Raw genomic sequence first — 230,686 nt, 5'->3', positions numbered from 1 at the left:
CAGGTCGAAAATTGTTTGGCAATTTTGGCAAAATCAGCGCCTGATTGAATACGCTTTTTCAGTTGCTCACAGGTTTCTTTATTTTTCACTAAGATATGACGCACAATAGCGGTTCTCATACTTTCTTACCTCGTTTGCTTGTTGCAGCTTTGGTCGCAGTGAGTACTTTTTTCAAAGGCTGACATTCAGGACAAAATACCGAGGCACGCTGTCCCAGTTTTAAATTTTCTAGGGTGGTTTCACAGTTCACGCACATTTCACCTGCACGTCCATACGCCAACAAGGTTTGCTGGAAATAGCCATTTTCGCCCATCGCATTGCTGTAATCACGCAAGGTCGAACCACCTAAATCAATCGCTTGTTTTAAAATGCGCTTGATTTCAAGCACCAGTTTTTCAATCTGTTCCAAACTGAGAGATGATGCAGGTTGTGCAGGGTGAATACCTAAATTAAACAGACTTTCCGTGGCATAAATATTGCCCACACCCACCACGACATGGTTATCCATAATTGCAACTTTGATGCCAACATTTTTATTTTTGAGCTTCTGTGCAAGATAGTCGGGGTTAAAGGCATCACTCAATGGCTCAGGGCCAAGTGGATCAATCAGTTTGTGTTGCGAGCTTTCATTGAGCCATAAAATACAGCCAAAACGACGTGGATCGTGGTAGCGCAATTGTATATCTTCAAACTGAATAATCAGATGGTCGTGTTTGCGTAAATCTTCGTGCGCATCGCAAAGACGAAAACTGCCCGACATGCCTAAATGCCACAACATGCTGTCCTGTTCAAATTGCGCGAGAATGTATTTGGATCTGCGGGTCAATTGCAGAAGTTTTTGTCCTGTGAGTTTATGCAGGTTTTCTGGAATGGGCCAACGTAAGCTGGCTTGACGTACTTCTACATTCAGGACTTTTTGATCCAGCAGCGGCAATAAACTGGTTTTAGTGGTTTCAACTTCGGGTAATTCAGGCATGGTACAAATTCAATTCGCTTGTGGAAATTAAGCAGGCAAGGGCATAAAGTAATGCGCTTAATATTGGGAATAACCTATAGAATACAAGCCATAGCTTGCCACCGCAAAATTATTCAGTGAAAAGCAAAAGCTTACTTTGCAAAAACCATACAACACGTTATAAATAAATCATTTTTGAACATCTACTATAGGGAAAAACCATCTAGAAAAGATGGCAGATTCCGAGTTTCTACTTCTTTATTTTATGATTCACTTTTGGTGAATCGCACAGTATGAGGGCATGCAGCGTGACATTACTTTTTCAGCCGATTCAATTTGGCTCACTGCAACTTGCCAATAAAATTCTGATTGCCCCAATGTGTCAATACTCTGCCAATGAACAGGGCGAGTTGAGTTATTGGCACGAACAACAATGGGCAAATTATGCGTTGTCTGGGGCAGGCATGTGTATCGTCGAAGCTACCGCAGTGCAGGCTGAAGGGCGCATTAGTTATGCCGACTTAGGCTTATGGAACGATATGCAGCGTGCGCAGCTCAAAGCGCTCTTGCATAAACTTAAAAGTCTGTCTCCTATGCCATTTGCGATACAACTGGCGCATGCAGGCCGTAAAGCATCGACTGATAAACCTTGGCAGGGCAAAGGGCAGTTTGCGCCGAATGAAGAACATGGCTGGCAGACGGTATCGGCCAGTGAGTTGCCATTTCAGGCACATGAACATGCACCCCATGCATTAAGCCAAGATGAAATCCAACAGATTATTGCAGACTTTGCCAGTGCTGCTGTACGTGCGGTGGATGCAGGCTTTGACTTAATTGAAATTCATGCCGCACATGGTTACTTGTTGCATCAATTTATGTCTCCATTGTCCAATCAACGTCAAGATGAATATGGCGGTAGTCTGGAGCATCGGATTCGCCTAACCTTAGAAGTATTCCAAGCCATTAAAAATGCAGTTCCACAAGGCTATCCAATTGGGGTGCGAATTTCTGCAACAGACTGGATGGATGATGCAGATGGCTGGAATGTGGAATCTTCTGTGGGTTTGGCAAAGGCACTAGAGCATTTAGGTGCGGCTTATATTCACGTGTCTAGCGGAGGTTTGCATGTCGATCAAAAAATTGATGTGCATGCGGGTTATCAAACGCCGTTTGCTCATGCAATTAAGCAAGCTGTAAAAATCCCTGTAATTGCGGTGGGTTTGATTACTGAAGCGATGCAGGCAGAAGGTATTTTGCAATATGAACAAGCCGATGCAATTGCGATAGCACGTGCCATTTTATATGACCCACGTTGGCCATGGCATGCTGCGGCAGAATTGGGCGAAAAAATTGAAATTGCCCCGCAATATTTACGATGTCAGCCGCATGGGTTCCGTACTTTATTTGCGCCGTTTAAATCAACAGATACGGAAGTGGAATCCTAATATTTTATCTGCTTAAAATAAGTGAAACTTACACTATTTTGCCGTGCTTTATCGGGAGCTTCGGTGTAAGCTAAATCAGTAAAACCATGTCGATCATGGGCAACACTGAAAAAGGATGTCAGGGTGTTACTGAGTATTTTATTTCCCATTTGTGCTGTGGTGCTGTTGGGATATTTTGCCGTCAGAAGCCAATTTATTGAAACCAGTGCGATTCAGTTTCTAGGTCAATTTGTCATGAAAGTGGCGTTGCCTGCATTTCTATTGCAGGCATTGGCCAGTAAAAGTTTGTCAGAAATCTGGCATCCCGCTTATTTTTTAGGTTACGGTGGCGGTTCTATTCTGCTGTTTATCTTTGCCTTTTTACTGTATCGGCATTATTTTAATTCAAACTTAACCCATGCCAGTGTCTTGGCAATGGGTGCATCAATGTCAAATACAGGGTTTATTGGCACTGCTATTTTGACTTTGTTGATTGGCAGTCAATCGGCAATTTATTTGTCTTTAACTTTAATTGTCGAAAATTTAATTATTGTGGCATTGATGCTGATTTTGGCAGAACGAGGGCTACAATCTTCAGCGAAATCAGGTTGGCAGGTGTATGCCGAAACTGTGCAGCGCTTACTGAAAAATCCAGTAATTTTATCTATTTTATTGGGTATGCTGTGCGTATTGTTGAATTTCAAACTGCCGCAAGCTATTGCACAAGTGCTGGAAATGTTGGGCAAAACTGCTTCACCTTTGGCTTTATTTGTGATTGGTGGAAGTTTGGTCGGCATGCAAATCAAGTCGTTGAATTTGCAAAGTATTGTTTTGGTTGCATTCAAAGTATTGCTGATGCCACTCACGATTTTTGGAATTTTATGGGCATTAGATGTGAACCGAGAAATGCTATTTGTCGGGACTTTGCTTGCGGCTTTACCAATGCCAATTGCCTTTGGTATTTTCGGGCAGCACTATGGTTTACATGAAAAAGCCTTAGCCCCCTTGGTGTTGAGTACAGTTTTTGGTTTTGTGATGGTGGCGATTTTATTGACACAATCGGGTAAGTATTTATAGCAACGGTATCGAAGTGCTCAAATCATAAAAAAAAGTCTGTACCATGCTGATACAGACTTTTTTTAAAATTTCTCTGATTAATAGCCTTTATAAAGAAACTATCTTAACTTTTCTTAGCGGTTGCCTTGTTGGAAGCTTTGGCTTGATCTGCCATCATTTTTTCAACCACAGCCAATGATTCTTTGGCTTGCGCTACATTTTCCTGTGCCAGTGAGGCAAAAATCTTTTTCGCTTCAGGCAAGTTTTGCGGCACGATATTGCCATTCACAAACATATTGCCCACTGCCATGAGTGCAGGAATATAACCCTTTTGCGCCAAGTTTTGAATGCTTTGCAGCCCTTGCTTAATTGGTGCTTCATCTTTGTTTTTAAAGCCTGTGCTAATTTCGTACAAGGCTTTTGCATGTATGGCTTGATAATGATCTTTGGCAATTAAAGGTTGTAATAGTTTTAAACCTTTTTGGTCAGATGCTGCCGTATTTTCCGAGAAATATAAAACGGCTAAATCGACTGTGGCATCATTAAAACCCTGATTGGATGCCGTCTGTAAATATTGTTTGGCTTTAGCAGCATCCTGTTTTAAACCCAGTGCGCCAGTAAGATAGTTTTTGCCTAAAACATAACTCGCAACTGGGTAGCCTTTTTGGGCAGATTGCTCATACAACTGAATGGCTTTCTTTTCATTTTTTGCTGTGCCTTGTCCAGTTTGTGTCAAATAGCCTAAGTTATACATGGCTTGCGCATTGCCTGTTTTGGCAAGCTTTTCTAATTCCTGATAGGCATCTTTAACCTTGTTGGCTTGAATTAATTGTTCAATTTTGGCAAAAGCAGGATCGGTTGGAATGTTGCTATTTGCCATACTGATGCTGCTAGATAGGGCGATTGCACCCGCAATGAGTAGTTTTTTCATCATTTGAGTTGTACCTTGTTCTCTTTTACACATCATTCCGTTGATGTGCGTTTTGTTTTTACAGTGGTGCATTCATCATAAGTTGAAAAGTGTGAATGTAAATATAAAAAATGTGTACGAATGCTTTTTCATTGTCATTTGAAGGGAATCTTGCGACTCCCTTAACCTGAGCGGGTGGAATCTATTTTATTGCGGACGTGCAACATCGCCATTCAAATGTTCAGGCAAAGCCAATACTTGTACAGCTAACTCTTCCAAAGCACTTGGTTTGGCAACCACCAACGCTTTAAAACCTTCTGCAGTCGCTATGCTATTCACCACTTCCACATCATTATTCAGTTTGGCGGCAGGTGCAGGTGCTTCGCCTGAACCCTGAATTAAATGCAACCAATGTTTTGGTTTGGCTTTAAACCATAAACGTGCCACGACTTCCTGACCCAAATAACAGCCTTTGTCATAATGCACGCCATCTCGTTGATGCAAACGCAATTCCTGCGGTTGAAACACTTCTGCTGTTGAGGCTTGAATCCATGCCTGACCTGTTTCAATCGCTTGTAGTTGCCATGCGTTTAAATCAGTCACTTCAGCTGAAAATTCAGTTTGATTGCCCTGAATGGTTGGGTAAACCGTACCGATGGTTTCAAGCTGCATTTTTGAAAATGCACCAAACTTTTTAATGTGTTTGGCTAAATCTTCGGCTTGGTCGGCTGTGCTGATGATTTCAAAACATTCGGACGAGATTTTTTTAAGCCAGAAGCCAAACTGAACGCGTCCTTTTAAACTGCAAATTGCGGTATAACAGGTTGTATTTTCAGCTAATGTTTCGACATTGACTGTTACCTGACCTTGCAGGAATTTTTGTGCATCGACACCGTTTAAACTTAAAGCACTGAAAGCTAAATCGCGCATGAATAACCTTTCACATTGAAATCTAAGACTAAAGAATGAGGTCAATTTTGCGCTATTTTTCAAAAAAAAGCATTTTTAGGGCAAGAATTTTACTCAAAATGTAATTAAATGTTTCAAAAACCCCTGTTTTTATATTTAAGTGTATGAAATATATAGGATTTGGGAAATGGGTTTTTGGCAGCGTACAATGCTTTCGACGGGTGGAAACAATCATCCCATAAGATGTTGAGAACAATAGAGTAAGGGCGAATACCAGATGAATAACAACTACCGCAAACCACTGCAAGGCACTCAGCTCGATTTTTATGACGTGCGACAAGCCGTTGAAGATATCCAGCCAGGCGCTTATGCCAAACTTCCTTATACCTCAAAAGTACTTGCAGAACAGTTAGTGCGCCGTTGTGATCCTGCAATTTTAGAACAATCTTTAAAACAATTGATTGAGCGTAAACAAGAGCATGATTTTCCGTGGTATCCAGCGCGTGTGGTATGTCACGACATCTTGGGGCAAACTGCGCTCGTTGACTTAGCAGGTTTACGTGATGCAATTGCCGATCAAGGTGGCGATCCTTCTAAAGTGAATCCTGTCGTACCTACCCAGTTAATTGTCGATCACTCTTTAGCTGTGGAATATGGCGGTTTTGACCCAGATGCTTTCCGTAAAAACCGTGAAGTGGAAGATCGTCGTAATGAAGACCGTTTCCACTTTATTGAATGGACGAAAACTGCATTTGAAAATGTTGATGTGATTCCTGCAGGCAACGGCATCATGCACCAGATTAATCTGGAAAAAATGTCACCAGTCATTCAAAACCGTGAAGGCATTGCATTCCCAGATACTTGTGTGGGTACAGACTCACACACACCACATACCGATGCTTTGGGTGTCATTTCTGTAGGTGTAGGCGGTCTTGAAGCTGAAAACGTGATGTTGGGTCGTGCTTCTTGGATGCGTCTGCCAGACATTATTGGTGTGGAGTTGGTCGGTCAGCGTCAGGCTGGTATTACGGCAACGGACATCGTATTGGCTTTAACCGAGTTTTTGCGTAAAGAACGTGTGGTCGGTGCATATTTAGAATTCTTTGGTGAAGGTGCAGATAGCATGTCGGTGGGGGATCGTGCCACGATTTCCAACATGACACCTGAATATGGTGCAACCGCCGCTATGTTCTACATCGATCAAAACACCATCGACTATTTAACCTTAACAGGTCGTGAAGCAGATCAGGTCAAACTGGTTGAAACTTATGCTAAAGAAATTGGTCTTTGGGCATCTGAAATGACACAGGCAGAGTATCCACGTGTATTACGTTTTGACCTTTCAACAGTAACTCGTAACATTGCAGGCCCATCGAATCCGCATGCGCGTGTTTCAACTGCAGACTTAAAAGAAAAAGGCATTGCAGGTGTGGTTGAAAACCGTACTGATGGTTTAATGCCAGATGGTGCCATCATCATTGCTGCGATTACCTCTTGTACTAATACCTCAAACCCGCGTAATACTGTAGCAGCAGGTTTGTTGGCACGTAAAGCCAATGAGTTAGGTTTAGTGCGTAAGCCTTGGGTGAAATCATCATTTGCACCAGGTTCTAAAGCGGCTGCATTGTATTTGGAAGAAGCAGGCGTACTGAAAGACTTAGAAAAACTTGGTTTTGGTATTGTCGCTTATGCATGTACTACTTGTAACGGTATGTCTGGTGCATTAGACCCAGCGATTCAACAAGAAATTATTGACCGTGACTTGTATGCGACTGCTGTGCTGTCGGGTAATCGTAACTTTGATGGTCGTATCCATCCGTATGCGAAACAAGCATTTTTGGCATCGCCACCGTTGGTTGTGGCTTATGCGATTGCAGGAACGATTCGTTTTGACATCGAAAAAGATGCTTTGGGCACAGATCAAAATGGTAACCCGATTTATCTGAAAGATATTTGGCCATCTGATGCTGAAATTGATGCTTTGGTGAAAGAATCGGTTAAACCTGAACAATTCCGCCAAGTGTACATTCCAATGTTCGATTTGGGAGAGTCGGAAAAATCTGAAAGTCCACTCTACGACTGGCGTCCACAAAGTACTTATATCCGCCGTCCACCATATTGGGAAGGTGCATTGGCTGCGCCACGTACTTTAGCCAATATGCGTCCGTTGGCAATTTTGGGCGATAACATCACCACAGACCATTTATCTCCATCGAATGCGATTATTTTAGACTCGGCAGCAGGGGAATATTTGGCAAAAATGGGCTTGCCAGAAGAAGATTTCAACTCTTATGCAACGCATCGCGGTGATCATTTGACTGCACAGCGTGCAACTTTGGCGAATCCGAAATTGTTTAATGAAATGGTGGTACGTTCAGACGGCACAATTAAGCAAGGTTCTAAAGCGCGTGTTGAGCCAGAAGGCGAAGTAATGCGTATGTGGGAAGCGATTGAAACTTATATGAACCGTAAGCAGCCGTTAATTATTATTGCGGGTGCAGATTATGGTCAGGGTTCAAGTCGTGACTGGGCTGCAAAAGGTGTGCGTCTTGCGGGCGTGGAAGCAATTGTGGCTGAAGGTTTTGAGCGTATTCACCGTACCAACTTGGTGGGTATGGGCGTATTGCCACTTGAGTTTAAAGCGGGTGTAAACCGTAAAACTTTAGGTTTGGATGGTACGGAACTTTATAGCGTGATTGGTAACATTGCGCCACGTTCGACTTTGACTTTGGTGATTGAGCGTTCAACGGATGATGGTAAAAACCAAACGATTGAAGTGCCAGTAACTTGTCGTTTAGATACCGAAGAAGAAGTATCTGTGTATGAAGCGGGCGGTGTATTGCAACGCTTTGCACAGGACTTCTTGGAAGGGAATGTGGCTTGATAATGTAAGCTAAAGTTATTGATGTTAGTTGAAAAATACCCTACTTTCGAGTGGGGTTTTTATTTGAGAAGAAAATGAGTCATTATTTTGATATTGCCTATGCTGCTGTTAATAATCGTTTATGCTTAATTACAGGCGCAGGATTTACAAAGGCTATAACACATCAAAAAGCACCAACTTGGGAAGATTTACTTAAACAGTTATGTGGAATCTGTGATCCATCAGGTAATCTTGTAAATAAGCTATTTACTAGCACTTCTATTGGTTATTGCTCAGAATGTAATACAGAGCATAATATTGAAGTGTATAAGCCTATATTACCATTAGATGAATTAGCAGAAATTATTTCAAGAAAATTAAAAGACAAAGATCTTAATATTTATGAAGAAATAAAAAAAATTATTGAAAAGTTGGAATTGGACGGGAACTATAAAAATATAGAGAAATTTTTTAAAGAACATTCTTTTAGAGTAGTAACAACTAACTATGATAAATTAATCTTAAAGTTATGTGAAGAAGGAGAATGTCAGGCAATTTCGCCAGGGATGCTAATACCGCGCTTAAGTTCTAAAGTTAAAGTTTATCATGTTCATGGTTCAATTGACTCACCAACTAATATGATTGTTACATCTAATAATTACTTTAGGTTTATGAGTTCAGAGAGCTATTTTTCACAAAAATTAAGTACGTTACTTTTTGAGAATACTATAGTAATTCTTGGTTATGCTTTGAACGATAATAATTTAAAATCAATTTTCAATAATTATAAAGAGTTTGCTCAAACTACCATGTCATCACCAAATGTTATTCTAGTAACACGTCGTAAGATTGATAGGCATATTAAAGATTTTTATAAAAACACTTATAACATGCGTGTTTTAGATGGGGTTGAAATTGATAAATTCTTTGAAATTCTAAATTTACATATTCCTAAAGCAGAGGAATGTAAAGAAAGTTCAAAAGATGCTATTACTCGTGTCATGAAAGATGGTTCAACGCGGTTTTACAAAAAAGATTACCTAAGGTCATCAGATTCATTCTTTGAGATTTTCAATGCTATGATTTCATCTGGATTTAATTTTAGTTCAACAGAATCTCAAGAAAAATTTTTAGATGTATTTGAAAAGAAGAAACAGTTAACGGGGGAGGATGGAGCTTGGAGCCAATATACAGGATTAGCAAATTGGTTAACTTACTTCCTAACATGCATTGATATATCCAAATTTCATAACAAAGATAAGTTTATGGAAATCATTTCCCATTCTTTTAATACTATGAGTGAGGAGCTACTGTTAGGTTACTCATGGGAAGCTTATTCAATTTGGAAGAAGAATTGGGATGAAATTTTGGAACAGAATAAGATAGAAATTCAAAATTTTATGACGAAACAAGATAAAGCAATAGCATTTCTATAATTATATGAAATCATCCTTTGCCCAACTGCCCTCATCATCTGTCAAAATGGACAGTAGACAATCATCACAGAATAGATATACTGGATTGACCATTTCTAAACCACACGGAGAACAAAGATGGTAACTGCAGGTGATAAACCAGGAACAGGCTTCTATTTTTGTGTCCAATGCGGGCATCGCGTTTACTTAGAAATTGGTACAGACCGTCTACCACCGTGTACCAAATGCCATGGCACCCAATATAACAACAAGGTTGCCTAAGCTACACGACATAAAACAGCTGATCCTGTTTTAATCTAAAGCCCTATCACCCGATGGGGCTTTTTGCTATTTTAGCCATAGAAAACCCAAGGCAATGAGGTACAACATGGAAACAATACTCGGTTTATGTGTCGGCATTGGGCTAAGTGCTGCCAGTGGTTTTCGGGTTTTCGTGCCTTTGCTGGTCATGAGTGTCGCAGCACTCATGGGTTGGTTTGAACCCTTGAAAGGTTTTGAATGGTTGGCGATGCCTGCTGTTTGTCTAGCTTTGGCTGTAGCAACAGTCAGTGAAATAGCCGCATATTATATGCCGTGGGTTGATAACTTACTCGATACCGTTGCAACGCCTGCCGCCATGATTGCAGGTACACTCACCACAATGGCTGTAAGCAGTGGCGAAATGTCGCAATTTGCCAGTTGGGCTTCTGCCATTATTGTCGGTGGTGGAACAGCAGGTGTGGTGCAAATGAGTACAGTTGCGGCACGTGGTGTATCAACCGCAACCACAGGCGGTGTTGCAAATCCTGTGATTTCTACAGGAGAGTGGATTGGGGCTGCCGTACTTTCAGTGTTGTCCTTCATTGTGCCTGTATTGGTGGTTTTTGTGGTGCTCCTGACTTTAATTTGGGCAATTCGCTGGATTCGAGGCAAAAAGAAAGTTGTTGAATCCTCAACATAGGTTTTTGGGTCAGTTTGAAAATATTTTAAAAACAAGCATGGTAATAAATTTGATATTTGAGCTTTATTTGATGATTTAAGTGCATAAAAAATGTCTATTTGGAAAATTTTTTAAAATATGACTTAAAAAGTGATAAAAATTTTAAAAATTAATCAAAATAAAATCATTTCGGGGAAACAATCCCATCCTCAAATCACTACTATATATCTCAAGGGTGTGATGGGGATCGAAAAGAGTAGATTGCTACCAGTTGCGTACAACGTGCGTGTAGTACTTACCCAAAAGGTCTCGATTCGGCTTAGGACGCTATAAACCAGAAGTTTATAGGCTATAAGATCATGGCTTATCCAGCATGATAGTTGAAGTAAACCACAGTTGTTTTCCCTAACACCCTAAAGAATATTGTTAAAAATATAAAAAACAAAACAAGATCAAGACAATAAAATCCAGACAAAATAAAAACTTAAATGAATTTTAAACCATCTTTCAGCTACAAAACTCCCATCAAATTTTTCATTCAAATCTGTTAATTTGCAATAATCATCTACATCATAATTAGGTGTGATATGAGTGTTGATTACGATTTTTGGTGTCGCTTATTACTGACCTGCGCACTGATTAACTATGCCATTTTAATGCTGTGGTTTGTGGTGGTGATTTTTGCGCATGACTGGCTGCGACAGTTACATGGTAGATGGTTCAAATTGTCAGACGCAAGTTTTGATGCCATTCATTATGGCGGCATGGCGGTCTATAAAATTGGGGTATTACTATTGAATATCGCGCCACTCATCGCGCTGTATATGATGCGACCTTAATTTAAAACTCTATAAACAAGCAACCGCTTTAAACAGTACATTAAAAACACACGGTCATCGAAATAGAGGCGAAAAGCCCGCAATTTGAGGAGTTGGCAAACATGAATCAATTTAAACCTGCACTGATTTTAGGCGGTCTAATTTGTTTGGGGATGGTGCTCGCGGGTTGGATTTTGGGCAATAGCGCACTCAAAATTAAACAATATGAGCGTGTGGTTTCAGTCAAAGGTTTGTCTGAACGAGAAGTAAAAGCCAATGTGGCGGTGTGGCCAATTCGTTTTAGTACTGCCAGTCAAGACTTGGCCGCGCTGTACGACACCATGCAAAGCCAAACCTCCCAAATTCAAAACTTTTTAAAAAATGAAGGTTTTAGTCCTGAAGAAATCACCATTGCTGCTCCTGTAATTACCGATAAATACGCCCAGCAATATGGTGGCGATGGCAATGTTGCTTTGCGTTATACCGCACATCAAACCATTACGGTCTATACCAAAAATATTGATAAAGTGCGCAGCGCACAAAGCCGTTTGGTCGATTTAGGCAAAAATGGAATTGCCTTTGGTGGTGAAGATTACGGGCAACGTACCGAATATTTATATACACAACTAAATGACATTAAACCTGCCATGATTGAGCAAGCCACACAAAATGCCCGCAGTGTTGCAGAAAAATTTGCCGCAGATTCTGACAGTCGTCTAGGTAAAATTAAATCAGCCAATCAGGGTGTATTTAGTATTGAAGATCGTGACAGCAACACGCCATATTTGAAAAAAGTACGTGTGGTGTCTACGGTGGAATACTATTTAGCAGATTAAGTTTCGCAGACTAAGTTTGGCAGATTTAGCTTGGCAGATTTAGCTTGGCAGACTCAGCCAATTCAAAATCTAAATCTTTACACTAAAAAGTACATCGCCCGACTGAATTGACAGTTCGGGCTGTGCTTGATATTTTGCCCGCACCGCTTTGTATGCTGTATGTTCATGGCTTTAAACGACAACTTTATTTATGCACCTCCACAAGATCCCTTAGTAATTGTCTATGAAGATGACGATTTATTGGTGATTGATAAGCCCGCAGGTTTATTGTCGGTGCCTGGGCGTTTGCCCGAACATCAGGACAGCGCATATTTAAGAGTACTCGCAGATTATCCTCAGGCAAAAATTGCCCATCGTTTAGACATGGCCACCTCAGGTATTCTCATGTTCGCCAAGCATCGTGATGCAGAAGTCGCATTGAGTAAAATGTTTCAGGCGCGAACAGTAGAAAAAAACTACATTGCTTTAATTCAAGGCAAACTTGAAGGTGAGGGCAGTGTCGATGTGCCTTTAATTACCGATTGGGAAAACCGTCCACGCCAAATTGTGCATTTCGATTTAGGCAAGCCTGCGCAAACGCTGTATCAGGCTTTGGAATATTGTGCGGTTGAAGATATTACCCGTGTATTGCTCACCCCGATTACAGGGCGCTCACATCAGTTACGAGTACACATGCAATATATTGGACATCCCATTACAGGCGATAAGTTATATCATCCTGAACCGAAAAAAAGCACTTTAGGTCGGATGGCGCTGCATGCTAGTTATTTGGCTTTTACGCAACCGTTAAGCCAAATTCCTGTTGCAATTCGGGCACAGCTTCCTTTTTAGAGATTTTTGGATTCAATTTTTCTAACAGGCGCATATTTTTCCATTTTTTTGTGAAAATACTCAAAAATTGGGATAGTCTTCGTGCCGCTAACTCGCTAACGTATCCTTAGAGCTGTCGTTATTCATTTGCCTTGGCATAAATAAAGGATGTGAATAATTCGCTGTTTTAAAACTTTGTGTTTTTGAGTGTGGTGGGCTGTCAAAGCGGGTTAGAAAGCGTCTTTAAAAACTGAAGATGGTTTTTCAAAATATGGCAGACCAATGCGGGTGGGAGAAGTTATATGCTGTATATATTGGGTGCAATCATTATTGTTTTGGTGGTGATTATTTTTTGGCAATCTCAGCGCCGCCGTGAGTTGTCTGCCAGCATTCAATCTTTACAAAGCAATTTAGACCGCACTCGCTCCAATTTAGCGTCCGATGAGTTGGAAAGTAATGAATTAGAGCATCAGTTGGCTGTGCTACGCATTGAATTAGGCAGTTTAAAAGGTCGTTTAGAAACCTTGCAGCACTATCAACATATTTTAGACGTTGAGCAATATGTATTAGAACGTCGCCAACAAGTTGAAATGTTTGTAGAAATGGTTAAATCCGAAGCGGAAAATACGCGGGAGCAGTGCAAGCAACAAGTTGAAAAAGTCCGAGATTTTTTAGCCGAGCATGAGCAAAAAACCAAAGCCAAAATGCTTAAAACTGCACAAGATCAATTGGGTGCTTTTTATAACTTGGTTGAAGAACGTCAGCAACTCGAACAGGTTATGACCGCGCTGTATCATAAAATTGAAAATCAAACGCCTGCTTTTCAGTTGCCTGCGCAGCAGCTATTGGATGATCTGATTGAAGGCTATGGCTATAGTGATGCAGCACAACACTTGCAGCAAGTACGACACAAGATTCAAGATGCAGTCAAAAATCAAGAAGTTGCACATTGCGCCTTTGTCGATGAGCAACGCCGTCTAGCGGCAGTGACTTTACTGACTCAAGCATTTAATAGCAAAGCAGATTTGTATTTGGCGCAGCTGACTGAACAAAATCTGGCTGAATCGCTTCAAGCTTTGCAGGATGATTTTACTTTACTGAATCATTATGCCGCTGCATTTGGACACGCAAAAATTCTGGATTCTTATTTGACACTTCGACAAGAAGAATTAAAGTTTGCCGCTTTGCTGTTGGCATTTAAACAGGAAAGCATCTTGTCAGATGCCACAAATTAAACTGGCAGCAAATACTTAGAGTAATTGCGGTGTCTAAAAACAAGCTTTTGGGTGTTTCAGACTAAAGTCAGTGTATAACGAAATGAAAATTGAGTCCTTCGGGCAAATTTGTGCTATGTTGAATTCACTATTTTGTCACTTGCCAAATATATATTGGCTAAAAAGATAACAAGGATATTCGCATGACACGTGACTATGAACAATTCCCTGATGATGATAATGGCAATGTACTTTGGCAAATGCATGAAGATGGGGATGACCTGACAGAGCCACATGAGATTGAGTACTCCATCGCTTTTACCACACAAGAACAAGCTGAAAAATGTGCTTTGTATTTGTTGGCCGAAGAACAAAAAATTTCATTATTCCAAGATGAAGAATCTGACGCAGTTGAATGGATCATTACCATTTATGTTTACATGGAACCAGAGTATTCAGACATTGTCGATTTAGAGCAATGGTTCAGCAAAATTGCTGAAGAACATGGCGGTGAATACGATGGCTGGGGCTGTATGGCTTACGTCTACGATGATGAAGACGAAGACGATTACGAAGATTAAATCGGGTATCTGAAAAGCATGTGTTGATCACATGCTTTTTTATTTGTGATACATAATCTGCTGCCTAAAACTTTGGCGCTGATGACGTCATCATAAAAGATGCAGAGGTGCAAATATGGATATTGCAATGAAACGCGCTTATCTTGAAGCGACTCAGGCAGATGGAACACGGGTGTTGGTTGATCGTTTATGGCCGCGTGGTGTGAGTAAAGAACGCGCTCGTATTGACTTATGGCCCAAAGAAATTACGCCTTCGACTGGGCTGCGTAAATGGTATCATCAAAACCCTGAACAACATTGGGATGAGTTTCAGCAGCGTTATATAGCTGAATTAGCAGAGCAAGAAGAGGCTTTACAGGCGTTGTGTGAACTGGCACAGCAGCAAAAAATCACTCTGGTCACAGCAGCTAAAGATGAGCAGCACAATCATGTAGTGGTATTAAAATGCGTGATGCTGCAACGCTTAGCACAGTCCAATTAAAGAGTTTTATTTGATTATCCTTGTGCTTTATAAGGATTTTAAGTTTATGAAAATTCAGTAAAAAATGCTATAATATAGTTTTTGAGGTTTTTTATGTCTTTGCCAAATTGCCCAAAATGCCAATCAGAATACACTTACCAAGATGGCGACCTACTGATTTGTCCTGAATGCTCACATGAGTGGAAAGAAGGGGAACAGCTAGAAGAAACTGCTGCTGTGATTAAAGATGCAAACGGCAACGTGTTGGCAGATGGCGACACGGTGACTGTGATTAAAGACCTGAAAATTAAAGGTTCTTCGGCTGCTGTAAAAGTGGGAACGAAAGTGAAAAATATTCGCTTAATTCCAGATGCAGCAGATGGTCATGACATTGATTGTAAGATTGATGGCATGGGGGCTATGAAATTAAAATCTGAATATGTGAAAAAAGCTTAAGTTTAAGCAGATTTCAACAGCGCAGGCGACTTGAGTTGCCTGCGCTTTTTTATGGAGTTTATAAAAGTATTTTAGTATTCAAATTGAGCAACAATAACTTTAAGAGTGTACAAAATTAATACTGTTTTCTTGTGCCTAAGTCCTTTATATTTTAAGTGAAAAGAATAATTTTTAGGCAGTTTAAAGCCTAGCATCATTCAACAACACACTTCACCACTCATAAGAAAACTGGGGGCAAGTATGTCAGGATGGTTTGAGATTTCACAAGCAAGCAATGGTCAGTACCGCTTTGTACTTAAAGCTGGGAATGGCGAAATTATCTTAACCAGTGAACAGTATAAGGCGAAAGCATCGGCAAAAAATGGCATCGCTTCGGTACAAAAGAACAGTCAGGATGATGGGCGTTATGATCGACTGACATCTAAGAATGATAAGCCGTATTTTAATTTAAAAGCTGCCAACCATCAGATTATTGGTACGAGTCAGCTCTATACTTCTGAACAATCACGTGACAAAGGAATTGAGTCAGTGAAAACCAATGGCGCAAGCACCACGGTCAAGGATTTAACACAGGAATCGTAATTTTTTACATTAAATCTTGATGTTCAATTGCATTAGAAAAGCATGCTCTGGCGTGCTTTTTTATTGAGCTGAGTAGGCAAGGTGCTAAATTTAGCTTTGATTGAGCCGTTGAATTATAGATGACCATTTCAGGAGTTGCGAAGATTATGAATTTCAGATGCAATCTAAAAATATTGCTGGCGATCAGTGGTTTATTCGGTAGTGTTGGTATTTTTGCAGCACCGATCACTGCTGAAAAAACGATTGCTTCAAGCCAGTCGACTGCTTTGCAAGGACTGTATTTTCAGCATCAAGATTGGGAGTTGGCCTGTGATAATACAGGAACCTGCCGTGCCGCAGGCTACCAAAGCGATGATGATTTTGAACAACCGATCAGTATGTTATTGACCCGTCAAGCAGGTGCAAAGAGTGCTGTACAAGGGCAATTGCAAATTCAAGAAGATATTGCTCAAGCGACTTTATTTTTAAATGGACGCACTTTGCAACAATTAAACTTTCATGAAAGTATCGCCAATTTATCTGCTGCCAGTGTGCAAAAGCTGTTGGCGCAGGCGCGTCAGCATGTCGTGATCGAGTTAAAATATGGTCAACAACGCTGGAAATTGTCTGATGCAGGCATGAGTGCAGTGTTGCTAAAAATGGATGAATTTCAAAAACGTGTGGGTACAGACTCCGCAATATTGGCAAAAGGCAATCAAGCATCCACGCAGGTCTTAAAAGCGCAAGCGATGCCTAAAATTAACATTCTCATGCAGCCTCAACACCGAACCGCCAAAGCACAGGTGCTTACCGCGGCCAGTGCAGAAAAGTTATATCCAATTTTACAAAAAACCGTAGATCGTGAAGATTGTTATATGCTGTTTGAACCTGAACAAGCAGAACAGCAGATTCATATTTATCCCTTAAATCAAGATAGCGTGTTGGTTGAGGCAAGCTGTTGGCGAGGGGCTTATAATTGGGGTGTGGCTTATTGGGTTATGGATAAAAAACTGCAAAAGATACAGCAATTTGTAACTGATTCTGCTTCAGAATTTAGCAATGGACAGATTTTTGCCTATCAAAAAGGGCGTGGAATTGGCGATTGTTTCAGTCAAATTGAGTGGGCGTGGAATGGTCAGCAGTTTGTCAAAAGCTATCAATTCGATGCAGGACAATGCAAAGGTTTTGCAGGCAGTGCATGGGAAATGCCAAGCTTTGTCAGCAAGGTTGAATAGCCGATATTCACTAGGGGCTTTTGACATTTCATAAATGGCTTGCGCTGTAGGCTAAAACTGAGCAGATCAGGCATGAAACGCAAGTAATAGCGAGACTATTGCTAAGTTTCATAACACAATCTGAGAAAGTTTTAGCCACAGCCTTTCAGGGCGAGCATATTTTTTGCTGCTATTGCGTTATGTGCCAGTCATTTAGAATGACTAAATTTCCTGTCCCATGCCTTATATCAGCTAAAAAATATGCATCGCCGCAAACATAGACGAATTGTCAGCAGACCCTAATAAAAGCTGAAATTTTTTAGATGAAGCTTGAGTTTGATGGATTCAATGTTTAAGTCGTGTGCGCGACTAATTTTTCAATGATTTCATCCAGCTTTTTCAGACGCTTGATTTCATCCCACAAAGCTTTGGCTTCGGGATAATGTTTCGACATCATGCCGAGCCATTGTTTATAACGTCCCAGCATCCCAATTTCTGTTTTGGCAGGGCCGTGAATAAAGCGAATTTGTAGTTGCAGCAAATCTTGCCAACTCAGCAAAGGCAGGTCTGAATTTTGACGAATACATTGGGTCAAATCTGGGGTGGTGACCGCACCACGACCAATCATCAAATTTTCACAGCCCGATTCTAACTGGCATTGTTTGGCATCGGCATTGTTCCAAATTTCACCATTGGCGATGACGTTAATCTTCAAGGCTTCACGAATAGGACGTAGCTGATCCCAAAATGCGGGAGGCGTATAGCCATCGGCTTTGGTACGTGCATGTACTGTAACCCATGCTGCGCCTGCATCTTCAATGGCGTGCGCATTTTCTAGCATGAAGTTCCGATCCATATAGCCTAGACGCATTTTGGCAGAAACTGGAATATGAGCAGGAACGGCATCGCGAACCGCTTTAACCAGTTCATATACTACTTCGGGTTCATCAAGTAAAACTGAACCGCCACGATGCCGATTGACTGTTTTGGCAGGGCAGCCAAAGTTCATATCAATTGCAGGTGCACCCATAGCCGCAACTTTGGCTGCATTGGCGGCTAACATTTCAGGATTATTCCCCAAAAACTGAACATGCACAGGCGTACCTGCCGCAGTTTTGCCATTGGTGAGTAGTTCTGGGCAATAGGTGTGGTAGATATGGTCTGGCAAAATGCTGTCTGTGACCCGAATAAACTCTGTTACACACCAGTCAAAACTGCCTACAGACGTGATTACATCACGCATGATGGGGTCGGTTAAGCCTTCCATGGGTGCAAGAATCAGTTTCACAAGATGCTGCCAGTTCAAACAAAAGTGGAGTTATACGTTTTTTTCTGTGGGTTGTCTAGGAAAAGGGTTTTGAATTGAAGTGGTTGTAGCTAAGGTTCTGGTATTTAAGCTGTTTTATTTGACACAGTGATCTGTATCTCAAGTTTTATCTAGTCCATGCAGTTGATGTGCATCCTAGACTAGATCTTTTAATTGAGTTCTTACATCGTTAGAAATCATTTAAATGATTGGCTTAATTTAAACAGCCCATTCCCCCTCGACTATGCTATTAAATAATTGATCATCCTACACTTTGAATGAGCAAAATAAAAACACCTTACTTACTCAAAATCATTTCCAACACAAATTTAGAACCAATAAAACCGAGCGCCAATAAAAAGAAGCCAATAATGGTAAAGCGAATCGCTTTTTGTCCACGCCAACCAAACTTATAACGCCCAAGTAACAACGACCCATAGACAAACCAAGAAATAATACTAAAGGCAGTTTTATGTGCTAAATGCTGTGCAAAGAAATGTTCTACCGTAAAGAAACCAAAACCTAGTGCGACTGTGAGTAAGGCAAAACCTGCAATCAACATATCAAACAGCAAAGATTCCATATCTTGCAAAGACGGCAGCAAATTTACCCAAACCCGACGTTTTTGTTTGTTTTTCAGTTCGCGGTTTTGAAACCACATGAGCACGGCATGAATGGTCGCCATCAACAATACGGCATAAGCAGACAGCGATAAAATAATATGAATATCTAAACCAATCGAGTTTTGGTTAATAAATAAATTATGTTGGCTGAATGAAAAACCTGCAATTAAACCTACTGCTGCTACAGGAATACCAATCAAATTTAGCGCAATTACAGGTCGGTAACTGCTGAACAGCAAGCTCAATAACAACATTAAACCCGCAGTAAATGACATTAGGTTAAACACGTTGTAGTTGACACCCATCGGCGTCCACATATCGTTATACAACACGGCAGCATGCAGCAATAAGCCCAAACTGAGCAGAGAACGAATAAACCAGTGATTTGGCGCACGTTTAGACATTAAATGTGAAAATAAATACCAAAAAGAACTGGTATAAGCGATTAATGCTAAAATCGTATAAACCAAGGGGAGACTGATCATGTCAAACCTTTTTCAGGATGATGAATATTCATTTATATAAATTCGATGCGAACTACAGTATCCTATAGCATCTTGTGCATAAATTTTCTATTTTAAAGAAACATTTTTTTGCTAATGGCTATTTTAAGCGGAATTTGCAATGTTTGATACCTTAACAGAACGACTCACGCAGAGTTTAAGAAATGTTACTGGCTCAGGGCAGCTAACCGAAGACAATATTAAAGATACGTTACGTGAAGTACGTATGGCACTTCTTGAAGCCGATGTGGCGTTACCTGTAACTCGTGAATTCATCGCGAAAGTTAAGGAAGAGGCATTGGGTCAGGAAGTGATGACTCAGTTATCCCCTGGTCAGGCGTTCGTCAAAATTGTCTATGACGAACTCACAAAAATGATGGGCGAGGCCAATGAAAGCCTTGACCTTGCTGCCAAGCCACCGGTTGTGGTGTTATTGGCAGGTTTGCAGGGTGCGGGTAAAACCACCACTGCAGCAAAATTGGCACGTTTCTTACAAGAACGTCAAAAGAAAAAAGTGGCGATGGTGTCTGCCGACGTTTACCGTCCTGCGGCAATTAAACAGCTACAAACGGTTGCAGGCGAAGTTGGCGCAATTTTCTTTGACTCAAATGCCAATGAAAACCCTGTCGATATTGCCAACCGTGCCATCGAACAGGCAAAAATTCAGTTTGCTGATGTGTTAATTGTCGATACTGCAGGTCGTTTGCACGTCGATGATGACATGATGGATGAAATCAAGGCATTACATTCAGCGATTAAACCGACTGAAACCTTGTTCGTGGTCGATGCCATGACGGGTCAGGATGCGGCAAATACAGCCAAAGCCTTTAATGATGCCTTGCCATTAACAGGTGTAATCCTTACTAAAACTGATGGTGATGCGCGCGGTGGTGCAGCACTTTCAGTTCGTGCGATTACGGGTAAACCAATTAAATTCTTGGGGATGGGTGAAAAACTCGATGCCCTAGAGCCATTCCACCCAGAACGTGTTGCACAACGTATTTTGGGCATGGGTGACGTGCTGTCTTTGGTCGAAGAAGTTGAACGTAAAATCGACAAAGAAAAAGCCGAAAAAATGGCGAAAAAACTGCAAAAAGGCGGCAGCTTCAACTTTGAAGATATGCTGATGCAGTTTGAACAAATGAATAAAATGGGCGGCATGATGGGCTTCTTAGATAAGTTGCCTGGCATGAGCAACTCAGGTATTCAAGATGCAATTGCGCAAGCCAATCCTGAAAAGCAAGTGAAAAAGATGGAAGCGATTATCCAGTCGATGACCATCAAAGAGCGTCGTAACCCAGACCTGATGAATCCAAGCCGTAAAAAACGTATTGCTGCGGGTTGTGGTATGGATGTGTCAGAAGTGAATAAGTTGATCAAGCAACATGCACAAATGGCAAAAATGATGAAAAAATTTGCCAATCCATCGGGCATGGTAAAAATGATGCGTTCACTGGGCGGTTTACAAAAGCAATTCAGTGGCGGCGGTATGGGGCCATTGTTTGGTGGCAACGACCCAACCAAGAAATAATTGTTAAAAACATCTTAGAATCAAAGTGTTAAAAAAGCAGGCGCATAAAAATGCGCCTGCTTTTTTGTTGTTCTTTATTCGTAGATGACAGCTACACCGAAAGATTTATCAGCGTAGATGGAGCAATGTTTGGTTTTTAGTGCACTTCATGGGTTGCATATTGAATATAACGCTGCAAACCTTTGAGCAATAAATCTTGCTCGACTTGCGGTTGATATTGCTGCAAGAATTTGGCAAACAGCGGTGCATCGCCACCCGTTAAAATCAGTTTACGTGGTGACTGTCGAATTACATGCTCAATGGTGCTGAGCAAGCCGAGTAAAATACCATGATGAACAGCATCAATGGTGCTGCGTCCTGGGGTGAGTTCATCAAATGCAGCATCGGGAATTTTAATGCCTTTGGTGTTTTGAATCAGTGCATCACGTTGCAAATATAAGTTCGGTAAAATATAGCCGCCTAAATGCGTCAGTCCATCCGCCAAATCAATAGTCAGCGCCGTACCACAACTAATGACACAATAATTTTCTTGTGGGTCATTTGCCACGGCAAGCACTTGCAACCAGCGGTCTATCCCCAGTTGTTGAATATCATATTCACAATGCAAACCTGCATAATCTGCATGCACTTTGGCATAAATCACAGGCACTTTCAGGGTTTTTAAAATCAAGTGAATGCGTTGATTATTCTTCTGATCTTGTACCGATGACACGCCTACTTTATGCACATTCAGACTTTTAAAGTGTTGAATCAAACCCAGCAACAAATCGGCAGGAGATTGCAAATGCAATTCTGCTTCATGTTCGATGATGCGGTCTTGTTCTGTGACCCAATATTTCAGGCGGGTGTTACCAATATCTAGCCATAAATTTTTCATGAAGATGACTCGGCATGATCGATAGGGCGTAAACGTCCCTGATAAAAAACTTCAAGCCCTTGTGCCGTTTCAATTTGCACTGCGCCATCATCCTGAATGCCTAAAAAAGTACCCTGACAAGTACCTTTAAAATGTTCAAATTCAACTTGTTGTTGCATAAATGCGGCATGATGATTGAAGCGAGATGCCAAATTATAGCAATCGTGATTAAACCAGTCGCAGGCTTGTTGAATGGCAAGATAAAGCTCTGCGATCAGGCGCACACGATCAATAGATACCAAACCCAGTTCGGTTAAAGATGTGGTTTTTTGATCAATAACTGCTGAGCTGACAGGTGCAAGATTAAGCCCAACCCCAACAATGACTTGCTGTGCAGAAATTGGCTCAATTAAGATGCCGCCCCATTTGCCTTGCGGGCTGTATAAGTCATTTGGCCATTTTACTTGTAGATTCAGCGCCTGTAGACTCGGCATTTGCAAGATATTTAACGCAATTTCTAAAGCCAAACGCCCATTTACAGGTGTTCGTAAATTTAGCAATGTGCTTAAATAGATGTTCCCTTCGGGTGATACCCATTGCCGTTGACGTTGTCCTCGACCATGCGTTTGTCTGGTACTGCATACCAAGACACTCTGCACACCTTTTTGTGCAATTTCCCGTACATCATCATTGGTGGAAGTGGTAATCGGCTTCAGGATGAGTACTTCTGGAAGCTGTCCTGCTTCTGTGAGTTGTTGTTGCAGTTGTCGGGTTTCTACATCCATACGAATTTACAAATAGTGGAATATATTTATGGAGTTAATCATATATTTATTGATTGGTGCAATTGCTGGATTTGCAGCAGGGCTGTTTGGCGTGGGCGGCGGCTTAATTATTGTGCCAATTTTATATATTGTGTTCACTCAACTCAATTATGACCCATCGGTGTTAATGCACATGGCGGTGGGGACATCATTGGCAACCATTATTGTAACTTCGATCAGCTCAGTTACGGCACACCATAAAAAAGGTGCGGTGATGTGGCCTGTATTTCGTAATCTTGCGCCTGGTTTAATTGTGGGTGCATTTGTTGGTGCAGGTATTGCCGATTTCCTTTCGGGGCAAGGCTTACAATTATTAATTGGCGGTTTTGCACTGTGGGTGGCTTTTAAGATGTTTAGAGGCGCAAATATTGCGGTTGATCCTTCACATCATTTGCCTTCAACTGCAAAGCAAGTCATGGCGGGCGGTGGGATTGGCATTGCCTCTGCAATTTTTGGGATTGGCGGTGGCAGTTTAACAGTGCCGTACTTAAACCGTTACGGCGTGGTCATGCAAAAAGCGGTAGCAACCTCAGCCGCTTGTGGTTTGCCAATTGCGGTGGCGGGCGCATTAGGCTTTATGTGGTTTGGTAAGCAAGCCGAAGTTGCAGTACCCAATACCATTGGTTATATCCACATTTATGCATTTATAGGCATTAGTGTGATGAGCTTTATTACTGCCAAAGTTGGTGCGAAAGTGGCACATTTGTTATCGCCAGCGATGTTGAAAAAATGTTTTGCCTGCTTGCTGACCACCGTTGGCTGTTATTTTGTATATCAGGGTATGCGAGTATTTTTCTAAGTTGAGTCGCTATTTTCTTTGTTTTAAGCCATGTAAAATTGGCTCTAGCGCCATGAAATTGTCGGACAATGTCATGGCGTTGTGATCTGTTTCGCAGTAAAAAGAAAGATGCTTGTATCGGAGCTATGCTTGCAGTCGAAGGATGATCCTGAGATGTCTTAAATGAGAGTAGCTCCGAATTTTCATCACTGCATCTTATAAAAACAAGATAGGAACAGTATGCAACAACAAGAATCAGAAAGTTTATCGGAACAAATTGCCCGACACATCGCAGAACAGATTATTAGCGGTGATTTGGTTGAAGGTGAGCGTATTCAGGAATTGCGCATCGCCAAAGAACTGGACGTGAGTCGTGGTTCGGTACGTGAAGCGCTGTTGTTATTGCAACGTACTCATCTGATTGAAATTTTTCCACGTCGTGGTGCAATTGTGTCGGAAATGTCGGCACAGCAAGTCCGAGCTTTGTTTGACAGCAGCAGTTTGTTATTGGGTTATATTGTGCAGCGTATTGCGGACACGTGGCGAATGCATGAAGCTGAAGCCTTACAACAACTTTTGCTGCAACTGGCAGAGCAATGTCGCTTGGGCAATACTGAAAAGTTTTATGATTTAATTTTTCAATATCTGGCACGGCAGCCTGATATGGTGGGAAATTTATATTTAATGAAGTTCTATCAAGAGTTATTGCCATCGTTAAGACGCAGTTACTTTTTGACCTTAAATACTTCGCGTCGGGAGTTACAAGAATCTTTTGAATTATTTAAACTGGTGAGTGATGCAATTTTAAGCAGAAAATCACAACAAGCCACTTTATTTATGGAAGATTTTTGCCGACACTTGCGCAACTTGGTGTTGGAATCTCTGACCCGTATGAAACAGATCGAGCTTGCATGGGCAAGACGTTCACGCCGTTAATTGGGACATTATGCGTTTAAGCAGTTTAAAACTTTCTGGCTTCAAATCTTTTGCCGACAGTACGACCTTACATTTTAAAGCCAACCGTACCGCTGTGGTGGGGCCGAATGGTTGTGGTAAATCCAATGTGATTGACGCCATTCGTTGGGTGATGGGCGAATCTAGTGCGCGCCAGTTGCGTGGCGGCAGTATGCAGGATGTAATTTTCACAGGAACTGCCAAACGCAAACCTGTAGGTGTAGCCAGTGTTGAACTGCGTTTTGACAATACCTATGGCAAATTGGGCGGTGCTTATAACGCCTATAATGAACTGTCGGTACGTCGGCAGGTCAACCGTGATGGTAAGTCTGAATATTTTTTAAATGGAACCAAGTGTCGTCGTCGTGACATCACCGATATTTTTCTGGGTACAGGTTTAGGCCCGCGTTCTTATGCAATTATTGAACAGGGCATGATTAATCGTTTGGTTGATGCTAAACCTGAAGAAATGCGGGTGTTTATTGAAGAAGCGGCAGGCGTGTCACGTTATCAGGCGCGTCGTCGTGAAACCATGCTGCATTTGGATCACACCACGCAGAACTTGGCGCGTTTGGAAGATATTGCTTCAGAACTAAAATCGCAATTAAAAACCTTAAAACGTCAGTCAGAAACAGCAATTCAATACAAAGCGCTTGAGAGCGAAATTCGCACCATTAAAGTCGAAGTGTTGTCTTTTCAGTGTGAACAAAGTGCACGTTTACAGCAAGAATATACCCTGAGTATGAATGAGTTAGGGGAAAGTTTTAAATTGGTGCGCTCTGAGCTGACCACTTTGGAACATGACTTAACTGCGACCAGTGAGTTGTTTCAGCGTTTGATTCAGCAATCGACACCGCTACAGCAAGAATGGCAACAGGCAGAAAAGAAACTGGCTGAACTGAAAATGACTTTGGAACAAAAACAAAGTTTGTTTCAGCAAAATACCGCGACTTTATCGCAGCTTGAACAACAAAAAGCACAAACCAAAGAGCGTTTGCAGTTGATTGAATTGCAGCTAGAGAGTTTGGTCGATCAGCAAGAAAACCAACAGGAAAATCTACAGCAGCAAGATCATTTGGCGCAGCAGCAGAGCCAGCAATTTCAGGATTTAAAAGCACAGCAACAAACCCAAGCTGCACAATATGCCCAAGTCAAAGCGCAAGTAGAACAGCAACAACAAAAGCATGTGCACATGCAGGCGCAAAGTGAGCAGTTAGCCAAAAATATCAGCCGTATTGAACAGCAAAAACAAACCCTGACACAGCAGTTTGCACAAATTCAGCCGCAAGATCAGCAAGAGGGAATGCAACAACTGCAAGACGAAAAGACCCGCTTGCAGGCTGAAATGCTAACACTAGAACAGAATATTCAAGACAGCACTCAGCAACTCGCCACGTTGCAGACCAACTATAATGAGCACAAAGCACAGTGTGCGACCTTAAAATCTGAGATTCAGATTTTGCAGTCAGAACAGAAAAACCTCAATCAATTGCTCATTAAGCAAAGTCCAAAAGCCCAAACCGATGTGGTGCAGTTGATGCAAGTATTACAACTTGCAGATGTGGCGAAACCACATGCCAATTTAATTGAAAAGTTCTTGGCTAAATGGTTATCTGCGCAGGTGGTAGAAGCAGATATTGAATTTCAGGACAGCCGCGCACGTCAGCTAAAAATTCATTTGGCTGTAGATTCAAAAACATCAAAAATACAGCTTTCGGGGTGTGAGTCGCTCAGTGACTGGATTGCTTCACCGCAAAGTAGCTTGTGGCAAAGTGTCGCAATTACAGAAAGTTTATCGCAGGCTTTGGCATTGCAAGTGCAATTACAAGCAGGGCAGTCTATCCTTAGTTTAGATGGTTATCATGTGGGAGCAGACTGGGTAATCGGGCTGTTTTATGATGAAGCGGCACAGGCAGGGCAAGGGGCATTAAGCCATCGGATTCGCTTGGATGAAATTGAACAGGCGTTGGCGTTGCAACTGCCACAATATGAGCAAGCAGAACAGCAACTGCCTGAATTGCAGCAACAGGTAAAACAGTTGCAGCAGCAATTGCAGCAACAACAGCAACAGCTCAAACAGCAACAGCAAGCCTTGCAAACGCTAGATGTGCAAATGGCGAAAGCCGAAAGTGCGGCACGGGCTTTTGCAGTACAGCAACAGCAATTACAGCATCAATTGGCACAATTAGATGAGCAGCTTGAAGAAGATGCCATGCAAAAAGATGATCTGGAAATTGATTTGCATGCTTTGGCTTTTAAACTTGAGCAAGCCTTACCGCAGTATAAAATCTTGCAATTTCAGGTCGAGCAGCTGAATGAGCAGCTGGATAGTTCACAGCAACAGTTTCAGCAGCAGCAACAAGAAGTGGATCTGTTACGTTGTCAAGCGGTACAAACTCAGCAGCAAATTGAACTGTTAGAAAAAGATGCCACTTTCTTAAAAGCACAATATCAACAAATTGTGGCGCAAATGGAACAAGCCAAAAAGTTTGTCGATCCTGTTCAGTTGGAATTGCCTGACTTGGAAACTCAGTTTTCAGAGCAGCAGCAGCAGACTGAAAAGCTGCAAAAAACTTGGCAGGAATGGCAAGTGGAATTGAACAGTGTGCAGTCCAAACAGCAGCAACTGACCGAGCAACGGCAGCAGCAACAGCAGCAAGATGAACAATTACGTGCCAAACTCGAAGAAAAGCGCTTGGCATGGCAATCGGCAAAGTCGGACTATCAGCATTATTCTGAACAGTTAAAAGATTTAAACAGCGAGATCATCACAGGTTTGCAGATTGATGTCGCTGCGCATCAACAAAAACTGGCGAAAGCGCAGCAACAGTTTGATAAATTGGGTGCGGTCAATTTGGCGGCTTCGGAAGAATATGAAGAAGTATCTGCCCGTTTTGCAGAATTAAGCCATCAAATTGAAGACTTGGAAAATACCGTTTCGCAGTTACAGGCGGCAATGAAAAGTATTGATCAGGAAACTCGTAAACTGTTTATGAATACTTTTGATCAGGTGAATACCGAATTGCAGGAGTTGTTTCCTAAAGTCTTTAATGGCGGTGAAGCGAGTCTGAGCTTGGAAGATGACTGGCAATCTGGGGTGAAATTGATGGCGCGTCCACCGGGTAAGCGCAACAGTTCTTTGGCCTTACTTTCAGGGGGTGAAAAAGCACTGACAGCTTTGGCTTTGGTTTTTGCAATCTTCCGTTTAAACCCAGCGCCATTTTGCGTACTCGATGAAGTTGATGCACCGTTAGATGATGCTAACGTGGGGCGCTTTTGTAATTTAGTAAAAGAACTTTCTGAACAAGTGCAATTCATTTACATTACACATAATAAACTTGCTATGACGATGGCAACCGACCTCTTAGGTGTTACCATGCCTGAACCGGGAACCTCAAAATTAGTAACCGTAAATTTAGAAGAAGCCGCAGAATACGGCCTAGTCGCGGAGGCATAATATGGAAATCACCACAATCGTTGGAATTGTCATCGCTATTGTGATCATGGCGTTTGGTTTGAAAATGATTCTAAAAAAACCTGTAGATTCAGCGCCATCCTTAGATTCGGAACTGCAATTTAATGCAGAAAGCCAAAAACCGATTATTCCACGCCATGTACGTGACCAATTGCAAAGCGACGCTACGCCACCGCGTGTGGAGCCGACTTTAAAGGTAGATGAAGTTACGCAAGATGCGCCTGCCAAGTCTGAACCACAGGCTTTAACGGATGATGTCGTGGCTTCTTCAAGCACAGAAACTGACAAAGTTGAACCGAGTTTGCAGGCAAATACAGAAAATTCTGAGCTTGATCCATCCACAACGATATCGAAGTCTGAAGTTGCACAAGACACGCCAAGCCCGACAGCGACAACTTCAGAATATTCATTATCGGATGAAATTCAGCAAGTGATTGTAGAAACTGAACCGAATGCGCAGACTGTCGAGCAAAACAAAGCTTCGACTGAATACAGTCTGAATCAACACATTGAAACTGCCGAAATTTCAGAATTTAATGAAGAAAGCAGCATTTTAGATTCGCATTTGCATGAACAAAAAATCATGGATGAAGAAAGTGCCTTGGCAACCGCTGAATCTTTTATCGCGCTGAATGTCTTCCCTGAACGTCGCATACTTTCGGGCGATAAAGCCTTAAAAGTCTTGATGAAATATGGTTTACGTTTCGGTGAAATGTCATGTTTCCATCGCTATAACGAAGATGGCACTAAATTATTATTTTCAGTTTTACAAATTAATGATGAAGGCGCAGATGGTTTTGATTTAGAAACTTTATCGAGCGAACAAGTTAAAGGTTTAGCGTTCTTCCTCGCTTTGCCGCACAGCGATGTGCAAAATGCCTTTGATACCATGGTCAGCATTTCAGGACTGATTGCACGTGAAATTGATGGAACGGTCTATGACCAAAACCATTTAGAGTTTACTCCACAATTACGTGAACACTGGCGTCATCAGGCGATAGATTATCGTGCTGGTCAGGCAAGTCATGTCTAGAATTGCGATCTCGTACTGGGTATAAGCTACGTCAAGTGTTTGGCAAATGAACTGAGTGCAGTAGGATAAATTGCAACTTTGCAGCCGCATTTTTATAATGTGCGCAGCAATACAAGCTGTAGCATGCGCTACATAGAAAAAATTGAAGGGCGGAACAAGACCGCCCTTTTTTATGGTGGAAAATATGTCTGTAGATTTAACCGTCGTGGCGCAAATGCGTCAATTGATTCAACTGCTTGCCAAGCACAATCATGCCTATTATGTGATGGATCAACCGACAATTGCAGACAGTGAATATGATCAGCTTTTCCATCAACTAAAAGCGTTGGAACAACAGTATCCAGATTTAGTTCAACCCGATACACCGACCAATAAAGTCGGTGGCACACCTTTGGCAAAGTTCACCACGGTTACACATGCTGTGCCAATGTTGTCTTTAGGCAATGTGTTTAATCAGGAAGAATTATTTGCCTTTGCAAGACGTGTCGAAGAGCGTTTGCCCAACCAAAATATTGAATACGATGTCGAACTCAAATTTGATGGTTTGGCGATTTCACTTTGGTATGAACATGGTGTTTTAGTGCGTGGTGTGACCCGTGGTGATGGGGAAACAGGGGAAGACATTACCCACAACGTCAAAACTATCCGCAATTTACCGAAAGTTTTGAGTGCGACAGAAACGGCTATTCCTGAATTTTTGGAAGTGCGTGGTGAAGTGTTGATGCCAAAACTTGGTTTTGAAAAACTCAATGCGGCCAATACAGCCAAAGGTGAAAAAACCTTTGCCAATCCACGCAATGCAGCAGCAGGCAGTTTGCGTCAGTTAGACCCGAATATTGCGGCTTCACGTCCTTTAGCATTCTATGCTTATGGCATTGCGCAATGTGTGCCGCCTCATGGACAAAGCACCATGTCCGACAGTTTGGCATGGTTGGGGCAGTTTGGTTTTGAAATTGGCGAACGTCATTTTGTCTGCAAGAGCATTCAAGATGTTCAGGCGGCCTATGAGCAAATTAACCTTGAGCGTCCGAATTTAAGCGTTGAAATTGATGGCATGGTGGTCAAGGTCAATGACTTGAAACAGCAACAGCAATTGGGCTTTTTAAGTCGTGAGCCGCGCTGGGCGACTGCCTATAAATTCCCTGCAGTTGCCGCTTTAACCACCATTGAAAATATTGATTGGCAAGTGGGGCGCACAGGTACGTTGACGCCTGTGGCACGTTTAAACCCCGTTGCGGTAGGTGGTGTGACGGTATCCAATGTTACTTTGCATAATATTGGTGAAATTCACCGTTTGGATGTGCGTTTAGGCGATACGGTCAGTGTTTACCGTAGTGGTGATGTGATTCCCAAAGTTGAAAAAGTCTGGCCTGAATTTCGCCTTGCCGATGCGCAAGAAGTGCATTTACCTGAACAATGCCCTGTGTGTGATTCGCCTGTGGTGATGCCTGAAGGTGAGGCTTTGGCGCGTTGTTCAGGCGGTTTGTATTGTGCGGCACAGCGTATTGAAGCGATTCGTCATTTTGTGTCACGTAAAGCCATGGATATTGAAGGTTTGGGTGATCGTTGGGTGGAGTCATTACTGCATCTGAACTTGCTACAAAATGTGGCTGATATTTATCATTTACACGAACACCGCGACATTTTGCTCGGCATTGAAAAAATGGGTGAGAAGTCGGTTCAAAACTTGATTGACTCGATTGAAAACAGCAAAAAAACTACTTTGGCTGCGTTTATTTATGCCTTGGGAATTCGTGGTGTGGGCGAAACCACCGCGCGGATGCTTGCCAATACTTTTCAGACTTTAGAGGCTTTGCGTGAAGCTGATTTAGAAGCGTTAAAGAAAACTCCAGATGTGGGAGATATTACGGCAGAATGGATTTTGGACTTTTTCCAAGCGCCGCATAATTTAGAAGTGTTGGATCGTTTATTAGCTGCAGGCATTCATTGGGATGCTCCGATTGCACCGACACGTCAGCCTTTGAATGGTGAAAGTTGGGTGATTACAGGGACGTTGAGCCAAATGGGACGCGATGAAGCGACTCAGTTGTTGCAGGCTTTGGGTGCACGGGTGAGTGGTAGTGTTTCGGGTAAAACCAAATGTGTCGTGGCGGGTGAGAAAGCTGGCTCAAAGCTGGAAAAAGCCGAGAAGTTGGGTGTGCAGGTCATGAATGAAGCTGAGTTTATTCAGCTGATGCAGGAATATGGTGTGCTTGAATAAGCATCATCCTACATTTTATCCACTAATAGGTACAAAGGCACTTCAACGATGAAGTGCCTTGGTTTTTACTGAGAGAAGTCGAAGGTTTAACGTTTCTTCACAATGCCATCATCAATGAGTTGCTGAAAATGTTCGACTAGACTGGTTTCAATATTGCGGTAGTGCATACCCAATTCATGCTGACTTTTTTCCGCATTAAAATAAATTGGGTAGCCCATATTCAGTTCCACAAATTTACGGGGAAAACCAAGTAGAGGGCCAAAGGCTTTAAAGGCAAATTTAGGTAACTGATTGCGTGGGAAAGGGTATTTACGTCCAAAGTGCTGCGCTAAAATTTTGCCCATTTCCAATAAGCTGAGTGTGCCACCGCTAATAATATAGCGACCTTCAGCAGCAGGGTTGAATGCGGCCTGAATGTGAGCATCGGCAACATCACGCACATCGACAATGCCATTCCACATAGCAGGGACACCTGCCAAGGTCATACCGTTGGCAAACTGCAATAACACTTCCACGCTGCCCGATTGGGTGTTTTTGGTCAACGATGGGCCAAGCACCAAAGCAGGGTTGATACAGACCAAATCCCAGCGGTTTTGTGCCTTTGCCATTTCCCAAGCTTTGCGTTCGGCTGCCACTTTTGAATAAGGATAAGGCTGATGCTCAGGGCTGCTGCTAGTATTCCAGTGACTTTCATCAAAGCGATTATTGGCCGTATTTAAAATATCAATCGCATCGCCGTAGGTTGCAGCAATACTTGAAGTCACCACTACACGCTTTACCGATGCAGTACGATTAACGCTGTTTAATACATTTTTGGTGCCTATGACGGCAGGTTCAATAATGTCTTTAACTGCATCTTTATAATTGGTGACCACAAAAGGCGAGGCCATGTGCAGCACGATTTCACAACCTTGCATGGCGGCATCAAAAGCACCTTCTTCAAGTAAGTTGGCTTGGAATAATTGTAAGTTGCCTGTGCTTTTTGCCGCGATATCAGTCAGATGTTGAAAACTGTGGGTTTTATTCAGATCACGCACCGTCGCGTGTACGGTATGTCCTTGTTCAAGCAGGTTTTTAATGACCCAACTGGCAATATAGCCTGTTGCGCCTGTGACTAAAATGGGTGCAGATGTATTTAGATTTGTCATTATTTTAAGAAAGTGATGGAACTCGTTACTATCATAAAGCAGCTGGGTTTTAAAATCCGCTTTTTAGGCGTTTTTTACGATACTTGAGCGTCAAAGTATGGTTTCTTTCAATATTTACAAAATGATGCAAAATCATTGTATTGTCATTTTTAAAGCTAAGTTTTGCCAAGCAGTTGTTTTATATATGGGAATTTTTAAGTTATATTGCAAATGCGTATGTTTCTCATTTTAATTTTATAAAAATCATGGGTTTACAATAATTAACTTTTGCAATTTTTCCTGAATGTGTCCATAATGACTGGATTAAGAAAGGGAGTACAGCAAATGCGTGGCAATCCAGAAGTCGTAGACTATTTAAATATGTTGATTGGTGGCGAACTGGCTGCTCGCGATCAATACCTGATTCATTCGCGTATGTATGAAGATTGGGGTTTAAGCAAAATTTTTGAGCGCATTGACCATGAAATGCAGGAAGAAGCGCAGCATGCCGATGCTTTAATTCGTCGTGTATTGTTCCTTGAAGGCACTCCAAATATGCAGCGCGATGACATCGACGTGGGTGAAGATGTGGTGTCTTGCTTAAAAGCCGATTTAAAACTGGAATACGAAGTACGTGAAAAATTGGCGCAAGGCGTAAAATTGTGTGAAGAAAAAGGCGACTATGTCAGCCGTGATATGTTGCGTCAGCAAATGACCGACACAGAAGAAGATCATACGTATTGGTTGGAAAAACAATTACGTTTAATTGAATTGATTGGTTTGCAAAACTACATTCAATCGCAAATGTAATCTGATCAAAGCAAATTAAGCCAAAACCCGATTTATGATAAATCGGGTTTTTTTATAGATCGGCTTTTATATTTAGATTCGTTTTGATTGACGTATCTTGGTGCTTTGCAGATGTTGATTGAGCCGATTCAGTATTATACTGAGGTGATTTTCTAACTAGCGAGCAAGCCACGTGCAACAACAGATTTTATTGATTACAGGCTGGGGCGGTGGTACTGCACTATTAAATCCGTTACAGCAAGCCCTAACAGCACAAGGTTTTCGGGTTGAGCTCATCAATATTTTTAACGCTGCTGATGCACAGGTCATGCAGCAACAGGTTGAATTTGCACGTCAGTTTGATGTAATTATGGGCTGGTCACTGGGTGGGCAATTGGCAACGCTACTGGTCGATGCGATTGCCAGCCAATATGCAGGATATAAAACCTTAATTACCATTGCATCCAATCCGTGTTTTGTTGCACAAGCCGATTGGGATACCGCTATGCCACAAGCCACGTTTGCCCAGTTTAAACAATCTTTTGCACAAGACCCAATTCTGACCCTAAAGCGTTTTGGTTTTATGGTGTGTCAGGGTGTCACTAGTAGTAAAACCGACCTATTACAATTACAAAGTTTGGTTCAGCCACAGCCGCAATCTTTGCTTCAACACGGTTTGGATTTATTGGAAAACTTAAACTTGGTGACTAAGCTTAAAAATTATACAGGTCTGCAGTATCATCTTTTTGCCGAGCAGGATGTTTTAGTTGATTGCAAAGTTGCAGCTAAACTGCAAAATTTAGCTGCAAAGTTTTTAAGCGTAGATGTTTTGCAAGGCTCGCATGGGCTGCCATTGTTCCATGCCGATGAGTTGACTAGCAAAATCTGCCAATATTTACAGAAAAACCCGCCAACAGGTCCATAAGTGACAAATCTCGCAATTTATTTTATCTGTAGACAGGTTTAAGATTTAGCACATCAAGTTTTTTACAAGATCAAGGATGATGGTGGGATGACAGAACAGATGGATTTGGCTTTTGATCGTGAACATCTTTGGCATCCTTACACCTCTATGACTCAGCCCTTAACAACCTTTAAGGTTAAGCGGGCATTTGGCAGCACCATTGAACTTGAAGATGGTCGCCAGTTGATTGACGGCATGTCATCGTGGTGGTGCGCGATTCATGGCTATAACCATCCTGAGCTGAACCGTGCTGTGACTGAGCAACTCGACAGTATGGCGCATATCATGTTTGGTGGATTGACCCATCGTCCTGCTATTGAGTTAGGACGTTTGTTGCTCGAAATTACCCCACCGAGTTTAGATAAAATTTTTTATGCAGATTCAGGCTCCGTCGCCGTTGAAGTGGCGCTGAAAATGGCTGTGCAATACTGGACTGCACAAGGCAAAACTGAAAAAACCAATTTTATTACCACCCGTTCTGGCTATCATGGCGATACATGGAATGCCATGTCGGTTTGTGATCCTGTTACAGGGATGCATCAGGTTTTTGGCTCAAGTTTGGCGCGTCGTTATTTTGTATCTGCACCACAAACAGGTTTTGACCAAGAGTGGAATCCTGCCGATATTGCAGAATTGGCGCAAAGTTTGGTAGAGCATCATCAGCAGATTGCCGCCATGATTATTGAACCAATTGTGCAAGGTGCAGGCGGCATGCGTTTTTATCATCCTGAATATTTGCGTCAAGCCAAATTGCTTTGTGAGCAATATGATGTGTTGTTAATTTTTGATGAAATTGCCACAGGTTTTGGGCGTACAGGCAAGTTGTTTGCATGGGAACATGCTCAGGTCGAACCCGATATTATGTGTATCGGCAAAGGGCTGACAGGCGGTTATATGACTTTGTCTGCCACATTGACCACGAAGCATGTTGCAGAAATGATTTCGCAGGGTGAGGCAGGTGTGTTTATGCATGGCCCGACCTTTATGGCAAATCCACTGGCTTGCGCGGTTGCAGTAAAAAGTACCCAATTATTATTAGAACAAGACTGGCAAGCCAATATTCAACGTATACAACAGCAACTTGAACAGCATTTAACACCATTGGCTAATTTGGCATGGGTGCAGGATGTGCGAGTTTTAGGTGCAATTGGTGTGGTAGAACTTAAACATGCTGTCGATATGCAAAGCCTGCAACAAGAATTTGTGCAACGTGGTATTTGGGTACGTCCTTTTGGTAAATTGGTCTATGTGATGCCGCCGTATGTGATTACAGCAGCAGAACTAAATACTTTATTGCAGCAATTGGCTGAGGTGGTGACAGGTATGCAAGGAGCGAGCGCATGAGTTTACTCGATCACTATGCAGAACAGCTTGATCAGCTTCGCCAACAGGGCAATTTTCGTCAATTTCGCAGCAATCAGCAGCAAGGTAAAACAATTGAAATTCAGCAACAGCAGATGCTGAATTTATCTTCCAATGATTATTTGGGTTTAGCCACTGACTTGCGCTTACGTGAACAGTTTTTTGATGAAACACCGAATGCACAGCGTTTAATGAGTGCATCTTCATCACGTTTACTGACTGGAAATTTCCCTGCCTATGAACAGCTTGAAGCCACATTAACGCAATTATTTCATGGGCGAGCTGCCTTGCTGTTTAATAGCGGCTATCACATGAATATTGGTATTTTACCTGCATTGGCAGATGCGAAAACCCTAATTTTGGCCGATAAACTGGTACATGCCAGCATGATTGACGGCATTCGTTTGTCATCTGCAAAATATTTGCGTTATCGGCATAATGATTTGGCACATTTGCAGCAATTGCTGATGCAATATCATGCTGATGACAATTATGAACGCATTATTGTGGTGACTGAATCCATTTTTAGTATGGATGGTGATGAAACTGATTTAGCCGCATTGGTCGCGCTGAAACAGCATTTTGCCAAAGTCATGTTATATGTCGATGAAGCACATGCGATTGGCGTACGTGGGCAGCAAGGTTTAGGTTGTGCCGAACAATATGGCGTGATTGATGCCATTGATTTTCTGGTTGGGACGTTTGGCAAAGCCGTTGCTTCAGTTGGGGGATATTTGATCTGTGATCCGATTATCCGTGATTACCTGATTAATCGAATGCGCCCGCTAATTTTTAGTACCGCACAGCCACCTATTTGTATGGCGTGGACGCAGTTTATGCTGAATCAGATTGTGCACATGCAGACACAGCGTCAGCATTTGGCTGCTTTGAGCTTATATATGCAGCAGGGGATTCAGGCCAAAGGTTTTACCTGCCCATCGACTTCGCAAATTGTACCTGTGATTATTGGCGACTCTACTGCAACTGTAAGCAAAGCCCAACAGTTACAGACTGCAGGTTTTTATGTGATGCCTGTACGTCCGCCGACTGTACCGCAAGGCAGCTCACGACTGCGGATTTGTTTAAATACGCAATTTGAAACGGCAGATTTAACACAGTTACTGGATTTGCTTTGAGTGTGCGTATGCGTATAGATAAGGCACAAGTGGCACAGCGTTTTGCCCGCGCTCATCAGAGTTATAAAACGCATGCCGTGGTACAGCAGCAAATTTGTCAGCAGTTAATGGCAAAAATGCAGCAATATATTGTACAGCAAAAGTTGTCAGATCAACCTCAGCCTTGCTTTGAAAACGTCTTGGAAATCGGCTGTGGTTCAGGGAATTTAACCGACTTGCTACTGCGTGAATTTCAAATTCAACAGCTGACTTTAAATGATTTATATGCCGAAGTGTTGCATGCGTATCTGCATCATCCTCAAACAACTATCACTCAAATTCATGGCTTAATTGGCGATATAGAACAGCTCGATTTTCCGCAGTCTTTGGATTTAATTTGTTCGAGTTCGGCTTTGCAATGGGTGGAAGATTTTGGAGCATTATTGCGCAAGGCGAATCAAGCGTTAAAGCCGCAAGGGTATTTGTGCTTTTCGACGTTTGGCCCTCAAAACTTGACTGAAATTAAGCAATTAACAGGTCAAGGCTTACATTATTTGAGTATGGATGCGTTACAACAACAGCTTAAACAGCAGGGCTTTGAAGTATTACACTGTTTAGAGCAGCTTGAATCATTAAGTTTTGAACATCCCAAACAGATTTTGCAGCATTTAAAAGCCACAGGTGTCACGGGTACAGCACAAGGGCAGCGTTGGAACAAAACGACTTTAACCGAATTTTATCGGGGCTATGAACAATTTAGTCAGCAACATAGTTCACAGCAAAAAAGTTACACGCTCACGTATCATCCTATTTATTGTCTTGCACGGAGAATGCCATGACAGCTCAAGTTTATTTTGTGAGTGGTATTGATACAGGGATTGGCAAAACCTATGCCACAGGTTATTTGGCCAAGACCATGAATGAACAGGGTATTCAGACCATTACCCAAAAGCTGATTCAAACGGGCAATCAAGACGTTTCAGAAGATATTGAGCAGCATCGTAAAATTATGGGCAGTGAATGGTTGCCTGAAGATGATGACAAACTCACCATGCCTGAAATTTTTAGCTATCCTGCTTCACCGCATTTGGCTACACAAATTGATGGTCGTGAGATTGACTTTGCTAAAATTGAGGCTGCGACTGCGCAACTGGCAGCAAAGTATGATGCAGTATTATTAGAAGGTGCGGGTGGACTCATGGTGCCGCTGACCACAGACCTACTCACCATCGACTATATTGAGCAAAAACAATATCCTGTTATTTTGGTGAGTTCTGGGCGTTTGGGCAGTATTAACCACACTTTGCTCAGTTTGGAAGCTTTAAAAACACGTGGTTTGAATTTACATGCATTGGCATATAATTTGAACGATGAATCACAAGACCCTTTAATTTCGCAGGATACTGCCAAATATTTAAAAAATTATTTGTCAAAAAGCTTTCCAAAAGCACAGTGGATTGAAATTCCTGTATTGCCAAATATTTAATTTTTATTATTTTTTGTCCAACAAATTTGCCCAATAAAAAAGCCACACATGAACGTGTGGCTTTTTATCAATTTGGCGTATTTCAGCTTTTAGAATTTTTTAAAGCTTTTATTGCCAAACGGTTTGCGTGGTGCATTTTCGTCACGGCGTTCACGGTTGCCGTAGCTGTTACCATCCTGACGTGGTTCTCGGTTGCCGTAGCTATTGCCATCTTGATGACGTTCACGGTTGCCATAGCTGTTACCATCTTGGCGACGTTCACGGTTGCCATAGCTGTTGCCATCTTGGCGACGTTCGCGGTTGCCATAGCTGTTACCATCTTGACGACGCTCACGGTTGCCGTAACTGTTACCGTCTTGGCGTGGTTCGCGGTTGCCGTAACTGTTACCGTCCTGACGACGTTCACGCGGTGCAAAACCTGTGTTTTGTGCAGCTTCTTCGGTGTCACGACGTTGCTGACGCAAGAAACCACCACGACGAGCCGCCAATGGTTTTTCCTGCATACGCTCATTGCGACGTTTTGCCATGCCGTACAAACCTGTGCCTTGACGTGGTTTTAACTCAACCGCTTTGGCAAGGTTATCGATGTCATTTTTATCCAATTCCATCCAGCGACCTGTACGTAATTCACGCGGTAAAATTACCGTGCCGTAACGGGTACGCAATAGACGGCTGACTTTCAGACCTTGTGATTCAAAAATACGACGAACTTCGCGGTTACGACCTTCTTTTACCACCACTTGATACCAGCGGTTAATACCATCACCGCCAATTTCAGAGAAAGATTCAAACTTGGCAGGGCCATCATCTAGCACTACACCGCGTAGCATGTTGTTTTTCAGTTGTGGTGTTACTTCACCCATCACACGAACCGCATATTCACGTTCAATTTCGTTCGATGGGTGCATTAAACGGTTGGCTAATTCACCATCGTTGGTGAATAGTAATAAACCTGTCGAATTAATGTCTAGACGACCAACCATCACCCAACGATCATTGGCAATTGCAGGTAAGTTATCAAATACAGTCGGGCGTTGTTCAGGGTCGTTGCGTGAGCAAATTTCGCCTTCTGGTTTGTAGTAAATCAGAACACGACGACGAATTTCATCTTCAATTTGGAACTGAACTTTACGACCATCGATGCGAAGCTCATCACCTGGTTCGATACGTTCACCCACTTGGGCAACTTGGCCGTTGACACTCACACGACCAGCGGCAATGACTTCTTCCATATAACGGCGAGAACCCAAGCCTACTCGTGCGAGTACCTTTTGCAACTTTTCACTCATGACAGCATAACCTTAGAAATGATCATCAACAGTTTACCTATTCAAGACACAGACGCAGATGCATCGAGTGCCATGAAAGCTTCCTTGGCATCCTGTAGGGGAGGCAATTGACTTAAGGAATTCAAGCCAAACGCATTTAAAAATTGAGGCGTTGTAACCAACAACGCAGGTCTTCCTGGGAGTTCTCGGAAACCTGATTCTTTAATCCAGTTCCAATCAAACAATGTGCGTAAAATTTGACTATTGTTTGATACTCCACGAATTTGTTCAATATCTGCTCGGGTCACAGGTTGGTGGTAGGCAATCACCGCCAGTATTTCTAGCAGTGAGGGCGAAAGTCGGGTCGGACGTTCAGGCCACACCTGTGTAATAATTGTACGATACTTTGCCCGCACCTGAAAACGGAAACCTTGTGCGGTTTCGATCAGTTCAATCGAGCGACCATGTTGTAACATGGCCAATTGTTGTAAAAACTGGCGTAATTGCGCTTTGCTATATTTATCTTGAAAAGCTTCTTTCAGACGCGCTAAAGACACAGCACTGTCACTGGCAAAAATAATTGCTTCGAGTTGCATCAGCACTTCATGCTGTTGTTCGCCTTCAGACAAGCTCGAAATTATGGGTTCTGGATTCATGCCTGCGCCCCTTGAATGCTCAATGGTGCTTCAATCCCACTGCTGATAATGCACACTTTTTGCTGGCGAGTCAGTTCTAAAATCGCCATAAAGGTCACAACCATGCCCATGCGTCCCTGACTTGGTTTTAGCAACGCATCAAAACTCAGTACTTCACCCGATGCGAGTTTGGCTTCAATAAATGCAATCCGTTCTTCAAGTAAAACAGGTTCTTGCAAAATTTGATGGGTGACAGGTTCAGGACGATTAAAAATGCAGAACAAGGCATCACGTAATTGATCGGCTGCATAGCCGACATTATTGACTGCGGTATGCCCTAAGCTAACATTGGTAGCAAAAGTATCGCGTTCTAAAACAGGCATTTGCCCCAAGCGTTCAGCTGCTTGTTTGACTCTTAAATAGGTTTCTAAACGGTCAATCAGCTCTTGTTTTGGGTCTTTTTCAATGCTGCTGATACTGGCAGGTTTAGGCAACAATAGGCGGGATTTTAAATCGGCCAGTAATGCCGCCATCACCATATAATCGGCAGTCAGTTCAATATTTAGCGATTTCATGGCATCCATATACGACAGATATTGCGATGCAATCGGGGCAATATCTAACTGAAGTAAATCGAAGCCATTTTTTTGAATCAGGTAAATTAAAAAGTCGAGTGGTCCTTCGAAATGCTCTAACAGAATTTCAAATGCTGCAGGAGGAATATACAAATCCTCAGGAATCGACTCTTGCCACTCATCTAACACACGAATGTGTTGGGCAGGTTCCATCGCATTGTGGAGGGATTGATTCATTACAGTGTTGGGCCACGCGAATTTTCAAAAGCATGCAAATGCTATTTCCGCTTCAGATAAGAAGGAGATGGAGAAATAGCTCAGAATTAATAGCGGTTAGTCTAAAGGATATCGTGATTGAAATAAATCTGTTCTACGACCAAATATCAAAAAAAGCCTAAAATAAATCGGGATTGAGGGAGATTTAAGGCAAGTTGTAAAAATTAACTCATTCAATCTTTAAGTATTTATTTCTGTTTTATTCTGTAATGCGTATTCAATCATTGCCATGCAGCTGTCTTGTAAACACAGATTACGAGTTTGCGATTGCGCTAAAAGTGCTTTACATAGTGCTGCATCTAAAAAGTAAGTATAAGAATCGGGAGGTTCAGGTATTGTTGCTGTGAATGCAGTTTGGGAACACACGATTGCATCGGAATCTAGCGTCCACGGACGTTGCACATAAATGTGCATCTCATCCGAAAACTGCTGCAAATTTAACAATACCTGAAATAAAGTCATGGGTTTAATTCGTGCAAGTAAGGCTTTTAAACCGTAGTGCTGTCAATCGCTTTGCAGGTGGTGAATGCTTATTCAAAAGCACTCACATCTCCCACACCACGACGCACAATTTGCGGGTTGTCGCCCGATAAATCAATAATACTGGTGGTGCTAAGTGTGCCTAAGCCACCATCAATCAGTACATCAATACGTTTGTTGAGTTGTAGATCAATCTCGTATGGATCATCTAAAGGGTCTTCTTGCCCCGGTAAAATCAGGGTGCTGGTCAGTAAAGGTTCGCCTAATTCTTTAAGCAGCATGCGACAAATGGGGTTGCTTGGAATACGCAAACCAATGGTTTTTTTATTGGGATGCGTCAAGCGACGCGGAACTTCACTGGTCGCAGGTAAAATAAATGTGGTGACCGCAGGCGTATTGTTTTTCAGCAGACGATACATGGCATTGTCCACTTTGGCGTAGGTGGCAATATCCGATAAATCGGCACAAATAATGGCGTATTGGTGTTTTGCGCCTAAACCACGAATTTGTGAAATGCGCTCCATCGCGTTTTTATTACCAATTTGGCAACCAATCGCATAAGCAGCATCGGTTGGATAGACCACCACATCGCCTGCGCGTATGCGTTCAACCGCTTGGCTGATTAGACGCGGCTGTGGATTTTCAGGATGTACTCTTAAATGCAACATATGAATTCCTCAGTAGCGTAAATGTGACGTTAGGCTCATTATGAAAGGGGATTGATGTCACTTGCAATCATTGCCTTGTGCTTTATTACATTTAATCCAAATTTTTTCGTTCAAACTCTGCAATTTGTAATGTTTTGCCACCTCGGGTGCAGTAACAAATACATTCAATAAAGCGTTTTGCATCGCGTGGTAATTTGGCTTCTCCGTTAAAATAACGCTGCACTTGGGCAAAGACATTGTCTTTAAATGTGCGGCCATCTCCACCTTCACCGGTCAGGTTATCTAAAGATACACGGAATTTTCGTCCAAACGCTTGAGCAAACAGCCATTCAATGGCTTGAGGTTTAATTTCAACCTGTTCAAATAAGGCTTGTTGTTCCTGAGTACGACCATCGGGAGCATACCAATAGCCTAAGTCTGGCAGTAAACGTCGTTGTTCGCCTGCGATGCTCCAATGGCTAATTTCATGTAAAGCGCTATTAAAGAAACCATGTGCAAATTGAATACGTGCAGGCTGTGTTGCCGTGGCAGGAAAGTACTCAGGTTCAAAATCACCTTTGACCAAGTTCACATTTAGGTGGGAAAACCAGTGATTAAAGTGTAAGATGAGCCAGTCCACCTGTTCCGTTTCTGTATTGAGTTTTGCCCAGTCCGAGAGTTGCACTTGGGGGTGCGAAGTGTCAGAATTGGTGGTTGGAAGTGTGCTCACAAGTGATGAAAAATTCACTTCTGTTTGCGGCTGCAACAGATGCATGACTGTGTTACCCAAAATTGGTCTGTCTAAATAAGTACAAAATTGTATCTTAATCTTTGACAGAGTACTGATGAATTTGTAGAATTGCCGCCTTAATTATGTCAGCAAATACCTTTCCGGCACAGATTGAGCCGTTTAAATGGGCTGAACAGGGCTTTACATGGTCAGGTAACCTGCCATTGTCTCGCTTTGCTCGTATCGCCCGTGAAGCTGTTGGATCAATTGATGATCAATTGGTTAACATAGACTGTAAGCTATCAATGGATGCGTATCATCGCATTGTATGGCTAGATGGTCATATTGAAACGAGAGTTCCAATGGAATGCCAACGCTGCTTGGGTTCTGTAGAAATAGACCTCGTTTCAGATTTTCATCTAGCTCTTGTGGATGATGAGTCACTGATAGAGCGCTTGGATGAGGATGCTGATTTCATTGTATTAGGTGAAAGTGAAGCCACCACCAAAGGCGATTATGATTCGCCTGCGACGGCTAATTTACTGTCACTTATAGAAGATGAATTGTTATTGTTGTTGCCTTTATCTCCTAAGCATGACGCTTGCGAGCATAAGCATCAACCTGCCATTCAGAACATTGCCGAAGAAAAACGTGATAATCCGTTTGATGTTTTGGCAAGTTTGAAAGGTAAACTTAACTGAAAATTATGTTATAATTTTTAGTTAAGACAACTCAATTTGTTCTGATCCATTTTTTCGATCTTTGTAAGGAGCCATCATGGCCGTTCAGCAAAACCGTAAAAGTCGCTCTCGCCGTGACATGCGCCGTTCACATGACGCTTTAACCGAGAATGCATTAACTGTAGACCAAGCTACTGGTGAAACTCATCGTCGTCACCACGTAACTAAAGATGGTTTCTACCGTGGTCGTCAATTATTCGCTAAAGCAGATGCTGAATAATTGGTGATGTATTAAGCGTCAAGCTTAGTAGAAAAAATGGGAGCGTAAGCTCCCTTTTTTTGTGCCCGATTTTTGTTGTATTTGGCAATTACTAAAAACAAAATTAAGTGTTAAATTTCCGCTCCATAACTGAGCTTACATGAGAAGGTGTGGGTTGTAGCTGCAAAAAACTACAATTTGCGCATCTTAATTAAAGGATTTTTTATGTCTGCTAAACGACTCGAGCAAGCAGCTCAAGCCACTAAAACTGCATTTGTCTTTCCTGGTCAAGGCTCACAAAAAGCCGGTATGTTGGCTGAGCTTGCAGAACAGTTTAGCGGTGTGCGCGAAACATTTGCAGAAGCCTCTGAAGCGATTGGCTTTGACTTATGGCACATTGCACAAAGTGGTGAAGGTTTAGACCAAACAGAATTTACTCAGCCTGTATTACTCACTGCAAGTATCGCTTTATGGCGTGTGTGGTTAGAGTTGGGTGGTGTTGCACCAAAATATTTGGCAGGACACTCATTGGGCGAATACAGCGCATTAGTAGCTGCAGGCAGCTTGAGCTTGGGCGATGCCGTTAAACTGGTAAACTTGCGCGGCAAATTAATGCAAAACGCTGTGCCACAAGGTCAGGGCGCAATGGCTGCCATTTTAGGCCTTGAAGATGCCAAAGTGCTTGAGCTATGTGAACAAGTGAATGTGCAAGGTCGTGGCTCGGTAGAAGCAGCCAACTACAATGCACAAGGGCAAGTGGTTATTGCAGGCGATAAAACTTTAGTCGAAGCAGTAATGGCATTGGCCAAAGAAAATGGCGGTAAAGCCATTGTCCTGCCTGTATCTGTACCTTCACACTGTTCATTGATGAAACCTGCTGCCGAACAGTTTGCACAAGCTTTGGAACAAACTGCCATTGAGCTACCGCGTATTCCTGTAATACAAAATGTCAACGCTGGAATCGCGGCAGATGTTGCGCAATTAGGTCAGGCACTCACTGCGCAATTGTACCAATCGGTGCAGTGGACACAAACCATGCAATACCTACAAGATCAGGGTATTGAATATATCGTGGAATGTGGCCCAGGCAACGTATTGGCGAATCTTGCGAAGCGTTTACCGAATATCGAAAAAGCATTCCCACTCGACACACAAAGTCGTATGGAAGATGCACTAAATGCCATTTTAGTGGCAGAAGGGAAAATTGCATGACACAAGAACGTAAAGTTGCATTAGTCACAGGTGCAAGCCGAGGGATTGGTGCAGCCATCGCTCAGCAACTCATTCAAGACGGTTTTTTTGTGGTAGGTACTGCCACTTCTGAAGCGGGCGCAGAAAAATTATCGGCAAGTTTTGCAGAAAACGGTGCAGGTAAAGTATTGGATGTCCGTGATGGTGCAGCCATTGATGCATTGGTTTCTGAAATTGAACAAAGCTATGGTTCAGTTTTGGTTTTAGTTAACAATGCGGGCATTACCAAAGATAATTTGTTACTGCGTATGTCAGAAGATGATTGGGATGACATTCTCAACATTCACTTAAAGGCAGTTTACCGTTTATCTAAACGTGTCTTGAAGGGCATGACCAAAGCACGTTTTGGACGCATTATTAATATTAGTTCTGTGGTAGCACATTTTGCGAACCCAGGACAAGCGAACTATTCTGCGGCAAAAGCCGGTATTGAAGCATTCAGCCGTAGCCTTGCCAAAGAAATGGGCAGTCGTCAAATTACAGTAAACTCGGTTGCTCCGGGCTTTATTGCAACTGAAATGACAGATCAGCTAAGTGAAGAAATTCGCAAAAAAATGAGTGAGCAAGTGGCATTAAACCGTTTAGGTGATCCACAAGATATCGCAAATGCAGTGAGTTTCTTGGCTTCTGACAAAGCTGGTTACATCACTGGTACAGTGTTACACGTAAATGGTGGTTTATACATGAGCTAAGCTCAAGTATAAACTTTCAAAATTTTATAGATTCAATTAAACTAACGGCATTAAAAACGCCACAAGCAATGAGGAGAATTCCTGTGAGCGATATCGAACAACGCGTTAAACAAGCGGTTGCAGAACAACTTGGTCTTAAAGCTGAAGAAATCAAAAACGAAGCATCTTTTATGGATGACTTAGGTGCTGACTCTTTAGACTTAGTAGAGCTTGTAATGTCTTTCGAAAACGATTTTGACATCACAATCCCAGACGAAGATTCTAACGAAATCACAACAGTTCAATCAGCAATCGACTACGTAACTAAAAAACTTGGTTAATTGTTGATTTCAGCTCTGCTGAAATGAAAGCCACCGCAAGGTGGCTTTTTTATGCGCTGTCGTTTTTACAATCGAATATGAAAAAGGCGCATTTTGTTAAATGTGTGATGTAGCTTACATTTTGTTACCAGGCTAGTGTCTAATCACAACCGAAGTCGCTTATTTTTTTAGTTATAAATGAATGAGAACAGCAACGTGCTTATGTAAGTGAGCGACGCTTTATAATAGCAGAAAAAAAAAGGAGTACCTCATGGGTCTTTTTGATTTTGTAAAAGGGATTGGTAAGAAAAATACAGCACCTGCAGAGCCACAAGCTGCACCAAGCACACCTGCAGAACCATCAGCACAAGAAATTGCCAATAAACTTTTGGGGCATGTGAAAAGTTTAGGCTTACCTGTGACAGGTTTATCGGTGAGTTATAACGCAACTACTGACTTAGCGACAGTGCGTGGACAGGTCAACAGTCAGGCAGATCGTGAAAAAATTATTCTTGCTGTGGGTAATATTGACCATGTTGCGCAAGTGGATGATCAACTCACCGTTGCAACCCCAGAACCAGAAAGTAAGTTCTATACAGTAAAATCAGGCGATACCTTATCTAAAATTTCCAAAGAGTTTTATGGGGATGCCAACCAATACAACAAAATCTTTGAAGCCAACCGTCCATTACTGAAAAATGCCGATGACATTTTCCCTGGTCAAGTGTTGCGTATTCCTGCATAAATGTGAGCAGCCTGAATAAAAAAGGCGCGTGATGCGCCTTTCTTTATTTTATTTTTTGTCATTTTTGGGGGGGTTAGATTATTGTCCTATTCTCATAATGAATAAAAGAAGTAAAAAAACGGCTTTGTTTTATAAATATTTTGTAAGATGACGATTTTTAAAGGTTTGTAGAAATTTTAAAAATAAATAAATTAAACAAAATCAAATTTTTAGGTATTTGTACAACCTAGCCATTAAATACTAGATCGTATCTATAAAAAAACCGCCATGAATGGCGGTTTTCTCAATGACAACTCATGTGTCGCACAATGACAGCATATGTATCGCGTGACGCAGCGCTGTATTACCAGCTCAATGCACCGCCAGTCTGGTAATCGGTTACACGCGTTTCAAAGAAATTCTTCTCTTTACGCAAGTCCATCATCTCAGACATCCATTGGAACGGGTTGTTTACGCCAACAAACTGTTCAGGTAAACCGAGCTGACTTAAACGACGGTTACAGATGAATTTCAAATATTCTTCCATCATACCTGCGTTCATACCCAATACACCACGTGGCATAGTGTCACGCGCATATTCAATTTCAAGCATCGTGCCTTCAAGAATCATTTGAATCACTTCTTGCTGGAATTCTGCAGTCCACAAGTGTGGGTTCTCAATCTTGATTTGGTTAATCATGTCGATACCAAAGTTCAAGTGCATAGATTCATCGCGTAAAATGTATTGGAATTGCTCTGCAACACCGTTCATTTTGTTACGACGACCCATCGACAAGATTTGGCTGAAACCGCAGTAGAAGAAAATACCTTCAAGTACACAATAGAATGCGATCAAGTTGCGTAGCAAAATTTGGTCGTTTTCAGGTGTACCTGTTTTGAAAGTAGGATCACTTAAAGATTGCGTGTACTTCAAGCCCCATGCTGCTTTACGCGCAACCGATGGTACTTCGCGGTACATATTGAAGACTTCGCCTTCATCCATACCTAAAGATTCGATGCAGTACTGGTAAGCGTGAGTGTGAATCGCTTCTTCAAAGGCTTGACGCAAAATGTACTGGCGGCATTCAGGGTTGGTAATGTGGCGATAAATTGCCAATACCAAGTTGTTAGCAACCAATGAGTCTGCAGTAGAGAAGAAACCAAGTGAACGCATAACAATGGTGCGCTCATCTTCAGTTAAGCCATTTTCAGACTTCCACAGCGCGATATCGTGGTTCATGTTGACTTCTTGTGGCATCCAGTGGTTTGCACAACCATCTAGATATTTTTGCCATGCCCATTCGTATTTGAAAGGTACAAGCTGGTTTAAGTCTGCACGACAGTTGATCATGGCTTTATCATCAACCTGTACGCGAGATGCACCCATTTCCAGTTCTTCAAGACCAGGTGCAACGTCCAATTGATCTAGAGCGTTAGATGCTCTTGCCAACGGATCGGTTGAATCTGTTGCTCCACTTCTAGGGGCTGCAGCGGGTTGTGCAGTTGCCACAGGCGTCTGTGGTTGCTCTGCATGAGATACCATCTGCGTATCATGCGCTTTTTGCGGCTCGACGGGCGCAGACTTGTGTTCAGGAGCAGCCGGTTTTTGCGAATCATCTTCGAAATCGTCCCAACTTAGGATAGACAAGGGATTCTCCTTAAGTATAAAAGGTGAACCCATTTGAAATAGAAACAAGATTATAAACCTGTCTCTATTTCAATACCATTTCATATATTATGGAAATGAATGGGGGTCCTATTCCTTTAAAAAGTTTAACAAATTTTGGTCAATCGGAAAGACAACAAGATGGTCATTCAAATCAACACAATGCCTAAAATCATTCATGATTTCATCAGTCGTTTTAGCTGTATTTAATAGCCATATCGACTTTTGTAATCTTTCATGCTCATATTTCCCAAGGGTTTGATAAATTTTGGAATAATTTGAGCGTGGTTTATTGTGTAGATCGTAACTTAAGCACATGTAATGCATAAAAATCTCCTGTTACTTGAGTAAAAAACAACTGAAAATTAACTTTCATTTTTAAAACTCCTAAAAACATAGTTTTAGATTAAATGTAAGAATTAACGGTTGACTCCAAACTCAAAGTAAACGAAGATTTGTTTACTTTCTTGAACGAAAGTTTTCAGTCAACCGTGTTCTCGGTTATCTGAGATTAATGGAGGGGATACGTCAATATCCCCAACATTTTTCTCAAAATTTTTTCTAAATTTCCAATCACACTTTATCTTTTGTAATCTTCAATCTAGATTTGATTTTGTATTGCTACATAATCAAAATAAGTAATTTGCCTAAAGAGAAACTACTTATTTTGCTTTCGCTGTTGTTTCACCGCTTGCAACCAAAAGTAAGCAATTGGTGCATAAAACAATACAACAAAGGAAATCAGCAAGACCGCCAGTCCTAACATATAGTTGTGGGTCATGTGTGGCATGGTAGTTTCCCTAGATATTATTTTAAATGGAATCTTCTATGGCTTTGAGCAATCTTAATTCAAAGATTGCTCAAATAAATTTGTTTAAGCTTTAACCGCTAATACAAGAACTGTAAAAGTGATCATAAAAGCTATTAACAAAACCATAGAAGTATTATTTTCCATTACTGACACGCCTCACAATCAGGGTTGTCAATGCTGCATGCTTGTGGCACTGGCGCTGCATTTGCAAAGTCGTCTTCCTCTGCAGGAACTTCAGGTTTAATTTCCTGCGCTACCGCTGCAACAGGCGCTGCCGTAACAGTTGCAGGTTTTACTGCATTCAATGCACCTGTGTTAATGGTCGATTTCTCTGCAGATGTTGCACCCAATGCACGTAGGTAATAAGTCGTTTTCAGACCACGTAACCATGCCATTTTATAAGTCAGGTCAAGTTTCTTACCGTTTGCACCTGCAATATACAAGTTCAACGATTGCGCCTGATCAATCCATTTTTGACGACGTGATGCTGCATCTACAATCCAGCGTGGTTCAACTTCAAACGCAGTCGCAAAAATCGCTTTCAATTCTTCAGGAATACGTGAAATTTTTTGTACTGAACCTTCAAAGTGTTTCAGGTCATTCACCATCACAGAATCCCACAAATCACGCTCTTTCAATGCACGAACGAGGTAAGGGTTGATTACTGTAAATTCACCAGACAAGTTCGATTTCACATACAAGTTTTGGAATGTCGGCTCAATAGACTGAGAAACGCCACAAATATTTGAAATGGTTGCAGTCGGAGCAATCGCCATCACGTTTGAGTTACGCATACCATCTTTTTGAACTTTGGCACGTAAGCTGTCCCAATCCAAACGCTGTGTACGGTCTACTTCAAACATACGTTCTGGACGTGATTTCGCCACAATGTCTAAAGAGTCAATTGGCAAGATGCCTTGATCCCATAATGAACCTTTAAATGTTTCGTAAGTACCACGCTCAACCGCCAAGTCGCTAGACGTTTGAATCGCGTAGTAGCTGATCACTTCCATAGATTCATCGGCAAATTCAACTGCAGCATCTGAACCATAAGCCAAGTTCATCTCATAAAGCGCATCTTGGAAGCCCATGATGCCCATACCTACAGGACGATGTTTCAAATTTGAATTGCGTGCTTGTGGTACAGCGTAGTAGTTGATGTCGATGACGTTGTCGAGCATACGTACTGCAGTTTTAATAGTACGTGCTAATTTTTCACGGTCTAATACACCACCTTGAACGTGTTGCACAAGGTTGATTGAACCCAAGTTACATACCGCAATTTCATCTTGGTTAGTATTGAGGGTAATTTCAGTACATAAGTTAGATGAGTGCACTACGCCAACGTGTTGTTGCGGTGAACGTAAGTTACATACGTCTTTGAATGTGATCCACGGGTGACCTGTTTCAAACAACATTGACAACATTTTGCGCCATAAGTCCTTCGCACGAAGTTTTTTATGCAGCATGTTAGTTTCTTTGGCAATGCTTTCGTAGTACGCATAACGCTCAGCAAAAGCTTCGCCCGTCAAGTCGTGCAAGTCTGGTGTTTCAGATGGCGTAAACAATGTCCATTCTGCATCTTCAAAGACACGTTGCATGAACAAGTCAGGTACCCAGTTGGCTGTGTTCATATCATGGGTACGACGACGGTCATCCCCTGTGTTTTTACGCAGCTCTAGGAATTCTTCGATGTCTAAGTGCCAAGTTTCTAAGTACGCACATACCGCACCTTTACGCTTACCACCTTGGTTGACCGCAACAGCTGTATCGTTAGCAACTTTAAGGAACGGAACAACACCTTGAGATTTACCGTTTGTTCCTTTGATGTATGAGTTCAAGGCACGTACTGGCGTCCAGTCATTGCCTAAACCACCTGCCCATTTAGACAGCATTGCGTTGTCACGCATTGCACCATAAATGTTGTAAAGGTCATCAGAAATTGTAGTTAAGTAACAGCTTGATAACTGTGGACGTAGCGTACCTGAGTTAAACAGGGTAGGCGTAGAAGCCATGTAGTCGAAGCTAGACAATAAGTTATAGAACTCGATTGCACGTGCTTCACGGTCATCTTCATTAAGCGCCAGACCCATTGACACACGCATAAAGAACAATTGTGGAAGTTCAAAGCGTACGCCATCTGAGTGAATGAAATAACGGTCAAATAAAGTTTGCAGACCTAAATAGGTAAACTGGTTTGAGCGTTCAGGCTGAATCGCTGCAGCAAGTTTGGCAAGGTCAAACTCAAGTAAGTCTGCAGAAAGCAAATCAAGTTCTACACCTTTTTTCAGGAAAGTTTCTAATGCTTCGCCTTCAGGTGTATCTGTTGCTAAACCTAAAAATTCTAAGCCTGTTGCGACCAAGTCATTACGCAATAAACGCGCAGTCACATAGGTATAGTTCGGCTCTTGCTCAATACGGGTACGAGTCGCCATCATCATGGTGGTTGAGATGTCAGACTCTTTTACACCGTTGTAGAGGTTTTTCACGGTTTCATCAATGATGGCATCTACATCAATGCCTTCTAAACCTTCTGCCGCTTTATTTACGGTTGCTTTTAACGCACCTAAATCTAGTGGTTTAAGCTGACCGTTTGCATCAGTCACTTGTAACGTCGGGTGATGGTTTTCACCTGCTTGCTTACGCGCTTCTGAGCGTTGTTCACGGTAGATGACATAAGCACGAGCAACTTTTTGCTCGCCTGTACGCATGAGCGCAAGTTCAACTTGGTCTTGAATTTCTTCAATGTGAATAGTTCCGCCAGACGGTAAACGGCGGTTGAATGTGTTCAACACCATTTCAGTCAGTTGTTCGATCCGATCATGAATGCGGCTTGAATCGGCGCTTTGTTGACCTTCTACAGCCAAAAACGCTTTGCCAATTGCAACTGCAATTTTTTCAGCATCAAAAGCGGCAACATCACCAGTGCGTTTAATCACTTGTAATTGACCAGGGGTTGAGGTGATTACGCTCATGTCAGCATAGCTCCATTGTCATCTATTGTTATGTTTATGGACCATTAAACTGGGCAAAATTTAGGCCGCAGTGATTGAGGGATAAACACAAGACTTAGTGGTTTAAAATTGAATTGAACACAAGATACGGGAAAATTGAGGGTAGATCAATATTGACTTTTTCTTTTAAATTTTGACTATTTTAGGATTCAAATTTATCTCAAAAATACCGAATTTTGTCCTTTCGGCTATAAGCCTTATCAGACAAGGGCATAGCATAGCAAAGCTCGGAAAAACTGCTTATAGATAACCTTGTGGATAACTTTAAAAGTTGTGAGATAATTTTTCCAAAGGCGGCAAAGGCTTGATCTAGTGCAAAAAATACCCATTTTGTAACTTTATATTTCTTAAATCTGTTTGAAAATCACCAAAACTAGAAAAGTGCTATAAATTCAATGCTTAATAAAAATATAACAAAATAATACGCAGATGTATCAGTTTGGTGAACAGTATCTTGTTTACAATGTAAACGTGTGTATATTGCAAATTATATCAAGACCTATCTCTCAGATTTTAAAAGGATAGGTCGAATCCAATAAAGGGACAGGTTATGAGTCAAGAAGAAAAGTTACCAAAAATTTTAATTGTTGAAGATGATGAACGCCTTGCACGACTTACGCAGGAATACTTAATTCGCAATGGTTTGGAAGTTGGGGTAGAACCAGATGGCAACCGCGCGATTCGCCGTATTATTGCCGAGCAGCCCGACCTTGTGGTGCTTGATGTGATGTTACCAGGTGCCGATGGTTTAACCATTTGTCGTGAAGTTCGTCCACATTATCATCAACCGATTTTAATGCTGACTGCGCGTACTGAAGATATGGATCAGGTGCTAGGTCTGGAAATGGGTGCAGATGACTATGTTGCAAAACCTGTGCAGCCGCGTGTGTTGTTGGCGCGTATTCGTGCTTTATTGCGCCGTACCGACAAAGTGACTGAAGATGAAGTGGCACAGCGCATTGAATTTGATGATTTAGTGATTGATAACGGTGGCCGTTCTGTGACTTTAAATGGTGAATTGGTTGATTTCACCAGCGCAGAATATGACTTGTTATGGTTATTGGCTTCAAATGCAGGGCGTATTTTATCTCGTGAAGATATTTTTGAGCGTCTACGCGGCATTGAATATGATGGTCAAGACCGTTCAATTGACGTGCGTATTTCACGTATTCGTCCAAAAATTGGCGATGATCCTGAAAATCCAAAACGTATTAAAACTGTGCGCAGTAAAGGTTATTTGTTCGTTAAAGAAACCAACGGCATGTAATACGCTTTTTTCTGAGTCAAATACTGGCTCACATATAAAATAAGTCACATAGGACGGATTTTGTGCTTAAACACAGTATATTCTTGCGCATATATGCAGGATTGGTGATCTTAGTTGCAGTAGTTGCCATTTTGGCGTACTTATTGGTGCAAATCATCAACTATCAGCGTGCGCAAGAATATCGTGAGTCTTTAACTGATGGTATGGCTTATATTATTAGTGAAGGGATTGCACGACAGCAAAACGAACAGCAAAAGAAAGACTGGATTTCTGATGCATCCGATTTGCTGGAATTGCCCATCTACTATGTGCAGGCAGACAAAGTAGATTTGTCGCGCGCAGAGCTTAGACGGATTAAAGAACGTAAAGCGGCTGTGCGCTATAATGCCGAAAATATGATTGCCTATATTATTTTGGGTATGAAAGATGATCCAAATCATTATTTATATATCAAGGCAGATAAAATTACAGAACGGCAAATGAAAGCTTTGCCGATTTTTGTTTTAGATTATTTGGTGTATTACCCAGGTCAGGAAAAAGAATATCTAGCCAAAATTCAGCAGCACTTTTCTTATCCGGTCAATATTAAAAATATTCAGGAACTGCCACTCGATTCTGAACAGATTGGGCGTTTAAGACTCGATCACAGCATTATTTTATATCGTGACAATGCCACCGTGCGTGGTACAACCATCTCGATTGTGTCACCGATGCCAAATTCACCCTCAGAAGTCTTGGTTTTAGGGCCTGTGCCGTTATTTAACTGGATGCCATTCCAGTTGGCAGCAGGCATTACCTTGCTCAGTATGTTTATGTTGAGTTTGGGGGTTTATGGTCTGATCTTGCCTATGCAGCGTAAGATTCGCCAAGTGAACTATGCCTTAAACCGTACTAAATCGGGCGATTTAAACATGCGTTTGCCTGTAGATGGCACAGATGAAATGGCAAGTTTGGCATCTAGCTATAACAGCATGTCTGACCATATTCAGCGTTTGATTGAAGCGCAGCGTGAACTGATGCGCGCTGTATCGCATGAGCTGCGCACGCCTGTGGCACGTATTCGTTTTGGTATGGAAATGCTGGCAGAAGAAGATGATTACGAATATCGCTTACAGCAAGTCGAAATGATTGATAAAGATATTGAGGCTTTAAACACCTTGATTGATGAGATCATGACCTATGCCAAACTTGAACAGGGCATGCCATCTTTAGAAATTGAAAAGATCGTTTTGGTTGAAGTGCTAGAGCAGGTGGCTACGGAAACAGAAGCATTGAAAACCCAAAAAGATATTCAGTTGCTTGCACCACCTGTGACTTTGGAAGTGGAAGCTGAACGCCGTTACTTGCACCGTGTGGTACAGAACTTGGTGGGCAATGCAGTCCGTTACTGTGACCATAAAGTCTTGATCAGTGGCGGTATTAACGAACAAGGCATGGCCTATGTTTGTGTGGAAGATGATGGGCCGGGGATTCCCGAACAAGACCGAGAACGTGTATTTGAAGCCTTTGCTCGTTTAGATGACAGCCGCACCCGTGCTTCAGGTGGTTATGGTTTAGGTTTGTCTATTGTAAGCCGCATTGCTTATTGGTTTGGTGGCAAAATTGAAGTCGATCAGAGTCCGAACTTGGGTGGTGCACGTTTTATGATGGTTTGGCCTGCCAAACGGTTTAGTAAGGCAAGAAAAAAAGCCGCAGCAGAGAAAGAAAAAACCACCGATTCATTGACTTGAATTGAGTGCACCAAAACTAATTTTAGACATAAAAAAACCAGTGCAATTCAAGGCACTGGTTTTTTTTAATTGCTTTTTTATCTCTATGCAGATCAATCTACAGCTTAGTGCGATTCTTTATATAGCTGATCGGCCTGTTCAAAACGGTCTGTCACTTCATGACTTGGCGCTTTGCCCAATAAACTCACTACGACAATCGCAATCCAAGAACAGACAAAGCCCGGAATAATTTCATAAATACCTGTATCTGCCCAAAGGTTTTTCCAAAGAATAACCATAAGTGCGCCGACAACCATCCCCGCCAATGCACCATTTAAAGTCATGCGTTTCCAGAACAAAGACAAAATGATTAGTGGACCAAATGCTGCACCGAAGCCTGCCCAAGCATAAGAAACCAATCCCAAGACTTTTGATTCAGGATTACCCGCCATCCAAATAGCAAGCAGCGCAATCATGAGTACCATGCCGCGTCCGACCCACACCAATTCATTTTGTGAGGCATTTTTACGCAGGAACGATTTGTAAAAATCTTCGGTTAAAGTACTTGAACAGACCAAAAGTTGACAGCTTAGGGTACTCATCACAGCAGCTAAAATTGCAGCCAGTACCACACCTGCCACCCACGGATTAAACAGGATTTTGGTCAGTTCCATAAATACTGTTTCAGGGTTGGCATTGACCACACCTGCCAGTTCAGGATGTTGCTGGAAGTAGGCGATACCAAAAAAGCCCGCAGCCACCGCACCGCCTAAACATAGTGTCATCCATGTCATGCCAATACGACGTGCATTCGGAATAGACTTGACTGAATCAACCGCCATAAAACGCACTAAAATATGCGGCTGTCCAAAATAGCCTAAGCCCCATGCCATGAGGGAAATGATCGCGACCCAGCTTAAATCACTGACTAAATTCAGCGCCTGCGGACGAGCCGCTTCTAAAGCAAGTGTGACTTGGCTTAGGTCAGAAAAGCTGAGTAGGGTAATGATAGGGGTCAGCAAGAGCGCAAAAATCATCAAGCCAGCCTGAATGGTGTCCGTCCAGCTGACTGCCAAGAAACCACCAATAAACACATAGCTGATGGTGGCAATAGCACTAATCCACAATGCAGTGCTATAAGGCAGATCAAACATACTTTCAAATAAGCGCGCACCTGCAACCATGCCCGAAGCACAATAAATCGCAAAGAAAATTAGAATTACGCAGGCAGATACAATCCTTAAAATTTTTCTTTGATCATTAAAACGGTTAGAAAAATAATCAGGCAAAGTCAGTGCATTGTGCTGTACTTCGGTGTGTACTCGTAAACGACCTGCCACCAAAAGCCAGTTTAGCCATGCGCCAATAATCAGACCAACGGCAATCCACATTTCAGACAAACCTGAAAGATAAATGGCACCGGGCAAGCCCATCAGCAACCAACCACTCATATCGGATGCGCCTGCAGAAAGTGCGGTGACAAAACTGCCAAGACGACGACCACCTAAAATGTAGTCCGAGAAATTTCGAGTCGCGCGATAAGCCAATAAACCAATGACAATCATGGCGACAATATAAAACAGGAAAGTAATAATGGTGGGGTTGAGTGCGCTCATACAGTATCCATTTGGGTTTTGGACAGTCGATTAAAATACAGACCGCTGCTAGATGTGAGTCACTCAATTTGGTGAGTGCAGAGATCTCATCTGCGGTGCTGATTTCATCAAGAAACGCGAAATTTAACCATACATTAAAAAATATTTCAGATTTTTTTCTGAATGGGCATAAAATAGGCAGCTTGAAAGCTGCCTATCATCTTGATGTTTATCTGATTTGCTTATGGATTATTGCGACCCATAATACCACGAATGGTATTCAGGACATCTGCAGGTAAGACCACAGTTTTGGCATTGTTCGATTTCGCCATATCTTGCATGGCTTTTACATATTGCTCACCCAATAAGTATGCCACAGGAATTTCTTTATCACCTACCGCAGAGCTGACCATTTCAATGGCACGTTGAGAAGATTCTGCCAATACAACTTGCGCTTCTGCATCACGACGTGAAGCTTCCAAACGACCATCGGCTTCTAAAATAGCCGCTTGTTTTTCACCATCGGCTTTGGTTACGGTAGCACGACGCTGACGTTCTGCTGCAGCTTGTTCTTCCATAGCTGCCTGCATGGTATGCGATGGTTTAATATCCTGAATTTCTACAGTTTTAAGGGTAATTCCCCAGTCTGAAATATCATCAGAAATGGCTGCTTTGAGTTTGGCTTTGATGTGATCGCGCGAAGACAAGGCATCATCCAAATCCATTTCACCCACAATAGAACGCAATGAGGTTTGAACAAGGTTTTGAATCGCCCAAGTATAGTTTTCAATGCCATACACTGCTTTTTCAGGAGTCGTGAGATTAATGTACGCTACCGCATTCATGAGCAGAACTGCGTTGTCACGGGTAATGACTTCCTGAGATGGAATATCTAATACAATATCTTTGGTGGTGACTTTATAGGCCACTTCATCGACATAAGGAATGACGAAGTTAAGTCCCGGTGCAAGCGTGGTGTGGTATTTACCCAGACGTTGCACAATCCACTTATAACCTTGCGGAACAATTCGCACGCCTTTAAAAATGGTAATTCCAACAAAGGCTAAAATCGCTAAAACAATAATAGATCCACCAGACATTTTAATTTCTCACTTTTTCGTTGTCATGTGCGCTGTGATGCGGCTGCACCACCAAATCATTACCCAAAATATCAATCACGCGAATACGATCTCCCACTTGCACAGGGCTTGCGGTGCGGCAGTTCCATTCGTCTGAACCAAGTACGGGCATCGGGAAACGGACTTTAATTTGATCATGTTCTAAGTTGGTTTGAATGACCATGCCAATTTGTCCAATAGTGGCTTCGCGTGACAAGCCTGCTTTGGTTTTATCGGTAGATAAGGGTTTGATAAATTTAAACCACGCCAAGGTACACAGTACCGACAAGATAATCCACATCACCAATTGGGTAGTGGTACCCATCATGGGGAACATCCAGTATAAAATACCGACCATGACTGCCCCAATGCCAAACCATAAAGCGGCAAACGCAGGCAAGACCAGTTCTGAAAGCATTAACAGAACGCCTAGTACAAACCAGTGCCAAGGTTCAAGAACGAATTCCATACATCTACTCGCGTATTTTTTACGATTGGTTAATTCTAATTGCTTAGAGAAACGCATCGACTTAAAAAGATGTGCTCTCATCACTTTAACAGATCAATAAGTTTATGAATATTAAAAAATCACTGAATCCTAAAATTTCGGACGCGGTGCAGGTTTCAGCGCGGCAGGTGATTTTTTAAAGTTATTGATGGCTTGCAGAATTGCTTTGACCTGTAATTGTGCGGCTTTTTCACCTTCTAAAATGGTTTGGTTACTGGCTTTTAAATCTAGAGTACCAATATGTCCAACTTTAGGTTGAATCACGATATTGGCCTGCGCCAATTCCTGATTGATGCTTTGCTGCCCCATAATATTGAGGGTTTGATCGAGTAAGCCCCACATGCTGACAGGTTGATTGCCTGTTGGACGTGCAGAAATATCCACTGCAATGACTAAGTCGGCACCCATCGCTTTAGCCGTCTGTACGGGAATTGGGCTGACCAAGCCGCCATCCACATATTGTGTTCCGCCAATGGTGGCAGGTACAAAAACATTCGGAATACTGCAAGAGGCACGTACGGCTTGACCAGCATTGCCTTTAATAAAGTCGGCTTTACGTCCATTATCTAAACGTGTGGCAACGGCAGCAAAACGAATTGGAAATTTTTCAATCGGTTTATTGGCTACGTGTTGATTGACAAAGTCTTGTAACTTTTGACCTGCAATAAAACCCTGACGGTTTAAGGTTAAATCACGAATGTCGGATTCTTTAAAGGTTAGGGCAATATGTTGGAGCTGATAAGGACTTTTACCACTGGCGTATAAACTGCCGACAAAGCTGCCTGCACTGGTGCCTGTGACAATTTTGGGTTTAATCCCGTGAGACTCTAAAACTTTAATGACGCCAATATGTGCAAAACCTTTAGCACCACCGCCACCCAGCGCCAGTGCAATTACAGGTTCACGTGCTTGGATAGGTGTGGTGCTTGGCGGTGTTTTTGTTGTTTTGTCGCAGCCAGCCAAAGTTAGAGCTAGTACGCCCACTAAAGAATAACGAATCAGTTGCATATCAAATCTAAATTTAGATCAAAGAATATTGCGCCCATCTGAACAAAAAATAGAAACTTTGACTAGCCCTTTTTCAAAAGCTTTTGTAACGGTTTTGCCAACCAATGTGGATTTTTAGCCGAAAACTTGCCGTGATATTGCGTATAAATTGCATCTAAATCTTGAGCATAATCGCCCGTAGGATGAAACACGCCCAAAATATGAATGGTTTTGTGTGCATAATCAAAAGAGAACATCACAATTGGGATATTGGCGCCGTAGGCAATATGGTAAAAGCCACTGCGGATATTTTCGGCTTGTTTACGTGTGCCTTCGGGCGCCATACCAATCCAGATTTTTTCTTTTTTTCGTACAATCTCAATAATATCTTGGGTATGTCCTTGAGGAGAATGGCGCACCACAGGAATTACCCCAATCCAGTTTAAAAGTGGCTTGAGTGGGGTTTCAAATAAAGTGTGCTTACCAAAAATAGTAATTTGAATACCTAAACCGAGTAGGGCGGTAAAACCATGCCACGCATCAATATTTGACGTATGCGGTGAGATAATAGCAACTGCTTTGGGCAAGTTGGGAAATTCGCCCACCATTTGCCAGCCTTGCGCCAAAAAAATATTTTTAAATAAAGCACGACTGCTGGCTGTTCCACGTTGTGGAACTTGGTCGGGTAACTGTGGAAATTGCCGTGCACTGCGTGCAAAAGGATTGGTGATTTTCATGAATGCGATGTCATCCTGACGTGCGTGATTAACAACAATAAATACCCAATATCATGACGCATGAATCTAAATCTATTCAAGATATTAGACTTTCGCTTTGTCTGATTCATTGGCAAAATAGTCGAAATCTGAATGTGAAAGTGATGAAAAATAACAATCCATTATTCAAAATTTTAGTGTAGTACTGCGTTTTTTTGATCTTTTGCCCATATCTAAATTGAGATGCTATGCCCAATTTGCGCCAAACTTATTTGTTGTTATTTTCTCTGTATTGGGCGCAGGGCTTGCCTGTTGGTTTTATGACCCATGCCTTGCCTGTAGTTTTACGTGCGCAAGGTGTGTCTTTGGCACACATTGGCGGTTTTGGTTTGTTAATGCTGCCGTGGTCAATCAAAGTTTTTTGGGCGCCATTGGTAGATCGCTTTGGACATTCATATTTTGGGCATTATCGTAGCTGGATTTTGCCGTGCCAGTGGCTGAGTGTTTTGGTGCTGATTGGGCTGTCCTTTTTACCGATTGAGTCCTTAAATCATCCTATATATTTGTGGGTATTTTTTGTGGCTTTGCTCAGCATGAATTTGGTCGGTGCAACCCAAGATATTGCCACCGATGGTTTGGCGGTCAATATTTTACAAGCCAAACAGCAACATTGGGGTAATACCTTTCAGGTGGTTGGTTCACGACTGGGCTTTATTGTGGGTGGTGGTGCAATTCTGTGGGCATTGGATTGGCTAGATTGGCAAAAAACTTTCTTAATTTTAGCGGGATTGGTGTTTTTAAATACCTTGCCAATTTTAATGTTTAAAGAGCCACAACATGCTGCTAAACAAGTGCTTGTTCAAGCTCAAAGTAAAATGTCATTTCACGCACGTCTTGCTGCGATTCGTGAATATCTGCGCTATTTTGTGGAAACGCCTGTACTGTACGCATGGCTATGGGTGTTACTCAGCTTTAAAATTGCCGATGGTTTAGCTGGCCCTTTATTAAAACCTTTAATGGTAGATTTAGGCTTAAGCTTTTCTCAAATTGGCATTTATGTGACCATGTTGGGAGCAATGGCCGCTTTGTTGGGTGCAGGCATCGCAGGGTTGATGCTGAAATGGTGGTCTAGAGCGCATGCCCTCATCATTTTTTCTGTGCTTAAAATTTTGAGTTTAGTGGCCTATGCTTATTTGGCTGAATTGTATGAACAGCAAGTTGATGTGGCACACTGGCTGATTTATAGCATTAATGCTGCGGAAGATTTTTGCTCTGCCATGTTACTTGTAGTGATGCTAACCTTGATTATGCAGTACAGTCGTAAACAATATGCAGGGACTGATTTTACATTTCAGGTTGCGATTATGGCGACTGTGAGCGGGGTACTTTATACCCTGAGTGGAATCTTAGGCGATGCTTTAGGCTACGCGAATTATTTACTGTTGATTTGTATTGTTGCGATTCTATGCTTTGTACTGATCTGGAAATGGGCAAAGCTTGCGAAAAGCGTTCAATCATCAGCACTTGAATAACAAGGTAGATCATCAAGACAGGATGACAGACCTAAACCACGTTAAAAAGTCATTGCGTGGAAAAAATAAAAGCGACCTTTAAAGAGTCGCTGGAGTATAAAAGGTATCCACATTAAAGCCAATACCGACCTCGTTTTTGTATTTTCAAAAATTATTATTTGCGCTTTCAGTGCTTCTCTTCGGCAGCGCAGGCAGTATAACGTTAAATTATGACAATCCTGCGACAATTTAAGTCGCATAGAGGTGTGTTGCAGCTAAAATCAACATATTCTAGCTGCGATATGCAGTATTGATTGCCAGTGTCCATTGTTGGTGATTACAACGCGGACAGACTTCATTGGCGTGTTCAAGTAAACGGACATGCCCACAATACATGCAGGCATAATACGTGTTTGGAGTTGTGCGGTTCACGGGTTGGTAAGCTTTAGGGAATAAGGGTAAACCATAGCGTGTGGCACCGCCATGAAAAAACAACATGCTGAATTTTCCATCACTTTCTAGTAAGCCAACACGTACTTGCCCTAAATGCTCCACGCCTTGTTGGCGCATTTCGGCAAAGAATTCATCATGCGACATTTTACCGTACTTAATTTTTTCTAAGACCAATTCACCATCTTCTACAATATATAGCGATTTACCTTCAATCAAATCTTCAAAGGGTTGGTATTTCATCATGAGCCATGTGGTCAGGCGATACATCCCAATCACCACTGTCATCACCACCAAGGCATGTACCAAGGGTAAATCTTCAGTGAACATAGGGTCGCCCGCAATAGAACCGAGCGATAAAATAATGGCCAATTCAAAAATAGAAAGCTGGCGTACTCCGCGTTTTCCTGTGAGGCGTAAAAATAGAATAATCATGCCAAACATGAGTGCAGCACGAATCATTAATTCTGCAACAAATGTCCATGTGGTGTCGTGAATGAAGATGGTGAACCAATCCATAGATTGTCTATTTTGTTATTTTGATGCTTGATACTATGCTTAAATTGAGTGGGTAAAATAGTGGTTTTGAGTAAAGAACTGCAATTATTTTAGTGGTTTAGAAACATAGAAATTTGTTATATTGCCTAAAAACTATAAATACAAAAATAATGAATCAGAAGATGAATTCACAACTATTACAATTTGCCAAATCTATGCGTCATGCTGCTACGGATGCTGAAAATTTGCTGTGGCAACTACTTAGTGCAAACGCTTTATGGTGCTCAAATTTAGACGTCCGTAGATGATTGAACCGTATATTGTAGATTTTTACTGTCATGAGATTGGCTTGGTCATTGAGTTGGGAATAAGCAAAATTGGGAAGTTATAAAAGACTTGATTTTTATCTTTTGATTGTTATTATGAAGTATAGGTGTCCACCTTACTTACACACGAGTAAAAAAAGACAAATCAATTCTTATATTGAGTAACCAAATCTTCTTAAATGTTTTCTTTATTTTGTTTCGTTATTAGATTCAAAAGTTTAAACGTGTGTCCAATTTTGATTCTAAGAAACAATTTTAAGGATAAACATGTCTACTATTAGCACATTAGCTTTTGAAATCCAACAAGCTATTAAATCTCATAATATAGAGATTAAACGTTCTCATATAAATGAAATAGTTGCAGCACTTTTTGGTTTTAAAAAATTTAATAGTTTAAAACTAAGTTCTTACCCAATTTATATAGATTCAATAGATGATCAATTGAATGCAGAGTTGTTTGTAGAACGTTGTGGGGGAATTAAATATATCACTTACTGTAGCCCCAGTGTTTCAAAAATATATTTCAGATTATCATTTTTTATATTTAACAGCTGAAGAAATTAGTAAGCTTGTTCGAGAAGCCCTAGATGATGAATCAATACGAAATAATGTACTAACCCGCCTAAAAAAAACTTTTATAGAGTTTCCTGAATATTCGATTTATCCATATTTGATTGCACAATTTTATAGTGATTGTGAAAATGATTTTGATGAACAAAATAAAGATATGAACTATCTGTATCATAGATATTTGCAAGGTCAAGAAATTAGTCCAACTTGGAAGCCAGACTTAGATTATTTTATTCAAGAAAAAGAACAGAATGATGAATATAAAGAGAACTATGTAAAGTATTTGAAAATAGCTGCTGATTTAGGAAGTTTTCCTGCTCAGCTAGAACTTTACCAATTTAGAGATAATGATGATTATGAAGACGTTGATGAAGATATAGAGAACTATAGTTATTCAACTTATCCATCAGATATAGAATTGGCATTAGCAAAACGTGGTGATGAAGGATGCCTGAGAGAAATATTCGATCGAATCGTCTGTGATAGTTTTGATGAAATCAAAGAATTAAAAGAGAATAATTTGATTGAAGCATGGAAATGGCAAAAATTTGCTCAGTATCTTGGTTATGATTTAGCAAAAGGTAATTACAAGACAGAAGCAATATATGATCAAGGTAATATTTTCGCAGCTGAAAGTGGTCGCCATGATATACATTTACCTAAATTAAAATTAGAGCAAGAAAATATAGTTAATCAAGAAGTGAACAAGCTAATTCAATTTTATGCAAACTTGGATGAATTTAATTTTACTCGTTATTTATATGATTCTTCTCATATCAATTGGGATGATGAGTTTGATTGGGAAGATGACTAAATAAAAATCCCCTCAATTGAGGGGATTTTAGATCAAACTAACAACACATTAAAGCGCTGCAATCTGCTCCATATTCGCTTTAATTTTCGCTAACTGATCTGCAAATTCAGCAAGTTTCACTTTCTCGCCTTCAACCACAGCCGCAGGGGCTTTCGCCACAAAACCTTCATTTGCAAGTTTAGTTGCAATTTGGTCATGCTGCTTTTGAACCTTGTCTAAGTCTTTTTGTAGACGACCCAATTCTGCTTTCGGGTCAATCAAACCCTTCATTGGAACGAATACAGACACGTGACCGACTACAGAAGAAGAAGACAATGGTGGTTGTTCACCATCTGCCAAGAAGGTAATGCTTTCAACTTTCGCCAATGCTTTAAACAACGGTTCAATACGAGAAATTTGTGCTTTTTCTGCTTCAGTCGTGTTCTGTAAAAGTACAGGCAATAAACGTGCATTACCTAGACCCATTTCACCACGAATGTTACGCACCGCACCAATCAAACCTTGTAGCCATTGCATATCTGCTTCGGCTTGTTCGTTGATTTTGGCTTCATCTGCAACAGGGTAGTTTGCTAACATAATGGTTTCGCCACCCAAGCCAATCATTGGCGCAAGGGTTTGCCAAATTTCTTCAGTTAAGTACGGCATGATTGGATGAGCAAGACGTAAAGAAGCTTCCATCACCGCAAGCAATACACGACGAACTTCGGCTTTGCGTTCTTCAGAAACAGACTCATCATTCAGAACAGGTTTGGTTAGCTCTACATACCAGTCGCAGTATTCATTCCAGATAAAGTCATAAATCGCTTGCGCAGCCAAGTCTAAACGGTAAGTTGCAAACGCTTGATGAACAGCTTGCTCTGCCTTTTGTAAACGGCTCACAATCCACTGTTCAGGCAATTCCCAAAGGTCTTGACGTGCCTCTTGACCAACCGTTTGACCTTCAACATTCATCAATACAAAACGGGTAGCATTCCAAATTTTGTTGGCAAAGTTACGATAACCTTCCACACGTTTCATATCAAACTTGATGTCACGACCTGTATTTGCCAATGCGCAGAAGGTAAAACGAACCGCGTCTGTGCCATAAGCCTGAATCCCTTCTGGGAATTCTTTGCGGGTCGATTTTTCAATTTTCGCTGCTTGTTTCGGGTTCATCAAACCCGTCGTACGTTTCTGTACTAAAGTTTCAAGATCAACACCATCAATCAAGTCTAATGGGTCAAGCACGTTGCCCTTAGACTTCGACATTTTTTGACCTTCGCTGTCACGTACCAAACCGTGAACGTAAACTGTTTTGAACGGTACTTGTGGCGTGCCATCTTCATTCTTCATGAAGTGCATGGTCATCATGATCATACGCGCCACCCAGAAGAAGATGATGTCAAAACCTGTCACCAATACATCAGTGGAGTGGAAGGTATTTAAGAAGTAGTTTTCTGCATCTTTCTTGGCATCACCCGTCCAACCTAAGGTCGAGAATGTCCAAAGTGCAGAGGAGAACCATGTATCCAGTACGTCTTCGTCTTGGTTTAATTGAACATCGGCAGAGATATTGTTTTTCGTACGAGCTTCTTCTTCGTTGCGACCTACATAAACATTGCCTTCAGCATCGTACCAAGCAGGAATACGGTGACCCCACCACAATTGACGCGAGATACACCAGTCTTGAATGTTGTTCATCCACGCCATATACATATTGCTGTATTGTTCAGGCACGAACTTGATGCGACCATCTTGCACCGCTTCAATTGCAGGCTGCGCCAACGGTGCAATTTTGACATACCATTGGTCGGTCAATAATGGCTCAACAATTACGCCCGAACGGTCACCGCGAGGTGGTTTCAAGGTGTACGGTTGGATTTGATCTAACCAACCTTCGCTTTCCGCTTGTTCAACTAATTTTTTACGTGCTTCAAAACGCTCTAAACCAATGTAGTCTGCAGGTGCAGGAATGGTTTTAGAAATTTGTTCGCCTGCTTTCGCAATATATTCAAACTCAGCCAATACTTCAGCATTTTTGTTGAAGATATTGATGATTGGCAATTCGCAGCGTTTACCCACTTCATAGTCATTGAAGTCGTGTGCAGGGGTAATTTTTACACAACCTGTACCGAATTCTTTATCGACATACTCATCTTTTACGATTGGAACGGCACGACCTGTAATTGGGAGGATGATGTTTTGACCAACAAGGTGCGAGTAACGCTCATCATCAAGGGCAACCGCAACCGCAGTATCACCCAGCAATGTTTCAGGACGAGTGGTTGCCACTACAATGTGATCTTTACCATCGTGAGTGCGTAGTGATTTATCTTCAAAGAAATATTTGAAGTGCCACAATGAACCTTGTTCTTCTTTATCCGACTCAACTTCTAAGTCAGAAAGGGCAGTTTGTAATTTTGGATCCCAGTTTACAAGGCGTTTGCCGCGGTAAATTAAACCTTCTTCGTGTAGTTTCACGAAAACTTCTTTCACCGCATTCGATAAGCCTTCATCCATAGTGAAGCGTTCACGTGACCAATCTACCGAAGAACCTAAACGGCGGATTTGACGGGTAATGTTACCGCCAGATTGTTCTTTCCATTCCCAGACTTTTTCGATGAATTTTTCACGACCTAAGTCATGGCGGCTGATATTTTGCGCGCCCAATTGACGCTCTACTACCATTTGTGTGGCAATACCCGCGTGGTCTGTACCCGGTTGCCATAAGGTATTTTTACCCGACATACGGTTAAAGCGCGTGAGGGCATCCATAATGGCGTTGTTAAAACCATGACCCATGTGCAAGCTACCTGTGACGTTTGGCGGCGGAATCATGATACAGAATGATTCGCCTTTTTCAGACGGCTTAAAGTAGCCGTTTTCTTCCCAAGTCTTGTACCATTTTTTCTCGATCTCGGTAGGATCGTAGGTTGTAGCAATATTTTGCGCTGAATCAGTCATAGTAAGAACAGGTTAAAAGTGAATAAAAAATTGCAACTATTGTAGCAAAAAAATTGCCCGCTAAGCGAGATTCAACTCAGCCAAACTTATCGCAATTGGCAGTTGGGCAAACTCATCGTATGATGGGCGACAAGTATGATAAAAACTTCAAGTTCTCCGTTGCCTGTAACACTGTTTTAAACTGGGTTTAAGCAATGGATTTTAAAATAGATGAAAACACATCAATGCGGTCAAAATAGGCAAGTTCAGTTATGACTTATGCTGTATCTTTAAAATTAAAACCAGAAACATATCAAAGATTTCAACACATTCATCAACAACTCAATGCAGGTGAATCGGAAAGTTTATCTAAAGCTTTGGGGGCGGTACTGACCGATATTTCTTGTGAAATTATTGAGCAACTTTTTGGTGAATTGTCACGTTCTAGTCATTCACTGGATGGTGAATCTGAAAAAATTATTCAGCAAGTCATACAAACCATGCAAAAATATATGCCATGGTCGGTGTCGTTTTTTGGCAATGAACGCTTAACGCCTATGGTGAATTATCTGGCAAGCATGATGTATCAGCAGGAAGGGCAAGGTTTTGTGACTTATCCTGTCGATAGTATTGTTATGAAAGAAACGTTGGGTTGTATTGAGCAAATTCGGCAGGGCAACAGTGCATGTATTGCGCCTGCATTTAAAGGGTTTACTCAAATTATTGATCAGGGCGTGGGTTATTTAATTCGTGATCCGAAAAAAATGCTGAAATTTAATTTGGTGGTCGATAAAACTTTAAACGGCGTGATTCATTTGACTACGCAACTGGGGTATAAACGCCTAGAAAAAATGGGTGCGCAATTCGATTTGGAAAGTGCAGAGATATATTTAAACCATTTTCTTGGGTTTTTGCAGCATCCTGCAAAACCTAAGACTTAAATGTTGATGACTTAAATTTTTAAATAACGCGGACAAACGGTTATGGCAAAACGGGAAAACTTGGAACATAAAGTGGTGTGGATTACAGGTGCATCTTCTGGCATTGGTAAGGCATTGGCAAAAGAGTGTGCTTTACAAGGTGCACAAGTGATTTTAACCGCACGTCGTTATGAAGAACTTGAAAAAGTACGCGTGAGTTTGCTGAATCCTGAACGTCATCTTTCTGTATGTGCAGATATTACCAATGAAAGTCAGGTGTTACATGCGTATGAACAAGTTTTGGCACGTAAAGGACGCATTGACTGGCTAATTAATAATGCAGGTTTAAGTCAGCGCGCTTTAATTGCTGATACGACCATGCAGACTGAACGCACCATTATGGAAGTGGATTATTTTTCTCAGGTCTTTCTGACCAAAACTGTCTTGCCGACCTTTTTACAGCAAAAACATGGTCGCATTATTTTTGTATCTAGTGTTGCAGCATTATTGGGTACGCAATATCGCGCGTCATATTCTGCAGCGAAAAGTGCCATTCACATGTGGGCGAATAGTTTGCGTGCCGAAGTAGCGGAGCAGGGCGTACAGGTTTCAGTTGTTTTCCCAGGATTTGTGAATACCAATGTGTCTTTTAATGCGTTGAATGGTGAAGGCAAACCACAAGGACATCAAGATGAAGCCATTGAAAATGGTTTAGATGCCGATGTTTTTGCTAAAAATACAGTTAAAGCACTCATGGCAGGCGATGAATATATCGTGGTCGGGGGTGCTAAAGAAAAACTGGGCGTGTTGGTGTCGCGTTTATCGCCAAGTACTTTATATAAAATGATTCGTAAAACCAAAGTGAAGTAATTTTTAATCAAAGTGACTTCAAAATAAAATAATAAAAACAAAAAGAAGGATGAGCCATGCGTTTAATAATGAAAGGTTTTTTTTATCAGCGCGTGGCTTTTCGCTTTCTTAGGGATGACTCAAACGACATTTGCCAAATTACAAACAAACGATGATTCGTTGTGTAAACAACCTGAATATATTGAAAAGATTTTACGACAGCACACAAATACAACCACAGTGAATGAGGACTTTTTGGCTTGTGCAGATTTCCCCAATGTTACTGAACAAACTTTAATTGCTTATGCTGAAACTCAGACAAAAGATGATCAACCTGTAGATGATTATCAGCTGACTTTTTTAACCGTAAATAGTAAAACGCAAAAGCTTCATTCAATCTATCACGTGAAAGAGCTTTTGCCTTCAGATGCAATTGAACTGCGTTCTATCCATTTAGATTTGGCGCCGTATCAAGTTTCTGAAAGCTTAAGGGCAATTGGTTTAAGAAGGAATTATGCAGGACGTTCAAGTGCCAATCCTTTTTCGGCGCAAGTACTCGATTTATATGATTTACAACATAACAAGAAAATTTTAAACGGCTTAATCGTAGCGCGCTATCAGGCAGAAACCGATACACGTTGTAATGCCAAAGTAATAGAAAGCAAAGCTATTTTAATGATCTTGCGAAATACAACTCGACAATATTTTGATATGCAATTACGTGATCGTATTCAACATTATGAAATGTCGGGCGATTTAGAAAATTGCAAAGAAACTAAACGAGTGTCTACTCAACAGCGTTTCACTTTAAAATTTGATGGTCGGCAATATCAAATTCCTCAGCCTTCTCGAGATCAGTATTTATACTAAATTCTTTACAAACGCTGAAAGATGTACTCAGCGTTTTGCAGAGAATTGACTAACACTATTTTGAACCGCCGTTCCATAAGCAAAGACTTCGACCATGCCGCCTTGCATCCCCAATTCTGTGGTGCTTAAACGCAGCCCCATAATATGATTTGCGCCCATTTTTTCAGCTTCTAATTTTAAACGGACGATGGCTTCACGACGCGCCCGCTCGACAATACTTTCATAACTGGTCAAGCGCCCGCCAAAGAAGTTCTGAATATTGGCAATCACAAACTTAAAATAATCATGAGAAATGACCACATTGCTGTGTATCAATTGCCCAAAATTGGGACTGGTCTGGAAGCGGTTATTATCAAGCTGAATATAACTTAAACGCAGTTCTTGCTCGGCTAAATATTTGAAATGTTTGCGTTCGTTGTGTCGCCCAAAACCAAAGCCTACGGCAAATAAAATCGCAAAGACAACAATTTGCAGAATTAAATTATCCATGTGATGTTATTCCTGTTCAATAATCTTTGCTTTAGTGTGATGCTGGAAATGGGTCTGGAAGTTTAGGAATATCTGCCTCGACCACCACTGCTGTACCATAAACAAACAATTCCGAAGCACCTTGAGCGATATTTGAAGTAGAAAAGCGAATCCCAACAATAGCATTGGCACCTAAACCACGTGCTTTAGCAATCATACGATCCATCGCTTCTTGGCGTGATTCTTCTAGTAATTCGGTATAAGCCGTTAATTCACCACCGACAATATTTTTGAGTCCTGCCAAGAAGTCACGCCCCACATGCTTACTGCGTACGGTGCTGCCATAGACCACATCAATTTGCCGTGAAATACGATGACCTGGTACAGATTCAAGATTACTAAGCAACATAAGATTCTAATATTTAAAAACAAGACGTATTGAAGATATGAAATGTGCTTGCAAAAAGCAATAAAAAAGCCCACCGAAGTGAGCTGATTTAGTCTTTATATCTGAGCTGTTAAGCAGCAAATTTAAGGTAGACGCAAAGACTTATTGCGCTTTACGTTCTGCCGATGATGCAGATTGTGATGTGGCATCTGAAGTATTGGCTTTCACACCGCCACCCAAAGATTTATACAACTCCACCTGATTGTTCAAATTGGCTTGTTCCAACAACAATAAACCTTGTTCTGCTGCATAAGACGTACGCTGTGCATCCAACACGGTTAAATAGTTGTCAATGCCTGCGCGGAAGCGTGCATTAGATAATTTATAAGTGGTATTGGTCGCATCAACCAAGCGTTTTTGTGCCGCTAAACGATCACCAATATTTTGACGAACTGCCAAAGCATCATTCACTTCACGGAATGCAGACTGAATTGATTTTTCATAGTCAGCCAAAGCAATTTGTTGATCCGTTTCTGAAATTTTGATGTTGGCTTGGCGTGTGCCCCAATCAAAAATTGGCAAGTCGATGCTCGGGCCTACTGCCCAAACAAAACTGCCCGATTTAAACAAATCACTCAAGTCAGTTGATGCATAGCCTGCATTGCCCGTGAGGCTAATGCTTGGGAATAAACGTGCTTTTGCTGCACCAATATTGGCACCCGCAGCCGACAGTCGATACTCTGCAGTACGAATATCAGGACGGTTATTCAGCAAGTCACTTGGTAAGCCAGCGCCAATTGCGGTAGTTTTGGTAATGTGCGTCACACGCTGCGTTGGCAATAACGCACTTGGAACTTGTTCGCCCACCAACAAGTTCAGCAAGTTTTGTGCTTGCGCGACTTGGGTTTTGTAGTTGGCGACATCATTACGTGCAGTTTCAACTGAAATTTGTGCCTGACGGACAGGTAATTCACTATCAATGCCGACATCAAAACGCTTTTTGTTGAGGTTATAAGACTCAAGCTGTGTTTTTAAGGTTTGGTCTGCCAGTTTTAAATTGGCATTGGCAAAAGAATAGTTGAGCCATGCTTGCGCCACCTGACCAATCAAGGCAATTTGTGTGGCATCACGCGAGCTTTGAGTTGCCAAGAAGTTATCTAATGCATTGTCTTTTAAGCTGCGTACACGACCCCAAAAATCTAGTTCGTAGGCAGTTACACCTAAACCAACGTTATAGCGTGTGTGTGTGCCTAAAGCAGTACCTTGGTCTTGACGCAGTACGCCACCGCTAGCACCAATGGTAGGTAACTGGTTGTTTTCGGTAATTTGATAGGCTTGTTGGGCACGTTGGATATTCAGCGTCGCTGTGCGTAAATCACGGTTATTGTTCAATGCCATATCCAAAACTTGTAATAAGCGTTGATCGGCAAAGAAATCTTTATAACCTTGTTCAGCCACTGAAGTACCCGATGCAGCAGCAGTATAGCTGCTTGGAATACTTGCCTGAGCGACGGGCTCTGGCCCACGCATACTTTGACAAGCTGTCAAAGCAAGCGCGAGGGCAGAAACCGCAATACCACGGCCTGTATGCGACCATAAGTTTTGCATCACGATACATGCTCCTGATTATTTTGTTGTTTTGGTTTGTATTTAAAGATACTTCTAATCCAGACATAGAATACAGGAATAAAGAAGATCCCTAACAAGGTTGAGCTAATCACACCACCTAACACACCATAACCTACTGAGTGTTGGCTACCTGCACCCGCACCTGATGAAAGTGCAAGCGGCAATACACCAAAACCAAAGGCCAAAGTGGTCATAATGATTGGGCGTAAACGCATTTTTGCAGCATGCAAGGTCGCTTCAAACAGGTCTTCACCTTTTTCTTGTAGCTCTTTGGCAAATTCCACAATCAAAATCGCGTTTTTGGCTGATAAACCAATCACGGCAATAATTGCCACTTGGAAGTAAATGTTGTTGGATAGGTTCGGGTTTTTGAACAAGATCATGCCCCCGAAGGTGAGCAATAATGCTCCGACAATACCCAACGGTACCACCAACAGCACCGAGAATGGAATAGACCAGCTTTCATACAAGGCTGCCAAACACAAGAATACAATCAGTAATGACAGTGCATAGAGGAATGGTGCCTGATCGCCCGATTCACGTTCTTCAAGTGATAAACCTGTCCATTCATAGTCAAAGCCGTTTAAGCCCATAGATGGAAGTTTTGCGACAATTTCTTCCATCGCTTGCATGGCTTCACCAGAGCTGATACCTGGCGCAGGTGCACCCTGAATGTTCTTGGCAGATACGCCGTTATAGCGTTCCAAACGAGGTGAACCATAAATCCATTCACCTGTTGCAAAGGCAGAGAATGGCACCATTTCACCACGGTTGTTGCGGACATACCACTTGTTCAGGTCTTCAGGCATCATGCGTGAATCAGATTCGGCTTGTACATAGACTTTTTTCACACGACCACGGTCAATAAAGTCATTGATGTACGAACCACCCCAAGCCATGCCCATGGTGCTGTTGATTTCAGCAATGCTGACACCTGCCGCACCTGCTTGCGCTTGGTCAATAATAATACGGTACTGTGGTGTATCTTCCTGACCATTTGGACGTACGCCCATTAAGCGAGGGTCTTTAGACGCTTCACCCAACACAATGTTACGTGCCATGGTGAGTTTTTCATGACCATTGCCCGCAGCATCTTTCAGTTGCAAGTTAAAGCCTGAGCTGACACCCAATTCTGGCATAGCCGGAAGCTGTAATGGCATGATGTAAGTGGCATCTTTCACAATCATGTTCAGTGCCATACCACGCTGGATAATTGCACCAATTTGAGATTCAGGGCTTGTACGCTCACTCCAGTCTTTTAACTTAATGAACGCCATACCTGCGTTTTGACCAACACCTGAGAAAGAGAAGCCTGAAACACTAAATACCGACTGCACATGCTCTTTTTCATTTTCTCTGAAAAAGTTGGTCATGCTGGTCATAGTGGCATCTGTACGTTCCAAAGTTGCATTTGGTGGGAGTTGTACCAATGTCATCACCACGCCCTGATCTTCATCAGGCAAGAATGATGATGGTAGTTTTTGGAACACTAACACAATAATGCCCAGTACCACTGCATATAAAACCCCCGAGAAGATTTTATGATGCGTCATGCGGTTAACACCACCTTGATATTTAACCGAGAGCTTATCGAAACTGCGGTTAAACCAGCGGAAGAAACGCGCAAAAATACCGTTGCTTTCAGGCTTGTTTGGATCGTGTTGTTTAAGAATCGTGGCACATAGGGCAGGGGTAAAGGTCAACGCTACGACCAGTGACAACACCATTGCAGTCACAAGCGTAATTGAGAATTGACGATAAATAACGCCTGTAGTCCCACCAAAGAATGCCATAGGTACGAATACCGCAGACAATACCGAGGTAATCCCGATCAGTGCGCCTGAAATCTGTTTCATCGACTTTTCAGTCGCCGCCACAGGGTCAAGATGTTCTTCGACCATGACACGTTCTACGTTTTCCACCACGACAATTGCGTCATCGACCAATAGACCAATCGCCAGTACCATGGCAAACATGGTCAGGGTGTTAATCGAGAAGCCAAACATATTGATCACGGCAAAGGTACCCAGTACCACCACAGGTACGGCCATAGTTGGAATAATTGTGGCGCGCCAGTTCTGCAAGAACAGGAACATCACAATAAAGACCAAAATGATCGCTTCAATTAAGGTTTTAACAACACTCTTAATTGAAAGTTCAATAAATGGCGTGGTATCAAAAGCCAACTCATCCTTTAAACCCGCAGGGTAGTTAGGACGTAATTGCTTAAGGCGTTCTTCTACAGCAGCAGCGGTATCTAGGGCGTTAGCACCTGTAGATAATTTAATTGCGACACCGCCCGCAGGCTTGCCGTTGTATTTAGAAATAAACTGATAGTTGTCTGCACCAAGTTCAATTCGTGCCACATCACCCAAGCGCACTTGAGCGCCTGAAGCGGTATTTTTTAGAAAAATATTGCTGAATTGTTCAGGTGTTTGCAGCAAGCTTTGCGCAGTTACTGTAGCATTCAAAGCCTGACCTTGAATTGCAGGTGCGCCGCCCAATTGACCTACCGCAACCTGTGCGTTTTGGGTACGAATCGCTTGAGCAATATCACTTGGTGTGACTTGCAAGCTCGCCATTTTGGCAGGGTCCATCCAAATACGCATCGCGTATGAGCCACCAAAGACTTGTACTTCACCCACACCTGCAACACGGCTCAGCGGTTCAGAAATGTTAGAGTTAACATAGTCTTTAATATCATCGGCAGACAGGCTTTCATCAGGTGAATAAAAAGCGAGAACCTGTAAGAAGCTCGCTCCTGATTTGGTCACTTTCACGCCTTGACGTTGCACATCATCAGGCAAGAGCGCCGTAGCAGATTGCAATTTGTTCTGTACTTGAACCTGTGCAATATCTGGGTCGATACCTTGTTCAAAGTTTAACGTAATGGATGCAGAACCGTTCCCCGCACTGTTGGATGAAATATAGCGCAGACCATCCAAACCGTTCATTTGTTGTTCAATAATTTGCGTTACTGTGTTTTCCACAGTTTCAGCAGATGCACCCGGATAGGTTGCAGCAATGGTGACCGTTGGCGGTGCAATGGTCGGATATTGGGCAATTGGCATATTGGTGAGGGTAATAATCCCCGCCAACATGATTACCAATGAAATCACCCATGCAAAAATGGGGCGATGAATAAAAAAGTGAGCCATTAACGTCTACTCCTTATGTATTTGAAGTAGCTTTTGATTCAGTTGCTTGGGCTTCTGAGGCTGGTTTGGCATCCCCCGATTTTGCTGGTGCAGCAGGTGCAGCTTGAGGAGCAGCGCCTTGCGGTTGATACGGCTTAGCGACCACTTGCTGTTCAGGTTTTACTTTGGCAATACCTTCGACAATCACTTTATCGCCAGTTTGCAAACCTTCAGTCACAATCCAGTTGCTGCCTTGCGTACCAACTGTGGTCACAGGACGCGGTTCAACAATACCTTTGGCATTCACAATCATTGCCATTGCCTGACCTGTTGGGGTACGGCTAATCGCAGCTTGTGGAATTAAGATTGCGTTAGGAATCACACCTTGCACAATTTGCGCAGTGGCAAACATACCCGGCAATAATAAATGATTTGAATTTGGGAACACGGCGCGTAAAGTCACGGTGCCTGTTTCTGGGTTCACGCTGGCATCAGAAAAAGCCAAACGACCTTCAACAGGGTAGTAGCTGCCATCTTCAAGTTTTAATTTTACTTTGGTGTTGTTGCTGCTATTTAAACTACCTTGACTCAATTGCTGACGTAAACGTAGTAACTCTGCGCTGGACTGATTGATGTCTACATAAATTGGGTCTAAGCGTTGAATCGTCACCAACGGTTCCGCCTGACTAGCCGTAACCAATGCACCTGCAGTCACAGTAGAGCGGTTAGTTTGCCCTGAAATTGGGGCACGTACAGTCGAATAGCCTAGGTTAATTTCGGCATTGCGTACTTCTGCTTGAGTCGCAGCAACATCGGCTTCGGCAAGTTTTACCTGTGCCACAATGTCATCATATTCTTGTTTAGAGATTGCATTGCTGCCTACCAACTGACGGTAACGACCTTCTTTAATGCGTAACACATTCAATTGCGCTTGCTGGCGGGTGAGTGCTGCACGGCTACTGTCTAGACTGGCACGGTTGGTACGTGAGTCAATTTCATAAAGCGCCTGACCCTCACGCACGTAGCTGCCTTCGGTAAATAAACGTTTCAGAACCACACCACTGGTTTGTGGGCGAACTTCTGAAATTTCAAAGGCTGTGGTACGTCCAGACAGTTCTACAGACTGTTCCACGCTTTGTGGCTGTGCCACCAGTACGCCAACCTCAGTCGGTGGCATTTGCTGAGCTGCACCTGCTTGCTGTGCATCTTTTGGATCTTTGCTACAACCCACAAGTGCTAAACTTGTGGCTAATGCGCAAGCAGTCAGGGCAGGAGCCCAAAGCTTTGCAGACATCATTCTTTCACCTCTATTAGATTTTTATCTAAACTTATATATTGGTTTGTCTTGCAGATATTGAGCGCAAAACAGATACCACAATGTGATCCAAATAAAACTTATGCTCCAACCAGAGAGGACATCTGAAGGATAGTGCACTCCCAGATACACACGGGAAATGCCCATCAGCAACATCCACAACCATGCACATACAGATAAAATTTTATGCGCTGGATGTTGCAAACTCAGGTAAATCACCAAACAACCTAAAGTTGCAGCATAGAAACTATGGGCGCTTGGAAATGATGTGCCAAAAGTTTCCACTAAATGCAATGCTCCAGGCGGGCGAGGTCGCGCGAATAGGTATTTGAGCAGCCATGAAAGCGCAATACTTACGACCAGTCCTACACTGATAAAAACAATTTTTGTGTATTTTTTATACCATGCCAAATAGAAACACCATAGGCAGGTTAAAAATAATACAAATGGCATGCCACCTAATACAGAAAGTGTGATTGCCAATTGATTCAAATGTGCGGTGCGCTGGGTACTTAAAAATTCCACACTGGCAACATCAAATTGTTGCCAACTTGGAATGTTTAGCACTAACACACTGATTATAAATAGTAAACTACCGAGATAAAGCAGTATTTTAGGCATGCTAAAAATCCCTGTAAGTTTAACCGATTTGAGCACGGTTGATGAATGGAATAAAGTGTACTAGTCAGTACACTTTATTTCAAGCCAATGTAAATGAGAAGAATTTCTTTTTTTGTTACTTTGTGCGCAATGTAAATGTGCACTAAATTTTAGCATTTCGTTCAGTATTTGAGGATGAATCGTCATCCACTGTAATTGGTTGTTTCGGTGGCCAAAAGAAATCACTTGGACGGGTTAAGAAGTGAGTCAGCACCAATTTTGCCAAAGGTTTCCACTGTTCAAAACGTACCCGACGCGCACGCAATGCCACAATAATGGTTAAAGTAAAGCTGACAAATAAGTTGGTTAAACCAATTAGCAGTACGCCTAAAAAGGACACAATAATCAGGCCAATTTCAGGTGAGCCATTAATATTCATTAAACCCTGAATAAAGTTGGCAGAAGCGAAGGCAATGTGGCGAATATCAATCGGTAAACCCAAAATATAACCCAGTGTGGCGGTACTGCCGAGCATAATCCCGAACAGGAAATTACCTGCCAAAGCCCCTAAGTTTCGTTCTATATAATTGGCAAATATATTGAGACGTTCTTGCCCGAGTAGCTTTTTTAAATGCAGATGGGCTTTTAGGCGTGGCCCGACTTTACGATACACGGCCATGTTATCGAAATAACCTGCAATCAAACCAGACAGAAATAAAAATACCCCTGCAATGGCGGCATGTGGAATGGCAAGTGAAGTAAACGGATTCAAGTCGTGCAGCATATTGGATGCTTTGGCATGTGACATCAACGGTTCATGCAACATGGCATCCCAACTAAAAGCAATTAAGGCTGCGACTGGAATGGCAATCGAGATATTGCCCAAAATGGCGACGAACTGCGTGCGGATAATATTAATAATTAAGGCAGCAAGTTCGGCAATTTGTGCCATTTTAGAGCCTTTACGATGCTGTACCGTAGAAGCCAATGCTGCAGCAGTCATTGCGGGTTGTTTGGTGGCAACAGTAAAGTGCAAGACATGAATCAGCATAAAACCAAATGAATAAATCATGCTGTTGATGATGGCCTGCATCATCGGAGCGAGCACTAAACGCGAGGCGAGGGTTTTTAAAGTCGCCATCGTGGCAATTAAAACACCTGCACCTGCCGCAGCTTTATACATGCCCCAAAAGCCGTCTTTGTCGGTACTTACATAATGCTCACCCGTTTTACTAGCATTTTCAGTGACTTGTAAGGCAATTAACTCACTGTTTTCTGCAAGCAAGGAGCGTACACTGCGTTCGCTATACAATGCCGCAGTTACATCTACCAGTAATTGTCCTGCCGAAACATAACGGACTTTGTCTTGCGCCACGATTAAATTTAGCAACAGCTCAATCCGCTCTAAACATTGTTCCAGTAAAGACAATAAATAAGTCAGGCTGATACTGACGCCAGTACGTTTAGTCGCACGACGAATTTTACTGCTGACATCATGACATTGGTCAATCATTACCAAAGCTTGAGAGGCATCGGGTGGTTGAATGGCACTGATTTGATCGTGTTGTTGATCGGCAACTTTATAAAGCTGAATAAACTCGTTGATTTCGCGGTTTTGTGCCAAAAAAGGTGAATCATATTCACTTAGTTCAGGATAGGCACTAATAAATTCAGGATATAAACCAATGCCGCTGACCCGATATGACAGCACTGTTAGAGCTTTAATAATTTCACTGCGAATCAGGCGTTTTTGTGTTTGTCCGCCATGTCCGCGATTCAGTAAAGTAAATAATTGCTGCCATTCGGTATCTTCAATATTGTCGAGCCAGTATTTATCACTACGTAGTGGAAAAACTCGACGGACTAAATCTTGCAGTTGGCTTTCATCATTAATCAGCGGTAAAAAGTGCGCGCCCAAACGCTGAAACAACTGATTCCAAAAACCATCGAGCGATAAAATTCCCGTGTCGGCATATAAACTGGTTTGTTTGTATTGATTGATTAGACGTAAAACAAAATGTTGCAAGGTTGAGCTGGCATCGGGTGTCAGCAGCAAGGCTTGTAAGAAAGCTTGAAACTTTTGATGAGTTTCTTCTAAATCTTGAGTGTCACTAGGACGGATACGATTGACCAGTTCAATCAGCAGATTTTCATCCAGAACAGCTTTTGGTGTATCCAGCTGTTCTTGCATTTTTCTAAATAAATCGTTGAGTTTTATATGCATAAGCTGCTTAAATTATTGAATGCGATGTAAAGCCAATAAGGCTAAATTCTTTAAGGCCTGACGATACTCCGAGTCTGGCAGTGCTTCTAAAGCGGCAATAGCGGCTTCTGTTTCTTCTGTGGCACGTTGGCGGCAATAATCGAGAGCGCCAGAGGACTGCACAATGGCAATAACCTGATCGAGGTCAGAAGTACCACCTGTCGCAATACTGCGACGAATAATTTGGTGTTGTTCGCCAGTGGTATTTCTTAATGCAGAGATTAAAGGCAAAGTTGGTTTGCCTTCCATTAAATCATCGCCAATATTTTTACCTAATGTTTCAGCGTCTGACGTGTAATCTAAAATATCATCAATAATTTGGAAGGCATTGCCAAAGTGTCCTGCAAATAAACGCAACGGCTCGCGGTACTGTGGCGTGCCTGTTAAAATTGCTGCACCTTCGGTGGCAAGTTCAAATAAACGTGAAGTTTTGCCGTGAATAATGTCTAAATAAATTTGTTCTGTGGTGTCGGGTTGATGCTGTGCCTGTAATTGTAAAACTTCACCTTCGGCAATTTCACAAGTCCCTGTAGAAAAGTCTTTCAGCAATACCAAATCGTTTAAATCGACCAATAAGTCAAAGGCGCGGGAAATTAAAAAGTCACCGACTAAAACCGCTGTTTGGTTATTCCAAGTGGCGTTAGCAGTAGGTCGACCACGACGTAAACCAGACTCATCCACCACATCATCATGCACCAAAGTTGCGGTATGCAGCATTTCAATAATTGCAGCCAGTTTACGTTGACGCTCTAAATCTTCTGCACCACAAGCTTTGGCAGCAAGTAAGCACATAATTGGACGCATGCGCTTACCGCCAGCTTCGACCACATGCTTACTAACCGCCATCACTAACGCGACTTTAGAGGTAATCCCTTCATTAATAAATGTATCCATCGCGGCAAAATCAGAAGCAACAGGGGCGAGAATGTCTTGCTTAAAGTCGATGGTCATGTGAAGAGAAACCTCAATAATATTGAATGACAACTTAGTTGAATCAGTTGTAACTTATGTTACAGCCAAGAAAACTGCTTAAGTCTGCGAAAATAACGCAATGAATGCAATAGTTAGGCACCTGCCAAATGCTGTAATTGTTAATTCTACTAGAAAACGAAGTCAATAACTTTGTGGGTAAATTCAGTTATTTGCTCAAGTTGGGCCTGATTTTAACAAGCACAGCAGTTTACGCCAACACAATCTGTCTATATTGATTGATCCATTGAAGATGGATAAGGCTACAAAAGTCATTTACGCGGCTGGGTATTAAACAATCAACCTTGTTGTGCAATAATTGCCGTAAATGGCTTGTTGTTTGTGCGAATATCGCTTAAAATCCTTGCCCTTGAATAACCCCCAGTGGCGTTCGTTTTAAGATCGATATATCCCTTTATCGGCACGACGACACGGGCATGTTTGGAGTACATTATGTACGCAGTAATCCAAAGCGGTGGTAAACAGCACCGTGTTGTTGAGGGTGAAACCCTTAAAGTTGAATTATTGAAAGCTGAAACTGGCGCAACTATTACGTTTGATGACGTATTAATGGTTGTAAACGGTGACAACGTTCAAATCGGTGCTCCAGTTGTTGCTGGCGCTAAAGTAACTGCAGAAGTGGTTGGTCATGGTCGTCACGACAAAATCCGTATTGTTAAAATGCGTCGTCGTAAACACTACCGTAAGCAACAAGGTCACCGTCAATGGTTTACCGAGTTGAAAATTACTGGTATTGCAGGCTAATCACTAGGAGTAAATAGACATGGCAACTAAAAAAGCCGGTGGATCGACTAAGAACGGTCGTGATTCGAATCCTAAGATGTTAGGTGTTAAAGTTTACGGTGGTCAAACTGTAACTGCTGGTAACATCATCGTTCGTCAACGTGGTACAGAATTCCATGCTGGTGCAAACGTAGGTATGGGCCGTGACCATACTTTATTTGCTACTGCTGACGGCGTAGTAAAATTCGAAGTGAAAGGTCAATTTGGCCGTCGCTACGTATCTGTTGAAGCGTAAGCTGAAATAGTGAAAAAAACCCACAAGTGATTGTGGGTTTTTTTATGCTTGTATGATGAAGAATAAATGCTAAATGATAAATTTTAGTTCTTCATCATGATGGATAAATTTCTACATTTTATATTAATAAGCATACAAAACTTCTTATTTTCTATCATATTAGCGCCAGAAATTGGTTTAAGATGGGACATCCAAAACATTGCGATTGAGCAAATATAAAAAGGTGAATCTATGAATATGCTTCGTAAAACGATGTGTGCTGTGGCATTGGGTGCAATCACTTTAGCGCCAATCATGAGTACTACAGTGTTCGCTGCGCCAGTGGCAGCATCGGAGCAACAAGCGACAGCAAACCTTGTTAAACAATTAAATGGCATTAAAAGTTTTACTGCCAATTTTGAGCAAACCACAAAAGTTAGCAACAATGGCAAGGCTTTGCCAAACCGTGGTTTATCGGCACAGCACATGAACCAGAATTTTAAAGGGGTTATGAAAGTTGAGCGTCCGGGTAAATTCTTTTGGGAAACCACCAGTCCAGCCAAACAAACAATTGTGACTACGGGTAAAACCGTATGGATTTATGACCTAGACTTACAACAAGCTGTACGCCAAAGCCTAGATGATCAAGTGGCAAATACGCCTGCGTTGTTGCTTTCGGGCAATACCAATCAAATCATGCAGTCGTATCGTGTGACCCAGCCGAATAAGTCAAAGACTTATTACACCTTATACCCAAAAAGTGATGATGGCGTATTTCAGAGTTTAACCATTAGTTTTGGTGCGCGTAACGCGCCAACCTTAATGATTTTACAGGACTCATTGGGACAAACCACGCATGTGCGCTTTAATAATGTAAAAGTCAATGCGGCGATACCAGCCTCAACTTTTAATTTTACTCCACCAAAAGGCACGGACATTATTGATCAATAATTGAATGTTTTCATACATTCTTTTAAAAGCATAATTTGTTATTCCTTATCCTAGCCTTCTCCCACAGGGAGAAGGTTTTCAGCTTCAGCATAGCGGAAATTTATTTGAATATTCTTCCCGAGAAATCCACAATTTCTGTGGATAAATCTTGGGATAATTCACATTTTGCAGTATGCAGGATATAGACTGAGTCATCACAGATCATCATTTTGCACTAATGATGTGTTATCAATATTTTGATTTATAATGAAAAAATAAAAATAATCATACAAAAATATGAGCATTAATTTTAAGCAACTTTATCCCCCGATTATTCCGTTACACAACTGCTCTAGGATTGAACAGCGAGAGTTATCTATAGTCTTGACTAATTCAATTGAAGCAATTTTATCGCAAGATTTGTGCAGGTTTGCATTTCTAATCATTGGACTTTATGAATCGTGGTAGAAGGGGAATTTAATGCAATATTTAAAATCACAGGTGTTTTTGGGTGCTGTCGCTTTAAGTTCGGTTCTGTTGTTGACTGCATGTCAGCCAAAGAGTGAGGCAACTTCTAAAACCGAAACTGAGCAAGCTGCGCCTGCATCTGTCACAGCCGAGATTCCTGTGATTCAAGCTAAAGTGGTGGCGCTTAAATTGCCACAACAGCAAATTTGTGATGAAGAAGGCTGTACTGCTTACGATATTCAGACAGTAAAAACCAATGTGGCGTGGATTGATGAATATTTTATGCAGCGTTTGCAAAAGGCAGACCCAATTGCATTTTCTGAAGCTGCGGCATCAACTGCAACGCCAAAGGTAGAAGAAACCGATCCTATGCGACTGAGTCAGAGTTCGAGCTATGTGCGTTATATCGGGCAACATGCCAATTTAGCGACGTTTAGTTTGCAAAGCTATAGTTACCCTGCGGGTGCAGCACATGGTATTCATCACCAAGAATTTGTGACTTTTGATTTAAAACAGAAAAAGCGTTTGGCGTTGCAAGATATTATGCTGCCCAATACGGAAGCCAAAATGACAGAAGAATTATTTAACCATAATTATAACTGGCTAGATGAACATGATATTTCCCGTGAAAAGTTTAAACTGAGCGATAATTTTTATTATGGCGCCAATGGTTTGGTCTTTGTCTACCCGTTGTATGAATTGGCATCTTATGCAGAAGGTATGCCTGAGTTGATTCTGCCTTACTACGCGACAGAAAAATTAATAAAGTCTGAATATTTGCCAAGTTTGCCGCAGTATCCTAGCCAATAAAATTGCACAAAAATACGCAGAGATTGCTGTAATAAGGTGCAGCCGTGAATCGGGTTACTGTATTTTTTAACCCGAAGCGCTTACACTATAGCCAGTTTTTTTCTTATTCCAAGATTGGCTATGATTGACCCGAAATTACTCAGAAATAATATTGAGGCTGTAAATTTAGCCTTGGCAAAACGTGGTGTGCAATTAGATGTGGCAGAGTGGGCAGCACTTGAAGCACGTCGTAAAGAATTGCAATCTAAAACCGAAGCATTACAGGCAGAGCGTAATTCGGGCGCAAAACAAGTCGGTCAGATTAAAAAAGCAGGTGGTGATGCTTCTGAAATTATGGCTCGCATGGCTGCTATTGGCGATGAAATCAAAGCCGCTGAAGTGGCTTTGGCAGAGTTACAAGATGAGTTAGAAGCTAAATCATTGTCTATTCCAAACTTGCCAGATGAGTCTGTGCCTGAAGGTAAAGATGAAGCTGATAATGTGGAAGTATTGAAATGGGGCACACCACGCCAGTTTGATTTTGAAATTAAAGATCATACCGACCTTGGCGAAATGATGGGTGGTTTGGAATTTGAAACTGCAACCAAATTAACAGGTTCTCGTTTTAGCGTTCTGAAAGGGCCATTGGCGCGTTTACAACGTGCGATTACACAGTTCATGTTAGATACGCATACTGTTCAAAATGGTTATACCGAAGCGTATGTACCGTATTTGGTCAATGCAGATTCATTGCGTGGTACTGGTCAGCTGCCTAAATTTGAAGAAGATTTGTTCAAGCTACAAGGTGAAAAAGAATACTATCTAATTCCAACTGCCGAAGTTCCAGTAACCAACTTTGTGCGTGATGAAATTATTGATCCTGAACGCTTGCCATTAAAATATGCCGCTCATACCCCTTGTTTCCGCAGCGAAGCAGGTTCTTATGGTCGCGATACTCGTGGTTTAATCCGCCAACACCAATTTGATAAAGTCGAAATGGTGCAGATTGTAAAACCAGAAACCTCAATGCAGGCTTTAGAAGAATTGACTGGACATGCAGAAGGTATTTTGCAGGCACTTGGTTTACCGTACCGTAAAATTATTCTATGTGGTGGCGATATGGGCTTTGGCGCAACCAAAACCTATGACTTAGAAGTTTGGGTGCCAAGTCAAAACACTTACCGTGAAATTTCATCATGCTCAAACATGGGGGATTTCCAAGCGCGTCGTATGAAAGCACGCTACCGTGCCGACCAAAAGAAAACTGAATTTGTGCATACATTAAACGGTTCAGGTTTGGCGGTAGGACGTACTTTATTGGCTGTTATGGAAAACTATCAACGTGCCGATGGTTCGATTGAAATTCCTGCAGTATTACGTCCGTACATGGGCGGTTTAGAGTTTATTGACTAAGTTGAGTGCAGGTCGACTTAGGATGAAATTGCTTACAATCAGATTTAAATATTGAGGTTTAGTGTGGATATTTTTCCAATCTCGTTAAAGTTGCAGCAGCAACCTTGTCTGATTGTGGGCGGTGGGCATATTGCTTATCGCAAAGCGGTGTTACTGGCTAAAGCGGGCGCAAAAGTTGATGTGCTTGCCCCTGAAATTGATGTCAATTTATTGCAACTGGTGCAACAAAGTCAGGGGCAGTATGTACAGGATGTTTTTAGTCCATCTACTGCGTTACGTCACTATCGTTTGGTGATTGCTGCAACGGATAACAATTTGGTCAATCAGCAAGTTTTTGCAGCTTGCGAAGCCGAAAATGTGCTGGTCAATAGTGTTGATGATCCACCACATTGCCGTTTTATGGTGCCTGCCATCATTGACCGTTCGCCTTTGGTGATTTCAGTCGCGAGTAATGGCACATCGCCTGTATTGTCACGTCAAATTCGTACACAACTGGAAAGTACCATTCCGCATGGTATGGGCAAACTGGCAGAGTTTTCAGGTCAGTGGCGTGCCGCAGTAAAACAGAAAATTGTAAATCCAGATGAGCGCCGTATTTTTTGGGAGGAGCTATATGCCAGTCCTCTTAAAGAACAGGTGTTCAACGACAATCTTGACGCTGCAAACCAAAGTATCCAACAGGCTTTAGCGGAATGGCAAACACCGAAAGGCGAGGTGTATTTGGTTGGTGCAGGGCCAGGTGATCCTGAGTTACTGACCTTAAAAGCCTTGCGTTTAATGCAGCAAGCCGATGTGGTGATTTATGATCGTTTGGTGTCTGCACCTATTTTAGAATTGTGTCGCCGTGATGCCGAAAAAGTCTATGTCGGAAAAGCACGTTCTAACCATGCTGTACCGCAAGAAGGCATCAATGCATTATTGGTGAAATATGCACAAGCAGGTAAGCGAGTTTGCCGTTTAAAAGGTGGCGATCCGTTTATTTTTGGGCGTGGCGGTGAAGAAATTCAAGAATTGTATGAAGCAGGTGTGTCATTTCAGGTCGTACCGGGCATCACCGCAGCCTCGGGCTGTTCGGCTTATGCAGGCATTCCACTGACTCATCGAGATTATGCGCAAAGTGTGCGTTTCCTTACTGGGCATTTAAAAGAAGGTTCGCCTGAATTGCCGTGGTCAGAATTGGTGTATGAACACCAGACTTTGGTGCTGTATATGGGCTTGGTTGGCTTAGAAAGCATTTGTGAAAAACTGATTGCACATGGACAACGGGCGGATATGCCTGTCGCCTTAATTTCTAAAGGCACGACCCCTGAACAAAAAGTGGTGGTGGGGACGTTGGCGGATATTGCCAGTAAAGTCGCACAGCACCACATTCAGGCGCCTACCTTGACCATTATTGGTGAAGTGGTCAATTTACGTGAACAGTTGAAATGGTAATGAATCTCCCCCAACCCCTCTTTTAAAAAGAGGGGAGTTCCTACATTTTCTAAAGGGAGCTGGGGAGGGATTGTGAAAAGTAGAGAAAATTTGTGATCCACGTTGTTTTATATGAGCCTGAAATTCCAGCCAATACAGGAAATATCATTCGTTTGTGTGCCAATACAGGTGCGCAATTACATTTGATTAAGCCATTAGGTTTTGAGTTGGATGATAAAAAGCTGAAACGTGCAGGTTTGGATTATCACGAATGGGCACGTATGCAGATTTGGGACAATCTTGAGCAATGCTTGGCTGATTTAGACAGCAAAGGCGTGGGTTTAGATGCGATTTATCCATTAACCACCAAAGGCACAGAAACACCACATACTTCGGATTTAAACCGACCTGTTGCCTTGTTGATGGGGCCTGAAACACGCGGTTTGCCAGAAGCCGTACGCATGTTGTTTCCGCAGCAGCACTGGATTCGTTTACCCATGGCAGAAAACTCACGTAGTTTAAACTTGTCCAATGCAACGGCTGTGATTGTGTATGAGGCATGGCGTCAGCAAGGTTTTAAAGCATTGCTCTAATTTGAGCATCAATTCATTTCAAATTTGATCCTATCTTCATCGTAATTGTATGCATTGATAGATAAAAAGCTGAGACAAAATTGTACTTAGCTTTTTTATTTTCGCTATTTTGCTGCTTTAAAGCTGAAACCCATTTGAGGCATAAGAAAAGGCGCATAAAGCGCCTGATCTTAAGAGGTTGAGATGCTATTTGTCTTAGCGATCATCAAACTCATTGTGCTGCGGAGCAGGGTGTTTAAAGCCTTTGGTTTTATAACCGAGGTATAAAACCCCAAACATCGCCCACCATAAGCCATACTTCAATGAAGTTTCATCGACTTCGAGCCATAAAGCAAAGACTGCAATAAAGCCGCACAACGGTACGATCACAAAATTGAGAATGTCTTTAAAGCCTTTGGTGCGACCATCACGTAGCGCATAACGTGAAATCACCGATAAATTCACAAAGCTAAATGCGGTGAGGGCACCAAAACTGATTAATGAAATGACAAAATCCAAGTTCATAAAACCAGCAGTTAACGCCACAGCACCTACAATTAAAATATTGTATGAAGGTGTATAGCTACGTGGGCTGATATGACCAAAGATTTTTTTGTTGATCACGCCATCACGACCCATCACGTACATTAAACGCGATACGCCCGCATGAGCCGAAATACCCGATGCCATTACCGTTACAATAGCAAAGGCAAGCACATATGACTGGAACAACGAGCCGCCGACCAAGAGCAGAATTTCTGGCTGTGTTTCAGCAATATTTTTAAAGTAGCTGCCTGGTTCATTCGGGAAGAAAATCTGCATGAAATAGGTGCTGACAATAAAAATCACACCCGCAATCAGCGCAGTTAAGAACATTGCCTTCGGTAAGGTTTTTTCAGTGTCTTTGGTTTCTTCTGCAAGCGAGCTGAGTGAGTCAAAACCTGTAAATGAAAAGCAGAGTAGGGTTGCACCTGTAATCAATGCGCCTACCGAAGTCAGTTCATTCCAGAAAGGTTCTAAGCTCCATAACTGATAGCGTTGCTCGGCAGTGATTGGACCATCGGCATTGAAACCTGCCTGAAGTTTGGTGTACATCATCCATGTAAATACGCCAATGACCACCAACTGTACCAAAACGATCATACTGTTAAAGTTGGCGACAAAACGCGCACCACGCAAGTTGACACCCGTCATAAATGCCGTGAGTACCACTACCCAAATCCAGTGATTCACATCAGGGAATAAGGCTTCCAGATAAATCACCGCCAAGATGATGTTGACCATTGGCGAGAGTAAATAATCTAGCCAAGATGACCAACCCACCATAAAACCAACGTTGGGGTGAATCGATTTTTGTGCATAGGTATACGCCGACCCAGAAGAAGGATAACGACGAATCATATGACCATAACTTAAAGAAGTTAAAAGAATGGCAACCAGTGCAAAAATATAAGATGTGGGTACGTGAAAATGACTTTCTTCCGATACTAAGCCGAAAGTGTCGAATAACGTCATCGGTTGAATGTAGGCTAAACCAATAATAATAATGTGCCAGAGTCCTAGCGTTTTTTGCAGTTTAGCTGCCGATTGAGTCCCAGAGATATTTGTCAACGGCGTTATCCTCTTAATCGTTGATCAAGGATCAGTCATGTTTGTTCAGGATTGTTTGAGACGAACAATCCCCCCTACATAAAAAGTAAAAACGCGCCAATCTACTCCATAATGACGCGCCTTGTCAGTATCTTTGCTTTCTTTTTTAGCAGAAAAAACGCCATATTGATGAAAAAACATCAGACGCAGCAGTCTACCAATGAAAAGCCCGATGTTTAGAAAAACATCAGGCTAGATTTTCGGCTATGTTCGCCTATTTTGTAGGAATTACCAAGCCTTTTTTAAGATAGCTTTGAGTTCTTCTAAATTGGCTTCTTTCGGGTTGTAAATAATCGAACCATCGTTCAGGGCTTTTTCAGCGACTTCATCTAATTGTGCTTCGCTGACTTTACCAGTTTCTTGTAAAGTGCGTGGCAATTTGGTCAGTGCATATAAGCGGTCACGAATAGCTAAGAGTGTCGCAATGGTTTTATCGGCACGTAAATGTGCAGGGGTTTGCGCATAGACGTCTGCGCCTGCCAACGGTAATAGCAGCTCGGCAATTTTATCGGCATTGACGTCTTTGTTGTATTCCAACACGTATGGCAAGAATAAATTCATGCACAGTCCATGTGGCAAATGTGCCACAGCACCCAACGCATGACCTAGGGAATGCACTAAACCAACCATGGAATTTGAAAATGCAATGCCCGCCATAGTAGATGCTTGTGCCAATTCCAAACGGCCTTGTTCATCGCTTGGGTTGTCTAATACATTGAACAGGTTATTGCTGATTTTTTTAATTGCTGCAGTGGCATAAGCATCAGAAATTGGGTTGGCTGCCATGCAACTATAAGCCTCAATGGCGTGCGTCATGGCATCCATAGCCGTCATTGCTGTTAAATGTGGTGGCAAAGTTTGCGTCATACGCGGGTCTAAAATGGCTGCATGTGGCATTAAGTAATACGATGCAAATGGCATTTTGACGTTCTTTTCTGTGTCGGATACCACCGCAACCATAGTCACTTCTGAACCTGTTCCAGATGTGGTTGGAATCACAAAAAAAGGTTTCAGTGGGCGTGGTAAGTTATGCGCACCTGAATATTGCAATAAGTCATCACCGCCCTCGCTGACTAAAATATTGGTGGCTTTAGAAGTGTCAATGACTGAACCGCCACCCACCGCGATAATGGCATCACAGTTATTTTCACGGTACAACTGTGCCGCACGACGCACTGTTGCCACACTTGAATCTTGCGGGACATCATCAAAAACATAGCCAATCACGGCATCGGTAGATTCAAAAGCCGCTTCAATCGGTGCAAGCAAATTGTTGGAACGCACACCTTTGTCGGTAATGATCATTGGACGCTGCGAACCGAGTGTCGCCAATTCAAACGGAATATGTTCAAGCGCTGCATGACCTGCAATGACTTTGACTGGGCAAAAAAATTCGTAATAAGGCTTCGCCATGTTATGCACTCCGTTTGAAATAAGATTGGGCAACTTTTAGATAGATATTGGCTGCACCTGATAGTTTTTCTTTTAAGCTGAGTTCAGTCGGATATTGTTTTACCGCCAGTTCTGCCAGTAATTTAGGCAAGATCAGTGCTTCCATTTTATTCAGGCAACGTACCAAGCGAATTGCATAAGACACATCACCATCAGCAATCATGCGGTCATGCGCAAAGGCCTGTGCGGTACTTTCCTGAAATGAAAACACTAAAAATGCATGATTTAAGTGTTTGAAGGTAATGGTTAAATCGGGTTTTTGTGCCGTATTCTGTAACAGTTCTAATTGATGATCTGCAGTGACTTTGGCAACAAAGGCTGGACCATTCGGAAAAACTTTCATAGACAACACAAAGTTGCTGGGGAATTTTGCAACTTCCTGTTTAATTTCTTCATCGACCTGACTTGCCATGACTAAACCTCTGCCAATCACATCCATCATGAGTTTGACATAGGCCAGTTGCAAAGCGGGTTTCACAGATTTAGTTGAAATCACGCGCTGAATCCCTGTGTTATAAATCATTATTTAGAGTAAATACTCTATTTTATTTCTTATTGAAAAGAAAGCCATTTATACGTGAATGACTTGAACGTCATTAAAGTAACCGCTGTTTTGTAAAGTTTCAATGATATCTGCGCAGAAGTTTTCAAAATGTGGATAGTCATTGACTAAATCCATCACACGTACCATTTCCAAACCTGCATAGCCGCAAGGGTTGATACTTTGAAAACCAGTCAAGTCACAATCAATATTGAGGGCTAAACCGTGATAACTACGGCCTTTACGAATTTTAAAACCGAGTGAGCCAATTTTTCGTTCATTGACATATACCCCTGGTGCATCTGCTTTGGCATAGGCTTCAATACCGTATTTTTTAAGCAGCTCAATCATCAAGTTTTCAGCATAAGATACCAAAGTACGGACATTCCAGCCTAAACGGTTCAGGTCAAACATGAAGTAGGCGACCAATTGGCCTGGGCCATGCCATGTGACTTGACCACCACGATCAGTCTGTACCACAGGAATATCTGTCGCCATTAAAATATGTTCGGCTTTGCCTGCTTGCCCTTGGGTCAGTACATTCGGATGTTGCAAAATCCAGAGTTGGTCAGGGCTGTCTGCATCACGTTGTTCAGTCCACTCTTTCATTTCCTGAAAGCGTGCTTGATAGTCAGTCAGGTCATGATATTGACGAATAATCAGGTTTGGCCGTTGTGCAGTATCCACAGTGATGCAGTCCTATCCATAAAAGCAAGAAATTGATTTTATTATACGAAAATGTGGCGGTAGTAGGGGATTTGTGGATTGAATAAGATTTTGTCGGTACAGAAACAAAAAACACGCCCGAAAGCGTGTTATTTGAAAATCAATCTACAAAATTACAATGCAGTTTTAATCAGTGGGCAAGCTGCCAAATCTGCATAAATGGCATGCACTTGTTCCAATTCTTCAAAACGCAATTGTGCTGTAATTGAATGATACTTGCCTGTGCGTGATGGGGTAATGCTGATGCTTTGTGCATCAAACTCAGGGAAGTGCTTCACTAAAATTTCAACCACAGCAATACGCAGTTCATCACCCGCGTCACCAATGAGTTTAATTGGGTAATCCATTGGAAACACCCAAAGATGCTCTTGTAGTTCACGAGATGGGGTACGGTTGAATAACGTCATAAGCGTGTGTCTCTATCTCTATATCAAACGCCTGCATAGGGCAGGCGTTTTTTGTCTTGTTGAATAAATGAGGCTGAATTTAAAAATTTCAATAGCTCATTTATGCAGCAATCTTAGTCATTTTCCAAGAACGAGCGTAAGTGTTCAGAACGAGAAGGGTGACGAAGTTTACGTAAGGCTTTGGCTTCAATCTGACGGATACGTTCACGGGTCACATCAAACTGCTTCCCAACTTCTTCCAAAGTATGATCGGTTGGCATATCAATACCAAAACGCATTTTCAGAACTTTGGCTTCACGTTCAGTCAAGTTTTCAAGCACTTCACGGGTCGCTTCTTTTAAGCCTTCAGAGGTTGCCGCATCAACAGGTGAGGTGATGTTGCTGTCCTCAATGAAGTCACCCAAATGTGAATCTTCATCATCACCAATTGGCGTTTCCATAGAAATCGGCTCTTTGGCAATTTTCAGAACTTTACGAACTTTAACTTCATCCATTTCCAAGCGTTCGCCTAATTCTTCTGGAGTCGGTTCACGACCCATTTCCTGAAGCAATTGACGCGATACACGGTTGATCTTGTTAATGGTTTCGATCATGTGTACTGGAATACGAATGGTACGCGCTTGGTCGGCAATAGAACGGGTAATCGCCTGACGAATCCACCATGTTGCATAAGTCGAGAACTTATAACCACGACGGTATTCGAACTTGTCTACCGCTTTCATCAAGCCGATGTTACCTTCCTGAATCAAGTCTAGGAATTGTAAACCACGGTTGGTGTATTTTTTTGCAATCGAAATAACCAGACGCAAGTTGGCTTCAACCATTTCTTTCTTCGCACGACGGGCTTTGGCTTCGCCTACTGCCATACGCTTAGAAATTTCTTTGATGCCTTTAACATCTAAGCCTAACTCTTTTTCAATGTCGGCAATTTTTTGTTGGAACGCCAAAATATCTGGACGTACTTTTTCCAAATAGCCTTTTTGGTCGGCAGGTGCTTTGGCAATGTGCTCGTCTAACCAAGCAAAGTTAGATTCCTGACCTGGGAATGAGGTACGGAATTGAGTACGATCCATACGACCACGACGCACCGCATAACGCATCACTTCACGTTCAGCAGTACGAATTTGTTCATGTGTACCACGAATCATTTCCGAAATAATATCGAATAAACGTGGCGTAAATTTAAACATCATGAATACAGTCGCTAAAGCTTCTAAAGCCTCTTGAGCTTCGGCACTTTCACGACCATGTTTTTCAATGGCAGCAATTTTTGCAAGATAAGCCTGTTCCAATTCACCAAAACGCATTCTTGCAATTTCTGGGTCTGGACCTGAATCTGCTTCAGATTCTTCTTCGGCTTCAGCTTCTTCTTCCTCATCGTCATCATCAAGTTTGACGTCTTTGGTTGGTTTGTTGCTGGTGTCTTCTTCTTTGTCTAAATCGGCTTCGTCTTCTAAAACTTCTGGAATTTCTTCATCGGTTTCAGGGTCTAAATAACCTGATAAAATATCGGCAAGGCGACGTTCGCCTGCTTCATAATCTTTATATTCTTGCAGTACCACTTGCACTGCGTTTGGCCAGTAGGCAATCGAGTGAAGTACATCGCGAATCCCTTCTTCAATACGTTTCGCAATGCTAATTTCACCTTCACGCGTTAACAGCTCAACCGTACCCATTTCACGCATATACATACGCACAGGGTCTGTGGTGCGACCAGGCTCATTTTCTACAGAGGCAAGTACCGCTGCAGCTTCTTCTTCAGCAACTTCGTCGGCAGCTTCCGCATTATCCTCGAACATTGCATCATCAGATTCAGGCGCACGTTCATGCACAGGAATACCGACGTCTTGAAGCATTTGAATAATGTCTTCAATCTGCTCGCTTTCTGTGATTGAGTCCGGGAGATGATCGTTAACCTCAGCGTAAGTTAGGTAACCTTGCTCTTTGCCTCGGCTAATCAGAGCCGCTACTTGCGAAGTAGGGGAATTCATATCGCTCATCTTTGCTTACTCTTCGTTGAATCTGTGGCAGTGAAAAACCGTGCATGATAGCACAATTCGCTTTAAATAGGGGGTGAATTGATCAATCAAGCATGATTTTAAAATGATGTTTGAATGAAGAATGTGATAGGAATATGGGGCTTCATTACTGTTTTTCAAGTCAATTTCCTTTTTGCCCGCAAAATATTTTTATGATTGGGGCGAATCTCAAATAATGATACTAACTTGTTCATAAATACACAAATTTGCCGCAATGTTGCAAGCTGTCTATGTTGCAGTTTTTTGAAAAAAATAAATAAAACTTGACAATATTTATAAAGGCAGATAAATAGCGGCTAGACCCTTCACATTTTTTCATTCTGAGGTAGTTTTAGTGTCTTCTACAGATTTTGAACTAGATGATAACTACGGTGATGATGATGTTAATTTCGATGAGGCATCAAACAAAATAAGCGCGAAAGAATCTTTAGAAAAGCGCCGTTTGATTGATGATTTACTCGCACAACGTCGTTTGGAACGTGAGCTCAAAGATTTTGATTATGATTTTGACGATGACGACGATTTTGACGATGAAGATGACTAAAATCAGGTACTGTATCTGGCATTGAAAATGCTATGCTACACCCCTAAATTGACACCGATGGATTTGAAATGACTGCTTTAGATTTAGACCTGTTAAGTGAATATCTAGATGGTGACCAAAACGAGTATGGTCTAGACTTCGCTGCAACGCATGGTTTCTTGTGTGCCATTGCAGTTGGACCTCAATTTGACCCATGGTTAAATGAATTGTTTGAAGGCAACCAAAAGAAAGTGCCTGCTGAAATTATTGCGCAAATTCAGGCTTGGTTAGAAAGCATTCGCCAAAGTTTAGCCAATGAAGAAGGCATTGAGTTTCCATTTGAAATTGAAGAAGCAGAAGTTGATTCAAGTTTGGGTGATTGGAGCGTTGGCTTTGTCGATGCGATGTTCTTAAACGAAGAAGCATGGTTTACGCCTGAATTTGAAGAGCAATTGGTTGATTTAACTTTGCCAATGATGGTGTTTAGCGGCATTGATGAAGAAAATCCACAAATGGAATCTTTCCGTCGCAATGGTCAGTTAATGGACGAAATTGCAGAAGAAATTCCTGAAAACCTGAATGAATTATATTTGATGTACCACACGCCTGATTAATGGCTTGGTTTACATATTGTGTAATATGTAATCCTCATAAAAAAAACGCACTGCGCAAATCGCAGTGCGTTTTTTATTATGGCGCTTCAATGATCATGTTACCAATTAGCGTGTCGCACGATCCCAAGCATCTTTGACAGCAAATTTAGCTTGTTCCCACGTTAAGCGTGAACTGCCTTTAATTTGCCCCCATTTGCTTCTTAGATCGGGCTCAACATCTTCGAAACGTGTGTGCGTATCATAATGTGGGCGGTTTTCATAACCAATGCGATAGGCATTTTGATAGTCACGATCATAATCTAAATCATGATAATGGTTGCGTGTTTCTGTAAAGTAGGTTGTATTTAAGCTATTGGTACGCCAGTAAGCTTCTTCTTCGGTAGGGTTCACAACTTCTGCTGCACCTTTACCTGCCAAACCACCCACTACAGCGCCTACAGCACCACCGACCACAGCACCTACTGGACCACCCAGCGCACCTACTGTTGCACCAGTAGCCGCACCGCCAACAGCACCTAAACCAGTACCGACAGGGTGTGCACCAGGTTCTCCTGTAATTGGATCGGCATTTAAGCGATCACGTTCTTCTTTTGGTAAGTTCTTAACCACATCACGGTCAATTTTTTCATTGCGTTCAAAATCTGACATTCGAATCACCTTTTTATCTTTGTATGCGTTATAGCGTTCCTATATTCATAAATCGCTATGAATAGGCTTAATCTACGCTGCTACAATGTAGGCTTATAGCCTATTCAGAATGCATTTCAGTTACAGCGCATGTCAGACGTAAATTTATGTGTGATATATCAGCCTGATGTTGATTTTAAGTGTTTGATGTTGCGGTTCAGTGTGAAATACGTACTTTAGGTAAGCTTATAAGTACTTTTTTTGATAATAACGGTTCGCATACCAACCATAGGCAACATGAAAAACTGCACCATGAATCGCAATCAAACACAGCATCACCACCGCAGCCAGTGCTAGTCCTGCTTTATCTGCAGCTTTTAAAATGGCTTCTGCATTCGGATTCATCAGCACCAAGAAAAACACAAAGAAGCTACCAATAATAATTGCCACCGCACTTGAGCCCCAAACCAGTTGAATTTTTTCATCACTGCTCGGTAAGCGTTGTTCTTTTTTGACAAAATGTCCTGCGCTAATGAATGCTGCGGCAATTAATGCAGGGAGCAAGGTCAAGCCACCTAAGTTCAGACCAAAAATCAATACGGTAATGAGTAAGACCAGCGTAATACTGTAAACCGCAGCAAAAAATAATAAATATGGTTTCATGTCTGATTTTCCCCAAAAAATTGATTCAATTGCGCAGCAACACAAGCATTAGTCACGCATTTTACGGCGATGCCTACGGTATAAAATAATTGCGATGACTAAGAGCACCAAGCCTATAATGACATGGCTGACCTGACTGAAAATTTGCTGCATCAATTGTTGGTTTTCACCAAAATAATAACCCACGCAAGCTAAAAAAGTGGTCCAAATAATTGTGCCTAAACCACTATAAAACATAAATTTCCAAAATGGCATGTGGCTCATGCCTGCAGGAATACTGATGAGAGAACGAATAGCGGGAATCATGCGCCCAAAAAATACAATCCGATGTCCATATTGTTCAAACCAATGCAGGGAGTTTCGGACGTCTTGTTCTTTAATCCATAGATATTTACCGTAGCGATTGACCCAGTGGTAAATACTTTCATGTTTGCAGCGATAACCTACCCAATATAACACTGCCGCTGCGAACAACGAGCCGATACAGCCTGCAATGATGACACCCAATAGCAGTAATTGCCCTTGCGATGCAGAATAGCCTGCAGAGGGCATAATAATTTCAGAAGGAACGGGTGGAAAAACATTATCCAGAAACATTAACAGGGCAATACCAAGGTAGCCCAGTTGTTCCATAATGGAAATAATCCATTCAGTTAAGTTCATGCAGGTTGTGCTTTAGAAAAGTGCTTCTATCCTAAGCAGTATTGGACGAACAGTAAAGTCTTGCGCAATTTAGACTTAATCAAGCTCTGCATGGGTCAGGGTATAGATATATACACGTCTTAAGCTATATGCCACAAGTATAGGAATGGCACAGAGCAGGGCGTAATTCAAGAAATGCGCTTGTAGATGATAGCCAACAAATGCCGCAATAATACCGCCTAAAATTGCACCTAAAGCCACAATAAAAGTATGAGATTCATGTTCCAAACCATCTTGCATTGTTGCGCTATGCGTAGCAGTCACAGATTTTACAGGCGTAAAACGTAGTGTGTGCATTGAATTTGAAATTGTTGTTTTAGGCATAGCGTCACTCCTGATTGCGGCATATAAATTTAGGAATACATAACGATCCTTGAATTTTGGGTTATGGGAGATGTTGAGTTTGTGCTGAACATCTGCACCAATATAGCCACAGATTTTGTGGCTTATTTTGATTGAATGCTATCACCCAATCTGGGGATATTGCGCAATGCTTGGTAAACAAGCGTTGTATTTTTATGTTCTATGTAATCTTGCGTGAAGCATATATGTAGACATAAAAAATCCCCATACTGGATGAGGACTTTTTCAATATGATTAGAGTGGTCGATACAACATCAACATGGCTTTTGTTAGACCTTGTTGATGTGTATGAGCCTGTACGGATTACAGACGTTTACGTTTAGCTGCGGCAATTTGTGATTGGCGCATACGGAAACCTTCTTTTTGTTTCTCACTGGTTTTATCAATACAGTACACACAAGATACACCGTGTTCATAGCTTGGTAATTCAACTTCTTCAGGCAGTAATGGCCAACCGCAAGCATGACATTTGGTGTTTTGACCTTCTTGCATACCATGTGTCACCGCAGTACGGCCATCAAATACGAAACATTCACCTTCCCATAAGCTTTCATCTGCTGGTGTTTCTTCTAAGTATTTAAGTACGCCACCTTTTAAGTGATAAACCTCAGTAAAACCTTCTTGCAACAATAACGAGGTCGATTTCTCACAACGAATCCCGCCTGTGCAGAACATCGCAATTTTTTTATCTTTATGCTGTTCTAGGTTTTGTTTCACATATTCTGGAAATTCACGGAACGTTTCAGTTTTCGGGTCAATTGCGCCCTTAAACGTTCCTGCTTTGTATTCATAGTCATTACGGGTATCAATCAGAATGACATCGTCACGGGCAATCAGTTCATTCCATTCTTTCGGGTCTAGGTAGTGACCGACTAAATCACGTGGTTTTACTTCTACACCCAAAGTCACAATTTCTTTTTTCAGCTTGATTTTCATTTTACGGAATGGCTTTTCAGAGCTGTGCGACTCTTTGTATTCCATTGTAGTAAAGCCTTCATTCAACAGAAATTGGTGAACTTGATCAATCGCGGCACGATCACCCGCTACAGTTCCATTAATGCCTTCACCTGCCACAATAAGAGTACCGCAAAGGTTGATTGAATTTACCAAATCTAATAAGCGTTGTTGAAGATCGGCAGGATCTGCAACTTCTTTGAATTGATAAAGTGCGGCAACAACCCAAGTCGTGGTCGCTGGCTGTTCTACAGGTGCAAGCTGTTCTACAGTAGCGTTCATGGAGTACTCCAATAGATGAAAGACAAAAATTTAAGGCGCATATTCTAACCTGCTTTGTGTGAATATGCGAGAAAACCGAGTGCGGTACATGGTTTTAAAGCACGACACAACATTTTAAAAATGTAGCAGAACGGGGTATGATGCCACTCGTTTCAAAGAAGAATGTTGTGTTCATGTTGATGCGCCAACAGGTGTTGTTAAATATTGGAGTGTTGTGTTGAGTAAGGATCGTCAAATTGCCACTTTAACCCCGTGTGCAGGTCGTTGTTCTACGGTGTTTGGTGATGCTGTCTGTCGAGGTTGCCGTCGCTTTAACCATGAAGTGATTCAATGGAACAGTTATACGCCTGAACAACACACTGCCGTTTGGCGTCGTTTAGATGCACAGCTTGATCAGATTTTAGTGCCTATGTTGCCTTTTGCTGACTTGCGTCATGTCGAAGGGTTTATCCGCTCTAAGCGTGTGCGTTTACGCGATGATGCTTCAAAAGGGCGTAAGCTGTATCACGCACTGAAAATTTGTGAAAAAAATCGACATTTTACCGATGAAAGCGGCTTGGGCATTCACTACAAAGAAGTGCGACCTCTGTGGCAGGAATTTGAGCGTCGCGTGTTGGCACTTGCAACTGCAAGTTATGATTTTGCATTTTTAAGAGCTGATGGTATCAGCCATAGCTTATTGCATAGCTTGCACGATGACTAATTTGTAAGTCTTGCTATGGGGTCTGTAAAGAGTAGATGACTTTATTGAGCCATAAAAAAAACTCGCAAAATCTGCGAGTTTTTTATTTTGTACAGGAGTGGCTTAAGCCACTTGTACAGGAATACAGTTTGCAGTGTGGCTCACGGTATTGTCTGGGTTTGCATAGACCAAACGTGGTTCGTGTGCATTGGCTTCTGCTTCAGTGAAGTCACCAAAGGTTGCGATAATAATAATATCGCCTACATCGGCTTGGTGTGCAGCACCACCATTGACTGAAATGATGCCTGAGTTGTCTTCACCACGAATTGCATAAGTTGTGAAGCGCTTACCATTGGTCACGTTCCATACGTGGATTTCTTCATATTCACGAATGCCAGCCAAATCCATGAGTGTTCCGTCAATTGCACATGAACCTTCGTAGTGAAGTTCTGCATGAGTTACAAAAGCACGGTGGATTTTGCATTTTAATAAACGAGATAGCATGGTGAGCGTCTCCTTAGTGGACCTAAGATTTTATCTTATGGTTGAATTCAAACACTGCTTGATGGATGTCAGTTCCGAGCAGAAAGCGCATTTTGCTCTGAAAATTGCGACATGGCAAGTGTGATTGTTCAACAATTGTGGATTCATCAGTTCGGTTTATAGGCATTGATTTGATTCATGGCTTGTTGTACTTCGCCATTGACCAGTAACTTGATACGACCTAATGCATGTGCAAGTGCATCATCCATTAAAGTTTGCTCGCTACTTGGTGCTTTGCTCAGTACATGACCAGACACGCGTTCTTTTGAACCTGGATGCCCAATACCAATGCGTAAACGATGGAAGTTTGGACCTGTGTGCGGCACGATGTCACGTAAACCATTATGTCCACCATGACCACCACCCGTTTTTAGGCGAATGATCCCTGGGTTCATATCCAGTTCATCATGAGCAATCAGCATTGCTTCAGGTGCAATTTGATAGAATTTGGCGAAGGGAACAACACTTTGACCAGAACGATTCATAAAGGTTGTGGGTAATAACAGACGAACGTCTTGACCTTCGATATTACCACGTCCGCTGATCCCGTGAAATTTAGGATCGGCTTTTAATGTAATGCCATATTGATCTGCAAGGCGTTCTACAAACCAGAAGCCTGCATTATGGCGGGTTTGGGCATACTCTTTACCAGGGTTGCCCAAACCAACAATCAGTGAAATATTAGCCACTAATTATACCATGAACACTTATGCGCGTTTGAAGTCAGCGTGCATAGGTGTGTTTTTAGCAGGGTGACGTTGTAACGCTTGGATTTTCACGTTTTCAACTTTGTCGCCTACTTTGATTTCTACAACTTCTTCAAAGAAAGCATTGCTTTCTAAAGCTTTTACAAGCTCACGAAGTTCTAAAGTGATTGTTACAGGCTCAGCGTCGCCACCATAAATGATAGCTGGAACTAATGCAGCGTGACGAAGGCGGCGGCTCGCACCTTTCCCTTGGTTAGCTGCTTCACGCGCTTGAGCGTTTAATACGAAGTTTGCCATGATAGACATCCTTATTTTGAGTTTAAATAAACTAGATCTGCGACCAATCTAGTGATAGAAAACCCTGCCAAGTGGCAGGGCTTTGAAAATTTAGCGCTCTATTATAGATAAGAATCGAACATTGCGCTAATAGATTCTTCGTTGTTAATACGGCGAATTGTTTCTGCAACCATACTTGCTACAGATACTTGGCGAATTTTACCAAGTGCTTGAGCTTCTTCTGAAAGAGGAATGGTGTCTGTAACAACCAGTTCATCAATCACAGAATTTTTCAGGTTTTCAATCGCTTTGCCTGAAAGTACAGGGTGGGTAGCATAAGCAACAACGCGGCGAGCACCAAAAGTTTTAAGTGCATCGGCAGCTTTGCATAATGTACCTGCAGTATCCACCATGTCATCTACAATGACACAGTCACGATCTTTTACATCACCAATCAAATGCATCACTTGTGATTCATTCGCTTTTTGACGACGTTTATCGATAATTGCAAGATCGATATCACCCATTTGTTTTGCAACAGCGCGCGCACGAACCACACCACCAACGTCTGGTGAAACTACCATGAGATTGTCGTGTGACTGTTGACGCAGGTCAGCCAATAGCGCAGGCGTACCATAAATGTTGTCTACAGGGATGTCGAAGAAACCTTGAATTTGGTCTGCGTGCAAGTCAATCATCACTACACGGTCAATCCCTACAGTGGTGAGCATATCTGCAACCACTTTAGCGGTAATTGGAACACGTGTAGAACGAGGACGACGGTCTTGGCGGGCATAACCGAAGTAAGGAATAACGGCAGTAATACGACCTGCACTTGCACGACGCAACGCGTCAGCCATCACCAAGATTTCCATGAGGTTGTCATTGGTTGGCGCACAAGTAGGTTGTACGATAAATACGTCTTTACCACGGACATTCTCGGTAATCTCTACAGCAATCTCACCATCAGAGAAGGTAGAAACTGATGCAGCACCTAAAGGAATGTGCAAGTGGCTTACGACTTTTTGAGCGAATTGTGGATGCGCGGTTCCACTAAAAACGACAAGATTGGGCATGAAGCACCCTTGGCGGTTGGTGTATGTAAGAATAGATGGCAGGGGTAGCTGGATTCGAACCAACGGATGCCGATATCAAAAACCGGTGCCTTACCACTTGGCGATACCCCTAATGCGGCAGAACTTTAATATTTTTACTGCGTTCTGTCAAGGTAAATTAACAGGATAGCGGTAATATTGGGGGTTCTGTCTAATGCGAGAAAATGGCAGGGGTAGCTGGATTCGAACCAACGGATGCCGATATCAAAAACCGGTGCCTTACCACTTGGCGATACCCCTAGATTTGATCACTGTAAGATGGCAGGGGTAGCTGGATTCGAACCAACGGATGCCGATATCAAAAACCGGTGCCTTACCACTTGGCGATACCCCTAATACAGTAATCTACAGGTGAAAGAGATGGCAGGGGTAGCTGGATTCGAACCAACGGATGCCGATATCAAAAACCGGTGCCTTACCACTTGGCGATACCCCTATTGTACTGTGAAATGTCGTAATGGAGATTCATCTAAGCTGTTCACAACGTACGCAGTACATGGTGAGTGTGCCAAAATGTCGTCTACATTCATTTCTGCAGTCACTTCAGTAAAGACACAAGCACCTGTACCTGTAAGCTTTGCTTGACCAAATTGGTCTAAATAACGCATTGCTTCATCAACTTCGGGGTATAAATTTCGTGCCACAGGCTCAAAATTATTTCCAAAGTCAGATGGCTTTATCTGATAGCCGCAGAATTTAGTGGGCTTCGTGTTTCTTGTCAATGTTTTTTGTGAAAAAAGTAGTTGAGTGCTGATAAAACAGTCAGGTTTTAACACAATATATTGTTTTGGGGCTAAGTCTATGAATGTTAACTGTTCACCAATGCCTTCTGCCCATGCATTACGACCATGCACAAAGATCGGTACATCTGCTCCGAGCTGTAAACCAAGTTCAGCTAGTTTTTGAGTATCCAAGCCACATTGCCAAAGTTGATTGACTACAATTAAGGTGGTTGCGGCATTGGATGAACCTCCGCCAAGCCCTGCACCCATAGGGATGTGCTTCTCAATTTTAATATTTAAACCTGTGGCTTGTTTCGCGTAGGGTTTTAAAATTTGCGTGGCTTTGTAAATCAGGTTTTGCTCTAAATTGACACTGTTTAAACCCTGAATTTGAATGCTTTGAGTATCATTGACTTCAAATTCTAGCCAGTCGTATAAATCAATCAGTTGAAAAATAGTCTGCAATTCATGGTAGCCGTTGTCACGACGCCCAGTAATGTGCAAAAACAGATTTAATTTGGCAGGTGAGGGTACACGAATCATGGCGAAACTTGGCAAGTGATTAACGATTTTGGATGAGCATTGTAATATGGTTTTCTTGCCCTGATTCAAGTGCTTGTTTCAAAATCAGACGGTTTGGCAAACTGGCACTGTCGTTATAGCTCAAATCGACCGTCCAACCATCTTCAATAAATTGAGTCGGGCGCTGTTGGGGGTCTTTTTGAATTTGGGCATTGACCGTTGCAGGTCGGGCTTGTACCCAATCGACCAAGTGGGTGATGGGCGCTTGCCAACCTGTGGCTTGTTCTAACAGTTCTTCAGGACTTTCGGCATAAATTATCCCTGTTTTGGCACTGTTGAGGGTGACTTGTCCTGGTTGTCCGCTAATTTGCGTTTTACCAACGCCCAAAATGCCGCTCAGTTCAATATCAAACTGCTGTTGCTGCTGTACCCAAGTAAAAAAGGCACTGCCAGATTGCTGCGGAGTGCGCACACCAATTTTGCCTTGTAGGTTAAATTGATTTTCGGCTTCAACTTGCTGTGAAATGTTGGCTGGTTTTTGTACGAAAGGCTGACAACCTGTCAGTACAAGGCTACTGGTGGCAAAAAGGGTTAATCCTAATTTTGAAAATAAACGCATGAATCTTTTAACTCTTTTTAACTGGCTGCGGTAACAATAGCGAATTTAATTGTTGCAATTGCGGATCATTCGGATGATTTTGTTGTAATTGTTGTAACACTTGGCTGAATTTTTGAATATCGCCTTGCATATACAACGATTTTGCATAACGTGAGCCAATCGCGGCACTATGACTCAGGGCGTAAGCTTTTTCTAAAGCTTGTGCCGAAGCGGTGTAGTCATTTTGCAAATAGCTGACATAACCTAAAGTATCTAAAATAGAGGCCTGTTCAGGTGCAAACACAAGTGCTTGTTCTACATAGCGACGTGCTTCATCCAAACGGCGATTTTGCAGTGCAAGGGTATAGGCGTAGGCATTTAAATAGGTTGGGCTGTTCGGCTCAATTTCCAGTAACTTGGTGAGCAGTTGATCCAGTTTGTCTTTTTCCTGATGTGCATCGAGCAGTAAGACTTCTGAATAGATCAGGTCAGGATCATCGGGCAGGTTTTTGATGGCTTCATCTAACAAACGCAGAGCTGCTTTTTTATTGTCCATGCGTTTTAAAATATCGGCCTGTGCCTGATATAAAAAACTGGCATGCTGCGGATAGTTGACCCGTTCCTGCGTTAAAAAGCGCAGGGCATCGTTCAGTTTATCTTGCTGGGCAAAAATACTGATCATGTTGCGACGTGAAACCGTATAAAGGCTACCATCTACCAAACGATAATAGGCTTTGGCTGTTTCAAAGTGCTGTTTACGTTCGGCATTGACTGCCAAATAGAAATAGGCTTCGTTTTGATATTGGGCTGAATAGCGCAACTCTACTAAATATTTTTCGGCTTTTTCGTATTGTTTCAAGTCAATACTGGTCAAACCTGCAATAAATAAGGCTTCATCTTCCGTAGGCCATTTTTTTAAAATAGCTTCTAGCTTTGTTAGCGCCAAAGTTGCTTCATTTTTTTTGACCAAATATTTGGCTTCGGCTAAACGGACTTCAAAATTATTTTTGTGTTTACGGCTGGATTTTGCATACCAAGCTGCCGTTTCTTCTTCATTGCCAAGTACGCTCAACAAATTGGCTTTCATTAAAATATAGCCAGTGACTTTCGGGCGTTTGCGCAACGCTCTGTTAATGGTGTCGAGCGCGGCTTGATATTGTCCATTTTGCGCTTTTAAACCTGCAATCAATACCAAAATAGATGGATTGTCTTTGGCTTTGCTGGTGCGCAGGGCTTGAATCAGAAATTCACGGTCTTCTACAGATTCAGGGGAAATTCCCGCCAAAATTTGTTCTAAGTCAGCCGTGGCATCAATATTTAGAATTTTATCTAAGGTTTCTGCAGCCAAGTCATATTCATGCGCTTTGAGTGCAATGTGCGCCAAATAAAACAGTGCAGGGACATCGGATGGTTCTTGTACCACCCAATGTGTTGCAATATCTAATGCGGCACGTAGGTCATTTTGTTCAATGGCAATATTCAGGGCGCGTTGTTTAATGGAAGTCGAATTGTTCTTAATTGCCAAGACCGTGTAGTTGTGTAATGCAGTTGGAATATCGCCATAAGCCAAGGCAAATTCTGCCACCATGGTTTGTTTTACCGCATTATAATTTGAATTTGCATGATAAATTTCTTCAGATGCTCTAAGATGAGCAACTGAAGCCATGCTACCGACCAGTAAGAATGTGGTAGAATATTGCTTAATTGTCGCGCCGTATGGTCGGCTATTTGTTTGACGCAATTTTTCTTGATCCAAGTAATGCTTTTTATGACACCGTTATTGCACAATAGCATAAATTTAGCGAAATGATGATCTGATATGTCTTTCTTTGCATTGGGTGTCAACCATCAAACCGCCTCTGTAGAGTTGCGCGAGCAAATTGCATTTAACCCAGAAAAGTTAAGTGCCTTACTTGCTGAGCAAAGCCAACATCCCGAACTGAATGATTTGGTGGTGGTGTCTACCTGCAACCGTACCGAAGTCTACGCCATGTCTGAACATCCAGAACAGGTGTTGGATTGGCTTGCACACGTCAATGGTATTGATGCGAAGCAATTGAGTCGTCATGTTTATCGTTATGAAAATGCACAGGCGGTGTCGCATTTAATGCGCGTAGCCAGTGGGCTAGATTCACTCATGTTGGGTGAGCCGCAAATTTTAGGTCAGGTCAAAACTGCGCTGTCTTTAGCCAAAGACTCACATACGGTTTCGCAACAACTCAACCGAATTTTTGAATATGCGTTTTATGCTGCCAAACGGGTACGTTCAGAAACTGCCGTAGGCAGCCATGCTGTGTCGATGGGTTATGCGGTAGCGCAACTGGCGTTACAAGTATTTAGCCATCCTGAAAAACTAACAGTGATGGTGGTGGCTGCAGGCGAAATGAATAGCCTTGTGGCGAAGCATTTGGCCGAGATGGGCGTCGCTAAAATTTTAATTTGTAACCGTACCCGCGCTCGTGCCGAAGCTTTGGCACAAGAAATTGCGCATCGGGTTGAAGTTGAAATTATTGAATTTGATCAGTTAGCGGCCAATTTACACCGCGCTGATGTAATTTCAAGCTGTACGGGTAGTTTGCATCAGGTGATTGCTTATCCTGAAGTAAAAGCAGCGTTAAAGAAACGTCGCTATCAGCAAATGTTGTTGGTCGATTTGGCCGTACCACGTGATATTGATCCTAAAATTGAAAATTTGGATGGCGTGTATTTGTACGGGGTCGATGACCTGCAAAGCGTGATTGATGAAAACTTGGCGCAGCGTCGTCAGGCGGCTGTGGAAGCAGAGCTAATGGTCAATCAGCTTGTGACTGAGTTGGTGACCCATCAAAAAGTTCAGCAAGCAGGTGCGACCATTCATGCTTACCGTGAACATGGCGAAAGCTTGCGTCAGGAAGAATTAAATTTGGCGATGGCGCGTATTGCCAAAGGTGAAGATGCTGCACAGGTTCTGCAGGAATTTTCCTATCGTTTAACCCAAAAACTGCTGCATCCAACTTCTATTTTATTGCGTGAAGCAGCCAAAGGTGATGAGCCTGAATGTTTTGAGTTTATGCAGGAAAATTTAGCAGCGACTGCCAAACATCGTCGCAAATAAGCAAGATTAACGTGATTCACAAAAAAGATTTTTGATGATACAAACTTAATCTAATCAGATCGCTTATTCCTCTAACAAGGTCAGCGATCTTTTTTTATCAATTTCATAAATTTGATGTTTCAAGCGCTTCATTTCTTCAATGCTGCTGAATTTTTTGGAGCGAATTTTTTGCTGTAAGCAGTCGTATTGCAATTTGGTCGAAAAATCCTGCGCCAATTTATCGACGTGTTCAGGAGAAGTCGTGTAATCACTGACATTGGCTTGTTGTAAAATGCGCTGTAATTCATAGTGATACGCTGAGCATGCACCCAAAATATAATATTTGGCTTGTTCAGGATCATCGGGTAGATCATCAAAAATAGTATTTAAAATATTTAAGATTTGGTGTAGCAGATGATCATTTGGAATCAGCGCACGTAACGGTTCAAAGTGAATATACAAATACGGGTGATTGATTAGAATCGCAATCACATATTCTTCGGCATCGACTTTGGTGCTAAAACTCAAAGATGCATCGTTATTGGTCTGTGCCTGCCATTTACGGTTAAAGCCTAACTTTTCACGGAAAAACTGTTGCAGCAAATAGCGATAAGAACCCGTTTTGGGCAAAAGTTCGGTCAACTGCCGCAGTTCACCCATGACCTGACTTTTGCCTTCAGGGGTACTGATATTATGGTTTTGGGTGAGATGCGCAAAGACAAAATCTGATAGCAAAGGTGCTTGATCTAATAAACGTCGGAAATTTTCGATGCCTTCACGACGAATAAGTGAGTCAGGGTCGTGCTCATTGGGTAAAACAAAGAACTTCAGTTCACGTCCATCATTGAGCAAAGGCAGTGCAATTTCCAGTGTACGACGTGCGGCTTTTTGACCTGCGGCATCGCCATCAAACGCGATGGTAATGCGGTTGTTTTGGCGGAATAGAATGTTTAAATGATCGGTATTACTGGCTGTACCGAGTGTCGCTACAGCACCATGAATGCCGTATTGCTGCAAGGCAATCACATCCATATAGCCTTCGACCATTAAATAATCTTGGGCTTTTTGTTTGCGTCCTTCATATAAACCATAGAGCAATTGGTTTTTATGAAACACTTCCGAATCGGGCGAGTTGATGTATTTGGGTTTGATTTCATCATTAAGTGCGCGACCACCAAAGCCGACCACACGTCCTTTGCTGTCACGGATTGGAAAAATCACCCGATCACGTAATAAATCGAAGTCACGTCCCTTGTCACTGGTACGAATTAAGCCTAGCAGTTTTAAACCTGCAATGTCTTGCGGAAAGGCTTTTTCTAAATGCTGCCAATCTTCGGGTGCGTAACCCAAGCGCCAAAACTGCAAGGTTTGTGCGGTTAAACCACGTTTTTGAAAATACTGTTGCGCGGCAGGGCTGTGCGGCAATTGCTGCTCATAATATTGCGCTATATTTTCTAGCAAGTCGTATAAGTTGCCTTCTTGTGCAGGTGTGTCCTGCATGGTGTCCCATTGCTCAAAACCTGCAAACGGGTCGGCATTGTTTTGAAATTCCGAGTTTGCGTATTCAGCACTTTGAAACTCGGCAAAAGGATCAAAGTCGATGCCAGAAGCTTCAAAAGTATGTTCGCTTGATGTGGTTTGAGCTGCAGAAGTTTCATTCTGGTCTTTTGCTGTTGGTTTGGGTTGAGCTATCGGTGTTGGCTTTTTGGCTTCACGTTTATAAGAGAGTTTTTTATTGTCGTGCTGATCTTTTGGGAGTTCGATGCCTGTTTGACTGGCCAAGTCTTTCATGACATCTACAAAATTGCGGTTATCAATATCCATTAAAAAACGGATGGCGTTACCATTTGCCTGACAGCCAAAGCAATGATAATACTGCTTGTCACGGTAAACGTGAAAAGACGGGGTTTTTTCCTGATGGAACGGGCAGCAGCCCGAATAGGTACGACCAGTTTTTTTTAATTTCACGCGCTGACTAATCAGATCGACAATATCAGTGCGATCTAAAATTTGATCAATCGTGTGCTGTGGAATGGCCATACGGTTTTGTCTGTTATCTCTTGGTAGTGAAAGGTTCGCCGAACAGGTTGAATACATCAGACTGTGCTGATTGACTCAATGAGTATTCTCTTTTGTATCTTTTTCTAGGACAGGAAACAAGCCCATAAAAGAACAAAGGGCAAGTATCATAACTTGCCCTTTGCATTTTTCAAAACTGAAAAATCAGTCGGAATGGTTTTATTCAGTGCTGTCGTTTTGAGATTTTGGACGATCGAGCAAGCCAAAACTCAAACGGTTGGTGAGGCTGCGTGATGGCTCTGCTTGTGCTTTAGTATCTGACTGTTGTGTTTCAGTGCTGCTTTGCGCTTCACGTCCGAAAATACCCAAAGTTGCACGGTTAATCCAGCTTGCGTCATGACGGGCAGCACGTAAATTCACGCTACCATCTGCTTTAACCAAATTTGGATAGTTCAGTTTCAACACATCAATATATTGCTTAGCTGTGGCTTGATCGCCCAGTTTGCCATAACCATAAGCCACCGTTGCCAACGCTTCTGGAATTTGCGGAGTTTGCGGATAATGCTCAACTACCCACAATGAACGCTCTACTGCAGCCACCCATGCTTTACGTTTAATGTTATAACGTGCCGCATTCATTTCGGCTTCCGCCAGTTCCTGACCAATAAACTGCATGCGCTGTGCAGCATCTACCGCATAAGTGCTTGATGGATAGCGACGGATAAAATCGACAAAGTTTTGATAGGCCAGTTTTAAATAGCTAACATCACGGTGTGATTGCTTGAGCGAGGTATAACGCAACAAACCATCATAGTTTTGTTCCATATTCGCCACACCACGTACATAGTAGGCATAATCGGCTTTAGGATGCTGCGGGTTCATGCGGATAAAACGATCTGCAACAGCAATTGCGCCTTCATAATCTTTTTGCTGGAATTTTGCATACAACAATTCAAGCTGCGCTTGCTGCGCATAATCACCCGTTGGATAATAGGTTTCTAAAGCTTCAAGATGCTTAACGGCATCGGTGTATTGACCACGATCCAGTGCTTTTTCTGCTTTTTCAATATAAACCTGTTCGCTAGATTGCGGACCAGTATCGACCACTTCTTTTTTTGGATTGCTGCTACAGCCCACAATTGCAGACGCAACGCCGAGTGAAAGAGCAAGCATTGTTATTTTATAACGTGGTAGCGACATAAAAATTCCTCTGTTAATACGGGCAATGAGCTACAATTGCGCTATTAAACCACTTTTGTCTGAATGAGCAAATGAGTCAAGCACAATCTACCCATTCCAATTTACCTGAAACTGAGTTCAATTTACTTGAAGATGCTGAGGATGCAGATAACCATACTTCAGACTCAACTGCAACACGTTTATCGTTGCAATTTCAATTGGATGACAGCCACTTAGGACTACGCATCGACCAAGTTGCAGCCATCATTTGGAGTGAATTTTCACGTGAAAAGCTAAAACAGTGGCTCAAAGACGGTCATTTGTTGGTAAATGGTAACACGGTCAAACCTAAATATAAGTGTGAAGGTGATGAGCTTCTTACCCTAGAAGTCGAGCTTGAAGCGCAAACCCGCAGCCTGCCTGAAGATATTCCACTGGATATTATTTATGAAGATGATGACATCATGGTGATTAATAAACCTGTGGGCATGGTGGTGCATCCGGGGGCGGGAAATAGCTCTGGAACTCTGGTAAATGCCTTGCTGCATCATTATCCAAAATCGGCAGAGTTAACTCGTGCAGGTTTGGTGCATCGTATTGATAAAGATACTTCGGGTTTGCTGGTGGTTGCCAAAAATATGGAAGCACAGTTTGCCTTGACCAAGCAACTGGCGAAAAAGTCAGTTTATCGTTTATACGACTTGGTGGTGTACGGCAACATGATTGCGGGAGGCACTGTCGATGAGCCGATTAAACGCCATCCTGTAGATCGAGTGAAAATGGCTGTTTTGCCGGGCGGCAAAGACGCCGTCACACATTACAATGTTAAAGAACGCTTTCAGCATTTCACTCGTGTTCAGGCGCGTTTGGAAACTGGACGTACTCATCAAATTCGTGTGCATCTAAGTTATATTGGTTATGGTTTGGTTGGCGATCCTGTTTATACGCCACGTGTACGTGTGCCAGCAGGCGCATCGGCATTATTAAACGATACCTTGCGTAACTTTAAACGTCAGGCCTTACATGCCGTCAAACTCGGTTTGGTGCATCCACGTACTCAAGAAGAAATGATGTTTGAAGCGCCGTGGCCTGAAGACTTTAAACAATTGGTAGACGTGTTACGCAGTGAAAATGCTGCCTATTAATTGTTGCATAGACAGCATTAACAAGATCAACTCAGATACGGCAATGCCAGAAAACGACTAAGGATAGATTTATGCAATTTGTTCAAGGATTACCTGCAGGTGTGTATGTTGGGCAAACCCGCATACAACATGTGCAAGCTTTAGCGACAGACTGTGCCGATGTATCTGGTTTTAATCTGGCGCTGCATGTGCAGGATGATGCATGGCGTGTGCAGCAGCATCGTATGAGTTTACTGGCAGAGTTTGCTGAATATGGGGTCGATAAAATGACGTGGATGACGCAAACACATAGCGTGTTGTGTCAGACCATTAATGAGCAAATCACTTGTGAAGCTTTAGAAGGCGATGGTTTGGTCACTCAGCGTAAAGCGCATGCTTTAATGATGATGACCGCAGACTGTTTACCTGTGGTTTTGGGCAATGCCGAAGGCACTGAGGTTGCGAATCTGCATGCAGGCTGGCGTGGTCTTGCCAACGGTATTATCGAAAACACCATCGTCGAAATGCAAAGTGCTCCAACATGGGCGTGGTTGGGTGCGGCTATTAGTCAGCCGTGTTTTGAAGTTGGGGCTGAGGTGAAACAGGCATTTTGCGATAAATATCCTGAATTAGACACGGCTTTTATTGCAGGGCAGCAGCAAGGTAAATATCTTACTGACTTGTATGCGATCGCGCGTTTTATTTTGCAGCAGCATGGTGTTACAACGGTCTTGGGCGGTGATCAGTGCTCGTATCAACAAGCCGATGATTACTATTCTTACCGCCGTCAAGCACGTACAGGACGTATGGCAACATTCGTGTTTATGCAGGCTTAGTGTTAAACTTGACTTAATTATTTGGTTTTAAACATTCTCATGTCAGTGACTCATTCAACATCTTCTTGCGCTGCTATTCGTGTGGCGGTGGTTTATCACAGTCCTTATGGTCATACTGCTAAGGTGGCACAGCATATTGCACAAGGTGCTGCGCAAATGGATGCTCAGGTGACTTTGATGGATGTGGCTGAAATTGAATGGGATAGCCTAGATCAAGCCGATATTATCATTATGGGCTGTCCAACTTATATGGGCAGCATTACTTCGGCTTTAAAACAGTTTATGGAGCAATCGTCTAAGCGTTGGTTGGCCAGAACTTGGCAGGGCAAACTGGCGGCAGGTTTTACCAATGGCGGTGGTTTAAGTGGCGATAAACTGGCGGTGCTGCAACAAATTAATTTATTTGCGATGCAGCATGGCATGTTGTGGTCAGGTTTACCGTTTATGCCGACAGGGCGTAGTCCACACGATATTAACCGCATGTCGAGCTTTTTGGGTTTAATGACGCAGTCTGATAATGCCAGTGTTGAAGTTACGCCACCCGAAGGTGATTTGGAAACTGCAGTCAAATTTGGTAAATATTTGGTGGAATTAAAACTTAAAGACTAAGCATTTTTAGTTTTACAACTTCCATAAAAAATGCTCGATGTTGATCTCGAGCATTTTTTATGGGCGGAATGTGCAAAATTATTTGTGCATCAAACGTGCTTTATCACGCTGCCAATCGCGGTCTTTTTCAGAAGCGCGTTTATCGTGCAATTGTTTACCTTTCACCAAAGCAATTTCAAGCTTCGCTAAAGGGCCTTTCCAATAACATGCTAAAGGTACGCAAGAATAACCTTTTTGATTGACTGCACCCATCAACTTCTCAATTTCACGTCGTGAAAGTAAGAGTTTGCGGGTACGGGTCGCTTCAGGCACTACATGCGTTGAAGCCGACAAGAGTGGTTGAATTTGTGCACCAAATAAAAAGGCTTCATTGTCACGAAACAGGATATAACTTTCGGTAATAGTCATACGTCCTGCGCGCAAAGATTTGACTTCCCAACCTTGCAAAGAAAGTCCTGCTTCAAATTTTTCTTCAATAAAATAATCGTGGCGTGCACGTTTATTCTGTGCAATTGTTCCGCCCGTATTTTTTTTAACTACAGTTAGCTTCGCCATATTCAATTACTTCCAAACTTATGACTATTGTGCCTCAAACCAAGGCTTGCTGACAAATCAAAATCATCACAACTGTTGGCTAAACTGCTTTGATATTTCATAATTTGGTAGACTTTAGTTCACTAAAATTTTTTGTATTTGTTAAACTAACTTTGACAAAACCAACTAGAGCATAATGGATGTCTAAAACTCGCGTAATTTATCCGGGCACCTTTGACCCGATTACTAATGGTCATATTGACTTGGTGACACGTGCTGCAAAAATGTTTGATGAAGTCGTGGTCGCAATTGCCATTGGACATCATAAAAATCCAATTTTTACTTTGGAAGAACGTGTGGAATTGGCACAGGCATCTTTAAAGCATTTGCCTAATGTTGAATTTGTCGGATTTGATGGTTTATTGGTTAATTTTTTCCGTGAGCAAAATGCGACTGCAGTTTTGCGTGGTTTGCGTGCTGTTTCAGATTTTGAATATGAATTTCAGTTGGCAAATATGAACCGTCAATTAGATGCGAAATATGAAGCGGTATTTCTGACTCCTTCAGAGCAATATTCATTTATTTCTTCTACATTAGTTCGTGAAATTGCACGCTTAAAAGGTGATGTGACTAAATTTGTTGCACCTGTTGTGGTCGAAGCCTTTGAGCGTAAATTACGACAAGGTTGGTAGCGTGTCTTTATATATTACCGATGAATGTATTAACTGTGATGTCTGTGAACCTGTATGCCCAAATGAGGCAATTTATATGGGTGAGCTGATTTATGAGATTAATCCAGCATTATGTACTGAATGTGTAGGACATCACGAGCAGCCGCAGTGTCAGTTATTTTGCCCAGTCGATTGTATTCCGCTCGATCCAGAGCATGTAGAAACACAGGAACAATTGCTGGAAAAATATAAAAAACTGATTGCTCAAAAAAGCGCAAGCAATTAACTTATAATTTTGCTAAGATGCGCCTTCGAAGTGAACCAGACGATCGCTGCTGTGGAGGTCTCCGTGACTGAAACAGGGGAGGAAAGTCCGGGCTTCATAGGGCAGGGTGCCAGGTAACGCCTGGGCGGCGTGAGCCGACGGAAAGTGCAGCAGAGAGTAGACCGCCTTCATATGGTTTCTTTTTCGGAAGAAATTGAAGGTAAGGGTGAAAGGGTGCGGTAAGAGCGCACCGCATGGCTGGTAACAGTTCATGGCATGGTAAACCCCACCAGAAGCAAGACCAAATAGGAATCCTGAGGTACGGCCCGTACTGGATTCGGGTAGGTCGCTTGAGCGTATGAGTGATTGTACGCCTAGAGGAATGATCGTTCTCGACAGAACCCGGCTTATCGGTTCACTTCACCAAATTTTAAGCAATTGATGCGTGATAAGGCTTGACGTTACCTAGATTACAGCAGATAATGCGCGCACAGTTTTTGGCTATGTAGCTCAGTTGGTTAGAGCACCGCACTCATAATGCGGGGGTCACAGGTTCAAGTCCCGTCATAGCCACCATTTTTCAGACCACGTTCACTAACGTGGTCTTTTTTTGTTTAAAATTTATTTGTGCAATCTATTTGAGCTGTATCCAGTTGAATCTGCATTTGTAGGTTTTGAATCTGTTGCCAATTGGCTTGTTGATCAGAGTGAGCAAAAATTTTGGCATCGACCTGATTTAATTTTTTTAGCGAAATGTGTTGTGATGCACAATAACGCCCTACAGCACGCTCATAAGCCAGTTGTTGCTGCGCTGCAGCATTCAGTTGATGCGCCGTTAAAATCTTTTGCTGTCCTTTGGCATAAGCAACCAAAACACGTCGGTCTGCGATGCTATAACTCATTTTAGAATTGATAAATTGCGCAACATCACGCCGTACGCCGTTGTAATCTACAAAAACAGGTGAAACCAAAGCGCAGGAACTTAAGCCAACAACAAGGCTACTCAGTATTATAGACTTCAAGATCATGGTTGAATTTATTCTCTTTTTTCTGTGTGACTTGATATAGATTTTGCTGCAAATATTTAAGAATCTCCGTAAGAAAATAGTAATTTGATTAAAATTAAACAAATTGCACTGTTTTTGCTTAAACTGTGAGCGTTTGTAAATTAAAATACTTGACGATGCAGGGCTAAGTTTAGATAATGCGCACACAGTTTATGGCTATGTAGCTCAGTTGGTTAGAGCACCGCACTCATAATGCGGGGGTCACAGGTTCAAGTCCCGTCATAGCCACCATTTTTATAGACTAAGCTCTCAGCTTGGTCTTTTTTTATGTCAAAATTTTAGGCTACTTTTTGCAGCATTGGTTTAATGGCAGGTACAAAAAAACCAAGCCGTAGCTTGGTTTTTTATATCTTTGTTTAAGCAATGCTTTAGCGTTAAATCCCTGCTTTCCAACCATTGACGAGCGGATAGCGACGTTCACGACCAAAAGCGCGTGAACTAATACGTGGTCCTAATGCACCTTGGCGACGCTTGTACTCGTTGCGATCAACCAATTGAATGACTTTCTCGACCATCGCGCGTTCAAAGCCTTTGCTAATGATGTCTTCTTGGCTCTGATCTTCTTCAATATACGCATACAAAATCGCATCGAGCACTTCGTATGGTGGTAAAGAATCTTGGTCTTTTTGGTCAGGACGTAATTCTGCTGAAGGTGGGCGCGTGATCACACGCTCAGGAATCACAGGAGTATCGGCAATACTGTTACGGTATTTAGCCAGTTCAAACACAATGGTTTTGTACACATCTTTGAGTACCGCATAACCACCGACCATATCGCCATAAAGCGTGCAATAGCCAACTGCTAACTCAGATTTGTTACCTGTAGAAAGCACGAGGTTACCAAACTTATTCGACAGACCCATTAAGATTGTGCCGCGGGCACGGGCTTGTAGATTTTCTTCTGTGGTATCGCTAGGGCTGTTACCAAAGAAAGGATACAGCGTTTGCATAAAGCTATTTACGATCGGGTGAATTTCGGCAATACCAAAAGTCACGCCTAAAGTTTTGGCTTGCTCTGCAGCATCTTCCACACTAATTTGCGCGGTATAAGTGTACGGCATCATTACCGCTTGTACCTTATCTGCACCAATTGCATCAACCGCAATAGCAAGAGTGAGCGCTGAATCAATTCCGCCCGACAAGCCAAGAATTACACCAGGGAAGCCAGAGCGTTGCACGTAGTCACGGGTTGCGAGCACTAAACCTTGATAGATTTCTGCAAGGGTGTCTAAAGCTGGGCTAATTTCGGCAGTTTTAAAGTGCTTCTGTGCAGCGTCATATTCTGCGTAGAATAAACCTTCTTGGTAGGTTGGGGCTTGTAATGCAACATTGCCTGCTTGGTTAATCACAAAGCTCGTACCATCGAAGATTAAATCATCTTGACCGCCAACTTGGTTTACATACACCACATTGAGATGTAATTGTTTTGCCAGTTCGGTCATGGTCTGTACACGATGCTGCGGTTTACCCACTTCATAAGGCGATGCGTTCAAGACCAATGCAGTTTCTACATTCAACTGTGCCAATTGCTGCACGGTTGGCAAAGACCATAAATCTTCGCAAATCAAAACGCCAAATTTATGACCAAGGTATTCAAAAACTAAGTGTTGATGACCTTCATCAAAATAGCGTTTTTCATCAAATACAGCATAATTTGGTAAATTTTGCTTGTTGTAAATACCTAAGATGTTGCCATCTTTCATGACGGCAGCCGAGTTAAAGCGCTGACCATCTTCAGTTTCATTGACAAAGCCGAAAACTAAAACAATATCTTTAATTTCACGTAATTGTTCAAATGCTTGTTGTGTGCGTTGATTCAAGCTTGGGCGCAGTAATAAATCTTCTGCAGGGTAGCCCAAAATTGAAAGTTCAGGAAAAATAATCAAATCTGCATGTTGTTTTTTCGCTTCATTTGCTTGTTCAAGCATTTTTTGCGCGTTTGCTTCGAGATTGCCAATGTGTGGAGAGAACTGTGCAAGGGCAATTTTAAAAGATTTCATTTAAATTAAGTCCTATTCCTATAGGTGTAGAATACACGTAAGTGGCTGATGATTATTGTTATAAAAATTTCAGCGTAGTGTATTGTGGATTAAACGACTGCCGAAAGGCACAAATAAAAACCATTTATTATCTAACAGATAAAGATCTTATTTTGCAGTGCAAAAATGGAGACTTTTGCTATTTTATCTTAATTTAGAATAGATGCTAGCATCGAATACACTTTATTGTCTTGTCTGCAAGAATATCATTGAAATGTGACAGAATTTTTATGCTATTTATTTGAAAAGCATTATATTTTTAGGTTGTATGATGCATGTGTTTTTCGTGAAATAAGCATGTACCAAGATGAGTGAGCTAAGTCGAGCGGTGCGGGCTGTTTAAAATAATATTGTCTATTTTTTTAAGAAAAATATCTTTGGCAATTTCACCTTGTTGCTCAATGTTGTAAGCAAAAAAAGGTTTCGCTTCAATTAAGCGATAATGATATGGATTGTAACGCTTAAAACTCAAAAAATACGCGGTTTGCAATACCGCACCACGCAGTAAGACATTGATGTGATGTTGATGCTGTAAAATGTGCGCCATCTCATGAATAAAGATCGCTTGATAGCCACGGTGTGCTTGGCTGTAGTCGGCTAGATAATGCCGATTACGCACATGAATATAGCCACAGGGGGCCATAAAAATGTGCTGTGGCTGCCAAGGCAAATAAGGATGGTTCATGACTTTGACTTGGCTGTAGTCAATCAGATTGCCAAACACAGATTGGCACAACTGTATTTCCATTGCAGTTAGGCTTCGACATCTAAACTGATCTAGTTTGAGCAGTCGCATCAATAAGCTGAGAATGAATAAATGCAGTTGTAGCATGGAAATGAGTCGTAAGTGGCAGACATCAAAAATATAGCCTAAATCCGCAATGATCTAAATTTTATTTTACGTTTTGGTTGTGGTTTAGGACAAACCAAACAGAAATGAGTTTGGTGAGCTAAATAAAAGCAATAAAAAAACCACCCGAAGGTGGTTTTTTTGTCGTGTCGTTTTACACGCTACAACGCAGACCGAATTAACGGTTGATGTCGCGTTGAGTGTGGCCAGTGTAAAGCTGACGAGGACGACCGATTTTGTAAGGACCGCTGTGCATTTCTAACCAGTGGCTGATCCAACCAACTGTACGTGCAAGTGCGAAAATTACAGTAAACATTTCTGTTGGGATACCAATCGCTTTAAGGATGATACCTGAGTAGAAGTCTACGTTAGGGTATAAGTTACGCTTGATGAAGTATTCATCAGATAACGCAATACGCTCAAGTTCCATTGCAAGAGCGAGTTGTGGATCGTTGATACCTAAGTCGTTAAGTACTTCGTCACAAGTTTGCTTCATTACAGTTGCACGTGGGTCATGGTTTTTATAAACGCGGTGACCAAAGCCCATAAGTTTAACTTCTTTAGTCTTCACTTTTTCCATGAACTCAGCAACGTGTTCTACAGAGCCGATTTCATCAAGCATCTTAAGAACAGCTTCGTTCGCACCACCGTGAGCAGGACCCCAAAGTGCAGAAATACCTGCAGAGATACATGCGTATGGGTTAGCGCCAGTAGAACCAGCTAAACGTACAGTTGAAGTAGACGCGTTTTGTTCGTGGTCAGCGTGAAGCGTGAAAATACGATCCATTGCGCGAGCGTGAACAGGGTTTACTTTGTAATCACGGTCTGCTGGTGTAGCAAACATCATGTACAAGAAGTTTTCTGCGTAGCTTAAGTCGTTACGTGGGTAAACAAATGGTTGACCAACAGTGTACTTGTAGCTCCAAGCCGCTAAAGTAGGAATCTTCGCGATTAAACGAATCGCTGTGATTTCACGGTGGTTAACATCTTCGATGTCTAAGTTGTTGTGATAGAACGCAGATAACGCACCAACAACACCTACCATGATTGCCATAGGGTGAGCGTCACGACGGAAACCGTTATAGAAACGTTTTACTTGGTCGTGAACCATAGTGTGGTTACGAACTTTAGCGTCAAAATCAGCTTTTTGTTCTGCAGTTGGAAGCTCGCCATTTAATAATAAGTAGCAAGTTTCTAAGTAGTCAGCTTTAGTCGCTAATTGGTCAATTGGGTAACCACGGTGTAAAAGAATACCTTTGTTACCATCAATGAACGTAATTTTAGACTCGCAAGACGCTGTTGCCATAAAACCAGGATCAAAAGTAAAGTGACCTGCCGCCAACACATCCTTAACGTCAATTACATCTGGGCCTAATGTGCCGCTGTAAATTGGTAATTCAATTTCTTTTCCATCAAGCTGTAATACGGCTTTTTTGCCAGTTGCTTCAGACATTCAATAGATCTCCTGTCCTGGTGAATGTTGATCTGACTCGAAGTATCAATCTTTTAATGCGCAAGTCAGACGGATTAAAAATTAGCTCTAAGATTAGAGAGTACTGAAATTTTGTCAATTATACTTATGGATTAAGCAGACGACTGTTTATAGAAAAAGCCGAAAAAATTCCAGTAAAAAAATCAATAAAATCACAGCACAGCCGCCGTATCATAAGTCAAAATTTGTCGGATGTGCAGAAAAAAATCATCAATACGGATTAATTGTAAGCAATTTTAAATACTAGTTTTGATGTGCTATTTCTTTAGCAGGATTCAGTCCAATACTTAAATTTATCTAATTCTCATAACTTACACGTTTTTACATACACGGTAGGGTGGTCAGATTGTTTGTAATAGGCAGTAAGTCTGGTATTTAAATTCGATATTGATTGATCAAAAAATGACTGATTAAACTCCTGAAAATAGCCATGATCCATCATATTTTGAGTGGGAAATGATGAAATCTTTGTGAATAAAGCGCGGTTATTTATCCATACAGATACAAAAAATACTGGATAAGTTATTCATTCGCATGATGATTATCATTTTTAATATTTATTTAGGTGTGGTGTTTAAAGTAAATATAAGTTGTATAAATAGATTGAGGTATGTGCCGACATTAAAGTTTAATCCATGATCAGGTGTACCTTGACCAAAGCAAAGTGATGGGCTGTCTGGATCTAAGAGTCTTGTGTTGTGGTTGTAAATTGCTGCAAACAGTGGAGTACACACATATATAGTGCTGCTACTTATATATAAGTATGTGAAAACCCGAAGAACATCTGAAAAACAAAGTACAAATTTATCTTTAGTCTAAATATTCTAAAGCCACTGATTGTGTCATCAAGAGTTTTCACTTTAATAATTTATTTAAAAACATAGATTTATGTTTGATTGTGTGGTTGTGGATGGTAGTTGGTTTGTCTTTATACTTGTTAATGATTCTTATTTAAGGGTTTTTTAGCCAAAAAGCCGAGTAGAGTTGTTTGTATTTTAACAGTTGACGTTTTATAATTCAGTGTCGTTTTAAGGTTAGGCATGAATTTGCCTAACAATGCCAGCTTTCCTTCGAATTTATTCCAACAAACTCCGGATGGAGTTTTTACTTACAGGATGCCCGCTGTGAAAAGCAACAGACCTGTCAATTTGTCCATGGGTCAAGTTTTAGAAGTAAACTTAAAATCGCCCGTGGCTATTGCATCAATTCTACACCGTCTTTCTGGTGTCATCGTATTTTTACTCGTACCGGTACTTTTATGGTTGTTAGACAAGTCTTTGTCTTCACCTGAAGGTTTTGCTCAAGTTCAAGAAATTTTTAACGGTTTCTTTGTGCGCTTTATCGTATGGGTATTTGTAGCCGGCTTAATCTATCACTTCATTGCTGGTGTTAAGCACTTACTTGCTGACCTTGGTTTTGCAGAAGAACTGCAAAGTGGTCGCATTGCAGCTACTATTTCATTGATCTTGTCTGCTATCGGTATCGTTGCAGCATTTGTATGGATTGTAATCTAATGAAAAGTGCTACAGGTTTAACGGGTTCAGGTTCTCGCGATTGGTTTATCCAACGTATTAGTGCTGTTGTTCTTGCTGTTTATACCGTTGTGGTATTTGGTTGGATTCTTCTTAACGGTGGATTCAACTTTGAACAGTGGTACGGCTTTATGATGACATTACCAATGAAGATTATGTCTTTATTGGCAGTCTTATCTCTTGTTGCACATGCTTGGATCGGTATGTGGCAAGTATTCACTGACTATGTGACTACTCGTCAAATGGGTCCTTCAGCTTCAGGTTTACGCCTAGTGCTGACTTCAGCAGTGATTATTGCTGTTTTTGCATACGCAATCTGGGCAATCCAGATTTTCTGGGCGAATTGATAGGAAAATATCATGGGCGCGATTAACCCTAAAGAAGATTATACAAATATTCCACACCAATTCTTTGACGCAGTCATTGTTGGTGGTGGTGGTTCAGGTATGCGTGCATCTTACCAACTTGCTCAAGCAGGTTTGAAAGTTGCGGTATTGACTAAAGTATTCCCTACACGTTCACACACTGTTGCAGCGCAGGGTGGTATTGGTGCATCTCTTGGTAACATGCAAGAAGATAACTGGCACTACCACTTTTACGACACGGTAAAAGGTTCTGACTGGTTGGGCGACCAAGACGCGATTGAATTCATGACGCGTGAAGCGCCACAAGTGGTTTATGAATTAGAACACTTGGGTATGCCATTTGACCGTAACGCAGACGGTACAATTTACCAACGTCCATTCGGTGGTCACTCTGCAAACTACGGTGAAAAAGCAGTTCCACGTGCATGTGCTGCAGCTGACCGTACAGGTCACGCACTTCTTCACACGCTTTATCAAAGCAACGTGAAAATGGGTACTCAATTCTTCGTAGAATGGATTGCTCTTGATTTGATCCGTAACGAAGCTGGCGATGTACTAGGTGTGACTGCAATTGACCAAGAAACAGGTAAAATCGCAGTATTCCAAGCGAAAGCGACATTGTTTGCTACAGGTGGTGCAGGTCGTGTGTACCGTGCATCTACAAACGCATATATCAACACTGGTGACGGTCTTGGTATGGCTGCGCGTGCAGGTATTCCATTACAAGATATGGAATTCTGGCAGTTCCACCCAACAGGTGTTGCGGGCGCGGGCGTATTGTTAACGGAAGGCTGTCGTGGTGAGGGTGGTATCCTTCGTAACGATTCAGGCGAACCGTTCATGGAGCGTTATGCACCAACTTTGAAAGACTTGGCGCCACGTGACTTCGTATCACGTTCTATGGACCAAGAAATTAAAGAAGGTCGTGGTTGTGGTCCAAACAAAGACTACATCTTGCTTGATATGACGCACTTAGGTGCAGACACAATCATGAAGCGTCTTCCATCTGTATTTGAGATTGGTAAGAAATTCGCGAACGTTGACTGTACTAAAGAGCCAATTCCTGTTGTGCCTACAATCCATTACCAAATGGGTGGTATTCCAACCAATATTCATGGTCAAGTGGTTGTTCCAGAAAGCCGTGAAACTCAAGAGTTGGTTGCGAACTACAACGCAGAAACTGATACATATACAACCAACGCGGGTGACCGTGACTTTGCTAAACCAGTAAAAGGTTTCTATGCAATTGGTGAGTGTTCATGTGTATCTGTACACGGTGCAAACCGTTTAGGTACAAACTCATTGCTTGACTTGGTTGTATTTGGTAAGGCTGCTGGTCAACACATCATTGAGTATGTGACTAAGCAACATGATGGTGAGTACGAACCACTTCCAACAACTGTACTTGAAAATACTGTGAACCGTATTCGTAAACTTGACGAATCGACTTCAGGTGAAAACGCTCAAGAAGTTGCTGATGCAATTCGTAACATCGTTCAAGACCACGCAGGTGTATTCCGTACTTCAGCATTGCTTGATGAAGGTGTGAAACAAATTCTTGCGCTTGAGCCACGTGTTCGCAACATTCATTTGAAAGACAAATCTAAAGTATTCAACACTGCACGTGTAGAAGCATTAGAAGTTGAAAACTTGTATGAAGTTGCTAAAGCGACACTAATCTCAGCTGCTGCACGTAAAGAATGTCGTGGTGCGCATACGGTTGTAGACTTTGAGTTACCACCAGATCACCCAACTTATTCTTATGGTCGTCGTGATGATGAGTGGATGAAGCATACTTTATGGTTCTCTACAGATAACCGTCTTGAGTACAAACCAGTACGTTACAAGCCGCTTACTGTAGCTGCTATTCCACCTAAACCACGTACATTCTAATTGGGAGAAGTAAGATGAGTAGAGGTACTCGTACATTTAATATCTACCGCTACGATCCTGATAAGGATAAAGCACCGTACATGCAAACTTTTAAGCTTGAATTGACTGATAAGCACCGTATGTTGCTTGATGCACTTCTTGAATTGAAAGTACAAGACGAATCTTTGACATTCCGTCGTTCATGTCGTGAAGGTATTTGTGGTTCTGATGGTGTAAACATCAATGGTAAAAATGGTTTAGCGTGTCTTTGGAACCTAAACGATTTACCAGAAGTGATCACAATTCGTCCGCTTCCAGGTCTTCCTGTAATTAAAGACTTGGTTGTAGACATGAATCAGTTCTACGATCAGTATAACAAGATTCATCCGTTCTTGATCAACAACCAACCTGCGCCACCAAAAGAGCGTTTACAATCTCAAGAAGAGCGTGAGCATCTTGATGGTTTGTATGAATGTATTCTTTGTGCATGTTGTTCAACTTCATGCCCATCATTCTGGTGGAACCCAGACAAGTTCTTGGGTCCTTCAGCGTTGTTGAATGCATATCGTTTCATTATCGATTCGCGTGATACTGCAACTCAAGAGCGTTTGGCTCGTCTTGACGACCCATTCTCTTTGTTCCGTTGTAAAGGTATTATGAACTGTGTATCTGTATGTCCTAAAGGCTTGAACCCAACTAAAGCAATCGGTCACATCCGTAACATGCTTTTAGATATGGCTGGCTAATAGACTGCGTGATCAGTTGAAAAAAGCACACCTAGGTGTGCTTTTTTTTGTGCCAAAATTACGATAAAAGTCGTGTGATAAGTTGCTTGTTTTTGATGAGTACGTAAATGAAAAATGTTGCATGCAAAGAAGTGATTAAAAAGTGAGTATTTGATATTTTTTAGGTATAACTGTTGGATAAATAGACAAAAACAGCATTTAGCCGACTAAAGTTGCACACAATTGTAATCCAGTGCTGCTATTTTGTTGTAAAGCATGGGCAAATGCCAAGTTTAGCTGCAATATTTATTTTTAGATGTTATCATGTAACGTGTAAGTGAGAGGGCAGATTGAGAGATGTGCTCTCTTTTATTTTATCTGAAATAGCGGTGTTGGACTTTGGTCTAAATTGCATCTGTTTTTTAAATAAAGCACCATATGTTAGATGAAAATAGAATCAGTGTATTTCGCCAATTTATAGGAGGTATGTGTCAAAAAAATCAATTGCATTTCTGAGATCATGTTACGATTAACAAATGACTATATCTGAAAAATGTTGAATTTTTGTACATTTTATCAACATTTTAAGTGGAAATGATGTGTTATTAAGTCAGGACTATTGCAGAAAAGTCGTATTAGAAAAGCTAAGACTGAGCACTTATTTTTTCTAAAACGATTTTGCAAAAAATTGCTCGGCTTGGGTCGAGTATATAAATGAGTGATGATGCCAATGAGGGCGTTATGATTCATAAATGACATTGGGTTTTCCTAATGTAGTGATAACGCCTCATGACATATGTCAACTGGGGACTAATGTCATGTTACCAATTTGACATTATCAATCATGGGTTTTGCTTAAAAAGCATCCTGGAAAATGTTTTTGCAATAGGAAATGGGTCCACAAATGCAAGAAGTTGCTGACGCACTGCGTCTTGACACTGAACTTTCCGCTGATAGTGCAGCGTATATTGAAGAACTTTACGAGCATTATTTGACGTCACCGGAATCAGTCGGTGCTGATTGGCGCGAATATTTCGATAAATTCCCGAAGGGTGATCAACCACACAGTAATGTACGTGAGCAATTCCTTTTATTAGGTCGTAATTCAAATCGCGTTCAAGCCATTGTTCAAGGGTCAGTGAGTTCTGAACATGAACAACGTCAAATTGGCGTGTTGCAACTGATTGCTGCTTACCGTAACCGTGGTCACCAAAAAGCAAAATTAGATCCACTAGGTTTGGCAAAACGTGAAGACGTGCCAGATCTTGATCTTGCTGCACATGGTTTAACCAAGTCTGATTTAGATACTGTTTTCCATACAGGTAATTTGGAAATTGGTAAGTCTGAAGCAACACTAGGCGAAATGGTTGATGCCATGCAGGCGATCTACTGCGGTTCAATTGGTGCAGAATACATGCACATTGTTGATACCAAAGAAAGACGCTGGATTCAACAACGCTTAGAAAGCGCACGTGGTAAGTTCACATTTACTGCAGATCAAAAGAAACACGTTCTTGAGCGCTTAACAGCAGCTGAGGGTCTAGAAAAATATCTAGGTAATAAATACGTTGGTGCGAAACGCTTTGGTGTAGAAGGCGGTGAATCATTTATCCCTATGGTGAATGAAATCATTCAACGTGCGGGTGCTGTTGGCTGTAAAGAAGTCGTGATTGGCATGCCACACCGTGGTCGTTTGAACCTGCTTGTGAACATCATGGGTAAAAACCCTGCAGACCTATTTGGTGAGTTCGAAGGTAAGAGCTTGCATAAAAAAGGTTCTGGCGACGTAAAATATCACCAAGGTTTCTCATCTAACGTGATGACTCCGGGGGGTGAAGTGCACTTGGCACTTGCGTTTAACCCATCGCACTTAGAAATTGTTGGACCTGTGGTTGAGGGTTCTGTACGTGCGCGCCAAGTACGTCGTAAAGACATTGGTGGTGATGATGTATTGCCATTAATCGTTCACGGTGATGCCGCATTTGCAGGTCAAGGTGTTAACCAAGAAACCTTCCAAATGTCACAAACTCGCGGTTATACCGTAGGTGGTACAGTTCACATTGTGATTAACAACCAAGTTGGTTTCACAACATCTGACCCACGTGACGCACGTTCTACTGAATACTGTACTGACATTGCAAAAATGATTCAGGCGCCAATTTTCCACGTGAATGGCGATGATCCTGAAGCGGTGATTTTTGTATCTCAATTGGCACACGATTTCCGTCATACATTCCGTAAAGACGTTGTGATTGATTTGTTCTGCTACCGTCGTCGTGGTCACAACGAAGCTGACGAGCCAGCAGCAACTCAGCCAATGATGTATCAAGTGATCAACAAAAAGACTACAACACGTACTTTATATGCTGACCAATTGGTGCAAGAAGGTGTGTTGGATCGTGCTGCGGCAGATCAAATGGTTGAAGACTACCGTTCTGATTTAGAAGCGGGTAATCACGTTGCGAATGCGTTGGTACTTGAGCCAAATACCAAAATGTTTGTAGATTGGTCTCCGTACTTAGGTCACGATTATACAGACGTTTGGGATACGACTTTCCCTGTTGAGCGTTTGAAAGAACTTGGTCAAACCATGCGTAAACTTCCAGAAGGTTTCGTGATGCAGCGCCAAGTTGCCAAAGTGATTGACGATCGCTTGAAAATGCAAACAGGTGAAATGCCACTGAACTGGGGTGCAGCTGAAACTTTAGCTTATGCAACTTTGTTGGATGAAGGCTATTTAGTTCGTTTGACTGGTGAAGACGTAGGTCGTGGTACTTTCTCACACCGTCATGCGAAATTGCACAACCAAGTCGATGGTAAAACTTATATTCCGTTATGCCATATCAAAGAGAACCAACCACGTGTTGCAATCTACGACTCTTTATTGTCTGAAATGGCAGTATTGGCATTCGAATATGGTTATGCAACGACACTTCCAAAGAGCTTGATCATTTGGGAAGCACAATTTGGTGACTTCGCAAACTGTGCTCAAGTGGTGATTGACCAGTTCATCTCATCTGGCGAAACCAAATGGGAGCGTGTATGTGGTTTAACGATGCTTCTTCCACACGGTTTTGAAGGTCAAGGTCCTGAGCACTCATCTGCACGTTTAGAGCGTTTCTTACAGCTTTGTGCGGAAGAAAACATGCAAGTGATGACACCAACAACACCTGCACAGATTTTCCACGCTTTACGTCGTCAGGCGATTCGTCCAATCCGTAAGCCAATGATCATCATGTCGCCGAAGTCTTTACTTCGTCACAAGTTAGCAGTGTCTAACCTTGATGAGCTTGCAACTGGTACATTCCAGACTGTGATTGATGAAATTGACAACATCAACAAATCAGACGTGACGCGTTTGGTATTGTGTGGTGGTAAAGTGTATTACGACTTGCTTGAAAAGCGTCGTGAATTAGAATTGAACAATACTGCAATTGTTCGTATTGAACAGTTGTACCCATATCCAGAACAACGTCTTGCTGAAGTTCTTGCTTCTTATCCAAACGTAAAAGAATTAGTTTGGACTCAAGAAGAGCCGAAGAACCAAGGTGCTTGGTTATTCATCGCGCCACGTTTATATGATGACGTAATGAAAACTGGTAAACAGATTCGCATTAGTTATGCGGGTCGTGAAGCATCTGCAGCACCAGCGTGTGGTTCACCATATTTGCATGCAAAACAACAAGCTCAGCTCATCAATGACGCGCTTGCGATCGTAGCTGAATAACAGGAGATTCGAAGTAATGGCAACCGAAATTAAAGCACCGGTATTTCCAGAGTCAGTTGCAGACGGTACGATTGCAACTTGGCACAAACAACCAGGTGAAGCAGTTTCACGTGATGAGGTGATCTGTGATATTGAAACCGATAAAGTTGTTTTGGAAGTAGTCGCTCCTGCTGATGGCACAATCTCTGCAATCATCAAAAACGAAGGCGATACAGTTCTTTCTGACGAAGTAATTGCTCAATTTGAAGCGGGTGCTGTTTCTGGCGCTGCTCAAACTCAAGCAGTTCAGTCTGAAGCACAAGTAGAGCAAGCTGCGGCGAAAACTGAAGCAGGTGCTGCACCAGTTGTTGAGCGTGCACAACCAGTTGCTGACCAAGCACCAGCAGTACGTAAAGCGTTGACTGAAACAGGTATCAATGCTGCAGACGTTTCTGGTACAGGTCGTGGTGGTCGTATCACTAAAGAAGATGTTGCAAATCATCAAGCTAAACCTGCTGCTGCAGCTGCGCCATTAAGCGTTGCGGTAGGTGAGCGTATCGAGAAACGTGTTCCTATGACACGTTTACGTAAGCGTGTTGCAGAGCGTTTACTTGCAGCGACTCAAGAAACTGCAATGTTGACAACATTCAACGAAGTGAACATGAAGCCAATCATGGAAATGCGTGCACAATACAAAGACGCATTTGAAAAACGTCATGGTGCACGTTTAGGCTTTATGTCTTTCTTCGTGAAAGCTGCAACTGAAGCATTGAAACGTTACCCAGCAGTAAACGCTTCTATTGATGGCGAAGACATCGTATATCACGGTTACTACGACATCGGTGTTGCGGTTTCTTCTGACCGTGGTTTAGTGGTTCCTGTATTACGTGATACAGACCGCATGAACTACGCTGAAGTAGAAAACGGTATTCGTGACTATGCTTATAAAGCACGTGACGGTAAGCTAGGTATTGAAGATATGACTGGCGGTACATTCACCATTACTAACGGTGGTACTTTCGGTTCATTGTTATCTACACCAATTCTAAACACGCCACAAACTGCAATTTTGGGCATGCACAAAATCCAAGAGCGTCCTATGGCGGTAAATGGTCAAGTTGAAATCTTGCCAATGATGTACTTAGCGCTTTCTTATGACCACCGTTTAATTGATGGTAAAGAAGCTGTAGGTTTCCTTGTAACAATCAAAGAATTGTTAGAAGAGCCAGCTAAACTCATCCTTGACCTTTAATTCTAAAGAATAAATCAGTGGGCTTGGAGCGATCCTCTAAGCCCATTTTTGGAGATAAAAATGTCTCAACAATTTGATCTTGTTGTTATTGGCGGTGGCCCAGGTGGTTATGAAGCGGCAATTCGTGCGGCTCAACTTGGCTTTAAAGTTGCGTGTATCGAAAAACGTATTCACAAAGGTAAACCATCTTTGGGCGGTACATGCTTAAACGTGGGTTGTATCCCATCTAAAGCATTACTTGATTCTTCACATCGTTATGAAGATACGGTTCATCACTTGGCTGATCATGGTATCACTACAGGTGAAGTACAGTTTGACCTTGCGAAGCTATTAGCACGTAAAGACAAAATCGTTGACCAATTAACTGGCGGTATTGATCAGTTATTAAAAGGTAACGGTGTTGAGTGGTTAAAAGGTACGGGTAAATTGCTTGCAGGTAAAAAAGTTGAGTTCGTTTCTCATGAAGGCGAAACTCAAGTTTTAGAGCCTAAGTATGTGATTCTTGCGACTGGTTCAGTTCCTGTAAATATTCCTGTTGCTCCTGTAGATCAAGACATTATTGTTGATTCTACTGGTGCATTAGAATTCCCAGAAGTGCCTAAGCGTTTAGGTGTGATTGGTGCAGGCGTAATTGGTCTTGAACTTGGTTCAGTATGGCGTCGTCTAGGTGCAGAAGTTGTTGTATTTGAAGCAATGGATGCATTCTTACCAATGGCTGACAAAGCTTTGGCAAAAGACTACCAGAAACTATTGACTAAGCAAGGTATGGATATCCGTATCGGTGCGAAAGTTTCAGGTACTGAAGTTAATGGTCGTGAAGTGACTGTTAAATATACCCAAGGCGGCGAAGAAAAAGAACAAACTTTCGATAAATTGATCGTTTGTGTAGGTCGTCGTGCTTATGCTGAAGGTTTATTGGCAGATGACTGCGGTATTAAACTGACTGAACGTGGCTTAGTTGAAGTAAACGATTGGTGTGCAACTTCTGTTGAAGGTGTATATGCAATTGGTGACTTGGTACGTGGTCCAATGCTTGCACACAAAGCAATGGAAGAAGGCGTAATGGCAGTTGAACGTATTCACGGTCATGCTGCACAAGTTAACTATGACACAATCATTTCAGTAATCTACACACACCCTGAAGCGGCGTGGGTTGGTTTAACTGAAGAGCAAGCGAAAGAAAAAGGCCACGAAGTGAAAACTGGTCAATTCGGTTTCGCGGTAAATGGTCGTGCTTTAGCAGCAGGCGAAGGTGCTGGTTTCGTGAAGTTTGTTGCAGATGCAAAAACAGATCGTTTATTGGGTATGCACGTGATTGGACCTGCTGCGTCTGACATCGTTCACCAAGGTATGATTGCACTTGAGTTCGTATCTTCAGTTGAAGATTTACAATTAATGACATTTGGTCACCCAACCTTCTCTGAAGTGGTGCATGAAGCCGCTTTAGCTGTAGATGGGCGTGCGATTCACGCGATTCAGCGTAAACGCAAATAACACTAAAAAGAGCGGCTTAGGCCGCTCTTTTTGCATTTGATGGTTGTATTTATGGGAATAATCATCTAAAAGTAAAGAGCATAGGAAAAACACCACACAAGGAAAGCAATATTAAAACGCAGGTTTGATATTGGTGGTGATAACTGAATAAAAGAAGTAGTAAAAGGTTAGTCAATGAATCTACATGAGTATCAAGCAAAAGCGCTATTAAAAAAATATGGTATGCCAGTACAAGAAGGCATTTTGGCAACTACAGCCGTAGAAGCCGTGCAAGCTTTCGAGCAACTGGGCGGTAAATTTGCGGTGATGAAAGCTCAGGTGCATGCAGGTGGTCGCGGTAAAGCGGGCGGCGTGAAGGTCGTAAAATCTGCACAAGAAGCAGCAGACTATGCCAACCAAATTCTAGGAACACGTTTGGTCACCTATCAAACCGATGCCTATGGTCAGCCTGTAAACAGTATTTTAGTGGCTGAAGATGTTTATCCTGTAGAGCGTGAACTGTACTTGGGTGCAGTGGTAGATCGTTCTAGCCGTCGCGTCACTTTTATGGCCTCTACCGAAGGTGGTGTTGAAATTGAGAAAGTGGCAGAAGAAACCCCAGAAAAAATTATTAAAGTAGAAGTTGATCCTTTGGTGGGATTATTGCCATTTCAAGCACGTGAAGTGGCCTTTGCATTAAAACTCAAAGACAGTCAAATCACGCAGTTTGTGAAGATTATGACAGCGGCTTATCAGGCATTTATCGACAATGATTTTGCCTTATTTGAAATTAACCCATTGTCTGTACGTGAAAATGGCGACATTTTATGTGTCGATGCCAAAGTCGGTATTGATTCCAATGCGCTGTATCGTTTGCCTGAAGTCTTGGCACTGCGCGATAAAACACAAGAAAATGAACGTGAATTGCGTGCATCAGAATTTGACCTGAACTATGTTGCTTTAGAAGGTAATATCGGTTGTATGGTGAATGGTGCAGGTTTAGCGATGGCGACTATGGATATTATTAAACTCTATGGTGGTCAGCCTGCGAACTTCTTGGATGTAGGTGGTGGTGCAACCAAAGAACGCGTAATTGAAGCCTTTAAAATTATTTTGGCAGATCACTCGGTTAAAGGCGTACTGATTAATATTTTTGGTGGAATTGTACGTTGTGACATGATTGCGGAAGCAATTATTGCAGCGGTTCAGGAAGTAAATGTGACGGTACCTGTAGTGGTTCGCCTAGAAGGGAACAACTCGGAACTTGGTGCAAAATTACTCGATGAATCAGGATTAAAACTTATTTCTGCAAACGGCTTGTCTGATGCCGCAGAAAAAATTGTTGCTGCAGTGAAAGCTTAAGGAGAATCAGGATGAGCGTATTAATTAATAAAGACACCAAAGTATTGGTACAAGGTTTCACTGGTAAAAATGGTACTTTTCACTCAGCACAAGCACTTGATTATGGAACTAAAGTGGTGGGTGGGGTAACGCCAGGAAAAGGTGGTCAAACCCATTTGGAATTACCTGTATTTAACACCATGAAAGAAGCTGTACGTGAAACAGGTGCAGATGCATCGGTGATTTATGTGCCTGCACCGTTTGTTTTAGATTCGATTGTAGAAGCAGTCGATTCTGGAGTAGGTTTGATTGTGGTGATTACGGAAGGTGTGCCAACCATCGACATGCTCAAAGCCAAGCGTTATTTAGAAACCAATGGCAATGGTACACGTTTGGTGGGACCAAACTGCCCAGGTGTGATTACACCAGGTGAATGTAAAATTGGCATCATGCCAGGGCATATTCATCAACCAGGACGAATTGGCATTATTTCACGTTCAGGTACTTTGACCTATGAAGCTGTGGCACAAACCACCAAATTAGGCTTAGGGCAATCGACCTGTATCGGGATTGGTGGTGACCCGATTCCAGGTATGAACCAAATTGATGCTTTAAAACTGTTCCAAGACGACCCAGATACCGATGCGATTATTATGATTGGTGAAATTGGTGGTACAGCAGAAGAAGAGGCTGCGGAATATATCCAGTCGAATGTCAGCAAACCTGTGGTGGGTTATATTGCAGGAGTGACGGCACCTAAAGGTAAGCGTATGGGACATGCGGGTGCAATTATTTCAGGCGGTAAAGGCACTGCGGAAGAAAAATTTGCAGCCTTTGAGCGTGCTGGAATTGCTTATACGCGTAGCCCTGCAGAACTGGGTTCTACCATGTGGCAAGTCTTAAAAGATCAGGATTTGCTTAAATAAGTCAAATTTTGAAGAGCTTGATTTTATTCTGCGCTCAATCCCCAATATTGGGGATTTTTTATGTTGAAAAATTAGCCACATTTGAGAGATAAAGTATATGATAAGAGTTAATTTGGTATTGCTTTGTTGCATAAATATGTAAGCATCTGATTTAAATAAATTTAATTTTGTATCAAAAAATAATCAAAACTTTTAAATCATATAGTTATGAAATCTTTGTGCGACAAAGCCGTTCAAGTAATTTTTTGCATCTCGGGAAATTATTTTTATTGTTGTACAAGCTGTATAAACAGCTGATTCAAATAAAAAAATACGCAATGATTGGGGTGATCATTGCGTATGAAAAACGAATCTGCTTTCACAGCTTCGATAACGGAGAAATGTTATGAAATTAGGATTGCTCCTAAAGCATGTAAGTATACTAAACTGAGAATGAATACTATTCCGCAGTATTCAGGTTACGTGATGTTAAATCACGTAAGTAATAAGTGTTTTTTGTGAGTCGAGTCAGCTTGTGTTGATTTTTCACTCAAATAAAAAGTCTCTTATTCATGTGAATAAGAGACTTTAAAATATTTGTATCTACAAAATGCTTAGAAGCGGAATACACCCAAGCCAGCTTTCACTTCATCTAAAGTTTGCTGGGTAATATCACGGCATTTGTCGGTGCCTGTTTTCAAAATATCCATAATGTAGTCAGGATCTTTAGCAAGTTCGATACGACGTTCACGGATCGGCCCAATCAATTCTTTTAGAATGCCTTCCAAACGCTTTTTCACCGTACCATCGCCCAAACCACCACGACGATAATGCGCTTTCAGTTCTTCAAGTTCTTCTTTGTTGGTATCGAAGGCATCTAAATAAGTAAATACTACGTTGCCTTCAACCTGACCTGGGTCTTCGATACGCAGGTGATTTGGGTCGGTGTACATTGCATTGACAGCTTTTTTAATGTCTTTGTCTGTGGCATCTAACACAATGGTATTGCCCAGTGATTTTGACATTTTCGCTTTACCATCAAAACCAGGTAAACGTCCGACATTTGACAACAATGCCTGACATTCAGGTAGCAAGTCATGACCAATTTGACGATTCACCCGACGCACAATTTCATTGGTCTGTTCAATCATTGGAATTTGGTCTTCACCTACAGGAACGACCGTTGCTTTAAATGCAGTAATATCGGCTGCTTGAGCTACAGGGTAGCACAGGAAACCTGCAGGAATATCACGCTCAAAACCACGCATCTGAATTTCAGATTTAATGGTTGGGTTACGCTCCAAACGTGCCACAGTCACGAAGTTTAAATACAACATGGTGAGTTCGTTTAATGCAGGCAGGCAAGATTGCACGCAAATGGTGGTTTTTGTTGGATCAATCCCCACCGCTAAATAATCGGTTGCTACCTCAATAATATTACGACGGACTTTTTCAAAGTTATCGGCATTGTCAGTTAAGGCTTGAGCATCGGCAAGTAACAGGTGTTGATGATGTGAGTCTTGTAAACCTACACGTGAACGTAAAGAACCCACAAAGTGACCTAAATGTAGTTGTCCAGTTGGACGATCGCCTGTCAAAATCACAGGACGATTATCTTGATTACTCATTTTTTATTCCAAGTCGTATCTACGACATCTATGTACCGATGAATTGCTACATTGTAAGGCATAACATTTTTCAATGTCACTTCCTTAAGTGAGTTGAATAGAATTTGCTGTAAAAAATTTTGCTGTAAAAATTAATGAAGTAAATACAGACCCTATATAAATTCAGTTTTAAAATAACTTGAAAATCATATAAGGATAACAACGCAATGGCGAGCAGCTTATTACTTTTATTAGATGACATTGCAACAGTTTTAGATGATGTGGCAGTTATGAGCAAAATGGCTGCAAAAAAAACCGCAGGGGTTTTGGGCGATGATTTGGCGTTGAATGCGCAGCAAGTCAGTGGTGTACGTGCAGAGCGTGAGTTGCCTGTGGTATGGCGTGTGGCTAAAGGTTCATTCATCAATAAGCTAATTTTAGTACCGCTCGCGTTATTAATTAGTGTCGTTGCGCCGTGGTTAATCAATCCTTTATTGGTGGTTGGTGGTCTATTTTTAAGTTATGAAGGTGTGGAAAAAATCATGCACACCTTACAACACAAAAAAGCCCAAACGGCTAAAGAAGCGCAACTTGAGCTAATTCAAACTGAGCAAGACCTTGCGGCTTATGAAACCGAAAAAATTAAAGGTGCTGTGCGTACTGACTTTATTTTATCGGCGGAAATTGTGGTGATTTCTTTGGGGACTGTGGCTGCGGCAGGCTTTCTAACCAAAGTGACAGTATTAAGTTTAATTGCGATTGCCATGACGGTGGGTGTCTATGGGTTCGTTGCGTTAATTGTCAAAATTGATGACATTGGTTTATATCTCACAGAACAAGCTGCCAATTTTAAACAACGTATTGGGCATGGTTTACTGGCATTTGCTCCAGTTTTAATGAAGACATTATCTGTAGTTGGCACTGCAGCGATGTTCTTGGTTGGTGGGGGAATTATCAATCATGCTATTCCTTTTGTGCACCATTTCACAGAAGATACGGTAGAGTATGTACAAGACATCCCAACGATGGGCAGTATTGTAGGTTCAGTCACGCCAATGTTGATGAACCTTGTCGTGGGTATTTTGGCAGGCATCTTGGTGGTGATTGTGGTCGCACTTGTTCAAAAAGTGTGGTCAAAGTCTAAATCGGCTTAATCTATTATCAGAGTTTAAGAGAAGGATAAGAATAATGCGTTGGAAAGGTCGTCGAGTTAGCACGAATGTAGAAGACCGCCGTGGTGGCGGTGGAGCAAAAGCGGGCGGTATCAGTATTTTGGGCTTAGTGGTGGCCTTTGTTGCATGGAAGTTCTTTGGCATCGATCCGCAATCGGCTTATCAAGCGACCAAGCAAGTCACCTCACATGCGCAAAGTGCTGAAACTAAAGGTTTAGATAATCCAACTCCTGAACAACAAGAGGCGATGGAGTTTGTGGGCACTGTTTTGGCCGATACAGAAGATACGTGGTCACAAGTGTTTCAGCAGCAGTTAAATAGCCAATATATACCACCTAAACTGGTGTTATTTACAGGTGTGGTCAATTCTGGCTGTGGTACGGCACAATCGGCAATGGGGCCATTTTATTGTCCTGCCGATCAAAAAGTATATATTGATACTTCATTCTTCCAAGCCATGCGTCAGCAAATGGGCATTGGTGGTGAACAAAATCAGACTGAATTAAGCCGAAATGATCAGGCGGGCGATTTTGCTCAAGCCTATGTGGTGGCGCATGAAGTTGGGCATCATATTCAGACCATTTTAGGGATTTCAGAACAAGTGCATAAAGCACGTCAGCAAGTCAGCGAAGTACAGGGTAATCAGCTTTCGGTACGTCAGGAATTACAAGCGGACTGTTTATCGGGAGTGTGGGCGCATCATAACCATCAACGTACTCAATTCCTCGAACAAGGTGATATTGAAGAAGCAATGGATGCGGCACATAAAATTGGCGATGACTATTTACAAAAACGTGCACGTGGGCAAGTCGTGCCTGATAGCTTTACGCATGGTACCAGTGCACAGCGCGTACAATGGTTCCAGACTGGCTTAAAATCAGGCTTGATCAGTGATTGTGATACATTCAATGCCGCAATTTAACTGACTTAAAAATCAAGTTTTATAAACAAAAGGAGTGCTGCCAGTCGCTCCTTTTTTATAGGCTAAATGAATGCGAGTGGATAGATGCAAACAACGTTAAGCCGTAAACCGAGTGATGAATTAGCACACATGATTTTGAACGTGGTGTGTTTGATTCCAGCAGGTCAGGTTGCGACCTATGGGCAAGTGGCATGCCTAGCGGGTCTGCCCAAACATGCACGTTTGGTCGGTTATGTCCTCAGGCATTTATCGGCAGAACATACTGTGCCGTGGCATCGGGTGATTAATGCGCAAGGAAAAATTAGCCTAAGCAAACTAAACGCCCAAGGAGAAAATATACAAACTTTAAAATTACAGGAAGAAGGGATTGTGGTAATTGCAGAAAAGGTGAATTTAAAACAATACCAATGGCAGAATTAAACTGAGCTGCTAAATCGAGCGTTTAATATTGAGATATGGTGATACTGAGAAAATTTGCTGAATAGAGTGCTGCAAATAAAAATTTTAGAACAAACAAAGAAATCTAAATGAGAGGGGAAGTTCCTCACTTCCGTAGAAATGAGGAACACGCAATCTTATTGACGTACAACCAATACAGGTGTTGTACCTTCACTTAGGATGCTTTGCGCAACGCTACCTAAGAATAATTTTTTCAAGCCAGTGCGGCCATGTGAACCAATCACGATAAGGTCAGCATTTAAGTCTTTTGCAGCATTGGTAATTTCGCGTGCAATTACTTGACCTTCAAGTAGTTTAGTTTCAGCTTCAACACCTTGTTCAGTGAATTTTTGCTTTGCTTCTTCTAAAGTTTTTACGATAGAAGCGCGAGCGCGTTCAATCAAGTCATTGGTTTGGTTTGCAGTGATGTATTCTGCAGCAATATACGGGTCAAGTGTAAGTACTTGTACCACAGTGATTTTACTACCAAATGCTTTTGCAAGTTCAGCAGCTTTTGCAACAGCGGCAAAAGAAGTTTCAGAACCGTCCACTGGTACGAGGATGTTTTGGTAAGCCATGAGTGTTTCTCCTTATTGTAATTTCAATACTTTAATAAAATATTCGCTCTGAGTCCTGTCTTATCTTACGCTGAATTCATATAGAATAAAACCCAGTAATTTCATAAAGATAATTGAGTGCTGTAAGTCCTTATTTCACCTTAATTTAGCATGAAATTATGAAGCTGTGCTTTCAATTCAACTAAAGTTTTAGTCATTTTTTGTTTGCGTGTTTGTCAAAAAATCGATCAGTTGATTGACATCATTACTCTGCAATTGTTCGCGGATTTTCAGTAAATATTTTTCATCAAAATCATACAGTTTTAGCGCCAAAAGTTGAGCAATCTCTGTTTCACTAAAGCGGTATTTAATTACTTTGGCAGGCACACCTGCCACAATAGCGTAAGGCGGTACATCTTGCGTAACCACTGCACCTGTCGCCACAATTGCACCTTCGCCTAGTTCAACACCTTGCATAATCATGGCGCGACTGCCAATCCAGCAGCCATCGCCAATTGTGGTATCACCTGCCGCAACAAAACTGCGAGTATCAAACGGAAAAGCCGAAACCCAGTCACTGCGATGCAATTGATTGCCACCCATCATAATCACGCATTCCGCACCAAAACAGACAAAATTGCCAATATGTAATTGATCAATTGGCTTGTCTGCTGTTGCAGGTTTGTCATGTAAATAACGCACCACACAACGTTCAAAACCCTGATCCCAATAGGCTGAATAATAAGAGTAATTGCCTTTGATGTGGATGTTGGGGTTTTTCACAGTTTTGGAGATGAACTCAAATTCGCACCAGTGTTTAACAGGGGAATTAATCAGCGTTTCGGACATCGTTTTTTCGTGTGGAGAGATGAGGGGATTATATCTGAAATTTTGAACCTCTCCCTAGCCCTTTCCTAGAAGGAGAGGGAATGTTCAAAATATTAGTTGACCACTACACTTTAGTGATTTGAAAGCTTAAAGTATCTATCTTAAAAAATTCCACAAATACATAAAAACATTTTTAACACTGTTTGGAAATAAGAATCCCCAAATAGCAAAAAAGAGTGATGATGCCAATACGATACTGACAGGACTGGTTTGTGTATTGATAAAGAGTCCCCAGACTGGAATTAAAATCAGTCCTAACACAGCCCCAGAAAGCGCATAAACAAATGCATGAATGATGCGATTTTCCATCTTATTTTCCTCTATTTTTATCGCAGTATAATCTATAAGCTCGGCTGTATGATTTATAGGCAATAAAAAACCCCTCAAAGAGGGGCATCGCGTGTAGTCATCTTTATTAAAACTTAAAGATATTCTACATTCACAATTTCATATTCCACTTCGCCTTGCGGAGTGACAATTTTGGCTTCATCACCTTCATTTTTGCCCAACAAACCGCGTGCAATAGGCGAATTCACTGAAATTTTATTGATTTTAAAATCAGCTTCATCATCACCTACAATTTTGTAGGTTTTTTGCTCTTCGGTGTCTAGGTTTTCAATGGTCACAGTCACACCAAAAACCACACGTCCGTTTTGTTCCAATTCTTTAACATCAATTACTTGGCAAGCGCCTAATTTACCTTCGATGTCTTGGATACGACCTTCGCAGAAACCTTGCTGTTCACGTGCGGCATGGTATTCAGCATTTTCTTTTAAATCGCCATGTTCACGCGCTTCTGCAATCGCTGCAGTAATACGTGGACGTTCAACCGATTTAAGTTGTTGTAATTCTTGCTCTAAAGCGTGTTTACCTTCAGGCGTCATAGGATAACGTTGCATGTTGTCCCTCTTTAAAAATATTGAAGTCTATAAATGAAAAAAGCCCGCCACCCGAAAGGTGACGGGACTTTATTGAAATGTATTAACCTACAGTAAGATCTTGCAGGCGATATACATCCATTGGTAATTTAATCGCTAAGGCTTGGCATACAGCATCTGCGCCATTCAAGGTCGTGGTGTAATACACTTTACCTTGCAATGCAGAACGACGGATTGAGAATGAATCCTGCTGAGCTTGTTTGCCTTCAGAAGTATTGATGATGAGGTGAATCTCACCATTTTTCAAGCGGTCTACAATGTGTGGGCGACCTTCAGTCACTTTATTCACACGTTCACACTCAATACCTGCATCGGTGATGACTTTATGCGTACCACCCGTTGCAACAAGTTTGAAGCCAAAATCAGCCAATTGTTTTGCAATACGCGCCACATGCGGTTTATCTGACTCACGTACAGATAAGAATGCATGTTTTACTTCGCCTTCAGTTGGGATTCCTGGTAAGCGATCATTCGAGCCTAACACAGCTTTATAGAATGCTTCACCAAAAGTTTTGCCCACACCCATCACTTCACCTGTAGATTTCATCTCAGGCCCAAGCACAGGGTCTACACCAGGGAACTTGTTGAATGGGAACACAGCTTCTTTCACAGAGAAGTGTTGCGGAATAATTTCTTTAGTAAAGCCTTGTGCTTCTAAAGATTGACCTGCCATACAACGTGCTGCAACTTTAGCCAATGATTCGCCAATACACTTAGAAACGAACGGAACAGTACGTGATGCACGTGGGTTCACTTCTAAGATATAAACGTCATTGCCTTTCACTGCAAACTGTACGTTCATTAGACCAATAACGCCCAACTCTTTTGCCATTGCAACAGTTTGACGACGCATTTCGTCCTGTACTTCATCTGACAATGAATAAGGTGGAATTGAACATGCTGAGTCGCCAGAGTGAATACCTGCTTGTTCGATGTGCTGCATAATACCGCCAATCACCACATCTTTACCGTCAGATACGCAGTCTACGTCAACTTCAATCGCATCATCCAAGAAACGGTCTAACAGTACAGGTGCATCGTTAGATGCTTGAACTGCATCACGCAAGTAGCGTTTCAATTCTTCTTCGTTATACACGATTTCCATTGCACGACCACCCAATACATAAGATGGACGAACAACGAGCGGGTAACCCACTTTCGCTGCTTCTGCGATACCTTCTTCAGCAGATTTTACAATGCTGTTGTTAGGCTGACGCAATTGCAGACGTTGAATCATTTGCTGGAAACGCTCACGGTCTTCTGCACGGTCAATTGCATCTGGTGATGTACCAATAATTGGCGCACCTGCCTCTTCTAAAGCGCGTGCCAATTTCAATGGAGTTTGACCACCGTACTGTACGATAATGCCTTTTGGCTTTTCAGTACGTACGATTTCAAGTACATCTTCCAAAGTAATTGGTTCAAAGTACAAACGGTCTGAAGTGTCGTAATCGGTAGATACTGTTTCAGGGTTACAGTTCACCATGATGGTCTCAAAACCATCTTCACGCATTGCAAGCGAAGCGTGTACACAGCAGTAATCGAATTCGATCCCTTGACCAATACGGTTTGGACCACCGCCAATCACCATGATCTTGTCTTTCGCTGAAGGATTCGACTCACACTCTTCATCGTAAGTTGAATACATATATGCTGTGTCAGATTCAAACTCTGCAGCACAGGTATCTACACGTTTATAAACTGGGGTTACGCCCAAGTTCCAACGGTGTTTACGGAATTGCTTTTGTGAAATACCCATCAAGTTCGCAATACGTAGGTCAGATAAACCTTTACGTTTGAACGAACGGATGTTGTCAGCGTTTAGATCACCAAAACCTAAAGTTTTGATTTCATTTTCAGTGTTCACGATGTCTTGAATTTGAATTAAGAACCAACGGTCAATTTTGGTCGCTTCAAAAACTTCGTCCAAGCTAAAGCCATGACGGAATGCGTCAGCCACGTACCAAATACGCTCAGGACCTGGAACTTTCAATTCAACTAAAATCTTGTCGCGTGCGCCTTCAGCACCCACTTCAATTTGTTCGTCAAAACCACAAGCGCCAGTTTCTAAACCACGAAGGGCTTTGTTTACAGATTCTTGGAAGTTACGACCAATCGCCATGACTTCACCTACAGATTTCATCTGCGTGGTTAAAGTCGCGTCTGCTTGAGGGAACTTTTCAAAGTTGAAACGTGGAACTTTAGTTACAACGTAGTCAATTGATGGTTCAAATGCCGCAGGAGTGGTACCGCCTGTGATGTCATTTTTCAGTTCATCAAGGGTATAACCCACAGCCAATTTCGCTGCAACTTTTGCAATTGGGAAACCAGTGGCTTTAGATGCAAGTGCAGATGAACGAGATACACGTGGGTTCATCTCAATCACAACCATACGACCAGTATTCGGGCAAATACCGAACTGAACGTTAGAACCACCTGTTTCTACACCAATTTCACGAAGTACCGCTAAAGATGCATTACGCATCAATTGGTATTCTTTGTCCGTCAAAGTTTGCGCAGGAGCAACGGTGATTGAGTCACCAGTGTGCACGCCCATTGGGTCAAAGTTTTCGATTGAACATACGATGATACAGTTGTCGTTTTTATCACGTACAACTTCCATCTCATATTCTTTCCAACCAATAAGTGATTCATCAATCAATAATTGTTTGGTTGGAGAAAGATCGAAACCGCGTTCACAGATTTCAAGGAATTCTTCTTTGTTATATGCGATACCGCCACCAGAACCACCCATGGTGAATGATGGACGAATAATCACAGGGAAGCCAAAGCGAGATTGAATCTCAAGTGCTTCTTCCATAGATTCAGCAATTGCTGCTTTTGGACACTCAAGACCAATTTTGCGCATTGCTTCATCAAACAACTTACGGTCTTCGGCTTTTTCAATCGCGTCTTTGGTTGCACCAATTAATTCAACATTGTATTTGGCTAAAATACCGTTGGCATCTAATGCAAGCGCACAGTTCAATGCAGTTTGACCACCCATGGTCGGAAGTACTGCATCTGGACGTTCTTTTTCAATGATTGCTGCAACAGTCTGCCAAGTGATTGGCTCGATATAAGTTGCATCTGCCATTGCAGGGTCAGTCATGATGGTCGCAGGGTTCGAGTTTACCAAAATAACGCGGTAACCTTCTTCACGCAGCGCTTTACATGCTTGAGCACCAGAATAGTCAAACTCACAAGCCTGACCAATAACAATAGGACCAGCACCAATAATTAAGATGCTTTTAATATCCGTACGTTTAGGCATTATTTCGCTCCTTAATTACTTCTTAGCGGCTTCAATAAGTTCGATGAAATGATCGAACAAGAGTGCGCAGTCATGTGGACCTGAACTTGCTTCTGGGTGACCTTGGAAGCTAAATGCAGGCTTGTCTGTACGATGAATACCTTGGTTTGTGCCATCGAACAATGAACGATGCGTTGAACATACATTGCTTGGTAAGGTGCTTTCATCTACCGCGAAGCCGTGGTTCTGAGAAGTAATCATCACTGTACCAGTTTCTAAGTTCTGTACAGGATGGTTTGCGCCGTGGTGACCGTGCGGCATTTTCATTGTTTTTGCACCTGATGCAAGTGCAAGAATTTGGTGACCTAAACAGATACCAAATACAGGAATATTCGTGGTTTCTACAATTGTTTTTACAGCTTCAATTGCGTAGTCACATGCAGCAGGATCGCCAGGGCCATTTGACAAGAAAATGCCATCTGGGTTTAACGCAAGGACTTTTTCAGCAGGGGTTTGTGCAGGAACAACGGTTAATTTGCAACCGCGGTCTGCGAGCATACGCAGGATGTTGGTTTTGACACCGTAATCGTATGCAACCACATGATATTTAAGTTCAGGTTGAGTAAAGCCTTTGCCAAGTTCCCATGAACCTTCAGTCCATTCAAAACCTTCAGGGTCGCAGCATACTTTTGCAAGATCCAAGCCGTTTAAGCCGCCAAATGCACGTGCTTTTGCAATTGCTTCTTCTTCAGTGATATTTTCACCAGCAAGAATACAACCGTTTTGCGCACCTTTGGAACGTAAAATACGGGTCAATTTACGGGTATCAATATCGGCAATTGCAACAACATTGTGTTGTTGTAAGTATTCGCCTAAAGATTGAGTAGAACGGAAGTTACTGTGTAATAAAGGCAAATCACGGATAATTAAACCGTTTGCCCATACTTTATGAATTCGACCTGACTCAACATCTTCATCATTGCAACCAGTGTTCCCAATATGTGGGTAAGTTAAAGTCACAAGTTGTTGTGCATAACTCGGGTCGGTCAAAATTTCTTGATAGCCAGTCATGGCAGTGTTAAAAACGACTTCACCAGTCGTGCTTCCCGTTGCACCGATAGACGTACCTTTAAAGATTGTACCGTCGGCGAGGGCTAAAATGGCGGGGGTGCTCAAACCAAAGCTCCTGAACTAAAACCACAAAAATAGGGCTGTAAAAAAGCGAGTAGACGAAAAAAAAGGAAGGTCAATATTTAAACCTACCCTCCTATGTCTGCTCGCTTGAACTTAACATTGCATTATACGCATGAACTCGCCAAAAGTCCATTGTGAATCTAACGAATATGTAAGATAAAAGACTTGCTTTTTTTGCTAGGTTTATGTTTTAGCGTGTAGTCCAAATGTAAGCAATCTACGATTGTTAGACAATCCAAAACCCATTTGAGTCTAAATTGCCTTATGCTTAATTTATAGACAACAACGACCTTGGGTAAAAGCGAATGACTGAACAAGATAAATCAGCCACTGAACCACAAAACAGTGCAATCAAAGCAGTAAGTGAAGGCGCTGAAAAGCTTGAAAAAGTAACGCATGATGCCAAAGAGCAGGTGCTTGATGTGGTTGCAGAAACGCAAGAAAAACTTCAAGCCGAAGCAAAACAACTCAATGCCAGCGTGCAAGAGCAATTGGGTCAGTTAAAGCAAGATGTGTTGCAAAAAATTGAAGCTTTAAAAGCACAATTTGGCAGTTCACCTAAAGATTTGGGCGAATTAAAAGACTTTGTAAAAACTGAATTTAGCGCAATTATTGAAGATCTTTCTAAACTTGGTAAAGAGTTGAAAGAAGATGTCAGCAGCATTTCAGTGAAACACAAAGACCAATTGGCTGAAACGTTTAAGCGTTCTAAAGAGCACACACTAGAAGCGTGGAAAAAAGTAAATCCATCAAAAACTGAAACTAATGATGAAACTGATCAAGCATAATCCAGTTTAATCTGTTGCTGATTCAGCCATAAAAAAAAGTGAGGTCATGCGCCTCACTTTTTTATTTAAATTTCTTGCTCAAACCAAAAACTAGTTGTTTCAATCTAAACTACTATTAATCACAGTTAGAACTGATGTAGCCAATCGCGCTTATTGTGAAAATCGGCGGCAGGGCTGCTGTGTTGCATGGCATAAAACTGCTCGCCCTGACTGGTTTTTAATACAGCTGTGAGCCCAATAAACAAATCTGTCCATTTCAGTTTATGTTTCAGTATAAATTCGGTTAAATCCAAACTGACATTTAAACCGTAATGCGTACGTTTTAGCTGATTCAACTCAATATCATAAGCGGCCACAGGTGGCATTTGCTCAGGATAACGATATTCTTCAAAGGCATAGGCTTGCCAAGCTTGAGAAGGGGAGAGATTGATTTCACGATAAAAATCTTCGCCCTGAACGCCAATGAAAATTTCAAAGCAGGTCTGTTCCCACAAAAAGTCCTGACGCGGATGTGAAGCCACCAATGCAGGCCATTCGACCCATTGATTCGGATCACGCAGCCAATAACCTACATTTAAGCTAAACGGACTTTGTTGTTCAATTGCACCGACCAAAGAAATCGCTTGAAACTGACGATCAAAGGCGCTGAGTTCGTAACTTGCCATATAAGCTTAGTTAGACAAATGAGCGTGACGAACTAAATTTGACAACTTGGCATTTTGTTTTGCTGCTTTTTTATAAAGTAAAGCAATTTTACCAATTGTTTGTACCACTTCAGAACCTGTTGCTGCAGCAATTTCAGTAATTACAGCTGCACGTACTTCACGGTCTTCACCACCAATTTTAACTTTAATCAATTCGTGATCGTTTAAAGCACGGTTGGTTTCTTCAATTACATTTTCAGTCAAACCTTGACCGCCAACCATCACTACAGGGTTAAGTGCATGACCAATTTGACGTAAACGCTTGCGTTCCTGAATAGAGAGAGCCGCCATAAAGATAACCTAATTTTAAAAACGGCTTAGTATAACAAAAGCCAATTTGAAACGCTGTAAATTCTATGCAAATAATCCGCGATCTTGCAGCAGTACAAAAATATCAAAATTGAACATTTGCTTAGGTTTATCCATTAGTGATGAGTGTGGTTTTTTATGCCACAGTACAGAAATAAGCGATGGATTTAATAGAAAAAACTTGTCAGTTATTGGCATTTAGATACAGATGTCTACTGCAAGCTTGCTAATTTTCACGTACAATCGCAATTTAGATGGCTATTCGTTACTAAGAGAGTTATGGCAACACGCATTACCAACCAAAAGTTATCCAAAAGTAGTCGTGCGTGGATGAGAGAGCACCTAGATGATCCCTTTGTGAAAAGAGCGCAAAAAGAAGGGTATCGTGCACGTGCTGCATACAAACTACTTGAGATTCAAGAAAAATATAAACTGATCAAACCTGGCATGACGGTGGTGGACTTGGGAGCAGCACCAGGCAGTTGGTCGCAAATCGCAGGGAAACTTGTCGGCGACAAAGGTTTGGTGATCGCTTCCGATATTTTGGAAATGGACGCATTACCAGATGTGACCTTTTTACAAGGTGACTTCCGCGAAGAAGAAGTGTTCGAAAAATTGTTAAATATTTTAAACGGACGCACGGTAGACGTTGTAATTTCCGATATGGCCCCCAATACATCAGGTAATAAAGCTGTAGATCAACCGCGTCAAATTTACTTATGCGAGTTGGCGCTCGATTTTGCCAACCGTGTATTGGGACCCAATGGCCAGTTTGTGGTCAAAGTGTTCCAAGGTTCGGGGTTTGACGAATTTCGTAAACAGGTCGTGGACAGTTTTGATGTTCTAAAGACAGCAAAACCCGCTGCTTCACGGGCGCGTTCCAAAGAAGTATTCCTTATTGGACAAGGACGTAAAAAAGCGTCTAAATAAAGTTTACTTGCCAAGCCGTTAAAAATTGTGCATTTTGTACGTTTTTAATGAATTGTCTAGCTGATCTTCAGCTTTTTGAATGAAAGGTCACCCAGTAACGGGCATGATCAAATTAGATTGATATGGGAATAAAGCTTTGAGCGATCTCTTCAAGAATGCCGTATTGTGGCTGATTATACTTGGTGTGCTGATTCTAATTTTCAGCAACATCAATAACAGTGAAAAGCCAACTGCAATGAACTATTCAGAGTTCGTTACAGCGGTGAATGCTGGTCAAATTAAGCAAGTCACAATTGATGGCGAAAGAATTAGTGGCGAAAAAGTCAACGGCTCGTCCTTTGAAAGCATTCGTCCAGCAGTTCAAGATCCTGAACTGATGCCGAATCTGATTAAAAACAACGTTGTTGTTGAAGGTACTGCACCTCAACGTCAAGGTTTGTTAATGCAACTATTGATCGCAAGTTTCCCTGTACTTTTAATCATTTTGTTATTCATGTTCTTTATGCGCAACATGGGTGGCGGTGCAGGTGGTAAAAACGGCCCGATGAGCTTTGGTAAATCTAAAGCCAAAATGTTGTCTGAAGACCAAATTAAAGTCACATTTGCCGATGTAGCAGGTTGTGACGAAGCAAAACAAGAAGTGGTTGAAATTGTAGATTTCTTAAAAGACCCTGCTAAATTCAAGCGTTTAGGTGCAACTATTCCTAAAGGTGTGTTGATGGTAGGTCCACCGGGTACAGGTAAAACCTTATTGGCCAAAGCCATTGCAGGCGAAGCCAAAGTTCCATTCTTCAGCATTTCTGGTTCTGACTTCGTTGAAATGTTCGTGGGTGTAGGTGCTTCTCGTGTTCGTGATATGTTTGAGCAAGCTAAACGCCATGCACCATGTATCATCTTTATTGATGAGATTGATGCGGTAGGTCGTCACCGTGGTTCAGGTACAGGTGGTGGTCACGATGAACGTGAGCAAACACTTAACCAAATGCTTGTTGAAATGGATGGTTTTGAAGGCAATGAAGGCATTATTGTTATCGCTGCGACAAACCGTGCCGATGTACTGGATAAAGCTTTATTGCGTCCAGGTCGTTTTGACCGTCAAGTAATGGTTGGCTTGCCAGACATTAAAGGTCGTGAGCAAATTCTGAATGTTCACTTGAAAAAACTGCCTTCAGTTACAGGTGTAGATGTCAAAGTCTTGGCACGTGGTACACCAGGCTTCTCTGGTGCGCAATTGGCGAACCTTGTGAATGAAGCTGCATTGTTTGCTGCCCGTCGTAATAAAAATACGGTGGATATGCACGACTTTGAAGATGCTAAAGATAAGTTGTATATGGGCCCTGAACGTAAGTCGATGGTGCTGCGTGAAGAAGAACGTCGTGCAACGGCTTATCATGAAGCAGGTCATGCGATTGTTGCTGAAATGCTGCCGGGTACAGACCCTGTGCATAAAGTAACGATTATGCCGCGTGGCTGGGCATTGGGTGTGACATGGCAATTGCCTGAACATGACCAAACTAGCCATTATAAAGACAAAATGCTGAACGACTTGTCTATCTTGTTTGGTGGTCGTATTGCAGAAGAAGTCTTTATTAATCAAATGTCGACAGGTGCATCGAATGACTTTGAGCGTGCGACTAAATTAGCACGTGCGATGGTGACCAAATACGGTATGTCTGACAAGTTAGGCGTAATGGTCTATGAAGATGATACACAACAATCATTCATGGGTAGTTTAGGCAGCCGTACCATTTCTGAAGCCACCCAGCAACAAGTGGATGCTGAAGTTCGTCGTATTATTGATGAGCAATATAAAGTTGCCCGCGATATTTTGGAAAATAACCAAGACATTGCCCACGCAATGGTAAAAGCATTGTTGGAATGGGAAACCATTGATCGTGACCAAATCCGTGACATTATGGAAGGTCGTGAGCCACAGCCACCGAAGGTGTATATTGCAGACAATCCTGTGATTGATGTAACACCAACCGATGGTCCAAGCACACCGCCACCATTACCAGCGAGCTAATCAGCTCACATGATGTTAAAAAAGAGTCTTTGTATAAAGGCTCTTTTTTTTATTCGTGTGGTTTATGTGCAGTTGTGACCGGAATATTGAGGTCTGTTGACGCTCATCGAAAAGAATTCCACATCTTTAAAATTAGCCTTGTTAAAATAAGCTTTTCAAATTGAAAGGAAGACCAGCATGCAGCTAATGCCATTACCCAAACGTGTATTGCAATGTGGACGTTTGCGTTTAGATTTATCTCAGCCGCATGTGATGGGAATTCTAAATGTGACACCAGACTCGTTTAGTGATGGTGGGCGACATAATGAAAAAGATGCTGCTGTGGCGCGTGCTTTGGAAATGATAGCCGAAGGTGCAACCGTGATTGATATTGGCGGTGAGTCTACACGTCCGGGGGCAAGTCCTGTGAGTGTAGAAGAAGAAATTCGTCGTGTGGTTCCTGTGGCGGAAGCCTTATCTACTTATGATGTAGTGCTTTCGATTGATACGTCACAGCCTGAAGTGATTCGTGCTGCCGTAGCTGCGGGGGCGCATATCTGGAATGATGTACGTGCGCTGACCCGTCCAAATGCGTTGCAAACAGCTGCTGAGTTAAATATCCCCGTGATTATTATGCACATGCGTGGTGAACCGACCACCATGAACAATTTAGATCAATATGATGATGTCACTGCAGATGTGATTGCAGAATTGCAGCAACGTGTCGCTGATGCTTTGGCGGTAGGGGTCAAGCCTGAAAATATCATGATTGATCCAGGTTTTGGTTTTGCGAAAAATGCACAACAGAATCTGAAATTGTTAAATGAGTTGCATCAACTTAATGGTATGGGGTATCCAATTTTATCGGCATTGTCCCGTAAACGCTTTATTGGTGAAGCTTTGGGTGGGGCAGAGCCAACACAGCGTGCAGTTGGTTCTGTAGCGGCACATTTACTCAGTATTCAGCAAGGTGCTTGTATGGTGCGTGCGCATGATGTGAAAGCCATGTCTGACGCCATTAAAGTCTGGCAAGCAATGCAGTTGGCAAATTAATCGCAGTATGCAAATTGGGGCGAAGCTAGAATTAAAGCCCTGCTTATGCTATATAGGCACGCTTGAATCTCTGTATTTTTGAGTGCCTGTATGTTTGCAGATTTACTTCTCCCGATGTTTGATGATGAGTTTTATCCTGATATTTTAGTTGCTGAGTTAAAACAACTGATTCAACAGTTTGCAAAACACGTGTCTAAATCCAATTTATCTGAAACCGATATTTATCATTTTGCAGATCAGACCGTGCAAGCCATTAATAAAATGAAACCACAATTTGAAGATCTGGATTCAGATTTGGACGATACCGCAGCAGATTATATTGCTGAGGCGATGATGATGGTGCTGCAAGATCAAGGCTATTTCGAGATTGAAATGGAAGAGTTGATTGCAACGAGAGAGTGGTGATAGGTCACTCTCTTTCAGCTTTAATTTATGGGTGATTCAATAAATCATCTAAAACATCATCCAAATGGCAACTTTGCTGTGTATGTAGTTCTGCAATTTCCCGAACATTCAACGTATATAGCCCATTATGTTCATTCGGCTGTGCAATTAAATTGACCCAAAACTTTGTATTTTGTTGCAGCAAAGTTTTGAATTGCTTTTTATCTTCAGGATTTTGGAAATTTAATAAATATAAATTGTTGCCTAAGCTGCAACGACGTAATTGTAATTCTTGATTTTTATATTGCACTGTTCCTGCAAAAACATCATAAAATTCTGCATCAGTTTCAATTGGGTTTACGGATTCGGTTGCTGACTCAAGGCTGGGATTTTGTGCATGGCTTGCAAAACTGAGCAAGCAGCATAAACAGATCACCCATTTGAAAGAGAAGATAAAGCGTTGTAGAGACATTTCAAATCATCGGCACATAAGTGTTATCGTTTTCAATATTATATTTTTTAGGCATAAAAAAACCAGCTTAATGCTGGAGTTCTTTATTTGCACCATTTGAATGATTTGATTCATTAAAATGGTGCCCGAGGCCAGACTCGAACTGGCACGCTTTGAGGGCGGGGGATTTTAAATCCCCTGTGTCTACCGATTTCACCACTCGGGCATGTGCGCAATAATAGAGGACGAAATAAATCTTGGCAAGTAAATTTATTTACAATTGCTTTCTTTTCAATCAATTCAACTTATTAGCTTGAAAAAAGTTCGGTTTGCAGTATATTTCTGCTGTTTGTCATCAATATTTCATGAATTTGAGATCAAAGCGAAATCATAAATTTCTATGTTGAGCGCTCAAGAAAAATAAAAGGAATATTCATGAACATTCGCTTAACTCGCCGAGAGCTGATTCAAAAAAGTTTGGCTGGTTTTGGGGCGTTGTCATTGCCAGTCGCATTAACTGCATGTGGTGATGACAATGAAAATACAGCAGAAAATGCATTAAAGGTGCAGTTTTTGCATGGTGTCGCCAGTGGTGATCCGCTGCATGATCGTATCATTTTATGGACACGTGTAACGCCAAGTGACATGGCAGCATGCATTGAAGTGGTTTGGGAAATTGCCAGCGATGAGGCGTTTAAGCAATTGGTAAATACTGGCAAAGTACAAACCAGCGCAGCGCAAGATTTTACTGTTAAAGTGGACGCAGATCGTTTACAGGCAGGGACTAAATATTATTACCGTTTCCGCTTTGGTAATACGGTTTCTGCTATAGGACAGACCAAAACCTTGCCACAACGCAGCGATCAAGTGAAATTTGCGGTCTGTTCTTGCTCGAACTATCCCGCAGGTTATTTTCATGTGTATAAAGAAATGGCACAGGAAAACAATCTGGATGTGATTATTCACTTGGGTGATTATATTTATGAATATGGACAAGGTGGCTACGCGACTGACGATGCAAAACAGTTAGGACGTACCTTTGCTGCAGACAATGATAAAGAAATTATCAAGTTAGATGATTATCGTAAACGTTATGCTTTATATCGTACCGATGCTGATTTGCAGACTGCTCACCAACGCCATCCATTTATTGTCATTTGGGATGACCATGAACTCAGTAATGATACTTGGGAAGCGGGTGCAGATAATCATCAAGAAGGTGAAGGCAGCTTTATAGAACGTAAAATTGCGGCATTACAGGCTTATTTCGAGTGGATGCCAATTCGTCCAGTTGCAGAAAATGATCATTTGAATATTTATCGCCAGTTTGATTTTGGTGGTTTGGTGAATTTGATGATGCTGGATACGCGTATTTTGGCGCGTCATAAGCAATTAGATTATGCTAACTATATGACGGCAGAAGGTATTGATGCTGCTAAATTTCAGGCAGATTTATTTAGTGATCAACGCACATTGATGGGTGGAGTTCAACGAGAATGGTTGCAAAAGCAGTTGGGGCAGTCTAGGGCTACTTGGAATGTTTTGGCTCAACAAGTGTTGATGGCGAAAATACTGATTCCACAAGAACTGTTATTGCCTTTAGCGAAAATCACCAATGGTGATCAGCAACCTGAAACACTTGCACAAATGAAGCAGAAAATTACAGAATTGGTCACGCTGAAATTGCGTTTAAAAGCGAATGATCCAACTTTGACAGCAGTAGATAAGGCACGTTTGTATGCGGTTGCACCTTATAACCTCGATGCTTGGGATGGTTATGCCTACGAGCGAGAAGTTGTGTATGGGACATTGCAGCAACTTGGGAAAAAAACAGTGGTGTTGGCAGGTGATACTCACAATGCTTGGGCTGCAACCTTGCATACACATGAAACAAATCATGAGGTTGGGTTGGAATTCGCGACCAGCTCGGTATCATCGCCCGGAATTGAGTATTACTTAAATGTGCCTGCAGACGAAATGGCAGCGTTGGAATATGCCTTTCAAGAACTGATTGATGAACTGGATTATTGCAACTTAAATCAACGTGGTTATTTAACGGTGACTTTTGATCGTGCGCAAGTGGTTGCAGATTGGAAGTTTATAGATACGGTTAAGGCACGTGAATACAAACTCGATGATACGCGTGGTCATCAACAGAAGTATGGTGTAGACTTAAAACCAATCATTGATGTCGCTAAAACTGCTTAAAATTGGTGTGATATTTACAGAAAACCGAGTCTAAGTTGCTCGGTTTTTTTTGATGATTAAGCGGAGGTTTTTAATCGAGTTTATCTTGAATATAACTGTCTAAATCTATGTATTTAATGCTTTTACATAAATTGTGTTCAACCTGCATCAGTTGTTGATGTAACTGAATTGCATGTTGATATTGCTGATTCAATTGGGCAAAACGAGGGCTATTTTTATTGGAAAAATACATCCGATATTGAATTTTAGCAGCTTGACGATATGACCAATACGCAGCACGGCGAAATTGCGTTAAGCAATATTTTTGTTCAAGGCTTATGTGGTCACGGAACATATTCTCTTTATAGAAACGTACAAAACCAAAACTGATGCAGAAAAAGAATAAAATCCCTTGCAGAATTGCACTCTGAAAATAGGCGAAATTTACCGCTTGTAGCAGAATCAATACTGCTATTTTTATGGTGGCATGTTGCTGTAGTTGATACCACGATGCCGAACTGTGTTTAATTTGATACAACACATAAGGTAGAAGCAGCATAAAACCTAACATGATGGCTAAAATCGCCAATGCCTTGGCTTGAAAGGCATCGTACTGCGGTGCAAAGTTTTGAATCCCGTGCGCCAGACTGATTGAAATAGGAATAAAAATCAGGCAGGCCAAGACCCATGGAATCATTTCTTTCCAATCATCCAGCATGCCTTTGCTTTGAATAAAACCATAAAACAAAATATTTCTTTTAAATGCAGCAGGGTATTGTTGTTGCAATTGCTGCAAATCAAGAAGCGCTTGTTTAGGGTTCATAGAGGCATCATTGAATATTGAATAAAGAGGGGAAAACCTAAAATTTAGGCATAAAAAAACCAGCTTAATGCTGGGTTCTTTATTTGCACCATTTTAATCTATTTTAAAATGGTGCCCGAGGCCAGACTCGAACTGGCACGCTTTGAGGGCGGGGGATTTTAAATCCCCTGTGTCTACCGATTTCACCACTCGGGCATAGTTTTACAAGATTGGAGGCGGAGGTCGGAATCGAACCGGCGTCCACGGAGTTGCAGTCCGCTGCATGACCACTCTGCCACCCCGCCGCGTCTTGTGATGCGTATATTAGCAAGCTCTGAAAAAAAAACAATACTATTAAATGAGCAGATGCACATTAATTCGACATATAGAATAAAATAGTCTAAATAATCATGTATTATTTGCAAAATTGATTCATATCAACATTTGGAGATGTGCCGTGGCATTAATTTTAGACGGTCGTGCATTGGCAAAACAAATTGAAGCTGATCTGTTAACACGTGTAGAAGCGTTAAAAGCAAAATCAGGTCGTACCCCAATTCTAGCGACTATTTTGGTCGGTGATGACGGTGCATCTGCAACTTATGTACGCATGAAGGGCAATGCTTGCCGTCGTGTGGGCATGGATTCTTTAAAAGTAGAATTGCCAACAGAAACCACCACAGAACAATTATTGGCAGAAATTGAAAAATTGAATGCCAATCCTGATGTGCATGGTATTTTGTTGCAACACCCAGTTCCTGCGCAAATTGATGAGCGTGCTTGTTTTGATGCGATTTCACTTGCAAAAGACGTAGATGGTGTGACCTGTTTAGGTTATGGTCGTATGGCAATGGGCGAAGCTGCATATGGTTCTGCAACACCTGCAGGCATTATGACCATTCTTAAAGAAAAAAACATTGAAATTGCAGGCAAACATGCCGTTGTTGTGGGGCGTTCGGCAATTTTAGGTAAACCAATGGCTGCGATGCTTCTTGAAGCCAATGCAACAGTAACCATTTGCCATTCACGTACCCAAGATCTTGCAAGTTTTGTGAAACAAGCGGACATTATTGTTGGTGCGGTTGGTAAAGCTGAATTGATTCAAAAAGACTGGATCAAACCAGGCGCTGTGGTTGTTGATGCAGGCTTCCATCCACGTGATGGCGGTGGTGTTGGTGATATCCAATTGCAAGGCATTGAAGAGATTGCTTCTGCATATACGCCTGTACCAGGTGGCGTTGGCCCAATGACCATTACAACTTTGATTCGTCAAACGGTTGAAGCGGCTGAGAAAGCGTTAGGTTGATGAAGACCTCTCCCTAACCCTCTCTTGCGCTTCAATTTAAAAGCAGTGCTTTAAATTTTGCTCAGGAGAGGGGAAATTCATTGTGAAAATAATGGATGCTCCTTCTCTTGCGCCGTATACGGCTCAGGGAGAAGGCTGGGATGAGGGCTTAAAAATTCTCTCCCTAACTCTCCTAAAAAAGAGTGGGGAATTCATTGTAAAAATAATGAATGCTCCCTCTCCTTTAAAAAAGCAGAGGGAACTTTTTAAATTAGAACGAATAAAAATCCAATGAGCTGTACCTTTCAATTTCCTAAAGCCCCTGAACATCTTTTAGATGCTTTACATGATGTAATTCCAAATTGTGAATTACTGGCACAGCAATTGCCTGAAACGCCTATTTCACTTTGGCTTATTCCACCAGTATTTCCTACCGACAAGCTAGATGATGAAGTGATTCGTCGTATTTGGAATGATACGCCGTACTGGATTTTCTGTTGGGCTTCAGGACTTGCAATGGCGCAATGGTTATTGGCAGAACCGCAGCAAGTAAAAAATAAAGTCGTTTTAGACTTTGGTGCAGGTTCGGGCGTGGTGGCGATTGCTGCAAAAATGGCAGGTGCCAAACGGGTAATTTGTTGTGATATTGACCCCATTAGCCTTGCAGCCTGTCGAGCCAATGCTGAATTGAATGATGTGGTGCTTGAATATTTAGATGATCTATACAAAGCAGAACAAGTGGATGTATTGTTGGCTGCCGATGTACTTTATGATCAATGCAATCGCTTTTTTTTAGATGAGTTCTTAAAGTTCGCCCCAGAAGTTTGGGTGGCAGACAGCCGAGTGAAAAACTTTAGTCATCCACAATATATAAAAATAGATGAACGCAGCGCGACCACATGGCCAGATTTGGATGAAGCCAAAGAGTTCCGTAATGTGAGTTTTTATAAGACGCGATAACTCATCACGTCTTATAGGAAGCTAGTTTTGTGGCGCGAATTAATTGCAGCTATAACGCACAATGCGCAGTGTGCTTGGGCGAGCATCTAAGGCCTGACGTGTAGCATAGTTTTCACTGCTATGTAGCTCAGGTGTGTTCGATAAGCCAATAGAGGTGCGGCTTTGCCCAAGTTGGCGACCATACGGGTCTTGTTGGTTGGCTGCAGGATTCACCACTTCATTAATACTTAAAATCCGCAATTGATAAGTTTTATGCGCACCAAGTTCTTTTTGGCAGGCACGCTGTAATTTACTTTCATCGCGCTGTTGGTTTTGACGTCCTGCAAGAGTGTAGGCTAATACTGCGTTGCGATCAGTTTTGCTTTCGACTTTATAGCCAATAAAACTATTCTCGTTTTGCTCAGGCAAACTTTGACAAGCGGATAAACCTAACCCAAGTCCCGTCATAGCCAAAATAATCATTGTATTCTTCATGGTTTTATTCATGATCATGTCTCATGTTTTGATGTCATTTCATTCTTGTTTTAAGTATGCCATAGCTGAGTGGACAAAGCATGGCTTTGTTGGTGATGTGGTAGGCTGTCTATATTGGGGGTGATAAGTGTGTTTTGATGATGTCATGTTTTTACCTTGAATCTTCGTATTATTTAGTATTTACACATCAGCGGGGGATGTTGAAGCTGGAATGTTGATGTTTTTAGCAACTAAAATATTAGGGCAATAAAAAAGGTCACCGAAGTGACCTTTTCTTAGCAATCAGCGTTGAATTACGCAGATTTAACCGCTTCAAGTAAAGCAGCTTGACGTGCTTTCAATGCAGCAGGTAGGCGCTCACCAAGTTTGTTGAATAACTCAGTGTGGCTTTCTAACTCTTTGATCCATTGTTCTTTGTCTTGCGCTGTTACAGTTTCAAATTGCTCTTTAGAGAAATCTAAACCAGTCCAGTTCAATTGCTCATACGTTGGAACAAAACCAATTGGAGTTTCAACAGCTTCTGCACGACCTTCGCAACGATCAATGATCCACTCAAGTACACGCATGTTTTGACCAAAACCAGGCCATACGAAGTTGCCTTCTGCATCACGACGGAACCAGTTTACGTTGTAGATACCTGGTAATTTGTTGCCTGCAGCTTTTGCTTTTTCGCCAACTTTCTCACCCATTTCTAACCAGTGAGAGAAGTAGTCTGCCATGTTGTAACCAGCAAATGGAAGCATTGCAAATGGGTCGCGGCGTACAATACCTTGTTGACCAACGGCTGCTGCAGTAGTTTCAGAACCCATAGTTGCAGCTTTATATACGCCATCTACCCAGTCAAATGCTTCTGAAATTAGAGGCACTGTGTCTGCACGACGACCACCGAAGATGAACGCTGAAATTGGAACACCTGCTGGATTTTCCCAGTCAGCATCAATAGAAGGACATTGACCCGCTGCAACAGTGAAGCGCGCATTTGGATGAGCTGCTTTTTCTGCGCCAGTATGTGGTTGACCTTTCCAGTTGGTTAAGTTTGCAGGAACTTCTTTAGATAGACCTTCCCACCATACTTCGCCGTTGTCAGTCACAGCAACGTTGGTATAAATCACGTCTTTGTGCAGAGTTGCCATACAGTTCGGGTTAGTCTTGGTGTTTGTACCAGGAGCAACACCGAAGAAACCAGCTTCAGGGTTAATTGCATATAAGCGACCATCTTCACCTGGTTTGATCCAAGCAATATCGTCACCTACAGTTTCAATTTTCCAGCCTTCATAACCTGCAGGTGGAATTAACATCGCAAAGTTGGTTTTACCACATGCAGAAGGGAATGCTGCTGCGATGTAGTGTTTTTCGCCTTGTGGGTTGGTCACGCCTAAAATAAGCATGTGTTCAGCTAACCAGCCTTGTTCACGACCCATTGCAGAAGCAATACGAAGCGCTAAGCATTTTTTACCCAATAATGCGTTACCGCCGTAACCAGAACCATATGACCAGATTTCACGAGTTTCTGGATAATGTACGATGTATTTTTCTTTGTTACATGGCCAAGCAACGTCTTTCTCGCCTTCAGCCAATGGTGCGCCCACAGTGTGTACGCAAGGAACAAATTCGCCATCTGTGCCCAATACGTCATAAACAGCTTTACCCATACGAGCCATTTTAGACATGCTGACAGCAACATAAGGAGAGTCAGTTAATTCAATACCGATGTGCGCAATGTGGCTACCTAATGGACCCATAGAGAATGGAACCACATACATGGTACGACCAGCCATTGAGCCGTCGAATAAACCGTTTAATTTAGCGCGCATTTCAGCTGGCGCTTCCCAGTTGTTTGTCGCACCAGCATCTTCTTTGTTTTCAGAGCAGATGTAAGTACGGTCTTCAACACGAGCAACGTCAGAAGGATCAGAATTTGCAAGGTACGAACCAGGGTGTTTTTCTTGGTTTAATGCTTGCATGGTGCCGTTAGCGATCATCAAGTCGATTAGACGTTGATATTCTTCTGCGCTACCGTCACACCATTCAATTTTTGCTGGTTTTGTTAACTTTGCAATTTCTTCAACCCATGCAATAAGCTTAGGGTGACGAACGAATTCTGGTGCGTTCACTTGGGTCATGGTGAGGCCTATCTTAAATGTGTACAAGTCGTGTACAAAGTACAATCTGAACGATGGGGTACATGGTTCAGATGAAATATGAAAAAAAAGTGGCTGTATTAAAGCACAAAAACATAAAAAAAATAAGACATAGGCTTGATTTAGCTTTATGTAAAAAATACCCATATAAATAATGAATAACATATATGAAACATGGGCTTACAACTTTTTTGTGTTCTATTTATCATTATTTAAAAAAAATATGGGCATTATTTATTTTAATTATTTTTAATTAAAACATATATTTATAGCTTAAATTTTATAAAGAATGATTATTGATTTAATGAATGGTCATCATTCGATTTTTACATAAAGCTGCTTTTCATTCTGCATCAATTGGTCGAAATTAGAGCAAAAGCTTTAAAATGATTGAAGAAAATGTCGACAACATTACAGCCTTTATCGCTTATTTATAATCAAAAATCTGGATTTCATGCCACACAGCAAGAAGGTGTCTATGAAGAGTTGCTGCATGTTTTGTCACAGCATGGTTTTGAAATCCAATTGTTTGAAATGGGCGATATCGCCAATTTTGATCAACTGATGCAACAGGTATTAGCACGGCATCAAGCAGCGCATTTAAGCGGTGTAGTGGTTGCAGCAGGTGGTGATGGTACTTTAAATGCAGTGGCGGCTAAACTGAAAGGCACTCACATTCCGATGGGTATTTTGCCTTTAGGCACGTTTAATTACGTGGCGCGTTTACTGAATATTCCGCTAGATTTAATTGAAGCAGCGCATGTCATCGCAACTGGCAGTACGCGTGCTGTGCATGTGGCACAAATCAATCAACACATCTATTTAAATAATGCCAGTTTGGGTTTATACCCTTTATTTATTCAAAAACGTGAGCGTTATAACCGTTATTTAGGACGCTTTCCTTTACATGCCTATACCTCGGCTTTAGATGTACTGCTGCGTGACCGTAAAGAATTAAAATTAGAAATAGAGGTCGATACAAAGCGCTATCCGCTGAAAACGCCGCTCATTTTCTTTGGGAATAATCAATTACAACTGTCTGAAATGAATTTACGTATTGCCAAAGCTGCTGCAGCAGGCAAAGTCGCAGGTGTTGCAGTGGCAAAGTCCGATAAATTGACTTTATTTAAAATTCTGTGGCAATTAATTCAGGGGAAGGCTGAGCAAGCCAATGATATGTACAGTTTTGCAGCAGAGCAGGTGGTCATTCATAGTAAACGCCAACAACTGACCGTGGCGCTTGATGGAGAAATTGTCAAAATGCGCCCACCACTGCGTATTTCTGTATTGAAAAATGCATTGAAGATTAAGGTGCCGCATGCTGCTGCATCTCTCTGATTTGCACTTTGGCACTGAAAATGTGGCTTGTATGCAGGCAGTACAACAACTGTGTGCAAGTATGCGACCGGAAGCGGTTGTGGTCAGTGGTGATTTAACCCAACGTGCACGCTATGCACAGTTTTATGCTTGTAAGCATTTTTTAGACAGTTTGAATTTACCGTATTTGGTTGTGCCAGGAAATCACGATATTCCGCTATATCATCTTTGGAATCGTTTTTTTAGTCCGTTTGCGCGGTATCAGTTGTTTTTTGGGCGTATGGAAACAATTTTGGAAACCGCCCATTTTTATGTGATAGGGGTGAACAGTATTCGGCGACGTTTTCATACTCGTGGGCATATTTCTTTGAATCAAATTCAGGAAATAGATACTTTGCTGCAAGCTGCGCCCACAAATAAGTTAAAAATTTTGGTGGCGCATCAACCATTTTATACACCACCAGATGATCGTCACGGTATTAAAGATTGCCCAGTGTTGGGACGAATTGCTTTAGAGCAGTGGAGCAAAAATGGTTTGTATGCCTTGCTGCATGGGCATTTACATCAACCAGCCGTGTATGACTTAAATCAAATTTATGCCTTAGGTGTAGCGCATCCTGTGCTGGATATTCATGCAGGTACTGCAATTTCGTATCGTTTGCATCAGGGCATACCCAATAGCTTAAATATATTGAGTAACCATGGGGATGTGCAGCATTACCTGTTCGATGCCGCACAAAAGCAATTTGTGTTGTGGCAACAAAATGCAGAATAAATCACCGATCTAGCCAACTTGTCTAAAAAAACAACAAAAATTGAAAAATTTTTAGCTTTTCCCCTTGAAGCGTTTTTTTCCATCCCCACAACTGTGTCATCTAAAATTTATTTTGATGATGACCAAAGGAATAAATAAGTCGTCATCAGGAATCTATACATAGACCTAGTCTGATGGAGTTATTTATGAGCAACATTCGTCCATTACATGACCGCGTAGTTATTCGTCGTGTTGAAGAAGAAACAAAAACAGCTGGCGGTATCTTGCTTCCAGGTTCTGCAGCAGAAAAACCAGCGCAAGGTGAAGTGATTGCAGTAGGTAATGGTCAAATTACAGACAATGGCGTACGCGCTTTAGACGTAAAAGTGGGCGACAAAGTCTTGTTTGGTACTTATGCAGGCACCACAGTTAAAGTAGACGGTGAAGAACTTCTAATTATGAAAGAGTCTGACATTTTAGCAGTACTTGAAGGCTAATTTCAGAACTCATATTCAAAGCAAATTTGAACATTATTTAAAAATATTTGGAGTTAAACATGTCAGCTAAAGACGTAAAATTTGGTGATTCAGCTCGTACAAAAATGATTGCAGGTGTGAACGTACTTGCAGATGCTGTGAAAGTAACTTTAGGCCCTAAAGGCCGTAACGTAGTGATTGACCGTTCTTTCGGTGCACCGCACATCACTAAAGATGGTGTATCTGTTGCGAAAGAAATCACCCTGAAAGACAAATTTGAAAACATGGGTGCACAGTTGGTTCGTGAAGTGTCAAGTAAAACCAATGACATCGCAGGTGACGGTACAACGACTGCAACAGTACTTGCACAAGCCATTTTAAATGAGGGCATCAAATCTGTAACTGCGGGCATGAACCCAATGGATTTGAAACGTGGTATCGACCTTGCTGTTAAGGCAGTCGTTGCAGACATTAAAGCAACGGCTAAACCTGCTTCTGACACGAAAGCGATTGAGCAAGTAGGTTCTATTTCTGCAAACTCGGACACGACTGTGGGCAAGTTAATTGCAGAAGCAATGGAACGCGTTGGTAAAGAAGGCGTAATCACTGTTGAAGAAGGTTCAGGCTTTGAAGATTCGCTTGACGTTGTAGAAGGTATGCAGTTTGACCGTGGTTATATCTCGCCATACTTCGCCAACAAACAAGACACGTTGACTGCAGAACTTGAAAACCCATTCATTTTGTTGGTAGACAAAAAAGTGGGCAACATTCGTGAATTAATCACAGTGCTAGAAGCAGTTGCGAAAACAGGTAAGCCATTATTGATTATCGCTGAAGATGTTGAAGGCGAAGCGTTGGCAACACTTGTTGTAAACAACATGCGCGGCATCATTAAAGTATGTGCAGTGAAAGCACCTGGTTTTGGTGATCGTCGTAAAGCAATGTTACAAGACATCGCAATCTTGACAGGTGGTACGGTTATTTCTGAAGAAATTGGTATGTCTTTAGAGCAAACTTCACTTGAACATTTAGGTACTGCGCATAAAGTAACGGTATCTAAAGAAAACACTGTGATTGTGGATGGTGCGGGCAATGCAGGTCAAATTGCTGAGCGTGTACAGCAAATCCGTGCGCAAATTGAAGAATCTACTTCAGAATACGACAAAGAAAAACTTCAGGAACGTGTTGCTAAATTAGCAGGCGGTGTAGCAGTCATCAAAATTGGTGCTGCAACTGAAGTTGAAATGAAAGAGAAGAAAGACCGTGTGGATGATGCGCTTCACGCAACTCGCGCTGCGGTTGAAGAAGGTGTTGTTGCAGGTGGTGGTGTTGCACTGGTGCGTGCTGCATCTGCACTTGATGGTCTGACTGGTGCTAACGATGACCAAAACGTAGGTATCAACATTCTTCGTCGTGCAATTGAAGCTCCGCTTCGTCAAATCGTAGCCAATGCTGGTGATGAGCCATCTGTAGTAATCAATGCTGTGAAGAACGGTGAAGGTAACTATGGTTATAACGCTGCGACTGGTGAATATGGCGACATGTTGGAAATGGGTATTCTTGACCCTGCAAAAGTAACTCGTTCTGCACTTGAGCATGCAGCGTCTGTTGCTGGCCTGATGTTAACAACAGAATGTATGATTACTGAAATTCCAGAAGACAAGCCAGCAATGCCAGATATGGGTGGCATGGGTGGTATGGGCGGTATGATGTAAACCTCAGCGTACCCAAACTTCAAAAACCTCGTATCGTCAGATACGGGGTTTTTTTTATGGCGCAGTTTTTGTAATGTAGAGATTGCACACATGAAAAGACAAAATCACCTAGCTATTTTTTATTTACACATTAAATGTGTAATATGTATCTAAACTCTTTTTTTTTTGTGAATAAAACTCATTATTCTTTTTAGAACAATAAGAAAAACAAATGATTAAATAAATGTAATGCAGATTGGAGTAGGCATAAAGGGGATAAAAATGGATAACCGAGAACACGAAATTATAGGCAGTATTTATGATGCCGCTGTAGATGTGAATTTATGGCCGCAAGTAATTGAAAAAATTGTTCAATATACAGACAGTAAAACCGCCATTTTTACTGCCTTAGATCAATTTAGTCCAAGTTACGATTTTTTATTTAGTCACAATATTCCAGATGAAGCTTTGCATGCCTATCGTGATGAGCGGATTCGTGTGATTGACATGCAGTTACACCGAGTATTGTGGGAAAATTTAGGTGTGGGCCAAGTAGCGAGCTCGGATTTATCGCATTATGGGGAAAACCCTGAAAGTGATGAATATATCTTTTATGAACGGTGTTTGAATCCGACGGGAATTAGTTATATCTCGGCTGTTTTGCTCGATCAGGGTTCACATCGCTGGGCGGTTTTGGGATTACACCGTGCGCCAGATGTAGCGCCGTATCAACAAAAAGAGTTGGATTTTTTAAAGCATTTGGGTGTGCATTTACGCCGTGCTTTACAAATCCATCGTCAGTTTAGTTTGGTTAAACAAGAAAATTTAAGTTTGTATAGCGTGCTCGATCATTTAAAAACAGGTGTAATTTTGCTTGATCATCAGCTGAGTTTGACTTATTCAAACCCTTTAGCTCAAAGCATGCTGGAACACGATTCATGTTTAGATTTGGATTTGTATAATCGATTAAAAACCCATGCTTATGATCAAAGTCGTTTAGATCAACTATTACATTCAGCGTTGTTGGGACAGTCGGCATTAAACGCAGATGTAGGCGGTGTATTGTCTTTGTCAGATGCGAAAGGACAACAATTAATGCTGACTATCGTACCTTGTTCTAAATTAAAAAATATGCAGCATCAAAATGCAGGACAACATCAAATTGCGGTATTTCTGACCGATAAACATCAGCACTATGCCTTGTCTAAAGCCTATTTGCAGCAAGCTTATCAATTATCTAAACGTGAGTTTGAGTTGTGTGAGTTGTTGTTGAATGGTTATAAGTTAGAAGAAATTGCGGAACATTGCGGGATTACCCTCAGTTCGGTGCGCACTTATTTTAAAAATATTTATGAAAAAACCCAATGCAACTCGCAAATTGAACTTATGCATTTATTAATGGGTTGTACCATTCATTTTGAGCATATTGGTTAAAGCTGCCTAAGTTTGGCTTAGGCAGCTTTTGAATATGTTTAGTTACTACGTTGTAGGGTAACAGAGTCTTCGCCTTGCGGATGCAAGGTTAGGCTTGTTCCTGAGATGCTGTAAGTTGCATTCACTTTACTGCCATCCCAAGAGTCTTGTAAGCCACCGCAATCGTTGGTGTCATATAACACTTCTGTTGCGGCAAGTGTATTGGCTGTCATTGAATATTTGCCATATTCAATACCTGGGTTAGCGCAATCATCATCGCCTTCAGTGTCTAACAAGAAATAGAATCCTGTGTCAAAGAAAGCAAATAAATGAGTTTGATTAAATTGCCAAGTGCCGACTAAACCTGATGATTGTTTGACTTTAGTTAAAATATAGGTGCTATTACTTCCTACATCAGTCAGCACTAAATCTGTACCGTTATAACTTAGGCGGTAATGACCATCATTGTCTGGATGTGAAAGCCCGTAGTCTCCATTAGTATCTACTGAGATCACAGGGCTCAGCGCTGAAGTTAAAGCATTCCAATTTAGTCGTCCTGTTTCGATACCAGACTTCCCTGTTTCATCAGCTACATCTGCTTCACCTAGCGCATAACGTCCGTCTGCTAAAATATGTAATATAACAGCAGTGCTTTCAGTACGCCCAATTTCCCAAGTGCCTGCAATATCTTTATAGAAAGTGGCTTGGAAGTTTTCTGCAGCTTTTTCAGGTGTCACGATTCGATCTAGTGGGATATCGGTTTTAGGGATCACTTCATTGACAAACGTAGTTGAAAACTCTGCGGGTGTTTGCTCGAAATTCATATTCACAGCGGTTAAGGCTGTTTGAGTGTCTGCAGTAATTTCAATTCCATTGCTATGGTCGCCATCGCTATCTAAAGATTGTAAAAATACCATTAAGTTGGTACGGGCATTTTCACTTTCAGCCAAATCTAGTGGGGTAATACGTGCTTTAGCTTCAATGGCTTCACCAAGTTGCACATCACCAATAAAGAAGCGAACAGTATCACCCTCAGCATATTCAAACTCACCTTTATCATTGGTGATACCTTCAATACTTTCACCTGAACTCGAAGCTCTGAGATATTTAACCCCAGTTACAGGGCCATCGGTCAGTACACCAATCTGTGTTGCTGAACTCGGTGGCGGATTCTGATTGCTACCAGAATCATTGTCTGACCCGCCACATGCACTGAGTAAACCTGCTAAGGCTAAGCAAATTAACGTTTTTTTCATCATGATTTCCTTGTCATCTCGTTGTTTATAGACAAAGTATAAAAACATGGCTGAGTCGCTGCATATCCTAAAATGAGGAGGTTAAGGGCTTAAATCTGTGAGAAAAAATGAAGAAAAAACAATATTTTTGTGAAAAAGTATAATTTTTTGATTTTCAGTCACGGAAGATCCACTCGCCTATGTTAATTTGAAGAAAAATATTGCGTGTTTAAGCCCAATCGCCACCAGAAAGTGATCTTGTTCTATGCTGTCTAAATTTTTTATTGAACGTCCTATTTTTGCAGGTGTGCTCGCCATTGTGGTGATGGCACTGGGGATTTTTTCAGTATTAAATTTACCTGTAGAACGCTACCCAGACATTGCACCACCTCGTATCACCGTCAGCGCAACGTATACAGGAGCTTCGGCAGAAACTGTTGAAGAAAGCGTCACACAGGTTTTGGAACAGCAAATTAAAGGCTTAGATCACTTACTGTATTTCAGTTCTAGCAGTGATTCTTCAGGACGAAGTCGCATCAGCATTAGCTTTGAAAATGGTACCAACCCCGATACCGCACAAGTCCAGGTACAAAATGCGATTAATGGCGCAATTAACCGCTTACCTGAAGATGTGCAACGTCAGGGGGTAAATGTCTTTAAATCATTGGGTGATACCCACATGGTCATTGGGCTGTACGATGCCACAGGCAAAAGCAGCAATATTGCATTGTCTGACTATATGATGAGTCATTTAGAGCAAGAGTTGGCACGCATTGAAGGTGTGGGTGAGGTCGATGTTTTTGGTGCGCAATATGCAATGCGGATTTGGCTGAATCCGATAAAGTTAAAACAATATGTGCTGATGCCAAGTGATGTACGTGCTGCGGTATTGGCACAAAATACTCAAGTTGCAGCAGGGGCAATTGGTGAATTACCCACAGCACAAGAACAATATCTCAATGCCAAAGTCACCTCAGGTTCACGCTTAAAAACGGTAGAAGAATTTGAAAATATTATTTTAAAAGCAGATCAGGCAGGTGGCTTTGTTTATTTAAAAGATGTGGCACGTATTGAACTTGGTGCAGAAAATTATCAAAGCTTTAATACCATTAATGGTTTTCCATCGGCAGGGATGGGGATTTCTTTATCGTCTGGTGCCAATGCGTTACAAACTTCAGCCTTAATTCAAAAACAAATTGAGCATTTAAAACAACAATTGCCCGAAGGTTACCAAATTGTCTATCCACGAGATAACACGCCTTTCGTGCAGGAATCAATTAAAGAAGTGGTGAAAACTTTAATTGAAGCGGTAATTTTAGTCGTCATTGTGATGTTCTTGTTTTTACAAAACTGGCGCGCGACGCTCATTCCTACCGTAACCGTGCCTGTAGTGATTTTAGGCACCATGGCCGTGTTACAACTGTTTGACATGAGTATTAACACGCTGACCTTATTCGCTTTGGTTTTAGCGATTGGTTTGTTGGTGGATGATGCGATTGTCGTGGTCGAAAACGTCGAGCGTTTAATGCACGAACAGCAGCTCTCGGCTAAACAGGCATCTATCGCATCTATGCAGGAAATTAGCGGTGCTTTGGTCGGCATTACCTTAGTTTTGACCGCAGTATTTATTCCTATGGCATTTTTTGGTGGTTCGACTGGGGTGATTTATCGCCAGTTTTCCATCACCTTAGTCACTGCGATGGTGCTGTCTTTAGGTGTGGCCTTAATTTTAACGCCTGCCTTGTGTGCCTTGATTTTAAAACCCAATCCACAACCAGCCCAATGGGCCATCTGGTTTAATCAAAAACTGGAACGCTTAAAACAACACTATCTCAAATTATCAGGCTGGACGATTCAGCATAAAGCGGTGTGTCTGGTTATTTTTGCAGGCTTACTGACGGTTTTTGCTTTGTTTTACCGTGCCCTACCTACCAGTTTTATCCCGAATGAAGATCAGGGCATGTTGTCGGTGCAATTTAAATTACAGGAAGGTGCGCCGTTGTCTAAAAGTCGTGAAGTGGGCGAAAGCATACGCGAATACTTTATGCAGCATGAAGCCCATAATGTCGATTTGGTGATGATTCGTTATGGACGTAATTTTTCGGGAACAGGGCAGAATTTAGGGCAGGGTTTTATTGCGCTAAAACATTGGGATGAGCGTCAAGGGCAACAGCATACCGCACAAGCTATTCGTGAACGTGCCATGCAGCATTTTCGACAGCATCCCAATGCACAAATTACCATTGGCATGCCCGCAGCAGTTCGTGGTTTGGGGCAAACCGATGGCTTAGAGTTCTGGATGCGCGATGTGAATGGTACAGGACGCGATTTTTTAATTCAGCAATTTCAAAATTTACAGCAGCAAGCCGCTCAATATCAAAGCTTTAAAAATTTAGATCAACGTGCCAATCCTGAAAAAGCGGAGTTAAACGTCACGATTGATCAGAAACAGGCGATGGCAGCAGGTTTAAATCAAACGGCTATTAACAGTACCTTAGCGGCAGCTTGGGGCGGTAGTTATATCAACGACTTTATTGACCGTGGTCGAATTAAACGTGTGATTATGCAGGGTGATGCCGAATTTCGTGGTAAACCTGAAGATTTGAATCAATGGTCGGTACGCAGTCAGCAAAATCAAATGGTACCTTTTAGCCAGTTTGCTCAACTCAGTTGGAGCGGTGGACCAGAAGTCGTCAATCGTTTTATGGGGTATAGCGCCGTGCAAATGGAAGCCGATACTGCCGAAGGATATAGCTCAGGGCAGGCGATGCGTGATTTAGAACAGATGGTGGCACAGCAGCAGGGCATTGACTTGGCATGGAGTGGGTTGTCTTTTGAAGAAAATCAGTCTAGCAATCAGGCTTTGTTACTGTATTTGGTTTCCATCGGGTTTATTTTCTTGTGCCTTGCGGCCTTGTATGAAAGTTGGAGTATTCCAACAGCCGTGATGAGCGCCATTCCTTTAGGGATTGGTGGAAATATTATTTTCAGCTATTTGGCAGGTTTCCCGAACGATATTTATTTCCAAATTGCCTTGCTCACCACCATTGGTTTGTCATGTAAAAATGCCATCTTAATTGTGGAGTTTGCTTCGGCTGCGCAGCAACAAGGCAAACAGGTGATTCAAGCCGCTTTAGAAGGTGCAAGCTTACGGCTCAGACCTATTTTAATGACCTCATTGGCATTTGGTGCAGGTATTTTGCCGCTAGTATTTGCCTTTGGTGCAGGTGCAGCAAGCCGTCAGGAAATTGGGGTGAGTGTTTTAGGTGGAGTTATTTTTGGCACAATTTTAGTGCTTGTTTTTATTCCGTTTATGTATGTGCTGGTTCGTTCTATATTTCAAGTGAATCGTTCATCACCCATAAACTAAAGATGTTTTTTATTAGGCACTTAGCAAAATTATAGGCTATGATATGAAACGCTAAAAATCTTGCATAAATCTACAGATTTTCGGTTTTTTAAGGGTTGGTTTGGGCCGAGACACTGCGCCCATTCTTCATTTTACGTTTTTGGAATGATGGAGTGGGTGAGAGCAATGACCAATCTGCACGCTGAACAGTTAGAACAAGCCTTACAATTGCATCAGCCAAGCACAGTACACAGCCTGATCGACAGTATCAATCCTGCCGATTTAGCCGACTTGATGCAGTATTTAAGCCTGAAAGCACAGCTGAGTTTAATTGAACAAATTGACAGTGCTGCCTTGGTGATGGAATTTTTACCACTGCATTCACAACTTCAAATTGCCGAAGCGATTGCACCGCAGCAATTGGTCAAACTGATTTCAGCCATGCATTCAGATGACCGCACCGACTTATTTAAGTTACTTTCTCCGCATTTACAGCGTTTTGTCAGCTTACACATTACGGAAGAAAAACGCGCACAGATTCAGACTTTAGCGCGCTATCCTGAAGAATCTGCGGGCGCGATTATGAGTTCGGATTTCGTGGTGCTCTCGCCAGAACTGAACATGCAGCAAGCTATAGATGAATTGCGCAGAATGACCACAGATCGGGAAACTTTGTACCTGATTTATATTGTCGATGAACTAATGAAACTATTGGGGGTTATTTCTTTAAGGGAAATTATTCAAAACCCGCCTGAACAAAAAATTAAAAATGTGATGTGCACCGATTTGGTCACAGGTTTGGTGACTGAAGATCAGGAAAGTATCGCGCAAAAACTCAGCCATTATGATTTTTTGGCCTTACCGATTGTAGATGATGCACAGCATTTACTGGGGATTGTCACCTATGATGATGCGATGGACGTGGTACAGGCAGAAACTACAGAAGACTTTTTAAAATCCAGTGCGGTAGCGTCTTCACCTGGCATGAGTATAAAAACTGCGCCAATTTTATTTTTATATCGCAAACGTGTGTTTTGGTTGGTGATTTTGGTATTTGGCAGTTTATTGTCTGGAATTGGCATTGCGCATTATGAAGACATTATTGCAGCACATATTGTACTGGTTTTTTTCTTGCCGCTTTTGGTCGGTAGTGGTGGTAATGCGGGTTCTCAGTCTGCGACCTTAATGGTACGGGCACTGGCTACAGGTGATGTGCAATTTAAAGATTGGCTGCATTTACTCGGACGTGAAAGTTTGGTGGCGCTATGTTTGGGTGGAACTATGGCTTTTGCGGTTTCAATTTTAGGCTATTACCGTGGCGATATGATGGTGTCTGTGGTATTGGCACTGAGTATGCTGGGCATTGTGCTGATGGGCTGTTTAATTGGCATGAGTTTGCCTTTTATTTTGCATCGCCTGAAACTAGACCCTGCCAGTGCCTCTGCGCCTTTGGTAACCTCGATTTGTGATGCAACGGGCGTGGTGGTGTACTTATTTATTGCTTCACAGTTGTTACTTTAAACACTGTCGGTGATGATGACTTATTCAAGACCTCATCTTAAACTTTTTGCATTGATCAAAATTCTGTTTATAAAATCATAACAGACCTGAGTAAAAAACTGCTTTATTCTCAAGTAGATTGCATTTACCCAACGATACGTTTTCTATGCCAGAACCTGCATCTTCAAAAAAACTTAGCCAGCAAGAGGTGATTCGCTTAGAGCGCGATTTAGCCAAGTTTGCCAATATGATGGATTCTGTGGTGCGTATTCCATTTACCAAGCAGGGCGTGGGAGCAGATGCCGCATTAGGCACTGTACCTGTCGCGGGGGATGTCGCAGGTTTTGCACTGACCTGTTATGCGATTTATAAAGCCAAACAAATTGGTGTACCACAAACCAAACTCACTCCCGTGATTAAACTTGCTGTGATGGATGCAGTAGTTGGTTTTGTGCCAATTGTCGGCACAGTATTTGATGTATTTATTCGTCCAAGCCGTAAAGCTTTAGATGTAGTGCATACGCATATCCGTGAAGAATATCAGATTCACAGTGAGCATCATGTGGTACATCCTTTTTTACATGAGCGATTGGAACGTAAACAGCAGCAGTCAGCATTTTGGCGTAATCCTGTAGTGGCATGGCTGTGGCTACATTTGCCTGATTTGCTTGGTGTGATTTTTCTTATTTTCTTTATTTGGGCAGCATGGCTCGGTGTAAGTTGGTTGTGGCACTGGTCACAAAGTTTTGCTGTTTAAATGAACCTGTTTAAAGTACAAAACCATCTGGCAGATCTAATTTACAGACATGAAAAAAGCTTCCCTGAGGAAGCTTTTTGGTGTCGCTGTTACAATATCTTGCTAGCAGTATTAAGGTAAATTTAATTGCTGTAAAGCTGCAACACGTTGTTCAATGCTTGGGTGAGTTTGGAATAACGCTGCCAAGCTAAAACCTTCTTCTTTACCTGCAGAAATCGCAAAAGCTTTCATTTCTTTTGGCATTGCATCAGGCATTTCAGATTCTGCCTGTAAACGTAATAATGCAGAAATCATGGCTTGCTTACCTGCCAAACGTGCACCTGCTTCATCGGCACGGTATTCACGTTGACGCGAGAACCACATCACGATTGAAGAGGCCAAAATACCAAATACGATATCCAGTACAATGGTAATTGCAAAATAAGCCAAGCCTGGTGCTTCGCCATCTTCACGACCAAATACGTTACGGTCAATGAAGTCACCTGCAACACGGGCAAAGAACATGACGAATGCGTTGACCACACCTTGAATCAGTGCCAAGGTCACCATGTCACCATTGGCAACGTGACCAATTTCGTGTGCCAAAACTGCACGTAATTCATCTTTGTTCATACGCTCAAGCAGCCCTGTAGATACAGCGACTAAAGCATCGTTTTTATTCCAACCTGTTGCAAAAGCATTCGATTGGTAAGAAGGGAAAATACCCACTTCTGGCATTTTGATACCAGCACGTTGCGACAATTGCGCAACTTCATTTAATAACCACGCTTCAGCTTGGTTACGAGGGGCATTCGGGTCAATTAATTCAGTCCCAGTTGTTTTTTTCGCCATCCATTTAGACATGAATAGTGAAATTAAAGAGCCAACCATACCAAAGACAAAACAGATGACCAACAGGTTGCCTAGGTTTAAGCCACCCGCGCCATGGTAACTACCGACACCGAAGAGTGACAAAATTATGCCAGCTACAACCAGTACCGCGAGGTTGGTTAGCAAGAACAAACCAATCCGCATCATTGAGTAAATCCTCTTATATTAAAAATGTAATCTGATTTATTAATAAACCATGCCGTAAATATGCGGTGTATGTATTAAAAATTCAAGAAAAATAATAAAACTGTACTAAAAATATTTTGAGCTGATACTGCAATCGGCACTTCATTTGAGCTTGCGGCAACGCAAGCTCAAATGAAGTGCTGTAGCTTTTATTCTGAAATAAAAATACGTGCCGAAGCCGTGGCATTCCCTGTCGCGTAAGAACCTGCAGGTGCATCGGTAAAGCGACCATCGGCAGCCATAATAATTTGACGTTGTGGACGTTTGTTTGCCGCCACTTGATGATTACTGGCAGTGTAATTGTCTGACTGCGCAATCACTTGTGCATTTTGACTCTGAGTATTGCTATTGTTATTTGCCGTAATCGCGTTACTGCCAGAACTTGCACTAACGCCGCTAGCATATAGGTTGCTATAGCGACTGGTCACACGACGTACATAATCCTGTGTTTCACGAAAAGGCGGTACGCCGCCGTATTTTGCAACATTGCCTTCGCCTGCGTTATAGCCCGCCAAAGCTAAAGTGGTGTTGCCATTAAAGCGTTTGAGTAACCAAGCCAAGTATTTTGCACCCGCCATAATGTTTTCATGCGGGTCATAAGCGTTGCTGACATTAAAACGTCGTGCTGTCGCAGGCATGAGCTGCATTAGACCTTGTGCACCGACAGGCGAGCGGGCGTTGACATTAAAACCTGATTCGGTATGCATCACTGCTTTAATTAGACCTTCTGAAACACCGTGTTGTTGTGCTGCTTGCTGAATAATGTGGTCAAAGGCGTTTTTATTGCGGCTATAACTTGGCAATACCGACGCTTCGGAATTGCCCCAGTTGCGATAACTGTGAATATTGCTGTCTGGATAATATGTGACTTTTACTTTTGTCAGTGAACGATCTGCACTTTTACGGTTGGTCAGCAAGGTACTGCCATTGCTGTCCTTATACATATAAATTTGACCTGCGTGCGTTGTCGTTGCCAAAGGCATGATGCTGGCAGTCCCCAAAATATACAGTAAAAAGGCATTAATTTTATTGTTCATGCTGTGAATACACTAAAAGCTGTCCCCAAACAGTTATGAGGAGTTTAACAAAAATCTCACAGATGAAAAGGCTTTGTACAAATTCATTTACAGTAGTGTCGAAAAAAATCAAGCTTAATTGCTGACAGAGTAATCAAAAAAAATATTTATTTTTTTTTAATTGGATCAGCTTGACACACTTAAGTGTATGATTTTAAATTAAAATAAAATCGATCAAAAAGTAATCAATTTAAAGAGAAGCCTTAGAATAACGGCAAGAGGCGTTGTCAAGTTGTTTTAAATCCACAAAGTTATCCACAGCTTTTGTGGAAAACTGTGGAAAAGTCCAAAAGATAAGCATCTTGGCGAAAAAGTGAACCTGAGGGTTCAAACTTGCCACAGAAAAAAACGATCTGCGCAGATAGAAATAAAGTGTGTAAACAGAAATGAACGCGCAGTCAGAAATTAAGTTCTTTGACGAAAAGGAAGATTGCGATGAAATTACATTCTTTTGATGCGGGATTGGTCTGAATCGGCTAAAATTGCGCGGTAATTTTTTTCATGGGTTAATCGCGTCTATGTTCTCACCAGTTGAGTCCGATCAAGGCTTTAATTTCAAACCAGAACTTCCAACCAGCTCTGCGTATTATCGTTTGTTGAAAAAGCTGCGTCGTCAAGTCGGGCATGCGATTCGTGACTTCAACATGATTGAAGATGGCGATAAAGTCATGGTGTGTATTTCTGGTGGTAAAGACAGTTATACCTTGTTGGACATTATGTTGCAGTTCAAGCGCATCGCACCCATCAATTTTGATGTGGTGGCTGTGAACTTAGACCAAAAGCAACCAGGCTTCCCTGAAGATGTATTGCCGCGTTATTTAGAAGAAAATAACATCCCATATTACATATTAGAAAAAGACACCTATAGCATCACCAAGCGTTTAACGCCTGAAGGTAAAACTTACTGTGCAGTGTGTTCGCGTTTGCGTCGTGGTTCTTTGTATGGCTTTGCGCAGGAAATAGGGGCAACCAAAGTGGCGCTTGGGCATCACCGTGATGATATTTTGGCGACTTTTTTCTTAAACTTGTTCCATGGCGGTAGCTTAAAAGCCATGCCACCGAAGTTGTTGTCATCAGACAAGAAAAATATGCTGATTCGTCCACTAGCTTATGTGGAAGAAAAAGACATCATTAAATATGCAGAAATGCGTAAATTCCCAATTATTCCGTGTAACTTGTGTGGTTCACAGGAAAACTTACAGCGTGCCATTATTAACGACATGTTACGTGAGTGGGATAAAGCACATCCTAAGCGTTTGCACAGTATTTTTGGCGCATTACAGAATGTATCGCCATCGCAGTTGGCAGACCGTGAATTATTCGACTTTGAAGCGTTAGACAGCCAGCGCGTATTTGATTTTGCCGATCAGGCCGAACAAAACGCAGCAGAGCAAAACAAACGCATCAATATGGTCAATTTAGGCTACGCTGCAGACTAAGCGATAACAGCCTGTCAATCCCTTTAAAATGTAATCAACACCAAGCCAGAGCTTGGTGTTTTTTTATGAATTTGATTTATTTGAGAAAGTCGTCATTTCGACTAAAAATACAAAAACTGAACGTCCCGTACAAAATTTCTTAGCCTTTCACGAAAGGTTCATGCTATAACAATCAGCAAGCAAAACAGCTTAATAATGATGGTGTCTGGATAGACAACACACATGCACAAATATATTGAGGAAAAATCATGCCTGCTTTTTTAACTGATGATTGGTTTGCAACTGTAGAAAATTTAACGGCTCAAGCTGGTGATTTAAACCTACCTCCAGCACTTGCAAATCTGGCAATTAACTTAGTGGTGACTGATGCTGCAGGCAACACAGAATTGTCTTTAGATGGCGGTAAAATCCAAAAAGGTTTGGCGGACAACGCAAAAACAACATTAAATATGGATGCGGAAACTTTACGTAAAGTATTCCTAGAGTTTGACATGGCGGCTGCTATGCAAGCCTTTATGACAGGTAAAATCAAAGTACAGGGCGATATGTCACAATTAATGGCATTACAAACTGCAAAACCAAGCCAAGAACAAAAAGACTTATTTAAGAAGATTCTTGAGCAATCTGCTTAATTCAAGCGATTTACGCTGTAGCAGGCGAATTTCCCGCTATAGTACAAAAAAGCCTAGCTGAAGTATCAACTAGGCTTTTTTATGCACTGCAGCTTTAACAGCGCATTATTCATGTTTGAATTGCAGCTGATATACACTGCAACTCAATCACGCGAGGTAAATTTTAGATATTCACCAATTGCGGTGTGGTCTTAATATGCTCAAGGTAGGCGCGAATACGAGTCACATATTGCACTGCTTGACGATAACGACCATTGCTCGCTTTGTTACGGTCTAAATACGCATATAGGTTAACCCAATTGTTCGGGTTTTTGCCTTGTGAGCGAATACGCTTCTGAATTTGACTGACTGCACCAGGACCCATGTTATAAGCGACTAGGGCATACCAGTTACGATCAGGAAATGGAATATGCTCATAACGGCTCAGCATTTGGTCATAATACTTAGCACCACCCTGAATACTTTGTGCAGGATCGGTACGGTTGCTTACGCCCATCGCTTTGGCTGTATTATTGGTCAGCATCATAATACCGCGCACACCTGTTGGCGAAACCGAGTTGGGTTTGAGGTAAGATTCCTGATAACCAATTGCCGCCAAAAGATGCCAGTCTAAATCGTACTGCGTGGCAGTCTTTTTAAAGTTGGCCTTATATAAAGGTAAACGATTACGCAAATCCCGCTGGATCACATCCCACGATTCTTGTTTGACCACATTACGATTATAAAATGAAGCCAATTGGGTAATTGAGCCGTTTTGCTTGCCACGACAAACAAAGTTGCTTGCGGTTTGGCTAAGAGGATCATCTGCGTGTTTAAACACCCAGTTCAGCTCACTATTTAAACCATTACGCTTTAAAGTATTTAAATCGCCACAACTGGCAGAAAATGCCGTGAGTTGCTGCTTTTCGATGCTTTGGATACTCGACGTGGTCATGGCAAAGTTCGCTTTACCAGAAGACACCCATTTTAAAGCGGTCGCATTGTCGCTTACCGTTTTAAATTCGAGTTTCACATTCATGCTGTCGGCATAGTTACGCACAAGGTCATAACCAAAGCCATGTAAATGTTGTCCATCTTTAAACACTGTGGTTGGATTTTCCACAGACACAACGGTCAATTTGTTCTGATTGACGACGCTGTCAAATTGATGAACGGCTTTGCCTGCGTTAATACTGTGGAATGGGAGAAGAACAGTACTGAAAGCGAGGACTTTGAATGGGAGGCGATTAAAAAATGAGTGAAGGCTAAGCCTAGACCCAGACGTTGAACTACTGTGCATGTTGGCTCCGCTACAAGTAATTTATGCCCTAAAAAGCAAAGGCAACACACCTTAAACTTTTTCAAGTTTGATAAATTCAATAAGGGTTGGGCAGTCATGACGTCATTCAAAATGACTTGGGATTAAAGGGAAAATGTGTAAAATTTATACACAGGTTAAAAAGTGATCAAAACTAAAAGATGTGCGAATAATAAAGATGAAAATTTTGGATGTCAAATTTTGTACATAAATTTTTTGAAAAATGTAACATAAGATATTCATTTCATTGAGAAATAAATTTTATAAATTTTTATTGTGTATAAAAATGCAATAAAATATAGGATTGATGTTAACCAAATGTAAAAAAACGGCTGCAAAAACACCATGAAATCTAACTTAATTACACGTTCTGGACACGATAAACTCGTGGCAGAGTTACAGCATTTGTGGCATGAAGAACGCCCTGAAATCACCAAAAAAGTAAACTGGGCGGCAAGTCTCGGCGATCGCTCTGAAAACGCAGATTACCAATATAACAAACAGCTTTTGCGTAAAATTGACCGTCGGGTACGTTATTTGGGCAAGCGTTTAGAAGAGCTGCGTATTGTCGATTTTGCACCAGAACAAGAGGGTAAAGTATATTTTGGCGCATGGGTCGAAATTGAAAATGAACAAGGCGAGCAAAAGACCTTGAGAATTGTGGGCGTGGATGAAATTTATGATCATCATCCACAACATATTTCGATTGATTCACCTATGGCTAGAGCTTTGTTGTCTAAACAGGTAGATGATGAGGTGGAAGTGCAGACGCCGTTAGGCAAAAAGAGCTGGTTTATTAATTCGATACGCTATGAAAAGCCTGAAATTGCAGAAAATGACTGATTTTTGATTTTATTTTGAACATTTGGATCATAATTTTTAGAAAATATTTGCCAAGCTGAATTTTTCTTTATATGATAGCCGCCATTGGAAGCGTGGCAGAGCGGTTTAATGCACCGGTCTTGAAAACCGACGAGGGTGTGAGTCCTCCGTGAGTTCGAATCTCACCGCTTCCGCCAAATATTACCAACAAAGCCCTGACATTGTCAGGGTTTTGTTGTTTTTGGGGTTTATGCAACGTAAGCCTGTAGTAAGCAATAAAGATAATTAGGAGGGGGTAAATGGCATTAAATGAAAATTATATTCTTGAGGACTCAGATGCCTTGGGTAGCTTCGGTTTTATAACTTATACAGTTTCCTTAAAAGCTAAGGATAGAAGCTTCTTAATGGGGTTGAGAAATAAAGAAGACTTAGCGACTTTTGAAGAGTCGCTAACGACCTATTCTACAGCTATTCATGAGTATAGACATTATTATGATATGACCCATACTACTTATGGGATAGAGTATTTTTATAATTTAGACCAAGCACTTAGACAAAGATTTAAGCAGGAAAATGGTGATGAATATCATTTTCATAAAATTAAAAAGTTTGCAAATGAACTAAAAAAAAATTAGATATCCTTCTTATTACAACCAACTTTGGCAAGATGATGATAGTAAAAAATGGGACTTAATACCTTCTATTGGTAAAGTTTTTGATTCATATGGTAATGTATCAGACAGACCAATTTTATTTGCACGTTATTTTAATGCTCAAGGTGAATCTTTAGCTAGACATCCTTTCTCTATGGTGAGTTTGCTTGAATGCTCAGCAACAATTGATGAATATATTAATTCAATGGGGAATATCGTTGGTTTACTTAAAGATGATGAAACGCAAAGAAATTTTTTAGCGACTAGGTTCAAACAAAATAGTTTAGATTATATCTATAATATTTATTTAACAGAATATTCAACTTGTTTTCATCTAATAGCAAACCATTTTAGAATTGAAAATTTAGATGATCTTTTTGATATAGCTAGAGTGTTACTAGATATCTGTTTGAACTTTACAGAAAAACATTTTGATTTATTTAATGATAGTAATATTGTAGATAAATTATTTAAGCCCTCAGAAGGGTTTACGACAGAACAGTTAAATGATTATATTTATTTCAATGCTTCATTAAAAAATGGTCTTAAGTTTTTAGAAAGACCAATTTTATTCTATGTTTTGTTACAGCTAATGGAAAAGAAAAAATTTGAAAATAAACAAGAAGTAATTCAAGAAATTGATAGGATATTAAGTTCATGTGGTTTAAGTTGTAAAAGTATTATCATAGACGCAAGAAAATTAGTTAAAGATAAAGCAAATCTAATTATTCACTCAGATATAAATTATTTCGCAAAAATATCTCAAACAATTGGTTCTAACTTAGACAGGATTAGCAGGGCAGAAAATATTGATTCAGGATTTAATTTTTTCTTGAAATTTATTCAACATTTAGATTTACCTCTTTTAGAAATGGAGTCTGGTTTTGAAATCTTACTTCCTAGAGATGGTAATATATTGGCAGAGGTTAATTATCCTCAGGAAACAAAAGCAATCTTATTACTAAAAAATTGGGTGGATCAGTATGATGATGCATGTATTTTTTAAAAACAAAAGAAAGATAAACTTTTAATTCCTAGTATCGTCAACTAATTGTTGTTGATGTGGTACAGCAATAGCTTCCCATTCCTTTGAAACAGATTTTTGTACATGATAAGTTGACAAAAATAACTAATCATGCGAAAAAGTTTTTTTAGTTAACAGATGTTCACACATGCCTCGAATTGTTTCTGTACCACTTAGTTTAGAACAGCGAGAACGACTCATTTTTCTGGCCAAGCATGCAAAACATTGGCGTGAAAGACAACGTGCCCAAACTATTCTCTGGCTTTCTGAAGGTAAAAGTGTTGCGGAAGTTGCCACTCTACAAGAACGTATCCCAGAAACCATAAGGCTACAACGCCGACGTTGGGAATTGTATGAGTTTGAATCGATTAAAGAAGGTCATCGCTCAGGTCGGCCCAATACATTGATCTCAGACTATCAGGCGAAAATCCTAGATTGGGTCAATACAAGTCCACTCAATGCAGAACAAATCCGAGTCAAACTACATGAAGAATACGAAGTGTCCGTGTCTGTTGAAACCATTCGTAAGTTTTTACGTGATTCAGGTATGGTCTTCAAGCGTACCCGTCATAGCTTGAAAAAAAAGAGATCCGATTGCATTTGAACAAGCAACACAGCAGATTGAAAAATTACGAGAGCAAGCGGCACGTGGTGAAATTATATTAGGTTATGTTGATGAAACAGGGTTTTCATCTACACCTGATAACCGCTATGCATGGACAAAGATAGGTGATGTTCATGCGGTTGATGCAATAAGATTAAAACGAGTTAATGTCATGGGGTGTTTGCTTTCAACGGGGAAACTGGTGACAAGTTGTTTACAAGAGTCAGTTACAAGCACTTGGTTTTATGCCTATTTAACTGGAATAGCTCAACAAGTAAAACAGACTTATAACCTTCCATTGGTTCTTATTGTTGATAATGCCTCGATTCATAGAAGTAAAAAGATGGCTGATTACAGAGAGCTACTTAAAAGTAACTTTTCGACGAATTTGTATTTTATTCCAGCTTATAGCCCTGAGTTAAATCGAATCGAGATGGTATGGAAGCAGATGAAATATTATTGGCGAGATTTTCAAGTCATGACAGCTGATAAAATAGAGCAATGGGTGGAGAGAGTATCAAACCAATTCGGAAAAGAATACATGTTTACTTTTTAATGACAGCTTAGAGCCGAGAAAGGTAATTCGGGCATTTTCTGGAAAGTTTCTAATCTTTATCATATTGCATCCCTATTATTGATTTACTTAAATTGTATTGTCAGAAATAATGGAACTATGCCCTACAAGAACACTATTGCCAGATTCTTTAAGAGTAAAAACCTTTTTATAAATTAACCACCACCTCATAAATTTGTTGTAGCTGCTGACAAAATTCCTGCATCTGTGTTTCTGTCATGTCTGAGGTGCTGACTCTGATTGCTGATATATCCTGATTCACTCTAAAGTCTTGTCCTGAACGCACTAACCAGCCTCGCTGCCGTAGAATTTGAGTCGTTTTATCTGCATAAGGGAGGGATAACCAGATATTTAGCCCATCATAATGGGTTGCACAGGGGATGCTAAATTTTTGTAAATAATGAACAAATTTTTGATTTTGTTGTTGATAGTAAGATTTGGCAGTGTGTAGTGTTTCAGGGAACTGTTCTGAGCTGAATAGTTGATAAACCATTTCCTGAATAATATGGCTGACCCATGTTGAACCCGCATTCAGCTTGAGGTGTAGTTTTTCTGAAGTTTCAGAGTCGCAACATACAAATGCAAAACGGAAATCAGGAGATAAATATTTCGATACTGAACGAATGACTGCCCAGTGCTTCGTTGAGGGCGGAATAATATGCTGGTATTGAGCCTGAGCTAATAATGAGAAATGATCATCGACAATGACCAGTACATGTGGATAGTCTTCAAGGATGTTATAAATTTTTTCAGCCTGTACTGTATCCAGACTATAACCTGTCGGATTCTGCGAGCGTGGCGTAATAATCACTGCTTGCACATTTGCCTGTAATGCTTGCAGTAATTCATTGAGATCAAAACCCTGTTCACTGACTGTAAAGGGATACATTTTAAACTGTTGTTGTTCAATGGCAGAAATACTGGTGATAAAGCCAGGCTGTTCTACCGCAATCATATCTGATGAAACCAAGTAGGCAGCTAGAATCCTTTCGATGGCATCCACTGCACCATAAGTAAATTCAATACTAAAGGTCTGTGGAATATCGGCAAATATTTTTTCCTGCGTGATTTTTAATAGTTCAGGATGGTAAATAGTTTCCCCATAGAGTGCACAGTTAAAATGAGTTAAATTAATGTGCTTGAGAGAAGGCAACAATTCACGTTTTGGATTGCCATGTGCTAAATCAACAGTTCCTTGTAACAGGGGTTGAAAGCCTTCTAATAGACGTGAAGATTGATAGGATTTAACCTGTGTCCCTAAACGTCCTCTGGAGATCACAATCCCCATCGCAACCAGATTCTTATAGGCAGCCGCAACTGTATTACGATTAACACCGAGCTGTTCAGCCAGTTCCCGTACACTCGGTAAAAAGTCGCCCTCTTGAAGCTGTCCCTCTTTAATCAGTGTACGGATATTATCCTGAATATCTTGAGCGGTATTGCCTGTAATGTTCATAAAAAGTTCTATCTCAGGGGGTTATACAGGGATTAAATTGCTGAACCAGTCACGGAGTAACAGGCTGGCTTTTTCCTGTAATGGTTTGCCATAGTATGTATTCTCTTGGCGTAAGGTTAAAATATCAACCTGTGCCTGATTTAATTCAGCAGTATGTCCAATCAGCCAGCGTTCAAAAGTATGTGGATCAACTTCGGCATGGAACTGTAGTGCCAGAATATTTAAACCCACAGAAAATGCCTAAAGTTGGATAATTCTTTTTTAAACGTTGAGTCAGTGCTGCAATAAAATCTGTTAAGTAGGGATAAGTTTCAGTTTCATATACGCCAATAGGACCGCCTAATACAATGACAGGTTGTTTCGATGCCAATGCCTCATTCAGTACATCAACACCAAGCTGTAAATATTGAATTTGATAGCCTAAATCCTTGAAGACTGGAGCAAAACTTCCCAAGTCCTCAAATGCCAAACTTTGAATTGCATAAATGATTTTCATGGTTGTGACTCTACATAATTCTGACTTAATTCTTTTAATAACAGCGCAATTTGTTGGGCTAAATATTCGACTTGGGCATCAGTCATAATGAGGGGCGGTAATAAGCGAATGACTTTGCCTTGTGTCACATTGAGTAGTACCCCAAATTTTTCACTTGCCAGTTGAGGAATATTGGCAACAGGATGAATGAGTTCAATCCCAATCATTAGACCTGCACCACGTACGGATTGAATGTTTTGCAGTCCTGTTAATCTGGACTGTAATAAATCCAGTAGCTTATAGCCCTTATCAGCAATGGTTGCTAAATATTGCTTATCCAGTAAATCCAGAACGGTATATGCAACCCGACATGCCAATGGATTCCCGCCAAAGGTTGAACCATGTAAACCTGATTGCAATAAATGCCCCAATTTTTCATGTGTTAGACATGCCCCAATAGGAACACCATTCGCTAAGCCTTTGGCAATGGTTAAAATGTCAGGACGGATTCCAGCCTGTTGATAGAAAAACCATGTGCCTGTACGTCCAAGTCCACACTGGATTTCATCCAGGATCAGCAACCACTGTTGTTGGTCGCATAATTTTCTTAACTGTCTCAAATAAAGGGGTGAGGCAATATTAACCCCTGCTTCACCCTGAATTGGCTCAAGTAAGACAGCAACTACGTCTGGATCATGCTGATAATGCTCAATCGCTGCCAAATCATGAAAAGGCACAAACTCAAAACCATCCAATAACGGCCCAAATGCCTCTCGATATGCTGGTTTTGCTGTTGCAGATAACGCCCCAAGCGTTCGACCATGAAAGGCATTCTGCATCACAATAATTTTAGGTCGTTGTATACCTCGTTGATGACCATAGGCACGAGCGATTTTAATCGCAGCTTCATTGGCTTCTGTCCCTGAGTTACAGAAGAATGCCTGTGTTAAGCCTGTAATTTCTGCCAGTTTTTCTGCCAGACGTTCATTCCAGCCATGCTTAAACAGGTTGGAAAGATGCAAAAAGGTTTGTGACTGTGCCACGATCTCTGCATGAATCACTGGATGGGCATGTCCTAGCAATGTGACACCAACGCCTGAAATGGCATCGAAATAACATTTATCCTCTATGTCCCATAAATAACAACCCTCACCACGCTGGAATTCGATTGCCAAAGGTTGATAAATCGGCATTAAATAACTCATGTGGTTAGCTCTTTCAAAATATCCATAGAACAAGGTTGATAAAGATGTTTGCTGCCCAGTAATTGCATTGCACCATCTTTTTGCATTAAAAATCTTGTATCTTCAATGACCTGATAAAGTTCAAAACTTAAATCATCATGGGGTTGTAAATATTCCACTAAGGTCTTCATGTCTTTCAACGGCTGCAAGGAGCTGGTCTGAAAATTGCCCATGAGCTTGCCATGTTGATAGATGGTGAGTTGATAACTTTGGCTCATCGTTTATTGCTCCGACCAGTAATAGTTATCGGGCAAATCCCTTGCCCCAAAAATTGCCTGTCCGACCCGAATATCGGTTGCACCTTCTTCAATGGCAATCTCAAAATCACCTGACATACCCATAGATAAACGTTTGATGTTGGGATAATTTTTTTGGATGTCATCACGTAACAAACGTAAAGTTCGGAAACAGCGTCTTACTTCAACAGGATCTTTGCTATGAATGGCAAGAGTCATTAAGCCAATGATTTTTAATTGTGGATATTGCTGACATTGTTCAATAAGAGCTAAGGCCTGTTCTGGTTTTACTCCGAATTTACTTTGTTCATTGGAAGTATTAACTTGAATAAATACAGGAAGTATTCGCTGTGCATCTGCTAAACGATGGTTCAGCTTTTCTGCAAGTTTAATACTGTCTAAAGCATGAAATTCGTCAATAAACTTCGCTACATACTTCACTTTATTAGTTTGTAGATGCCCAATTAATATCCATTGAATTGGTAAATGCTGCAAGGCTTCATATTTTCCTTTGGCCTCTAATACCCTGTTTTCACCAAAGCAACGAAAACCCAACTGATAGGCTTGTTCAACTCGTTCAGCAGGTAAAGTCTTGGTCACAGGCAATAAGCGTACTTCTTCTGGATTACGTCCTATTCTTTGGCAGACTGCATCAACCTGCTGCTGAATTTCTTGAATATTCTTTTGTAACTCAACAAGACTATGTGGCGTATTATATCGGCTCATTTTAAAACTATGACATATAAATTCTGTCATAGGACAATATTGTAATTTAAATAAAAGTGCAAATCTTTATTTGATCTTTTAAAGCTAGACAGAAATATCTTATTGTCTTAGATTAATAAATATTGTCATAGGACGTTTTTTTGCTGTATTTAATGAAAGGAGAAATGGATAAATGTTTGTTCCTAATGATTTTAAAGAAACACGAACATCAGAAATTAATGATCTTGTTCAAAAATTTCCTTTAGCCTGTATTGTTGCAAATACAACACAAGGACTAATCGCCTCCCATATTCCGTTGGTGATGAAAGATGATCAGATTCTAGTGGGGCATCTTGCAATGACCAATGAAATGAGAAGTCTTATTGCTGAAAGTGAGGAGGTCTTATGTATTTTTAAAGGACCAGATGCTTATATTTCGGCAAACTATTATCCAAGTAAATTTGTAGATCATAAAAAAGTACCAACATGGAATTATCAGGCAATCCATATCTACGGTAAGATCAATTTTTTTACCAGTAATAAGACCAAACTGGCGGCTGTTGGCATGTTAACCAAGCAAAGTGAGCAAAAGGCAAATGGTGCATCAGGTTGGAAAATGTCAGATGCTCCAATAGACTATCTTATGGAAGAACTAGCAGGGATTATTGTTTTTGAAATAACAATTTCCCGAATTATCGCTAAGTCTAAATTGAGCCAGAACCGAGACTCGAGAGACTTCAATTCAGTTGTTAAAGAGTTACAGGCTAGAGGTGAACATGGAGTTGCGGAGAGTATGTTAAGGTTAGATAGAGGTCAAGGTTAATCATTTTAGGTTAAAAATTTGAAGATTGTCCCTATTAGAAGAATAGTTGTTGTACTTAATTCCGCTATGATCAATGCCACCATCATAAAGGTCATGCACCAGCTAGGAAGTGTCCAGTATCCAAGTTGGTGAGGCTGTTTAAACTGATTGGTAGTATCTTGAAGCAGCCCATGCAGAATATAAGATAAAATGGCAAAGGTAAAAAAAGAACAAATTCGCTAGTACACAAAGTAAGGCTACAGGATTGGATAACACGGTAAAATGGCTGAGTGTTGCCAAGATTAAGCTTGCGGCTACATACAGTAAACTACTATGATGGGCAAGATATAATAATGTGCTCTTGCACGTTCAGTGTGTCTAATCTGATAATATTTCCAGACACCTGTAAGCATGCCAATCCATAGAAAAATACCACTAAATACAATCGCCCACTGTGTTGCAACAGTTAAAATATACATTTCATTCCCTGCAAAATGAATTTGAATCACTACTACCTAGACAAGGAAAAATCTTGACTAGGTAGCAATATATTGTCTCAATTTAAGTTGCCATTGCCAGTTTCATTAATGACTTCAATTGGTTCACTTCAGATGGATTGGCCTTCTGTAAGGGCTTTCTTGGATCACCCACATTAAAGCCCAATTCATTTAAACCTGCTTTTACCGTTTTTGGTAAACCGCCCTGAACAATAAAGCGTAACAATGGGAGTTGTTTGTAAAATAGCCTTTGAGCTTGGGCAAGATCACCAGTTTTTGCTGCCTGATACAACTGGTTTGGCAATTTACCTAACAGATTTGGGGCAACTGTACACCAACCACTTGCACCTGCACAAAATGCCTCTAATGCCAACGGATTACAGCCATTATAAAATGGTAGTCTACCTTCTGTAAGTTCATGGAATTTATGCATACGTTGAATATCACCTGTACTATCTTTGACCATACAAATATTCTCAATTTCTTGAAACATCTTGGCAATTAATTCTGGTGACATATCTACGCCACTGGTGGCAGGATTGTTATAAATCATAATTGGCAGTTTGGTGGCTGCTGCAATTTGCTGATAATAATCATAAATTTCTTGATCTGTCAGTTTCCAATACGAAATTGGCATGACCATGATCACATCTGCACCCAATTCTTCAGCCTTTTCTGCTTTCTGAATTGCCATTGTGGTGGTGAGTTCGGAAATCCCTAAAATTACAGGTACACGATGATTGACCACTTCAATACTTTTTTCGGCAACCTGTTGCCATTCCTGCCAAGACAGATAAGCACTTTCACCAGCACTACCTAAAGGTGCAATCGCATCACATTGATGTTCCAGTAGAGCATTTAGGGTAATGGTTAGGGCATCGAAATCGATTTCCTGACTCTCAGCTTTAAAGGGAGTTATTGGGTAAGCAATGATGCCTTCTAATTTCATGGTGATTATCCCTCAATGCAATCTAAATGATTTTTTAAAGCCTTACGAGCGTAATAGGCAAAATTGACCTTATTACGTTTATCTGTTGAAACCCAGTCATGGGCTTCTTTGGCAAGTTCATGTGGAATTTGTTGAATTTGTCCTGCTGCCATTGCCAAAAGCTGTAAACGTGCTGCACGTTCAATCAGGATTGCTAGATTACAGGCTTCTTCAATCGTTTTTCCCGTGACCAGTTGTCCATGATGAGAAAGTAAAACAGCACGGTTTTTACCTAGAGCCGCTGAAATGAAAATTCCTTCCTCATTTCCAACAGGTACACCTGGCCAGTCTTCTACAAAAGAGCAATCTTCATACAAAGCACAAGTATCCATATGTGAGACTATTAATGGCACACGAAGCATGGATAATGCAGCCACATGCGTTGGGTGGGTGTGAATAATACAATTCACTTCAGGATGCTCTTTATAAATCCATGTGTGAAAACGATTGGCTGGATTTGCCATGCCTTCGCCATTTAATGGCTTGAGGTCTTGGTCAACTTCTAACAGATTTGCTGCGGTAATTTCATCAAAGCCTAAACCGAAACGTTGGGTAATAAAGGTATTGCCTTTTTCGGTACGACTGGTGATTTGCCCAGCAAGCCCAGCATCATGACCATGATCGAATAAGATACGGCAAGTTAGAGCAAGTTTTTGTTTATCGGTATAGCCTTCATCTTTAAAAAGCCGTTGCATACTCTGTTGGGCATTTTGCATCAACTGTTGCTTATCAAGTAGTGCGGTTTCCATAAGATCTCCTATTCGGTTGATTTGTCATTGCGACACGGGCAGAATAAGAAATCTGTGGGTGATTTAAAATATCCAGTTTTTAAAACTTATATGGTCCAGAAAAGATGATTCAGAAAATCAGGCAACAATCATGGGAAATGCGACTACATCTTGCCGAACGTAAAGAAAAGACCATTTTTCTTAAACTGGCAAATCAGATTATTCAGGAAATTTTGTCTGGACGATTACGACAAGGTACACGTTTACAGGGTTCACGCACTTTGGCGGATGAACTGGGGATTAATCGAAAAACCGTACAATCGGTCTATGAAGATTTAGAAGCACAAGGCTGGTTGGTATCTAAGCCACGACAAGGGACGTTTGTTTCTGAACATTTACCTGACCTTAAACTTGAATCACCGACAATCCCGATGACACTAGCCCAATCCGCTACTGAATCATCCATCCCACAGGAAGCCATTAAAAATGATGGTATTCCCGATACCCGATTGATTCCTTATGAACTATTTTCCCGTGCCTATCGTCATGCTTTAATTCAGGTGACTCGACAGCAAATTATGGGCTATGGCGAGCCGCAGGGGTGTCTGGAATTACGTCAAGCCTTATTGAATATGTTGTCAATGGAACGCTTTATTCAAGCGACCATACAGCATATTTGTGTGGTTCGGGGTAGTCAAATGGGGATATTTCTTGCGGCTCGTGTACTTGCCAAACAACCACCACAACGTCAGGTGATTGTGGTGGAACAATGGTCTTATCCGCCAGCCGTAGAAACCTTTTTATCCAATCATTTTCAGATTGTTCGGGTTCGATTAGACCAATATGGTCTGGATACTGATCATCTATTTGAAATACTGAAAAATCATACTGTTGCAGCAGTATATACTACGCCACATCATCAGTATCCTACTACTGTTTCTATGTCGATGGATCGGCGATTAAAACTTTTGGAGCTGTCTAAAACTTTTGATTTTTATATTATCGAAGATGATTATGACCATGAGTTCCATTATGACAGTCGCCCTATTCCACCTTTAATCAGTTTGCCTAATGCAGATAAAGTCATTCATATTGGCTCGTTGTCTAAGGTTTTTGCACCAAGTTTAAGGGTGGGTTATGTGGTGGCAGATTTGGAGATTATCCACGCCATGAAACAGGATATTTTGTTGATTGATAAACAGGGTAATGCGATTACTGAATTGGCAATTGCTGAGTTGATGCAACAAGGTGAAATTAAGCGACATACCCGAAAAATGCGGAAGATTTATCAAAGTCGTCGAGATTTTGCAGTCATGACCTTTCAGCAGATTTTTAAGGATAAAGTTGAGATTGTTACACCTGCGGGAGGCATGGCATTATGGGTGAAATTTAATCTGCCTTATCAGGTAGAATTTGTAGAAGCTCTTAAACAGTTATATATTGATTCTGAATATCAATTTGGTTCAGTACTTCATAATATATCAAATTATTTCCATATCCGCTTTGGTTTTGCTGCTTTAAGTGAAGAAGAAATAGCCCACATTGTTCAGATGTTGTATCAGGCTCTTTTGGAGAGATAGGCGATGGTTTTTGTGCATAAAGACTATCTGTATGTACTTGATGATAAATTGTCCTTGAAAAATCAAATATCACACTTATAGTGTGACGTATTCGTGCAATTAAGAATACGTCATTTAATATAAATTTAAGTTATGTGACTTCACAATGACTGAAAAAATTATTATGGATAGACAACTTTTTAAAAAACCTTTTAAACAGACTGATAATGTTATTCTGCCTTGTCCAACTTGTAAGGGATTAAGCTTAAAACTTGATAACAGAAAATTTTATGCTTTTGATACAGCACTCTCAAGAAAAATTCAAGAAAGTGAAGAAGATTGGGATTTCGATTGGTTATCATCAGTTTTTACAGCAGTATTTATTTGTAGCAATGGTGCTTGTGGTGAGCATGTAATATGTTCAGGTACTGGTTTTGTTGATTGGGAAGCTGAACCTAACGAACATGGAGAGCTGGAACAACAGTATTATTGTTATTATTCACCAAAAACTTTCATACCTCCTATTAATTTTTTTAATATTCCTGAAAAATGTCCTAATAGTGTTAAAGAACCATTGATTGAAGCTTTTTCTTTAACATTACAATCTTCTGGTTCTGCTGCAAATAAAGTTAGGGCAGCTATTGAAAATCTTTTGACCGAGTTTGGAGTAGCTAGAAATTCAAGGAAAAATAATAAACTTCATCGTTTATCTTTAGATGCTAGAATTGCTAAAGCTAAAAATAAAAATGCAAATTTAGGTGATCTTGAAGATATTTTATATGCTATTAAATGGTTAGGTAATGCTGGCAGTCATGGTAATTCTGAAATAACAATAGATGATGTTTTTGATGCTTATGAATTGATGAGCCATTTATTGAATGAATTGTATCAATCTAAAGCTGAAATTAATAAACTAGCTAAAGCTATTAGGAAAAGAAAAGGTCCTGTCAAAAAATAATCAGAAAAGGAGTCCACTCTATTAAATGGTGGACTCCTATTTTCTTATTCCAAAGGCATACGATATTCAATGATTCCTGGCTTTTCAGCAACCCAGTTATAAAGTTTTTGGGCGGTATGATTGGTTTCCTGTGTATGCCAATATAAGCGGTCACATTTTTGGGCAATCGCCTGTTTTTGTACATATTCAATCAGGCGTTTACCAATATGCTGACCACGAGTTTCAGGTGACACATATAAGTCTTCCAGATAACAATAATTTTGTTCTGCCCAGGTTGAGCGGTGAATCACATAATGCACAAAGCCTAAAACTTTATCACCCTGTTTGGCAACAGCACAGTACACAGGCTCAGCTTTGTCAAAGAAGCGTTGCCACGTGGTTTCAGTCACCTTAGTGGATAAACAGACCTTATAAAAATCCTGATAGGCTAACCAGTAAGGTATCCATTGTTGATAATCTTGTTGCTGTACTGGAATCACCTGAATTTCTTGGCTTTGCATGATAATACTCCCATGATTTTGTGAGTTAAAAATAGATGAGCAAAGCATAATATTGATATGGTACTGTTTTAAGATACAGTTTTAATATTTTCCACAGTACCAGTTTTGATATGAAAATCTAGGATATTTTTCTATTCATCATCTCCTGAATAAAGATAATAATCACAGTCAATAGAATAAAAGCAACGGCTAACCATAAAATCTCTATGGCTAACTTTTTATCCAGTAAAAAACCACAGATTAGGGGGCCAACCACGCCACCCAGATTAAATCCTGTGGAAACAATACCAAAAGTACGTCCTTCTGCTCCGACAGGCGATGCCTTACGCACCAACATATCTCGGGATGGGGCAATAACGCCCATTAAAAATCCAGCACAGGCAAACGAAGCCACCAATGCCAAAGCAGACATCGGCATACAAATAATCATGATAAGCACTAAGGCAGCACTACCAAACGCTGCCGCAGCAAAGGCTGAATGATGCTGAACTCTATCTGCAATAACTCCACCTGCCAGTACCCCAAATGCACCCGAAAACATAAATGCAGTTAAAGCATAATTCGCTGTGTTGAGGTCAATATGTAATCCATCGATCAGTGAACTGACAGAAAACTTTTCAATCGCCCCTGTGCTTAAGCTGAGCAAGGTAAAAAACAGGGTCAAGATGGCAATGGTTGAAAAATGGATAGCATGAGGGCGAACTTCTGCATGGGAATGTTGTTGTTTTTTATCATATTGACGAGACTGAATATGAATCTGTGAGAGATTCAACATCAGTAATAGACCAACAAGGCTAATGATTGCCGCCAAAGCGAAAGCCCAGTTTATGCCAAAGCTCATGCCTATACTAATCATCATCAATGGCGTAATTGCAGCACCAAAGAAACCTGAAAAAGTATGAATGGAAAAAGCCCGACCCATCTGTTTTGCAGGAATGCCTGTAGAAAGTAAAGCATAGTTTGCAGGGTGATATACACCATTTGCCACACCTGCCAATGCCATTGCAACGATAAGTGAAATATAGGAGGTGCTGATAAAAACTAAAGTGAAGCTGATGGTACCCAGTAATAGGGCATAAATCAGCATCTTTCTTGCCCCAAGACGGTCTACTAAAAAGCCAAATGGAGCTTGTACCAGCAGAGAAACCACATTAAATACACCGATTGCAATGCCCAGTTCCATAAAGGAAACATTGATCGCCTTTGGTAAAATGGGCAATAAAGCAGGTAAAGTCATAATATGAATATGACTAATGGCATGAACAATAGAGATGTAAGTTAAGAGAACTTTAGCACTTCTTTCCAATGGATTGCCTCAAAGTGTTTAAATTGCAAAAAGGGTATGCGTGATACCCTGAATATCAATGGCTGACTCATGAACTGAACTTAAATTTACCATTCAGTACAAGATAAGAAATTAATCCTAGAACTAATCCCCAGAATGCACCATCAATCCCAAATAAGCTAATATTGGCAGCAGTAGCAACAAAGGTAATTAAAGCGGCTTCACGGCTATTAACGTCACTCATGGCATTGGCAAGGCTTCCTGCAATTGTGCCTAACAAGGCAAGCCCAGCCAGTGTGCTAATAAATGCGGTAGGAAATGCTGCAAATACTGCTGCCAATGTCACGCCAAAAATCCCGACCAAAATATAAAATATCCCTGCGGCAATCCCTGCAACCCAGCGTTTTGATGGGTCTTCATGTGATTCTTTACCTGTACAGATTGCTGCGGTAATAGCAGCCAGATTAAACGCATGTGAACCAAAAAATGCCATGATGAATGAGCCTAAACCTGTCACAGCCAGAATCGGTTTGGCACTGGTTTTAAAACCATCATTTTTAAGCACGAATAAACCTGGCATATATTGCCCTGTTAAGGTAATAAGGAATAAAGGCAAGGCAATACTGAGTATCGAGTTAATCGAAAACTCAGGGGCAGTAAAAATTGGGGATGCCAATTTCAACTCAAATCCAGCAAAGTCAATTCGTGATTGCAACATCAGGAAAATAAAACCAAAAACTAAAACGCTGACAATCGCATAGCGTGCTGAAAAACGCTTGGTGATGAGGTAAACAAAAAATAAGGAAATCGCCAGAAATGGGTCAATGGTCATATTGGTAAAGGCAGCGATCCCAAACTGTAATAAAATTCCTGCCAATAAACCTGAGGCAATGCCAATCGGAATCAGGCGAATGAGTTTCTCAAAATAGCCTGTAATCCCTAAAATGACAAAGGCTAAGGCAGAAAGTAGGTATGCCCCAATCGCTTCGGCATAAGGTACGGTCACAAGAGCAGTAATCAGAAAAGCTGCCGCAGGGGTTGACCATGCTGTAATAATCGGTTCTCGTGTGTACCAGCTTAATATTATCCCTGTGATACCGACCCCAATCGAAATCGACCATACCCATGAAGCTGTAAGCTCAGGGCTAAGTCCTGCCATCTGTGCAGCCTGAAAGATTAAAATAAATGTACCGCCATAATTGACAATGACTGAGATTAAACCTGCCATAATTGGGGGCAGCAAATCATTGGAATGACGCTGAAAAGATGAGTATTGACCAGACATAACCCAACCCCTAAAAATTTAAAAATTAAGTAGCAGAGTGTATTTTTAATGATGGTATTGTCATAAGATACAGTTTGGATATTTTTTAAAGTACCAGTTTAATCATGGCAACGTCACCTTCTGCTTATTTTCCACACTTAATTTTGCCCAAAGGGCAGCAAATTAAAGACGGTTTATATTGTATTTTGCGTGATGCGATTTTAGAGGGCCGCCTATCTGCGGGTACAAAATTGCCCTCAAGCCGTACTTTGGCAGAAATGATGTTGATTTCCCGTAATTCGGTCTTGGCAGCGTTGGAACGTCTGCTTGATGAGGGTTATTTAGTCACTAGACCGAGTTCAGGCACGTATGTTGCCGATATTATCCCTGACCAACTGATTCAAATTCAAAATGATAGACAACAAGCGGTATATCAGCCTACGCAAACACTCAACATTAATCCTCATATTGCCAATTTATTGCCACATTGGCATCAGCAGCGTTTTTCTAACCAAGAAAAGAAAATGTTTCATATAGGTGTGGGTTGTGTGGACTTATTCCCCCATCAACTTTGGGGGAAATTATTAGGTCGAGCATGGCGACAGTCCTATTATCAACTTGGACAATTCCATGACCCACGAGGATATTTGCCATTGCGTCAGGCAATTTGCCAATATGTCCAATCAACACGAGGATTAAACTGTAACGAAGAACAAATTTTGATTGTGAATGGTACACAACAGGCAATTCATCTGGCAGCTTATGCCCTGTTACAGCCACATGACCAAGTATGCTTAGATGAACCAGGTTATGATTCGGCTCTTCATATATTTCGTAGCTTTGGGGTGACGGTACAGCCGATTGAAAGTGATGATGAGGGGATGAAAATCCCAGAGATTATTCAGCACCATGCAGCCAGTAAATTAGTCTATACCGCTCCCTCGCATCAGTTTCCACTGGGTGGCACATTAAGCCTTGCCCGACGTTTTGCCTTACTGGATTGGGCGGCTCAACAGCAAAAATGGATTTTTGAAGATGACTATAACAGCGAGTTTCGTTATGGCACACACCCTATTCAGGCATTGCAGGGTTTAGACCAACAGCAACGGGTGATTTATGCAGGCACATTTTCCAAAATGATGTTTCCTGAATTTCGATTGGGGTTTATGGTCGTCCCTGAAGCCTTAATTGATACAGTTAGTCTGGCAAAATATTATACCGATACTCGTAGTTCTTATCTGGAACAAGTGGCACTGACTGAATTTATAAAAGATGGTCATTATGCTCGGCATGTGCGTAAAATCCGTAAAGCCTGTTACGAACGGCAACAGGTTTTAATTGCAGCAATTCAACATCATCTCTCGGATGTATTGGACGTACAATCTACCGATTCAGGGATTCATTTGGTGTGTTGGCTAAAAGCAAATTGGACAGAGCAGGATTTTATAGCCCAATGTATACAAGTAGGTTTATCAGTACAACCATTATCCCGATATTGTCAGACTTCATCGCAAAAAGCAGCCGTATTGTTTGGTTATGCGGCACATACCCCTGATGAAATCAAAGAGCATATAGAGAAACTGGCAAGACAAATTCAAAAAGAGACGATTTAAGGAATTAGAAAGTTTAAAAAAGAAGTGGCTTCTTCTGTAAGCCTTTCCTCGCTGAGACCTGTAATCAAACATTCAATTTAGTAATAGATAATTTTATATGCAAAAGTAGTTCTGTAATAAGAAATTTTACTGAATAGCCCCAACCAAGAATTTTCGTGTTTTGGGGCTTATAGTTCGTTGAAAATATTTAGAAAACTTTCTCTTAAAAAAATGATCACTGTCCTCATACTAATCGGATATGTATCATTTAACATAATTTGAAGTTATGCGACTTCAGAATGACCTATGATTTTGGAAGGGAATTTAGAACGTTTTCCAACCACTCTTTTAGTTTCCCTTTTTTTTCAAATGTATAAATGTCGTATTCTTCGGGATATTTTTCTTTAAATGCTAGAATAAAATCATCTATTGTAAATGATTCACCTGTAATCGAATTTCGAGTTTTCAAAATCTTTTTATTGATGTCTTTAACAAGATGCCCTTTTTCTTTCTAGGTAACTTTACATCCTCACCAAATGCTTGTAATGCTAAGAAAGCATCATGTTGTACAGCATAAACTTAATCATTAATCATTAAACGCCAAAGCATATCAATGCTTTGACGGCATTTGAATTTCTTAAGTTGTGCCACAGAAGATTGACGATTTTTATAGCTGAGTTTATCCGCAGCGAGTTTTTTTAGGTCTTAAATGTTTGTAGGTGTAATTTCTTCAAAAGTACATTTTGCCATTTTTAATTGCTTCCATATTTGTGAAATATAAGTGATGATTAAAGTAATAAATATGGTTCAATTTCAATAATTCAATAGAAGTTAAAGAAAAGTCCACGCTATCTAATGGTGGACTCTCATTCCAACTTTTTACAATACTTTGAGCAGAAACCGAGCAGCTTCCGAAACCATACGTTCATCACTTAGACCTGCTTTGCGTAAAATTCTCCAACGAGGCAGAACTTCTGCCTTTATTTTCATCTCAATGAAAATTTTGGTTAAACGTCTAATCTGGTATGTCCCGATATCTTCACTATATTTCTCTAAAAATAATTTGGTTAAAGACAACATATCTAGATTTTTCTCAATGGTTGATACATGGGAGGTCTGTTTCATCCACCATTTTGCTGAACGTCTAGGACTATTTAAATCCCAGAGTAAATCATTGTTAAGCTTAATGAGCTGTTTCACGAAGAATAAATCACGGCTATGCCAATCCACTTTAGTGCCTTGAGGGATATATTTTTGGTGAAAACCCTGATTGGTCTCTAATAACCAATGCTTATCATTACGATATAACCAAGCATATAAAGCGGCATTTAAAAGTCGGGCAGGCTTTACGCCATTTTGTTTGATTAAGTTCAGCCATTTTTCTCTGTTTTTTATGGTGAGATCAGTAAGATGGCTGTTAGGAACATTTACATGATTATCTTGATTTATCTTACGGAAAGAGTGGACTTGGTTGAGAATTTCGGCAAAAGACCATTCTCTATTAATTAAAGCCTCAATCGTAATGATATGTTCCAGATAACTAAAACTTTTGCGATGTTTTCTAAAAATGTGGTGTAGCCAAGAGGTCTCGGAAGTTAAATCGGCTAAACAATACTGCTCTAAAAATTTCTTTGACCAACGGACAGTTATTCTTTCTAAAATACGTTCATGCAAAATTTGGTTTTTCCCCCGAATACAAGCATTCTGCCGAGCCAATTCATAATAAAACATGGTCCATTGTTCATAACTGGGTGACTCAGAGGGAGGCAAGGTCAATAACTCTAACAATTTGGACGTAATAAAAATATCGTCAGGATTAGCAATGGTTTGTTCTGTTTTAGGACATGATTGATGAGATGGAACTAAAAAATCATGCCGATGTAATGATCTTAAATCCAGTTCTGAGTCAATGAGTTGACCATGTTGGATACAGCAAGCACCCTGTATTTGCCATAAGCGGAACCAATAATATTCACCATATTTGTCTAATTGTTCTGCTAAACATTGTGGGCAATAACGTAATTTATGAATAGGTGGGATACGTGAGGCATTAATGCCTAAAGCCAGATGAATCGAACCTTGAGAAACATCAGCCATCCACTTTAAGCATTGTTGTCGTCTTTTTTCGGGCACAAAAGGTGCATAGATTGGAAACAGAGTATGCTGATAGGCGATATCCTGAACGGTAAACTGATGATTCGAAAACTGATGAATAATAGCGTTTAGGTGACAAGGCAAATCTACCGTTGCAATCACCTTGCGGTTTTTAAAGACTTCATCCAGTAATTGTTTAGGACTATCTAAAGCCAAACGAGTCCCTGCCCGAGCCACAGTACTGTAAATCAGCTCGTGTTGGTAAGGCATGGGAAAGTTTAGCATGGCTAACTGACCTGTTTGAGCCAGTGATCAATATCAAAAACGATATTGGTTTGAGCTTTTAAATGTTCATAAAAGCTATGTTCATTTTCTTTTTGTGAGAATTGGAAACGTAAGTCTGCTGTATCCAAGGTTTGCCATTGATCAGGCTTGGTACTTTTAGCTTGTGATAATTTTGGTTTTGATGACGATGAACTGGATTCATGCGAAACATCCTGATTTAACCAATGCATAATAATAGGAAGTAGCTCAGTTAATTTTCGATCTGGATGTTCTTTAAATGCTCTTTTAACAAGGGGAATTAAAAGCTGGGAATCATAACCAAGCTCAAGCAATAAATTATGCAAGCGTATGGATTCAGCATGACCCCGATATTCTGCCAGTTGGTCATTTTGATCTAGGCTACTTTCTTCAATTCGGGAGATCAATTTTAATAATTTCCGATCTACTTCAGGTGTGATCAAGTCGGAATATTCTGCAATTCGTCTTGCATCACCAGAGCGTAAAACATCTATAATTTTATGAATCGGTTTGAAATCTTCCTGAAACGTGGTTTTAAGCAATTTAACCGTAATGCGTTCCAAACCTGATTCAATCGCTCGTATCTGTGCCAGAACGAACAGTTTGACCACAATGTCCAGAATACCCTGACTCAGGTCAAACCAGCATTGGCGTAATTCTTCAGACAATACAGGGTCTGATTTTCTCAACCATTGATACTTCCAGAGTGAGTCAGTAAATGTCATCCATTCGGATTTTCTGACTTTTCCATCTGGTGTGGTGATTGCAGGCTCATTTTTCATCGGTTCCCAATGAATTGAACCCAAACCTACCGCTCTACGTGATGAGCGGAGATCTCGCTCAAAGATTTGAATTGCTTTAGGTGTCCCAACCATGACGATGGGGAGACTATAAATATTGACTAAGGTAACAAAGAAATTGAGCATCTCATCCGAATTTTTGGATCGATTTGCCAATAAATGTTGAATTTCATCAATGACTAATAAGCCAATGGCATGCAGATGGGCAATATGTCCCATAAGCTGTAATAGCTTTTGTTCATTATGGCGTTTTTCCGTATATTGCTTTTCGTAATTTGTTTCCAATGCACGATCTACTGCACTAAAGAAATTTAAATATAAAGACTTAAGTGAACCATTATAAGGACAGTCGATTTTTAAATAGACAAGTTGGGTAAAGTTATGCTCAGGGTGGTAAATCTTTTGTTTATAGTTTTTTAAGATTCGGTTTAGTGTTGTGGTTTTTCCACTGCCAGAAAAACCAATAAAGGTAAGGCTCTGGGCGGTAGAACGTATATCATTAGAGGGTGTTGGTTCAAAATTGTTGGATAAAGCAATTTGATGACTACGGTTTAGAATTCGATTAAAGTCACCAGTCACAATATTCCTCCCCACATAGCCTTTCCTCAGCATGATGGAGATTTTCTGCTCTAATTCTAAGTGTCTGCGGATAGGATGAAAAAAGTTATTAAATAACTGTGAAATAATATGGGCACGAGTATTATTCGGTAACTGTCGATCAGATTGTTTAAATTCGATTGAACCTTTTATCGCTTGAATCGTATCCTGTGCCTCAAAAATGGGTGGCAAAGCCTCGATAAAAGGATTTCTCTGATAATCTGAAACTGGGCTAGGTGTATATACTGCATAATCATTTTGATTGGTCATAAACATATCCTAGAGTAGAGCTACATGTATTAATCATCATCTGAGTGATCAATATCTTCCAGCAAATCCTGATAAATACCAAAAGTAAGTTGGTAATCCTCATCATGTTCCAGCTTCTGTTTGGGCTTAGGCATCTGAATAATGTTATTTGTTGATTCAGAGACTTTTTCAGTTGATTGTTGTTCAGGAAGTGGATTTTTCAGATGATCTGCTTTCCCCGCCAAACGTTCATGATTCTTTTCCCGCTGACGGTTTTCCCTAATGCCTGTAACACGTTGTTTTCTGCTTGATGCTGTCTTTGGTTTTTGAGCATTGGCCTGAGCAATAATAGACTCTATATGTTCTTCCAGAGCAGCTTTAGATTTATTGGTTTCCAGTTCTTGAATAGCTTGGGTTTGCTTCTGTTCCTGTTGAACCTGCCAAACTTCCCAGAAACTACAACCAACAAATTCTCTTGATCTTGGTGCAAGTGCGGCTTCCCAATAGTGAAGACTATCATCTTGATAAAAAACATAAATTATTTCGGCATTACTCGGGTCATACGCAACTTGTAAAGTATCTGGTCTTGAGATTGATTTTTTACGGTGCATCCAGCCTTGCTGATTAATCTCAGCACAATAATAGAATACACCAAAAACTTTGAGCCCAAGATCAGATAAGGTTGCTTTGGTTTTAGGAAGCAGTGCAACACGTAATGCCTTTTCGGAAACCTGTTTTAATCTGCCCACTCGGTTTTGTATACCCCAGTTCCAGAGATGAATCGGAACTAAAGGTAAATCCGTTGGCATATCAAGATCACGATCATACTTTTTTAATTGGTGGGTCAGGTTGTAGGTGAGGATTGAACCAATAATAATCTGCTTAAAATCATGAATTGTTAAAGTAGCATCTAGACGATAATCTGAGCCACCTCGTTTTTTTTCTTTAAAGGGTTGTACCACACCCTGAGCAAAAGGTTTAAATTTTGCCTGAGCAGTTCTGAAATAACGTTCTACAATAGGCTTTAAATCCCCACGATATGGCGCAGTATTTTCAATCCGAATTGAAAAACTATGTTCGAGGGCCTCAATCTGATGACCTAATAATTCTCCACGATCCGCTAAAATCGCATCAGGCAATCCAATACAAGGCCACTCTTCACTGGTAATTTCATAACCATATTGTTTGCATAACTCAACTTTATCGGTCATAGCGACTTGTAGAGCCTGCATTGCGGTTACATATGAAGCATTCTCAAAACCAATATAAAAACCGACTACTATTCTGCTAAATACGTCAACAACAAAGTAAATCGTTGGTCTTCCCACAATACAGGCACGATCAGAATCTGAAACAAGATAAATATCTGCAATCGTTGCATCAATCTCATAACGTGATCCTGGCCCTAAGACTTGGGTATTCACTGTTGAGTTAAGTGCCCGAATGTCCTTGTTATAGAGAATAGGATTGCTACGGGCAGTAAGCTGGGTAACTTTAGGAAATTCACGTTCATAAAAATGTTTAAACTGCCATATTGATGGAATTTCAGTATCTGGCACATCAGGAAATAATGAATGATACATCGTATAGAACTTACGATAGGCATAACCTAAAGAATGTTTATTCTTGGTTAACATATACTTATTGATATTAATTCTAAATAATCGCTCAATATTTACATCAATAAGTGCCCCTGTACCTGGCATAGATTTTCTGGGGCGTCCCAGCTTTTTATCTTTGGCAATTCGTTTACTGCCTTTGGCACCAGAATTTTGATAACTTGGAATAAGTGCATTAGGTATTTGCCCTCGTTGCCAATACCTGCGGGCAAGCCTGTAAATCGTCTGGTGAGTAGATTTCTGCTGCTCCAATATACGTTTAACAAGATCAAAGCGAATAGATGGATCAAAAAATTGATCATGTGTAATGAGCGGTCTGATTAACGCCATTCCAGCATCACGCTTTTGCTGCTGGATACTACCCTCAACAACTTTTAGCAATGCGATATCTGCAAAGGGGTCTTCAATCCATTCAGCTTCGTTTGCTTCTATAGATTTAGTTAACTCATTTTTTTCGATAAGAAAGGGGTTAGCACTCTGACTATCAATATCAATCCATACGATGTGATAAAGTGTCATTTTAAGGATACGAAAAGATGTATCGTGCAGTTTATAAACATCATTGATTCGAAACATGGCGAATGTCCTCCCACACTTCAATATCACCTAATGTAATTTCAGATAATTTAAGCTTTTTATAGTCTTTGGTTATATCAAAAATAAAATAACGTTGAGCAAGAAGCTCCCGAATTTCTGATAAAGATGAACCCAGTTCTAAATCATATGCCTGATCTACTTTTTTACTTAACTCAATTAATGTGAGATGAGGATATTGAGCAAATTTCTGCATATAGTCATCGAGCTTTTCATAAACAGGAAGAGAAGATTCCCTCATAGCAGGATAGAGCCATTTGATATTGTGAAGTACAGTCGCAGGAATATCTTTTTCTGTCAGGATGTACCAAGGTGTCTTTGTACTTTCCCAATATCTTCGTTCCAGCTCAAGTTTTTCAATGGTTCTAATATCTTCTAAATCTGCTACGTATTTTGTTTGCAGAGCAAAATTGGGTTGCCTGAAATCTTTACGATCTACATAAAAATCTGAACTCATAATTTGTAGGGCATTACGAACTCTAGGATGAGTAATTTGAGCTTGTTCTGCAATTTGAGTTGTGGCTTGAAGCGGTAAAGGAAACTGTTCCCGAATATCAGTAACTGATGGATTCCAGTCTAAAAGTAGAAAGGTTGCAAGTTCTAAATCAGACAATAAATGATGTGTACGTTTGGTTGTATGTCCATATACACGATGTGAGCGACCTTTTGAGCCAAAATCACGCACAGTTACCCAAGGTTTATAGTTCTTTAGGTAGCCTTGACCACGACCTTCTTTTATCCAATTGTCTTGTTGTTTTTCAGTCGCCATAGCAAATCGCCTGCTACTCTCATTAATTTAAGAATAGCAGGCGATTGTTATTTGATCAATATGAGATGATACTTTATTACCTAAGATGAAACTATATTACTTAGGATGATACTTTATTGCTCTCATACATTAACTAATTGAATTTAATCAACATTATTCCACTGTTACGCTTTTTGCCAAGTTTCTAGGTTGATCGACATCAGTACCGCGCAAAACTGCCACATGATAAGACAACAACTGCACAGGAATGCTATACACAATTGGCGCAAGCAACGCGCTGACTTGCGGTACATAAACCACATGCTGACGCTCTTTATCTGCAGGAATGCCGCTGTGTTCATCTGCAAATACAAACAGCTCACCACCACGTGCCTGTACTTCTTCCATATTGGATTTCAGTTTATCCAGCATGTCATCTTGCGGTGCTAAAATCACCACAGGCATGTCATTGTCTACCAATGCCAATGGGCCGTGCTTTAATTCACCCGCAGCATAACCTTCTGCGTGAATATATGAAATTTCTTTCAGTTTCAAAGCACCTTCCAAGGCAATTGGGAATTGTGTGCCACGACCCAAGAACAAGCAGTGATTTTTCTCTACAAACAATTCAGACAAACGTAAAATTGCCGTATCATTTTGCAAAGTATCTAAAATTACTTTTGGTGTGTGCCACAAGTCTGCAATAATTTCCGCTGTTTCTGTCGCTGCAATTGCATTTTTCACCTGACCAATTTTGAGCACCAACAGCATTAATGCTGCCAACTGTGTCGTAAAGGCTTTGGTCGATGCCACACCAATTTCAGGACCCGCAAGCGTTAACAAACTATGGTTGGTTTCACGTACCATTGACGACGTTGCCACGTTACAAATGGTCATGGTTGTGATATCTAAACCTTTTGCAGCAGCACGTTTTTGTGTATCACGTAACGCAGCTAAAGTATCTGCAGTTTCGCCAGATTGTGAAATGCACACATACAACGTGTTATTCACAATGACTGGGGTACGATAACGGTATTCGCTGGCAATTTCCACATGACATGGCAAGTTAATCAGCTGTTCAAACCAATATTTTGCAATCATCCCTGCATGGTAGCTGGTACCGCAGGCAATAATCTGTACCTGTTGGATGTTGGCAAAATCAAGTTCAGCATCTTTCAGGAAATCTTCACGTAAAGCGTTGCCATTTAATGCTTGTGAAATGGTTTGTTGAATTGCTTCAGGCTGCTCATAAATTTCTTTGAGCATGTAGTGTTTATATTCACCTTTCGATGCATTGCTTACAGTTGCATCCAACTCTTTTACAGGGCGTTCAACCGTTTGACCGTTTACAAAAACTTCAATGCTGTCGCGGGTTAAGCGGGCGATATCACCTTCTTCCAAATACATAAAACGGTTGGTGATCGGCAATAACGCCAATTGGTCTGAACTGATAAAGTTTTCGCCAATACCGACACCAATCACCAAAGGAGAACCTTCACGTACCGTGATCAATTCATCTGGATAATCGGTATGGATAATTCCCAGAGCATAAGCACCTTTCAGTTGAGGCACGACTTGCTGTACCGCAACCAATAAATTCGGTGCAGTTTTAAGAGCATGGTTGACCAAGTGCGCAACCACTTCAGTATCCGTTTGAGAGCTGAACATATAGCCTAAAGCTTCTAGCTCATCTTTCAGTTCTTGATAATTTTCGATAATACCGTTGTGTACGACAGCAACATTGCCAGAAATATGCGGATGTGCATTGTTTTCTGTCGGTTTGCCATGTGTTGCCCAACGTGTATGGGCAATACCGAGTGAACCTGTGACTTGAGAATCTAGTACTGCTTGCTCAAGATTTGCTACTTTACCGACACGACGCTCACGCAAGACCTGACCTTGACTAATCAATGCCAAACCTGCGGAATCATAACCGCGATATTCTAAACGCTTTAAACCTTCAATGAGGATATTGGTAATACTACGTTCTGCAACGCCACCGACAATACCGCACATAGGAACTTCCTCTTATTTTTTCAATTTCTGTGGACGTTGATAATTTTCTTTAGTGAACTGTTTAGAACGTTCCACAGCTAAACACTGTTCTGCAACATCACGGGTAATGGTCGAGCCTGCGCCTACCGTTGCACCATTGGCAATGGTGACAGGTGCAACCAATGAACTATTTGAACCAATAAAGACTTGGTCACCAATAATGGTTTTAAATTTATTGGCACCATCATAATTGCAAGTAATCGTACCTGCACCAATATTGCTGCCTGCACCCACTTCGGCATCACCTAAGTAGGTAAAGTGGTTGGCTTTGGAGCCTAAACCAATTTGACTGTTTTTCACTTCAACAAAGTTGCCAATATGCACTTCATTGGCCAATACCGCGCCCGGACGTAAACGTGAGAATGGACCAATTTGCGCAGCTTCACCTACAACCGCTTGGTCAAATACGCTATACGGCTGAACTTTAGTGCCCGCAGCAATTTTGGTGTTTTTGAGGATACAACCTGCACCAATTTCTACGCCATCACCCAGTTCGCAATCGCCTTCAATAATTACGTTAATATCAATGCGAACGTCTTTACCTGCAGTGAGATTACCACGTAAATCAAAACGGGTTGGGTCAATTAAATGCACACCTTGTTGCATGAGTTGCTTGGCTTGGAAGTTCTGGAACTCGCGTTCTAATGCAGCCAATTGCACACGGTCATTCACGCCTTCTACTTCAAAAGCCAGTTGAGGTTCTACCGATGCAACTTCTAAGCCATCGGCAATTGCCATCGCCACAATATCGGTCAGGTAATATTCACCCTGCGCATTGTTATTGCTCAGTTTTGGCAGCCATTCATGTAATTTGGCATTGCTGACGCAGTAAATACCCGTGTTAATTTCCTGAATTTGACGCTGGGCTTCAGACGCATCTTTATGTTCAACAATCGCTTGAATTTTACCGTTTTCACGTACAATACGACCATAACCCGTGGCATCAGCAAGGGTAAGTGTCACCAAGCCAATTTGGGTTTCACGTGAAACATCGAGTAGCTTTTGTAAAGTTTGCTCTGTAATACAAGGTACATCTCCCGATAAAATCAGTGATACACCTTCACGTGGTAAAACAGGCAAAGTCACTTTGACTGCGTGACCTGTGCCCAACTGTTCAGCTTGTTCGACCCACTGTACCTGTTCATGCGCAAACGCATTTTGCACCAAAGCACCGCCATGACCGTAAATGGTAATTATATGATCTGCTTGTAATTTTTTTGCGGTATTAATCACGTGACCCAAGAGTGGGCGTCCTGCAAGAGGTTGTAATACTTTTGGTAAATTTGAACGCATGCGCGTGCCTTTACCTGCTGCAAGAATAATCACGGTGGTAGACATGTTGAATCCTAGTGATGGCTAAACCAAAGTAAAAGATAAATAAATATAAATACATAATGCGGCCCAAAGACCCGCAATAATATCGTCCAGCATGATGCCAAAACCACCTTCGACCTGACGATCAATGACACGTATTGGCCAAGGTTTCCACACATCAAATAGTCGGAATAGGGCAAAACCCACAATTACCCAGACCCAGCTGATTTGATTGATAAAAATCAGGGGTAAAAAGGTAATCGATTGTCCTGCAAATTCATCCCAAACAATACGACCATCATCATGTACGCCCATAACCTGTGCAGTACGTCCACAGATATATATGCCAACGAGGGACATGATGGCAATGGCAAAAAGGCTTGGAATGAAACCAAGCGCGAACCAAATGGGAATGAACAGTAGGGCAAAGGCCGAACCAAAGGTACCGGGAGCTTTGGGTAGTAGACCTGAACCGAAGCCAACACCACAGCATACAATCAGTCGGTCAGTCCAAGACATGGCTTTGAAATTAATCGCGGGTTTTTGCAAAGTGTTGGTATCCATGAAAATGAAGTGAACGATCTACGCCATTCTGTTCAAAGCTTAAGCGGTTTTGATTGTTAATTTTGCCAATAATATGAATAGGGGTATTCAGCGGTTTTTGCAAAAGCTGCTGATAATTTTGTGGGCTTATTGTAAAGCATAACTCATAGTCATCGCCACCTGCCAAGGCATATTGCCACTGCTTTTGTTGTGGTAATTCGGTTAATGCAGCATCTATAGGCAGTTGGCTGAGTTCAATACAAGCACCGACCTGAGAGGCTTTGAGAATATGCCCTAAATCTTGTGCCAAGCCATCTGAAACATCAATCATGCTTGAAGCCAGACCTTTGAGTTGTTGTCCAAGTTGACAACGTGGTGTTGGGTAGTCGAGACGTTGTTTTAAAGGATGATCGAGATGATCTAAACCAAAAGCGGCATCACCGACTTGTCCGCTGACGCAAATATAATCACCGACTTGTGCGCCTGAACGTGGAATGGCTTGTCCTTGTTCAATCCAGCCTAAGGCGGTAACGGAAATGGTGAGATGCGGGCTTTGTGTGGTATCTCCACCTATTAAACTTACCCCGAATTGATCGCAACAATCATGTAAACCCTGACTAAAACCTTTGAGCCAGTCATGATCAATTTGGGGTAGGCTCAATGCCAGTAAAATACTGTGTGGGGTGGCACCCATGGCGGCAATGTCAGATAAATTGACCGCAACCGATTTCCAACCAATCGCATGTGGGTTGGTATCGAGGGGGAAATGTCGTCCAGCGACTAAAGTGTCGGCACAAATGACCAATTGTTGTTGCGGCGGAGGGGTGAGCAGAGCTGAGTCATCACCGACACCTAAATCGACTGCATCGGGACGCGGTCTGTTGAAATAGGTCTCAATAATGGAAAACTCAGCCATACAACAATCGACTCAATACTTTGAATTAGTTGCTTTGTTGCTTTTCTGCTGCACGTAAGCTGTTGGCAAGACGGTCTAATACACCATTGATGTATTTGTGGCTGTCTGCACCACCAAAGTGTTTTGCCAATTCAATCGCTTCATCCAATACCACACGGTATGGAATTTCCAGATGTTGTTCTAACTCATAAGCACCTAAACGTAAGGTGGCGAGTTCAACACCATCGAGTGCTTGAATGTCACGATCAAGAACAGGCACCAGTAATGCATCCAATGCTTCATGATTGGCAACCACTTGAGTCAACAATTCATGATAATAGCCGAGATCCACTTTGTGCATGGCATTTTCCACACGGGTACGTGCTTCAATTTCATGTACTGGATTGTGGCTCATCTGCCATTCATAAATACCTTGCACAGCAAAACGACGTGCTTTACGTTTTGCTGCATAAGTTGCTTGAAGTGTTTGCGACATAGCGTTAAATAGCCTTTAACAAGTTAACCATTTCAATTGCAGTTAAGGCAGCTTCACTTCCTTTATTACCTGCTTTTGTTCCAGAGCGTTCAATTGCTTGTTCAATACTATCCGTAGTCAATACACCGTTAATCACAGGTAAGCCAGTATCTAAACCAACCACACCTAAGCCTTTGGCACATTCGCCTGCAACAAAGTCAAAGTGTGGAGTGCTACCGCGAATCACTGCGCCGAGTGCAATAATGGCATCATAACCATTCGATGCAGCTAATTTTTTAGCCACAACAGGAAGTTCCCAAGCGCCTGGTGCATGAACAACGGTGATATTATCCTCTGATACGCCATGACGTTTCAATGTGTCAATTGCGCCATCAAGCAAATGCTCAACCACAAAACTATTAAAACGACCGACTAAAATCGCATAACGGCCTTCGCTAGCGAGATGTAATAAACCTTCAATACGGCGAATTGCCATAGCAACCTCGATTATTTCTCTGATGTTGGATCTGCGGTGATATATTCCACCACTTCTAAGTTAAAGCCTGATAAAGCATTGAAACGTAATGGTGAGCTGAGTAGCTTCATTTTTTCAACGCCTAAATCACGTAAAATTTGTGCACCCACGCCAATGGTTTGGTATTGCTGTGACAATGCAGCATTGGCTTTGCCTTGTTTCGGGGATTTAAGGCTGTCTAGGGCAGGGCCCAAGTCTTGCAATTGAGCTTGACCAATCCAGACCAAAACACCACGTTCACTGTTGGCAATTTCTTTTAAAGCACGGTCTAAATTCCAAGTTGCCGAACCATCTGCTTTTTTCAGCTTCAGCAAATCACGGGTTGGATTAAAACCATGCACACGTACTGTGGTAACGCCTTCTTTCGGCTCGCCTTTGACCAATGCCAAGTGAATGTCTGGGTTCCCCAGTTCACGGTAACGATATAAGTCAAAAGTACCATATTCGGTGTCGATGCTTTGCTGATCCAAACGCTCTACAGTTTGTTCATTGGTCATGCGATAGTGGATTAAATCGGCAATAGTACCAATTTTTAACCCGTGCTTTTCAGCAAAAATTTCTAAATCTGGACGACGCGCCATCGTGCCGTCTTCATTGATGATTTCACAAATTACCGATGCAGGCTCTAAACCTGCCAAACGGGCAAGATCACAACCTGCTTCGGTATGTCCTGCACGGTGCAATACACCACCTGGCTGTGCCATGAGTGGGAAAATATGCCCAGGCTGAACAATATCGGCAGGCTTGGCATGTGCAGCGACAGCGGTTTGAATGGTATGCGCACGTTCTGCGGCAGAAATACCCGTGGTAATGCCTTCAGCAGCTTCAATCGACAAAGTAAAGTTCGTACCGTGTTGTGCACCATTGGCATCAACCATTAACGGTAGGTTTAATTGCTGGCAACGGTCACGACTTAAGGTTAAGCAAACAAGACCACGCGCGTGTGTGATCATGAAGTTGATATCTTCAGGGCGAACGTGGGTTGCGGCAATGACTAAATCACCTTCATTTTCACGATCTTCATCATCCATGAGGATGACCATTTTTCCTGCACGGATATCTGCTACAAGCTCTTCGACAGTATTGAGCGGCATCAACCTTCACCTTCTTATTTGTCTGAAACGACATTGAATGAGAGAGATGCATAGTCTAACGGTTTTTTACCTGTTTTGCCTATGCTTATCATTTTCATTGCGTGACTTATGGTTATACACAGTGTCATCAGGCTTGGAAAGAGGTGAAAAGGAGGATTTGCTGCGTTGCTGTAGATTGTTTAGGCAATTAAGATGAAATGCAAAATCTATGAAAAATAAAACTGTAGAGGGCATAGGATATTATCGCCCTCATTCTCGCCTTCACTTGAGCCCAGTTGGGTTTTGGGAGAAGGCAAGAATCAGAGATGAGATAATTCATTAAATTCAGGTATAAGCGAATTTCTGTTTAGCGCTCACGTAAGGCTTCTTTGGCTTTGTTGAATGGTTTGATCAGATAATCCAACACCGTTTTTTCACCCGTTTTAATATCGACTGTTGCGACCATGCCTGGGGTAATATCAAACGCTTGTCCTGCTTTGTTGCTGAGTTTGTCTGAATCGGTACGGATATAAACCCTTATCTTGGGATATTTTCTATTTCATATTACATCTTGTTTTGAGCGTTTTGGTTGTAAAATAAAACTGATTAAAAAATCCACAAAATGATCAACCTTTTTGACTGAGCGCTGAAAACATAAAAAATAAACGCTTTTCTGTGATTAATTGCACAATAAATGCAAAAAAGTCATGTCTTGCATATCCTTAATTGTCTTTGTATGGTTAGAATATAACAACTGTGCCCAAGATCTCTCACGTCTGTTATGAATATATTAATCGTTGATGATCATCCGCTGTTTCGCCATGCCTTAATTCAGGCGGTTCGTTATAGCTTACCGCAAGCTCAAATTCATGAAACTGCTGCAGTTAATGAATTGTACGAACGTTTGGAAAATGGACCTGAGCCTGATCTTGTTTTATTGGACTTGAATTTACCAGGGGCATCGGGCTTTTCTGCATTGGTGCATGTGCGTGCGCAATATCCATCTATCCCAATTATTGTGGTGTCCGCTCACGAAGAAGCATCGATTATTCAACGTTCAATTGCGCATGGGGCGATGGGTTATATCCCAAAATCGGCACATCCGAGCCATATTGGTGAAGCAATTCGTCAAGTTTTAGAAGGTGAGATTTGGTTGCCGCCAAACTTGGCTGCGAATGTTAACTTTGACCCTCGCGCTGCAGATGAAACAGCTTTGGCTGAACGTATTCAGTCTTTAACACCACAGCAATTCCGTGTATTGATGATGGTGGCAGAAGGTTTGTTGAATAAGCAAATTGCCTATGAATTAGATGTTTCTGAAGCGACGATTAAAGCGCATGTGACCGCAATTTTCCGTAAATTGGGTGTGCAAAATCGTACTCAGGCGGTATTGGCAATCAATGCGTTAAATATTGAAGAAAAGAAAATGTAAGATGTGACTGATCTGTAAAAGATGAGTTTAAAACCGCTGTGTTGATCTGGAAGATTGAGCAGTGGTTTTTTTGGTGTGTGGTTTGATAAGAGGGTGATGCCAACAAAGTTGTTGATATGCCACAGTTTTACGCCGTAGTGTACAGGCGTAAAAAAAGGCTTAAACCCTTTAGATTTAAGCTTTTTAAGATCACATGAGACTTCATGAGAATAATGTTTGGCGGTGAAAGAGGGATTCGAACCCTCGATACGCTATTAACGTATACACACTTTCCAGGCGTGCTCCTTCAGCCACTCGGACACTTCACCATAGGCGGTGGATAATAACCAAAAAATAGTACAAAGCCAAGTTGAAAAATTTGATTTAGAGAAAAACTTTCAGCGTAGTGCTATGATTCTCAAAAATACCGTCTAAATCGAAGACACCTATGCAAAGTACTGCAAAAAAAGCAGCCTTACCCGTCATTACCTTGGCTGCACTCGGAGTTGTATTTGGGGATATCGGAACCAGTCCTCTGTATGCCTTCAGACAAACTTTTTTAACGGCGCATCTTGCAATTACCCAAGCCAGTGTATTGGGAATTTTATCCCTGATTTTCTGGTGCATGATGCTCACCATCAGCTTCAAATACGTCACCATTATTATGCGTGCCGATAACAATGGCGAAGGCGGGATCATGTCATTATTGGCATTGAACCTTCGCACCACCCGTATTGCCGAAGACAAAAAAATCTTCCTGATCGCACTTGGCTTTATTGGTGCATCCCTGTTCTTTGGCGATGGCATTATCACCCCCGCCATTTCAGTATTGTCTGCCATTGAAGGACTAAGTATTGCCACGCCTATCTTTAATCAATGGCTCGTACCGCTCTCCATTGGTATTTTGGCAGGACTGTTCATTGTGCAGCGTCATGGTACAGGCACTATGGGCAAATTTTTTGGCCCACTGACTTTGCTGTGGTTTTTAGCCATTGGTGGCGCAGGGCTGCTCAGTATCATCCAAACCCCGTTTGTATTGGCCATGGTCAGTCCACACTGGGCGTTTAACTTTGTAGTAGAGCAACCCTTTGTTGCATTTCTCACCATGGGTGCGGTGATTTTGACCATGACTGGTGGCGAAGCACTCTATGCCGATATGGGGCATTTTGGGCGGATGCCTATTCGCCTCGCGTGGTTTTTGATTGTCTTACCTTGCTTGTTATTGAATTACGCAGGACAAGGGGCATTATTGCTACGTAACCCTGCAGCGATTGAAAATCCGTTCTATATGTTGGTGCCTGAATGGGGCTTATACCCGATGATTGGTTTAGCCACAGCTGCAGCGGTGATCGCTTCTCAAGCGGTGATCACAGGGGTATTTTCAATGGTCAATCAGGCCATTCAATTGCGTTATTTACCACGCCTGACTGTACGTCACACGTCCGATGTTGAACGTGGTCAAATCTATTTGCCATTCATTAACTGGGCCTTATTTATTTCGGTGCTTATCTTAATTTTATTATTTGAAAATAGTGCCAGACTTGCCAGTGCTTATGGCGTGGCAGTGACCATGACCATGCTGTGTGGCACGATTTTAATTTCAGTGCTGGCCTATGGTTTTTGGCGTTGGCCGATGTGGAAAGTTGCCCTTTTTGCAGTGCCATTTTTAACCCTAGATTTAATTTTTGTGGCTTCGACCTCGCTCAAAATTGTGTCAGGGGGATGGGTGCCAATTTTAATTGGCGCCATCATGTATACCATTTTAATGACGTGGAAAGATGGTCGTGCATTGGTTTTCAATCGTTTGGAAAAAGATGCCTTGCCGATAGACCTATTCATTCACAGTATTAGTATGGGCAATGAAACCAAATTTGTCCCTGGCGATGCGATTTTCTTGACAGGTACGCCTAACATTGTGCCACATGCCATGTTGCATAATATTAAGCACAACAAGGTCTTACATGAACGCAATATCATGGTAACGGTCATCACGCGTGATATTCCATTTGTGGCGCAGCAAGATCGGATTCAAGTCGAAAAACTGGATGATCGTTTTTATCGGATTGCCATGTATTACGGTTTTAAAGATCAGCCAAATATTCCAAATGCCTTGAAACAAGCCTATGAACAGCTTGAGTTTGAATTCGATATGATGCAAATGAGCTTCTTTATTTCGCGTGATCGAATTGTGCATACGGTGGGCGATGGCATGTCACCGTGGCGTGAAAAACTGTTTATTTCAATGCAGCGCAATACCAGTCCTGTGAGTGATTTCTATCAAATTCCAACCAACCGTGTGGTGGAATTGGGTAGTCAAATCGAAATTTAAAAACTGCTCAATAGATTTTAAAAAACCAGCATTATAAAGTGCTGGTTTTTTATTTTTAGCTCAAGATTGGTCTTAAACAGATCTTATTGTTCCGTATCACTTGGTTGTAGATGGCTTAAATCTATATCGTTTACATCTGCGCCCTGTGCCGCAGGTGCTGTGGTTTCAAGCCGTTCAGTCGTGGGCAGATTGACTGCTGCTTGTTCAGATGCAGCAGGGTTTTGTGGTGCAGCATTTAGCGCTTCTGCGGTGACATCCACATCATCGCCAGCATTTACAGGTAAATCGGCTGAAGATGACAATAATGGCGCAGAGGTGGCTTGTATGTGTTGTTCGCTCACTTGCTCTGCCTGCGCTGCGTGTTGCAGTTCGGATTCAGTCCCGACAGGCATCGTCATCGGTACATTGTCTTGAGCCAGATTGGCTTGTTCGGCTGAAATTTGGTTTGCAGGCTGTTGCGCTATATTTTCTGCTGGACTTGTTAAGTTTGTATCTGTACTCGGTACAATGCGTATCTGACCATTGGCGATTAATTCTTGTAGTGAGCCTGCTTGCCCATTAATCGTGGTGCTTATTTTGACTTTAGATAAACTTTCTAAAGTATCACCTGCTTGAATGGGTGGTTCGGCAAAGGCAGAAATGCTGATACTGCTACCAACCAAAGCACAAGCAAAAAGATGAAAACGCATGTATTTCTCCATCAAAAATCGCAAAAATAAAGTTAAAACCAATTTAAATCGTCAATGACATCCAGCTAGAGCAGCGCAATGCGCTTGGGTGTCGCTGAGCGATGTCTTTAAGGTGTATTTAGCTTGGCAGATTCGCTAAAACGGATGCAATCAAATCTACCAAACTTGATCTAGACTGATGTCAAAAGTGCTTAAAACTCAGGCTGTGTATGGCTTTTGTGGTGTTATGGCGCGGGTTTTGTTTAATTGTTAGACGAACAAGAGGTGCTTCATATACAAGCTGTGAGTGGATTGTTAAGCTCGGGCAAACTCTGCGGATTTAGAGCGAAGTCACAGTAACGGTTATGGCAAGAAAACGGCGCAATTCCAACAACATTTGGACTCAAATTTTCAATCAAAACAGCTTGAAAGTGCTACTCGGTGTAGTGGCAACAGGGAGTTTTGTGATTGCTTTTGGTCAAGAAAAAATTAGCCAGTGGACTTCACTGGTGCCGAGTTCAGGAAATAGTGCTTGCCTAACCCAGTTCTATCGAGAAACGCCGCCCTATTTACTGAAAAATAGCCTGCAAAAAGACAGCTATCCGCTGTGTTTTAATGACTTTAATGTGATGTATTCAGGGGTATCCAAAACCCCGTTATGGGTGGCAGAAGCCTTAACACCAGCGCGTTTGAGTCAGCGGATTCCACGTGAAGATAACTTTCACGAAGAACCGCGCGTCAAAGCCGAGCATCGTGCGACTTTGCTGGATTATCGTGGTTCGGGTTATGACCGTGGACACATGGCACCGAATGCCGACATGACCAACTTGGCAGCCCAGTTTGACAGTTTTTCTTTGGCAAATATGGTGCCGCAAGCCCCTAAAAATAATCAGCAGGTCTGGCGTGAACTTGAAGAAGCCACCCGAGCGGTGGTGACTAAGCAAAAGCAAGATGTGTATGTGATTACGGGGCCAAGTTTTAATGCCAAGCGTCTAAAAACCATTGGGCAGGGCGTTATTGTGCCGACTGCGGTGTATAAAGCTGTGTATATGCCCAAAACAGGCGCGATAGGGGCTTATTACGCGCCCAATAACGACTCGTTACAGGTGCAAGTGGTGAGTGTCTGCTATTTAGAAGAACAGTTGGGCATTAATTTATTCCCACAATTAAGTGAAGAACAAAAGCGCAATACCTATAAATTGCCTTTGACTGCAAATGCTGTAAAAGCCAATACACCGATTGCCTACTCACATTGGGATGCAGAAAGCCAGTGCGCAGAAGATGTATCTGCTGAGCAATTACAAGCCTTGCAAACCGAATTTAAACGCTCAGGCAGTAGTCCTGCATCGGGTGCTAGCATTGATGCAGATACCCAAGATGCAATTGTGAAGCAATTGATTGAAGCTTTATTGCAATATATTTTACAGTTGTTGAAATCTTAAACTGGGTTAAGATGATGGATATTGCATCCTTCATGCTAAGGTGAATTCAATGTTTAAACCGTTTCAAAATGGGACTGAATCACATGCGATTCATGACTTAACCTTAGAAAATGATTTAGATTGCATCAATGTGTATGGCAATTTGCAAATCAGCAAAGATCAGGCGGGTTTACAGGCAGCCAAAGCACTACAGGCTTTTTTGAATGAAGTTGTTGCAACTTTGGAGCAGACTCCGAATCTGCCTGAAAAGTTAGATCGTCCCGAAGCGGGTGAAATTGAAAATCCATTTTTATAATGGATGCCATCTCAAGATATTAAATCTACTTTAATCTGCTCATCTAAGCCATTAAAAAGCCCGCTCAAACGCTTGAACGGGCTTTGTTGTTTTGTGTGTTTTTAGATAAATCCCAGACATCTTGAAAAGCTGTGGATTTAAAGTTTTGAAGATCAGTCTTCAGCTTTTGCCATAGCGCGATACAGCACCGCACCAATCACCGCACCTACAATCGGTGCAACCCAGAAAGCCCAAAGCTGGCTGAGTGCTGCAGTTTCAGCAAAGAACGCCACACCTGTACTACGTGCAGGGTTCACGGAAGTATTGGTTACAGGAATACTGATCAGATGGATTAAGGTCAGTGCCAAACCAATTGCAATTGGAGCAAAACCTGCAGGTGCACGTTTGGCGGTTGCACCCATAATCACCATCAAAAAGCCAGCAGTGAGTACCACTTCAATCAATAATACTGAACTGAGGGCATATTTTCCTGGAGATAAATCACCATAACCGTTGGTCGCGAAACCGCCTGTGCCTGCAAAACCTGCCTGACCCTGTACAATCAGATACAACACCAGTGCGGCCAGAGTCGCACCAATAATTTGTGAAATAATATACGGTGCGAGTTCTTTGGCTTCAAAACGTCCACCTGCCCACAAACCAATACTGACTGCAGGGTTAAATTGACCACCTGAAATGTGCCCAAGTGCATAGGCCGCGGTTAATACGGTCAGACCGAACGCGAGGGATACTGTACCGTACCGGATTTGTCGGAGAGTCAATATTCTGAGATGAGAAGCATTGCTTCGCAAGACGTAGCGAAGCGTAGTGTCCCGATGACAAAATTAAAATATACCCCTGAAATCAGAGAAAGAGCGGTTCAATTATTGATTGAATCCGAAAAAGATTATCCATCGTATTGGGCTGCAATCACAGCAATCGCTCCTAAGATTGGCTGTACTCCTGAAACACTACGTGTTTGGTATCAAAAATATTTAGATAAACAAAATCCAGTTAAAGTACAGCAGCTTTCAGACCAAGAACGTATCAAACAACTGGAACGCGAAAATAAAGAACTGCAACGTGCGAATGAAATTCTACGTAAAGCAGCTGCTTTTTTCGCCCAGGCGGAGCTCGACCGCCCACACAAATAATGGTGGATTTTATCCATAACAATAAGGCGTTAAGCGCATGCGGTGATTCCACCTAGAAAATGAGAAAGCATACAAAGATACAAAGAGCAGCTCGCTAGAGCGAGATAAATGACTTCGAACAGTTAATCTCAGGTAGGACACTATGGAAAAATGATCAGGCTATCATCGGCGCAGTTGGGTTGAAACTAAGATGCATGCACTTGTAGCAGTCCTCAACAGATGTAAGCAATTAGGTAGAGCACTTACCCAAGTTACGCCTTAAATTTGGTTCATTTCGGGGTACTTTGTCTTTCAAATCTTTGTGGAACAAAGCCCATTTGGCTATACATTAACTAAAAAAATAGAGAAAAAAACTATAAAAAATATAAAATGTGAAATTTGCGCATTTGGTTGAAATTGGGTATTATTTTGCTGGAATATTGACCAGTATGTTTGGGCTGGCAAAGTTCTAAGTAGAGATAAAATTTTAAAATACAAAATCCAGAGGGCAGAATAGATGAAAAATAGAGCATTTGTAAAAATAATGATGGTCACGGGTGTCTTAGGTTTAACAGCATGTGGCGGTAGTGACAGTGATGAAACAGGAAACGTACCAGTACCATCAGAGCCAGTTGCCGAGGCTATGGTTCAAAAAAGTGTAGAAGAGCTGACGCTGTTGGATGTGAATAACCTTACCTTAAATGCTGCGTCGATTCAGATTTTAAGTGACGAAGAGTGGAAGAAATTACAAGCAAGTAGTTTGAAAACAGCAACAAATGCAAGTACAGCAGATGATTCTGAACAGCTATTTCCACCGATCAATAGTTTACCGACAGCGACTCATTTTAAAGGTCAAAGTTACCTTGCTAATGCTCAAGGCATCGTTAAACTGCCTAAATTGGCTGCAGGCACATATTATGTTTTGGTCACTAAAAATGGACAGTCTGCAGTTTCGGCATTCTTGATCCATCCTAAAAATACCAATAAGAGCATTGTGTTGAATGTTGTCCTCAACTGCTTAGACCAAGACTGTCAGACCTTAAGTGATGCACCTGTCAATGATGCAGTAGTCGGTACGTTGTCTGGTCAGGTCATTTATAAAGGAAAGCCTTTAGCGAATGCGCAAGTCGCATTATCTGGCGGTGCTGCGACCAATGGTGCATTTGTTAGTGCAATTACCGATGCTAATGGTTATTTCACGCTTTCATTTAACGTCTCCAATACTCTGCTTGAAGCATTGAAAAATGCCACGCTCACTATTAGCAGTGCAGGAACTAATACCATGACAAAAAAAGTTACGGTCATTGCTTCTTCTGCATCGGGCTATCAATTTGAAGTGCTGCCTGAAACGACATCTGCAGATGCGGTATGGCGTGAAACTTTTGAAGCGGACTCTACTACTCGCAATGCATGGACAAGCTCACAGCCAAGTGTGGCGAATGTCGATTGGCAGCTGCTAAACAAAGGTCACAATATTCGTAATAATCAAGTGAATCAGCGTGTGCGCTTAGCGCCAAATGACCAAAGTCAAGGCAAGGTACCTGAGCCACTGCAAGGTAATACGGCATATTGGTATGGTGACAAAGTAAATGGCAACTTTATTGGTGCTTTAAGTGATTCATCTACGGCTCCAGAGTTTGATGGCGGCACCTCGCAGCATGACAATAGGGGAGAATTGATTTCACCTGTGATTAATCTAAGCCAGTATCAGGCGCCTTTGAGTTTAAGCTTTAAAACATGGTGGGAAATTGAGTCAGTCAATCCAAATAATCAGGGGTTTGATTTGATGAATATTTTAGTTTCTACCGACGGCGGTAACAGTTTTAAGACTTTGGCTCGATTAAACCCGCTGGCAGATCCATCTTCTGCATATGATCGCGCGCCGATTCCATACAGTAATTTAGGCTTTAACCTCGCACCGGCTGCTGTTCAGCAAGAAGCAATTTCATTAGATGAATATGCAGGCAAGGCCAATGTTCAGCTGAAATTCCAATTTAGAACGGTCGATGGACTTTATAATGGTTTCCGCGGCTGGATGATTGATGATGTGGTGATTCAGAAAAAAGCCGGAACTTTCCCATTATTTGATGGTGTGAGTTTTGATGAAAATTCAGATAGTTTCTCTCAGGACTATAGTGGCGTCGCTGCAAAACAAGCGGGCGTTTTGTTGAAAAGCACGAAGAGTTATGCACGGTGGGCTGACGAGCCACAGCGTAAATAAAGATTTACATGGCGGTGCAGTATGAATGAATAGAATAGGTTTAGACACATTGCATTCGCGATCAATCAACCATCAAGCGTGGTGAATACTAAAAACAGCTCTCTATTGAGGGCTGTTTATATTTAAAGGGGCAATTTATTCAGCCACTTCAGCATAGCGGTAACTAAAGCGTAAGCGTTCGCTGAACACAATCTTACGAATTCATCCTATAAGCCTTAATTCAATCCCCTTTAAAAAACAGGCGACTCAATTTTATGACTACAAATAACCAGACATTGATCGCATTTCTTGCCAAGAAACTAAGAACATACAGTGAATCATAGTGAGTTTGTCGAAGACGAGATTGTAAATAAAATTGCGTAATTGATTGAATTTTATATGTTCATAGTCACAACGAAGTCAGGCATCATGTTGGAAGAACAAAAATTAAATGACCTTATAGCAGAATTTGCTAAATCCATAAAAACAGAAGATGATCTAAATCCATTCAGCCGATTGTTGACTAAACTGACTATTTTAGCGGCTCTCAATGCCGGACTTACCCTACACCTCGGACATGAAAGAAAGCTCGTAAGCGCGGTTCTAATGCTCGCAATGGTCATTCAAGTAAGACCTTACGGATGATGGTGAGATTCAGATCACGACACCAGGAGATCGTGATGACACACTTCAGTCACAGCTGTTTAAAAAGAAAGAGAAGCACGACTTCGCAAGGCTATCACGCGAATGGATAGCCAGATTCTATCCCTTTATATCAAAGGCTCCCAGAGGGAAACTGGAATTTACAGCCTTGTACCCTGTCATTTTCTTCACCATTTTCAACTGCAATAAGCTTATGAGTATGATGACTGTGATTCAATCCTTTACTGAATTTCATGCTGGCTTTTTGAGTCCTGAACTTTGACTCATCCAGATAAGGAAAACGTCAGCTCAATATTGACGGGTATCTATGGAACACAAGGGGTTCTTAAAGCGAAATATGGGACAGTAGTGGCATTCGGACTCCTTTTTTTCTGCCTGTATTTTGGGCTAAATAAAAAAGTGTAACCCGAAGATTACACTTTTAAAGCTCAAAAACTAAAGTCCAAAACAGTTTTGTTTTAGAAATTACAAACGCATTTCAATGCCTTGCGCTGCCAAATATTGTTTGGCTTCTGGAATAGTGTGCTGACCAAAGTGGAAAATTGAGGCAGCTAGTACCGCATCTGCACCGCCTTTTAAAATACCATCTGCCAAGTGCTGTAAATTACCTACACCGCCAGACGCAATGGTGGGTACAGTTACACGGTCATTGATGGCACGCATGAGCGCCAAGTCATAGCCTGCCTTGGTGCCATCGGCATCCATTGAGGTGACCAATAGCTCACCTGCGCCATAGTCTGCCATTTTCACTGCCCATTCAATGGCATCAATACCGGTTGGTTTACGACCACCGTGGGTGAAAATTTCCCATTTGTTATCACCCGTTTTTTTCGCATCAATGGCAACCACAATACATTGCGCGCCAAAACGCTGTGAGGCTTCTTGCACAAATTCAGGGTTAAAGACGGCTGCAGAGTTAATGCTGACTTTATCTGCACCTGCGTTAAGTAACAGGCGGATGTCCTCAACCTTACGCACGCCACCACCAACGGTGAGGGGCACGAACACGGTTTCTGCCATACGTTCTACGGTACGATAAGTCGTATCACGACCATGATGGGTAGCGGTAATGTCTAAAAAGGTGATTTCATCGGCACCTTGTTCATTATAACGACGCGCCACTTCGACAGGGTCGCCCGCATCACGAATATCAAGGAATTGCACGCCCTTAACCACGCGACCATTATCTACGTCTAGGCAAGGAATAATACGTTTCGCTAGCATAAATTTTTCCAATTATTACAGCCGATTATGAAACTCACCCACACAAGCGCTACACCTTGGCAGATGGAGCGGGTATTCTATCAAACTTAGCTCAGGTTTTTCGCAGGTTTTCTATGTCGGTTTATACTCCTTTGACTTTAAAGGAAGTTCAGGTCTTTGCAGCGCCTTATGGATTGGAGGTGGTCGAGCTGATTCCCATTCAAGGGGGGATTCAAAATACCAATTATTTTTTGCGCTGCGACAATCAAAACGAGTACGTGCTGACCATTTTTGAAGAATTAGATCAGCAAGCGGCAGGTGAATTAATTCCTGTATTGCAGCATTTGGGGCAAGCGGGTTTGCCTGTGGCAGTGCCTTTATCCTATTCGGGACAAGCCATTCACCAATTAAAAGAAAAACCTGCACAAATTGCACCGCGTTTAATTGGGCAGCATCCGACACTGGCAACAGTGGCGCAAGTGGAAGCGATTGCGATTGCACAAGCCAAAATGCATGTGGCCTTACAAAATTTTCCTTTGCAGCGCGATCATGTACGTGATCATGCTTATTGGGCAGGGGCCGCACGCCAATTAAAACCAAGCATGCATGTGGCCGATCAAGCCTTACTGTCCAAACTTTTGGGCTTGTATGAAGCTTTAACCGCAGTCTATCCGCAGCGTCCCAAAGGTTTTATTCACTCGGATTTATTCCGTGACAATACCTTGTTTGCAGATGATCAGTTGCAAGGCATTTTAGATTTTTATGAATTAAATCAAGATGAATTGCTGTTTGATATTGCGATTACGCTGAATGATTTTTGTACCGATTTTCCTGAGCTGAGCTTAAATGAAAGCAAGGCGATTGCATTTTTAAATGCCTACGAAACGGTGCGTCCTTTAACCCAAGACGAAAAAGCCTGTTTGGAACTGTATTTGGCAATGGCGGCAGGACGTTTTTGGTTAATGCGTTTGCAGGTGGCTGCTAAAAATGCGGCAGAAGGGCGGACAGGCGCAGATATTTTGCAGAAAAATCCAGATGAAATGCGGAATATGCTGATTGAACGCTTAAAGTTTGTGACAGCTTGAGGGATATAGAACATGCGTGATCAAGGGCGTTTAGTCGAATGGTTTGATGAGCAGGGTTATGGGTTTATTCAGCCGAATGACCACCAAAAAGATCGCGTGTTTTTACACATTAAGGACTTCGCCCGACAAGGGCCACGTCCAATTGTGGGCTGTGCCTTGGAATATACCGTAACTGTGGATGAGCGCGGACGTTACCGAGCGCAGCAAGCGGTGTATTTAAAAGCTTCGCAGACCAAAGCAGCAAAGGCATCTGCTGTGAGTGCGAAAACGTCCAACAGCACGCAAAAAATGCAGCCGATGCAAATATTGTGTGTGGCTTATATTGTTGCTTTGGCTTTGCTGACGCTGTTGGGATTGCTCAGCGGTATGTTGTTATTATTCATCAGTTTGATGAATGCGCTGAGTTATTGGCTGTATGCACAAGATAAAGAAGCTGCACAGCAGGGTGGACGTCGTATTCCTGAAAATAACTTGCATATTGTGGCTTTTTTAGGGGGTTGGCCTGCAGCATGGTTGGCACAACAAAAATTACGCCATAAAACACAAAAACAACCCTTTGGTAAGATTTATTTTTGTACGATAGGCTTAAATATCTTTCTGATTTTATGGATGATTTCTCCGTTGAATCAGCTTAACATCTAATTGGGAATATTGTTCCAGTAACAGGCTTGTCAGGTGCATTATGTCAGACGCAGAGCATTCATATTCAGTAGATCAAGACCCACATCGTTCATTGACCATGATTTTATATGTGCTGTATATCGTGGCGATTTTTTCTGCGGGGATATTGGCCGTTATTGCCTTAATCATCAACTATTTAAAACGTAGTGATGTACAAGGTTCAATTTTTGCCAGTCATTTTACTTGGCAAATTCGCAGCTTCTGGTGGTATCTGTTTTGGAATATTGTGGCCTTTGTGCCGTTCTTTTTGGTGTTCTTTAGTCCAGATGCGCAAAGCTTTGCCAGTATGACTTTGGCTGCGACACTTTTCTGTATCGCAGTGGTTGCTATTTCGTGGTTATGGATTGTTTACCGTGCTATACGCGGTTTAATTCGCGTGAATGATAATTTACCGATGTATCATTAAATTCACGTTCGTTCGTCTTTTTAAGATGTTTTGAGCGATCTTGCCTAGATGCTGTTCATTCAACTTTTTGGGATGATGTGTTTCGTTTTAAAAATTTTGGTCGCCATTCGCTGACCAGCACGCCTAAAACCACCAGTAGTCCACCGAACAACGCCAGAACTGCCAAGCGCTCGCCTGCCAAACGTCCAATCAATGCGGCCCAAACAGGCTCACCTGCATAAATAATAGCAGCTTGCGCAGGGTCTACTTGTCGTTGCGCCCAGTTCATCACCAATTGAATCACGGCACTGGCAATGCCTAAGCCGAGCAAAACAGCAAGGAGTGACCACTGAAATTCGGGCAATTGAGTTTCTCCAACCCATGGTGCAATCGCAAAACACAATAACGATGCACAACCCAGTTGGATGAGGGTAACGCGCTTTAAATTGACCCGATTGGCAAAATAGCTAATTAAAATAATTTCAAAGGCAATCGCAATTGAACCGATTAAAGTAATGGCTTGTCCAAAACTTAACTGAATTGCGCCTAAGCCATTGCCTGTTAAAAAGACCAAGCCTACAAATGCCAAAATAGCACCCAACCAAGTCATGACATGCGGACGTTGATCAAAGCATAACCACAGCAATAGCGGTACAAGCGGGACATACAGCGCCGTTAAAAAGGCCGATTCGCTACTGCTGATACTTTGTAAGCCAATGGTTTGAGTGACATAACCTAGCGCAATGACTGCGCCTATGGCAAAGCCTGCATAGAGTTCATCGAGGCTAAAACCACGTAGGCTTCGCCATGAAATTAATCCCACAGCCAAAGTGGCTGCGGCAAAACGTAAGCCTACAAACAGTACGGGACTGCTGAAATTCAAACCGTATTGCACGGTAATGAAGGTTGCACCCCAAATTAAAGTAATCAAAATGAGCGCCAGTTGCGGGGCTTTACTGCGAAGCATTGGTGAAAGCTGAGACATATAATTTGTAGGAGATGAAAAACTTAAGATGAGCAAAATAAAATCAAAATAAAAAAGAGGTCCGCAGACCTCTTTGAAAATGCGCTTCAGAATTACAAAGATTGCTCATCTAAAAGCAACTGTGCTTCACGCAGGCTTAAGGTACCTTCGTAAATTGCACGACCTGTAATCGCACCTAAAATGCCAGGCTGCCCTTTTAGATTGCGTACGTCATCTAAATTGGTTACACCGCCAGAAGCAATCACAGGTAAGCCTGAATATTGTGCCAAGTTTACGGTTTGTTCTACGTTCACACCTTGCATCATGCCATCACGGGCAATATCGGTATAAACAATGCTAGATACACCTGCATCGGCAAAACGCTTAGCTAAATCTGTTGCCTTCACGTCTGTGACGTTGGCCCAACCATCAGTAGCCACCATGCCATTCATGGCGTCAATGCCGACAATGATGTGTCCTGCAAATTTCTTGCAGGCTTCTTCTACAAAAGTAGGCTCTTGTACGGCTTTGGTACCAATAATCACGAACGATACGCCTGCATCCAAATAGTGTTCGATGGTTTCGAGTGAACGAATACCGCCACCAATTTGAATTGGAAGATCCGGTTGTGATTTTGCAATCGCTTCAACCACAGGTTTATGAATTGGCGTACCTGCGAAAGCGCCGTTTAAATCGACTAAATGCAAGCGACGTGCGCCTTCATTTACCCAATGTTGTGCTGTCGCCACTGGATCGTCAGAAAATACAGTATCATCTTCCATACGACCTTGTTTTAAACGAACACATTTGCCATCTTTCAGGTCAATTGCAGGGATGATCAGCATGCTTTCGCTCCTTGCCAAAAACTTATTGAATTCAATCTGTGCATCTTAACAAAGTATTGTTAAATATCTAAGCATCTGTTGTAGGTTTTGTTTTAGAGGGACGAATCCGCAATTTGAGTGAACTGTTTGGGATATGCTCGGGCAATAGACCCAAACGCCCCAATTCTTCAAATATCAACACAGGTGCGTAGGCATCGGCGGCAGCATAGGCAATTTGTGCTTCACTGAGCTGTTTGCATGCCCAGTTTGAGGTGCTGATACTTCGGCTTTTAGGGAAATGAACGTGAAATAATAATGCCATGGCATTTTTAAGCCCAAGCGGACTTTTAAAACCAAAACTGCCAAAACATTTGGATAGTTCAATCACGCTATTCAGTTGTATACCTTTTTTACGAAATAAATGGGCATCATTTTTCAGCCCAAAACCTACTTTAATTTGATCGCGATTGGCAAAAACTGGCTGCAAAAATTGCCAAATGTCATCATTGAGCTGAAATAGATAGGCTTTTTCTAAGGTTGCGAGCTGAATTAAATGCGGGCCTGTAGAAACTTCGCCTACATTAAACGTGGGTTTAGATTCAGAATCGAAACCCAAGACAGCTGCGGTTTTCAGTTCAGCTTCAATTGCTAGACATTGCTCTAGATTTTGAATCAGTACAATATTTTGACGCGCAATATTTTCAAACAGTGGCAATTGCCGAATTTCATCAGGGCTAGGCAGGGTACGCAGACGAGTGAGATCCATAACATTCAAAGCGGTAAAGAAGCGGTTTTAGCCTAAAGCGTTTTGCGGAATTTGGCAAAGTTTAAAAGATTGAAAATGCTGTGCAGGACAAAGATTGCAGCGAATATCCTGAAAAAATAGCCCAATAGATGGGCTATTTCGAAATATCAACCAAGTGGAATATTTTTGCTTAGACGTTGCTGAATATACCTGACAAGAAGCTGCCAATAATCGCCAAAATCATCAGCACAATAAAAATCCAAGCCAGTACTTTTTCCCAACCTGCAGTTTCACGTACCGCACCATAGCTATTTTGACGATCATCGCCAGGTGCAAATACCAAATATAAACCCATAATAATATTCACCAAAGGCACCAAAATCAGCAAAGATAACCAGCCAGTATGATTGCGGTCATGCAAGCGGCGGATGGTGAAAATAAAGCTAAAATAGAACGCAACGATATAAATGATCACGAGCAAGATCATGCCGATGCCCATAGAGCCAGAGCCGAGCTCTAGCAATAAATTGGGTGCAACAACGGCAATAATTGCAATCAGTACTGCAAGCCCCAAGCTGAGCAAACAGTTCCACGCTAAAAATGATAATCGACCAAAACGCCCCGCTGCACTGAGTGCAGAATCTTCTACATATTGACTCATTGTTGTAATTCCTAGATTTTTTGAATTTTCTGTCGCATACCGTATATTTGCTCAAAAATCTTGTGAGATATCTCTCTCACATCGCAAACATAGACCAATTATCGACAGACCCTCAGTTTATTTTGAATAAAAGGTATAAAAAGCGCTTTAATTTTAAACACAAATCAATGTGCAATAAAAGTGAAAAACATTCACGCAAAAATAAAGCCGAGATTAACTCGGCTTTAGTGGTTGAAGCATCTTGAATATTAGATGTTCCATTCCACAAAGTTTTTTAGTAACTGCAAACCAACAGTGTGACTTTTTTCTGGGTGGAACTGCGTTGCAAACAAGTTGTCTTGATGCAGGGCAGTACAGAACGTTAAACCATAATCACAGGTCGCAGCCACGATTTTTTCATCTTGTGGTTCGACATAAAAACTATGCACAAAGTAAAAACGCGCATCTTGTTCAATGTTGTTCCACATAGGGTGGCTCGGGTCACGTTGATGTACCTGATTCCAACCCATGTGTGGCACTTTTAAACCTGCTACTTCAGGAAAGCGTTTGACTGTACCTGCAAAAATGCCCAGTGCATCTGCTCCGCCATTTTCTTCGGAATGTTGCATCAGCGCCTGCATGCCTACACAAATTGCAAGTACAGGTTTATTAAAGACCGCGTTGCGTACCACGTCATCAATGCCAGCTTCATGCATGCCTTGCATACAATCACGCATAGCACCCACACCTGGAAACACAATTTTATCGGCTTGTGCAATCAGTTTTGGGTCATTGGTCACATCTACCGTTGCACCCACATGCTCTAAAGCTTTCGCTGCAGAGTGTAAATTTCCCATGCCATAGTCAAGAAGGGCAATTCGGGTCATTAGAGTGTTCCTTTGGTTGATGCCACTGTATTTTCAGCACGCGGATCGACTTCACATGCCATGCGTAAAGCACGTGCAAATGCTTTAAATACGCTTTCAATTTGGTGGTGGCTGTTTTTACCTTTGAGGTTGTCGATGTGCAGTGTCATTAATGCATGGTTGACAAAGCCTTGGAAGAATTCTGAGAATAAATCCACATCAAAAGTACCAATACGTGCGCGGGTAAATGGAATATCCATAAATAAACCCGGACGACCCGATAAATCGACAATCACACGGCTTAAAGATTCATCAAGTGGTGCGTAAAAGTGACCGTAGCGTCGTAAACCTTTTTTATCGCCCAAAGCTTGAGCAAAAGCTTGTCCAAGCGTGATACCACAGTCTTCTACAGTGTGGTGATCATCAATTTCCAAGTCGCCATCACAATGAATATCAATATCAAACAAACCGTGTCGCTTGATTTGATCAATCATATGGTCTAAAAATGGAACTCCAGTGTTGAGTGTGCCTTGACCCGTACCGTCCAGATTCACACGAACTCGAATTTTAGTTTCGTTGGTATTTCTCACCACTTCACTGATACGTTGGGTCATAGACACGTTCCTCAAAAAACGTCAAAAATGATTGATGTAAAATGTTTTCGCTGTGACGAAGTCTCAGCATATTAGATTGCTCAGGAGGGTTAATCAATGCCTATTACCGTACATGCCTATACTTCACTGGAAAATACCGAAGTGCGCAGCCAGCTTGAGCGACTGTATGATACCAGCCCTGAATTTGGCGATGGGCAAGATGCGGTAAGCCAACTTGAGCAGAACTTGGCTCAGTATACCCTACTTTACACGGCAGAATTTAATACTAAAGTGATTGGTGCGATTTGGTGCACAGGGCAAGATGATCATCGTACGCTTGAATATATTGTGGTGCATCCTGCAAACCGTGGTCGAGGTGTGGCAGATCGTTTGGTGAGTGAGGTGTGCCGTATGGAAGAAGCCAAAGGTGTGCAGCACTTTCAGCCAGGTTGTGGTGCGATTCATCGTTGTTTGGCGCATTTGGGTAAGTTGTGAGTTTTTAAAAAGCTGACGTTGTGTCTGTCTTTTCAGTTTATCCGTATAGGTCAAAATTAAATTAGTATCGAAAATCCCTTCTCTTGCGCCATATATGGCTCAGGGATGAGGAATATCTTCCGTAAGAGGATGATGGGGGATTGAAGTATGGTTTTAATCGGATTTGTGAAAGAAGTTTATCTAAATCCTATATTGTTTTTTGTGCTTGCACAGCCACAATTTTTAGCTAAGGTTTAAATAGCTTTGCGTAGGCATCTTCCTACTTTGGCAAGACCCAAAGTAGGCAAAAGTCTTTTGTTACCCATACACGACATCCTTGTCGTGATGGGTAACGTGGGGCATCCGTGCTCCACATTCGCGTATCGGAAGTTTGTCAAAATTTAATTGGAAAAGAACTCATTTTTAAATTTTTGGGTGATATTTCAGCAGAAATAGAATGAGGTTGCTGTAAAAGTAAACATTTGCACTGAAAAGCGAAAAAGACTATTGACGATTTACAGCTGAAACTGTTTAATACGCGTCATTGGCGTGATAGCTCAGTCGGTAGAGCAACGGATTGAAAATCCGTGTGTCCCCAGTTCGATCCTGGGTCTCGCCACCATATTCAAAACGGTTAAATGTTTTCAATCCCTGATCCCATCAGGGATTTTTTTTTTGCATAAAATTTATGCGATCAAATAAAAAAGTGATGATTTTTATTGACTATTCAGCCGAGATACGGCTTAATACACGGCATTGGCGTGATAGCTCAGTCGGTAGAGCAACGGATTGAAAATCCGTGTGTCCCCAGTTCGATCCTGGGTCTCGCCACCATATTCAAAAAGCCTCAAACAATGTTTGGGGCTTTTTTATGCGCAAAATTTTTTATGTCTAAAATAAAATCTTGTATTCAAACCCGCTTTGCATCTTCATCTAAAGTCCACAATACGTATTAAACAAGCTGAATTAAAATCAAGCGATCATGGTCAGGGAATGCAGCATGAAAGATTTGTTTTCGCAGGGCAGCGATTTATATCGTCAGGCACGTCCGCAGTATTCAACCGCGATTGTCGATACGATTTTACAACATGTGCCAGAGCGCGGTTTGACATGGGACTGCGGTGCAGGTTCAGGGCAGTTTACCCAGTTATTAACGCCACATTTTCAGCAGATTTTAGCCACGGATTTAAGTCAGGCACAGCTGGATCAAGCACCACAGTGGGAAAATGTGCGTTATCGCGCTTGTTTGGCGCAAGACAGCGGATTGGCAGATGCGAGTGTGGATTTAATTACCGTTGCACAAGCGATTCACTGGTTCAAGTTTGATGCCTTTTATGCCGAAGTGCATCGGGTGCTAAAACCGAGTGGAATATTTGCTGCGGTGGGCTACGGTCTGATTCAAGCTGTAGATCCTGAGGTGAATACCGCAATTCAACGCTTGTATTTTCAGACCTTAAAAGGTTGTTGGGATGCTGAACGTCGTTATATTGATGACTTATATCGCACGATTCCTTTCCCATTTCAAGAAATCGTGACACCCGAACTTTGCCTGAAATATCGTTGGTCGGCAGCACAATTGCTGAATTATTTAAACACTTGGTCGGGACTGCAGCATTATTTAAAGCAACATACTGATACGCCCTTGCTTGAATTACAGCAATTGTTGCAGCAGCAACCTGCTCAGGGCTTGGAAATTCAGTTTCCAGTTTTGCTGCGTTTAGGTCGCTTGGTATAAAAAGTCAATGTATTGAGTGATTTTTGAACTTAAAATATAAGTTGGTGAAAAAAGGATGTTTCTCCACAGGTGTAATTTACCTATGTGCGAGGTGTCCAATGTTAAAATTTTCTCTCCCTATTTTATTCAGTCTTGCGCTGAGTCTCCCTGCGACTGCTTTTGCCAATCTTGATCAGCCTTTACAGGTCTTGGATGATGGTGCATTAAGTGCAGAATATGGGCAATCCAACAGCTTAAATTTGCTGCATGATCAATACCGTTTTACCGCGCAAGATGTGGTGAATCAAGTTCGAGCTGAACAAAACCTAGACTTAGCAAGTAAATTTGCAACTTTGGGTTCTCGTTTTTATATCAACCCGCAAGGTCAAACCGTGCTGCAAATTCAACGTGATGTCGTGTCTTTAGGTGTGATTGAAACCACACTCAGTGTGGATGGTTTACGTCAGTTAGGACAGCATTTTATAGATGAATTTAAAGCTTTGGCATTTGAGTAAAGTCGAGTGCGTTGTCACAAATGACGTTGTGATAATTTATGAGACGTAAAAACTTAAGACATAAAAAAACGCCCTGAAAAATCAGGGCGTTTTTTATTGCACATGAATTACGCTGGTTGCGCAGATTCTTGTTGTGCAGGAGTCAACATGTGACCATGTTCTTCGAAGTTTGCATGCCAAGACAATGCTTCACGAAGTAGGTGAGGAGTGTGACCACCTTTTGCACATGCACGCTCGAAGTAATCGTTCAAGGCATTGCGGTACATTGGGTGTACACAGTTGTCGATAATCGCACGAGCGCGTTCACGTGGTGCAAGACCGCGTAAATCTGCTAAACCTTGCTCAGTGACTAAGATGTCAACGTCGTGTTCGTTGTGGTCTACATGCGCAGCCATTGGAACGATAGATGAAATGTCACCGCCTTTCGCAATCGATTTAGTCACGAAAATCGCCAAGTGTGCGTTACGCGCGAAGTCACCTGAACCACCAATACCGTTCATCATTTTGGTACCGCATACGTGGGTTGAGTTCACGTTACCGTAAATATCAAACTCAAGTGCAGTGTTAATACCAATGATGCCTAAACGACGTACTAACTCAGGGAAGTTAGAAATTTCTTGTGGACGTAAAATGAATTTGTCTTTGTAGTGTGCAAGATTACCAAATACGCGATCGCCACATTTTTCAGACAAGGTCATTGAACAGCCAGAAGCGAACTTCATTTTGCCTGCATCAATCAATTCAAACGTACAGTCTTGGAGTACTTCTGAGTACATCACCAAGTCTTCAAAGTTAGAGTGTTTGAAGCCTGTTAATACTGCGTTTGCAATTGAACCGATACCTGCTTGTAAAGGTGCCAAGTTTTTCGGTAAACGACCTTGAGCTACTTCGTTTTCAAAGAATGCGATCAAGTGATCTGCAATTGCTTGAGTTTCGTCATCTGGATCGGTCACGTTAGATGGAGAGTCAAGCAAGGTATCGTTAAATACAATACCCACAACTTTTGCAGGGTCTAACTGAATACCTTTGGTTCCAATACGTTGTTCAACGTGAGTTAATGGCACTGGACCACGTGTTGGACGTGCTTCAGGAATATAAATGTCGTGTAGGCCTTCAAATTCTGTGCTTACAGTGGTGTTGATTTCGATAATGACTTTATCTGCATATTCAACAAAGCTTGCAGAGTTACCTACAGAAGTTGTTGGAATAATTAGGCTGTCTTCAGTAATTGCAACTGCTTCAACAATCGCGATGTCTGGGCGTTTTAGCGTATTGTTACGCATTTGCTCAACAGTTTCAGACAAGTGTTGGTCAATGAACATGACTTGACCTTGGTTAATTGCTTTACGCAAGGTGTTGTCTACTTGGAACGGCATACGACGAGCCAAAACACCTGCTTCAGTCAATTGCTTGTCTAAATCATTACCAAGACTTGCGCCAGTAATTAAGTCAATTTTTAAAGGGTTGGTTTTAGCGCGTGCCACCAATGCAAGTGGAACAGCTTTTGCTTCACCCGCACGAGTAAAGCCACTCATACCTACGGTCATACCATCTTGAACGAATTC

The 230,686-nt window shown here is 41.6% G+C and carries 213 protein-coding genes, 13 tRNA genes, 1 other RNA gene and 8 pseudogenes (2 of these 235 running past the window's edge); 118 read left to right on the top strand and 117 right to left on the bottom strand.

The window, feature by feature from the left end; genetic code table 11:
• Both E0H79_RS02335 and mutM read right to left on the bottom strand, forming a co-directional pair.
• Positions 1 to 119, bottom strand: partial view of a peptidylprolyl isomerase gene (locus E0H79_RS02335; RefSeq protein ID WP_131260725.1) — the 5' end (the start) only. Its footprint begins 160 nt before the window's first position; 119 of the gene's 279 nt are visible here — the first part of the coding sequence; the start codon lies at positions 117 to 119; the stop codon falls past the left edge of the window.
• Positions 116 to 976, bottom strand: a complete 861-nt coding sequence (mutM, locus tag E0H79_RS02330) for a bifunctional DNA-formamidopyrimidine glycosylase/DNA-(apurinic or apyrimidinic site) lyase (protein ID WP_131260724.1) — start codon at positions 974 to 976, stop codon at positions 116 to 118. Before mutM ends, E0H79_RS02335 begins: the two co-directional genes overlap by 4 nt.
• Before the next feature lie 287 nt (positions 977 to 1,263).
• On the opposite strand from mutM, the gene E0H79_RS02325 reads away from it, so the two are divergent.
• Both E0H79_RS02325 and E0H79_RS02320 read left to right on the top strand, forming a co-directional pair.
• Positions 1,264 to 2,400: an NADH:flavin oxidoreductase/NADH oxidase gene (locus E0H79_RS02325; protein WP_131260723.1), complete on the top strand. Its 1,137-nt coding sequence runs from the start codon at positions 1,264 to 1,266 to the stop codon at positions 2,398 to 2,400.
• Positions 2,401 to 2,523: 123 nt separating this feature from the next.
• On the top strand, positions 2,524 to 3,456 hold the full coding sequence (locus tag E0H79_RS02320; protein WP_131260722.1) for an AEC family transporter: 933 nt from the start codon (positions 2,524 to 2,526) through the stop codon (positions 3,454 to 3,456).
• A gap of 103 nt (positions 3,457 to 3,559) precedes the next feature.
• Here E0H79_RS02320 and E0H79_RS02315 read toward each other — a convergent pair whose 3' ends face one another.
• Both E0H79_RS02315 and E0H79_RS02310 read right to left on the bottom strand, forming a co-directional pair.
• Positions 3,560 to 4,366 carry a tetratricopeptide repeat protein gene (locus E0H79_RS02315; protein ID WP_131260788.1) on the bottom strand — a complete coding sequence of 269 codons (807 nt, stop codon included), beginning with the start codon at positions 4,364 to 4,366 and terminating at the stop codon, positions 3,560 to 3,562.
• Between the two features lie 186 nt (positions 4,367 to 4,552).
• A complete protein-coding gene (locus E0H79_RS02310; RefSeq protein ID WP_004972410.1) occupies positions 4,553 to 5,275 on the bottom strand; it encodes a YgfZ/GcvT domain-containing protein in 723 nt (240 codons plus the stop codon).
• 256 nt (positions 5,276 to 5,531) lie between these two features.
• Here E0H79_RS02310 and acnD point away from each other — a divergent pair, with 256 nt between their 5' ends.
• The 13 genes from acnD to E0H79_RS02245 all read left to right on the top strand — a co-directional run bounded on the left by acnD (position 5,532) and on the right by E0H79_RS02245 (position 17,443).
• Entirely contained in the window at positions 5,532 to 8,138 is a 2,607-nt protein-coding gene (gene acnD / locus E0H79_RS02305) for a Fe/S-dependent 2-methylisocitrate dehydratase AcnD (RefSeq protein ID WP_096901558.1), read from the top strand.
• A gap of 74 nt (positions 8,139 to 8,212) precedes the next feature.
• Entirely contained in the window at positions 8,213 to 9,553 is a 1,341-nt protein-coding gene (locus E0H79_RS02300; RefSeq protein WP_131260721.1) for an SIR2 family NAD-dependent protein deacylase, read from the top strand.
• Positions 9,554 to 9,670: 117 nt separating this feature from the next.
• Positions 9,671 to 9,814, top strand: coding sequence for a zinc ribbon-containing protein (locus tag E0H79_RS02295; protein ID WP_004972403.1), 144 nt, complete (start codon positions 9,671 to 9,673; stop codon positions 9,812 to 9,814).
• A 106-nt stretch (positions 9,815 to 9,920) separates the two neighbouring features.
• Entirely contained in the window at positions 9,921 to 10,493 is a 573-nt protein-coding gene (locus tag E0H79_RS02290) for a DUF4126 domain-containing protein (RefSeq protein ID WP_131260720.1), read from the top strand.
• Positions 10,494 to 11,059: 566 nt separating this feature from the next.
• Positions 11,060 to 11,311 carry a DUF6868 family protein gene (locus E0H79_RS02285; protein ID WP_004972400.1) on the top strand — a complete coding sequence of 84 codons (252 nt, stop codon included), beginning with the start codon at positions 11,060 to 11,062 and terminating at the stop codon, positions 11,309 to 11,311.
• 101 nt (positions 11,312 to 11,412) lie between these two features.
• Positions 11,413 to 12,126 carry an SIMPL domain-containing protein gene (locus E0H79_RS02280; protein ID WP_004972399.1) on the top strand — a complete coding sequence of 238 codons (714 nt, stop codon included), beginning with the start codon at positions 11,413 to 11,415 and terminating at the stop codon, positions 12,124 to 12,126.
• Between the two features lie 165 nt (positions 12,127 to 12,291).
• The gene (locus tag E0H79_RS02275; RefSeq protein WP_104853295.1) at positions 12,292 to 12,957 is read left to right on the top strand and encodes an RluA family pseudouridine synthase; all 666 of its coding nucleotides are present in this window, start codon (positions 12,292 to 12,294) and stop codon (positions 12,955 to 12,957) included.
• A gap of 281 nt (positions 12,958 to 13,238) precedes the next feature.
• Positions 13,239 to 14,171 (top strand): DUF5660 family protein, encoded by a 933-nt coding sequence (locus E0H79_RS02270; protein ID WP_131260719.1) that lies wholly within the window; start codon positions 13,239 to 13,241, stop codon positions 14,169 to 14,171.
• A gap of 182 nt (positions 14,172 to 14,353) precedes the next feature.
• Positions 14,354 to 14,731 carry a ribonuclease E inhibitor RraB gene (locus E0H79_RS02265; protein ID WP_004972392.1) on the top strand — a complete coding sequence of 126 codons (378 nt, stop codon included), beginning with the start codon at positions 14,354 to 14,356 and terminating at the stop codon, positions 14,729 to 14,731.
• Between the two features lie 115 nt (positions 14,732 to 14,846).
• Positions 14,847 to 15,212 (top strand): DUF488 domain-containing protein, encoded by a 366-nt coding sequence (locus tag E0H79_RS02260; RefSeq protein WP_131260718.1) that lies wholly within the window; start codon positions 14,847 to 14,849, stop codon positions 15,210 to 15,212.
• Between the two features lie 93 nt (positions 15,213 to 15,305).
• The gene (locus E0H79_RS02255) at positions 15,306 to 15,647 is read left to right on the top strand and encodes a zinc ribbon domain-containing protein YjdM (RefSeq protein WP_004972388.1); all 342 of its coding nucleotides are present in this window, start codon (positions 15,306 to 15,308) and stop codon (positions 15,645 to 15,647) included.
• A 240-nt stretch (positions 15,648 to 15,887) separates the two neighbouring features.
• Positions 15,888 to 16,229 carry a YegP family protein gene (locus E0H79_RS02250; RefSeq protein ID WP_004972386.1) on the top strand — a complete coding sequence of 114 codons (342 nt, stop codon included), beginning with the start codon at positions 15,888 to 15,890 and terminating at the stop codon, positions 16,227 to 16,229.
• Positions 16,230 to 16,375: 146 nt separating this feature from the next.
• Positions 16,376 to 17,443 (top strand): DUF1176 domain-containing protein, encoded by a 1,068-nt coding sequence (locus E0H79_RS02245; RefSeq protein WP_131260717.1) that lies wholly within the window; start codon positions 16,376 to 16,378, stop codon positions 17,441 to 17,443.
• Positions 17,444 to 17,774: 331 nt separating this feature from the next.
• On the opposite strand, the gene E0H79_RS02240 is transcribed toward E0H79_RS02245, so the two are convergent.
• Together E0H79_RS02240 and E0H79_RS02235 are read right to left on the bottom strand one after the other, a co-directional pair.
• On the bottom strand, positions 17,775 to 18,710 hold the full coding sequence (locus E0H79_RS02240) for a tRNA dihydrouridine synthase (RefSeq protein WP_213072756.1): 936 nt from the start codon (positions 18,708 to 18,710) through the stop codon (positions 17,775 to 17,777).
• Positions 18,711 to 19,026: 316 nt separating this feature from the next.
• Entirely contained in the window at positions 19,027 to 19,836 is an 810-nt protein-coding gene (locus E0H79_RS02235; protein WP_004972376.1) for a cytochrome C assembly family protein, read from the bottom strand.
• Between the two features lie 139 nt (positions 19,837 to 19,975).
• Here E0H79_RS02235 and ffh point away from each other — a divergent pair, with 139 nt between their 5' ends.
• Positions 19,976 to 21,385: a signal recognition particle protein gene (gene ffh / locus E0H79_RS02230; RefSeq protein ID WP_131260716.1), complete on the top strand. Its 1,410-nt coding sequence runs from the start codon at positions 19,976 to 19,978 to the stop codon at positions 21,383 to 21,385.
• 136 nt (positions 21,386 to 21,521) lie between these two features.
• On the opposite strand, the gene E0H79_RS02225 is transcribed toward ffh, so the two are convergent.
• Positions 21,522 to 22,262, bottom strand: coding sequence for a type III pantothenate kinase (locus E0H79_RS02225; protein WP_131260715.1), 741 nt, complete (start codon positions 22,260 to 22,262; stop codon positions 21,522 to 21,524).
• Positions 22,259 to 23,026, bottom strand: coding sequence for a biotin--[acetyl-CoA-carboxylase] ligase (locus E0H79_RS02220; RefSeq protein ID WP_004972369.1), 768 nt, complete (start codon positions 23,024 to 23,026; stop codon positions 22,259 to 22,261). The genes E0H79_RS02225 and E0H79_RS02220 overlap by 4 nt, the downstream gene beginning before the upstream one ends.
• A 28-nt stretch (positions 23,027 to 23,054) precedes the next feature.
• Between E0H79_RS02220 and E0H79_RS02215 the strand changes: the two genes are divergently transcribed.
• The 5 genes from E0H79_RS02215 to ligA all read left to right on the top strand — a co-directional run bounded on the left by E0H79_RS02215 (position 23,055) and on the right by ligA (position 31,526).
• Complete coding sequence (locus tag E0H79_RS02215; RefSeq protein ID WP_004972366.1) at positions 23,055 to 23,864, top strand: sulfite exporter TauE/SafE family protein; 810 nt, start codon at positions 23,055 to 23,057, stop codon at positions 23,862 to 23,864.
• Between the two features lie 219 nt (positions 23,865 to 24,083).
• The gene (locus tag E0H79_RS02210) at positions 24,084 to 24,779 is read left to right on the top strand and encodes a GntR family transcriptional regulator (protein WP_004972365.1); all 696 of its coding nucleotides are present in this window, start codon (positions 24,084 to 24,086) and stop codon (positions 24,777 to 24,779) included.
• A gap of 10 nt (positions 24,780 to 24,789) precedes the next feature.
• On the top strand, positions 24,790 to 28,254 hold the full coding sequence (gene smc / locus E0H79_RS02205; RefSeq protein ID WP_131260714.1) for a chromosome segregation protein SMC: 3,465 nt from the start codon (positions 24,790 to 24,792) through the stop codon (positions 28,252 to 28,254).
• Position 28,255: 1 nt separating this feature from the next.
• The gene (locus E0H79_RS02200) at positions 28,256 to 29,305 is read left to right on the top strand and encodes a cell division protein ZipA C-terminal FtsZ-binding domain-containing protein (RefSeq protein WP_131260713.1); all 1,050 of its coding nucleotides are present in this window, start codon (positions 28,256 to 28,258) and stop codon (positions 29,303 to 29,305) included.
• Positions 29,306 to 29,489: 184 nt separating this feature from the next.
• Positions 29,490 to 31,526, top strand: coding sequence for an NAD-dependent DNA ligase LigA (gene ligA, locus E0H79_RS02195; RefSeq protein WP_131260712.1), 2,037 nt, complete (start codon positions 29,490 to 29,492; stop codon positions 31,524 to 31,526).
• Positions 31,527 to 31,612: 86 nt separating this feature from the next.
• On the opposite strand, the gene E0H79_RS02190 is transcribed toward ligA, so the two are convergent.
• Positions 31,613 to 32,674 carry an SDR family oxidoreductase gene (locus E0H79_RS02190; protein ID WP_131260711.1) on the bottom strand — a complete coding sequence of 354 codons (1,062 nt, stop codon included), beginning with the start codon at positions 32,672 to 32,674 and terminating at the stop codon, positions 31,613 to 31,615.
• 324 nt (positions 32,675 to 32,998) lie between these two features.
• Here E0H79_RS02190 and ftn point away from each other — a divergent pair, with 324 nt between their 5' ends.
• The 6 genes from ftn to bioD all read left to right on the top strand — a co-directional run bounded on the left by ftn (position 32,999) and on the right by bioD (position 38,369).
• The gene (gene ftn, locus E0H79_RS02185; protein ID WP_004972356.1) at positions 32,999 to 33,463 is read left to right on the top strand and encodes a heteropolymeric bacterioferritin subunit Ftn; all 465 of its coding nucleotides are present in this window, start codon (positions 32,999 to 33,001) and stop codon (positions 33,461 to 33,463) included.
• A 172-nt stretch (positions 33,464 to 33,635) separates the two neighbouring features.
• Complete coding sequence (locus E0H79_RS02180) at positions 33,636 to 34,367, top strand: alpha/beta fold hydrolase (protein ID WP_131260710.1); 732 nt, start codon at positions 33,636 to 33,638, stop codon at positions 34,365 to 34,367.
• A gap of 99 nt (positions 34,368 to 34,466) precedes the next feature.
• A complete protein-coding gene (gene bioA, locus E0H79_RS02175) occupies positions 34,467 to 35,750 on the top strand; it encodes an adenosylmethionine--8-amino-7-oxononanoate transaminase (RefSeq protein WP_131260786.1) in 1,284 nt (427 codons plus the stop codon).
• The gene (locus E0H79_RS02170) at positions 35,747 to 36,904 is read left to right on the top strand and encodes an 8-amino-7-oxononanoate synthase (RefSeq protein WP_131260709.1); all 1,158 of its coding nucleotides are present in this window, start codon (positions 35,747 to 35,749) and stop codon (positions 36,902 to 36,904) included. Before bioA ends, E0H79_RS02170 begins: the two co-directional genes overlap by 4 nt.
• An 8-nt stretch (positions 36,905 to 36,912) precedes the next feature.
• Positions 36,913 to 37,722: a malonyl-ACP O-methyltransferase BioC gene (bioC, locus tag E0H79_RS02165; protein ID WP_131260708.1), complete on the top strand. Its 810-nt coding sequence runs from the start codon at positions 36,913 to 36,915 to the stop codon at positions 37,720 to 37,722.
• A complete protein-coding gene (gene bioD, locus E0H79_RS02160) occupies positions 37,719 to 38,369 on the top strand; it encodes a dethiobiotin synthase (RefSeq protein ID WP_096902081.1) in 651 nt (216 codons plus the stop codon). Before bioC ends, bioD begins: the two co-directional genes overlap by 4 nt.
• A gap of 368 nt (positions 38,370 to 38,737) precedes the next feature.
• Here the strand turns inward: bioD and rluB are convergent.
• The 6 genes and pseudogenes from rluB to E0H79_RS02130 form a co-directional block, all read right to left on the bottom strand.
• Positions 38,738 to 39,658: pseudogene (gene rluB / locus E0H79_RS02155) on the bottom strand (23S rRNA pseudouridine(2605) synthase RluB); the annotation flags it as partial.
• A gap of 41 nt (positions 39,659 to 39,699) precedes the next feature.
• Positions 39,700 to 40,293 carry an SMC-Scp complex subunit ScpB gene (gene scpB, locus E0H79_RS02150; RefSeq protein WP_004972340.1) on the bottom strand — a complete coding sequence of 198 codons (594 nt, stop codon included), beginning with the start codon at positions 40,291 to 40,293 and terminating at the stop codon, positions 39,700 to 39,702.
• On the bottom strand, positions 40,290 to 41,084 hold the full coding sequence (locus tag E0H79_RS02145) for a segregation and condensation protein A (RefSeq protein ID WP_096902076.1): 795 nt from the start codon (positions 41,082 to 41,084) through the stop codon (positions 40,290 to 40,292). The genes scpB and E0H79_RS02145 overlap by 4 nt, the downstream gene beginning before the upstream one ends.
• Positions 41,085 to 41,303: 219 nt before the next feature.
• Complete coding sequence (locus E0H79_RS02140; RefSeq protein WP_131260707.1) at positions 41,304 to 41,585, bottom strand: hypothetical protein; 282 nt, start codon at positions 41,583 to 41,585, stop codon at positions 41,304 to 41,306.
• 68 nt (positions 41,586 to 41,653) lie between these two features.
• Positions 41,654 to 42,271, bottom strand: coding sequence for an L-threonylcarbamoyladenylate synthase (locus E0H79_RS02135; RefSeq protein ID WP_131260706.1), 618 nt, complete (start codon positions 42,269 to 42,271; stop codon positions 41,654 to 41,656).
• A gap of 91 nt (positions 42,272 to 42,362) precedes the next feature.
• Positions 42,363 to 43,025, bottom strand: a complete 663-nt coding sequence (locus E0H79_RS02130) for an elongation factor P hydroxylase (RefSeq protein ID WP_096902070.1) — start codon at positions 43,023 to 43,025, stop codon at positions 42,363 to 42,365.
• A gap of 98 nt (positions 43,026 to 43,123) precedes the next feature.
• Between E0H79_RS02130 and E0H79_RS02125 the strand changes: the two genes are divergently transcribed.
• The 6 genes from E0H79_RS02125 to lysM all read left to right on the top strand — a co-directional run bounded on the left by E0H79_RS02125 (position 43,124) and on the right by lysM (position 46,906).
• Positions 43,124 to 43,681, top strand: a complete 558-nt coding sequence (locus tag E0H79_RS02125; RefSeq protein WP_131260705.1) for a YceD family protein — start codon at positions 43,124 to 43,126, stop codon at positions 43,679 to 43,681.
• Between the two features lie 76 nt (positions 43,682 to 43,757).
• A complete protein-coding gene (rpmF, locus tag E0H79_RS02120; RefSeq protein WP_004972331.1) occupies positions 43,758 to 43,940 on the top strand; it encodes a 50S ribosomal protein L32 in 183 nt (60 codons plus the stop codon).
• Positions 43,941 to 44,144: 204 nt separating this feature from the next.
• Entirely contained in the window at positions 44,145 to 45,131 is a 987-nt protein-coding gene (fabD, locus tag E0H79_RS02115; RefSeq protein ID WP_131260704.1) for an ACP S-malonyltransferase, read from the top strand.
• Positions 45,128 to 45,862 (top strand): 3-oxoacyl-ACP reductase FabG, encoded by a 735-nt coding sequence (gene fabG / locus E0H79_RS02110; RefSeq protein WP_004972328.1) that lies wholly within the window; start codon positions 45,128 to 45,130, stop codon positions 45,860 to 45,862. Before fabD ends, fabG begins: the two co-directional genes overlap by 4 nt.
• A gap of 83 nt (positions 45,863 to 45,945) precedes the next feature.
• Positions 45,946 to 46,182, top strand: coding sequence for an acyl carrier protein (gene acpP / locus E0H79_RS02105; protein ID WP_001279871.1), 237 nt, complete (start codon positions 45,946 to 45,948; stop codon positions 46,180 to 46,182).
• Positions 46,183 to 46,432: 250 nt separating this feature from the next.
• Positions 46,433 to 46,906, top strand: a complete 474-nt coding sequence (gene lysM, locus E0H79_RS02100; RefSeq protein WP_004972325.1) for a peptidoglycan-binding protein LysM — start codon at positions 46,433 to 46,435, stop codon at positions 46,904 to 46,906.
• Positions 46,907 to 47,249: 343 nt separating this feature from the next.
• Here the strand turns inward: lysM and E0H79_RS02095 are convergent, their stop codons facing one another.
• The 4 genes from E0H79_RS02095 to E0H79_RS02085 all read right to left on the bottom strand — a co-directional run bounded on the left by E0H79_RS02095 (position 47,250) and on the right by E0H79_RS02085 (position 52,337).
• Positions 47,250 to 48,533, bottom strand: a complete 1,284-nt coding sequence (locus E0H79_RS02095; protein ID WP_131260703.1) for a ribonucleotide-diphosphate reductase subunit beta — start codon at positions 48,531 to 48,533, stop codon at positions 47,250 to 47,252.
• A 108-nt stretch (positions 48,534 to 48,641) separates the two neighbouring features.
• Complete coding sequence (locus E0H79_RS02090; RefSeq protein ID WP_228258762.1) at positions 48,642 to 48,869, bottom strand: CRISPR-associated protein Cas2; 228 nt, start codon at positions 48,867 to 48,869, stop codon at positions 48,642 to 48,644.
• A gap of 340 nt (positions 48,870 to 49,209) precedes the next feature.
• Positions 49,210 to 49,341, bottom strand: coding sequence for a hypothetical protein (locus E0H79_RS15550; protein ID WP_265937120.1), 132 nt, complete (start codon positions 49,339 to 49,341; stop codon positions 49,210 to 49,212).
• Between the two features lie 164 nt (positions 49,342 to 49,505).
• Positions 49,506 to 52,337, bottom strand: coding sequence for a ribonucleoside-diphosphate reductase subunit alpha (locus tag E0H79_RS02085; protein ID WP_131260701.1), 2,832 nt, complete (start codon positions 52,335 to 52,337; stop codon positions 49,506 to 49,508).
• Between the two features lie 589 nt (positions 52,338 to 52,926).
• Between E0H79_RS02085 and bfmR the strand changes: the two genes are divergently transcribed.
• Together bfmR and bfmS are read left to right on the top strand one after the other, a co-directional pair.
• Positions 52,927 to 53,643 (top strand): response regulator transcription factor BfmR, encoded by a 717-nt coding sequence (gene bfmR, locus E0H79_RS02080; RefSeq protein ID WP_096902057.1) that lies wholly within the window; start codon positions 52,927 to 52,929, stop codon positions 53,641 to 53,643.
• 62 nt (positions 53,644 to 53,705) lie between these two features.
• A complete protein-coding gene (gene bfmS / locus E0H79_RS02075; protein ID WP_131260700.1) occupies positions 53,706 to 55,373 on the top strand; it encodes a sensor histidine kinase BfmS in 1,668 nt (555 codons plus the stop codon).
• A gap of 104 nt (positions 55,374 to 55,477) precedes the next feature.
• Here bfmS and putP read toward each other — a convergent pair whose 3' ends face one another.
• The 5 genes from putP to E0H79_RS02050 all read right to left on the bottom strand — a co-directional run bounded on the left by putP (position 55,478) and on the right by E0H79_RS02050 (position 60,297).
• The gene (gene putP, locus E0H79_RS02070) at positions 55,478 to 56,968 is read right to left on the bottom strand and encodes a sodium/proline symporter PutP (protein WP_004972313.1); all 1,491 of its coding nucleotides are present in this window, start codon (positions 56,966 to 56,968) and stop codon (positions 55,478 to 55,480) included.
• Positions 56,969 to 57,189: 221 nt separating this feature from the next.
• The gene (locus E0H79_RS02065; RefSeq protein ID WP_131260699.1) at positions 57,190 to 58,047 is read right to left on the bottom strand and encodes an SPFH domain-containing protein; all 858 of its coding nucleotides are present in this window, start codon (positions 58,045 to 58,047) and stop codon (positions 57,190 to 57,192) included.
• Position 58,048: 1 nt separating this feature from the next.
• Positions 58,049 to 58,534 (bottom strand): NfeD family protein, encoded by a 486-nt coding sequence (locus tag E0H79_RS02060; protein ID WP_131260698.1) that lies wholly within the window; start codon positions 58,532 to 58,534, stop codon positions 58,049 to 58,051.
• Between the two features lie 129 nt (positions 58,535 to 58,663).
• On the bottom strand, positions 58,664 to 59,581 hold the full coding sequence (locus E0H79_RS02055) for a patatin-like phospholipase family protein (protein WP_096902052.1): 918 nt from the start codon (positions 59,579 to 59,581) through the stop codon (positions 58,664 to 58,666).
• A gap of 62 nt (positions 59,582 to 59,643) precedes the next feature.
• Positions 59,644 to 60,297, bottom strand: a complete 654-nt coding sequence (locus E0H79_RS02050) for a 1-acyl-sn-glycerol-3-phosphate acyltransferase (protein ID WP_004972299.1) — start codon at positions 60,295 to 60,297, stop codon at positions 59,644 to 59,646.
• Positions 60,298 to 60,524: 227 nt separating this feature from the next.
• On the opposite strand from E0H79_RS02050, the gene E0H79_RS02045 reads away from it, so the two are divergent.
• Positions 60,525 to 61,808, top strand: a complete 1,284-nt coding sequence (locus E0H79_RS02045) for an MFS transporter (protein ID WP_131260697.1) — start codon at positions 60,525 to 60,527, stop codon at positions 61,806 to 61,808.
• 270 nt (positions 61,809 to 62,078) lie between these two features.
• Here the strand turns inward: E0H79_RS02045 and E0H79_RS02040 are convergent, their stop codons facing one another.
• Positions 62,079 to 62,756 (bottom strand): YetF domain-containing protein, encoded by a 678-nt coding sequence (locus E0H79_RS02040; protein ID WP_131260696.1) that lies wholly within the window; start codon positions 62,754 to 62,756, stop codon positions 62,079 to 62,081.
• Positions 62,757 to 62,905: 149 nt separating this feature from the next.
• Here E0H79_RS02040 and E0H79_RS15485 point away from each other — a divergent pair.
• The 3 genes and pseudogenes from E0H79_RS15485 to E0H79_RS15475 form a co-directional block, all read left to right on the top strand.
• Positions 62,906 to 63,117 (top strand): annotated as a pseudogene (locus E0H79_RS15485) (endonuclease domain-containing protein); the annotation flags it as partial.
• A 211-nt stretch (positions 63,118 to 63,328) separates the two neighbouring features.
• Positions 63,329 to 63,616 (top strand): hypothetical protein, encoded by a 288-nt coding sequence (locus tag E0H79_RS15480; protein ID WP_228258757.1) that lies wholly within the window; start codon positions 63,329 to 63,331, stop codon positions 63,614 to 63,616.
• Positions 63,567 to 64,445, top strand: coding sequence for a hypothetical protein (locus tag E0H79_RS15475; protein WP_228258756.1), 879 nt, complete (start codon positions 63,567 to 63,569; stop codon positions 64,443 to 64,445). Before E0H79_RS15480 ends, E0H79_RS15475 begins: the two co-directional genes overlap by 50 nt.
• Before the next feature lie 48 nt (positions 64,446 to 64,493).
• Here E0H79_RS15475 and E0H79_RS02025 read toward each other — a convergent pair whose 3' ends face one another.
• Positions 64,494 to 67,388, bottom strand: a complete 2,895-nt coding sequence (locus tag E0H79_RS02025) for a valine--tRNA ligase (RefSeq protein ID WP_131260695.1) — start codon at positions 67,386 to 67,388, stop codon at positions 64,494 to 64,496.
• A 251-nt stretch (positions 67,389 to 67,639) separates the two neighbouring features.
• Here E0H79_RS02025 and E0H79_RS02020 point away from each other — a divergent pair, with 251 nt between their 5' ends.
• From E0H79_RS02020 to E0H79_RS02010, 3 genes are all read left to right on the top strand, one after another.
• Positions 67,640 to 68,308 (top strand): hypothetical protein, encoded by a 669-nt coding sequence (locus E0H79_RS02020; protein ID WP_004972289.1) that lies wholly within the window; start codon positions 67,640 to 67,642, stop codon positions 68,306 to 68,308.
• Between the two features lie 42 nt (positions 68,309 to 68,350).
• Positions 68,351 to 69,157 (top strand): SDR family NAD(P)-dependent oxidoreductase, encoded by an 807-nt coding sequence (locus E0H79_RS02015; protein WP_004972288.1) that lies wholly within the window; start codon positions 68,351 to 68,353, stop codon positions 69,155 to 69,157.
• A 114-nt stretch (positions 69,158 to 69,271) separates the two neighbouring features.
• Positions 69,272 to 70,006 carry a hypothetical protein gene (locus E0H79_RS02010; RefSeq protein ID WP_131260694.1) on the top strand — a complete coding sequence of 245 codons (735 nt, stop codon included), beginning with the start codon at positions 69,272 to 69,274 and terminating at the stop codon, positions 70,004 to 70,006.
• A 27-nt stretch (positions 70,007 to 70,033) separates the two neighbouring features.
• Here the strand turns inward: E0H79_RS02010 and E0H79_RS02005 are convergent, their stop codons facing one another.
• The 8 genes from E0H79_RS02005 to sdsA form a co-directional block, all read right to left on the bottom strand.
• Positions 70,034 to 70,495 carry a YbjQ family protein gene (locus E0H79_RS02005; RefSeq protein ID WP_131260693.1) on the bottom strand — a complete coding sequence of 154 codons (462 nt, stop codon included), beginning with the start codon at positions 70,493 to 70,495 and terminating at the stop codon, positions 70,034 to 70,036.
• Positions 70,496 to 70,526: 31 nt separating this feature from the next.
• Complete coding sequence (locus E0H79_RS02000; RefSeq protein ID WP_004972285.1) at positions 70,527 to 70,883, bottom strand: YbjQ family protein; 357 nt, start codon at positions 70,881 to 70,883, stop codon at positions 70,527 to 70,529.
• Between the two features lie 141 nt (positions 70,884 to 71,024).
• Positions 71,025 to 72,470 carry a multidrug efflux RND transporter AdeIJK outer membrane channel subunit AdeK gene (gene adeK / locus E0H79_RS01995; protein WP_131260785.1) on the bottom strand — a complete coding sequence of 482 codons (1,446 nt, stop codon included), beginning with the start codon at positions 72,468 to 72,470 and terminating at the stop codon, positions 71,025 to 71,027.
• Positions 72,470 to 75,649, bottom strand: a complete 3,180-nt coding sequence (locus E0H79_RS01990) for an efflux RND transporter permease subunit (protein WP_131260692.1) — start codon at positions 75,647 to 75,649, stop codon at positions 72,470 to 72,472. Before E0H79_RS01990 ends, adeK begins: the two co-directional genes overlap by 1 nt.
• Positions 75,650 to 75,662: 13 nt before the next feature.
• The gene (locus E0H79_RS01985) at positions 75,663 to 76,925 is read right to left on the bottom strand and encodes an efflux RND transporter periplasmic adaptor subunit (RefSeq protein WP_004972282.1); all 1,263 of its coding nucleotides are present in this window, start codon (positions 76,923 to 76,925) and stop codon (positions 75,663 to 75,665) included.
• Positions 76,926 to 76,946: 21 nt separating this feature from the next.
• A complete protein-coding gene (locus tag E0H79_RS01980) occupies positions 76,947 to 77,564 on the bottom strand; it encodes a phosphatase PAP2 family protein (protein WP_131260691.1) in 618 nt (205 codons plus the stop codon).
• 142 nt (positions 77,565 to 77,706) lie between these two features.
• Positions 77,707 to 79,767, bottom strand: a complete 2,061-nt coding sequence (locus E0H79_RS01975) for a site-specific recombinase (RefSeq protein ID WP_004972279.1) — start codon at positions 79,765 to 79,767, stop codon at positions 77,707 to 77,709.
• 12 nt (positions 79,768 to 79,779) lie between these two features.
• A complete protein-coding gene (gene sdsA / locus E0H79_RS01970; RefSeq protein WP_104853134.1) occupies positions 79,780 to 80,757 on the bottom strand; it encodes an All-trans-nonaprenyl-diphosphate synthase in 978 nt (325 codons plus the stop codon).
• A 471-nt stretch (positions 80,758 to 81,228) separates the two neighbouring features.
• On the opposite strand from sdsA, the gene rplU reads away from it, so the two are divergent.
• The 7 genes from rplU to E0H79_RS01935 all read left to right on the top strand — a co-directional run bounded on the left by rplU (position 81,229) and on the right by E0H79_RS01935 (position 87,399).
• Complete coding sequence (gene rplU, locus E0H79_RS01965) at positions 81,229 to 81,540, top strand: 50S ribosomal protein L21 (RefSeq protein WP_004972275.1); 312 nt, start codon at positions 81,229 to 81,231, stop codon at positions 81,538 to 81,540.
• 19 nt (positions 81,541 to 81,559) lie between these two features.
• Entirely contained in the window at positions 81,560 to 81,814 is a 255-nt protein-coding gene (gene rpmA / locus E0H79_RS01960; protein ID WP_004760935.1) for a 50S ribosomal protein L27, read from the top strand.
• 231 nt (positions 81,815 to 82,045) lie between these two features.
• Positions 82,046 to 82,744: an outer membrane lipoprotein chaperone LolA gene (lolA, locus tag E0H79_RS01955; protein ID WP_131260690.1), complete on the top strand. Its 699-nt coding sequence runs from the start codon at positions 82,046 to 82,048 to the stop codon at positions 82,742 to 82,744.
• Positions 82,745 to 83,203: 459 nt separating this feature from the next.
• Positions 83,204 to 84,001 (top strand): RsiV family protein, encoded by a 798-nt coding sequence (locus E0H79_RS01950; RefSeq protein ID WP_131260689.1) that lies wholly within the window; start codon positions 83,204 to 83,206, stop codon positions 83,999 to 84,001.
• Between the two features lie 120 nt (positions 84,002 to 84,121).
• A complete protein-coding gene (serS, locus tag E0H79_RS01945) occupies positions 84,122 to 85,393 on the top strand; it encodes a serine--tRNA ligase (protein ID WP_104853137.1) in 1,272 nt (423 codons plus the stop codon).
• Between the two features lie 63 nt (positions 85,394 to 85,456).
• A complete protein-coding gene (gene cysG / locus E0H79_RS01940) occupies positions 85,457 to 86,827 on the top strand; it encodes a siroheme synthase CysG (RefSeq protein ID WP_131260688.1) in 1,371 nt (456 codons plus the stop codon).
• 92 nt (positions 86,828 to 86,919) lie between these two features.
• The gene (locus tag E0H79_RS01935; RefSeq protein WP_004972260.1) at positions 86,920 to 87,399 is read left to right on the top strand and encodes a tRNA (cytidine(34)-2'-O)-methyltransferase; all 480 of its coding nucleotides are present in this window, start codon (positions 86,920 to 86,922) and stop codon (positions 87,397 to 87,399) included.
• 195 nt (positions 87,400 to 87,594) lie between these two features.
• Here the strand turns inward: E0H79_RS01935 and E0H79_RS01930 are convergent, their stop codons facing one another.
• The 6 genes from E0H79_RS01930 to rpoD all read right to left on the bottom strand — a co-directional run bounded on the left by E0H79_RS01930 (position 87,595) and on the right by rpoD (position 94,154).
• A complete protein-coding gene (locus E0H79_RS01930) occupies positions 87,595 to 88,989 on the bottom strand; it encodes an APC family permease (protein WP_131260687.1) in 1,395 nt (464 codons plus the stop codon).
• A gap of 267 nt (positions 88,990 to 89,256) precedes the next feature.
• Positions 89,257 to 90,441, bottom strand: a complete 1,185-nt coding sequence (locus tag E0H79_RS01925; RefSeq protein ID WP_104853139.1) for an iron-containing alcohol dehydrogenase — start codon at positions 90,439 to 90,441, stop codon at positions 89,257 to 89,259.
• 1 nt (position 90,442) lies between these two features.
• Complete coding sequence (locus tag E0H79_RS01920; protein WP_026438100.1) at positions 90,443 to 90,976, bottom strand: hypothetical protein; 534 nt, start codon at positions 90,974 to 90,976, stop codon at positions 90,443 to 90,445.
• A gap of 75 nt (positions 90,977 to 91,051) precedes the next feature.
• Positions 91,052 to 91,708, bottom strand: a complete 657-nt coding sequence (gene lipB, locus E0H79_RS01915) for a lipoyl(octanoyl) transferase LipB (RefSeq protein WP_131260686.1) — start codon at positions 91,706 to 91,708, stop codon at positions 91,052 to 91,054.
• Positions 91,709 to 91,860: 152 nt separating this feature from the next.
• Positions 91,861 to 92,154, bottom strand: coding sequence for a YbeD family protein (locus tag E0H79_RS01910; RefSeq protein WP_019837061.1), 294 nt, complete (start codon positions 92,152 to 92,154; stop codon positions 91,861 to 91,863).
• A gap of 113 nt (positions 92,155 to 92,267) precedes the next feature.
• Positions 92,268 to 94,154 (bottom strand): RNA polymerase sigma factor RpoD, encoded by a 1,887-nt coding sequence (rpoD, locus tag E0H79_RS01905; protein WP_004972247.1) that lies wholly within the window; start codon positions 94,152 to 94,154, stop codon positions 92,268 to 92,270.
• 373 nt (positions 94,155 to 94,527) lie between these two features.
• Between rpoD and E0H79_RS01900 the strand changes: the two genes are divergently transcribed.
• Positions 94,528 to 94,737, top strand: coding sequence for a PA3496 family putative envelope integrity protein (locus tag E0H79_RS01900; RefSeq protein WP_004972246.1), 210 nt, complete (start codon positions 94,528 to 94,530; stop codon positions 94,735 to 94,737).
• Between the two features lie 68 nt (positions 94,738 to 94,805).
• On the top strand, positions 94,806 to 95,330 hold the full coding sequence (locus E0H79_RS01895; RefSeq protein ID WP_131260685.1) for a YecA family protein: 525 nt from the start codon (positions 94,806 to 94,808) through the stop codon (positions 95,328 to 95,330).
• Positions 95,331 to 95,435: 105 nt separating this feature from the next.
• On the opposite strand, the gene E0H79_RS01890 is transcribed toward E0H79_RS01895, so the two are convergent.
• From E0H79_RS01890 to E0H79_RS01870, 5 genes are all read right to left on the bottom strand, one after another.
• A complete protein-coding gene (locus tag E0H79_RS01890; RefSeq protein ID WP_131260684.1) occupies positions 95,436 to 95,978 on the bottom strand; it encodes a hypothetical protein in 543 nt (180 codons plus the stop codon).
• Positions 95,979 to 96,203: 225 nt separating this feature from the next.
• Positions 96,204 to 96,620: an ABZJ_00895 family protein gene (locus tag E0H79_RS01885; RefSeq protein WP_004972241.1), complete on the bottom strand. Its 417-nt coding sequence runs from the start codon at positions 96,618 to 96,620 to the stop codon at positions 96,204 to 96,206.
• A 48-nt stretch (positions 96,621 to 96,668) separates the two neighbouring features.
• The gene (locus E0H79_RS01880) at positions 96,669 to 97,283 is read right to left on the bottom strand and encodes a DedA family protein (protein WP_004972240.1); all 615 of its coding nucleotides are present in this window, start codon (positions 97,281 to 97,283) and stop codon (positions 96,669 to 96,671) included.
• A gap of 75 nt (positions 97,284 to 97,358) precedes the next feature.
• Positions 97,359 to 97,646, bottom strand: a complete 288-nt coding sequence (locus E0H79_RS01875; protein ID WP_096901025.1) for a hypothetical protein — start codon at positions 97,644 to 97,646, stop codon at positions 97,359 to 97,361.
• A gap of 342 nt (positions 97,647 to 97,988) precedes the next feature.
• Complete coding sequence (locus E0H79_RS01870) at positions 97,989 to 98,921, bottom strand: rhodanese-related sulfurtransferase (protein WP_104853141.1); 933 nt, start codon at positions 98,919 to 98,921, stop codon at positions 97,989 to 97,991.
• A gap of 217 nt (positions 98,922 to 99,138) precedes the next feature.
• Between E0H79_RS01870 and E0H79_RS01865 the strand changes: the two genes are divergently transcribed.
• Complete coding sequence (locus E0H79_RS01865; protein WP_131260683.1) at positions 99,139 to 99,624, top strand: DUF1289 domain-containing protein; 486 nt, start codon at positions 99,139 to 99,141, stop codon at positions 99,622 to 99,624.
• Between the two features lie 102 nt (positions 99,625 to 99,726).
• On the opposite strand, the gene panD is transcribed toward E0H79_RS01865, so the two are convergent.
• The 11 genes from panD to E0H79_RS01810 all read right to left on the bottom strand — a co-directional run bounded on the left by panD (position 99,727) and on the right by E0H79_RS01810 (position 105,827).
• Positions 99,727 to 100,107: an aspartate 1-decarboxylase gene (gene panD / locus E0H79_RS01860; RefSeq protein WP_004972232.1), complete on the bottom strand. Its 381-nt coding sequence runs from the start codon at positions 100,105 to 100,107 to the stop codon at positions 99,727 to 99,729.
• Positions 100,108 to 100,253: 146 nt separating this feature from the next.
• A complete protein-coding gene (gene pth, locus E0H79_RS01855) occupies positions 100,254 to 100,835 on the bottom strand; it encodes an aminoacyl-tRNA hydrolase (RefSeq protein ID WP_004972230.1) in 582 nt (193 codons plus the stop codon).
• Positions 100,836 to 100,853: 18 nt separating this feature from the next.
• On the bottom strand, positions 100,854 to 101,150 hold the full coding sequence (gene rplY, locus E0H79_RS01850; RefSeq protein ID WP_004972228.1) for a 50S ribosomal protein L25: 297 nt from the start codon (positions 101,148 to 101,150) through the stop codon (positions 100,854 to 100,856).
• Between the two features lie 101 nt (positions 101,151 to 101,251).
• A complete protein-coding gene (locus E0H79_RS01845) occupies positions 101,252 to 102,205 on the bottom strand; it encodes a ribose-phosphate pyrophosphokinase (protein ID WP_004972226.1) in 954 nt (317 codons plus the stop codon).
• 36 nt (positions 102,206 to 102,241) lie between these two features.
• Positions 102,242 to 102,316: transfer RNA gene (locus E0H79_RS01840), tRNA-Gln, on the bottom strand.
• Between the two features lie 93 nt (positions 102,317 to 102,409).
• Positions 102,410 to 102,484, bottom strand: a tRNA-Gln gene (locus tag E0H79_RS01835).
• 19 nt (positions 102,485 to 102,503) lie between these two features.
• A tRNA-Gln gene (locus E0H79_RS01830) sits at positions 102,504 to 102,578 on the bottom strand.
• A gap of 27 nt (positions 102,579 to 102,605) precedes the next feature.
• Positions 102,606 to 102,680, bottom strand: a tRNA-Gln gene (locus tag E0H79_RS01825).
• Positions 102,679 to 103,509: a 4-(cytidine 5'-diphospho)-2-C-methyl-D-erythritol kinase gene (ispE, locus tag E0H79_RS01820; protein ID WP_131260682.1), complete on the bottom strand. Its 831-nt coding sequence runs from the start codon at positions 103,507 to 103,509 to the stop codon at positions 102,679 to 102,681. The genes E0H79_RS01825 and ispE overlap by 2 nt, the downstream gene beginning before the upstream one ends.
• A gap of 19 nt (positions 103,510 to 103,528) precedes the next feature.
• Entirely contained in the window at positions 103,529 to 104,107 is a 579-nt protein-coding gene (gene lolB / locus E0H79_RS01815; protein WP_131260681.1) for a lipoprotein insertase outer membrane protein LolB, read from the bottom strand.
• Positions 104,108 to 104,114: 7 nt separating this feature from the next.
• On the bottom strand, positions 104,115 to 105,827 hold the full coding sequence (locus tag E0H79_RS01810) for a tetratricopeptide repeat protein (protein WP_131260680.1): 1,713 nt from the start codon (positions 105,825 to 105,827) through the stop codon (positions 104,115 to 104,117).
• Between the two features lie 78 nt (positions 105,828 to 105,905).
• On the opposite strand from E0H79_RS01810, the gene hemA reads away from it, so the two are divergent.
• Positions 105,906 to 107,180: a glutamyl-tRNA reductase gene (gene hemA, locus E0H79_RS01805; RefSeq protein WP_131260679.1), complete on the top strand. Its 1,275-nt coding sequence runs from the start codon at positions 105,906 to 105,908 to the stop codon at positions 107,178 to 107,180.
• A 63-nt stretch (positions 107,181 to 107,243) separates the two neighbouring features.
• Here hemA and E0H79_RS01800 read toward each other — a convergent pair whose 3' ends face one another.
• Positions 107,244 to 109,199: a DNA primase gene (locus tag E0H79_RS01800; RefSeq protein WP_131260678.1), complete on the bottom strand. Its 1,956-nt coding sequence runs from the start codon at positions 109,197 to 109,199 to the stop codon at positions 107,244 to 107,246.
• 198 nt (positions 109,200 to 109,397) lie between these two features.
• Positions 109,398 to 110,378 carry an outer membrane protein assembly factor BamD gene (locus tag E0H79_RS01795; RefSeq protein ID WP_131260677.1) on the bottom strand — a complete coding sequence of 327 codons (981 nt, stop codon included), beginning with the start codon at positions 110,376 to 110,378 and terminating at the stop codon, positions 109,398 to 109,400.
• A 71-nt stretch (positions 110,379 to 110,449) separates the two neighbouring features.
• On the opposite strand from E0H79_RS01795, the gene rluD reads away from it, so the two are divergent.
• The 3 genes from rluD (at position 110,450) to E0H79_RS01780 (ending at position 112,926) form a co-directional block, all read left to right on the top strand.
• Entirely contained in the window at positions 110,450 to 111,502 is a 1,053-nt protein-coding gene (gene rluD / locus E0H79_RS01790) for a 23S rRNA pseudouridine(1911/1915/1917) synthase RluD (protein WP_131260676.1), read from the top strand.
• 71 nt (positions 111,503 to 111,573) lie between these two features.
• Positions 111,574 to 112,317 (top strand): peptidoglycan editing factor PgeF, encoded by a 744-nt coding sequence (gene pgeF, locus E0H79_RS01785; protein ID WP_004972211.1) that lies wholly within the window; start codon positions 111,574 to 111,576, stop codon positions 112,315 to 112,317.
• A 39-nt stretch (positions 112,318 to 112,356) separates the two neighbouring features.
• Positions 112,357 to 112,926, top strand: coding sequence for a flavodoxin family protein (locus tag E0H79_RS01780; protein WP_004972210.1), 570 nt, complete (start codon positions 112,357 to 112,359; stop codon positions 112,924 to 112,926).
• 78 nt (positions 112,927 to 113,004) lie between these two features.
• Here the strand turns inward: E0H79_RS01780 and smpB are convergent, their stop codons facing one another.
• Positions 113,005 to 113,481 (bottom strand): SsrA-binding protein SmpB, encoded by a 477-nt coding sequence (gene smpB / locus E0H79_RS01775; protein WP_004972209.1) that lies wholly within the window; start codon positions 113,479 to 113,481, stop codon positions 113,005 to 113,007.
• A 179-nt stretch (positions 113,482 to 113,660) separates the two neighbouring features.
• Here smpB and coaD point away from each other — a divergent pair, with 179 nt between their 5' ends.
• The 4 genes from coaD (at position 113,661) to E0H79_RS01755 (ending at position 114,972) form a co-directional block, all read left to right on the top strand.
• Entirely contained in the window at positions 113,661 to 114,152 is a 492-nt protein-coding gene (gene coaD / locus E0H79_RS01770; protein ID WP_004972207.1) for a pantetheine-phosphate adenylyltransferase, read from the top strand.
• A gap of 1 nt (position 114,153) precedes the next feature.
• Positions 114,154 to 114,417: a YfhL family 4Fe-4S dicluster ferredoxin gene (locus tag E0H79_RS01765; RefSeq protein ID WP_004972206.1), complete on the top strand. Its 264-nt coding sequence runs from the start codon at positions 114,154 to 114,156 to the stop codon at positions 114,415 to 114,417.
• 27 nt (positions 114,418 to 114,444) lie between these two features.
• An RNA gene (gene rnpB, locus E0H79_RS01760) (RNase P RNA component class A) lies at positions 114,445 to 114,822 on the top strand.
• Positions 114,823 to 114,895: 73 nt separating this feature from the next.
• Positions 114,896 to 114,972 (top strand) — tRNA-Met (locus tag E0H79_RS01755).
• 38 nt (positions 114,973 to 115,010) lie between these two features.
• On the opposite strand, the gene E0H79_RS01750 is transcribed toward E0H79_RS01755, so the two are convergent.
• Entirely contained in the window at positions 115,011 to 115,424 is a 414-nt protein-coding gene (locus tag E0H79_RS01750) for a hypothetical protein (protein WP_131260675.1), read from the bottom strand.
• A 193-nt stretch (positions 115,425 to 115,617) separates the two neighbouring features.
• Here E0H79_RS01750 and E0H79_RS01745 point away from each other — a divergent pair.
• Positions 115,618 to 115,694: transfer RNA gene (locus tag E0H79_RS01745), tRNA-Met, on the top strand.
• A 143-nt stretch (positions 115,695 to 115,837) separates the two neighbouring features.
• Here the strand turns inward: E0H79_RS01745 and E0H79_RS01740 are convergent.
• The 3 genes from E0H79_RS01740 to gltA form a co-directional block, all read right to left on the bottom strand.
• The gene (locus tag E0H79_RS01740; RefSeq protein ID WP_004972204.1) at positions 115,838 to 117,463 is read right to left on the bottom strand and encodes an NAD+ synthase; all 1,626 of its coding nucleotides are present in this window, start codon (positions 117,461 to 117,463) and stop codon (positions 115,838 to 115,840) included.
• A gap of 355 nt (positions 117,464 to 117,818) precedes the next feature.
• A complete protein-coding gene (locus E0H79_RS01735) occupies positions 117,819 to 118,334 on the bottom strand; it encodes a hypothetical protein (protein ID WP_004972203.1) in 516 nt (171 codons plus the stop codon).
• Between the two features lie 196 nt (positions 118,335 to 118,530).
• Positions 118,531 to 119,805 carry a citrate synthase gene (gene gltA, locus E0H79_RS01730; RefSeq protein ID WP_004972202.1) on the bottom strand — a complete coding sequence of 425 codons (1,275 nt, stop codon included), beginning with the start codon at positions 119,803 to 119,805 and terminating at the stop codon, positions 118,531 to 118,533.
• Between the two features lie 1,154 nt (positions 119,806 to 120,959).
• Here gltA and sdhC point away from each other — a divergent pair.
• The 9 genes from sdhC (at position 120,960) to sucD (ending at position 133,036) form a co-directional block, all read left to right on the top strand.
• Positions 120,960 to 121,358 (top strand): succinate dehydrogenase, cytochrome b556 subunit, encoded by a 399-nt coding sequence (sdhC, locus tag E0H79_RS01725; RefSeq protein WP_026438062.1) that lies wholly within the window; start codon positions 120,960 to 120,962, stop codon positions 121,356 to 121,358.
• Entirely contained in the window at positions 121,358 to 121,723 is a 366-nt protein-coding gene (sdhD, locus tag E0H79_RS01720; protein ID WP_004972200.1) for a succinate dehydrogenase, hydrophobic membrane anchor protein, read from the top strand. The genes sdhC and sdhD overlap by 1 nt, the downstream gene beginning before the upstream one ends.
• Before the next feature lie 12 nt (positions 121,724 to 121,735).
• Positions 121,736 to 123,634, top strand: a complete 1,899-nt coding sequence (locus E0H79_RS01715; RefSeq protein WP_004972199.1) for an FAD-binding protein — start codon at positions 121,736 to 121,738, stop codon at positions 123,632 to 123,634.
• A gap of 14 nt (positions 123,635 to 123,648) precedes the next feature.
• Positions 123,649 to 124,359: a succinate dehydrogenase iron-sulfur subunit gene (locus tag E0H79_RS01710; protein WP_004972196.1), complete on the top strand. Its 711-nt coding sequence runs from the start codon at positions 123,649 to 123,651 to the stop codon at positions 124,357 to 124,359.
• 883 nt (positions 124,360 to 125,242) lie between these two features.
• The gene (locus E0H79_RS01700) at positions 125,243 to 128,065 is read left to right on the top strand and encodes a 2-oxoglutarate dehydrogenase E1 component (RefSeq protein ID WP_178866163.1); all 2,823 of its coding nucleotides are present in this window, start codon (positions 125,243 to 125,245) and stop codon (positions 128,063 to 128,065) included.
• A 16-nt stretch (positions 128,066 to 128,081) separates the two neighbouring features.
• On the top strand, positions 128,082 to 129,296 hold the full coding sequence (gene odhB, locus E0H79_RS01695) for a 2-oxoglutarate dehydrogenase complex dihydrolipoyllysine-residue succinyltransferase (RefSeq protein WP_004972191.1): 1,215 nt from the start codon (positions 128,082 to 128,084) through the stop codon (positions 129,294 to 129,296).
• A gap of 60 nt (positions 129,297 to 129,356) precedes the next feature.
• Positions 129,357 to 130,790 carry a dihydrolipoyl dehydrogenase gene (lpdA, locus tag E0H79_RS01690; RefSeq protein WP_131260672.1) on the top strand — a complete coding sequence of 478 codons (1,434 nt, stop codon included), beginning with the start codon at positions 129,357 to 129,359 and terminating at the stop codon, positions 130,788 to 130,790.
• A gap of 174 nt (positions 130,791 to 130,964) precedes the next feature.
• Positions 130,965 to 132,131, top strand: coding sequence for an ADP-forming succinate--CoA ligase subunit beta (gene sucC / locus E0H79_RS01685; protein WP_070153939.1), 1,167 nt, complete (start codon positions 130,965 to 130,967; stop codon positions 132,129 to 132,131).
• Positions 132,132 to 132,142: 11 nt separating this feature from the next.
• On the top strand, positions 132,143 to 133,036 hold the full coding sequence (gene sucD / locus E0H79_RS01680) for a succinate--CoA ligase subunit alpha (RefSeq protein ID WP_004972185.1): 894 nt from the start codon (positions 132,143 to 132,145) through the stop codon (positions 133,034 to 133,036).
• Between the two features lie 593 nt (positions 133,037 to 133,629).
• Here the strand turns inward: sucD and trpS are convergent.
• Positions 133,630 to 134,643 (bottom strand): tryptophan--tRNA ligase, encoded by a 1,014-nt coding sequence (gene trpS, locus E0H79_RS01675; protein ID WP_004972183.1) that lies wholly within the window; start codon positions 134,641 to 134,643, stop codon positions 133,630 to 133,632.
• Positions 134,644 to 134,849: 206 nt separating this feature from the next.
• Between trpS and E0H79_RS01670 the strand changes: the two genes are divergently transcribed.
• From E0H79_RS01670 to E0H79_RS01660, 3 genes are all read left to right on the top strand, one after another.
• Positions 134,850 to 135,776 carry a DUF808 domain-containing protein gene (locus E0H79_RS01670; protein ID WP_131260671.1) on the top strand — a complete coding sequence of 309 codons (927 nt, stop codon included), beginning with the start codon at positions 134,850 to 134,852 and terminating at the stop codon, positions 135,774 to 135,776.
• Positions 135,777 to 135,810: 34 nt separating this feature from the next.
• Positions 135,811 to 136,716 (top strand): neutral zinc metallopeptidase, encoded by a 906-nt coding sequence (locus E0H79_RS01665; RefSeq protein ID WP_104853154.1) that lies wholly within the window; start codon positions 135,811 to 135,813, stop codon positions 136,714 to 136,716.
• Positions 136,717 to 136,800: 84 nt separating this feature from the next.
• Complete coding sequence (locus E0H79_RS01660; RefSeq protein ID WP_096901005.1) at positions 136,801 to 137,136, top strand: MGMT family protein; 336 nt, start codon at positions 136,801 to 136,803, stop codon at positions 137,134 to 137,136.
• Positions 137,137 to 137,291: 155 nt separating this feature from the next.
• Here E0H79_RS01660 and E0H79_RS01655 read toward each other — a convergent pair whose 3' ends face one another.
• The 6 genes from E0H79_RS01655 to carA all read right to left on the bottom strand — a co-directional run bounded on the left by E0H79_RS01655 (position 137,292) and on the right by carA (position 143,966).
• A complete protein-coding gene (locus E0H79_RS01655; RefSeq protein WP_004972175.1) occupies positions 137,292 to 137,732 on the bottom strand; it encodes a universal stress protein in 441 nt (146 codons plus the stop codon).
• A 189-nt stretch (positions 137,733 to 137,921) separates the two neighbouring features.
• Complete coding sequence (locus E0H79_RS01650) at positions 137,922 to 138,560, bottom strand: CatB-related O-acetyltransferase (RefSeq protein ID WP_096901002.1); 639 nt, start codon at positions 138,558 to 138,560, stop codon at positions 137,922 to 137,924.
• A gap of 135 nt (positions 138,561 to 138,695) precedes the next feature.
• Positions 138,696 to 138,908, bottom strand: a complete 213-nt coding sequence (locus E0H79_RS01645; protein WP_004972171.1) for a hypothetical protein — start codon at positions 138,906 to 138,908, stop codon at positions 138,696 to 138,698.
• Between the two features lie 113 nt (positions 138,909 to 139,021).
• Positions 139,022 to 139,498 (bottom strand): transcription elongation factor GreA, encoded by a 477-nt coding sequence (greA, locus tag E0H79_RS01640; RefSeq protein WP_004972169.1) that lies wholly within the window; start codon positions 139,496 to 139,498, stop codon positions 139,022 to 139,024.
• Between the two features lie 82 nt (positions 139,499 to 139,580).
• The gene (gene carB / locus E0H79_RS01635) at positions 139,581 to 142,811 is read right to left on the bottom strand and encodes a carbamoyl-phosphate synthase large subunit (RefSeq protein WP_131260670.1); all 3,231 of its coding nucleotides are present in this window, start codon (positions 142,809 to 142,811) and stop codon (positions 139,581 to 139,583) included.
• 15 nt (positions 142,812 to 142,826) lie between these two features.
• Entirely contained in the window at positions 142,827 to 143,966 is a 1,140-nt protein-coding gene (gene carA, locus E0H79_RS01630) for a glutamine-hydrolyzing carbamoyl-phosphate synthase small subunit (RefSeq protein ID WP_096901001.1), read from the bottom strand.
• 323 nt (positions 143,967 to 144,289) lie between these two features.
• Between carA and E0H79_RS01625 the strand changes: the two genes are divergently transcribed.
• Positions 144,290 to 144,772 (top strand): hypothetical protein, encoded by a 483-nt coding sequence (locus tag E0H79_RS01625; protein WP_004972162.1) that lies wholly within the window; start codon positions 144,290 to 144,292, stop codon positions 144,770 to 144,772.
• A gap of 125 nt (positions 144,773 to 144,897) precedes the next feature.
• Here E0H79_RS01625 and E0H79_RS01620 read toward each other — a convergent pair whose 3' ends face one another.
• Positions 144,898 to 145,437 carry a DOMON-like domain-containing protein gene (locus E0H79_RS01620; RefSeq protein WP_131260669.1) on the bottom strand — a complete coding sequence of 180 codons (540 nt, stop codon included), beginning with the start codon at positions 145,435 to 145,437 and terminating at the stop codon, positions 144,898 to 144,900.
• A 6-nt stretch (positions 145,438 to 145,443) separates the two neighbouring features.
• Positions 145,444 to 145,767 carry a ribosome assembly RNA-binding protein YhbY gene (gene yhbY / locus E0H79_RS01615; protein ID WP_004972158.1) on the bottom strand — a complete coding sequence of 108 codons (324 nt, stop codon included), beginning with the start codon at positions 145,765 to 145,767 and terminating at the stop codon, positions 145,444 to 145,446.
• Between the two features lie 297 nt (positions 145,768 to 146,064).
• Here yhbY and rlmE point away from each other — a divergent pair, with 297 nt between their 5' ends.
• From rlmE to E0H79_RS01595, 4 genes are all read left to right on the top strand, one after another.
• The gene (gene rlmE, locus E0H79_RS01610) at positions 146,065 to 146,715 is read left to right on the top strand and encodes a 23S rRNA (uridine(2552)-2'-O)-methyltransferase RlmE (RefSeq protein WP_004972157.1); all 651 of its coding nucleotides are present in this window, start codon (positions 146,065 to 146,067) and stop codon (positions 146,713 to 146,715) included.
• Positions 146,716 to 146,851: 136 nt separating this feature from the next.
• Complete coding sequence (ftsH, locus tag E0H79_RS01605) at positions 146,852 to 148,741, top strand: ATP-dependent zinc metalloprotease FtsH (RefSeq protein ID WP_004972155.1); 1,890 nt, start codon at positions 146,852 to 146,854, stop codon at positions 148,739 to 148,741.
• A 177-nt stretch (positions 148,742 to 148,918) separates the two neighbouring features.
• Positions 148,919 to 149,773, top strand: a complete 855-nt coding sequence (gene folP / locus E0H79_RS01600; protein ID WP_096900999.1) for a dihydropteroate synthase — start codon at positions 148,919 to 148,921, stop codon at positions 149,771 to 149,773.
• Positions 149,774 to 149,863: 90 nt separating this feature from the next.
• Positions 149,864 to 150,178 (top strand): DUF5713 family protein, encoded by a 315-nt coding sequence (locus E0H79_RS01595; RefSeq protein WP_131260668.1) that lies wholly within the window; start codon positions 149,864 to 149,866, stop codon positions 150,176 to 150,178.
• A gap of 25 nt (positions 150,179 to 150,203) precedes the next feature.
• Here the strand turns inward: E0H79_RS01595 and E0H79_RS01590 are convergent, their stop codons facing one another.
• Together E0H79_RS01590 and E0H79_RS01585 are read right to left on the bottom strand one after the other, a co-directional pair.
• A complete protein-coding gene (locus E0H79_RS01590; protein ID WP_131260667.1) occupies positions 150,204 to 150,629 on the bottom strand; it encodes a hypothetical protein in 426 nt (141 codons plus the stop codon).
• A 119-nt stretch (positions 150,630 to 150,748) separates the two neighbouring features.
• A tRNA-Leu gene (locus tag E0H79_RS01585) sits at positions 150,749 to 150,834 on the bottom strand.
• Between the two features lie 209 nt (positions 150,835 to 151,043).
• Here E0H79_RS01585 and E0H79_RS01580 point away from each other — a divergent pair.
• On the top strand, positions 151,044 to 152,816 hold the full coding sequence (locus E0H79_RS01580) for an alkaline phosphatase D family protein (protein ID WP_131260666.1): 1,773 nt from the start codon (positions 151,044 to 151,046) through the stop codon (positions 152,814 to 152,816).
• A gap of 70 nt (positions 152,817 to 152,886) precedes the next feature.
• On the opposite strand, the gene E0H79_RS01575 is transcribed toward E0H79_RS01580, so the two are convergent.
• From E0H79_RS01575 to E0H79_RS01565, 3 genes are all read right to left on the bottom strand, one after another.
• On the bottom strand, positions 152,887 to 153,618 hold the full coding sequence (locus E0H79_RS01575; protein ID WP_096900995.1) for a hypothetical protein: 732 nt from the start codon (positions 153,616 to 153,618) through the stop codon (positions 152,887 to 152,889).
• 109 nt (positions 153,619 to 153,727) lie between these two features.
• Positions 153,728 to 153,813: transfer RNA gene (locus E0H79_RS01570), tRNA-Leu, on the bottom strand.
• A gap of 15 nt (positions 153,814 to 153,828) precedes the next feature.
• Positions 153,829 to 153,902 (bottom strand) — tRNA-Cys (locus E0H79_RS01565).
• A 152-nt stretch (positions 153,903 to 154,054) separates the two neighbouring features.
• On the opposite strand from E0H79_RS01565, the gene folD reads away from it, so the two are divergent.
• The 3 genes from folD to E0H79_RS01550 all read left to right on the top strand — a co-directional run bounded on the left by folD (position 154,055) and on the right by E0H79_RS01550 (position 155,842).
• Positions 154,055 to 154,903, top strand: coding sequence for a bifunctional methylenetetrahydrofolate dehydrogenase/methenyltetrahydrofolate cyclohydrolase FolD (folD, locus tag E0H79_RS01560; RefSeq protein WP_004972142.1), 849 nt, complete (start codon positions 154,055 to 154,057; stop codon positions 154,901 to 154,903).
• 91 nt (positions 154,904 to 154,994) lie between these two features.
• Positions 154,995 to 155,177, top strand: coding sequence for a hypothetical protein (locus tag E0H79_RS01555; RefSeq protein WP_096900994.1), 183 nt, complete (start codon positions 154,995 to 154,997; stop codon positions 155,175 to 155,177).
• On the top strand, positions 155,174 to 155,842 hold the full coding sequence (locus E0H79_RS01550; protein WP_004972140.1) for a class I SAM-dependent methyltransferase: 669 nt from the start codon (positions 155,174 to 155,176) through the stop codon (positions 155,840 to 155,842). The genes E0H79_RS01555 and E0H79_RS01550 overlap by 4 nt, the downstream gene beginning before the upstream one ends.
• Positions 155,843 to 155,881: 39 nt before the next feature.
• Here the strand turns inward: E0H79_RS01550 and E0H79_RS01545 are convergent, their stop codons facing one another.
• Entirely contained in the window at positions 155,882 to 156,316 is a 435-nt protein-coding gene (locus tag E0H79_RS01545; RefSeq protein ID WP_131260784.1) for a hypothetical protein, read from the bottom strand.
• A gap of 293 nt (positions 156,317 to 156,609) precedes the next feature.
• Positions 156,610 to 158,439 carry a phosphoenolpyruvate carboxykinase (GTP) gene (locus E0H79_RS01540; protein ID WP_004972137.1) on the bottom strand — a complete coding sequence of 610 codons (1,830 nt, stop codon included), beginning with the start codon at positions 158,437 to 158,439 and terminating at the stop codon, positions 156,610 to 156,612.
• Between the two features lie 417 nt (positions 158,440 to 158,856).
• On the opposite strand from E0H79_RS01540, the gene E0H79_RS01535 reads away from it, so the two are divergent.
• From E0H79_RS01535 to E0H79_RS01515, 5 genes are all read left to right on the top strand, one after another.
• Positions 158,857 to 159,795 carry a diacylglycerol/lipid kinase family protein gene (locus E0H79_RS01535; RefSeq protein ID WP_131260665.1) on the top strand — a complete coding sequence of 313 codons (939 nt, stop codon included), beginning with the start codon at positions 158,857 to 158,859 and terminating at the stop codon, positions 159,793 to 159,795.
• A complete protein-coding gene (locus E0H79_RS01530; protein ID WP_131260664.1) occupies positions 159,776 to 160,549 on the top strand; it encodes a metallophosphoesterase family protein in 774 nt (257 codons plus the stop codon). Before E0H79_RS01535 ends, E0H79_RS01530 begins: the two co-directional genes overlap by 20 nt.
• Positions 160,550 to 160,734: 185 nt before the next feature.
• On the top strand, positions 160,735 to 161,025 hold the full coding sequence (locus E0H79_RS01525) for a co-chaperone GroES (RefSeq protein ID WP_004972131.1): 291 nt from the start codon (positions 160,735 to 160,737) through the stop codon (positions 161,023 to 161,025).
• 59 nt (positions 161,026 to 161,084) lie between these two features.
• Positions 161,085 to 162,719, top strand: coding sequence for a chaperonin GroEL (gene groL, locus E0H79_RS01520; protein ID WP_131260663.1), 1,635 nt, complete (start codon positions 161,085 to 161,087; stop codon positions 162,717 to 162,719).
• 261 nt (positions 162,720 to 162,980) lie between these two features.
• Complete coding sequence (locus E0H79_RS01515; RefSeq protein WP_004972128.1) at positions 162,981 to 164,132, top strand: helix-turn-helix domain-containing protein; 1,152 nt, start codon at positions 162,981 to 162,983, stop codon at positions 164,130 to 164,132.
• Between the two features lie 38 nt (positions 164,133 to 164,170).
• Here E0H79_RS01515 and E0H79_RS01510 read toward each other — a convergent pair whose 3' ends face one another.
• Positions 164,171 to 165,367, bottom strand: coding sequence for a hypothetical protein (locus tag E0H79_RS01510; RefSeq protein WP_131260662.1), 1,197 nt, complete (start codon positions 165,365 to 165,367; stop codon positions 164,171 to 164,173).
• Positions 165,368 to 165,611: 244 nt separating this feature from the next.
• Between E0H79_RS01510 and E0H79_RS01505 the strand changes: the two genes are divergently transcribed.
• The 3 genes from E0H79_RS01505 (at position 165,612) to E0H79_RS01495 (ending at position 170,952) form a co-directional block, all read left to right on the top strand.
• Complete coding sequence (locus tag E0H79_RS01505; RefSeq protein ID WP_131260661.1) at positions 165,612 to 168,716, top strand: multidrug efflux RND transporter permease subunit; 3,105 nt, start codon at positions 165,612 to 165,614, stop codon at positions 168,714 to 168,716.
• A gap of 165 nt (positions 168,717 to 168,881) precedes the next feature.
• Positions 168,882 to 170,216, top strand: a complete 1,335-nt coding sequence (gene mgtE / locus E0H79_RS01500) for a magnesium transporter (RefSeq protein WP_075175071.1) — start codon at positions 168,882 to 168,884, stop codon at positions 170,214 to 170,216.
• Between the two features lie 145 nt (positions 170,217 to 170,361).
• Entirely contained in the window at positions 170,362 to 170,952 is a 591-nt protein-coding gene (locus tag E0H79_RS01495) for a DUF4112 domain-containing protein (RefSeq protein WP_131260660.1), read from the top strand.
• Positions 170,953 to 171,063: 111 nt separating this feature from the next.
• Here E0H79_RS01495 and htpX read toward each other — a convergent pair whose 3' ends face one another.
• Positions 171,064 to 171,969 (bottom strand): protease HtpX, encoded by a 906-nt coding sequence (gene htpX / locus E0H79_RS01490; protein ID WP_004972117.1) that lies wholly within the window; start codon positions 171,967 to 171,969, stop codon positions 171,064 to 171,066.
• Between the two features lie 188 nt (positions 171,970 to 172,157).
• Complete coding sequence (locus tag E0H79_RS01485) at positions 172,158 to 173,045, bottom strand: lytic transglycosylase domain-containing protein (protein ID WP_004972115.1); 888 nt, start codon at positions 173,043 to 173,045, stop codon at positions 172,158 to 172,160.
• 557 nt (positions 173,046 to 173,602) lie between these two features.
• On the opposite strand from E0H79_RS01485, the gene ttcA reads away from it, so the two are divergent.
• On the top strand, positions 173,603 to 174,523 hold the full coding sequence (gene ttcA, locus E0H79_RS01480; RefSeq protein ID WP_104853169.1) for a tRNA 2-thiocytidine(32) synthetase TtcA: 921 nt from the start codon (positions 173,603 to 173,605) through the stop codon (positions 174,521 to 174,523).
• Positions 174,524 to 174,771: 248 nt separating this feature from the next.
• On the top strand, positions 174,772 to 175,155 hold the full coding sequence (locus E0H79_RS01475) for an SCP2 sterol-binding domain-containing protein (protein WP_004972111.1): 384 nt from the start codon (positions 174,772 to 174,774) through the stop codon (positions 175,153 to 175,155).
• Positions 175,156 to 175,318: 163 nt separating this feature from the next.
• On the opposite strand, the gene E0H79_RS01470 is transcribed toward E0H79_RS01475, so the two are convergent.
• On the bottom strand, positions 175,319 to 176,434 hold the full coding sequence (locus E0H79_RS01470) for a transglycosylase SLT domain-containing protein (protein WP_004972108.1): 1,116 nt from the start codon (positions 176,432 to 176,434) through the stop codon (positions 175,319 to 175,321).
• Positions 176,435 to 176,797: 363 nt separating this feature from the next.
• Between E0H79_RS01470 and greB the strand changes: the two genes are divergently transcribed.
• The 6 genes from greB to E0H79_RS01445 all read left to right on the top strand — a co-directional run bounded on the left by greB (position 176,798) and on the right by E0H79_RS01445 (position 180,111).
• Positions 176,798 to 177,295, top strand: a complete 498-nt coding sequence (gene greB / locus E0H79_RS01465) for a transcription elongation factor GreB (RefSeq protein ID WP_004972106.1) — start codon at positions 176,798 to 176,800, stop codon at positions 177,293 to 177,295.
• 86 nt (positions 177,296 to 177,381) lie between these two features.
• Positions 177,382 to 177,471 (top strand) — tRNA-Ser (locus E0H79_RS01460).
• Positions 177,472 to 177,573: 102 nt separating this feature from the next.
• A complete protein-coding gene (locus E0H79_RS15470) occupies positions 177,574 to 177,909 on the top strand; it encodes a hypothetical protein (protein ID WP_228258755.1) in 336 nt (111 codons plus the stop codon).
• Positions 177,910 to 178,081: 172 nt separating this feature from the next.
• Positions 178,082 to 178,933, top strand: coding sequence for a hypothetical protein (locus tag E0H79_RS15465; RefSeq protein ID WP_228258754.1), 852 nt, complete (start codon positions 178,082 to 178,084; stop codon positions 178,931 to 178,933).
• Positions 178,934 to 179,099: 166 nt separating this feature from the next.
• Positions 179,100 to 179,555, top strand: coding sequence for a helix-turn-helix domain-containing protein (locus tag E0H79_RS01450; RefSeq protein ID WP_004973749.1), 456 nt, complete (start codon positions 179,100 to 179,102; stop codon positions 179,553 to 179,555).
• Positions 179,545 to 180,111, top strand: coding sequence for an IS630 family transposase (locus tag E0H79_RS01445; protein WP_121533679.1), 567 nt, complete (start codon positions 179,545 to 179,547; stop codon positions 180,109 to 180,111). The genes E0H79_RS01450 and E0H79_RS01445 overlap by 11 nt, the downstream gene beginning before the upstream one ends.
• Positions 180,112 to 180,277: 166 nt before the next feature.
• On the opposite strand, the gene E0H79_RS01440 is transcribed toward E0H79_RS01445, so the two are convergent.
• The 5 genes and pseudogenes from E0H79_RS01440 to E0H79_RS01420 form a co-directional block, all read right to left on the bottom strand.
• Positions 180,278 to 181,585 carry an aminotransferase class I/II-fold pyridoxal phosphate-dependent enzyme gene (locus E0H79_RS01440; RefSeq protein WP_109426805.1) on the bottom strand — a complete coding sequence of 436 codons (1,308 nt, stop codon included), beginning with the start codon at positions 181,583 to 181,585 and terminating at the stop codon, positions 180,278 to 180,280.
• Positions 181,586 to 181,606: 21 nt separating this feature from the next.
• Positions 181,607 to 182,081: pseudogene (locus E0H79_RS01435) on the bottom strand (hypothetical protein).
• Positions 182,078 to 183,265, bottom strand: coding sequence for an aspartate aminotransferase family protein (locus E0H79_RS01430; protein ID WP_109426804.1), 1,188 nt, complete (start codon positions 183,263 to 183,265; stop codon positions 182,078 to 182,080). The pseudogene E0H79_RS01435 and the gene E0H79_RS01430 overlap by 4 nt, the downstream one beginning before the upstream one ends.
• Positions 183,262 to 183,522, bottom strand: a complete 261-nt coding sequence (locus E0H79_RS01425; RefSeq protein WP_004910162.1) for a hypothetical protein — start codon at positions 183,520 to 183,522, stop codon at positions 183,262 to 183,264. Before E0H79_RS01425 ends, E0H79_RS01430 begins: the two co-directional genes overlap by 4 nt.
• Before the next feature lie 3 nt (positions 183,523 to 183,525).
• Positions 183,526 to 184,266, bottom strand: coding sequence for a YggS family pyridoxal phosphate-dependent enzyme (locus tag E0H79_RS01420; protein ID WP_109426803.1), 741 nt, complete (start codon positions 184,264 to 184,266; stop codon positions 183,526 to 183,528).
• 172 nt (positions 184,267 to 184,438) lie between these two features.
• Between E0H79_RS01420 and E0H79_RS01415 the strand changes: the two genes are divergently transcribed.
• A complete protein-coding gene (locus E0H79_RS01415) occupies positions 184,439 to 185,068 on the top strand; it encodes an FMN-binding negative transcriptional regulator (RefSeq protein ID WP_004910158.1) in 630 nt (209 codons plus the stop codon).
• 5 nt (positions 185,069 to 185,073) lie between these two features.
• Here the strand turns inward: E0H79_RS01415 and E0H79_RS01410 are convergent.
• The 3 genes and pseudogenes from E0H79_RS01410 to E0H79_RS01400 all read right to left on the bottom strand — a co-directional run bounded on the left by E0H79_RS01410 (position 185,074) and on the right by E0H79_RS01400 (position 187,281).
• Positions 185,074 to 185,526 (bottom strand): annotated as a pseudogene (locus E0H79_RS01410) (hypothetical protein).
• Positions 185,527 to 185,608: 82 nt separating this feature from the next.
• Positions 185,609 to 186,493, bottom strand: a complete 885-nt coding sequence (locus E0H79_RS01405; protein ID WP_109426801.1) for a dihydrodipicolinate synthase family protein — start codon at positions 186,491 to 186,493, stop codon at positions 185,609 to 185,611.
• A gap of 5 nt (positions 186,494 to 186,498) precedes the next feature.
• Entirely contained in the window at positions 186,499 to 187,281 is a 783-nt protein-coding gene (locus E0H79_RS01400; protein ID WP_004910147.1) for an aldolase, read from the bottom strand.
• 104 nt (positions 187,282 to 187,385) lie between these two features.
• Between E0H79_RS01400 and E0H79_RS01395 the strand changes: the two genes are divergently transcribed.
• Both E0H79_RS01395 and E0H79_RS01390 read left to right on the top strand, forming a co-directional pair.
• The gene (locus tag E0H79_RS01395; protein ID WP_004910143.1) at positions 187,386 to 188,840 is read left to right on the top strand and encodes a PLP-dependent aminotransferase family protein; all 1,455 of its coding nucleotides are present in this window, start codon (positions 187,386 to 187,388) and stop codon (positions 188,838 to 188,840) included.
• A 145-nt stretch (positions 188,841 to 188,985) separates the two neighbouring features.
• Entirely contained in the window at positions 188,986 to 189,777 is a 792-nt protein-coding gene (locus E0H79_RS01390) for a DUF4145 domain-containing protein (protein WP_004910141.1), read from the top strand.
• Positions 189,778 to 189,821: 44 nt separating this feature from the next.
• Here the strand turns inward: E0H79_RS01390 and E0H79_RS01385 are convergent, their stop codons facing one another.
• From E0H79_RS01385 to E0H79_RS01375, 3 genes are all read right to left on the bottom strand, one after another.
• Complete coding sequence (locus E0H79_RS01385; protein ID WP_004910135.1) at positions 189,822 to 190,277, bottom strand: GNAT family N-acetyltransferase; 456 nt, start codon at positions 190,275 to 190,277, stop codon at positions 189,822 to 189,824.
• A gap of 118 nt (positions 190,278 to 190,395) precedes the next feature.
• Positions 190,396 to 191,583, bottom strand: a complete 1,188-nt coding sequence (locus tag E0H79_RS01380) for an MFS transporter (protein ID WP_109426800.1) — start codon at positions 191,581 to 191,583, stop codon at positions 190,396 to 190,398.
• Between the two features lie 67 nt (positions 191,584 to 191,650).
• On the bottom strand, positions 191,651 to 192,847 hold the full coding sequence (locus tag E0H79_RS01375; protein ID WP_131260659.1) for a benzoate/H(+) symporter BenE family transporter: 1,197 nt from the start codon (positions 192,845 to 192,847) through the stop codon (positions 191,651 to 191,653).
• Between the two features lie 104 nt (positions 192,848 to 192,951).
• Between E0H79_RS01375 and E0H79_RS01370 the strand changes: the two genes are divergently transcribed.
• Complete coding sequence (locus E0H79_RS01370) at positions 192,952 to 194,439, top strand: PLP-dependent aminotransferase family protein (RefSeq protein WP_004910126.1); 1,488 nt, start codon at positions 192,952 to 192,954, stop codon at positions 194,437 to 194,439.
• A gap of 858 nt (positions 194,440 to 195,297) precedes the next feature.
• Here E0H79_RS01370 and E0H79_RS01360 read toward each other — a convergent pair.
• The 12 genes and pseudogenes from E0H79_RS01360 to E0H79_RS01305 all read right to left on the bottom strand — a co-directional run.
• Complete coding sequence (locus tag E0H79_RS01360; RefSeq protein ID WP_109426798.1) at positions 195,298 to 196,797, bottom strand: TnsD family Tn7-like transposition protein; 1,500 nt, start codon at positions 196,795 to 196,797, stop codon at positions 195,298 to 195,300.
• Between the two features lie 2 nt (positions 196,798 to 196,799).
• Positions 196,800 to 198,482 (bottom strand): AAA family ATPase, encoded by a 1,683-nt coding sequence (locus E0H79_RS01355; RefSeq protein WP_109426797.1) that lies wholly within the window; start codon positions 198,480 to 198,482, stop codon positions 196,800 to 196,802.
• Positions 198,483 to 198,511: 29 nt separating this feature from the next.
• The gene (locus E0H79_RS01350; RefSeq protein ID WP_109426796.1) at positions 198,512 to 200,656 is read right to left on the bottom strand and encodes a Mu transposase C-terminal domain-containing protein; all 2,145 of its coding nucleotides are present in this window, start codon (positions 200,654 to 200,656) and stop codon (positions 198,512 to 198,514) included.
• Positions 200,640 to 201,443 (bottom strand): heteromeric transposase endonuclease subunit TnsA, encoded by an 804-nt coding sequence (locus tag E0H79_RS01345; RefSeq protein WP_033523443.1) that lies wholly within the window; start codon positions 201,441 to 201,443, stop codon positions 200,640 to 200,642. The genes E0H79_RS01350 and E0H79_RS01345 overlap by 17 nt, the downstream gene beginning before the upstream one ends.
• Before the next feature lie 153 nt (positions 201,444 to 201,596).
• Positions 201,597 to 203,438, bottom strand: a complete 1,842-nt coding sequence (gene glmS / locus E0H79_RS01340; RefSeq protein ID WP_004974344.1) for a glutamine--fructose-6-phosphate transaminase (isomerizing) — start codon at positions 203,436 to 203,438, stop codon at positions 201,597 to 201,599.
• A 12-nt stretch (positions 203,439 to 203,450) separates the two neighbouring features.
• The gene (gene glmU / locus E0H79_RS01335; RefSeq protein WP_096902632.1) at positions 203,451 to 204,815 is read right to left on the bottom strand and encodes a bifunctional UDP-N-acetylglucosamine diphosphorylase/glucosamine-1-phosphate N-acetyltransferase GlmU; all 1,365 of its coding nucleotides are present in this window, start codon (positions 204,813 to 204,815) and stop codon (positions 203,451 to 203,453) included.
• An 18-nt stretch (positions 204,816 to 204,833) separates the two neighbouring features.
• Entirely contained in the window at positions 204,834 to 205,355 is a 522-nt protein-coding gene (locus E0H79_RS01330) for a phosphatidylglycerophosphatase A (protein WP_131260658.1), read from the bottom strand.
• A complete protein-coding gene (gene thiL, locus E0H79_RS01325) occupies positions 205,321 to 206,250 on the bottom strand; it encodes a thiamine-phosphate kinase (RefSeq protein ID WP_131260657.1) in 930 nt (309 codons plus the stop codon). Before thiL ends, E0H79_RS01330 begins: the two co-directional genes overlap by 35 nt.
• Before the next feature lie 25 nt (positions 206,251 to 206,275).
• Positions 206,276 to 206,725 carry a transcription antitermination factor NusB gene (gene nusB / locus E0H79_RS01320; RefSeq protein ID WP_004974349.1) on the bottom strand — a complete coding sequence of 150 codons (450 nt, stop codon included), beginning with the start codon at positions 206,723 to 206,725 and terminating at the stop codon, positions 206,276 to 206,278.
• Positions 206,726 to 206,729: 4 nt separating this feature from the next.
• Positions 206,730 to 207,200 carry a 6,7-dimethyl-8-ribityllumazine synthase gene (gene ribE / locus E0H79_RS01315; RefSeq protein ID WP_004974350.1) on the bottom strand — a complete coding sequence of 157 codons (471 nt, stop codon included), beginning with the start codon at positions 207,198 to 207,200 and terminating at the stop codon, positions 206,730 to 206,732.
• An 11-nt stretch (positions 207,201 to 207,211) separates the two neighbouring features.
• Complete coding sequence (gene ribBA, locus E0H79_RS01310) at positions 207,212 to 208,333, bottom strand: bifunctional 3,4-dihydroxy-2-butanone-4-phosphate synthase/GTP cyclohydrolase II (RefSeq protein ID WP_096902634.1); 1,122 nt, start codon at positions 208,331 to 208,333, stop codon at positions 207,212 to 207,214.
• Positions 208,334 to 208,679: 346 nt separating this feature from the next.
• Positions 208,680 to 208,850, bottom strand: a pseudogene (locus E0H79_RS01305) (secretion protein HlyD); the annotation flags it as partial.
• A gap of 243 nt (positions 208,851 to 209,093) precedes the next feature.
• On the opposite strand from E0H79_RS01305, the gene E0H79_RS01300 reads away from it, so the two are divergent.
• Positions 209,094 to 209,744 carry a response regulator gene (locus E0H79_RS01300; RefSeq protein WP_004974358.1) on the top strand — a complete coding sequence of 217 codons (651 nt, stop codon included), beginning with the start codon at positions 209,094 to 209,096 and terminating at the stop codon, positions 209,742 to 209,744.
• 217 nt (positions 209,745 to 209,961) lie between these two features.
• On the opposite strand, the gene E0H79_RS01295 is transcribed toward E0H79_RS01300, so the two are convergent.
• A tRNA-Ser gene (locus tag E0H79_RS01295) sits at positions 209,962 to 210,052 on the bottom strand.
• Positions 210,053 to 210,171: 119 nt separating this feature from the next.
• On the opposite strand from E0H79_RS01295, the gene E0H79_RS01290 reads away from it, so the two are divergent.
• Positions 210,172 to 212,052 (top strand): potassium transporter Kup, encoded by a 1,881-nt coding sequence (locus tag E0H79_RS01290; protein ID WP_004974367.1) that lies wholly within the window; start codon positions 210,172 to 210,174, stop codon positions 212,050 to 212,052.
• An 83-nt stretch (positions 212,053 to 212,135) separates the two neighbouring features.
• Here E0H79_RS01290 and E0H79_RS01285 read toward each other — a convergent pair whose 3' ends face one another.
• Positions 212,136 to 212,741 (bottom strand): hypothetical protein, encoded by a 606-nt coding sequence (locus E0H79_RS01285; RefSeq protein ID WP_004974369.1) that lies wholly within the window; start codon positions 212,739 to 212,741, stop codon positions 212,136 to 212,138.
• 344 nt (positions 212,742 to 213,085) lie between these two features.
• Here E0H79_RS01285 and E0H79_RS01280 point away from each other — a divergent pair, with 344 nt between their 5' ends.
• Both E0H79_RS01280 and E0H79_RS01275 read left to right on the top strand, forming a co-directional pair.
• Positions 213,086 to 214,162, top strand: coding sequence for a DNA/RNA non-specific endonuclease (locus E0H79_RS01280; RefSeq protein WP_004974371.1), 1,077 nt, complete (start codon positions 213,086 to 213,088; stop codon positions 214,160 to 214,162).
• 49 nt (positions 214,163 to 214,211) lie between these two features.
• Positions 214,212 to 214,457: a hypothetical protein gene (locus E0H79_RS01275; protein ID WP_004974374.1), complete on the top strand. Its 246-nt coding sequence runs from the start codon at positions 214,212 to 214,214 to the stop codon at positions 214,455 to 214,457.
• 152 nt (positions 214,458 to 214,609) lie between these two features.
• Here E0H79_RS01275 and aqpZ read toward each other — a convergent pair whose 3' ends face one another.
• Positions 214,610 to 215,218 carry an aquaporin Z gene (gene aqpZ, locus E0H79_RS01270; RefSeq protein WP_373686452.1) on the bottom strand — a complete coding sequence of 203 codons (609 nt, stop codon included), beginning with the start codon at positions 215,216 to 215,218 and terminating at the stop codon, positions 214,610 to 214,612.
• Between the two features lie 54 nt (positions 215,219 to 215,272).
• Between aqpZ and E0H79_RS01265 the strand changes: the two are divergent.
• The 4 genes and pseudogenes from E0H79_RS01265 to E0H79_RS01250 form a co-directional block, all read left to right on the top strand.
• Positions 215,273 to 215,622 (top strand): annotated as a pseudogene (locus tag E0H79_RS01265) (transposase); the annotation flags it as partial.
• Position 215,623: 1 nt separating this feature from the next.
• Positions 215,624 to 215,852 (top strand): annotated as a pseudogene (locus tag E0H79_RS01260) (IS5/IS1182 family transposase); the annotation flags it as partial.
• 234 nt (positions 215,853 to 216,086) lie between these two features.
• A complete protein-coding gene (locus E0H79_RS01255; RefSeq protein ID WP_131260656.1) occupies positions 216,087 to 217,790 on the top strand; it encodes a carboxypeptidase regulatory-like domain-containing protein in 1,704 nt (567 codons plus the stop codon).
• Between the two features lie 411 nt (positions 217,791 to 218,201).
• Positions 218,202 to 218,552, top strand: a pseudogene (locus tag E0H79_RS01250) (transposase); the annotation flags it as partial.
• A gap of 345 nt (positions 218,553 to 218,897) precedes the next feature.
• Here E0H79_RS01250 and hisF read toward each other — a convergent pair.
• Positions 218,898 to 219,656 carry an imidazole glycerol phosphate synthase subunit HisF gene (gene hisF / locus E0H79_RS01245; RefSeq protein WP_004974384.1) on the bottom strand — a complete coding sequence of 253 codons (759 nt, stop codon included), beginning with the start codon at positions 219,654 to 219,656 and terminating at the stop codon, positions 218,898 to 218,900.
• A 113-nt stretch (positions 219,657 to 219,769) separates the two neighbouring features.
• On the opposite strand from hisF, the gene E0H79_RS01240 reads away from it, so the two are divergent.
• From E0H79_RS01240 to E0H79_RS01230, 3 genes are read left to right on the top strand one after another with little or no spacing between them, the layout of a single operon-like run.
• Positions 219,770 to 220,720, top strand: a complete 951-nt coding sequence (locus E0H79_RS01240) for a homoserine kinase (protein WP_131260655.1) — start codon at positions 219,770 to 219,772, stop codon at positions 220,718 to 220,720.
• Between the two features lie 12 nt (positions 220,721 to 220,732).
• Positions 220,733 to 221,362: a DUF1294 domain-containing protein gene (locus tag E0H79_RS01235; protein ID WP_131260654.1), complete on the top strand. Its 630-nt coding sequence runs from the start codon at positions 220,733 to 220,735 to the stop codon at positions 221,360 to 221,362.
• Between the two features lie 40 nt (positions 221,363 to 221,402).
• Positions 221,403 to 221,807, top strand: coding sequence for a DUF4870 family protein (locus tag E0H79_RS01230; protein ID WP_004974391.1), 405 nt, complete (start codon positions 221,403 to 221,405; stop codon positions 221,805 to 221,807).
• Positions 221,808 to 221,862: 55 nt separating this feature from the next.
• Here the strand turns inward: E0H79_RS01230 and E0H79_RS01225 are convergent, their stop codons facing one another.
• The 6 genes from E0H79_RS01225 to hisB all read right to left on the bottom strand — a co-directional run bounded on the left by E0H79_RS01225 (position 221,863) and on the right by hisB (position 226,439).
• The gene (locus E0H79_RS01225; protein WP_131260653.1) at positions 221,863 to 222,771 is read right to left on the bottom strand and encodes a DMT family transporter; all 909 of its coding nucleotides are present in this window, start codon (positions 222,769 to 222,771) and stop codon (positions 221,863 to 221,865) included.
• A 92-nt stretch (positions 222,772 to 222,863) separates the two neighbouring features.
• Entirely contained in the window at positions 222,864 to 223,595 is a 732-nt protein-coding gene (gene hisA, locus E0H79_RS01220) for a 1-(5-phosphoribosyl)-5-[(5-phosphoribosylamino)methylideneamino]imidazole-4-carboxamide isomerase (RefSeq protein ID WP_004974395.1), read from the bottom strand.
• Positions 223,596 to 223,662: 67 nt separating this feature from the next.
• The gene (locus E0H79_RS01215) at positions 223,663 to 224,340 is read right to left on the bottom strand and encodes a hypothetical protein (RefSeq protein ID WP_004974396.1); all 678 of its coding nucleotides are present in this window, start codon (positions 224,338 to 224,340) and stop codon (positions 223,663 to 223,665) included.
• Between the two features lie 169 nt (positions 224,341 to 224,509).
• A complete protein-coding gene (locus tag E0H79_RS01210) occupies positions 224,510 to 224,980 on the bottom strand; it encodes a DUF805 domain-containing protein (protein WP_004974398.1) in 471 nt (156 codons plus the stop codon).
• Positions 224,981 to 225,228: 248 nt separating this feature from the next.
• Positions 225,229 to 225,846 (bottom strand): imidazole glycerol phosphate synthase subunit HisH, encoded by a 618-nt coding sequence (gene hisH / locus E0H79_RS01205; protein ID WP_004974401.1) that lies wholly within the window; start codon positions 225,844 to 225,846, stop codon positions 225,229 to 225,231.
• Complete coding sequence (gene hisB / locus E0H79_RS01200) at positions 225,846 to 226,439, bottom strand: imidazoleglycerol-phosphate dehydratase HisB (RefSeq protein ID WP_096902642.1); 594 nt, start codon at positions 226,437 to 226,439, stop codon at positions 225,846 to 225,848. Before hisB ends, hisH begins: the two co-directional genes overlap by 1 nt.
• Positions 226,440 to 226,535: 96 nt before the next feature.
• Between hisB and E0H79_RS01195 the strand changes: the two genes are divergently transcribed.
• The 5 genes from E0H79_RS01195 to E0H79_RS01175 all read left to right on the top strand — a co-directional run bounded on the left by E0H79_RS01195 (position 226,536) and on the right by E0H79_RS01175 (position 229,121).
• Positions 226,536 to 226,913: a GNAT family N-acetyltransferase gene (locus tag E0H79_RS01195; RefSeq protein ID WP_096902643.1), complete on the top strand. Its 378-nt coding sequence runs from the start codon at positions 226,536 to 226,538 to the stop codon at positions 226,911 to 226,913.
• A 525-nt stretch (positions 226,914 to 227,438) separates the two neighbouring features.
• Positions 227,439 to 227,514, top strand: a tRNA-Phe gene (locus E0H79_RS01190).
• Between the two features lie 136 nt (positions 227,515 to 227,650).
• Positions 227,651 to 227,726, top strand: a tRNA-Phe gene (locus tag E0H79_RS01185).
• A 166-nt stretch (positions 227,727 to 227,892) separates the two neighbouring features.
• Positions 227,893 to 228,627, top strand: a complete 735-nt coding sequence (locus E0H79_RS01180) for a class I SAM-dependent methyltransferase (protein ID WP_131260652.1) — start codon at positions 227,893 to 227,895, stop codon at positions 228,625 to 228,627.
• 98 nt (positions 228,628 to 228,725) lie between these two features.
• Positions 228,726 to 229,121, top strand: a complete 396-nt coding sequence (locus E0H79_RS01175) for a hypothetical protein (RefSeq protein WP_131260651.1) — start codon at positions 228,726 to 228,728, stop codon at positions 229,119 to 229,121.
• A 107-nt stretch (positions 229,122 to 229,228) separates the two neighbouring features.
• Here E0H79_RS01175 and E0H79_RS01170 read toward each other — a convergent pair whose 3' ends face one another.
• Positions 229,229 to 230,686, bottom strand: partial view of an acetyl-CoA hydrolase/transferase family protein gene (locus E0H79_RS01170; RefSeq protein WP_004974412.1) — the 3' portion only. The gene runs 66 nt beyond the window's last position; the window shows 1,458 of its 1,524 coding nt (coding positions 67-1,524); its start codon lies off the right edge, out of view — the gene reads right to left on this strand; it ends in the stop codon at positions 229,229 to 229,231.

The sequence above is a fragment of the Acinetobacter sp. ANC 5045 genome (assembly GCF_004331005.1).
GTDB classification, from domain to species: domain Bacteria; phylum Pseudomonadota; class Gammaproteobacteria; order Pseudomonadales; family Moraxellaceae; genus Acinetobacter; species Acinetobacter towneri.
Note: the sequence above shows the minus strand (reverse complement) of the source record. Positions and strands in the feature narration are given on the sequence as shown.

What these genes read in the sequence shown, in the direction of transcription:
- mutM (WP_131260724.1), bottom strand. Translation starts at nt 976, where the DNA reads ATGCCTGAATTACCCGAAGTTGAAACCACTAAAACCAGTTTATTGCCG.
- E0H79_RS02315 (WP_131260788.1), bottom strand. Translation starts at nt 4,366, where the DNA reads ATGAAAAAACTACTCATTGCGGGTGCAATCGCCCTATCTAGCAGCATC.
- E0H79_RS02310 (WP_004972410.1), bottom strand. Translation starts at nt 5,275, where the DNA reads ATGCGCGATTTAGCTTTCAGTGCTTTAAGTTTAAACGGTGTCGATGCA.
- acnD (WP_096901558.1), top strand. Translation starts at nt 5,532, where the DNA reads ATGAATAACAACTACCGCAAACCACTGCAAGGCACTCAGCTCGATTTT.
- E0H79_RS02300 (WP_131260721.1), top strand. Translation starts at nt 8,213, where the DNA reads ATGAGTCATTATTTTGATATTGCCTATGCTGCTGTTAATAATCGTTTA.
- E0H79_RS02295 (WP_004972403.1), top strand. Translation starts at nt 9,671, where the DNA reads ATGGTAACTGCAGGTGATAAACCAGGAACAGGCTTCTATTTTTGTGTC.
- E0H79_RS02290 (WP_131260720.1), top strand. Translation starts at nt 9,921, where the DNA reads ATGGAAACAATACTCGGTTTATGTGTCGGCATTGGGCTAAGTGCTGCC.
- E0H79_RS02285 (WP_004972400.1), top strand. Translation starts at nt 11,060, where the DNA reads ATGAGTGTTGATTACGATTTTTGGTGTCGCTTATTACTGACCTGCGCA.
- E0H79_RS02280 (WP_004972399.1), top strand. Translation starts at nt 11,413, where the DNA reads ATGAATCAATTTAAACCTGCACTGATTTTAGGCGGTCTAATTTGTTTG.
- E0H79_RS02275 (WP_104853295.1), top strand. Translation starts at nt 12,292, where the DNA reads ATGGCTTTAAACGACAACTTTATTTATGCACCTCCACAAGATCCCTTA.
- E0H79_RS02270 (WP_131260719.1), top strand. Translation starts at nt 13,239, where the DNA reads ATGCTGTATATATTGGGTGCAATCATTATTGTTTTGGTGGTGATTATT.
- E0H79_RS02265 (WP_004972392.1), top strand. Translation starts at nt 14,354, where the DNA reads ATGACACGTGACTATGAACAATTCCCTGATGATGATAATGGCAATGTA.
- E0H79_RS02260 (WP_131260718.1), top strand. Translation starts at nt 14,847, where the DNA reads ATGGATATTGCAATGAAACGCGCTTATCTTGAAGCGACTCAGGCAGAT.
- E0H79_RS02255 (WP_004972388.1), top strand. Translation starts at nt 15,306, where the DNA reads ATGTCTTTGCCAAATTGCCCAAAATGCCAATCAGAATACACTTACCAA.
- E0H79_RS02250 (WP_004972386.1), top strand. Translation starts at nt 15,888, where the DNA reads ATGTCAGGATGGTTTGAGATTTCACAAGCAAGCAATGGTCAGTACCGC.
- E0H79_RS02245 (WP_131260717.1), top strand. Translation starts at nt 16,376, where the DNA reads ATGAATTTCAGATGCAATCTAAAAATATTGCTGGCGATCAGTGGTTTA.
- E0H79_RS02235 (WP_004972376.1), bottom strand. Translation starts at nt 19,836, where the DNA reads ATGATCAGTCTCCCCTTGGTTTATACGATTTTAGCATTAATCGCTTAT.
- ffh (WP_131260716.1), top strand. Translation starts at nt 19,976, where the DNA reads ATGTTTGATACCTTAACAGAACGACTCACGCAGAGTTTAAGAAATGTT.
- E0H79_RS02225 (WP_131260715.1), bottom strand. Translation starts at nt 22,262, where the DNA reads ATGAAAAATTTATGGCTAGATATTGGTAACACCCGCCTGAAATATTGG.
- E0H79_RS02220 (WP_004972369.1), bottom strand. Translation starts at nt 23,026, where the DNA reads ATGGATGTAGAAACCCGACAACTGCAACAACAACTCACAGAAGCAGGA.
- E0H79_RS02215 (WP_004972366.1), top strand. Translation starts at nt 23,055, where the DNA reads ATGGAGTTAATCATATATTTATTGATTGGTGCAATTGCTGGATTTGCA.
- E0H79_RS02210 (WP_004972365.1), top strand. Translation starts at nt 24,084, where the DNA reads ATGCAACAACAAGAATCAGAAAGTTTATCGGAACAAATTGCCCGACAC.
- smc (WP_131260714.1), top strand. Translation starts at nt 24,790, where the DNA reads ATGCGTTTAAGCAGTTTAAAACTTTCTGGCTTCAAATCTTTTGCCGAC.
- E0H79_RS02200 (WP_131260713.1), top strand. Translation starts at nt 28,256, where the DNA reads ATGGAAATCACCACAATCGTTGGAATTGTCATCGCTATTGTGATCATG.
- ligA (WP_131260712.1), top strand. Translation starts at nt 29,490, where the DNA reads ATGTCTGTAGATTTAACCGTCGTGGCGCAAATGCGTCAATTGATTCAA.
- E0H79_RS02190 (WP_131260711.1), bottom strand. Translation starts at nt 32,674, where the DNA reads ATGACAAATCTAAATACATCTGCACCCATTTTAGTCACAGGCGCAACA.
- ftn (WP_004972356.1), top strand. Translation starts at nt 32,999, where the DNA reads ATGCGTGGCAATCCAGAAGTCGTAGACTATTTAAATATGTTGATTGGT.
- bioA (WP_131260786.1), top strand. Translation starts at nt 34,467, where the DNA reads ATGGATTTGGCTTTTGATCGTGAACATCTTTGGCATCCTTACACCTCT.
- E0H79_RS02170 (WP_131260709.1), top strand. Translation starts at nt 35,747, where the DNA reads ATGAGTTTACTCGATCACTATGCAGAACAGCTTGATCAGCTTCGCCAA.
- bioC (WP_131260708.1), top strand. Translation starts at nt 36,913, where the DNA reads ATGCGTATAGATAAGGCACAAGTGGCACAGCGTTTTGCCCGCGCTCAT.
- bioD (WP_096902081.1), top strand. Translation starts at nt 37,719, where the DNA reads ATGACAGCTCAAGTTTATTTTGTGAGTGGTATTGATACAGGGATTGGC.
- scpB (WP_004972340.1), bottom strand. Translation starts at nt 40,293, where the DNA reads ATGAATCCAGAACCCATAATTTCGAGCTTGTCTGAAGGCGAACAACAG.
- E0H79_RS02145 (WP_096902076.1), bottom strand. Translation starts at nt 41,084, where the DNA reads ATGAATCAATCCCTCCACAATGCGATGGAACCTGCCCAACACATTCGT.
- E0H79_RS02140 (WP_131260707.1), bottom strand. Translation starts at nt 41,585, where the DNA reads ATGACTTTATTTCAGGTATTGTTAAATTTGCAGCAGTTTTCGGATGAG.
- E0H79_RS02135 (WP_131260706.1), bottom strand. Translation starts at nt 42,271, where the DNA reads ATGTTGCATTTAAGAGTACATCCTGAAAATCCACAGCCGCGTCTAATC.
- E0H79_RS02130 (WP_096902070.1), bottom strand. Translation starts at nt 43,025, where the DNA reads ATGCATCTGTTGCAGCCGCAAACAGAAGTGAATTTTTCATCACTTGTG.
- E0H79_RS02125 (WP_131260705.1), top strand. Translation starts at nt 43,124, where the DNA reads ATGTCAGCAAATACCTTTCCGGCACAGATTGAGCCGTTTAAATGGGCT.
- rpmF (WP_004972331.1), top strand. Translation starts at nt 43,758, where the DNA reads ATGGCCGTTCAGCAAAACCGTAAAAGTCGCTCTCGCCGTGACATGCGC.
- fabD (WP_131260704.1), top strand. Translation starts at nt 44,145, where the DNA reads ATGTCTGCTAAACGACTCGAGCAAGCAGCTCAAGCCACTAAAACTGCA.
- fabG (WP_004972328.1), top strand. Translation starts at nt 45,128, where the DNA reads ATGACACAAGAACGTAAAGTTGCATTAGTCACAGGTGCAAGCCGAGGG.
- lysM (WP_004972325.1), top strand. Translation starts at nt 46,433, where the DNA reads ATGGGTCTTTTTGATTTTGTAAAAGGGATTGGTAAGAAAAATACAGCA.
- E0H79_RS02090 (WP_228258762.1), bottom strand. Translation starts at nt 48,869, where the DNA reads ATGTGCTTAAGTTACGATCTACACAATAAACCACGCTCAAATTATTCC.
- E0H79_RS15550 (WP_265937120.1), bottom strand. Translation starts at nt 49,341, where the DNA reads ATGCCACACATGACCCACAACTATATGTTAGGACTGGCGGTCTTGCTG.
- E0H79_RS02085 (WP_131260701.1), bottom strand. Translation starts at nt 52,337, where the DNA reads ATGAGCGTAATCACCTCAACCCCTGGTCAATTACAAGTGATTAAACGC.
- bfmR (WP_096902057.1), top strand. Translation starts at nt 52,927, where the DNA reads ATGAGTCAAGAAGAAAAGTTACCAAAAATTTTAATTGTTGAAGATGAT.
- putP (WP_004972313.1), bottom strand. Translation starts at nt 56,968, where the DNA reads ATGAGCGCACTCAACCCCACCATTATTACTTTCCTGTTTTATATTGTC.
- E0H79_RS02065 (WP_131260699.1), bottom strand. Translation starts at nt 58,047, where the DNA reads ATGTCTGGTGGATCTATTATTGTTTTAGCGATTTTAGCCTTTGTTGGA.
- E0H79_RS02060 (WP_131260698.1), bottom strand. Translation starts at nt 58,534, where the DNA reads ATGGAATTCGTTCTTGAACCTTGGCACTGGTTTGTACTAGGCGTTCTG.
- E0H79_RS02055 (WP_096902052.1), bottom strand. Translation starts at nt 59,581, where the DNA reads ATGCAACTGATTCGTTATTCTTTAGTGGGCGTACTAGCTCTAACTTTG.
- E0H79_RS02050 (WP_004972299.1), bottom strand. Translation starts at nt 60,297, where the DNA reads ATGAAAATCACCAATCCTTTTGCACGCAGTGCACGGCAATTTCCACAG.
- E0H79_RS02045 (WP_131260697.1), top strand. Translation starts at nt 60,525, where the DNA reads ATGCCCAATTTGCGCCAAACTTATTTGTTGTTATTTTCTCTGTATTGG.
- E0H79_RS02040 (WP_131260696.1), bottom strand. Translation starts at nt 62,756, where the DNA reads ATGGATTGGTTCACCATCTTCATTCACGACACCACATGGACATTTGTT.
- E0H79_RS15480 (WP_228258757.1), top strand. Translation starts at nt 63,329, where the DNA reads ATGTCTACTATTAGCACATTAGCTTTTGAAATCCAACAAGCTATTAAA.
- E0H79_RS02025 (WP_131260695.1), bottom strand. Translation starts at nt 67,388, where the DNA reads ATGACTGATTCAGCGCAAAATATTGCTACAACCTACGATCCTACCGAG.
- E0H79_RS02020 (WP_004972289.1), top strand. Translation starts at nt 67,640, where the DNA reads ATGACTTATGCTGTATCTTTAAAATTAAAACCAGAAACATATCAAAGA.
- E0H79_RS02015 (WP_004972288.1), top strand. Translation starts at nt 68,351, where the DNA reads ATGGCAAAACGGGAAAACTTGGAACATAAAGTGGTGTGGATTACAGGT.
- E0H79_RS02010 (WP_131260694.1), top strand. Translation starts at nt 69,272, where the DNA reads ATGACTCAAACGACATTTGCCAAATTACAAACAAACGATGATTCGTTG.
- E0H79_RS02005 (WP_131260693.1), bottom strand. Translation starts at nt 70,495, where the DNA reads ATGGATAATTTAATTCTGCAAATTGTTGTCTTTGCGATTTTATTTGCC.
- E0H79_RS02000 (WP_004972285.1), bottom strand. Translation starts at nt 70,883, where the DNA reads ATGTTGCTTAGTAATCTTGAATCTGTACCAGGTCATCGTATTTCACGG.
- adeK (WP_131260785.1), bottom strand. Translation starts at nt 72,470, where the DNA reads ATGCAAAACTTATGGTCGCATACAGGCCGTGGTATTGCGGTTTCTGCC.
- E0H79_RS01990 (WP_131260692.1), bottom strand. Translation starts at nt 75,649, where the DNA reads ATGGCTCACTTTTTTATTCATCGCCCCATTTTTGCATGGGTGATTTCA.
- E0H79_RS01985 (WP_004972282.1), bottom strand. Translation starts at nt 76,925, where the DNA reads ATGATGTCTGCAAAGCTTTGGGCTCCTGCCCTGACTGCTTGCGCATTA.
- E0H79_RS01980 (WP_131260691.1), bottom strand. Translation starts at nt 77,564, where the DNA reads ATGCCTAAAATACTGCTTTATCTCGGTAGTTTACTATTTATAATCAGT.
- E0H79_RS01975 (WP_004972279.1), bottom strand. Translation starts at nt 79,767, where the DNA reads ATGCATATAAAACTCAACGATTTATTTAGAAAAATGCAAGAACAGCTG.
- sdsA (WP_104853134.1), bottom strand. Translation starts at nt 80,757, where the DNA reads ATGACCATCGACTTTAAGCAAGACATTCTCGCCCCTGTTGCTTCTGAT.
- rplU (WP_004972275.1), top strand. Translation starts at nt 81,229, where the DNA reads ATGTACGCAGTAATCCAAAGCGGTGGTAAACAGCACCGTGTTGTTGAG.
- rpmA (WP_004760935.1), top strand. Translation starts at nt 81,560, where the DNA reads ATGGCAACTAAAAAAGCCGGTGGATCGACTAAGAACGGTCGTGATTCG.
- lolA (WP_131260690.1), top strand. Translation starts at nt 82,046, where the DNA reads ATGAATATGCTTCGTAAAACGATGTGTGCTGTGGCATTGGGTGCAATC.
- E0H79_RS01950 (WP_131260689.1), top strand. Translation starts at nt 83,204, where the DNA reads ATGCAATATTTAAAATCACAGGTGTTTTTGGGTGCTGTCGCTTTAAGT.
- serS (WP_104853137.1), top strand. Translation starts at nt 84,122, where the DNA reads ATGATTGACCCGAAATTACTCAGAAATAATATTGAGGCTGTAAATTTA.
- E0H79_RS01925 (WP_104853139.1), bottom strand. Translation starts at nt 90,441, where the DNA reads ATGGCGAAGCCTTATTACGAATTTTTTTGCCCAGTCAAAGTCATTGCA.
- E0H79_RS01910 (WP_019837061.1), bottom strand. Translation starts at nt 92,154, where the DNA reads ATGACGTTATTCAACCGTACCCCATCTCGTGAACTACAAGAGCATCTT.
- rpoD (WP_004972247.1), bottom strand. Translation starts at nt 94,154, where the DNA reads ATGAGCGATATGAATTCCCCTACTTCGCAAGTAGCGGCTCTGATTAGC.
- E0H79_RS01895 (WP_131260685.1), top strand. Translation starts at nt 94,806, where the DNA reads ATGACTGCTTTAGATTTAGACCTGTTAAGTGAATATCTAGATGGTGAC.
- E0H79_RS01890 (WP_131260684.1), bottom strand. Translation starts at nt 95,978, where the DNA reads ATGTCAGATTTTGAACGCAATGAAAAAATTGACCGTGATGTGGTTAAG.
- E0H79_RS01885 (WP_004972241.1), bottom strand. Translation starts at nt 96,620, where the DNA reads ATGAAACCATATTTATTATTTTTTGCTGCGGTTTACAGTATTACGCTG.
- E0H79_RS01880 (WP_004972240.1), bottom strand. Translation starts at nt 97,283, where the DNA reads ATGAACTTAACTGAATGGATTATTTCCATTATGGAACAACTGGGCTAC.
- E0H79_RS01875 (WP_096901025.1), bottom strand. Translation starts at nt 97,646, where the DNA reads ATGCCTAAAACAACAATTTCAAATTCAATGCACACACTACGTTTTACG.
- E0H79_RS01870 (WP_104853141.1), bottom strand. Translation starts at nt 98,921, where the DNA reads ATGAACGCTACTGTAGAACAGCTTGCACCTGTAGAACAGCCAGCGACC.
- panD (WP_004972232.1), bottom strand. Translation starts at nt 100,107, where the DNA reads ATGCTATCTCGTTTATTAAAATGCAAAATCCACCGTGCTTTTGTAACT.
- rplY (WP_004972228.1), bottom strand. Translation starts at nt 101,150, where the DNA reads ATGGCAAACTTCGTATTAAACGCTCAAGCGCGTGAAGCAGCTAACCAA.
- E0H79_RS01845 (WP_004972226.1), bottom strand. Translation starts at nt 102,205, where the DNA reads ATGCCCAATCTTGTCGTTTTTAGTGGAACCGCGCATCCACAATTCGCT.
- ispE (WP_131260682.1), bottom strand. Translation starts at nt 103,509, where the DNA reads ATGATTCGTGTACCCTCACCTGCCAAATTAAATCTGTTTTTGCACATT.
- lolB (WP_131260681.1), bottom strand. Translation starts at nt 104,107, where the DNA reads ATGCGTTTATTTTCAAAATTAGGATTAACCCTTTTTGCCACCAGTAGC.
- hemA (WP_131260679.1), top strand. Translation starts at nt 105,906, where the DNA reads ATGTCTTTCTTTGCATTGGGTGTCAACCATCAAACCGCCTCTGTAGAG.
- E0H79_RS01800 (WP_131260678.1), bottom strand. Translation starts at nt 109,199, where the DNA reads ATGGCCATTCCACAGCACACGATTGATCAAATTTTAGATCGCACTGAT.
- E0H79_RS01795 (WP_131260677.1), bottom strand. Translation starts at nt 110,378, where the DNA reads ATGTCGCTACCACGTTATAAAATAACAATGCTTGCTCTTTCACTCGGC.
- rluD (WP_131260676.1), top strand. Translation starts at nt 110,450, where the DNA reads ATGAGTCAAGCACAATCTACCCATTCCAATTTACCTGAAACTGAGTTC.
- pgeF (WP_004972211.1), top strand. Translation starts at nt 111,574, where the DNA reads ATGCAATTTGTTCAAGGATTACCTGCAGGTGTGTATGTTGGGCAAACC.
- E0H79_RS01780 (WP_004972210.1), top strand. Translation starts at nt 112,357, where the DNA reads ATGTCAGTGACTCATTCAACATCTTCTTGCGCTGCTATTCGTGTGGCG.
- smpB (WP_004972209.1), bottom strand. Translation starts at nt 113,481, where the DNA reads ATGGCGAAGCTAACTGTAGTTAAAAAAAATACGGGCGGAACAATTGCA.
- coaD (WP_004972207.1), top strand. Translation starts at nt 113,661, where the DNA reads ATGTCTAAAACTCGCGTAATTTATCCGGGCACCTTTGACCCGATTACT.
- E0H79_RS01750 (WP_131260675.1), bottom strand. Translation starts at nt 115,424, where the DNA reads ATGATCTTGAAGTCTATAATACTGAGTAGCCTTGTTGTTGGCTTAAGT.
- E0H79_RS01740 (WP_004972204.1), bottom strand. Translation starts at nt 117,463, where the DNA reads ATGAAATCTTTTAAAATTGCCCTTGCACAGTTCTCTCCACACATTGGC.
- E0H79_RS01735 (WP_004972203.1), bottom strand. Translation starts at nt 118,334, where the DNA reads ATGCTACAACTGCATTTATTCATTCTCAGCTTATTGATGCGACTGCTC.
- gltA (WP_004972202.1), bottom strand. Translation starts at nt 119,805, where the DNA reads ATGTCTGAAGCAACTGGCAAAAAAGCCGTATTACAGCTTGATGGAAAA.
- sdhC (WP_026438062.1), top strand. Translation starts at nt 120,960, where the DNA reads ATGCCCGCTGTGAAAAGCAACAGACCTGTCAATTTGTCCATGGGTCAA.
- sdhD (WP_004972200.1), top strand. Translation starts at nt 121,358, where the DNA reads ATGAAAAGTGCTACAGGTTTAACGGGTTCAGGTTCTCGCGATTGGTTT.
- E0H79_RS01715 (WP_004972199.1), top strand. Translation starts at nt 121,736, where the DNA reads ATGGGCGCGATTAACCCTAAAGAAGATTATACAAATATTCCACACCAA.
- E0H79_RS01710 (WP_004972196.1), top strand. Translation starts at nt 123,649, where the DNA reads ATGAGTAGAGGTACTCGTACATTTAATATCTACCGCTACGATCCTGAT.
- E0H79_RS01700 (WP_178866163.1), top strand. Translation starts at nt 125,243, where the DNA reads ATGCAAGAAGTTGCTGACGCACTGCGTCTTGACACTGAACTTTCCGCT.
- odhB (WP_004972191.1), top strand. Translation starts at nt 128,082, where the DNA reads ATGGCAACCGAAATTAAAGCACCGGTATTTCCAGAGTCAGTTGCAGAC.
- lpdA (WP_131260672.1), top strand. Translation starts at nt 129,357, where the DNA reads ATGTCTCAACAATTTGATCTTGTTGTTATTGGCGGTGGCCCAGGTGGT.
- sucC (WP_070153939.1), top strand. Translation starts at nt 130,965, where the DNA reads ATGAATCTACATGAGTATCAAGCAAAAGCGCTATTAAAAAAATATGGT.
- sucD (WP_004972185.1), top strand. Translation starts at nt 132,143, where the DNA reads ATGAGCGTATTAATTAATAAAGACACCAAAGTATTGGTACAAGGTTTC.
- trpS (WP_004972183.1), bottom strand. Translation starts at nt 134,643, where the DNA reads ATGAGTAATCAAGATAATCGTCCTGTGATTTTGACAGGCGATCGTCCA.
- E0H79_RS01670 (WP_131260671.1), top strand. Translation starts at nt 134,850, where the DNA reads ATGGCGAGCAGCTTATTACTTTTATTAGATGACATTGCAACAGTTTTA.
- E0H79_RS01665 (WP_104853154.1), top strand. Translation starts at nt 135,811, where the DNA reads ATGCGTTGGAAAGGTCGTCGAGTTAGCACGAATGTAGAAGACCGCCGT.
- E0H79_RS01660 (WP_096901005.1), top strand. Translation starts at nt 136,801, where the DNA reads ATGCAAACAACGTTAAGCCGTAAACCGAGTGATGAATTAGCACACATG.
- E0H79_RS01655 (WP_004972175.1), bottom strand. Translation starts at nt 137,732, where the DNA reads ATGGCTTACCAAAACATCCTCGTACCAGTGGACGGTTCTGAAACTTCT.
- E0H79_RS01650 (WP_096901002.1), bottom strand. Translation starts at nt 138,560, where the DNA reads ATGTCCGAAACGCTGATTAATTCCCCTGTTAAACACTGGTGCGAATTT.
- E0H79_RS01645 (WP_004972171.1), bottom strand. Translation starts at nt 138,908, where the DNA reads ATGGAAAATCGCATCATTCATGCATTTGTTTATGCGCTTTCTGGGGCT.
- greA (WP_004972169.1), bottom strand. Translation starts at nt 139,498, where the DNA reads ATGCAACGTTATCCTATGACGCCTGAAGGTAAACACGCTTTAGAGCAA.
- carB (WP_131260670.1), bottom strand. Translation starts at nt 142,811, where the DNA reads ATGCCTAAACGTACGGATATTAAAAGCATCTTAATTATTGGTGCTGGT.
- E0H79_RS01625 (WP_004972162.1), top strand. Translation starts at nt 144,290, where the DNA reads ATGACTGAACAAGATAAATCAGCCACTGAACCACAAAACAGTGCAATC.
- E0H79_RS01620 (WP_131260669.1), bottom strand. Translation starts at nt 145,437, where the DNA reads ATGGCAAGTTACGAACTCAGCGCCTTTGATCGTCAGTTTCAAGCGATT.
- yhbY (WP_004972158.1), bottom strand. Translation starts at nt 145,767, where the DNA reads ATGGCGGCTCTCTCTATTCAGGAACGCAAGCGTTTACGTCAAATTGGT.
- rlmE (WP_004972157.1), top strand. Translation starts at nt 146,065, where the DNA reads ATGGCAACACGCATTACCAACCAAAAGTTATCCAAAAGTAGTCGTGCG.
- folP (WP_096900999.1), top strand. Translation starts at nt 148,919, where the DNA reads ATGCAGCTAATGCCATTACCCAAACGTGTATTGCAATGTGGACGTTTG.
- E0H79_RS01595 (WP_131260668.1), top strand. Translation starts at nt 149,864, where the DNA reads ATGTTTGCAGATTTACTTCTCCCGATGTTTGATGATGAGTTTTATCCT.
- E0H79_RS01590 (WP_131260667.1), bottom strand. Translation starts at nt 150,629, where the DNA reads ATGTCTCTACAACGCTTTATCTTCTCTTTCAAATGGGTGATCTGTTTA.
- E0H79_RS01580 (WP_131260666.1), top strand. Translation starts at nt 151,044, where the DNA reads ATGAACATTCGCTTAACTCGCCGAGAGCTGATTCAAAAAAGTTTGGCT.
- E0H79_RS01575 (WP_096900995.1), bottom strand. Translation starts at nt 153,618, where the DNA reads ATGAACCCTAAACAAGCGCTTCTTGATTTGCAGCAATTGCAACAACAA.
- E0H79_RS01555 (WP_096900994.1), top strand. Translation starts at nt 154,995, where the DNA reads ATGGATGCTCCTTCTCTTGCGCCGTATACGGCTCAGGGAGAAGGCTGG.
- E0H79_RS01550 (WP_004972140.1), top strand. Translation starts at nt 155,174, where the DNA reads ATGAGCTGTACCTTTCAATTTCCTAAAGCCCCTGAACATCTTTTAGAT.
- E0H79_RS01545 (WP_131260784.1), bottom strand. Translation starts at nt 156,316, where the DNA reads ATGAAGAATACAATGATTATTTTGGCTATGACGGGACTTGGGTTAGGT.
- E0H79_RS01540 (WP_004972137.1), bottom strand. Translation starts at nt 158,439, where the DNA reads ATGACCCAAGTGAACGCACCAGAATTCGTTCGTCACCCTAAGCTTATT.
- E0H79_RS01535 (WP_131260665.1), top strand. Translation starts at nt 158,857, where the DNA reads ATGTCGACAACATTACAGCCTTTATCGCTTATTTATAATCAAAAATCT.
- E0H79_RS01530 (WP_131260664.1), top strand. Translation starts at nt 159,776, where the DNA reads ATGCTGCTGCATCTCTCTGATTTGCACTTTGGCACTGAAAATGTGGCT.
- E0H79_RS01525 (WP_004972131.1), top strand. Translation starts at nt 160,735, where the DNA reads ATGAGCAACATTCGTCCATTACATGACCGCGTAGTTATTCGTCGTGTT.
- groL (WP_131260663.1), top strand. Translation starts at nt 161,085, where the DNA reads ATGTCAGCTAAAGACGTAAAATTTGGTGATTCAGCTCGTACAAAAATG.
- E0H79_RS01515 (WP_004972128.1), top strand. Translation starts at nt 162,981, where the DNA reads ATGGATAACCGAGAACACGAAATTATAGGCAGTATTTATGATGCCGCT.
- E0H79_RS01510 (WP_131260662.1), bottom strand. Translation starts at nt 165,367, where the DNA reads ATGAAAAAAACGTTAATTTGCTTAGCCTTAGCAGGTTTACTCAGTGCA.
- E0H79_RS01505 (WP_131260661.1), top strand. Translation starts at nt 165,612, where the DNA reads ATGCTGTCTAAATTTTTTATTGAACGTCCTATTTTTGCAGGTGTGCTC.
- mgtE (WP_075175071.1), top strand. Translation starts at nt 168,882, where the DNA reads ATGACCAATCTGCACGCTGAACAGTTAGAACAAGCCTTACAATTGCAT.
- E0H79_RS01495 (WP_131260660.1), top strand. Translation starts at nt 170,362, where the DNA reads ATGCCAGAACCTGCATCTTCAAAAAAACTTAGCCAGCAAGAGGTGATT.
- htpX (WP_004972117.1), bottom strand. Translation starts at nt 171,969, where the DNA reads ATGATGCGGATTGGTTTGTTCTTGCTAACCAACCTCGCGGTACTGGTT.
- E0H79_RS01485 (WP_004972115.1), bottom strand. Translation starts at nt 173,045, where the DNA reads ATGAACAATAAAATTAATGCCTTTTTACTGTATATTTTGGGGACTGCC.
- ttcA (WP_104853169.1), top strand. Translation starts at nt 173,603, where the DNA reads ATGTTCTCACCAGTTGAGTCCGATCAAGGCTTTAATTTCAAACCAGAA.
- E0H79_RS01475 (WP_004972111.1), top strand. Translation starts at nt 174,772, where the DNA reads ATGCCTGCTTTTTTAACTGATGATTGGTTTGCAACTGTAGAAAATTTA.
- E0H79_RS01470 (WP_004972108.1), bottom strand. Translation starts at nt 176,434, where the DNA reads ATGCACAGTAGTTCAACGTCTGGGTCTAGGCTTAGCCTTCACTCATTT.
- greB (WP_004972106.1), top strand. Translation starts at nt 176,798, where the DNA reads ATGAAATCTAACTTAATTACACGTTCTGGACACGATAAACTCGTGGCA.
- E0H79_RS15470 (WP_228258755.1), top strand. Translation starts at nt 177,574, where the DNA reads ATGGCATTAAATGAAAATTATATTCTTGAGGACTCAGATGCCTTGGGT.
- E0H79_RS15465 (WP_228258754.1), top strand. Translation starts at nt 178,082, where the DNA reads ATGGTGAGTTTGCTTGAATGCTCAGCAACAATTGATGAATATATTAAT.
- E0H79_RS01450 (WP_004973749.1), top strand. Translation starts at nt 179,100, where the DNA reads ATGCCTCGAATTGTTTCTGTACCACTTAGTTTAGAACAGCGAGAACGA.
- E0H79_RS01440 (WP_109426805.1), bottom strand. Translation starts at nt 181,585, where the DNA reads ATGAACATTACAGGCAATACCGCTCAAGATATTCAGGATAATATCCGT.
- E0H79_RS01430 (WP_109426804.1), bottom strand. Translation starts at nt 183,265, where the DNA reads ATGAGTTATTTAATGCCGATTTATCAACCTTTGGCAATCGAATTCCAG.
- E0H79_RS01425 (WP_004910162.1), bottom strand. Translation starts at nt 183,522, where the DNA reads ATGAGCCAAAGTTATCAACTCACCATCTATCAACATGGCAAGCTCATG.
- E0H79_RS01420 (WP_109426803.1), bottom strand. Translation starts at nt 184,266, where the DNA reads ATGAGCCGATATAATACGCCACATAGTCTTGTTGAGTTACAAAAGAAT.
- E0H79_RS01415 (WP_004910158.1), top strand. Translation starts at nt 184,439, where the DNA reads ATGTTTGTTCCTAATGATTTTAAAGAAACACGAACATCAGAAATTAAT.
- E0H79_RS01405 (WP_109426801.1), bottom strand. Translation starts at nt 186,493, where the DNA reads ATGAAATTAGAAGGCATCATTGCTTACCCAATAACTCCCTTTAAAGCT.
- E0H79_RS01400 (WP_004910147.1), bottom strand. Translation starts at nt 187,281, where the DNA reads ATGGAAACCGCACTACTTGATAAGCAACAGTTGATGCAAAATGCCCAA.
- E0H79_RS01395 (WP_004910143.1), top strand. Translation starts at nt 187,386, where the DNA reads ATGATTCAGAAAATCAGGCAACAATCATGGGAAATGCGACTACATCTT.
- E0H79_RS01390 (WP_004910141.1), top strand. Translation starts at nt 188,986, where the DNA reads ATGACTGAAAAAATTATTATGGATAGACAACTTTTTAAAAAACCTTTT.
- E0H79_RS01385 (WP_004910135.1), bottom strand. Translation starts at nt 190,277, where the DNA reads ATGCAAAGCCAAGAAATTCAGGTGATTCCAGTACAGCAACAAGATTAT.
- E0H79_RS01375 (WP_131260659.1), bottom strand. Translation starts at nt 192,847, where the DNA reads ATGTCTGGTCAATACTCATCTTTTCAGCGTCATTCCAATGATTTGCTG.
- E0H79_RS01370 (WP_004910126.1), top strand. Translation starts at nt 192,952, where the DNA reads ATGGCAACGTCACCTTCTGCTTATTTTCCACACTTAATTTTGCCCAAA.
- E0H79_RS01360 (WP_109426798.1), bottom strand. Translation starts at nt 196,797, where the DNA reads ATGCTAAACTTTCCCATGCCTTACCAACACGAGCTGATTTACAGTACT.
- E0H79_RS01355 (WP_109426797.1), bottom strand. Translation starts at nt 198,482, where the DNA reads ATGACCAATCAAAATGATTATGCAGTATATACACCTAGCCCAGTTTCA.
- E0H79_RS01350 (WP_109426796.1), bottom strand. Translation starts at nt 200,656, where the DNA reads ATGTTTCGAATCAATGATGTTTATAAACTGCACGATACATCTTTTCGT.
- E0H79_RS01345 (WP_033523443.1), bottom strand. Translation starts at nt 201,443, where the DNA reads ATGGCGACTGAAAAACAACAAGACAATTGGATAAAAGAAGGTCGTGGT.
- glmS (WP_004974344.1), bottom strand. Translation starts at nt 203,438, where the DNA reads ATGTGCGGTATTGTCGGTGGCGTTGCAGAACGTAGTATTACCAATATC.
- glmU (WP_096902632.1), bottom strand. Translation starts at nt 204,815, where the DNA reads ATGTCTACCACCGTGATTATTCTTGCAGCAGGTAAAGGCACGCGCATG.
- E0H79_RS01330 (WP_131260658.1), bottom strand. Translation starts at nt 205,355, where the DNA reads ATGGATACCAACACTTTGCAAAAACCCGCGATTAATTTCAAAGCCATG.
- thiL (WP_131260657.1), bottom strand. Translation starts at nt 206,250, where the DNA reads ATGGCTGAGTTTTCCATTATTGAGACCTATTTCAACAGACCGCGTCCC.
- nusB (WP_004974349.1), bottom strand. Translation starts at nt 206,725, where the DNA reads ATGTCGCAAACACTTCAAGCAACTTATGCAGCAAAACGTAAAGCACGT.
- ribE (WP_004974350.1), bottom strand. Translation starts at nt 207,200, where the DNA reads ATGGCAATTCGCCGTATTGAAGGTTTATTACATCTCGCTAGCGAAGGC.
- ribBA (WP_096902634.1), bottom strand. Translation starts at nt 208,333, where the DNA reads ATGCCGCTCAATACTGTCGAAGAGCTTGTAGCAGATATCCGTGCAGGA.
- E0H79_RS01300 (WP_004974358.1), top strand. Translation starts at nt 209,094, where the DNA reads ATGAATATATTAATCGTTGATGATCATCCGCTGTTTCGCCATGCCTTA.
- E0H79_RS01290 (WP_004974367.1), top strand. Translation starts at nt 210,172, where the DNA reads ATGCAAAGTACTGCAAAAAAAGCAGCCTTACCCGTCATTACCTTGGCT.
- E0H79_RS01285 (WP_004974369.1), bottom strand. Translation starts at nt 212,741, where the DNA reads ATGCGTTTTCATCTTTTTGCTTGTGCTTTGGTTGGTAGCAGTATCAGC.
- E0H79_RS01280 (WP_004974371.1), top strand. Translation starts at nt 213,086, where the DNA reads ATGGCAAGAAAACGGCGCAATTCCAACAACATTTGGACTCAAATTTTC.
- E0H79_RS01275 (WP_004974374.1), top strand. Translation starts at nt 214,212, where the DNA reads ATGTTTAAACCGTTTCAAAATGGGACTGAATCACATGCGATTCATGAC.
- E0H79_RS01255 (WP_131260656.1), top strand. Translation starts at nt 216,087, where the DNA reads ATGAAAAATAGAGCATTTGTAAAAATAATGATGGTCACGGGTGTCTTA.
- hisF (WP_004974384.1), bottom strand. Translation starts at nt 219,656, where the DNA reads ATGCTAGCGAAACGTATTATTCCTTGCCTAGACGTAGATAATGGTCGC.
- E0H79_RS01240 (WP_131260655.1), top strand. Translation starts at nt 219,770, where the DNA reads ATGTCGGTTTATACTCCTTTGACTTTAAAGGAAGTTCAGGTCTTTGCA.
- E0H79_RS01235 (WP_131260654.1), top strand. Translation starts at nt 220,733, where the DNA reads ATGCGTGATCAAGGGCGTTTAGTCGAATGGTTTGATGAGCAGGGTTAT.
- E0H79_RS01230 (WP_004974391.1), top strand. Translation starts at nt 221,403, where the DNA reads ATGTCAGACGCAGAGCATTCATATTCAGTAGATCAAGACCCACATCGT.
- E0H79_RS01225 (WP_131260653.1), bottom strand. Translation starts at nt 222,771, where the DNA reads ATGTCTCAGCTTTCACCAATGCTTCGCAGTAAAGCCCCGCAACTGGCG.
- hisA (WP_004974395.1), bottom strand. Translation starts at nt 223,595, where the DNA reads ATGCTGATCATCCCTGCAATTGACCTGAAAGATGGCAAATGTGTTCGT.
- E0H79_RS01215 (WP_004974396.1), bottom strand. Translation starts at nt 224,340, where the DNA reads ATGGATCTCACTCGTCTGCGTACCCTGCCTAGCCCTGATGAAATTCGG.
- E0H79_RS01210 (WP_004974398.1), bottom strand. Translation starts at nt 224,980, where the DNA reads ATGAGTCAATATGTAGAAGATTCTGCACTCAGTGCAGCGGGGCGTTTT.
- hisH (WP_004974401.1), bottom strand. Translation starts at nt 225,846, where the DNA reads ATGACCCGAATTGCCCTTCTTGACTATGGCATGGGAAATTTACACTCT.
- hisB (WP_096902642.1), bottom strand. Translation starts at nt 226,439, where the DNA reads ATGACCCAACGTATCAGTGAAGTGGTGAGAAATACCAACGAAACTAAA.
- E0H79_RS01195 (WP_096902643.1), top strand. Translation starts at nt 226,536, where the DNA reads ATGCCTATTACCGTACATGCCTATACTTCACTGGAAAATACCGAAGTG.
- E0H79_RS01180 (WP_131260652.1), top strand. Translation starts at nt 227,893, where the DNA reads ATGAAAGATTTGTTTTCGCAGGGCAGCGATTTATATCGTCAGGCACGT.
- E0H79_RS01175 (WP_131260651.1), top strand. Translation starts at nt 228,726, where the DNA reads ATGTTAAAATTTTCTCTCCCTATTTTATTCAGTCTTGCGCTGAGTCTC.